The sequence below is a fragment of the Microbulbifer salipaludis genome (assembly GCF_017303155.1).
In the GTDB taxonomy this organism is placed as follows: Bacteria; Pseudomonadota; Gammaproteobacteria; order Pseudomonadales; family Cellvibrionaceae; genus Microbulbifer; species Microbulbifer salipaludis.
Genome location: NZ_JAEKJR010000002.1, coordinates 115,343 through 346,028 on the forward strand (window position 1 = coordinate 115,343; position 230,686 = coordinate 346,028).

The 230,686-nt window shown below is 59.2% G+C and carries 182 protein-coding genes, 8 tRNA genes and 1 riboswitch (2 of these 191 cut by a window edge); of the genes, 134 read left to right on the forward strand and 56 right to left on the reverse strand.

From position 1 onward, the window contains the following. The 3 genes from JF535_RS06190 to JF535_RS16695 form a co-directional block, all read left to right on the forward strand. Window positions 1-165, forward strand: the final stretch of a protein-coding gene (locus JF535_RS06190) for a VOC family protein (RefSeq protein ID WP_207000418.1). It extends 246 nt beyond the left edge of the window; the window shows 165 of its 411 coding nt (coding positions 247-411); its start codon lies off the left edge, out of view; the stop codon is at window positions 163-165. Between the two features lie 39 nt (window positions 166-204). After that, window positions 205-1,137, forward strand: coding sequence for an SDR family oxidoreductase (locus JF535_RS06195; protein ID WP_207000420.1), 933 nt, complete (start codon window positions 205-207; stop codon window positions 1,135-1,137). A 183-nt stretch (window positions 1,138-1,320) separates the two neighbouring features. Next, complete coding sequence (locus tag JF535_RS16695; protein WP_242523732.1) at window positions 1,321-3,354, forward strand: SLC13 family permease; 2,034 nt, start codon at window positions 1,321-1,323, stop codon at window positions 3,352-3,354. A gap of 34 nt (window positions 3,355-3,388) precedes the next feature. On the opposite strand, the gene JF535_RS06210 is transcribed toward JF535_RS16695, so the two are convergent. Further along, window positions 3,389-3,835, reverse strand: a complete 447-nt coding sequence (locus JF535_RS06210) for a CBS domain-containing protein (protein WP_242523733.1) — start codon at window positions 3,833-3,835, stop codon at window positions 3,389-3,391. A 690-nt stretch (window positions 3,836-4,525) separates the two neighbouring features. Here JF535_RS06210 and JF535_RS06215 point away from each other — a divergent pair. After that, complete coding sequence (locus JF535_RS06215; RefSeq protein ID WP_207000423.1) at window positions 4,526-5,002, forward strand: hypothetical protein; 477 nt, start codon at window positions 4,526-4,528, stop codon at window positions 5,000-5,002. Window positions 5,003-5,261: 259 nt separating this feature from the next. After that, window positions 5,262-7,355: an RHS repeat domain-containing protein gene (locus JF535_RS06220; RefSeq protein ID WP_207000424.1), complete on the forward strand. Its 2,094-nt coding sequence runs from the start codon at window positions 5,262-5,264 to the stop codon at window positions 7,353-7,355. A gap of 9 nt (window positions 7,356-7,364) precedes the next feature. Here JF535_RS06220 and JF535_RS06225 read toward each other — a convergent pair whose 3' ends face one another. From JF535_RS06225 to selD, 3 genes are all read right to left on the reverse strand, one after another. Then, entirely contained in the window at window positions 7,365-9,473 is a 2,109-nt protein-coding gene (locus tag JF535_RS06225; protein WP_207000426.1) for a TonB-dependent receptor, read from the reverse strand. A 158-nt stretch (window positions 9,474-9,631) separates the two neighbouring features. Beyond that, window positions 9,632-10,942, reverse strand: coding sequence for an NAD(P)/FAD-dependent oxidoreductase (locus JF535_RS06230; protein ID WP_207000428.1), 1,311 nt, complete (start codon window positions 10,940-10,942; stop codon window positions 9,632-9,634). 266 nt (window positions 10,943-11,208) lie between these two features. Next, window positions 11,209-13,650, reverse strand: a complete 2,442-nt coding sequence (gene selD / locus JF535_RS06235; RefSeq protein ID WP_207000431.1) for a selenide, water dikinase SelD — start codon at window positions 13,648-13,650, stop codon at window positions 11,209-11,211. A gap of 278 nt (window positions 13,651-13,928) precedes the next feature. Here selD and JF535_RS06240 point away from each other — a divergent pair, with 278 nt between their 5' ends. Together JF535_RS06240 and JF535_RS06245 are read left to right on the forward strand one after the other, a co-directional pair. Beyond that, window positions 13,929-19,412 (forward strand): DUF748 domain-containing protein, encoded by a 5,484-nt coding sequence (locus tag JF535_RS06240; RefSeq protein WP_207000433.1) that lies wholly within the window; start codon window positions 13,929-13,931, stop codon window positions 19,410-19,412. A gap of 69 nt (window positions 19,413-19,481) precedes the next feature. Next, window positions 19,482-21,422 (forward strand): aconitate hydratase, encoded by a 1,941-nt coding sequence (locus tag JF535_RS06245; protein ID WP_207000436.1) that lies wholly within the window; start codon window positions 19,482-19,484, stop codon window positions 21,420-21,422. 40 nt (window positions 21,423-21,462) lie between these two features. On the opposite strand, the gene JF535_RS06250 is transcribed toward JF535_RS06245, so the two are convergent. Together JF535_RS06250 and JF535_RS06255 are read right to left on the reverse strand one after the other, a co-directional pair. Further along, the gene (locus JF535_RS06250) at window positions 21,463-22,257 is read right to left on the reverse strand and encodes an ABC transporter permease (protein WP_207000438.1); all 795 of its coding nucleotides are present in this window, start codon (window positions 22,255-22,257) and stop codon (window positions 21,463-21,465) included. Further along, complete coding sequence (locus JF535_RS06255; RefSeq protein ID WP_242523735.1) at window positions 22,254-22,862, reverse strand: ABC transporter ATP-binding protein; 609 nt, start codon at window positions 22,860-22,862, stop codon at window positions 22,254-22,256. The genes JF535_RS06250 and JF535_RS06255 overlap by 4 nt, the downstream gene beginning before the upstream one ends. 228 nt (window positions 22,863-23,090) lie before the next feature. Here JF535_RS06255 and parC point away from each other — a divergent pair, with 228 nt between their 5' ends. Beyond that, the gene (gene parC, locus JF535_RS06260) at window positions 23,091-25,340 is read left to right on the forward strand and encodes a DNA topoisomerase IV subunit A (RefSeq protein ID WP_207000442.1); all 2,250 of its coding nucleotides are present in this window, start codon (window positions 23,091-23,093) and stop codon (window positions 25,338-25,340) included. Between the two features lie 79 nt (window positions 25,341-25,419). Here the strand turns inward: parC and JF535_RS06265 are convergent, their stop codons facing one another. The 3 genes from JF535_RS06265 to JF535_RS06275 form a co-directional block, all read right to left on the reverse strand. Beyond that, window positions 25,420-25,833 carry a DUF2147 domain-containing protein gene (locus tag JF535_RS06265; RefSeq protein WP_207000444.1) on the reverse strand — a complete coding sequence of 138 codons (414 nt, stop codon included), beginning with the start codon at window positions 25,831-25,833 and terminating at the stop codon, window positions 25,420-25,422. Between the two features lie 190 nt (window positions 25,834-26,023). Continuing rightward, window positions 26,024-27,559, reverse strand: coding sequence for a protein adenylyltransferase SelO (locus JF535_RS06270; RefSeq protein ID WP_340674135.1), 1,536 nt, complete (start codon window positions 27,557-27,559; stop codon window positions 26,024-26,026). Between the two features lie 7 nt (window positions 27,560-27,566). Further along, a complete protein-coding gene (locus JF535_RS06275; protein WP_207000446.1) occupies window positions 27,567-29,051 on the reverse strand; it encodes a Ppx/GppA phosphatase family protein in 1,485 nt (494 codons plus the stop codon). Window positions 29,052-29,203: 152 nt separating this feature from the next. On the opposite strand from JF535_RS06275, the gene ppk1 reads away from it, so the two are divergent. Then, window positions 29,204-31,273: a polyphosphate kinase 1 gene (gene ppk1 / locus JF535_RS06280; protein ID WP_242523736.1), complete on the forward strand. Its 2,070-nt coding sequence runs from the start codon at window positions 29,204-29,206 to the stop codon at window positions 31,271-31,273. 5 nt (window positions 31,274-31,278) lie between these two features. On the opposite strand, the gene JF535_RS06285 is transcribed toward ppk1, so the two are convergent. Beyond that, entirely contained in the window at window positions 31,279-31,788 is a 510-nt protein-coding gene (locus JF535_RS06285; RefSeq protein ID WP_207000448.1) for a hypothetical protein, read from the reverse strand. 48 nt (window positions 31,789-31,836) lie between these two features. Beyond that, a complete protein-coding gene (aceK, locus tag JF535_RS06290) occupies window positions 31,837-33,648 on the reverse strand; it encodes a bifunctional isocitrate dehydrogenase kinase/phosphatase (RefSeq protein ID WP_207000450.1) in 1,812 nt (603 codons plus the stop codon). Between the two features lie 67 nt (window positions 33,649-33,715). Between aceK and JF535_RS06295 the strand changes: the two genes are divergently transcribed. Further along, window positions 33,716-34,324 (forward strand): MarC family protein, encoded by a 609-nt coding sequence (locus JF535_RS06295; RefSeq protein WP_066967290.1) that lies wholly within the window; start codon window positions 33,716-33,718, stop codon window positions 34,322-34,324. A 123-nt stretch (window positions 34,325-34,447) separates the two neighbouring features. On the opposite strand, the gene JF535_RS06300 is transcribed toward JF535_RS06295, so the two are convergent. Then, on the reverse strand, window positions 34,448-34,594 hold the full coding sequence (locus tag JF535_RS06300) for a lmo0937 family membrane protein (RefSeq protein WP_153039253.1): 147 nt from the start codon (window positions 34,592-34,594) through the stop codon (window positions 34,448-34,450). 386 nt (window positions 34,595-34,980) lie between these two features. Here JF535_RS06300 and msrP point away from each other — a divergent pair, with 386 nt between their 5' ends. After that, window positions 34,981-35,982: a protein-methionine-sulfoxide reductase catalytic subunit MsrP gene (gene msrP, locus JF535_RS06305; protein WP_207000452.1), complete on the forward strand. Its 1,002-nt coding sequence runs from the start codon at window positions 34,981-34,983 to the stop codon at window positions 35,980-35,982. Next, window positions 35,982-36,605 (forward strand): protein-methionine-sulfoxide reductase heme-binding subunit MsrQ, encoded by a 624-nt coding sequence (locus JF535_RS06310; protein WP_207000454.1) that lies wholly within the window; start codon window positions 35,982-35,984, stop codon window positions 36,603-36,605. The genes msrP and JF535_RS06310 overlap by 1 nt, the downstream gene beginning before the upstream one ends. 45 nt (window positions 36,606-36,650) lie before the next feature. Here the strand turns inward: JF535_RS06310 and JF535_RS06315 are convergent, their stop codons facing one another. After that, window positions 36,651-38,615: a PhoX family protein gene (locus JF535_RS06315; RefSeq protein WP_207000455.1), complete on the reverse strand. Its 1,965-nt coding sequence runs from the start codon at window positions 38,613-38,615 to the stop codon at window positions 36,651-36,653. A 261-nt stretch (window positions 38,616-38,876) separates the two neighbouring features. Here JF535_RS06315 and JF535_RS06320 point away from each other — a divergent pair, with 261 nt between their 5' ends. The 3 genes from JF535_RS06320 to JF535_RS06330 all read left to right on the forward strand — a co-directional run bounded on the left by JF535_RS06320 (window position 38,877) and on the right by JF535_RS06330 (window position 44,596). Then, window positions 38,877-41,474 carry a TonB-dependent receptor gene (locus tag JF535_RS06320; RefSeq protein ID WP_207000457.1) on the forward strand — a complete coding sequence of 866 codons (2,598 nt, stop codon included), beginning with the start codon at window positions 38,877-38,879 and terminating at the stop codon, window positions 41,472-41,474. A gap of 197 nt (window positions 41,475-41,671) precedes the next feature. Then, window positions 41,672-43,603, forward strand: coding sequence for a phytase (locus JF535_RS06325; RefSeq protein ID WP_207000459.1), 1,932 nt, complete (start codon window positions 41,672-41,674; stop codon window positions 43,601-43,603). A gap of 78 nt (window positions 43,604-43,681) precedes the next feature. Further along, window positions 43,682-44,596: an aldo/keto reductase gene (locus tag JF535_RS06330; RefSeq protein WP_207000462.1), complete on the forward strand. Its 915-nt coding sequence runs from the start codon at window positions 43,682-43,684 to the stop codon at window positions 44,594-44,596. Window positions 44,597-44,977: 381 nt separating this feature from the next. Here the strand turns inward: JF535_RS06330 and JF535_RS06335 are convergent, their stop codons facing one another. Then, window positions 44,978-45,934, reverse strand: a complete 957-nt coding sequence (locus JF535_RS06335; RefSeq protein WP_207000464.1) for a hypothetical protein — start codon at window positions 45,932-45,934, stop codon at window positions 44,978-44,980. A gap of 410 nt (window positions 45,935-46,344) precedes the next feature. On the opposite strand from JF535_RS06335, the gene JF535_RS06340 reads away from it, so the two are divergent. The 54 genes from JF535_RS06340 (at window position 46,345) to JF535_RS06605 (ending at window position 87,759) form a co-directional block, all read left to right on the forward strand. Then, window positions 46,345-47,658: an alpha/beta hydrolase gene (locus tag JF535_RS06340; RefSeq protein ID WP_242523737.1), complete on the forward strand. Its 1,314-nt coding sequence runs from the start codon at window positions 46,345-46,347 to the stop codon at window positions 47,656-47,658. After that, the gene (locus tag JF535_RS06345; RefSeq protein ID WP_207000467.1) at window positions 47,655-48,404 is read left to right on the forward strand and encodes an ATP-binding cassette domain-containing protein; all 750 of its coding nucleotides are present in this window, start codon (window positions 47,655-47,657) and stop codon (window positions 48,402-48,404) included. The genes JF535_RS06340 and JF535_RS06345 overlap by 4 nt, the downstream gene beginning before the upstream one ends. Continuing rightward, window positions 48,401-49,591, forward strand: coding sequence for an ABC transporter permease (locus JF535_RS06350; protein WP_207000469.1), 1,191 nt, complete (start codon window positions 48,401-48,403; stop codon window positions 49,589-49,591). Before JF535_RS06345 ends, JF535_RS06350 begins: the two co-directional genes overlap by 4 nt. Window positions 49,592-49,604: 13 nt before the next feature. Further along, window positions 49,605-50,765 carry an alanine racemase gene (alr, locus tag JF535_RS06355; protein WP_207000471.1) on the forward strand — a complete coding sequence of 387 codons (1,161 nt, stop codon included), beginning with the start codon at window positions 49,605-49,607 and terminating at the stop codon, window positions 50,763-50,765. A gap of 12 nt (window positions 50,766-50,777) precedes the next feature. Then, window positions 50,778-51,791 carry a bifunctional biotin--[acetyl-CoA-carboxylase] ligase/biotin operon repressor BirA gene (gene birA / locus JF535_RS06360; protein ID WP_207000473.1) on the forward strand — a complete coding sequence of 338 codons (1,014 nt, stop codon included), beginning with the start codon at window positions 50,778-50,780 and terminating at the stop codon, window positions 51,789-51,791. Window positions 51,792-51,803: 12 nt separating this feature from the next. Continuing rightward, entirely contained in the window at window positions 51,804-52,574 is a 771-nt protein-coding gene (locus JF535_RS06365; protein ID WP_207000476.1) for a type III pantothenate kinase, read from the forward strand. Between the two features lie 251 nt (window positions 52,575-52,825). Then, window positions 52,826-53,563: an SPOR domain-containing protein gene (locus JF535_RS06370; protein ID WP_207000478.1), complete on the forward strand. Its 738-nt coding sequence runs from the start codon at window positions 52,826-52,828 to the stop codon at window positions 53,561-53,563. 147 nt (window positions 53,564-53,710) lie between these two features. Further along, window positions 53,711-53,786: transfer RNA gene (locus tag JF535_RS06375), tRNA-Thr, on the forward strand. Between the two features lie 109 nt (window positions 53,787-53,895). Further along, window positions 53,896-53,979: transfer RNA gene (locus JF535_RS06380), tRNA-Tyr, on the forward strand. Window positions 53,980-54,060: 81 nt separating this feature from the next. Beyond that, window positions 54,061-54,134, forward strand: a tRNA-Gly gene (locus JF535_RS06385). A 110-nt stretch (window positions 54,135-54,244) separates the two neighbouring features. Then, window positions 54,245-54,319: transfer RNA gene (locus tag JF535_RS06390), tRNA-Thr, on the forward strand. A 161-nt stretch (window positions 54,320-54,480) separates the two neighbouring features. Then, window positions 54,481-55,704, forward strand: a complete 1,224-nt coding sequence (tuf, locus tag JF535_RS06395) for an elongation factor Tu (protein WP_207000480.1) — start codon at window positions 54,481-54,483, stop codon at window positions 55,702-55,704. Window positions 55,705-55,829: 125 nt separating this feature from the next. Continuing rightward, a tRNA-Trp gene (locus JF535_RS06400) sits at window positions 55,830-55,905 on the forward strand. Between the two features lie 115 nt (window positions 55,906-56,020). Next, window positions 56,021-56,389 (forward strand): preprotein translocase subunit SecE, encoded by a 369-nt coding sequence (gene secE, locus JF535_RS06405; RefSeq protein WP_207000482.1) that lies wholly within the window; start codon window positions 56,021-56,023, stop codon window positions 56,387-56,389. A 10-nt stretch (window positions 56,390-56,399) separates the two neighbouring features. Next, window positions 56,400-56,933 carry a transcription termination/antitermination protein NusG gene (nusG, locus tag JF535_RS06410; protein ID WP_066967245.1) on the forward strand — a complete coding sequence of 178 codons (534 nt, stop codon included), beginning with the start codon at window positions 56,400-56,402 and terminating at the stop codon, window positions 56,931-56,933. Window positions 56,934-57,099: 166 nt separating this feature from the next. Continuing rightward, the gene (rplK, locus tag JF535_RS06415) at window positions 57,100-57,531 is read left to right on the forward strand and encodes a 50S ribosomal protein L11 (protein ID WP_207000484.1); all 432 of its coding nucleotides are present in this window, start codon (window positions 57,100-57,102) and stop codon (window positions 57,529-57,531) included. After that, a complete protein-coding gene (rplA, locus tag JF535_RS06420) occupies window positions 57,532-58,230 on the forward strand; it encodes a 50S ribosomal protein L1 (RefSeq protein ID WP_207000486.1) in 699 nt (232 codons plus the stop codon). Window positions 58,231-58,506: 276 nt separating this feature from the next. Beyond that, the gene (gene rplJ / locus JF535_RS06425; RefSeq protein ID WP_066967236.1) at window positions 58,507-59,001 is read left to right on the forward strand and encodes a 50S ribosomal protein L10; all 495 of its coding nucleotides are present in this window, start codon (window positions 58,507-58,509) and stop codon (window positions 58,999-59,001) included. 97 nt (window positions 59,002-59,098) lie between these two features. Further along, window positions 59,099-59,470 carry a 50S ribosomal protein L7/L12 gene (gene rplL / locus JF535_RS06430; protein ID WP_207000488.1) on the forward strand — a complete coding sequence of 124 codons (372 nt, stop codon included), beginning with the start codon at window positions 59,099-59,101 and terminating at the stop codon, window positions 59,468-59,470. A 308-nt stretch (window positions 59,471-59,778) separates the two neighbouring features. Then, window positions 59,779-63,852, forward strand: a complete 4,074-nt coding sequence (gene rpoB, locus JF535_RS06435) for a DNA-directed RNA polymerase subunit beta (RefSeq protein ID WP_207000490.1) — start codon at window positions 59,779-59,781, stop codon at window positions 63,850-63,852. Between the two features lie 126 nt (window positions 63,853-63,978). After that, complete coding sequence (gene rpoC, locus JF535_RS06440; RefSeq protein WP_207000491.1) at window positions 63,979-68,208, forward strand: DNA-directed RNA polymerase subunit beta'; 4,230 nt, start codon at window positions 63,979-63,981, stop codon at window positions 68,206-68,208. Window positions 68,209-68,470: 262 nt separating this feature from the next. Beyond that, window positions 68,471-68,845 (forward strand): 30S ribosomal protein S12, encoded by a 375-nt coding sequence (gene rpsL / locus JF535_RS06445; RefSeq protein WP_066967222.1) that lies wholly within the window; start codon window positions 68,471-68,473, stop codon window positions 68,843-68,845. 130 nt (window positions 68,846-68,975) lie between these two features. Beyond that, complete coding sequence (gene rpsG, locus JF535_RS06450; protein ID WP_207000494.1) at window positions 68,976-69,446, forward strand: 30S ribosomal protein S7; 471 nt, start codon at window positions 68,976-68,978, stop codon at window positions 69,444-69,446. Between the two features lie 112 nt (window positions 69,447-69,558). Next, window positions 69,559-71,667: an elongation factor G gene (gene fusA, locus JF535_RS06455; protein WP_066967216.1), complete on the forward strand. Its 2,109-nt coding sequence runs from the start codon at window positions 69,559-69,561 to the stop codon at window positions 71,665-71,667. A 34-nt stretch (window positions 71,668-71,701) separates the two neighbouring features. Then, complete coding sequence (tuf, locus tag JF535_RS06460; protein WP_207000480.1) at window positions 71,702-72,925, forward strand: elongation factor Tu; 1,224 nt, start codon at window positions 71,702-71,704, stop codon at window positions 72,923-72,925. A 288-nt stretch (window positions 72,926-73,213) separates the two neighbouring features. After that, entirely contained in the window at window positions 73,214-73,525 is a 312-nt protein-coding gene (rpsJ, locus tag JF535_RS06465) for a 30S ribosomal protein S10 (protein WP_066967210.1), read from the forward strand. A 110-nt stretch (window positions 73,526-73,635) separates the two neighbouring features. After that, window positions 73,636-74,271, forward strand: coding sequence for a 50S ribosomal protein L3 (rplC, locus tag JF535_RS06470; RefSeq protein WP_207000495.1), 636 nt, complete (start codon window positions 73,636-73,638; stop codon window positions 74,269-74,271). 18 nt (window positions 74,272-74,289) lie between these two features. Beyond that, complete coding sequence (gene rplD / locus JF535_RS06475) at window positions 74,290-74,904, forward strand: 50S ribosomal protein L4 (RefSeq protein WP_066967204.1); 615 nt, start codon at window positions 74,290-74,292, stop codon at window positions 74,902-74,904. Beyond that, window positions 74,901-75,206: a 50S ribosomal protein L23 gene (gene rplW, locus JF535_RS06480; RefSeq protein WP_207000497.1), complete on the forward strand. Its 306-nt coding sequence runs from the start codon at window positions 74,901-74,903 to the stop codon at window positions 75,204-75,206. Before rplD ends, rplW begins: the two co-directional genes overlap by 4 nt. 17 nt (window positions 75,207-75,223) lie before the next feature. Beyond that, entirely contained in the window at window positions 75,224-76,048 is an 825-nt protein-coding gene (gene rplB, locus JF535_RS06485) for a 50S ribosomal protein L2 (protein WP_066967198.1), read from the forward strand. A gap of 53 nt (window positions 76,049-76,101) precedes the next feature. Continuing rightward, a complete protein-coding gene (rpsS, locus tag JF535_RS06490; RefSeq protein ID WP_010133844.1) occupies window positions 76,102-76,380 on the forward strand; it encodes a 30S ribosomal protein S19 in 279 nt (92 codons plus the stop codon). 15 nt (window positions 76,381-76,395) lie between these two features. Next, window positions 76,396-76,728, forward strand: a complete 333-nt coding sequence (rplV, locus tag JF535_RS06495) for a 50S ribosomal protein L22 (protein ID WP_043320801.1) — start codon at window positions 76,396-76,398, stop codon at window positions 76,726-76,728. Window positions 76,729-76,747: 19 nt separating this feature from the next. Then, window positions 76,748-77,428, forward strand: coding sequence for a 30S ribosomal protein S3 (gene rpsC / locus JF535_RS06500; RefSeq protein WP_066967195.1), 681 nt, complete (start codon window positions 76,748-76,750; stop codon window positions 77,426-77,428). Window positions 77,429-77,439: 11 nt separating this feature from the next. Then, complete coding sequence (gene rplP, locus JF535_RS06505; RefSeq protein ID WP_066967193.1) at window positions 77,440-77,853, forward strand: 50S ribosomal protein L16; 414 nt, start codon at window positions 77,440-77,442, stop codon at window positions 77,851-77,853. Beyond that, window positions 77,853-78,044, forward strand: coding sequence for a 50S ribosomal protein L29 (rpmC, locus tag JF535_RS06510; RefSeq protein ID WP_043320803.1), 192 nt, complete (start codon window positions 77,853-77,855; stop codon window positions 78,042-78,044). The genes rplP and rpmC overlap by 1 nt, the downstream gene beginning before the upstream one ends. Window positions 78,045-78,046: 2 nt before the next feature. After that, window positions 78,047-78,310, forward strand: coding sequence for a 30S ribosomal protein S17 (gene rpsQ, locus JF535_RS06515; RefSeq protein ID WP_010133838.1), 264 nt, complete (start codon window positions 78,047-78,049; stop codon window positions 78,308-78,310). Window positions 78,311-78,359: 49 nt separating this feature from the next. Next, window positions 78,360-78,728 carry a 50S ribosomal protein L14 gene (rplN, locus tag JF535_RS06520; RefSeq protein ID WP_043320805.1) on the forward strand — a complete coding sequence of 123 codons (369 nt, stop codon included), beginning with the start codon at window positions 78,360-78,362 and terminating at the stop codon, window positions 78,726-78,728. 20 nt (window positions 78,729-78,748) lie between these two features. Next, the gene (gene rplX, locus JF535_RS06525; RefSeq protein ID WP_010133836.1) at window positions 78,749-79,066 is read left to right on the forward strand and encodes a 50S ribosomal protein L24; all 318 of its coding nucleotides are present in this window, start codon (window positions 78,749-78,751) and stop codon (window positions 79,064-79,066) included. A 14-nt stretch (window positions 79,067-79,080) separates the two neighbouring features. After that, window positions 79,081-79,620, forward strand: a complete 540-nt coding sequence (rplE, locus tag JF535_RS06530) for a 50S ribosomal protein L5 (protein ID WP_066967184.1) — start codon at window positions 79,081-79,083, stop codon at window positions 79,618-79,620. Between the two features lie 9 nt (window positions 79,621-79,629). Continuing rightward, a complete protein-coding gene (gene rpsN / locus JF535_RS06535; RefSeq protein WP_207000505.1) occupies window positions 79,630-79,935 on the forward strand; it encodes a 30S ribosomal protein S14 in 306 nt (101 codons plus the stop codon). Window positions 79,936-79,962: 27 nt separating this feature from the next. Continuing rightward, window positions 79,963-80,355, forward strand: coding sequence for a 30S ribosomal protein S8 (gene rpsH, locus JF535_RS06540; protein WP_207000506.1), 393 nt, complete (start codon window positions 79,963-79,965; stop codon window positions 80,353-80,355). Window positions 80,356-80,367: 12 nt separating this feature from the next. Next, window positions 80,368-80,901 (forward strand): 50S ribosomal protein L6, encoded by a 534-nt coding sequence (gene rplF / locus JF535_RS06545; RefSeq protein WP_207000508.1) that lies wholly within the window; start codon window positions 80,368-80,370, stop codon window positions 80,899-80,901. Window positions 80,902-80,910: 9 nt separating this feature from the next. Further along, on the forward strand, window positions 80,911-81,261 hold the full coding sequence (rplR, locus tag JF535_RS06550) for a 50S ribosomal protein L18 (protein ID WP_207000510.1): 351 nt from the start codon (window positions 80,911-80,913) through the stop codon (window positions 81,259-81,261). A gap of 10 nt (window positions 81,262-81,271) precedes the next feature. Further along, window positions 81,272-81,781 (forward strand): 30S ribosomal protein S5, encoded by a 510-nt coding sequence (gene rpsE, locus JF535_RS06555; protein WP_043320817.1) that lies wholly within the window; start codon window positions 81,272-81,274, stop codon window positions 81,779-81,781. A gap of 66 nt (window positions 81,782-81,847) precedes the next feature. Then, the gene (gene rpmD / locus JF535_RS06560; protein ID WP_010133829.1) at window positions 81,848-82,033 is read left to right on the forward strand and encodes a 50S ribosomal protein L30; all 186 of its coding nucleotides are present in this window, start codon (window positions 81,848-81,850) and stop codon (window positions 82,031-82,033) included. 1 nt (window position 82,034) lies between these two features. Beyond that, window positions 82,035-82,469 (forward strand): 50S ribosomal protein L15, encoded by a 435-nt coding sequence (rplO, locus tag JF535_RS06565; RefSeq protein ID WP_066967169.1) that lies wholly within the window; start codon window positions 82,035-82,037, stop codon window positions 82,467-82,469. Between the two features lie 12 nt (window positions 82,470-82,481). Beyond that, the gene (secY, locus tag JF535_RS06570) at window positions 82,482-83,828 is read left to right on the forward strand and encodes a preprotein translocase subunit SecY (RefSeq protein ID WP_207000512.1); all 1,347 of its coding nucleotides are present in this window, start codon (window positions 82,482-82,484) and stop codon (window positions 83,826-83,828) included. A gap of 39 nt (window positions 83,829-83,867) precedes the next feature. Further along, window positions 83,868-83,984: a 50S ribosomal protein L36 gene (gene rpmJ, locus JF535_RS06575; RefSeq protein WP_010133825.1), complete on the forward strand. Its 117-nt coding sequence runs from the start codon at window positions 83,868-83,870 to the stop codon at window positions 83,982-83,984. A 399-nt stretch (window positions 83,985-84,383) separates the two neighbouring features. Further along, complete coding sequence (rpsM, locus tag JF535_RS06580) at window positions 84,384-84,740, forward strand: 30S ribosomal protein S13 (RefSeq protein WP_010133823.1); 357 nt, start codon at window positions 84,384-84,386, stop codon at window positions 84,738-84,740. Window positions 84,741-84,784: 44 nt separating this feature from the next. Continuing rightward, complete coding sequence (rpsK, locus tag JF535_RS06585) at window positions 84,785-85,174, forward strand: 30S ribosomal protein S11 (RefSeq protein ID WP_043320820.1); 390 nt, start codon at window positions 84,785-84,787, stop codon at window positions 85,172-85,174. Window positions 85,175-85,189: 15 nt separating this feature from the next. Beyond that, entirely contained in the window at window positions 85,190-85,810 is a 621-nt protein-coding gene (gene rpsD, locus JF535_RS06590) for a 30S ribosomal protein S4 (protein WP_066967161.1), read from the forward strand. 45 nt (window positions 85,811-85,855) lie between these two features. Then, window positions 85,856-86,860 carry a DNA-directed RNA polymerase subunit alpha gene (locus tag JF535_RS06595; protein ID WP_066967158.1) on the forward strand — a complete coding sequence of 335 codons (1,005 nt, stop codon included), beginning with the start codon at window positions 85,856-85,858 and terminating at the stop codon, window positions 86,858-86,860. A 125-nt stretch (window positions 86,861-86,985) separates the two neighbouring features. Next, complete coding sequence (gene rplQ / locus JF535_RS06600; protein WP_010133817.1) at window positions 86,986-87,378, forward strand: 50S ribosomal protein L17; 393 nt, start codon at window positions 86,986-86,988, stop codon at window positions 87,376-87,378. 123 nt (window positions 87,379-87,501) lie between these two features. Beyond that, entirely contained in the window at window positions 87,502-87,759 is a 258-nt protein-coding gene (locus JF535_RS06605) for a DUF1315 family protein (protein ID WP_207000514.1), read from the forward strand. 85 nt (window positions 87,760-87,844) lie between these two features. Here JF535_RS06605 and JF535_RS06610 read toward each other — a convergent pair whose 3' ends face one another. From JF535_RS06610 to uvrA, 6 genes are all read right to left on the reverse strand, one after another. After that, a complete protein-coding gene (locus tag JF535_RS06610; protein WP_207000517.1) occupies window positions 87,845-89,896 on the reverse strand; it encodes a glycoside hydrolase family 19 protein in 2,052 nt (683 codons plus the stop codon). 228 nt (window positions 89,897-90,124) lie between these two features. After that, a complete protein-coding gene (locus JF535_RS06615) occupies window positions 90,125-91,057 on the reverse strand; it encodes a 5-oxoprolinase subunit C family protein (RefSeq protein WP_207000519.1) in 933 nt (310 codons plus the stop codon). After that, window positions 91,054-91,824, reverse strand: a complete 771-nt coding sequence (pxpB, locus tag JF535_RS06620; protein WP_207000529.1) for a 5-oxoprolinase subunit PxpB — start codon at window positions 91,822-91,824, stop codon at window positions 91,054-91,056. Before pxpB ends, JF535_RS06615 begins: the two co-directional genes overlap by 4 nt. Next, window positions 91,815-92,594 (reverse strand): 5-oxoprolinase subunit PxpA, encoded by a 780-nt coding sequence (gene pxpA, locus JF535_RS06625; protein ID WP_242523738.1) that lies wholly within the window; start codon window positions 92,592-92,594, stop codon window positions 91,815-91,817. Before pxpA ends, pxpB begins: the two co-directional genes overlap by 10 nt. A 43-nt stretch (window positions 92,595-92,637) precedes the next feature. Then, window positions 92,638-93,864, reverse strand: coding sequence for an Nramp family divalent metal transporter (locus JF535_RS06630; protein ID WP_207000531.1), 1,227 nt, complete (start codon window positions 93,862-93,864; stop codon window positions 92,638-92,640). A 45-nt stretch (window positions 93,865-93,909) separates the two neighbouring features. Further along, the gene (gene uvrA, locus JF535_RS06635) at window positions 93,910-96,735 is read right to left on the reverse strand and encodes an excinuclease ABC subunit UvrA (RefSeq protein WP_207000533.1); all 2,826 of its coding nucleotides are present in this window, start codon (window positions 96,733-96,735) and stop codon (window positions 93,910-93,912) included. A gap of 191 nt (window positions 96,736-96,926) precedes the next feature. Between uvrA and JF535_RS06640 the strand changes: the two genes are divergently transcribed. From JF535_RS06640 to JF535_RS06655, 4 genes are all read left to right on the forward strand, one after another. After that, window positions 96,927-98,330 (forward strand): mannose-1-phosphate guanylyltransferase/mannose-6-phosphate isomerase, encoded by a 1,404-nt coding sequence (locus tag JF535_RS06640; RefSeq protein WP_207000535.1) that lies wholly within the window; start codon window positions 96,927-96,929, stop codon window positions 98,328-98,330. 113 nt (window positions 98,331-98,443) lie between these two features. Continuing rightward, complete coding sequence (locus JF535_RS06645; protein ID WP_207000537.1) at window positions 98,444-99,616, forward strand: MFS transporter; 1,173 nt, start codon at window positions 98,444-98,446, stop codon at window positions 99,614-99,616. Between the two features lie 204 nt (window positions 99,617-99,820). Continuing rightward, a complete protein-coding gene (gene ssb / locus JF535_RS06650; RefSeq protein ID WP_207000539.1) occupies window positions 99,821-100,405 on the forward strand; it encodes a single-stranded DNA-binding protein in 585 nt (194 codons plus the stop codon). A gap of 26 nt (window positions 100,406-100,431) precedes the next feature. Then, the gene (locus JF535_RS06655; protein ID WP_207000541.1) at window positions 100,432-101,292 is read left to right on the forward strand and encodes a sugar nucleotide-binding protein; all 861 of its coding nucleotides are present in this window, start codon (window positions 100,432-100,434) and stop codon (window positions 101,290-101,292) included. A gap of 113 nt (window positions 101,293-101,405) precedes the next feature. On the opposite strand, the gene fabB is transcribed toward JF535_RS06655, so the two are convergent. Together fabB and fabA are read right to left on the reverse strand one after the other, a co-directional pair. Continuing rightward, the gene (fabB, locus tag JF535_RS06660; protein WP_207000543.1) at window positions 101,406-102,629 is read right to left on the reverse strand and encodes a beta-ketoacyl-ACP synthase I; all 1,224 of its coding nucleotides are present in this window, start codon (window positions 102,627-102,629) and stop codon (window positions 101,406-101,408) included. Between the two features lie 92 nt (window positions 102,630-102,721). After that, window positions 102,722-103,246: a 3-hydroxyacyl-[acyl-carrier-protein] dehydratase FabA gene (fabA, locus tag JF535_RS06665; protein WP_066967125.1), complete on the reverse strand. Its 525-nt coding sequence runs from the start codon at window positions 103,244-103,246 to the stop codon at window positions 102,722-102,724. Between the two features lie 259 nt (window positions 103,247-103,505). Here fabA and galU point away from each other — a divergent pair, with 259 nt between their 5' ends. Both galU and JF535_RS06675 read left to right on the forward strand, forming a co-directional pair. Then, window positions 103,506-104,342, forward strand: a complete 837-nt coding sequence (gene galU, locus JF535_RS06670; RefSeq protein ID WP_207000545.1) for a UTP--glucose-1-phosphate uridylyltransferase GalU — start codon at window positions 103,506-103,508, stop codon at window positions 104,340-104,342. Between the two features lies 1 nt (window position 104,343). Further along, window positions 104,344-105,693 (forward strand): phosphohexomutase domain-containing protein, encoded by a 1,350-nt coding sequence (locus JF535_RS06675; RefSeq protein ID WP_207000547.1) that lies wholly within the window; start codon window positions 104,344-104,346, stop codon window positions 105,691-105,693. Window positions 105,694-105,777: 84 nt separating this feature from the next. Here JF535_RS06675 and JF535_RS06680 read toward each other — a convergent pair whose 3' ends face one another. After that, the gene (locus JF535_RS06680) at window positions 105,778-106,221 is read right to left on the reverse strand and encodes a hypothetical protein (RefSeq protein WP_207000549.1); all 444 of its coding nucleotides are present in this window, start codon (window positions 106,219-106,221) and stop codon (window positions 105,778-105,780) included. A 194-nt stretch (window positions 106,222-106,415) separates the two neighbouring features. On the opposite strand from JF535_RS06680, the gene dapB reads away from it, so the two are divergent. From dapB to greA, 6 genes are all read left to right on the forward strand, one after another. Further along, complete coding sequence (gene dapB, locus JF535_RS06685; RefSeq protein ID WP_207000551.1) at window positions 106,416-107,225, forward strand: 4-hydroxy-tetrahydrodipicolinate reductase; 810 nt, start codon at window positions 106,416-106,418, stop codon at window positions 107,223-107,225. A gap of 33 nt (window positions 107,226-107,258) precedes the next feature. Further along, window positions 107,259-108,665, forward strand: a complete 1,407-nt coding sequence (rimK, locus tag JF535_RS06690; protein WP_207000553.1) for a 30S ribosomal protein S6--L-glutamate ligase — start codon at window positions 107,259-107,261, stop codon at window positions 108,663-108,665. A 238-nt stretch (window positions 108,666-108,903) separates the two neighbouring features. Then, window positions 108,904-109,491 (forward strand): YfiR family protein, encoded by a 588-nt coding sequence (locus JF535_RS06695; protein WP_207000555.1) that lies wholly within the window; start codon window positions 108,904-108,906, stop codon window positions 109,489-109,491. Between the two features lie 483 nt (window positions 109,492-109,974). Beyond that, window positions 109,975-111,111 carry a glutamine-hydrolyzing carbamoyl-phosphate synthase small subunit gene (gene carA / locus JF535_RS06700; protein WP_207003596.1) on the forward strand — a complete coding sequence of 379 codons (1,137 nt, stop codon included), beginning with the start codon at window positions 109,975-109,977 and terminating at the stop codon, window positions 111,109-111,111. A 107-nt stretch (window positions 111,112-111,218) separates the two neighbouring features. Beyond that, entirely contained in the window at window positions 111,219-114,449 is a 3,231-nt protein-coding gene (carB, locus tag JF535_RS06705; protein WP_207000565.1) for a carbamoyl-phosphate synthase large subunit, read from the forward strand. 135 nt (window positions 114,450-114,584) lie between these two features. Further along, window positions 114,585-115,061: a transcription elongation factor GreA gene (gene greA / locus JF535_RS06710; protein ID WP_207000568.1), complete on the forward strand. Its 477-nt coding sequence runs from the start codon at window positions 114,585-114,587 to the stop codon at window positions 115,059-115,061. 69 nt (window positions 115,062-115,130) lie between these two features. On the opposite strand, the gene JF535_RS06715 is transcribed toward greA, so the two are convergent. From JF535_RS06715 to JF535_RS06750, 8 genes are all read right to left on the reverse strand, one after another. Continuing rightward, complete coding sequence (locus JF535_RS06715) at window positions 115,131-116,009, reverse strand: hypothetical protein (RefSeq protein WP_207000570.1); 879 nt, start codon at window positions 116,007-116,009, stop codon at window positions 115,131-115,133. 125 nt (window positions 116,010-116,134) lie between these two features. Continuing rightward, complete coding sequence (locus tag JF535_RS06720) at window positions 116,135-117,010, reverse strand: hypothetical protein (RefSeq protein ID WP_207000572.1); 876 nt, start codon at window positions 117,008-117,010, stop codon at window positions 116,135-116,137. Between the two features lie 579 nt (window positions 117,011-117,589). Continuing rightward, entirely contained in the window at window positions 117,590-118,423 is an 834-nt protein-coding gene (locus JF535_RS06725; protein WP_207000574.1) for a hypothetical protein, read from the reverse strand. A 202-nt stretch (window positions 118,424-118,625) separates the two neighbouring features. Beyond that, window positions 118,626-119,102 (reverse strand): hypothetical protein, encoded by a 477-nt coding sequence (locus JF535_RS06730; protein WP_207000575.1) that lies wholly within the window; start codon window positions 119,100-119,102, stop codon window positions 118,626-118,628. A gap of 135 nt (window positions 119,103-119,237) precedes the next feature. Beyond that, window positions 119,238-120,101 (reverse strand): CsgG/HfaB family protein, encoded by an 864-nt coding sequence (locus JF535_RS06735; protein ID WP_207003597.1) that lies wholly within the window; start codon window positions 120,099-120,101, stop codon window positions 119,238-119,240. Between the two features lie 126 nt (window positions 120,102-120,227). Further along, a complete protein-coding gene (locus JF535_RS06740) occupies window positions 120,228-120,647 on the reverse strand; it encodes a curli assembly protein CsgF (protein WP_207000583.1) in 420 nt (139 codons plus the stop codon). Next, window positions 120,647-121,093, reverse strand: a complete 447-nt coding sequence (locus JF535_RS06745; RefSeq protein ID WP_242523740.1) for a curli production assembly/transport protein CsgE — start codon at window positions 121,091-121,093, stop codon at window positions 120,647-120,649. The genes JF535_RS06740 and JF535_RS06745 overlap by 1 nt, the downstream gene beginning before the upstream one ends. Beyond that, a complete protein-coding gene (locus tag JF535_RS06750) occupies window positions 121,090-121,683 on the reverse strand; it encodes a response regulator transcription factor (RefSeq protein ID WP_207000585.1) in 594 nt (197 codons plus the stop codon). The genes JF535_RS06745 and JF535_RS06750 overlap by 4 nt, the downstream gene beginning before the upstream one ends. A 482-nt stretch (window positions 121,684-122,165) precedes the next feature. On the opposite strand from JF535_RS06750, the gene JF535_RS06755 reads away from it, so the two are divergent. The 8 genes from JF535_RS06755 (at window position 122,166) to JF535_RS06790 (ending at window position 130,429) form a co-directional block, all read left to right on the forward strand. Further along, the gene (locus JF535_RS06755) at window positions 122,166-123,251 is read left to right on the forward strand and encodes an HlyD family secretion protein (RefSeq protein ID WP_242523741.1); all 1,086 of its coding nucleotides are present in this window, start codon (window positions 122,166-122,168) and stop codon (window positions 123,249-123,251) included. Further along, window positions 123,235-124,200 (forward strand): ABC transporter ATP-binding protein, encoded by a 966-nt coding sequence (locus JF535_RS06760; RefSeq protein WP_242523742.1) that lies wholly within the window; start codon window positions 123,235-123,237, stop codon window positions 124,198-124,200. The genes JF535_RS06755 and JF535_RS06760 overlap by 17 nt, the downstream gene beginning before the upstream one ends. Next, window positions 124,197-125,321, forward strand: coding sequence for an ABC transporter permease (locus JF535_RS06765; RefSeq protein WP_207000587.1), 1,125 nt, complete (start codon window positions 124,197-124,199; stop codon window positions 125,319-125,321). The genes JF535_RS06760 and JF535_RS06765 overlap by 4 nt, the downstream gene beginning before the upstream one ends. Window positions 125,322-125,592: 271 nt before the next feature. Then, a complete protein-coding gene (locus JF535_RS06770) occupies window positions 125,593-127,140 on the forward strand; it encodes a hypothetical protein (protein ID WP_207000589.1) in 1,548 nt (515 codons plus the stop codon). Next, a complete protein-coding gene (locus tag JF535_RS06775; RefSeq protein WP_207000591.1) occupies window positions 127,137-127,790 on the forward strand; it encodes a vWA domain-containing protein in 654 nt (217 codons plus the stop codon). The genes JF535_RS06770 and JF535_RS06775 overlap by 4 nt, the downstream gene beginning before the upstream one ends. Then, window positions 127,791-128,600: a glycerophosphodiester phosphodiesterase family protein gene (locus JF535_RS06780; protein WP_207000593.1), complete on the forward strand. Its 810-nt coding sequence runs from the start codon at window positions 127,791-127,793 to the stop codon at window positions 128,598-128,600. Further along, window positions 128,601-129,524 carry a glycerophosphodiester phosphodiesterase family protein gene (locus JF535_RS06785; RefSeq protein ID WP_207000596.1) on the forward strand — a complete coding sequence of 308 codons (924 nt, stop codon included), beginning with the start codon at window positions 128,601-128,603 and terminating at the stop codon, window positions 129,522-129,524. Further along, entirely contained in the window at window positions 129,521-130,429 is a 909-nt protein-coding gene (locus JF535_RS06790) for an MBL fold metallo-hydrolase (RefSeq protein ID WP_207000598.1), read from the forward strand. Before JF535_RS06785 ends, JF535_RS06790 begins: the two co-directional genes overlap by 4 nt. Window positions 130,430-130,510: 81 nt before the next feature. Here the strand turns inward: JF535_RS06790 and JF535_RS06795 are convergent, their stop codons facing one another. Beyond that, complete coding sequence (locus JF535_RS06795; protein ID WP_207000600.1) at window positions 130,511-133,621, reverse strand: efflux RND transporter permease subunit; 3,111 nt, start codon at window positions 133,619-133,621, stop codon at window positions 130,511-130,513. 81 nt (window positions 133,622-133,702) lie between these two features. Beyond that, a complete protein-coding gene (locus JF535_RS06800) occupies window positions 133,703-134,860 on the reverse strand; it encodes an efflux RND transporter periplasmic adaptor subunit (RefSeq protein ID WP_207000602.1) in 1,158 nt (385 codons plus the stop codon). A gap of 245 nt (window positions 134,861-135,105) precedes the next feature. On the opposite strand from JF535_RS06800, the gene JF535_RS06805 reads away from it, so the two are divergent. Further along, entirely contained in the window at window positions 135,106-135,756 is a 651-nt protein-coding gene (locus JF535_RS06805; protein ID WP_207000604.1) for a TetR/AcrR family transcriptional regulator, read from the forward strand. 82 nt (window positions 135,757-135,838) lie between these two features. On the opposite strand, the gene JF535_RS06810 is transcribed toward JF535_RS06805, so the two are convergent. The 13 genes from JF535_RS06810 to JF535_RS06870 all read right to left on the reverse strand — a co-directional run bounded on the left by JF535_RS06810 (window position 135,839) and on the right by JF535_RS06870 (window position 152,708). Next, window positions 135,839-136,600, reverse strand: coding sequence for an ABC transporter permease (locus JF535_RS06810; protein ID WP_207000606.1), 762 nt, complete (start codon window positions 136,598-136,600; stop codon window positions 135,839-135,841). 16 nt (window positions 136,601-136,616) lie between these two features. Then, window positions 136,617-137,564: an ATP-binding cassette domain-containing protein gene (locus tag JF535_RS06815; RefSeq protein WP_207000608.1), complete on the reverse strand. Its 948-nt coding sequence runs from the start codon at window positions 137,562-137,564 to the stop codon at window positions 136,617-136,619. 97 nt (window positions 137,565-137,661) lie between these two features. Beyond that, window positions 137,662-138,390, reverse strand: coding sequence for a dienelactone hydrolase family protein (locus JF535_RS06820; RefSeq protein ID WP_207000610.1), 729 nt, complete (start codon window positions 138,388-138,390; stop codon window positions 137,662-137,664). Window positions 138,391-138,509: 119 nt separating this feature from the next. Then, window positions 138,510-139,196, reverse strand: coding sequence for a tRNA (guanosine(18)-2'-O)-methyltransferase TrmH (gene trmH / locus JF535_RS06825; RefSeq protein WP_207000612.1), 687 nt, complete (start codon window positions 139,194-139,196; stop codon window positions 138,510-138,512). Between the two features lie 171 nt (window positions 139,197-139,367). Continuing rightward, on the reverse strand, window positions 139,368-140,621 hold the full coding sequence (moeA, locus tag JF535_RS06830) for a molybdopterin molybdotransferase MoeA (RefSeq protein ID WP_207000614.1): 1,254 nt from the start codon (window positions 140,619-140,621) through the stop codon (window positions 139,368-139,370). Window positions 140,622-140,799: 178 nt separating this feature from the next. Next, window positions 140,800-143,502, reverse strand: a complete 2,703-nt coding sequence (locus tag JF535_RS06835; RefSeq protein ID WP_207000616.1) for a nitrate reductase — start codon at window positions 143,500-143,502, stop codon at window positions 140,800-140,802. A 28-nt stretch (window positions 143,503-143,530) separates the two neighbouring features. Further along, window positions 143,531-143,884 carry a nitrite reductase small subunit NirD gene (nirD, locus tag JF535_RS06840; protein ID WP_207000618.1) on the reverse strand — a complete coding sequence of 118 codons (354 nt, stop codon included), beginning with the start codon at window positions 143,882-143,884 and terminating at the stop codon, window positions 143,531-143,533. Window positions 143,885-144,104: 220 nt separating this feature from the next. After that, a complete protein-coding gene (gene nirB / locus JF535_RS06845) occupies window positions 144,105-146,633 on the reverse strand; it encodes a nitrite reductase large subunit NirB (RefSeq protein WP_207000620.1) in 2,529 nt (842 codons plus the stop codon). 404 nt (window positions 146,634-147,037) lie between these two features. Next, window positions 147,038-148,759, reverse strand: coding sequence for a bifunctional protein-serine/threonine kinase/phosphatase (locus tag JF535_RS06850; RefSeq protein ID WP_340674136.1), 1,722 nt, complete (start codon window positions 148,757-148,759; stop codon window positions 147,038-147,040). Window positions 148,760-148,855: 96 nt separating this feature from the next. Beyond that, window positions 148,856-150,334, reverse strand: coding sequence for a NarK family nitrate/nitrite MFS transporter (locus JF535_RS06855; protein WP_207000624.1), 1,479 nt, complete (start codon window positions 150,332-150,334; stop codon window positions 148,856-148,858). A gap of 438 nt (window positions 150,335-150,772) precedes the next feature. Then, window positions 150,773-151,846 carry a CmpA/NrtA family ABC transporter substrate-binding protein gene (locus tag JF535_RS06860; RefSeq protein WP_066967026.1) on the reverse strand — a complete coding sequence of 358 codons (1,074 nt, stop codon included), beginning with the start codon at window positions 151,844-151,846 and terminating at the stop codon, window positions 150,773-150,775. Window positions 151,847-151,921: 75 nt separating this feature from the next. Next, a complete protein-coding gene (locus tag JF535_RS06865; RefSeq protein ID WP_207000626.1) occupies window positions 151,922-152,524 on the reverse strand; it encodes an ANTAR domain-containing response regulator in 603 nt (200 codons plus the stop codon). Window positions 152,525-152,531: 7 nt separating this feature from the next. Continuing rightward, entirely contained in the window at window positions 152,532-152,708 is a 177-nt protein-coding gene (locus JF535_RS06870; RefSeq protein WP_207000628.1) for a hypothetical protein, read from the reverse strand. Window positions 152,709-152,977: 269 nt separating this feature from the next. Between JF535_RS06870 and mobA the strand changes: the two genes are divergently transcribed. Continuing rightward, window positions 152,978-153,601, forward strand: coding sequence for a molybdenum cofactor guanylyltransferase (mobA, locus tag JF535_RS06875; protein WP_207000631.1), 624 nt, complete (start codon window positions 152,978-152,980; stop codon window positions 153,599-153,601). Window positions 153,602-153,645: 44 nt separating this feature from the next. On the opposite strand, the gene JF535_RS06880 is transcribed toward mobA, so the two are convergent. Continuing rightward, window positions 153,646-153,786, reverse strand: a complete 141-nt coding sequence (locus JF535_RS06880) for a hypothetical protein (RefSeq protein WP_207000633.1) — start codon at window positions 153,784-153,786, stop codon at window positions 153,646-153,648. A 7-nt stretch (window positions 153,787-153,793) separates the two neighbouring features. Here JF535_RS06880 and modA point away from each other — a divergent pair, with 7 nt between their 5' ends. The 5 genes from modA (at window position 153,794) to JF535_RS06905 (ending at window position 161,208) form a co-directional block, all read left to right on the forward strand. Further along, entirely contained in the window at window positions 153,794-154,603 is an 810-nt protein-coding gene (gene modA, locus JF535_RS06885) for a molybdate ABC transporter substrate-binding protein (RefSeq protein ID WP_207000635.1), read from the forward strand. A 609-nt stretch (window positions 154,604-155,212) separates the two neighbouring features. Then, window positions 155,213-156,754 (forward strand): Re/Si-specific NAD(P)(+) transhydrogenase subunit alpha, encoded by a 1,542-nt coding sequence (locus JF535_RS06890; RefSeq protein WP_207000637.1) that lies wholly within the window; start codon window positions 155,213-155,215, stop codon window positions 156,752-156,754. A 12-nt stretch (window positions 156,755-156,766) separates the two neighbouring features. Then, entirely contained in the window at window positions 156,767-158,164 is a 1,398-nt protein-coding gene (pntB, locus tag JF535_RS06895; RefSeq protein ID WP_207000647.1) for a Re/Si-specific NAD(P)(+) transhydrogenase subunit beta, read from the forward strand. 231 nt (window positions 158,165-158,395) lie between these two features. Continuing rightward, complete coding sequence (locus JF535_RS06900; RefSeq protein WP_207000649.1) at window positions 158,396-160,393, forward strand: hypothetical protein; 1,998 nt, start codon at window positions 158,396-158,398, stop codon at window positions 160,391-160,393. A 26-nt stretch (window positions 160,394-160,419) separates the two neighbouring features. Continuing rightward, on the forward strand, window positions 160,420-161,208 hold the full coding sequence (locus tag JF535_RS06905; RefSeq protein WP_207003604.1) for a rhamnogalacturonan acetylesterase: 789 nt from the start codon (window positions 160,420-160,422) through the stop codon (window positions 161,206-161,208). A 65-nt stretch (window positions 161,209-161,273) separates the two neighbouring features. Here JF535_RS06905 and yhbY read toward each other — a convergent pair whose 3' ends face one another. Continuing rightward, window positions 161,274-161,579 carry a ribosome assembly RNA-binding protein YhbY gene (yhbY, locus tag JF535_RS06910; RefSeq protein ID WP_207000652.1) on the reverse strand — a complete coding sequence of 102 codons (306 nt, stop codon included), beginning with the start codon at window positions 161,577-161,579 and terminating at the stop codon, window positions 161,274-161,276. 71 nt (window positions 161,580-161,650) lie between these two features. On the opposite strand from yhbY, the gene rlmE reads away from it, so the two are divergent. From rlmE to JF535_RS06950, 8 genes are all read left to right on the forward strand, one after another. Then, window positions 161,651-162,271 carry a 23S rRNA (uridine(2552)-2'-O)-methyltransferase RlmE gene (gene rlmE, locus JF535_RS06915; RefSeq protein ID WP_066967001.1) on the forward strand — a complete coding sequence of 207 codons (621 nt, stop codon included), beginning with the start codon at window positions 161,651-161,653 and terminating at the stop codon, window positions 162,269-162,271. Between the two features lie 257 nt (window positions 162,272-162,528). Further along, entirely contained in the window at window positions 162,529-164,445 is a 1,917-nt protein-coding gene (gene ftsH / locus JF535_RS06920) for an ATP-dependent zinc metalloprotease FtsH (RefSeq protein ID WP_207003605.1), read from the forward strand. Between the two features lie 126 nt (window positions 164,446-164,571). Continuing rightward, window positions 164,572-165,414: a dihydropteroate synthase gene (gene folP, locus JF535_RS06925; RefSeq protein WP_207000654.1), complete on the forward strand. Its 843-nt coding sequence runs from the start codon at window positions 164,572-164,574 to the stop codon at window positions 165,412-165,414. Between the two features lie 31 nt (window positions 165,415-165,445). After that, entirely contained in the window at window positions 165,446-166,789 is a 1,344-nt protein-coding gene (gene glmM, locus JF535_RS06930; RefSeq protein ID WP_207000656.1) for a phosphoglucosamine mutase, read from the forward strand. A gap of 154 nt (window positions 166,790-166,943) precedes the next feature. Continuing rightward, window positions 166,944-167,681: a triose-phosphate isomerase gene (tpiA, locus tag JF535_RS06935; RefSeq protein ID WP_207000659.1), complete on the forward strand. Its 738-nt coding sequence runs from the start codon at window positions 166,944-166,946 to the stop codon at window positions 167,679-167,681. 56 nt (window positions 167,682-167,737) lie between these two features. Continuing rightward, window positions 167,738-168,163 (forward strand): preprotein translocase subunit SecG, encoded by a 426-nt coding sequence (gene secG / locus JF535_RS06940; RefSeq protein ID WP_207000660.1) that lies wholly within the window; start codon window positions 167,738-167,740, stop codon window positions 168,161-168,163. Between the two features lie 34 nt (window positions 168,164-168,197). Further along, a tRNA-Leu gene (locus JF535_RS06945) sits at window positions 168,198-168,283 on the forward strand. A gap of 289 nt (window positions 168,284-168,572) precedes the next feature. After that, a complete protein-coding gene (locus JF535_RS06950; protein ID WP_207000662.1) occupies window positions 168,573-172,415 on the forward strand; it encodes a DUF3427 domain-containing protein in 3,843 nt (1,280 codons plus the stop codon). A 637-nt stretch (window positions 172,416-173,052) separates the two neighbouring features. Here the strand turns inward: JF535_RS06950 and JF535_RS06955 are convergent. The 3 genes from JF535_RS06955 to JF535_RS06965 all read right to left on the reverse strand — a co-directional run bounded on the left by JF535_RS06955 (window position 173,053) and on the right by JF535_RS06965 (window position 177,657). Further along, on the reverse strand, window positions 173,053-174,771 hold the full coding sequence (locus JF535_RS06955; protein ID WP_207000664.1) for a S8 family serine peptidase: 1,719 nt from the start codon (window positions 174,769-174,771) through the stop codon (window positions 173,053-173,055). A gap of 824 nt (window positions 174,772-175,595) precedes the next feature. Further along, window positions 175,596-176,750 (reverse strand): PQQ-dependent sugar dehydrogenase, encoded by a 1,155-nt coding sequence (locus JF535_RS06960; protein ID WP_207000667.1) that lies wholly within the window; start codon window positions 176,748-176,750, stop codon window positions 175,596-175,598. Window positions 176,751-176,937: 187 nt separating this feature from the next. Beyond that, window positions 176,938-177,657 (reverse strand): YebC/PmpR family DNA-binding transcriptional regulator, encoded by a 720-nt coding sequence (locus JF535_RS06965; protein ID WP_207000669.1) that lies wholly within the window; start codon window positions 177,655-177,657, stop codon window positions 176,938-176,940. A gap of 196 nt (window positions 177,658-177,853) precedes the next feature. On the opposite strand from JF535_RS06965, the gene JF535_RS06970 reads away from it, so the two are divergent. The 19 genes from JF535_RS06970 to JF535_RS07060 all read left to right on the forward strand — a co-directional run bounded on the left by JF535_RS06970 (window position 177,854) and on the right by JF535_RS07060 (window position 211,993). Next, window positions 177,854-179,164, forward strand: a complete 1,311-nt coding sequence (locus tag JF535_RS06970) for an NCS2 family permease (protein WP_207000671.1) — start codon at window positions 177,854-177,856, stop codon at window positions 179,162-179,164. A 171-nt stretch (window positions 179,165-179,335) separates the two neighbouring features. Then, window positions 179,336-180,646, forward strand: coding sequence for a glycerate kinase type-2 family protein (locus JF535_RS06975; protein WP_242523743.1), 1,311 nt, complete (start codon window positions 179,336-179,338; stop codon window positions 180,644-180,646). Between the two features lie 83 nt (window positions 180,647-180,729). Then, window positions 180,730-182,205 (forward strand): pyruvate kinase, encoded by a 1,476-nt coding sequence (pyk, locus tag JF535_RS06980; protein WP_207000673.1) that lies wholly within the window; start codon window positions 180,730-180,732, stop codon window positions 182,203-182,205. A 173-nt stretch (window positions 182,206-182,378) separates the two neighbouring features. Continuing rightward, a riboswitch (molybdenum cofactor riboswitch) is annotated at window positions 182,379-182,516 on the forward strand. Continuing rightward, complete coding sequence (gene moaA / locus JF535_RS06985) at window positions 182,502-183,485, forward strand: GTP 3',8-cyclase MoaA (RefSeq protein WP_207000675.1); 984 nt, start codon at window positions 182,502-182,504, stop codon at window positions 183,483-183,485. (Overlaps the previous riboswitch by 15 nt.) Window positions 183,486-183,665: 180 nt before the next feature. Further along, complete coding sequence (gene moaB, locus JF535_RS06990; RefSeq protein WP_207000677.1) at window positions 183,666-184,181, forward strand: molybdenum cofactor biosynthesis protein B; 516 nt, start codon at window positions 183,666-183,668, stop codon at window positions 184,179-184,181. Window positions 184,182-184,203: 22 nt separating this feature from the next. Next, window positions 184,204-184,695, forward strand: coding sequence for a cyclic pyranopterin monophosphate synthase MoaC (gene moaC / locus JF535_RS06995; RefSeq protein WP_207000679.1), 492 nt, complete (start codon window positions 184,204-184,206; stop codon window positions 184,693-184,695). Then, window positions 184,692-184,940, forward strand: a complete 249-nt coding sequence (gene moaD / locus JF535_RS07000) for a molybdopterin converting factor subunit 1 (protein WP_066966951.1) — start codon at window positions 184,692-184,694, stop codon at window positions 184,938-184,940. The genes moaC and moaD overlap by 4 nt, the downstream gene beginning before the upstream one ends. A 1-nt stretch (window position 184,941) precedes the next feature. Continuing rightward, window positions 184,942-185,421: a molybdenum cofactor biosynthesis protein MoaE gene (locus JF535_RS07005; protein WP_207000680.1), complete on the forward strand. Its 480-nt coding sequence runs from the start codon at window positions 184,942-184,944 to the stop codon at window positions 185,419-185,421. Between the two features lie 371 nt (window positions 185,422-185,792). Further along, window positions 185,793-186,320 (forward strand): lipid-binding SYLF domain-containing protein, encoded by a 528-nt coding sequence (locus JF535_RS07010; protein WP_066966948.1) that lies wholly within the window; start codon window positions 185,793-185,795, stop codon window positions 186,318-186,320. Window positions 186,321-186,322: 2 nt separating this feature from the next. Further along, window positions 186,323-188,413, forward strand: a complete 2,091-nt coding sequence (locus tag JF535_RS07015; RefSeq protein ID WP_207000682.1) for a tetratricopeptide repeat protein — start codon at window positions 186,323-186,325, stop codon at window positions 188,411-188,413. Then, entirely contained in the window at window positions 188,406-191,669 is a 3,264-nt protein-coding gene (locus JF535_RS07020) for a tetratricopeptide repeat protein (protein ID WP_207003607.1), read from the forward strand. Before JF535_RS07015 ends, JF535_RS07020 begins: the two co-directional genes overlap by 8 nt. After that, window positions 191,666-192,253 (forward strand): tetratricopeptide repeat protein, encoded by a 588-nt coding sequence (locus tag JF535_RS07025; RefSeq protein WP_207000685.1) that lies wholly within the window; start codon window positions 191,666-191,668, stop codon window positions 192,251-192,253. The genes JF535_RS07020 and JF535_RS07025 overlap by 4 nt, the downstream gene beginning before the upstream one ends. Continuing rightward, entirely contained in the window at window positions 192,253-192,573 is a 321-nt protein-coding gene (locus JF535_RS07030) for a hypothetical protein (protein WP_242523744.1), read from the forward strand. The genes JF535_RS07025 and JF535_RS07030 overlap by 1 nt, the downstream gene beginning before the upstream one ends. A gap of 102 nt (window positions 192,574-192,675) precedes the next feature. Continuing rightward, window positions 192,676-193,461: a MotA/TolQ/ExbB proton channel family protein gene (locus tag JF535_RS07035; protein ID WP_242523745.1), complete on the forward strand. Its 786-nt coding sequence runs from the start codon at window positions 192,676-192,678 to the stop codon at window positions 193,459-193,461. Continuing rightward, window positions 193,461-194,066 (forward strand): ExbD/TolR family protein, encoded by a 606-nt coding sequence (locus JF535_RS07040; protein WP_207000687.1) that lies wholly within the window; start codon window positions 193,461-193,463, stop codon window positions 194,064-194,066. The genes JF535_RS07035 and JF535_RS07040 overlap by 1 nt, the downstream gene beginning before the upstream one ends. Further along, window positions 194,063-194,638: an ExbD/TolR family protein gene (locus JF535_RS07045; protein ID WP_242523746.1), complete on the forward strand. Its 576-nt coding sequence runs from the start codon at window positions 194,063-194,065 to the stop codon at window positions 194,636-194,638. Before JF535_RS07040 ends, JF535_RS07045 begins: the two co-directional genes overlap by 4 nt. 9 nt (window positions 194,639-194,647) lie before the next feature. Continuing rightward, complete coding sequence (locus JF535_RS07050; protein ID WP_207000689.1) at window positions 194,648-196,024, forward strand: AgmX/PglI C-terminal domain-containing protein; 1,377 nt, start codon at window positions 194,648-194,650, stop codon at window positions 196,022-196,024. Between the two features lie 349 nt (window positions 196,025-196,373). Next, on the forward strand, window positions 196,374-206,834 hold the full coding sequence (locus JF535_RS07055) for an isopeptide-forming domain-containing fimbrial protein (RefSeq protein ID WP_207000691.1): 10,461 nt from the start codon (window positions 196,374-196,376) through the stop codon (window positions 206,832-206,834). After that, on the forward strand, window positions 206,834-211,993 hold the full coding sequence (locus tag JF535_RS07060) for an OmpA family protein (protein WP_207000692.1): 5,160 nt from the start codon (window positions 206,834-206,836) through the stop codon (window positions 211,991-211,993). The genes JF535_RS07055 and JF535_RS07060 overlap by 1 nt, the downstream gene beginning before the upstream one ends. Before the next feature lie 36 nt (window positions 211,994-212,029). Here the strand turns inward: JF535_RS07060 and JF535_RS07065 are convergent, their stop codons facing one another. Next, the gene (locus JF535_RS07065) at window positions 212,030-213,178 is read right to left on the reverse strand and encodes a PepSY-associated TM helix domain-containing protein (protein WP_207000694.1); all 1,149 of its coding nucleotides are present in this window, start codon (window positions 213,176-213,178) and stop codon (window positions 212,030-212,032) included. A 100-nt stretch (window positions 213,179-213,278) separates the two neighbouring features. Further along, on the reverse strand, window positions 213,279-215,411 hold the full coding sequence (locus tag JF535_RS07070; RefSeq protein ID WP_242523747.1) for a TonB-dependent receptor: 2,133 nt from the start codon (window positions 215,409-215,411) through the stop codon (window positions 213,279-213,281). Window positions 215,412-215,790: 379 nt separating this feature from the next. Between JF535_RS07070 and JF535_RS07075 the strand changes: the two genes are divergently transcribed. From JF535_RS07075 to JF535_RS07120, 10 genes are all read left to right on the forward strand, one after another. Next, a tRNA-Met gene (locus JF535_RS07075) sits at window positions 215,791-215,867 on the forward strand. 153 nt (window positions 215,868-216,020) lie between these two features. Beyond that, window positions 216,021-216,097 (forward strand) — tRNA-Met (locus JF535_RS07080). A gap of 236 nt (window positions 216,098-216,333) precedes the next feature. Further along, complete coding sequence (rimP, locus tag JF535_RS07085; protein ID WP_207000696.1) at window positions 216,334-216,807, forward strand: ribosome maturation factor RimP; 474 nt, start codon at window positions 216,334-216,336, stop codon at window positions 216,805-216,807. A 92-nt stretch (window positions 216,808-216,899) separates the two neighbouring features. Further along, a complete protein-coding gene (gene nusA, locus JF535_RS07090; protein WP_207000699.1) occupies window positions 216,900-218,402 on the forward strand; it encodes a transcription termination factor NusA in 1,503 nt (500 codons plus the stop codon). A 137-nt stretch (window positions 218,403-218,539) separates the two neighbouring features. Beyond that, on the forward strand, window positions 218,540-221,350 hold the full coding sequence (gene infB, locus JF535_RS07095) for a translation initiation factor IF-2 (RefSeq protein WP_207000700.1): 2,811 nt from the start codon (window positions 218,540-218,542) through the stop codon (window positions 221,348-221,350). A gap of 89 nt (window positions 221,351-221,439) precedes the next feature. Continuing rightward, window positions 221,440-221,868 carry a 30S ribosome-binding factor RbfA gene (gene rbfA, locus JF535_RS07100; protein ID WP_207000702.1) on the forward strand — a complete coding sequence of 143 codons (429 nt, stop codon included), beginning with the start codon at window positions 221,440-221,442 and terminating at the stop codon, window positions 221,866-221,868. After that, window positions 221,868-222,818, forward strand: a complete 951-nt coding sequence (gene truB / locus JF535_RS07105; RefSeq protein WP_207000704.1) for a tRNA pseudouridine(55) synthase TruB — start codon at window positions 221,868-221,870, stop codon at window positions 222,816-222,818. Before rbfA ends, truB begins: the two co-directional genes overlap by 1 nt. A 111-nt stretch (window positions 222,819-222,929) precedes the next feature. Further along, complete coding sequence (rpsO, locus tag JF535_RS07110; RefSeq protein WP_066966910.1) at window positions 222,930-223,199, forward strand: 30S ribosomal protein S15; 270 nt, start codon at window positions 222,930-222,932, stop codon at window positions 223,197-223,199. A gap of 263 nt (window positions 223,200-223,462) precedes the next feature. Then, window positions 223,463-225,580: a polyribonucleotide nucleotidyltransferase gene (gene pnp / locus JF535_RS07115; RefSeq protein WP_066966907.1), complete on the forward strand. Its 2,118-nt coding sequence runs from the start codon at window positions 223,463-223,465 to the stop codon at window positions 225,578-225,580. A gap of 259 nt (window positions 225,581-225,839) precedes the next feature. Then, complete coding sequence (locus JF535_RS07120; protein WP_207000706.1) at window positions 225,840-226,664, forward strand: TSUP family transporter; 825 nt, start codon at window positions 225,840-225,842, stop codon at window positions 226,662-226,664. A 165-nt stretch (window positions 226,665-226,829) separates the two neighbouring features. Here the strand turns inward: JF535_RS07120 and JF535_RS07125 are convergent, their stop codons facing one another. Beyond that, entirely contained in the window at window positions 226,830-228,371 is a 1,542-nt protein-coding gene (locus JF535_RS07125) for a peptide MFS transporter (protein ID WP_066966898.1), read from the reverse strand. Window positions 228,372-228,546: 175 nt separating this feature from the next. On the opposite strand from JF535_RS07125, the gene JF535_RS07130 reads away from it, so the two are divergent. Then, a complete protein-coding gene (locus JF535_RS07130) occupies window positions 228,547-229,839 on the forward strand; it encodes a tetratricopeptide repeat protein (RefSeq protein WP_207000708.1) in 1,293 nt (430 codons plus the stop codon). Between the two features lie 104 nt (window positions 229,840-229,943). On the opposite strand, the gene JF535_RS07135 is transcribed toward JF535_RS07130, so the two are convergent. Next, window positions 229,944-230,231 (reverse strand): TonB-dependent receptor, encoded by a 288-nt coding sequence (locus JF535_RS07135; RefSeq protein WP_207000710.1) that lies wholly within the window; start codon window positions 230,229-230,231, stop codon window positions 229,944-229,946. 182 nt (window positions 230,232-230,413) lie between these two features. Then, window positions 230,414-230,686: the 3' portion of a hypothetical protein gene (locus tag JF535_RS07140; protein WP_207000713.1), read on the reverse strand. Its footprint extends 243 nt past the window's final position; 273 of the gene's 516 nt are visible here — the last part of the coding sequence; the start codon falls outside the window, past its right edge; it ends in the stop codon at window positions 230,414-230,416.

Sequence of the window (230,686 nt, forward strand, 5' to 3'; positions counted from 1 at the left end):
AGCCTGGGCGCGCGTCAGCACGGTGAAATTGTCGATGTGGGAGAGGGCATACTGATGGCCAGTTTCCTCGATCCGTTTGGCAATGTCTTCGGGCTGATTCAGAACCCGCATTTTCAACGGACACCCGGCCAGTCCAACGATGCGGCCGCGGCACCGTCCGATTAAGATCGAGCGCAGTATTGGACGCAGTATTGGAGCAGTAACGTGAGCAAGCCCCCCGCCAACCGCTTTCGCCCATCCGATCATACTTTTGCCGCCGAGAGCCTGGCGCAGATCGGTCGCGGTTATGTGGTGCCTGACCGGGTGGCGCTGATCACCGGCTGCTCCAGTGGTATCGGCCGCGAGCTGGCGCTCGCCCTGCACAGCCGCGGCACCATTGTGATCGCCACCGCACGTCGCGCAGAGAGCCTGCAGGAACTGGCGGATGTGGGGATCGCCACCGAGGCCCTGGACGTCAACTCCCAGGCGGACATCAATCGGGTGGTGCACGCCATCAAGACCGCCTATGGCCGCCTGGATATCCTGGTGAACAACGCCGGCTACGGCCAGATGGGGCCGCTGCTGGAGCTGGATACCCGCACACTGGAAGCCCAGTTCCGCACCAATGTCTTCGCACCCATGGCGCTGGCGCGGGCCTGTGCGCCCCTGCTCAAATCCCGTCGCCGCGGTGTCATCTGCAATATCGGCTCCGTATCCGGGGTCCTGCCCACACCGTTTTCTGGCGCCTACTGTGCGTCCAAGTCCGCCCTGCATACCCTGTCCGATGTGTTGCGCCTGGAACTGAAGCCCTTCGGTATTCGCGTGGTCACGGTACAGCCGGGGGCCATCGCCTCCGAGTTTGGTCGCCACGCCGAAACGTCGCTGCGCGGTCTGTTGGCGCCGGACTCCTGGTACAAGCGCAGTGAAGACCATGTGCGAGCCCGTGCCGTCGAATCCCAGCAAAACGCCACCCTGGCGCGGGACCTGGCCAAGCGCCTGGCGGCGGAACTGCTGCGCAAGCGCCCCGCCACGCTGCTCCGAATCGGCAATAAAAGCCGCCTGCTGCCGTGGATGGCCCGTTGGTTGCCGCGCTGGCTGCGGGACCGTCTGCTGTCCAAGCGATTCGGGTTGAAGCGGCTCCAGCTGTCCAATCAGTAACCGCCCCCGCCTGTGTACCCGCGGGTGGGGGCCGCCCGTTGTGGCCAGGCCCCACCCTATCTTGTCCCGTGTTGCCCCGTCCCGTGCGTGGCCGTGTGAATCCGGCGAGCGATAAATCCGCTATGTTTGAGGTTGGACCGGTCACTTTTAGCCGGTGAATGCAACCCGGGATCCCACCGCTCCATGACCGTCGATCAGATCCTTATTCTGTTGATTCTCGCCGTGACCATTGTCCTGTTTATCTGGGGCCCCTGGCGGCACGACATGGTGGCGCTTGCCTCACTACTGGGCTGTGTGTTTGTGGGGCTGATCGAGCCGCGCGATGCCTTTGCCGGGTTTGGTCATCCCGCGGTGGTGACCGTCGCCTGTGTGCTGATACTGAGTCGCGGACTGCAGAATACCGGCGCCATGGACGCGCTGGCGCACAAGGTGGTGCCGAAAAAAGGCGGCATCACCCTGGCGATTGCCGCGCTGACCGCCCTTGGCGCGGGGATGTCCGGCTTTATGAACAATGTCGGGGCCATGGCGCTGCTGATGCCGGTGGCCACCGACCTCGCCGACCGCTATGGGTTACCTCCCGGCAAAGTCCTGATGCCACTCTCGTTTGGCACCATCCTCGGCGGCATGACTACCCTGATCGGCACCCCTCCCAACCTGATCGTGTCCGGTTTTCGCGCCAGTGCCGGCGCCGGCAGTTATGGCATGTTCGACTTTACCCCGGTGGGGCTGGTGGTGGCACTGGTGGGGGTGCTGTTTGTGGCGCTCATCGGCTGGCGCCTGGTGCCGGCGCGACCGCAGGCGGGGGCGGGCAGCTTCGACACCGGCAGATACCTCACCGAAGCCCTGGTGGGCGAGAAGAGCGCGGCTATTGGCAAGTCACTGGCGGAGCTGGTGAAGATGATTGGCGACGAGGATGCACAGGTGATCGGGCTGGTGCACAACAATGCGCGCGTTTCCACCGCCATGCCGGGGTTGCGGGTCCGCGCCGGCGACCTGCTGGTGATCGAGTCGGAGCCGGAATCCCTCGCCGCGGTGCTGTCGAATCTGGGGTTGACCCTGGCCGCGGACCCGGAAAATGGCGACCGGGAAAAAAAGGCCGCAGCGCAAGCAGAACAAGCACCCGAGGACGTGGGTGACACCGGGGAAAACGCAAAGCAAAACACACAGCAAGACGCCCAGTCGGCAGAAAAGCAGCGGGCCTTCAGGGCACAGGTGACGCCTGGCCCGGTGCGCAAAATCTCCGACCTGGGGCCCCTCGGTGCCCCTCCACAACGGGCGCGGGAGGAGGGTAGTTCCGCCCCGCCCGCCGACGGTACTCGGGACAGAGAAGAGAAAGAAGACCGGCGTGCGCGGGATCGCGCCGAAGTGGTATTGCGTGAGCTGGTGGTATTGCCCGACTCCTTCCTGATTGGGCGCACCGCGGAAAACCTGCGCCTGGCGGGTCGCTATGAGATCAACCTGCTGGCCCTTTCCCGCCAGGGCCATCGATCCGTAAAGCGGCTGCGCTCGACCATGCTCAAAGGGGGCGATGCGCTGTTGATGATGGGCACCGAAGAAAACCTGCGCAGCTTTGCCAATGAGCAGCGCTGCGTGCCGCTGGCACAGCGGGATATCGCTATTCCCAATCGGGAAAAGGCCTATGTGGCACTGGTGGCGATGGGCGCGGCGGTGGCCGGCGCCGCCTTTGGCCTGCTGCCCGCGGCGATTTCCTTTGCCACCTGCGTGCTGGCGTTTATGGCGCTGAAGGTAGTGCCTCTGCGCAGCATGTACGAGGCGATTGATGGCTCCGTGGTGGTGTTGCTGGGGGCGCTGATCGCGGTGGCGGAAGTGATGAGCACCACCGGGGCCGCGGACGTGGTGGCGGAATCCATGTTGGATAACCTGGCACAGGGCAATCCGGTATTCGCCCTGGTGTTGATTTTACTGGTCACCATGACGCTGTCCGACTTTATGAACAATGCCGCGACCGCCGCGGTGATGTGCGCCATCGCACTCAGTGCCTCGGAGCAGCTGGGGGTCAACCCCGACAGCTTCCTGATGGCCGTAGCCATCGGGGCCTCCTGTGCCTTTTTGACCCCGGTGGGGCACCAGAACAACACACTGATCCTGAGCCCCGGTGGCTTCAAGTTTGGTGACTATTGGCCCATGGGGCTGCCGATGGAAATAATCGTGGTAGCGGTGTCGGTGCCTATGCTGCTGTGGGTGTGGCCGCTGTAGGTACACCCTTTAAACCACGTTTTTACGCCACGTTTTACGCTACATCGTCATCGGGTGACCGGGTCAGATCTGCCAGGTATTCGCCGCAAAAGCGCAGCGCATCCTTAACGGTAACAATGCCGGCCAGCTCGCCTTCTTTCATTACCAGCACCGAGCCGATACCGGTATCCGCCATCGCCAGCAGAATTCTGTCCAGCGGATCGTGGATATCCGCGATATACGGTCGCCGCGCACTCAGGTCACGCACATACAGCTGCTGTTCTTCCAGCCGATGCCCCGGTGACTGGGCGCGGTCGATGTCACCCTGGGAAATGATGGTCTCCAGGTCGCCGTCGCGGGTGACGGGCAAGTGGTGGACCCCGTGCTCCTCCATCAGTGTCACGGCAGCCTCAATGGGCGCGTCGATATCAATATGGTAGGGAAACGGCGTCATCAGTGCGGCCAATGTCGGCATGTGATGAATGTCGCGAGTTTTCGCCATTCGCTTTATACCCCCTTAAGAGTGATTGAATCTGGAATATTAGACTCATATCCAGTGAAAAGAATAGAACAAGGCGTGGTTTCGGCGCGCACTGCTAAAAAGATATCCAATCGGTTGGCGAAAGAAAAACAACGCAGTATCATGCTCCACGCTCAAGGCCCTGCCCGCGCGCTGCCGTTAATATAGCCAGCGCCGGTGGCCCGATAGCGTTATCCCGATTGGCGCTTGAAGTATCGGTATCTGCCCCCATTACCGGGGCAACCGGTGGTGATAAAAGAAATTGATCTGCCTGATTGCGGCGGGCGTATATCAATCGGCCCATCTTTATCGTTTACTCGTTTGGTAACATGCTGATCTATATCGGTATTTATAGCTAATTCTGATATTTGCCAGGTTGATCTGGGTCAATTCCAGATTGTGTGCGCCAATTCATCGTTTTGGCCGTGGGTAATATCCGTTTATTGACTCGGTGATATCCGCGGATGAGTCCAGATTATTTTTTATGGGCTATCTTATAGGCAACGGATATCTGTGCGGCATATCTGCCCGCGGATCTATATGGCGATTTCAGGCCGGCGATAGAGATGTATTTCCAATAAGTATTCCCTGTGTGGGTAGGGATTTACCCGCGCGGCATTATTAAAAAACACTATCTAAAACAACAACCGTTTATATCGAGGCTCAAACCACATGTTTCAGGATTACGACCAGATCGAACAACAGATCGCGGAACACCAGGCCAAAATCGAAGAACTGCAGGAGCAGATGGCCAAGGCAGAACGCAAGAAGCAGGGTGTGATCGCTTTTGACAAGGCGCTGATCAATCTGGCGGCTGAATACGAACTGGAAGAAGAAGAGCTCTACAGTATTCGTGGAGAGCAGATTGTCGATTGGCTGGTCGGACAGCTGAACGACGAAAATGCGCCGGATTACGTGCGCACCCTCAAGGCACGGGTAGCCCGTGCGTTGAAGCGGGAAGGCGAAGCGCCCCGTCGTACTACCCGCCGCGCCGCCTCCAGCAAGCCGGCTGAGCCGAAACTGGAAACAGGCCACTATCGCAACCCCTACACCAATGCCACGATCGAGAAGAAAAAGCGCAACCCCAAGCAATTGAACCAGTGGGTGGCTGAACACGGTCTGGAAAAAGTGCAGAGCTGGAAAATCTGATTTCCCTGATCCTGACCGTGGTCAGTTGATCAGACAACAAAGCCCCCGGCAGTCCCAGCTGTCGGGGGCTTTTTGTTTGTAGCGTTCATATTGGCAGCAAAGCCCTCTCACCGCCACGCAACCCATTCCTTTGCACGTCAATCCGTCCATTTTCACGAAACTTGCCCGCCTGCAGAGGAGAATTCAGCAATACTTTTTGGAGGTCAAAAAGTCGATGTTGTCGGTGTAGCGGTAGTTTCCGTTCGGCGAGGAGTGCCCCGTGCCAGGAAGGCTCGTTTTAGCAGATGTCGTATTCCCTTCCCTGCAACTGATGCCAGGGTTAGCGCGGGCATTGTGCCTGCTCCTGTGCTTTTGTCTGACAGCGTGCAACTTCAGCAGCGACAGCAAAGATTCCAGTGCGCGCGCACTGGGCGCCTCTACCACTTCTGCCAGCGCGAGTAGCTCCGGCGGCACCAGGAGCGGCAGCTCCAGCAGCGGCGCCACCACTGGCAGCGGCGCGGAAATGACCGGGATTTTTCTGGCCGGGCGCGTCGCCGGGCTGGGCTATCGTACTCCCAGCTTCTCCGGCGTAACCGACAGTGCCGGAACCTTTCGCTATCGCGATGGCGAAGACGTGGAATTTTTTCTCGGCGGCGTGCAGCTGGGCGCGGCGCGCGGGGCAGCGGAGCTGAGCCCCTTTGACCTGGCGGGGACGGCCCCCATCACCCAAGAGGCCGCACTGCGCGCCGCACTGGAAAATCATCAGCGGGCCGACGCGCTGGATCTTGTGTCCAACATGATGCGATTACTGCTGATTCTGGACCGGGACCAGGACCCGGCGAACGGGATCGACCTGCAGGGTTGGGATGCCGACCTCGCCGACTATGCGGTTGACTTCGCCTATGACCTCTACGCCTTTCCCTGGCGGCGCGGGCTGGATTCGCTACCCGCGATAACGACCGCGTTTTCCATTAAATATCAGCTGCCGCTGGATGCCCCTCTGGTCTATCTGTACGACGCGCTGGGTATTCTGGTGCCGGTGCATTTGCCGGTGCGCGAAACCCGCAATATCCAGGATGACGAGCGTATCGAGCAGGAGGTGCGCTGGGAGTACAACGATCTTGGCCTTCCCCGCATCAAGTACTTTACGGTTTTACCGGAAACCGCCGCTAACTGGCGGGAGCGGGTGGAGTACGTGTACGACAGCCCTGGGCGCTGGGATTTTTTACTGTGGGAAACCGACAGCGACGAAAACGGGCTCGTGGATTTCTTCACGCGCACCGAGCGTTTTTTCAGTAGCCGGGGGTTCCTGAAACGCATCGTCGAAGAAGAGGGGCGGGGGCTGGTTGGCGAACGTCTTGTGGTGCGGCTGGATTATGACGACGGTGGCAATAAAGTATTTTCCGCGGTTGAGCTGGATCAAGGTGTTGATGACATCCTCGACGCACTGCGGCGCGTGGAGAGCGCTTACGACGGCGATGGCCTGCTGGACTGGCGTCTTGAAGAACTCGACCTGAACGCCGATGGCCTCGTGGAGCGGCGCGAGCGTTTTGAGTTTGGCTACAACCGCAACGGCCGCTTACTGGAGCTGGTGGATACCGTGGATGATGGCGACCTCGCCACGGTCGACGGTATCGCCGATGCAACGGTTGAGGTTGCCTTTCGTTACAGCAGCGGTGGGCGGTTGCTACGGGAAGTGCAGCGGATCGACGACAACGGCGACGGTGTCGTTGATCGGATAAATACCTACGAATATTTGTACCTGAGCAATGGCCAGCTGCGCGAAGAGACCTGGGAGTTTGATATTGATGCCGACGGCACCCCAGAATCCCGCCGCACCTTCACCTATCGCTACACCAGTGACGATTGGCTGTTCAGTGAAGAGATGCGATTTGACAGCGACGCCGACGGTACCCCGGAGGCGCGCGAACTGATCGAGTACCGCTACAACAGCCGCGGCCAATTGCGCGAAACGGAAATCTCCACCTACAACGGTATCGATGACTTGCAGGGCCGCCTGCAAATCCTGCGTGCCTATGGTGCCAACGGCCAGCTGGTGAGCTGGTATCGGGAGGGCGAGGGGCGCACCGGCACCAGTAACACACCGATCCGTATACGCTGGGACTACCTCACCTTTGATGATGGCCTGCGCTACCTGATCGATCACTATCGCTATCGCCAGCCGGCGTATACGGAGCTGGGCCTCCCCGAACTCGCTACCCCCGAGCTGGCACTGCCCTGTGAGAATTACCGCTTTGCGGAAAGCGGCACACTGTGTGCGCTGAGCTGGCCGCAGCGCTGGCAATTGCTGTGGGCAGAAACCTGGAAGGCACCGGGTGTGAACCTGGGTGGCCCGATTGTGGTGCGCCCCTAGTCGGGCCGGTCAGAAACGCAGCTGCAGGTCTGCGTAGACACTGCGTGGCTCGCCGATGAAGTAACGCTCTCCGCCACCGAGGCTGGAATAGTCCGCGCGCTCCGCGTAATCCACGTTCGCCAGGTTTTCGATGCGCAGCCCGATCTCGGTGCCTGCGCCCAGGGACTGTTGCAGGCTCAGGTGTAGCAGATCGTGCCCCGGGTAACGATGTGCGTTTTCGATATCGGTGTAGTAGCGGCCGGTGTGCTGCCAGCGCAGATCCACCCGGGTTGCGTCGGTTGCCAGCCAGCGCAGCCGGAGGTTGTGCAGCGTGCGCGGCGCGGTGTCGATATCGTTGCCATTGCTCGCAATCAGGCCCGCGCCAGGCGCACTGACGTCATTGGTGTAGCGGTGCCGCGCGAAGGTGCCGGCGGCCGCCAGTTGCCACTGTTGCGACAGCGTCCATTGCCACTCGTATTCCAGGCCATAGTGCCGGCTCGCACCATCGCTCAGGTTTAACCGGTCCGAAGACTGGAACACCACGTCGGATTTCTCCATGTAAAACCCGGTCACGCTCGCGCGAAACGGTTCCGAATCGTGCCGCAGGGTCGCCTCCAGGCTGTCGATGGATTCGGAGTCCAGGTCGGCTTCTGTCTGGCCATTTTGCAGCCGGTACAGTTCCGTTGCCTGCGGTGCGCGGAAGCCGTGCGCCATGCGCAGGCTGCCGGTCGTCGCATGGTTAAAGGCGTGCACCAGGGCCGCGTTCAACGAGAGGTTGGCAAAGTCATCGCGGCGATCCTCTGGCCGCGAATAGCGACACCCGATGGCGCCGGTAAAACCGCTGACGCACACCTCGCCATTATCTTGTGTGTCACCACTGAGCATGTGGTTATCGTAATCGTACTGCAGGTATTCGCCGCGGGCGCCCAGGATCGCGGTGGTGGTATCACTCACCGCGAGTTCTGCCCGGCTAAATGCTGCGGCAAGCGCCGCTGATACGGAGTAGTCGTACTGTTTTCCACTGGGGAACACCGAAAACCCGCCCTGCTGGCTTTGCTCCAGCCAGCCCGCGGTGTACTCCAGGTCAATGCCGCTAATGAAGGCCAGCGCCTCTTCGTTACCGTGTCTAAGCGCGGTCTGAACGCCGATCCCTTTCTGGCCATTTTTTTCCAGCGGCGTGCCCGGCAGGAAATGCATCAAAAAATCCATATCGGTGTAGCGGGCATAGGGCGTGACCTGCAATTGGCCGCCGTTGTCCAGCGTGCGCTCGAACTTGACCTGGGCACGAGCGGATTGGCTGTCTCGAAAGGCTTCCGGGTTGGGGTTTTCCCGCTTGCGAGCACCGTCCTTGTAAGCGTCTTTACCGACAACGTAGCCGGCGGTTTCCTGGTTCAGATTACTCAGATTGATCAGGGCGCTTACGGACCAGTCCGCCCACTGGCTGTCGCTGCGCAGTTGCAACTTTTGCTGGTCGTACCCCGAGTCGTCCTTGTAGCCGCCGTCGCGCGCACCGCTGAAACCGATACGAAAACCGCCTTGTGTGTCGCCGCGGCTGTGTTCCAGGCGCACCCGTTGAAAGTCGTTGGCACCCCCCTCGATGGCTGCGCTGGATGTGCGGCCATTCACCGGGGCTTCGCTGATGACATTGATCACTCCGTGTTGGGCATCGGACCCATACAGCACGGTACCCGGCCCGCGCAACACCTCGATGCGCCCGGCCAGCTCAAAGTGGGTGTCGAACAGCTGGTTCACATTGCAAAACCCCGTGCCGCGCACCGGCACACCGTCCTGGGTTATTGCAAAGGCCCCGCAGCTGCCGGCACCGGTCAGGACCGGCGAGCGGATCGCGATCAGACTTTCCTGTCCATTGCCGCGGCTGATCAGCGCCCCCGGCACGCTGGACAGCGCCTGGCTCGGGTGTACCGCAGTCACCGATTGCAGGGTGTCATCGTCCAGTACCGTGAGTGCGGCCGGCTGCGCACGCAGGCGCTGCTCGCTGCGGGCTGCGGTCACGACCACCTGTTCCATTGCTGCGTCAACAACCGGTTCCGCGACAATGTTTGGCCCCGCCTGCGGGCTGGCGGCGGTTGCAGTGGTTGCGGCGAGTGAACCCAGGGCGAAGGCGATCAGAGGTGTCATTGTGGTAATACCGTGTGTCGGGCAGTCGGGGGCTTATGTACGCGGGGTGGCCGGTAAAGGATCATGTTACCGGCGCGGTGTGATGGGGGAAAGCGCCGCCACTGCGGGGGCACTGCGTATCAACCCGGGGGGCAATCCACAGGGCGGCAAGTTAGCGGTCAGTGCATTTTCAGTCGCGGCTTCACGAAGCGGTTGGCCTGCCCGATCACATACAACAGCATGGCCCGGGGCCAGCCATGCAGTGCCGCCAGGTGCATGCGGTACAGGGAGCGGTAGGCGAGGCCGGCGAGGCGCCCCTCAATGGTGAGACTGCCTTTCACCAGCCCGCCCATCAGGTTGCCTACTGCATCGAACTTGGACAGGGACACCAGTGAGCCGCGGTCCTTGTAGGTAAATGGCTGCAGTTCTGCGTCCGGGTTTTCGATCAGATGGATCAGGTTGTCGCTGGCGGTTGTGGCCATCTGCTGCGCCGACTGCGCGCGGGGTGGCACTTTCTGGCCGTTGGCGTCTTCACAGCCGGCGCAGTCACCCAGGGCGAAAATGGCCGGGTCGTCCTTGCTGCGCAGGGTGGCTTCCACCTCGATCTGGTTCTGGCGGTTGAGGGAGAGGTTATCCATGGACTTGAGAAAGTCCGGTGCCTTCACGCCCGCCGCCCACACGCGGATCGCCGCGGGAATTTCCTCGCCGTCCTTGGTCACGAAACCGGTAGCGGTGGCTTCGGCGACCTGGGTACCGGTGAGCACGCGCACGCCGATTTTGGTCAGTTCTTTTTGTGAGCTGTTGCCGAGTCTGGGGGGCAGTGCCGGCAGCAGGTGCGGTCCGGCTTCGATCAGGGTGACCTTGAGATCGCCATTTTTAATCCGGCTGTAGTGGCCCATCTCATGCACTGCATCCACCAGTTCCGCCGCCAGTTCCACACCAGTGGCACCGCCGCCGACAATCGCAATGTGCACCTCTTCCGCAACCCGGTTTTCCAGTTGTAAGAATTGATCGAGCAGCTTGGTATGGAACTTCTGCGCCTGCTCGGCGCTGTCGAGAAACTGGCAATGTTCGCGCACGCCGGGGGTATGAAAATCGTTGCTCTGGCTACCCAGGGCAAATACCAGATAGTCGTACTCGAGTTTGCGTGGGGGGACGAGTGGTTGACCGTCGCTGTCGCAGACTGCTGCGAGTTCAATGGTTTTTGCCTCGCGGTCCAGTCCGCGCAGGCTGCCGAGTTCGAAATGAAAACCGTTGGTACGGGCGTGCACCTGGTAGTTGAGCGCGTCCAGACTGGAGTCAAGTGCGCCGGTGGCCACCTGGTGCAACAGGGGTTTCCAGATATGGGTACGGTTTTTATCCACGAGGATGACTTCCGCCACCGGGGATTTATTGCGGCGGTGAAATCGGTTGAAGGAAAAGTGGCGTCCCAGGCTGGTGGCCAGTTGTAATCCACCGGCGCCACCACCAACAATGACGATTCTTTTCATGACAGAGATTTCCTTAGAGCTAAAAAAATAGGTGCTCTTCGCGCGCCCTTGCATGACCGGACTTCGCCGGTGGGACAATCGGGTGTCGCATGATAGACAGTCGGGCGGCGGTCTCTGTGAAGACCCGGCAGGAGGGCTGTAATGCCCCTTATGATTCTATGGGGGCAATGTTAACGCACCCATTTCCCGTGGCAATGGAAACTTGGTTTCAGTAGAAAGCGTTTTGACACGAGGGGGCGCTCGCGCGCTACCGCACTGCACCGCGCTCAGGACGTCACGGCGCTTGGTCGTTGCGCCAGCAGGTTCCAGTCGCCACCTTTTACCAGGTGCACGGGTTGCGTGGCGTAAAGTTGTTGCTCACCGGACTGGGACAGCTCGTCGACAACCCCAATGATTGCCGCGTAGCGGCACCCGGCCGCCTGCAGCTCTGCCAGACAATTCTGGGCATGCTCGGCGGGAACGGCGGCGAGTAGCCCGCCGCAGGTTTGTGGGTCCACCAGCAGCGGTAACAATGGGTCCGCACGCCATGGGGTAGGGTTTTGCAGCGCATCATAGGCGCGGGCATTGTGCTGGTGTTGGGCAGACAGGAAACCGTGTCCCGCGCAACAGGTGGCACCGGGAAGGAGCGGCAGGGATTCCGTTAACAGCTGGGCACCCAGGTGAGGTGCCGTAGCCTGTGCCCCTTGCCTGCTGTGGGCTGCGCGGTGGGTACGCCACTTGAGCAGGGTCAGCAGTTCTCCCAGCAAGCCTGCATCGCCGATGTTGCGCAGCCCATGGGCGTGATGGTCGGTAAAAATATCGGCGGCGGTGGCATTGCTCTGCAGCATCATCTCCAGCGCCTGCTGTAACCAGCGCCCGCGCGCCTTACCTTGGCATTCCGCCGCGAACAGGGCGCCGGTGCCGATCGGCTTGGTGAGAATCAGGCAGTCACCGGCGCGGGCGCCGAGGCTTTCGCACTGGCGCTGTTGCGGGTCGACGATACCGCTGACGGTCAACCCCAGATGCAGTGCACTGCCAGTGTTCGCGCTGCCGCCGCTCAGGGCGCAGTTATGCTGGTTGAGTTCGCGCGCGGCGCCGTCCAGTAGTTGCAGCAGGTCGCGCGCCGCCATCTCTGGCGCTCCCGGTGGAAGCGTGACCAGTGCCTGCGCGGTGCAGGGTTGCGCATGTGCGGTCAGCAGCGCGGTGAGCGCATGCAGCGCACTGAGTCGACCGTACAGCCAGGGGTCCGCGACCGGTACGGTTATCTGGCTGGAGCGCTGCACCAATGCCTGATCGGCGGGCAGGGTGATCGTGGCGGTATCCTGGCCGCGGGCGAGCGTCGAGGCGATGGGTTGGGGCTGAGGCAGCGACGCCAGGGCGCGATCCAGCAATCCGGCCTCGCTCGTGGCGGCGGGGCTGTGATGGCGCAGACCGGCCACCGAGATATTATTGCGCTGGCCCAGCCCGCAGGGCGCCGGTTGCGTCAAAGTGCGCCACAGGGCAGACAGGCGCGCGGGAACCCGCTGCCGGGGCGCTTCGTTTTGTGCTTCCGCTGCCGCCTCAAAGGCCTGCATCTGGCGGCGGTCGTGCAGGTCCTTCCAGTGCCACATCAGGCTGCCCACCGCCGCAAAGCCGCCGCGGGCGACAATGGCGCGCTGGCCACCACAGGCAAGCCGATGGAAAAAGCGTCGTGATTCCCGGTAGGCAGTGAGCGGTTGTTCCAGCAGCGTGGCGCGCAGGTTGTGAAACAGCGCCGGGCCCTGGTTCAGGGCATTGCGGGCGGATCTTCGGTGGCGTCGGCGCTGGGGTCGACGCTGCCCATCGGATACCGGGCTGGCGACGTCACCGACAGCAAATACCGAAGGGTGTTGCTCTGCGCGCAGATATTCGTCGACGCGCACAAAACCCTGCGGGTCCAGTGCCAGGCCGGACTGCGTCAGCCAGGGGGGCGCGCCAGCCTCGGTGCACAGCAGTACCTTGTCCAGCGCCAGGAACTCTCCCTCGTCGCTGTGCACGCCGCACGGGGTAATCTCAGACACCCGCCAGTTGCGGTGCGCCCGTACCCCCAGTCGCCCCAGCTCACGCGCCACTAACCTGCGGCCGAGCAGGGAAAATTCCTGGGGAAGCTTTCCGCTTGCGTGCAGCAGGTGAATTTCCACGCGACCGCTGTACACCGGCTCTTCCAGTGCACTGGCCATGGCCATCGCCAGCTCGCAGCCGCCCAGGCCGCCGCCCACCACGCCGAGGCGCAGCGGCCGGTGCTGGTGATCAATCTGTTGCTTCAGTTGTTGCCAGTAGCGGTGGAAGTGGCCGACGGGTTTGACCGGGATCGCAAGCTCCGAGCCTGGTATCTGGCGACACGGGGTGGCGCCTATGTCGAGGGAAATCAGGTCGTACTCCAGGTCCGGGCGCCCCAGCAGGGAAACGGTTTTTTCCACCGGATCGATATGGTGCGCGCACGCCTGCACGAAGCGTGCTCCGGCGGCCTGGCACAGCGCCGGCAGGTCGATATGGATATCGCTATAGCTGTAGTGGCCGGCAATCATCCCGGCGAGCATGCCGGAGTAGGTGCTTAATACTTGCGGCGATACCAGGGTCACCCGCACCCCGGGCAGTGGTCTTTTTGCCCACAGCTGCAGGAACACGCTGTGGCTGTGACCGCCGCCAATCAGCACGATGTCCTGATAGTGAGGATGCTCTCCCGTGCGCTGCTTTTCTGAGTGTTTCACCGAGACCTGCCCCAACCGCTAGGCTGTACCAAATTGACTGAAATATAAACAGTGTAACGGTGCTTCGGGGTTTAGCACGGCCCGCGGGTGTGGTGGCGAGGCAAGTGGCGCCGGAATGTTTGGATACGGCGGCGCAGGGTTCGTCGCAGAGAATAAAAATGCCTGGGTGCGGTATTTCGCGACAGATGGGGCGGGCCCGCTGGTCTTTACTGTAGAGGGCGTGCAGCTACCAATTAAATGAAACCGGCTGCGCGAAATTCCTTGTGCGCCGAGTTCAGATGTCCACATCGTCCGCGAATCCGTCAGCAGAATACCGGGGTGCCCGCCGCCTGTTGTGGCTGCTGGTTTTTGCCCTGTTGCTGATTGGCGCGCTGAATATTCTGGTCGCGGTAATGCTTCCCGGTGCGGTGCAGCGCTGGTTGCAGGAGCGCGGTCTGGAAGCGCAGATCGAGCACATCGATGTCTCCCTGCCGCGCCTGCGCACGCACCTGCGGGGCGTTTCTGTACGCAACGAATCCGGGCGCGGATTCAATGTGCAGGAAGCCACGTTAGGACTGAGCTGGTGGCAGTTATTGCAGGGCAAAATCCACGTTAATCGGGTGGAACTGGATGGCGCCTACCTGGACCTGGTGTCGTCACTCGGCGAATACGGTCGGGTGTGGGAAATTGGTGGCTGGCGATTGAAGGAGGGCGGGGAGAAAAAGCCCAAAGACTGGCGGGTGGATCTGACCGCCGGCAGTTTGCGCAACACGGTGGTTTGTTACCAGCACAAACCCCAGTGGGCCACGCCCAGTTGTGCGCGCATCGGTTCGCTGAATATCGACGACTTTTTTGTCAGCGGATTGCGCGAGCTTGTGGATGAACCGCTGCAGTTTTTGATTGGCGCGGACAAGATGGCGCTGGACAACGTGCTGGCCTGGGACGAGCTGCCTGAGCCAACATCATCAGGCGGCGCGGGCGGGAGGACCCGCGAAACCGGTGCCGGTGACCGGCGCAAGTCGGCGCAGGAAAACCCGATACTTGCGGTGGTGCGATTCAAGACCCGGCAGGTGCGTTTCGAGCGGCCCGCCAATCGCCTGAGCCTGTCGGAGGCCACCACCCGTAAATTTGCCGCCTGCTTGTCCGAGCGCTGGGGCGAAGCGGTACCGGGCCTGCGCCGCGTGACCAGCCACTGTGGTACCACGCGACGTTTGCAGGTGCGCGGGCCGGCGAGCTTTTCGTTTGGCAAGCAGTCGGAGGTGGCCTGGTACCGGATCAACGGGCAGGAAGTGCGGCTGCGCTATCAGAACCGGCGGCACCCGAACTGGCACGCGGAAACCATTGCCATCAATGACTTTGACTTTGTGCGGGATGCCAAATCCCTGCAGTGGCAGAGCGCCGGGGCCAGTGGTTTTTCCTGGTGCCCCAACCGGCTGCGCACCGGGACCTCGCAAGCTGGCCGCCACCACTACTGCATTCGCGCGGGCAGCCTGCGGCTACCCCAGCCGACCATCTTTGCCTGGCAGGATGGATTTCGCGCTGACCTGACGGAGGCGAGCCTGACCCAGGGCACTGTGGTAGACCTCGACGCACCCAGACCACCAGTAAACCCTTTCAACGCCAATAACCTGCGCCTGGCAAGCCTCCAGTACCGCAACGACCGGCGCCGCCTGGGGATTGAAAACCTGTCGCTGGATGGCGCCTCCGGTTGTATTCCCGGGCAACTCTGGGGTCGTGTAGACCACTGTGTGCAACTGAACCAATGGCTTATTCCTGAAACCATAAACCTCCAGTTCGCCCGCGAAATCCCCCGCGAAAATCAGCCGGCGCAACGCTGGGCCGTGGAGAGTGGGCCGTTCAGCCTGAAGAAGTTCAAGCTGTGGCCCGCCGATGCTGCGCCGGGCGATGTGGAAAACCAGCTGCTGCTCGCCAATCTCGATTGGCGCAGGATGGAACTGTCGCCGAGCGCACAGCGCTACCTGCTGGAAGACCTTCACCTACAGGCGTTGCAAGGTTGTGTGCCCGATGGCTGGTTGCCACAGCGCCTGTCGCCGCTGTGCGGCCAACTGCAGCAGCTGCGGGCAGAGGGCGACTTTGTCTTCGCGGGCAAACCGGAGCCCTCGCTGGTGCTCGGCGAACTGGCGCTGGACTCACTGCTGCTCTCCGATCACCTGAGCCGGGACCCCGACGCGCAGACCGGTTTGGTGCTGCAGAAACTCAGCACCGGCAACGGGCTTTTCCGTCTGCGCCGCCAGGTGCTGGCGCCGGGCGAGTATGTGGCCAGCGGTGACGGTTTTGGCTGGTTTGCCGAGCAGCCCCCATTGGGTGATGCGCTAGACGATGGCGCGGAAAAAGGCCGCTTGCCCGGGGACGCTGGGCCTTCGCCGTCGGGAGCCGGCCATTTGGCGGGCAGGCCGATCGGCCGTGCGGTTGCTGTGCGCACCCTGGAACTGGAGCTCGATGCCCTGTCACTGGCCGCGCTCGACGGTTGCCTGCCGGTTTCGTGGCGGGCCGCCACCGGCGGTGGGGGTAGCTCGCGGCGGCCAGCGTGTTTTGCGGTACACAACCTGCAGCAGAACAAGCCGCTGCAGCTGGCCGTGGCCCGCCAATGGGGCGCGGGTGATGGGGGTGATGAGGATACCGGCGGCGAGCGTGACCGCCGTCGCGCACCGCAACTGCGGGTACTGTTTGCTGCCGCCGATCTCAGCCTGGAGCGCGCGGATGTCCACAGCGCAGATCAGCAGCCGCTGCTGACCTTGTCACAGCTGCGCTTGCCTAGTGCCGATTTTCGTTTGCAATCGCATCCGGCGCGCATGCGCCTTGATCTGCCCGGCGCCGCCCTGGACAACGCCCGTTTCTGTCTTGCCCCGTCCCGTTGCGTCGCGGCAAATACCCTGCGCACCGGTACCCAATTCGCGGTCGATTACGGGCCCCATCAATTCAGCGCCAATATCGATGAACTTTCCGTCGATACCTTTTCCCTGAGCGGCAGCGCGCAGGACACCACCCTGGATATTCGCAAACTGGCGGGGCTCGAGCTGGCAGCGAAACTGCCGCGTACACCCGGTGCGCGCACCGACTGGAAAATCCAGGTACTCACCGCCGAGGCGATTGACCTGTGCCTGCCCCTGGGCGAGGGGGTCGACCGGATGCTGCCGCGCTGTGTGCGCGGACGTCAGCTCAGCTCGGCAAACGGTGGCCTGTCGGTGGCCAACCTGACCCTGCACCACCGTCTCGACGACCCCGCACAGCTGCAACTGGGGGCATTGAGCGTGGAAAAAGTCGGCATGGTGCAGGCGGCGGATCCGGGGCATCCGCTGGCGCTGAATCTGCACAACCTGCGCCTGCAGAGCGCGGATGGCTGTGGCCTCAAGGACTGGCTGGGAGCAGCGGCCGTACGCGCCGACAGCAGCGCGCGCTGGCGCGGCTGCCTTTCCACCGGCGGCGTGTACTTGCGCGGTGACAATCTTGTGAGCCTGGGCAGTGGCGATCAGCCCAGCGGTGAGGTAGAGCGGCTCGCACTGGGTCCCTTGCAGGCCTCAAAACTGCAACTGTCGCCCGTGGCGGGCACCCCGCTGAAGCTGGATTACCTGGAGTGGCAATCCATGCGCTGGTCCGGCGGCGCGCGGGTGCAGGTGGAGGACGCCCTTGCGCGCGATTTTTCCGGCTGCCTGCCGGAACCAGGGCGCGGCCGCGCAGCTGCGGGTAAAGACCCATTGTGTTTTTCCTTCGCTGCGCTGCGGATTGACGGCACACAGCAGCTGCTGGTGGAGGACGCGCTGCGGGCCTCGGGGCGTATCGCGATGGAAGACTTTGCGTTCCGCCAAGGGCAGCGCAAGCGACTGGGTTTTACCCACCTGGGTCTCGACGGACTGGCGCTCTCGCGCGACTCACTGGCACTGAACCGCGGTGAGGTCACCGGGCTCAACGGTTGCTTCAGTGCCTTCCGTTTTGGGGAGAAGCCGCTGGCGCCCTGTTACGAGGTGGGCAAGATTACCATCGGCAGTGAACACCGGGTGCAGCTTGGGGATCTGCGCAGTGGTCTGGCGCAGCGCCAGTTTCGCGATATCAAGGTCGATGGTTTGCGGGTGACGCAACGGGACTTCCCTCAGGGTTTGCCCTCGGAGTTGCTGCATGTGGGCGCGCTGCAGGCGGATGTGCTGGGCTTTGGGCAGCGTGCCCTCGAGGGGAAAAACCTGCAACTGGAAAACGTCAGCAGCTGTATTCCACCGGGCTATATCCGCGGGGTACGCAACTGCGTCCACCTGGACAGCGCGCGCACCTCCGGGAAGTTCAGTTTCGAACAGCGTCGGCTGGATTTACCGCTGGCGCAGCTCGAGGGCTTGATGGTGATCGATGTGGGTGGTGACCAGCTGCTGGAAACGGCCTATATCGAAATGCGCGAGCTGACCGTGGCCAAGTCTCTTGTGCGCATGCTGTTTCTGGAGATTGCCGACAGCCGCCTGTTGCGCCGCGATGTGCGCGCCCAGGAGTACGTCAATCACCAGTGGAATACGGAGATCGAGGCCCTGAGGGTGAGCCAGTTCGAGTATTTCCCGGCGGATAAAATGCTGCAGATCGACACCGTCGACGTGATTCGGCCGCGTAGTATTCTGGCGCGCGGCCGTGAGGGCAAGCTGGGTGCCTGGGAGCGCTTCCGCAACCGGGGGCCAGACCTGGAGCGTTACCGTTATCAGCGTGCCGATAGGGCCAGGAATGCGAACCGCTTTCGCTATCGGGTGCGCCAGTTGTACGTGGACCGCGGGGATTTTCTCTGGTTGGACAATACCCATGAGTATCACGCCCACCTCCCGGTGCGCCAGATCAACCTTTTGTTACAGGGACTGAGCAATTATCACCAAGACCCGCCGGCAATGATTGTGTTCAATGCAAGCCCCGGCGGCTTCAGTGAAATGCACCTCGCGGGCCAGATCAATCTTCTGGAAGACAAACGCTGGGACGCGGGCGTGCTGGGCTATGTAGAGGGCGCCAACCTGATTCCCGCGACCCCGTATATGGCCGGTTTACTCGGCTACAAGATTCTGCAGGGGCAGCTGGATGCGGTAGTCAATATTGCGGTGGACGACAATGCCGTCAATGCACTGGCGAACATGGATCTGCAAAAAATCAAGGTGCGGCGGGTGCGCGAGGCCGACCATCTTGCCGTCAAGAAAAGCCTGATTCCGCTGAGCCTGGCACTGGCACTGATGAAAGATGGTGATGGTGACGTGCGTTTTGATATGCCGGTCACCGGCGACCTGTACGATCCCAAATTCTCGTTCAGTTTTATCTTCAGTGACCTGTTGCAACGAGCGATCCTGGAAGCGCTGTTTGCCTACTTTACCCCGATTGGTTTCTACAGCCTGGCGAAGCTCGCGTGGGCGCGTTTCCGCGCGGTCGAATTTTCTGACCTTGAATTTACCCCGGGAAGCGATACCTTGAGTGCGACGGCCAAAGCACAACTCAACGGTATGCTGGAAAAAATGCGCGACAACCAGAAAGCGCGCCCCGGTATCTGTGCGGTGGCCACGGCACCCGATCTCGAGATCCTGTTCCCCCATGAGGCCAGTGCCATGCGCGGCGCAGGCGAGGCGCGTGAGAATTTTTACAAAGATCCCCCACGGGGGATACGCGAGGAACTGTCGCAGCTTTCCAACCGCCGCAGCCGCGCCGTGCAGCAGTACCTGATCGATGCCGGGCTGGACCAGGAAGACTTCATTCAATGCGCGCCGGACTATATCGGAACGGATAACGATGCCCCGCGCGTTGAATTTTCCAACTGAGAAAACGCCCGCTCAACGCTGAAAAAACCGGTTGTGTTGGGCCATTTATCGGAACAAAGGAGAGACGTCATGGGAAAGAACCTCACGCGGCAACTCATCGAGCGGCACCTGGTCAGCGGCACCATGAAGCCCGGCGAAGCGGTACAGCTCAAAATTGACCAGACCCTGTGCCAGGACGCCACCGGCACCATGGTGATGCTCGAGTTTGAGGCGCTGGGCCTGCCGCGGGTCAAGACCGAGCTGTCCGCACAGTATGTGGATCACAACCTGATCCAGGCCGATTTCAAAAATGCAGACGACCACCTGTTTTTGCGCAGCGCCTGCCGCAAGTGGGGACTCTGGTTCTCGCGGCCGGGCAACGGTATCAGCCACGCGGTGCACATGGCCTGCTTTGGTGTGCCGGGCAAGACGTTGTTGGGTTCCGACAGCCATACCTGTGCCGGCGGTGCCATGGGCATGCTCGCCATGGGGGCGGGCGGATTACAGGTGGCGCTGGCCATGGCCGGCTTGCCCTATTCCCTGACCATGCCGGAGGTGGTCGGCGTTGAGGTCAGCGGCAAGTTGCCCCCGTGGGTGAGTGCCAAGGATGTGATTCTGGAAATGCTGCGGCGCTACGATGTAAAGGGCGGCGTCAACAAGGTGTTCGAATACTATGGCCCCGGGCTCGACAATCTGACGGCCATGGATCGTCACGTCATTGCCAATATGGGGCAGGAAATGGGCGCGACCGCGAGCGTATTCCCGGCGGATGACATACTGCGCGCGTTTCTCCGTCAGCAGGGGCGCGAGGCGGACTTCGTGGAGCAAAAAGCCGAGGAGGGTGCGGACTACGATCACCGCGAGCAGTTAGACCTTGCTGCGCTTGAGCCGATGATTGCCTGCCCATCCAGCCCGGGCAAGGTAGTGACCGTGCGCGAGGTGGCGGGTAAGCCGATTTACCAGAGCTATATCGGCTCGAGCGCCAACCCGGGCCTGCGAGATTTTGTGGTGCCGGCAAAAATGGTGGCCGGGAAAAATATTCCCGAAGAAATTTCACTGGATATTAATCCCACCAGCCGCCAGTTGCTGGAAGAGCTGAGCCGCAGCGGTGACCTCAACCGCCTGCTGCAGGCGGGTGCGCGCCTGCACCAGACCGGCTGCAACGGCTGTATCGGCATGGGCCAGGCACCCGCCAGCGGCCGTATCAGCCTGCGCACGGTGCCGCGCAATTTTCCCGGACGTTCGGGCACCAAGGAAGATCGGGTCTATCTGTGCAGTCCGGAAACCGCCACCGCCAGTGCCCTGACCGGGGTGATTACCGATCCCCGCGACATGGATATGGACTACCCGGCGTTCACCGAGCCGGACACGCTCAACGACATGCGCCCCCTGATGCTTGCGCCGCGGGATACCAGCAACGAAATCCCTGTAGAACTGGAGAAAGGTCCGAACATTCAACCATTGCCAGAATTCGAGGCGCTAGCAGATGCGTTAAGCGGTCCCATTCTGCTCAAGGCAGGGGATAATGTTTCCACCGATGAAATCCTGCCTGCCGGTACCGACATCCTGCCACTGCGCTCCAACATTCCCGCCATCAGCCATTACACCTTTTCCCGCATTGACGAGTCCTTTTACGAGCGCGCGAAAAAGCTCGACGGGGACTGCTTTGTGATTGGTGGGGAAAACTATGGCCAGGGTTCGAGCCGTGAACACGCGGCGATCGCGCCGCGTTATCTTGGTGTGCGCGCAGTGATTGCAGTATCGATGGCGCGCATCCACCGCCGCAACCTGATCAATTTCGGTGTGGTGCCGCTGTTGTTCAAAACGCCCGAGGACCTTACGCGCCTTGACCAGGACGACACCCTGGCCTTTGAGGATCTGCCGGGGCAGCTGCGCGAGGGCAACACGGTGACGGTGCAGTTGGCCGACGGCAACACGCTGGAAGTGGCGCACAACATGAGTGAGGAGGAGGTGGCGACGGTGATTGCCGGCGGCCTGATCAATGAGGTGCGGGAAAAACACCTGCAGTGATTCTTTCCTGACCGCCGCCGGGCCCGCATTGCCCTTGCGGCTAGTTGGCCAGGCGGTCCAGCCGCAGCCTTTCCCGTCGGTCGAACAGCCGCCGCGCACACAGCGCCACCGCCGCAAAGGTGCCGAAGCCGGTGCCGGCGGCGATGGTGAACATGATGAGTATCTGGTATTTCACTGCCAGTGCCGGTGCGCTGCCGGCAAGAATCTGACCGGTCATCATGCCCGGTAGCGACACGATACCCGCCGCCGCCATGGCGTTGATGGTGGGCATCAGGCCAGCGCGCATGGCGTCCCGGCGCAATTGCCTGCTGGCCTGCTGCCAGGTCTCTCCCAGCATCAGGCGGTTTTCGATTTCACCGCGCCCGCGTCGCGCGCCCTCCGTCAATCGCTCCAGCCCCAGGGCCACACCGGTCATGGTGTTGCCCAGTAGCATTCCCAGCAGGGGAATGGCGTATTGCGGGGTGTACCAGGGTTCTGGGCCGATGATGACCACCAGGGTGAGCACGGTAACCGCAAACGCGGAGATGAACATGGACAGGGTGCCGATGCCGAAACTCCAGCCCCCGCGCAGGGGATGGTTCTGCCGGGCCACCACTTCACGGCCGGCCAGCAGCAACATGGCAATCCCCATCAGTGCCACCCACCCCAGGCTGCCCGCGGCAAACAGCGTCTCCAGCACCAGGCCGATCAGCGCCAGTTGAATGGCGGTACGCGCAGCGGCAATCAGCAGTGATTTGCCGATGTTGAGTTGTGCCAGCCAGGTGCAGACCGCGAGTGCCACTACCAGCCCGGCGGCAATGCCCAGCTGCCACCAGCTCAGGTCGATCACGTTCATGCGCTGCACTCCTCCATACTGCCATCGTCATCCAGGTGGAAATGCCGCTGCGCCACACGGGTAATCTGTGCGCGGGCATGAGCGACCCACAGCACCCGCAGTTGCCGGCTCTGGATTTCTTGCTGCAGCCAGTGCTCCACCTGCTCGGTGGTGTCTTCGTCGAGGTTTGCGGTGGGCTCGTCCAGCAGCAGGGCGCGCGGGCTTCGCGCGAGGGCGCGCAGCAGGGCCAGGCGCTGTTTTTCCCCGGAAGACAGCCGGGCCACCGGCCACGTCATGCATTCCTCCGCTAAACCAAGGGCGTCGGGCACGGTGGTGCCCTCCGGAAAATGTTCCCCTACCGTTTCTGCCCACCAGGCGCTGTCGGCCGGCACCATCATCACTGCCTGGCGCCAGCGGTGCGCGGGCATGGCTGCGCGCGCCTGTTCTCCCAAGTGCACCTCACCGGTGTGCAGCTCCATGTCGGCGATGGCGCGCAGCAGCCGGCTTTTGCCGATACCGGAGGTGCCCGACAGGCAGACAATTTCTCCCGGTGCGATCGTAAGATCGACCGGCTCGAGGTCGCCAATCGCCAGTTGTGCAATGTTCAGCGAGTCTGCCGTGTTCAAATGATGCTGCCTGAATCCGCTTGAAGGGTGTGGGGCCCGGGCCATAAACCGGGCAGGTCGAGGTTGTTTTTAGCAGTAATGGCACCGCCACCGCAATCGGCGGCTGGCCGCAGGTATGGGGTGAAACATACGGCAGGTTGACGGTGGTCTTTGAACCACTGGCGTCTGTCCGCCATAATCCCCCAACTTCTACCTTCATTTCGAACAGAATAACGAGACTCTCGCAGTATGACTGAGCCCTCCGTCTTTGACGCATCCGAACGCCAGCACCTGGCGGAGTATACCGAGAAGGCGTACCTGGATTACTCCATGTACGTGATTCTCGACCGCGCCCTGCCCAATATTGGCGACGGCCTCAAGCCGGTACAGCGCCGCATTGTCTACGCCATGAGCGAGCTGGGGCTGAAAAATACCGCCAAGTACAAGAAGTCTGCGCGCACCGTGGGCGACGTGATCGGTAAGTACCATCCGCACGGCGACAGTGCCGTGTACGAGGCCATGGTGCTGATGGCGCAGCCGTTCAGCTACCGCTACCCGCTGGTAGATGGCCAGGGCAACTGGGGCTCGCCGGACGATCCGAAATCCTTCGCCGCCATGCGTTACACCGAATCCCGCATGGGTAAATACTCCGAAGTGCTGCTGTCTGAGCTCGGTCAGGGCACCGTGGACTGGCAGGCAAACTTCGACGGCACCATGGATGAGCCGGCGGTACTGCCGGCGCGGGTGCCCAATATCCTGCTGAACGGCACCACCGGCATTGCCGTGGGCATGGCCACCGATATTCCCCCGCACAACCTGCGTGAGGTAGTGGATGCCACCGTGCACCTGCTGGAAAACCCCAAGGCCACCGTGAGCGAGCTGTGCGCGTTTATCCAGGGCCCGGACATGCCCACCGAGGCGGAAATCATTTCGCCGCGCGCCGATCTGCAGAAGATGTACGAGACCGGCAAAGGCTCGGTGAGAATGCGCGCGGTGTGGAGCAAAGAGGATGGCGACATCATCATCACCGCGCTGCCTTACCAGGCCAGCGGTTCCAAGGTGCTGGAGCAGATTGCTGCACAGATGCAGGCCAAGAAGCTGCCGATGGTCAGCGACCTGCGCGATGAGTCGGACCACGAAAACCCCACCCGCCTGGTGATTGTGCCCAAGTCCAACCGGGTCGATCTGGAGCAGGTGATGAACCACCTGTTCGCCACCACAGACCTGGAAAAGAGCTACCGGGTCAACCTGAACATGATCGGCATCGACGGCCGCCCGCAAGTGAAGTCCCTCGACAAGATCCTCACCGAGTGGCTGAGCTTCCGCACCGTCACCACCCGCCGTCGTCTGCAGTTCCGTCTCGACAAGGTCGAGCGCCGCCTGCACCTGTTGGATGGTTTGCTGATCGCGTTCCTGAACATTGATGAAGTGATCGAGATTATCCGCACCCACGACGAGCCCAAGCAGGAGCTGATGCGCCGCTTCGAGCTGTCGGAAGTGCAGGCGGAATATGTACTCGACACCAAGTTGCGCCAGTTGGCGCGCCTCGAAGAAATGAAAATTCGCGGCGAGCAGGCGGAGCTGGAAAAAGAGCGCGATATGCTCACCAAGACACTGGAAAGTGCCCGTCGCCTCAAGACCCTGATCAAAAAAGAGCTGCTGGCAGCCGCGGATGAGTTCGGGGATGAACGTCGCTCGCCGATTGTCGAGCGCGAGGAAGCCAAGGCCTTCAGCGAAACCGAGCTGCTGTCCAGCGATCCGATCACCGTAGTGCTTTCGGCCAAGGGCTGGATCCGCCAGGCCAAGGGTCACGAAATCGACCCGGAATCCCTCAGTTATAAAGCCGGCGACGGCTTCAAGTATGCCGCCCGCGGCAAGAGCAACCAGCCGGCGCTGTTGCTCGACAGTACCGGGCGCAGTTACGCCATCGCCGCGCATACCCTGCCGTCGGCGCGGGGCCAGGGTGAGCCACTGTCCGGGCGTATCAACCCGCCGTCCGGGGCGACCTTTGAAGGCCTGCTGATGGGCGGCGACGAGCAGAAAGTGCTGCTGGCGTCGGATGCGGGCTACGGGTTTATTGCCAAATACGCCGACCTGCAGTCGCGCAACAAGGCGGGCAAGGCCATGCTGAGCCTGCCGAAAAATGCCCGCGTGCTGCCGCCGCAGGAAATTGAAAATCCTGAAAGCGCGCTGCTCGCGGCGGTCACCAGCGAGGGGCGCATGCTGGTATTCCCGGTCGCGGAACTGCCGGAACTGTCCAAGGGCAAGGGCAACAAGATCATCAATATCCCCGCTGCCCGTGCCGCCAGCCGTGAGGAAATCGTGGTGGGTATTGCGGTGCTGGAAGGCAAGGACCAGTTACTGATCCATGCGGGCAAACGCCACACCAAGATCAAGATTGCCGAGCTGGAGCATTACCAGGGTGAGCGTGGGCGACGAGGCAATAAATTGCCGCGCGGCTTCCAGAAGGTGGACCGGGTGGAGGTGGAGCGGAAGTAAAGCTTCGCACGTATTCGCGACAATAAAAAAGAGGGCATTTTGCCCTCTTTTTTATTGTCTGAGCCTGGCTCGTATTCGATTACTTGGCCGGATACCAGGTCTGGGTGCGGTAGAAAAAGCCGAGGTAGCCGCGGACTTTCAGGTTGCCGCCTTCCTCCCACATTTTGCAGTCGTACACCTTGCCCTTGGCCGGATCGAGGATCTGGCCGCCCTCGAACACGTCGCCCTTTTTCACCATATCGGTGATGATGTTCATACCCACAATCTGTTTGCCCTTGCGATCGCCGGGGCAGGCGTCACACACGGTGTCGTCCGGCTTCATCAGCAGGTCGACCACGCGACCGTAGTATTTACCACCCTGTTCGTAGATCTCGACGATGGACTTTTTCTGTCCGGTTTCGTCGTCGATGGTCGTCCAGCGCCCGACCACATCGGCGAAGGCGAGTTGGGTAGAAACGAGTAACGCAGTAACGGCAAGCAGTAGAGTTTTCATAAGAGGTCCATCGCTAGAATAAGGTGTGACCATAACACCATATTCGGTCTATTTCTGCCCTGAGGCTTCCATTCTAGTGTAGATGCTTGAGGTCGTGGTGCAGCAAGAAAAGGCCGCGGGAAATCGCCGAAACCACCGCGCAGGAAAATATACCGCCAGCGGTTCCTGCACCGTCAGAGCGGGGCGGGTCTCACGAGGAGCAGCTGATCGGCAAGTGCTTGCCGGATTCCGCCGGTGCGGCAGCCCAGTCATCAAACCCCGGATGCTCCTCGAATGGGGACTGCAATAGCGTGAAGAAGGTGGCCAGGGGCTGGTAGTCGCCGGCCTGCGCCGCCTCAATCACGCGCTGCGCAAGATAGTTGCGCAGGATGAACTTGGGGTTGGTGCCCAGCATGGCGTGCCGGCGCGCTTCGGCGGGCCGGGTTTCTTTCTGCAGCCGCTGGTCGTAATGGTGCAGCCAGTCGGACAGGGCCTGGTGTTGTGCCGGAGCCACCAGTTTCGCCAGTGCGTCGGCCGGCCGCTCGCCGGTATAGCGGCTCAGCGCGCGAAAAAACAGGGAATAGTCTGCCTGTCCCTGCTCCAGCAACTGCAGCAGATCGGCGCACAGCTGCTGGTCGTTTTCGTCGTGTATTGCCAGGCCCAGTTTCGCGCGCATCAAGTTCGCATAGTGCGCTATCAGCAGCGGCTGGTACTCGCCGAGGCAGTCTTTCAGTGTCTCGGTGTCCAGCAGGGAGGAAAACGCGTGTGCCAGCGCGTTCAGATTCCACAGCACCACACCGGGTTGCGCATCAAATGCGTAGCGCCCGGTGTGATCCGAATGGTTGCAGATGAAGCCTGGCTCGTAGTCGTCGAGAAATCCGTAGGGGCCGAAGTCAAACGTATCGCCGATGATCGACATGTTGTCGGTGTTCAGTACGCCGTGGGCGAAGCCCACCGATTGCCAGCCCGCGGCCAGCTCGGCGCTGCGCTGTACGGTGAAACGCAACAGAGCCTCGGCCTGGGCCGCCACAGGCTGGTCACACACCTCCGGCAAAAACTGTGCGCAGACGAACTGTACCAGCTGTTTCTGGGCTTCCAGTTGGCGTGTGTAGAACAGGTACTCAAAATGGCCGAAGCGGATATGGGTGCGGGCGACGCGAATCAGTGCGGCGCCGGTCTCCATGGTTTCCCGGGCCACCGGTTCGTCACTGCCTACGATGCACAGCGCCCGGGTACTGCGGATGCCGAGCGCGGTGAGCGCCTCGCCGGCCAGATACTCGCGAATAGTGGAGCGCAATACGGCGCGGCCATCGCCGAAGCGGGAGTAGGGGGTTTTACCGGCGCCTTTCAGATGCAGGTCCCAGCGCTTGCCCTGGTGCTCGATTTCCCCGAGTAAAAGTGCGCGGCCGTCGCCGAGGTCGGGGTTATAGCCGCCGAACTGGTGGCCGGTATATTTCATCGCGAAGGGGGCGCTGCCAGCAAATAGTTGCGCGCCGCTGGCGAGCTGCGCCCACTCTGCACGGCTGGCCTCGCGCGGGTCGATGCCCAGCAGTGCCAGTGCCGACGGGTTCACGTGGATAGTGTGCGGCGCGCGCAACGGGGTGGGCGCGGTGGGGGTGCCGAAGACCGCACCCAGATCGGCAAAGCGGTGCTGCAGGTGCACTTGTTCGAGGGAGCGTGCATTGAGTGAAAGTGCATCGGGGGAAAGTGCATCGGAGGAAGTTGCGCTGGGGTCGGTTTTGCTCACGGGTCGCCTAAGTTTGTTGTACCGTCAGTTTGATTTGTTTGTCTTCCCAGCACTCCACCTCCAGCTCCAGCAGGTCCTCGATGGCGGGATACTGATACATCCAGCTTTCGGGAACGTGCAGGCGATAGCCGGGGCCGTCTGCCGACAGGCTAAGGCCATCGATGCTGCGGTCCATATGGTCCCGGTGCACGATGCAGGCCAGGCGCAGGCACAGTAGCAGCTCTGCTCCTGGGTGGAAACCGTAGTGCTCTTTGACTTCCTTGATGTCGCCGCGCTGGTTGCGCACCAGGTAAGCCAGGTTTTCCTGTTCGCTTTTACTGAACCCGGCCATGTCCGCATGCTCGATCATGTAGGCGCCGAGTTTGCGAAAACTGCTGTGGGACAGTGCCAGGCCGAGTTCGTGCAGGTCGGCGGCCCAGCGCAGCAGGCGCCGCTGGGCTACCGGAGTATAGGGATTTAACTGGCCGAGGAATTGCAACGCGGTATTGGCAACCCGTCTGGCCTGTTCGGGATCGACGGCACCGCGCTCCATCAGGGCCAACACCGTATCCGCGCGACGATCGCCGCCGGCGGCGCGGCCTGCCAGGTCGTGCACGATACCCTCGCGGATGGCGTAGGGCGAAACCTGCATCTGCTGGATATCCAGCTCGCGAAAAATGCCGTGCAAAATAGCCAGCCCGGCGGCGAATACCGGGCGTCTTTCCGGGTTTAGATGAGGCAGGTCAATGGCGTCGACGGTTTTACAGCTCGCCACCTTGTCGGCGAGCCGATCGAGCGCATCGCGCTGAATGGGCAATAGCTCGCCGTCATTCAGTACCCGCGCAACGGATTTGACCGTGCCGGAAGCGCCCATCACCAGGGCATCGTCGGCCATATGCTGCAGCTCCTGCAGTTCCGCCTGGGCGGCCCGGCGCGCGCGGATAAAATTGTTGCGCTTGCCCGCATCGATCTTTCCGCTGTCGAAAAAGCGTCGGTTGAAGCCTACGCAGCCCATGTTCACGCTGTGCAGCTGGCGGGGATGCTCTACCCCGCGCACCAGCTCCGTAGAGCCGCCGCCGATATCCACCACGCAGCGCAGCTGCGGTGCGCCCTCTGCTGCCGCCATGACCCCGGAGTAGATCAGCCGCGCCTCTTCAATACCCGAGATGATTTCGATGGGGGCACCCAGGATGGACTCGGCGGCTTCCAGAAACCCGTCCGCGCGGGAACTCGCCAACCGCAGCGTATTGGTGCCCACCGCCCGCACATTTTCCAGTGGCAGGCCCTGGATTACGGGGGCGAAGCGGCGCAGGGCTTCCAGCGCCCGCTCCGCCACTGCCGGCGCCAGATTGCCCTCGCGATCGAGGCCTTCCGCGAGGCGCACCATGGCGCGGTCGGTGTGCAGGCGCACCATGCGTTGCTCGCGAAATTCTGCCAGCAACAGGTGAAAACTGTTGGAGCCCAGGTCGAGAGCGGCGTAACGTTCGTGCGTGGCTTCGGTATCGGCGGTCATGGTTATGGTTGTCAAATACTCGTAACAAAAATGTAGCAAACTATGCAGTCATCACCTATGGCTTTCTAAAGCACCGATGCCAATGTCGGCGGCGGTATGCTCTGCCAGCAGGCCATGGCCACCACGGCGTGAATCACGCGGAAACCTTTTCGATGGAGAATGCAGTAGAGAGTATGGCAAACGACATTCCCCTGTACCCCAAGGAGCTCAGCTGGCTTTCCTTCAACGCCCGTGTCCTGCAGGAAGTTGAAGACGACAGCGTGCCCATTATTGAACGGGTGCGCTTTCTTGGCATCTTCTCTAACAATCTCGATGAATTTTACCGGGTGCGTGTGGCCGATGTGCGGCGACTGGCCACGTTCACCAAGGGCAGCAAGAAGAAAGATCAATTCTCCGACCTGCTGGGGCAGATCAATGAAAAGGTACTGCGCCTGCAGGCGCGCTTTGGCAACGCCTATAACAAGGTGCTGGAAGACCTGGGCCGAAACGACATTCATGTGATCAATGAACGCCAGCTTACCGACAATCAGCGCGCCTATGTAGAAGAATATTTTCACCGCGAGGTGTTGCCGGAGCTGGAGCCGTTTTTCATCGATGACCGGGAAACCATGCCGTTATTAAATGAGGCGAGCATTTACTTCGGTATCTATCTGGAGCTGGAAGATGGCAGCCTGCGCTTTGCCGGGCTGGAGTTACCCACGGATATCCTGCCGCGCTTCGTGGCTATCCCGCACCGGGACAAGCATCGCGAGAAGGTGTACATCGTGCTCGACAATGTGATCCGCGCGTGTCTGGTGGATGTATTCCGCTACGTGCTGCCGATCGAAAAGGCCGCCGCCTACACGTTTAAAATCAGCCGGGATGCAGAGCTGGAGCTGGGTGAACACGTGACCCAGAACATTGTCGACCGGGTGGCGAAGTCGCTGAAGAAACGCAAACAGGCGGAGCCGGTGCGCCTGGTTTACGACTCCACCATGCCGGAGGCGCTGCTGCAGCTGATCAAGAAGAAGCTGAAAATGGGGCGCTACGACAGCTATACGCCCGGTGGGCGCTACCACAACTCCAAGGATTTCATGCGTTTCCCGGCCGACAGTCGGCAGCACACCTACCGCAAGATCAAACCGCTACCCACGCTTCCGGACAGCGCCAATATTTTTGACTGGCTGCGGGAGGGCGACAGGCTGTGCTATTACCCGTACCACGATTTCCGCGTCATCACCAAGTTGCTGGCGTCTGCCGCCATCGATCCCTGGGTGCGGGAAATCCGCATCAATCTCTACCGGGTTGCGCAGAATTCCCGTGTGGTGGCGGCGCTGGTCAATGCGGTGCGCAACCAGAAACAGGTTACGGCGGTGGTGGAATTGCAGGCGCGGTTTGATGAGCAGGCCAACATTCACTGGTCCAATGAATTGAGCGATGCGGGCGTCGAGGTCATTTATGGTGTGCCGGGGCTGAAAGTGCACTGCAAGCTGATTTCCATCCTGCGAGAAGAGGGCGGGCGCAATCGCTATTACAGCCACTTTGGTACCGGTAATTTTAACGAGAGTACGGCGCGTTTTTACTGTGACTTCAGCCTGCTGACGAGCGATGACAAGCTGGGTGAAGATGCCTACCGGGTATTCGATTTCATCAAGCAGCCGCACTTGCAGCCGGATTACCACCATGTGTGGATGTCGCCCCACAGCAACCGCTCCAATATTCTGGCGTGTATCGAGCGGGAAATTACCGCGGCCGTGGCGGGTGAACCTGCGGAAATTTTTATCAAATGTAACAACCTGGTGGATTCCGAGGTGATCGAGCACCTGTACCGTGCCGATGCGGCGGGGGTGCGTGTGCGAATCATTGTGCGCAGCATGTGTGCCCTGCTGTGCCAGACCCGGGGGCTGTCTGACAACATCCAGGTGGTGAGCCTGGTGGACAAATACCTGGAGCACGCGCGGGTCTATGCCTTTCACAACGGTGGGGATACCCAGGTGTATCTGTCATCGGCAGACCTGATGACCCGAAACCTGGATCACCGGGTGGAAGTCACCTTTCCGCTACTGAGTGCAGCGCACCGGAAAACCGTGCTGGATATTCTCGAACTGCAGTGGCAGGACAACCAGAAAGCGCGCGTGCTGGATGCGGACCAGAGCAATAGCCGCATCGCTAACGCAAAGGCCAAGCGCAGCGTGCGCGCGCAGGATGCGATTTACCGCTACCTGAAAAAAGCAGAGGTGTGAGGGGCTCAGTTACGGCTGAGCCCGACCAGCTTGCCGTTTTTGATGGACAGCCGATAGCGCTTGCCGACTTTCAAATGGTCTTTGCAGCGGGATTCGATGGTAATGCGGGGGAACTGCGGTGTGACCACCCAGGTGGAAAAATCGTCTTCCGGCCCGCGCTTGATCATCCAGTAGTGATCGCCGTGCTGGCAGTTGCCTTTTTGCAGGCAGTTGTCGTAGCCCCACAGGTAGGCGTGCACATCGTATGTATCCGGCAGGTTCTGCGCGGGGCGGAATGGCTCGCGGGCATCCCCGGTGACCGTGTACAGGTCGTCAAAGCTGAGCAGCTTGAAGCCCTTGGCGCGGGTTTCGCAGTTGGCAGTGTGAACAACAACACCTGCGGCGGCCCCCGGTTCTGGTGACTTGCTGGTTTTGGCTCCCGTATCCATTTCACTGGGCAGGTAGCCGCAGCCACTCAGGGACAGGCTCCACATCGTCACAACGACGCTCAGGGCGCCACAGCCGAAATACCGCACTTCTTACCTCCATCGGTACCAAACCGCTCTTGTAACTATAGCCGCTGATTAGCGGCCGTCAGCAGGTGTGCCGCCATTGGTGCTGCCGGGCGGTCTTTGCGTGTGCCCGCGCTTGATGGGAATGCGGTGAAAACGCACCTTGCGGCGGTAGGGGAAGGTGCTCTCGACGCGGCCTGCGCGAATCCGCTCCTGCAAGCGCTGCCAGTAGCGGTAGTCGTAAAGGTCGCTGTGCTGCGCCTCGAAGGCATTGCGGGCCACCGGGTTGCCGGAGAAAAACAGGCGGAACTCCTCCGGGAAAACATCCGCCTCCGCCACCGTATACCAGGGGCGGTCGGCCAGCTCCTGCTCCGCCGTGCGGGGTTCGGGAATCTTGCGAAAATTGCATTCGGTGAGCGGGCAGAGCTCGTCGTAATCGTAAAACACCACGCGACCGTGGCGCGTGACCCCGAAGTTTTTCAGCAACATATCGCCGGGAAAGATATCCGCCGCGGCCAGCTGTTTGATGGCGTTGCCGTACTCTTCCATGGCTTCGATGGTCTGCTGCTCATCCGCCTGGTCCAGATACAGGTTGAGGGGCTCCATGCGCCGCTCTACGTACAGATGCTTGATGATGACCCACTTTTCATCCACCAGCAGCTTGGACGGTGCCAGTGTCTGCAGCTCCTGCAACAGCTCGTCGCTGAAGCGGTTGCGGTAAAAAATGAAGTTGGTGTACTCCTGAGTATCGGCCATGCGCCCCACCCGGTCGGCACGGGATACAAATTTGTACTTTTCCCGGACAATTTCCTCGGTGACTGTCTTGGGGTTATCGAACTTGTCCTTGATGACCTTGAATACCACCGGGTAGGAGGGGAGGGTAAACACGCTCATCACCATGCCCTTGATCCCGGGGGCAATGACGAACTTGTCGTTGCTCACCTTCATGTGCGCCAGAATATGGCGATAGAACTCGGTTTTGCCGTGCTTGTGGAAACCGATGGAATTGTACAGCTCGGATTTTTCCTTCAACGGCATGATGGTGGAAAGGAAACGCACGAACCGCGAGGGGATGGGCGCATCCACCATAAAGTAGGAGCGCGTAAAACTGAAAATGATGCTGGCGGAATCGTTGTCGTGGATCAGTGTGTCCACAAAAATGTTGCCGCGGCCATTGTTGAGACAGGGCAGGATCAGCGGAATAACCTCCCCGGCAAACATCAGGCGCCCAACCAGGTAGGCGGCCTTGTTGCGGTAAAAAACCGACTCCAGCATATCCACCCGCAGCCGCTGCTCGTCGTCTTCCTCGGTCAGCTTGCCGGCCAGTGGACCTTCGCGGAGGCTTGTGCAGATGTTGGCGACATCCCGCGCCATGTCTTCCCAGGGAATGGAAAAGCTGTAGTCGGCGAGGATATCTTCGATCATCGCCTCCAGCCCATCGCGGCCGCTGTAGCTGATATAGATGCTGTAGTCCCGCAGCGGCTTGTCGTCCAATGCGCGAGAGGATTTCACAAAAATGTGGCTGTCGTGAATGTGCGCGTGCTGGAACTGGCTGCAGAACACAGAATTGAAAAATGTCTCGGCAATTTCGTAATTATTGTTGTTGGCAATCAATTGCGCGTAGGTGGCCTTGGCCTGCCCCCACAGCTCCAGCTGGGTTGTATCCTTGCTGGTCACCGAGTGCACCAGTTTCAGCACCTGGTTGACCTTGACCTTGTACAGGTCGATGCGCTCCTTGTTGGTTTCGCGCACGGCCGCCCAGGCGGCGGTTTCAAAGCGCGCCTTGGCGCCGAGGGTAATATTCTGGAAGTCGGCAAAATAGGCATCAAAGCCATTGAGAATGGTTTTTGCAATACGCCGGGCCGTCGGGGAATGGTTTGTCATGCACTAGACTCTTGTGGATTCCTCTCCTTGCATTGGCCGATACTAGCACGGGCTTACAGGTTACCCATTGAACGATTGGATCAGTAGCTTTGTCTTTTTCTTTGCGGTGATTGATCCGGTGGGCACCCTGCCGGTGTTCATTGCGGTAACCAGCCGCCACAGCGAATGGCAGCGGCGCAAGATTGCCTTTCTGGCGGTGATCGTTGCCACTGTGATTCTGATGCTATTCCTGCTGGCGGGGCAGTATCTGCTGGAAGCCATTGGGGTGCCGCTCTCCGCCTTCCAGGTGGCGGGCGGGATTGTGCTGTTCCTGTTCGCGCTCACCATGATCTTTGGCGAGGGCAAGCCCGAGCACGAGGTGGAGATTATTCGCGGCGGGCACGAGACCGCTATTTTCCCCCTCGCGGTGCCCTCGATCGCCTCCCCCGGCGCCATGCTGGCGGCGGTGGTGCTCACCGACAACCACCGGTTTGACCCGATTCACCAGGTGAATACCGCTACCGCCATGCTCGCGGTACTGGGGATCGTGCTGGCGCTACTGTTGACCGCCAACTGGATTCACCGCTGGATTGGCGATGCCGGTGCCAGCATCGTCAGCCGGGTCATGGGGCTGATTCTTGCTTCCGTAGCCACCACCAATGTGCTTGTAGGACTGCAGCAGTTTTTTATGACCTGACGGGGCATTTTCACTGCGCTTTTCGTGATTGGGTCGCGCCCGCGGGTTTCCGAGCGCGCATAAAAAAACGCCGGCAGTCCGGCGTTTTTCAGAGTTCCCCGGGTTCCGGGGTGCGGCATATCGCTATGGTCCGCGGCCCCGTACCAGGCGCACAATCAACAGTATTACCGCGATCACCAGCAATACGTGCAGAAAGCCACCCATGGTGTAAGAGCTCACGAGCCCTAGCAGCCAGAGCACGACGAGAATGACAATGATTGTCTCAAGCATGTTCGCTACCTCACTAGGCCAGTTGGGGGGTTGGCCATGTTGGGCCAGGGACCACTGCTTCACGAAGAAGTGGCGGTGGAGTTAAAACATTAGCCTGCGGATGCCGATCTCACCAAGAAAAATGTTCCCCATTACGATTGGCAATAATCGTGAACGAATCTATCTAGAATGGTTCTTACTGGAATGTTTCTACGGGAAAGATTCTTAATGGAAAGATTCTTAATGAAAAGATTCTTAGATCTGCTCATTTATGACTGGCCAGGCTGTGCTCGCGCCAGCGTGTCACGACGTGTGGAAAACCAAATGCCCCATGCGGCCGTAGCAAGTGTAAGTCTGGTCCGGTTTCCGCGACTATAAATGCTGTCCCCCCCGTCTGGAGAGAACACGTGCTGATCAAGTCACCCAAGTCGCACACACTGCGCGAAGCGCACATAACCCCTGAAACGGCGTATGTCTCCCGTCGCCGTGTCCTGGCCGGGCTGGGTGCCGGTATTGGCAGCCTGCTGCTGGCGCGACAAAGCCACGGCCTGGACCTGCTTGGCGGGAAGTCACGGCAGGCAGCACCGCGCAAGCCGCTGACGTTTACTGCGCACAAGCCGGCACCGGAGCTGATCCTGACGCCGGAACCCAAGGTCATTACCCACAACAATTTTTACGAGTTTGGCACCGGCAAAACAGACCCGGCGGAGAACAGCCAGCACCTGAAAACAGAACCCTGGACCCTGCGCGTCGAGGGTGAGGTGGAAAAGCCCGCCACCGTGGACGTGTGGAAACTGATGAATGAGATCGGGCTGGAAGAGCGCATCTATCGCATGCGCTGCGTCGAAGCCTGGTCCATGGTGATCCCCTGGGTGGGGTTCGAGTTGGGCAAGTTCCTGCAGCGGTTCGCGCCGACAAGCCGTGCCAGGTATGTGGCGTTTGAAACCCTGTACGATCCGGAACAGATGCCGGGCCAGCGCAACCGCTATGTGGGTGGCGGCGTGGATTATCCCTATGTTGAGGGCCTTCGCATGGACGAGGCGATGCACCCGCTGACGATTCTTTCTGTAGGGCTGTATGGCAAAACCCTGCCACCCCAGAATGGCGCGCCCATTCGTCTTGTGGTGCCGTGGAAATACGGTTTCAAGGGGATTAAATCGATCGTCAAAATCAAGCTGGTGGAACGCATGCCGCCCACCAGCTGGAACAAGCTGGCGCCGCAGGAATACGGCTTTTATGCCAATGTGAATCCTGCCGTGGACCACCCGCGCTGGTCCCAGGCCAGCGAGCGCTTTATTGGCCCTGGCGGCCTGTTTTCGGTGAAGCGCCAACCAACCCTGCCATTCAATGGCTACGGCGAAGAGGTCGCCGGCCTGTACTCGGGAATGAATCTGAAAAAGTTTTACTGATGAGCCGCTCTGTACCGGGCGCCAGCTGGCGCAAACCGCTGGCGACAACCTTACAGCTAGGCGTGCATCTCGGGGCACTGCTGCCCCTGTTATGGCTGTTCGTGGCGATCAATCAGGGGCGTCTCGGCGGCGACCCGGTGAAAGAACTGATTCATTACCTCGGCATGGGTGCCGTCCGTCTGTTGCTGCTTACCCTGCTGGTCTCTCCCCTGGCAAAGTCCCTGCACTTTGGCCAGTTAAACCGTCTGCGTCGGCCACTGGGGCTCTGGTGCTTCGCCTGGGCCACGCTGCATTTTCTTACCTGGCTGGTGCTGGATCTCGGTCTCGACTGGTCGCTGATCGGCGGTGAGCTGGTAAAGCGCACTTATATACTGCTGGGTTTTTCCGCCTGGCTGATGCTGCTGGCTTTGGCAATCACCTCGTTTCCCGCCTTGCTCAAAAAAATGGGGCGCAGCTGGAAGAAGTTGCACGGACTGCTGTATATCGTGGTACTGCTCGCCTGCTGGCATTTCTGGTGGTCGGTGAAAAGCGGCTGGATAGAGCCCGCGGTTTACCTTGGGCTGGCGATTATTTTATTGGCGTGGCGCAGAGATTCGGTCCGTCGATGGCTCAAGTCCTGGTGAGGCTGGCAGCCACTACCGCAAGACATTTCTACCCTGTACAACGATCTAACTACCCACGGTGCCGCCATCGGTACGACGGATGGCCAGTACCGATGGCCGTGGCGGCAACCGTGGGTCGTTGTCCGGCCAACGGTGCAGCGGGCTATCAAACGTGGAGTTGTCTGCGTCCGCCGGGTGCTGCACCGAAACAAACAGGGTGTTGCCGTCCGGGGTGAATTCCGGGCCGCACAGCTCCCCGCCCTCTGGGCAACCAAAGAAATGTTTGGGAGCCGCGCGCTGCTCTCCCTCGGTGGCCATCGCCCACAGTCCGTCGTGAAAGCCGAAGCGCTCGCAGCCATCGGTGGCAATCCACATATTGCCGCGCTGGTCAAAGGCCACATTGTCCGGATTGGCAAACCAGCCGTGGGGCGAAATCGTGCCGCGCTGCGACTGGCCGTAAGCGCCGCGCTCCGCCGGGTTTTCCGCATTGGGATTGCCGCCGAGTAAAAACGTATTCCAGCGAAAGGTGTCACTGACATGATCGCGCGCGCCGCTGCGGCCCGGCGGTACGATTTCCAGTACATGGCCCGCGGTATTGCGCGCGCGGGGGTTGGCCGCGTTGACGTCCTCCGGTTTGCGCTGCTTGTTTTTGGTCAGCATCACATAGGTGCAGTCGTTGACCGGATTGGTTTCCACATCCTCCGGGCGATCCATCGGCGTCGCCCCCAGCAGCTTTGCTGCGCGGCGGGCGTCCACCAGCACGTCTGCCTGGTTGTGAAATCCGTTCTCTCGGGTGAGCGGCCCCTGGCCATGTACCAGTGGTAACCAGCGTCCACTGCCGCCTTCGGAAAACTGCGCGGCGTACAGGGTGCCCTCGTGCAACAGGGTGCGGTTGTGTTGGTTGTCCCCCGGGCGGTAAATGCCGTGCGATACAAAGCGGTAGACGAATTGGTGTTCGTCGTCGTCGCCGCCGTAGGCGACAACCGGCTGTTCCGGCTTGCTCACCAGGGTGAAACCCTCGTGCTCGAAGCGCCCGAGGGCGGTGAGCTTGCGTGGCGCGGATTGCGGGTAGTAAGGGTCGTATTCCACCATCCAGCCAAAGCGGTTGGGTTCGTTGGGCTCCACGGTGATGTCGAAGCGCTGATCGTAATCCCCCCAGTTGCGGTTGCCCGGTGAAATGCCAAAGGCATGGTGATTGCGCGCTTCGGTTTCATCCGCCACATTGTCCGGATCCCCCTGAAACGCGCCGCCAAAACCCTCCTCCGCAATCAGTACCGTGCCCCAGGGTGTCTTGCCGCCGGCGCAGTTGCCCACGGTGCCCGATACCTGTGTACCGCTGGGGTCGCCGCCGGTCTGCAGCCGACGGTCGCCGGCAGCGGGACCGACGATCGTCATCGGCGTAGTGAGCGACAGGCGGCGGTTGTAGGGGCTGCCCGGAATCGGTTGCCAGCCGTGACCGGTTTTTTCCACTTCCACAACCGTGTGCCCGCACGCCTGCTGCTCGATGGCCACATGCTCGTCACGGGTGCCGCGATGGGCGCTGTCTTCGCTATAGCCACTGAACATCAGGTGCGGCTGGGTGTATTCGTGATTGACGCACAGCAGGCCGCGCTCGCTGTTGCGGCTCAGGCAGTGTTTGTCGCCCTCGCCGGGGCCGGCGTTTTCGGCCAGGGGCATAAAGGCGATGAAGTCGTTGTTGTAGCCAAAGCGGCGCGCCTGTTCCCGAGCGTTCAATTTCTCCGGAATAAAATCGCCGCCAAATGCATCCAGCGGATCCCCCCAGCTCAACACCCGCTCGGCAACGTAGCCCTGTGGTACGTGGTGGGTGAAATCGAGGCGGTGGGGTATTTCGGCGAAGCGCAGGTTATCTTGCGCGCCTGACGCGGATTTTCGTGTGCATCCGGGCAACAGTGTGGCACCGGCGGTGGCCGCGGTGACTGCGCCGATGGCTTTGAACAGGGTGCGTCGTTCGGGGCTGCATGGTGATTGCGGCGATTGTGGTGAACGATCGGATGGTTTGTGGTCTGTCATAAGCATTCACCAATTATTCATTGTTGTAAGCGGCCTGCCTCGGGTGTCTGGGCGGTAGGCCGTTGCCCATCAAGACTAGCGCGGCAATGTGACAAATTTAAAAAAAGCGTAACGCGAACTTCATATCCCAAGACTAGCCTGCGTCCACATAAACAGGTCGGGCGTGGCGTTAGATTTATCTCCGCGATCCATCGGTCGGCCAATAGCGTTTGCCAGCAAAACCACAGCTCACACAGCACTGCTCAAAGGGAATGGGGATTTATGATGAAGTCAGGATTCAGCTTGAAAATGATGGCGCCGCTTGCCGCCGCAATCATCAGCGTCAATAGCGTGGCGCAACAACCGTCGGAACAGAACAGCGAGGCAATGGAGACCATCGAGGTCACGGCCCAGGCGGCCAATGCCCGCAGTGATATTCAGCGCCAGCGGGCATCCAATAAAGTGGTGGCGGTGCAAACCTCCGAGGCCATCGGCGAATTGCCCGACGCCAACGTGACCGAAGCCCTGCAGCGCATGCCCGGTGTGTTTATTGCCCGCGACCAGGGCGAGGGCCGCTTCGTCGGCGTGCGCGGTATCGATCCCAACCTGAATGCCGCCACCATCAATGGAGTGAGCCTGCCGGCACCGGAAACCGACAGTCGCGCGGTGGCCCTGGATGTGATTCCGTCCGATCTGCTGGCCAGTCTGGAGGTATTCAAAACCCTGACCCCGGACATGAGCGCTGATTCCATCGGCGGCGCCATCGAGATCAAGAGTATTAATGGTCTGGATCACGACGGCCAGACCTATAAAGTAAGCGTGGAAAACGGCTACGGCGAACTGCAGGGTGAGAACAGCCCGAAACTCGCCGCTACCTACACCAACCAATTCTCGCTCGCTGGCCGCACCCTGGGTGTCGCCGTTGCGGCGTCCCACCAGCAGCGCAACTTCGGTTCGGAAAATATCGAAACCGACGGTGTCTGGGAGCAATACACGGCACTTGATGGCAGCGTCGGTGTCACCGCTGCGGAGATCGAGCAGCGCGACTACACCGTAACCCGCGAGCGTACCGGCCTGGCGGCGAATTTCGACCTGGAGCTTGTCGACGGCAGCCAACTCTATTTGCACACCCTGTACTCGGATTTTGCCGATGATGAAGAGCGCCAGCGCAATTCCTTCAAGCTGGACGAGGAAAACGACAGCCCGGACACTGTTTCTGCGAGTGGCGTGATCTGGTCCGACGCAGCGCTGGAAAAAGAGTTGAAAGATCGCTTCGAGGAACAGCAGGTCCTGTCAGTAGTGGCCGGTGGTTCCCACGATCTGCGCAGCTGGGGTGTGGAATACGCACTGGGTTTCTCTCGCGCGGAAGAGGCCGAGCCTGATCGTCGCGACACCACATTCGTGCAGGAGGGGCTAGAGCTGGGCTACACCCGCGCGGGCAAGATCCCGAAGATGTTTGCCGCCGATGCCCGCGCAATGGATGCCGCCAGCTATGCGCTGGACGAGCTGGTCGTCGAAAATAACTTTACCGACGACGAGGAGGTCAGCGCCCGTATCGACTTCCGCCGCGACATCGATGTGGCGGGCTACCCGTCTGAACTGAAATTTGGTGTGCACGAGCGTCGTCGGGAAAAAACCGGCGACCTGAATGCCACCGTATACGATGGCTTCGGCGGCGACTTCACCCTCGCCGATTTTGCCAATGGCGGGATTGACTACGGCCTGGGTGATTTTGGCCCGGGGGTGGACAAGGGCGCACTGAATGCCTTTATCAATGCCAATCTGGACCGCTTCGACATCGATCAAACCAGCACCGCGCTGGACTCGGCGCGCGATTACGTGATGCATGAAGATATCTCCGCGCTCTACCTGATGAACGATATTGATTTCGGCCGCACTAACCTGACCTACGGTATGCGCTACGAGGCCACGGATTTCACTGCAGAAGGCTACCGCGTGGCGGAGTCGGGCGAGGCGATTCCGGACTCGGAAGAAATCGCCGACGACGTGTATGTCTCAGCGGTGTCCTACCAGCGCGACTACCGCAACCTGTTCCCGAGCGTGAACGTCAAGTACGACTACAGCGACAACATCGTGCTGCGTGCGGCCTACACCGAATCCCTGTCTCGCCCGTCGTTCGGCGACCTGAATCCGTCGGCCGCCGAGATTGAATACGACGAGGGAGAACTGGAGGTGGCCGCAGGCAACCCGGCGCTGGATCCCTACGAAGCGCGCAACTTCGATGTGTCCTTCGAGTACTACACCGACGCCCTGGGTATCTTCTCCCTGGGGGCTTTCCACAAGCAGATCGACAACTTCGTGGTGACCGCGGACGTGGCCAGCACCGCCGACTACAGCCTGTATGTGGGCAGCCTGCCAGTGCAAGAGGCGGAAATCTTCCAGCCGATCAACGGCGACAACGCCACCCTGAGTGGTGCCGAGCTGGCCTGGACCCGCGGTTTCGACAATGGCTTGCTGCTGCGCGCCAACGCCACCGTGACGGACTCGGAAGCGGACCTGGGCCTGGGTGCAGACGCCGGGCGCGGCAACAAGATTTCCCTGCCGTCCCAGGCCGATCTGGTGGCCAATGTTGTTGTCGGCTACGAGCGCGATGCCCTGAGCCTGCGCCTGTCCACCGCCTACAAGGGCGAGCGACTGCTGGAGGTAGACCTGGAAGACGACGCGTTTGACCTCTACGAAGACTCACACATGCAGCTGGATTTTTCTGCCAGATACCGTTTCGAAAATGGCATGCAAATGTTCTTTAGCGGGGTGAACCTGACCGACGAGCCGTTCTATGCCAATCGCCGTGGCTACAACGGCCAGTACGAAACCTACGGCCCGGCGTACGTGCTGGGCGTAACTTACGCGTCTTTCTGAGTACGGACCGGGCGCGCAAACGATTCAGGAAAAAAGTAGGAGCGGATGGCCTGGCGCCGGTGGCGACCCAGGCTTTCTGCTATTTTTTAAAGAGGATTCATCGGCCATCGGTGTACCACTTTGCTGACCCGAGAGGCGTTTTTTTGCTCCCGTGTGCCGGCCGAGTGACAACAGACCAGTCAAAGAACGAACCTACTATGACGTATAAAACTTTTTTGTATGGCGCGCTGGTGTCGTCCCTTGTGGGGCTGCTGAGCGCCTGTGGCCCGCAGATCGAGCAGGCGGCTGCCCCCAAACCCATCACCCCGCAGAATGCACTGGCGCTGCAGGATGTGGTCTCCAGCCAGCTGGCGCCGTTGCAGTTGGGCGGTGGCGATTATCTGCTGCTGGCCAGCGAGAAGCGCGGCCTGGTTCTGGTCGATGCCAGCGGTCGCGAGCGGCTTGCGCTGGACGGCGGCACGGTGGAGCGTTTTGCCCTGCAGCAGCTGGCGCAGGACAACTGGCTGATTGCGGTCTACGACGAAGACAATGGTGAGCTGCAATTGCGCCTGCTGGACCTGGAAGAGGGCAGCCCGCGCATCCGTTACCTGGCGGCCATGGCAACCAGTGCGCCGCAGGAGGCCCTGTGCTTTTCCCGACAGGCGAACCGTACTCATCTGTTCGCCATCGATGAAAGTGGCCTCGGCCACGAGTATGTGGTGCACCCCCGTGAGCAGGCGTGGCAGTTCACCGAGGTGCGGCCACTGTATTTTGGTGAACAGGTGTCGTCCTGCGTGGTCGACGATCGCAGTGGCAAGCTGCTTGTGGCCCAGCCACCGCTGGGCATCTGGAGCCTGAATGCCGATGCGGAAATGGATGAGGCGCGGGAAGTCTTTGTGGCTGCCAGTGCACTGCCCGGGGCAAGCTTCGGCGGTTTATGGCTGGATGCCCGCAGCAACAATCTGTGGTTGACGGCGGATGACAAGGTCCTGGCATTCAACATCCATGCGCCGGAGCAGGGGCCGCAGTTTGTCGAGACCCTGGCCGAGATCAAACCTGTATCCGCCGCGGTGCAGCAGGGCGCCCTGCTGGCACTGGAAGAAGAGAGCGACCGCGTGCACCGCTTTGCGGTGACGCTACCGGAGCCCGCCGCCGAGCTGCAGGCATTCCGCGGCCCGCTGGAAATCCCGCGGGTGCGTGCCAGCGCGCAGACCGCACCGGTGTCCTCCGGTGGCGACGCCGCGGACGACCCGGCGATCTGGGTCAATCCGGTCAATCCGTCCGCGAGCCTGATTCTCGGCACGGACAAGAAAAGCGGTCTCAATGTGTATGACCTGAACGGCAAACTGCTGGAGCACTTCGCCGTGGGCCGGGTCAACAATGTGGACCTGCGCCCGATGCAGCACGGCAAGTTTGTCGCCATTGCCGCCGCCACCAATCGCACGGACCCCGGTGTCAGCCTGTTCGGTATCAGCGCCGCCGGTGAGGTGGAGTACCTCGGCCTGCGGAATCTGGCCATGGAAGATCCCTATGGCCTGTGCGTGTACCGCAAGGGCGCGGACCTGATGGCCTGGGTGTCGGACAAAGAGGGCGCGGTGCAGCTGCTGCAGATTGTGCCTGGTGCCGGCAATGTGGACTGGAGCCTGCGGCAACTGGCGACCCTGGAGGTCGAAAGCCAGGTGGAAGGCTGTGTGGTGGATGACGAAATGCAGCTGCTGTTCTTCGGCGAGGAAGACGGCGGCATCTGGCGCCTGGATATTGCTGCCTTCCTCGGCGGCGAAGCCGGGCCGCAACTGATTGCCGCGGTGGACGGCGAACGCCTGGCGGCGGATGTGGAAGGTATGGGCTTCTACCACGCCGGTGACAAAAGTTACCTGGTGGTATCGAGCCAGGGCAATAACAGCTATGCGCTGTTCAGTCGCGATGGTAGCCAGTTTGTGGGGCACTTCAGGGTGGACATCAATCTGGACAAGAGCCTGGACGGCAGCTCGGAAACCGACGGCCTGGAAGTGTCCAGCGCGGCGCTGGGCAGTCAGTATCCGCAGGGCCTGCTGGTGGTGCAGGACGGTCGCAACCGTATGCCCAGCCAGTCGCAGAACTTCAAGCTGGTGTCCTGGGCCGACATTGCCGAGACACTGAACCTGCCGTAAGCCTGTTGCGGGGAGGAGCACCGGACTCCCCGGCCGTGCGAGAATCCGCTGGTATCGTTTGAACCAGCGGATTTTTTTATGCAACGCATCACTTCCTCGCTCGCCCCCGAACTGTCGCTTTCGCGCATTGCCTTTGGCCTGTGGCGATTGACCGACTGGGGCTACACCCCCGCCGAACGCCTGTCGCTGTTCGAGCAGATGCTGGACCTGGGTGTGACGACCTTTGATCTCGCAGACATTTATGGCGATTACCGCTGTGAGCAGTTTTTTGGCGAGGCCCTGAAGCTGAAGCCGCAGCTGCGCGAGCGTATGGAGATCGTCAGCAAGTGCAGTATTCGCCTTGCCGGTGAAGCGTCGGGTGCGCGCATCAATCACTACGATACCGATGCGAGTCACGTGCGCGCAGCAGTGGAAACCAGTCTGCGCGATATGGGTGTGGAGCAGATGGATTTGTTGCTGCTGCACCGCCCGGATCCGTTGATGGATGCGGATAAACTCGCGGCGGTTCTCGAAAAGCTGGTGCAGGAGGGCAAGGTAAAACACCTCGCGGTCTCCAATTTCCTCCCGCAGCAGTTTGACCTGCTGCAGTCGCGCCTGTCTCTGCCGCTGGTGGCGAACCAGATCGAAGTTTCCCTGCTGCACTCTGTGCCCATGTTCGACGGACAACTGGATCATTGCCAGCAGCACCGGGTGGTTCCCATGGCGTGGTCGCCGTTTGCCGGTGGTCGCTTGTTCACCGGCAACGACGAGGATGCGTTGCGGGTGCAGGCGGAATTGCGTCGTGTGTGTGAGTCTCACGGGCTGGCCCCCGAAGTGGGCGCTATGCAATTGGCATTGGCGTGGCTGTTGAAGCACCCTTCAAAGATGGTTCCGGTTCTGGGGAGTGGTAATCCCGAGCGGTTGGTTGCTGCACTGGCGGCGCTGGAAATGGAATTGGATCGGGAGGTGTGGTTTGAATTGTTACGCGCTGGTCGCGGGCGGGATGTGGATTAAACGACCCGCAGGTATCGTTCTTTAGCTGGTTAGTTGGCGGCGCTGCCACCGGGGATCGATTCGCGAGACACGCCGTGAACCCATCCCTGGGGGCTCTTCTAAAACATCCCTGTTTTAGAAGGTCTCGCGAATCGATCCCCGGCGTCAGCACCTTCGCGGAAAATCTTCACTTCGATTCTGTTGTGGCATGAACAATTGCTTACGAAGTAGCGGGGGTAGAGGAGAAGCGGGAGTGCTGGGTATGTGTTTTTGAAAGCGTCGGCGACAGGGACGTCGCCGACGCAGCGTACAGGGATGTATCCACAGCGGTTTCAAAAACACATACCCAGTGCTCCGGCGCCAGATTGCTGTGAACAGAGCGCCGTAAAACCGTGGAGGTGGTTATCCGGCGTAGGCGTTCTCAGGCACCAGATCGTAATTCACGTCGCCAAGGTCAAACTGCTCAAGCGGTGCCAGTTGCATGGGGACGCGGTAGCAGCGCAGTACGTCGCCGTTGCGGCAATCCATCACTTCGAGGTCTTCCCCGGCAATGCTGTGCAGCAGGCGGTCGAATTCGGTGACCGCCGAGGCGATGACCGATTTGTATTCGAGCTCATCCCCCAGCTTGATGTAGCGGGCGTCGCCGTCAGCGGTCTCAATGCGCAGCCAACCGGGGCCGCGCTCTGCGCCGGCAACACCCAGTACCAGCGCACCCTGCTGATCCTGGCACAGGGGTGTCAGGTCGTGCACGCACGGCTCTGGGGTCACCTCGTTGCCAACCCACACCCAGCCCGGCAGGCCAATACGGGTCAGGTGCCACTCGGAGAGCCATACCGTCTGGTCGTCGTCCACCCGGAACTCGCTGTACTCCTTCTGCCCGCCGCGGCTGGCGAGATTTACATTCGCATCCGGATTTTCCTTGCGGAAAATGTGCAGCTGCTGGGTCATTTCGTAATTCACTTCCCAGTGCTTGCACAGCCGCCACTGCATCGGGTAATCCCCCCATTCCACCAGGTACTCCTCGCGCTCGCGAATTGTCTCCGCAACGCGCCAGAAGGCACCATCGATCAGGATGCAGGTATCGCCCGGCTTGCTGCCGGGGGCGATGATACTGTGTTCGGGGGAGGCCTCGGAGGCATTGACCACGTGCTCACTGCGGCCCTCGATCACCTCGTACCAGGGAAAGCCGTGGCGCAGGGGCGGGGGGAAGGCGAGGGGAGGACGGCCGGCCAGCAGGCGGCGGAACAGCACCGACTTTTCAATTTCCAGGTCGGACAGGGTGTAGCCTTCCTTCTGGGTGATCTGTCCCCAGGCAAAAGCGGCCCGTACCAGTTGTTTTTCTCTATCTGAAAAGCTCATGCGGTGGTGTGTAGTCATTATTCAAAAGCGCAGCGACCGCAAACCTTACCACTGCGCGGCACCCTGCGCCATCGCAATCCCGCGGCAGGCGGCACGAGGGCTAGAGCGGTGGCGCAAAAAGTTCGGTAGACTGCCGGGGACTGATGATAAATCTCAGGAGTAGATTCGTGGAAGTAAGGAAACATCCCGGCGGCTCGCGCTGCCGCCGAGTGGCCGCCGTGCTGGCCCTGTCTCTGGGGGCGAGCAGCGCATGGCTTGCACAGGCACAGCCCGCTCAACCCTCATCGCCCCAACCCCTATCGCCTCAAGCCCTATCGCCTCAAGCCCTATCGCCTCAGGCGCAATCTGATGCGGCCGACACCGGTGTGCCGGCGTCGCGGCCCTGCTATCTAGACGGCTGGTCAGAGTCTTTGCGCTGTTATCAGGTCCCGGTTGCGGGTGATGCCGAGCTCTCGGTGATGGTGGCCCCGGCGGTCAGCGGTGGCCAGCGTGAGCCCCTGTACATGCTCGCAGGGGGCCCTGGGCAGGCGGCCAGTCAGTTGGCAAAGCTGCTGAACCCCCTGCGCAAGCTCAATCGTGAGCGGGATATTGTGTTCGTAGATCGCCGGGGTGCTGGCTATTCCAACCCGTTCGACTGCGGTATGGACGAAGATATGCCAGTGCAGCTGCAGGACTTTGTCGAGCAGCTGGCCAGCTGTTACCAGGCGCACCCGGAGCGTCCCAAAACCCTCAACAGCCGTCAAACAGTGGAAGACCTGGAAGCGGTGCGCAAGGTGCTGAAGCACCGCCGCATCTCCCTGTGGGGCGGTTCCTGGGGTACGCGCACCGCGCTGTTGTATCAGCAGTGGTATCCGGAGTCTCTACAGAGCCTGGTGCTGGATGGTGTGGCTCCCATCGACACCAAAGTATTCCTGACCGCGCAGGCGGCAGAGGCATCGCTGCAGCAACTGGTGGAGGCCTGTGCGGTCGATCCGGTCTGCGCCAATTTCGGTGACTGGCGCGGCGAGCTCGACGCGTTGCTCACGCAGTGGACGCCAGAGCAGGCCGCGCGCTTCCCGGATCCGTTTACCGGGGTTCCGGGCGAGGAGCCCGTCGAGGCCTGGATGCTGGCCAGCGCGGTGCGCACAGCACTGTACGATCCCGGGGCGGCTGCGCAGTTACCTTTTGCGGTACATGAAGCGCGCCGCGGCAATCTGTTGCCGTTGTCGGGTATCTTTGGCCTGTTTGCCCAGCTCGAAGGCAGCATGTCTATGGGGCTCACGTTCTCGGTTGCCTGTGCGGAGGAGATGCACCGGGTGTCTGCGGATGAGATTGCCTCAGACAGTGCCGGGACCTTTATCGGTGAGGCCTTCGTGCGCACCTTTATTGAGGGCTGCAGGCGCTGGCCGGTGGCGCCGCGCCCCTATGCCGAACCCGAGCCGCGGGATCACCCGGTGCTGCTGATTTCTGGCAGCGCCGACCCGATCACGCCGCCCGTCTATGCCGATACCCAGCTGGGCTACCTGCCGCACACGCAGCATCTGGTGGTTGCCGGGGGAGGGCATATCAACTCGGCGCGCGGCTGTATTCCAGACCTGATCCGCACCTTTCTCGATACACCGGACACCGCACTGGATGCATCCTGTGTGGCGGACATCGAGCGGCCGCCGTTTATGGCCGCCGCTTACGGGCCGGACATTGCCCGGCCGGCGCGCGTGGTGGAGCAAGGAGGAGAAGAGCAGTGATCCGAGTAGAAAATGTGTGTAAGTCCTTCGCCGGCAAGCCGGTGTTGCAGTCACTGAGTTTTGATGTGCCAGATGGCAAAATTACTGCGCTGCTGGGCGCAAACGGCGCCGGTAAAACCAGTTGCCTGCGCATCATCTGTGGTCTGCTGCAGGCCGAGTCCGGTCGCGTTCTGGTGGGGGGGATTGATCCCGCCGTGGACCCGCAGGCGGCGCGGCGTCAGCTCGGCGTTGTGGGCGACCGCGAGGGGTTGTACGAACGCCTCACAGTGGCGGAATACCTGAAGATTTTTTCACAGATGCAGGGGCTGACAGGGGCTAACCTGCAGGACGCCCTGGCTTCGGTGCGCGAGGAGCTGGAGCTGGATGCGCTGTGGGATCGCCGCATGGGCGGCTTTTCCCAGGGGGAGCGCATGAAGGTCTCCCTTGCCCGCGCCCTGGTGCACCGTCCACCACACCTGATACTGGATGAGCCCACTCGCGGGCTGGATGTGCTGGCGGTGCGGCTGCTGCGCAAGACCCTGCTGCGGCTGCGGGCGGCCGGCACCACGATCCTGTTTTCCAGCCACGTGATGCCAGAAGTGGCCGAGCTGTCGGATACGGTACTGGTCATGTCGGCGGGGCGCATCGTCGGCTGCGGTACACCGGAGGCGCTTGGCCGCACCACCGGGTGTGAATCACTGGAAGATAGTTTTGTCGCCCTGGCCTATGGCCGACAGCCGGCGCAACCGGAGGTGGAGCCCGCATGAATTACACTTCGTTGATGACAAACCTGGGGCAGATGTTGCCCCTGTTGAAAAAAGAGTTTCTGGAAGCCTGGCGCGATCGGCGTGCGCTGTTGACCGCGGTGAGCTTTTCTCTGCTGTTTCCGGTGATGCTGGCCGGCGGGACAGTGATGGTGGTCAAGAAGCAGACCGAACAAACTGCCCGTGTCGCCCTGATCGGTGCCGCGGAGGCACCGCTACTGGCAGAAAAACTGGACTCGCCGTTGCTGGAAGTGGAGCAGCGTGTCGAGGGGGAACCGACGGCATTGCTGGAGCAGGGTTTTGATCTGGTACTGGTGGTGCCGGAAGATTTTGCCCGGCGTTATCAGGATTTCCGTGCCCCGCGGCTTTACCTGTATACAGACAGCTCGGACACTGGCGCCAGGCGCGCCGAGCGCCTGGTGCAGGAGCGTCTGGCGGCCATGCAGCAGCTGGTGGTGAACCAGCGGCTGGCCGCGCGCGGTGTGGCGCCGCAACTGCTGGCCCCGTGGCAGCTGGAAATGCGCGACGTGAGCACGCCGTCTATGCGTGGTGCGCTGATTCTTGCCACGGTGCCGGGCCTGCTGATTCTGACGCTATTTGTGGCCAGCCTGGCCACCTCCGTAGACACCTCCGCCGGTGAGCGGGAGCGGCTCAGCCTGGAGACCCTACTGGTGCAGCCGCTGCCCGCATGGCAGGTGATCACGGCGAAGATGCTGGCGGTGGCCAGTCTCGGCTGGCTCGGTTCGCTGCTGGCGGTCACGGCGCTGGTGCTGTTGATGCCGTTCATGCCGCTGGCGGAACTTGGTATGCAGCAGGCCACTACGCTGGGTGGTGTGATCACCATGGGGCTGGTATTGCTGCCGCTGGCACTGCTGGTGGCAGTGCTGCAGATTCTGTTGGCGCTACGCTCGCAGTCGTTCAAAGACGCGCAGACGCAGCTCAGTATTTTCCAGATAGCGCCCCTGGCGTTACTGATCATGATCGATGCCGCGCAGATCGAGCTGGCCGATAGCTGGCAGCTGCTGCCGCTGATCGGCCAGCAGCAGTGGCTCAAGGGCTTGCTGGTCGGGACCGCGGTATCGCCTGCATGGATGCTCGCCGGGTCACTGGTTACCTTCGTGCTGGTCGTCGCCGCGGTGATGTTCGGCGCCCGCGCGCTGCGCCGTGAAACCCTGTTTTCTGCGGCATGAAGATGTGAAACCCATGGACGAGAGTGACTGCCAAGTGACCCGCGAAGCGAGTGAAGGTCTGCTGATCATCGATTGCGCTGCGCTGGTGCACAACTATCGAGTGTTGCGCCGGCGCCTGCGGGCTGGCAGTCGCTGTGGTGCGGTGGTCAAGGCGGATGCCTACGGCCTTGGTGTCGCCAGGGTGGTACCGGCGCTCTACGCTGCAGGATGCCGGGATTTTTTCGTTGCCACACTGGCCGAGGGGGAGGCTGTGCGGCCTCTGCTGCCTGAGGATGCGCGTATTGTGTTGCTGACCGGGGTGCGCCCCGGCTTTGAGCACGCCTGTGCTGAATCCGGGCTCGTGCCTGTGCTGGTGACCACCGCGCAGCTGCAGTCCTGGGTGGAGGCTACAGCGCGCGATGGCGTGGCGGCGCCCTGTGCGCTCAAACTGGATTCCGGTATGACCCGGCTGGGCATGGAACCCGCTGAATTTCGCCAGTTACTGCAACAGCCATCGTTGTTGCAGTCGGCGAACGTCCAGCTGTTTCTCAGTCATCTGGCCTGCGCGGATGACCCTCACCATCTGCAGAACTCGCAGCAGTTGCAGCGCTTTAGTGACGCCTGCGTCGCACTGCGCAAGGTATGTCCGCAGGTGGAAACCAGCTTCGCGAACTCTTCCGGGATTTATCTCGGTGAGCCCTACCATTTCGATGTGGCGCGACCGGGTGCGGCCCTGTACGGCGTCAATCCTACCCCGGACCAGCCCAACCCAATGCGCGCGGTGGTGCGGCTCCGCCTGCCGGTATTGCAGGTGCGACAGGTCGAGCGCGATTGCGCCGTAGGCTATGGCGCCACCCAGCAGGCTCGCGCCGGCAGTTGGCTGGCGGTGGTCCGCGGCGGTTATGCCGATGGTGTTTTGCGTACCCAGAGCGGGCGCGGGCGTGGCGCGGCGGTGATCGGCGGCGCGACCAGTGAGCCGGAACAGCGCGTGGTGGTGCCAATGATCGGTCGGGTCTCCATGGATAGCTGTGTGTTTGATATCAGCGCGTTGAGTGAGCAGCAGCGCGGGCGGCTGCAGGCCATCGAGTTGCTCAATGATGAGCTCACGGTCGACCACATGGGGGCCGCTGCCGGCACCATCGGCTACGAAATTCTAACCAGCCTCGGCCATCGCTACGGTCGTTGCTACCTGTGAAAGGTATCGGTTTTGCCTGAGTACAAATCGGCAGAAAGCAAAGCACTGGCACAGTTGCGTCCGCTGCTCCTGTTGCTGGCGGACGGCGCAGTCCATTCCGGTGAATCGCTCGGTGAGCGCCTGGGGGTGAGTCGCGCAGCCGTGTGGAAGCAGCTGCAGAAGCTGGAGCAGCTGGGGGTGGAAGTATCCTCTGAGAAAGGGCGTGGTTATCAACTGCCCGGTGGTCTCGACCTGCTGGATGCGGATGCCATCGGCTTGGGGTTGTCGGATCAGGCGCGCATGCTGATCGGCGACCTGGACTTGTATGACCTCGTTGACTCGACAAATGCGCGCACGCTGGAGGCGCTCGAAGCTGGCCGCGGCCATGGCAAGGTGGTGCTGGCGGAGCAGCAGAGTGCCGGGCGCGGGCGCCGCGGGCGGCATTGGGCCAGTCCATTTGCCAGTGGTGTGAGCCTCTCCGTCGGTTGGCAGTTCAACGGTGGGGTGCCGTTGCTGGAGGGTTTGAGCCTTGCGGTTGGCGTCGCACTGGCGCGGGCGCTGGCGCGCTTTGATGTGCCCGAAGTGCGCCTCAAGTGGCCCAATGACGTGTGGTGTCGCGGGCGCAAGCTGGCCGGTGTTCTGCTGGAGTTGAGCGGTGACCTCACGGATCGCTGTGCGGTGGTGGTGGGAATTGGCCTGAATATGCGGCTGCCGGCGTCCGCGGCAGAAACCATTGAGCAGCCCTGGATTGACCTGGAAGCCGTGCGGCCCGGTATCTCACGCAATGCGCTGGTGGCGGCAATGTTGAATGAACTGCTGCCGATGCTGGATGCGTACCCCGAGTCGGGGTTCTCCCGCTGGCGTGACGCGTGGCTGGCGCTGGACCAGTTTGCCGGTGCCGAGGTGTGCCTGCAGTCCGCCCGGCAGCGCTGGTGTGGTGTCGCGCGTGGGGTGGACGCGAGTGGCGCCCTGTTACTCGACATTGATGGCGAGCAACAGGCCTTTCATGGTGGTGAAGTGTCCCTGCGTCCGGCCAGTGGCCACTGAGTGGATGGGCAAATGAATATCCTCGAACTGGATCAGGGCAATACGCGCGCCAAGTGGCGATTGATTACCGACGCTGGTCAGGATGCCATCAGGGTCATCGAGCGCGGTGTGCTGGGGCCCGGCAAGTGGTGGCTGGCGGAAACTCTGCCCGCCGCGTGGCGGATGCATGCGCCGCAGCGGGTGCGGGCGGCCAATGTGGCTGGCGCGGCTGTAGCGGAGGCGATCTGCGCGCGTCTCCATGGCGTGCTGGGTCTGGATGTGGCATTCGCTCGCGTGCGTGCCGAGTGCGGCGGTGTGCGTTGCGCCTACCGGGACACTTCCCGGCTCGGTGTGGACCGCTGGCTGGCGGTACTCGCCGCGTTTCGCCGCGACCCGTCACCGGCCCTGGTGGTGGATTGCGGCAGCGCGGTGACCCTCGATCTGCTGGGCGCAGGTGGCGAACACCTGGGGGGCTACATTGTCCCGGGGCTCGGTTTGATGCGGCGGGCGCTCTACGCTGATACCGATGCGGTGAAAGTGGCGCCGCCGGCGAATGTGATTACGTCACTGGCGCCGGGGTGTGACACGGCCGAGGCGGTCAACCACGGTTTGCCATTGATGGTGCTCGGGGCCGTGGAGCGCGCCTATGACGACCTTGCCCACCGCTGTGCGGAGGAGGGGAGTGCTGCGCCGCGCTTGCTGTTCTGTGGGGGCGACGGGGGTGCGCTTGCCCGCTGGTGTGATCGCCCGAATGTGGTGGTTGAAGACCTGGTCATGGAGGGGTTGGCGCTTACCAACCCGTAGCGGTAATGCTCCCCGGTTGCCGCAATGGTGTTCAGTCAAGCCTTTTGGTGGCGTTGCCGCACCCGGCATCGTCACCTTCGCCCGTGGCTGTGTTAGGTGAACACCACACCCTGCTTGCCGGAGTTTTTGCCTGTGGTGTGCGCCGGTAGCCGTCAGGGAATGGTGGCGATTGGCTAGAATGCCCGTTATTTTGCCGAGGGGTGCGATGTCGCGCCCCTGTTAACTGTCTGTTTCAGTGGCTCAGAGAGATTATGCGTTGGACTTTTATTTTATTGGTACTGGCTAACATCGGGCTCCTGGCCTGGTTTATGTCGAGTGGCGACCCTGCTCCGGTGCGGGTTGCCCCCGCCGCTCAGGACGAGCGTGCCGCCAGTATCACATTGCTGAGCGAAGCGGATCCCGCATCGCTGGTCGACGCCGACGAAGCGCCAGCGTCGCCGGAAGTTTCCGAGCCGCCCCCGCCCTCCAATGAAACGGCTTCCGCGACCGGCGGGTTGTGTACGCTGGTGGGCCCCTTTGAGCTCGCCTACCAGGGAGAAGACGTGGCGCAGCGCCTGCAGGCACTGCAACTTGAGGCGTCCCTGGAAGAAATAGAGATGCAGGGGCAAATGCGCTACTGGGTTTTCCTTGCGCCGTTAAACTCATCGCAGGAGGCGTTTCGCAAGTTGCGGGAATTGCAGGCGGCGGGGATCGACAGCTATGTGATCCCCAAGGGGTCCCTGGAGAATGGGATATCCTTTGGTATCTTCTCCGAGATCGAGCGTGCCGAGTCGCTCAAGAAAGATTTGAATCGGCGCGGATTTGCCGCCGAGTTTCGCGAGGAGCCACAAACCTACCTCGAGCGCTGGGTGGTTCTCGGCGTCTCGGATGGCGGGCGCCTGGAGGATGCGGTGGCGGAGGGTTTCTGGGATCAGTTACAGCGGGATTACCCCGATGTCGAGCGCCGCCAGAACCTGTGCAGCGAGATTCGTCGCGGTTCTGAAGAGTAATTTGCTGGCGGAATTCACGGGGGTGAAGAAAAGCGACAATCCCCTGTTGCGTGTCGCGGGCACTTCCCCTAGAATCCCGCCTCCACTTAAGGGGGAGGTCAACAACCCCGGGTGGCGTTGCTGTCTTTACGGGTGGCAATGTGGGGCGCTGGCGTAGCTCAGTTGGTAGAGCAGCTGACTTGTAATCAGCCGGTCGGGGGTTCGACTCCTCTCGCCAGCTCCATTCTTTCTCGTCTCATGTGCTTTTGAAGAGTTTCAGGTAAGTATGTGAATTTGAAAGAAAAAATGTTGACATCGAAGAGGTTGCTGTAGAAAATACGCACCGCTTTCGAGCAGGGGTTCCCGAGTGGCCAAAGGGATCAGACTGTAAATCTGACGCGCAAGCTTCGGTGGTTCGAATCCACCCCCCTGCACCATTATTCAGATGCCTGTGTGCTGGCATCGAAGGTAGAAGAAGTTGTTTGATCTTCTATCGTGGAGGTTTTCGCACGCGGTTCGCGGGCATAGTTCAATGGTAGAACCTCAGCCTTCCAAGCTGATGATGCGGGTTCGATTCCCGCTGCCCGCTCCATTCGCATGTGTGGAGCCCGGTTAGTTTGGTAGGAAGTCATTCGGCCCTGGGTTGAGTGCAAAGCAGGCGGCCCCGCCTGCGTCGGCAGCAAGCTGCTGGCACTGGAGTAAGCTCATGTAGCTCAGGGGTAGAGCACACCCTTGGTAAGGGTGAGGTCGGCGGTTCAAATCCGCCCATGAGCTCCATTATTCGTAGCCGCGGTGACCTGTGTCTCCGCGGTTATTTGTATCCGGCTTTTTTGCCTTTGGGCGGGTCTGGGTGCATTGGTTCCCGGGCAGGTTCCTGGCGGGAGCTGTTCTTGGGTAAAGTCGCTAGTTCGGCTCACGCTTATATTGGGAGGCCCGCAATGGGAAAAGAAAAGTTTGAACGTTCCAAGCCCCACGTAAACGTGGGCACCATCGGTCACGTTGACCACGGTAAAACCACCCTGACCGCTGCGCTGACTCGCGTATGTTCTGAAGTATGGGGCGGCGCTGCCGTTGCCTTCGACGGTATCGACAACGCTCCGGAAGAGCGTGAGCGTGGTATCACCATCGCGACCTCTCACGTGGAATACGAGTCCCCGACCCGTCACTACGCGCACGTAGACTGCCCGGGACACGCCGACTACGTGAAGAACATGATCACCGGTGCTGCTCAGATGGACGGCGCTATCCTGGTATGTGGCGCGACCGACGGTCCTATGCCGCAGACTCGCGAGCACATCCTGCTGTCTCGCCAGGTAGGTGTACCGTACATCGTGGTGTTCCTGAACAAGGCTGACCTGCTGGCAGAAGACTGTGGCGGCGTAGGCTCTGAAGAATACACCGAGATGCTGGAACTGGTTGAAATGGAGCTGCGCGAGCTGCTCGACCAGTACGAGTTCCCGGGTGACGACACTCCGATCATCGCTGGTTCTGCCCTGATGGCCCTGAACGGCGAAGACGACAACGAACTGGGTACCTCTGCGGTTAAGAAGCTGGTAGAGACCCTGGACGAGTACATCCCGGAGCCGGAGCGTGCAATCGATCAGCCGTTCCTGATGCCGATCGAAGACGTATTCTCCATCTCTGGTCGCGGTACCGTAGTAACCGGTCGTGTAGAGCGTGGCATCATCAATACTGGCGACGAAATCGAAATCGTTGGTATCAAAGAGACCACCAAGACCACCTGTACCGGTGTTGAAATGTTCCGCAAGCTGCTGGACGAAGGCCGTGCTGGTGAGAACATCGGTGCGCTGCTGCGTGGCACCAAGCGTGACGAAGTTGAGCGTGGTCAGGTTCTGGCGAAGCCGGGCTCCATCACCCCGCACACCAAGTTCGAAGGTGAGGTGTACATCCTGTCCAAGGACGAAGGTGGTCGTCACACCCCGTTCTTCAAAGGCTACCGTCCGCAGTTCTACTTCCGTACCACCGACGTAACCGGTGCGGTTGAGCTGCCAGAAGGTACTGAAATGGTAATGCCGGGCGACAACATTCAGATGTCTGTGACTCTGATCTGCCCGATCGCCATGGAAGAAGGTCTGCGCTTCGCGATCCGTGAAGGTGGCCGTACCGTTGGTGCTGGCGTTGTAGCCAAGATCATCGAGTAATCGCTGAATCGAGTGTGGCTGCTGGTGCGAATCAGTAGTCACGCTTGCAAACGCTGGGGTCGGTGGTATCATCCGCCCCTCGTTTTTTCCGGTACTGACATGTATGTCACGTATCCGGGTGTTTCAGGCCAGTAGTTCAATTGGTAGAGCACCGGTCTCCAAAACCGGCTGTTGGGGGTTCGAGTCCCTCCTGGCCTGCCAACTTTCAGATGCCCGCAAGGGGCCTGCAGTTGGGCTATCCTGTACTGCTGTCGCTCTTTGTGGTCGTTGGCAATAAAGGCGCCTCGCAGTTTTGGCGCGCTAAAGGCTTCTTTGTATGAACGCTAAAGTAGAGGCGAAAACCTTTCGTCTTGATGGCCTCAAGTGGCTACTGGTAGTGCTGTTGGTTGGCGCTGCCGTTGCCGGCAATTCCTACTACGCCGAATTCCCCCTGCTGTATCGTGTGCTGGCAATTGTTGTGCTCTGCCTGGCGGCAGTGTTTGTTGCGGTACAGACCGAGAAGGGCAATGCGCTCTGGACTCTGGTGCGGGAAGCGCAGAATGAAGTGCGCCGGGTGGTATGGCCAACCCGTCAGGAGGCAACCCAGACCACCCTGATCGTAGTGGTGTTCGTGCTGCTTATGGCAGTCATTCTCTGGGCGTTGGATTCCGGTCTCGGCTGGATTGCTTCCAAGATCATTGGCTAAAGGTTAATCCATGGCAAAGCATTGGTATGTAGTTCAGGCCTACTCCGGCTATGAGAAGCGTGTGAAAAACACTCTCAAGGAGCGCATTGAGCTGCACGAAATGGACCACCTCTTTGGTGAGGTGTTGGTTCCCACCGAAGAAGTGGTGGAAATGCGTGCCGGCCAGAAGCGCAAGAGTGAGCGCAAGTTCTTCCCCGGTTACGTGCTGGTGGAAATGGAGCTGAATGATGACACCTGGCACCTGGTGAAAGAGACGCCGCGTGTGCTGGGCTTTATCGGCGGCAAGGCGGACAAGCCGGCGCCGATTACCGATCGCGAAGCTCAGGCTATCCTGAATCGCATCGATGACTCTGTCGATAAGCCCAAGCCCAAGACGCTGTTTGAGCCGGGCGAGATGGTGCGTGTTATCGACGGTCCGTTTAATGATTTCAACGGTGTGGTCGAAGAGGTCAACTACGAAAAGAGCCGTCTGCGTGTGGCGGTGTTGATCTTCGGTCGTTCTACACCGGTAGAGCTTGAGTTCGGCCAGGTAGAAAAGAGCTGAGTTCGAGCTGAAAGGATTCGGCCCTCTTTCACTGATTGTGGAAGGGGGCTTTCGCGTCCCTGAAAACCAGGTTGTGTGTTTTTCGGGCAAACAGGGGAGCTGAGCGTTGCACGTTTGTATGAGTGTACAGCGCAGGCGTTAGCACCCAGTTAAAGAGGAAGCTGTAATGGCTAAGAAAATCGAAGCTTACATCAAGCTGCAAGTAAAGGCCGGTCAGGCCAACCCGAGTCCCCCCGTTGGTCCTGCCCTGGGTCAGCACGGCGTGAACATCATGGAGTTCTGTAAGGCGTTCAACGCACAGACTCAAAACCTGGAGCCGGGCCTGCCGGTGCCGGTTGTGATCTCTGTATACAGCGATCGCTCGTTCACCTTCATCATGAAGTCTCCGCCCGCCGCGGTTCTGCTGCGCAAGGCTGCCAAGATCAAGAGCGGTTCCGGCCGCCCGAACACTGAGAAGGTCGGAAAAGTGACCCGTGCTCAGATCGAAGAGATCGTGGAAATGAAAAAGGCAGACCTGACTGCGTCCGATATGGAAGCAGCCGTGCGCACTATCGCTGGTTCCGCACGCAGTGCCGGTATCGAAGTGGAGGGTGTGTAAGTGGCTAAATTGACCAAGCGTCAGCGCGCGATCGCTGAAAAAATTGAATCTGGCAAGGCGTACGGCATTGAAGAAGCCGTTTCCCTGCTGAAAGAGTTCTCCAACGTCAAGTTTGCGGAAACTGTTGATGCTGCCATCAACCTGGGCATCGACCCGCGCAAATCCGACCAGGCTGTACGTGGTGCAACCACCCTGCCGCACGGTACCGGTAAAGAAGTACGCGTTGCCGTATTTACCCAGGGTGCCAATGCCGACGCCGCTAAAGAAGCGGGCGCCGACCTGGTGGGTATGGACGAACTGGCTGCTGAAGTGAAAGCAGGCAAAATGGACTTCGACGTGGTTGTGGCTTCTCCGGACGCCATGCGCGTTGTTGGCCAGCTGGGCCAGATCCTGGGCCCGCGCGGCCTGATGCCGAACCCGAAAACCGGCACCGTAACTCCTGATGTTGCGACTGCGGTTAAGAATGCCAAGGCTGGTCAGGTGCGTTTCCGCGCTGACAAAGGCGGCATCATTCACGGCGGTATCGGCAAGGTTGCCTTCGACGCAAACCTGCTGAAAGAAAACCTGGAAGCACTGGTTGCTGACCTGAAAAAGGCCAAGCCGGCTTCCGCGAAAGGCGTGTATCTGAAGAAGATCACCCTGAGCACTACCATGGGCCCGGGTCTGACCATCGACCAGGCTTCTCTGGACGTTAAGTAACTTTCCCGGAAAGTTACCGCGTTCAGTAAAAAGAACTTTGGGGTTCGCCACTTTGCTTGCAGGGTGGCGGGTCGTCAAAGACCGTAGGTGCGGAGTGTGTTTGAGGTTTAAATGCACCCCGCTTAATCCGCTCTCTGGCCAGGCCGGCCACTGAAGAGAGCGAGCCTACGCAGACGGTGTGCCCAAACCAGTATTTTTACTGGATTTGAGCTTTAAGCACCGGAACGGATCGGGTTCATGATGTCCCGATCTTTTTTCAAATCCAGGAGTGACACTATGGCTATTGGACTCGTAGACAAGAAAGCGATTGTCGCGGAAGTCCAGCAGGCTGCTGAGGGTGCTCTGTCTGCGGTTGTTGCGGATTCCCGTGGCGTAACCGTGAATGACATGACTACTCTGCGCAAAGAGGCTCGCGAGAACGGCGTTTGGTTGAAAGTCGTCCGCAATACTCTGGCGCGTCGCGCTCTGGCCGGTACCGAATTCGAATGTCTCATCGAGAAATTCGTCGGTCCCAGCATTATTGCCTTTTCCAACGAACATCCGGGTGCCGGCGCGCGCATCCTGAAAGAGTTCGCCAAGGGCAATGACAAGCTGGAGCTGAAAGGTGCCGCCTTCGAAGGCGTAGCGACTGACGTTGCACTGTTGGCAAGCCTGCCGACGTACGACGAAGCTATCGCCAAGCTGATGAGCGTTATGAAAGAAGCCTCTGCTGGCAAACTGGTTCGCACTATTGCGGCCGTTCGCGACCAAAAAGAGCAGGAAGCTGCGTAATCATTTCGCGAGAGCGAAACGACAGTTTTCATTTAACTCTTTTTTACATATGAATTTATGGGCAGTTTTCTGCTCACACGAAATCAGGTACTAACTCATGTCTCTGACTAAAGAAGATATCATCAATGCGATCGCTGAAATGTCCGTTAAGGACGTTGTTGAGCTGATCGAAGCTATGGAAGAGAAGTTCGGCGTAACTGCGGCTGCTGCTGTTGTTGCTGGCGGTGCTGCTGGTGGCGAAGCTGCTGCTGAAGCAAAAGACGAATTCGACGTAATTCTGACCTCTGCTGGCGACAAGAAAGTGAACGTGATCAAAGCTGTTCGCGGTCTCACCGGTCTGGGCCTGAAAGAAGCCAAAGCTCTGGTAGACGGCGCTCCGAGCCCGCTGAAAGAAGGCGTGTCCAAGGACGACGCCGAAGCAGCGAAGAAAGAGCTGGAAGAAGCTGGCGCTACCGTAGAACTGAAGTAATTCGGTTCTACACACCACCGTCAGTGGCTGCGTAATCAACCACTGACGGCAAGGCTGGTGGACATGTGTCCGCCGGCCTTTTTGCCGTTTGCGGCATGGGGCTTTTTTACGCCAAAGGCGAAGGAAGTTACGCGCTGCAGTCGACAATGAAATCGAGAGGTTTGCGCACAGGGCGGTGCAGTTTTTAACCACCTGTTTTAAGCGTAGCGCAATGTGCAGAGACTTCTCGCCCGAATGGGCTGCGTATCGTCAGAAAGCTGACCGCAGCTCTGATGAAGTCTTGTCACCGATCAAGCTGGGGAATATGAATGGCTTACTCATACACTGAGAAAAAACGTATCCGCAAGGATTTTGGCAAACTGCCTAAGGTCATGGACGTGCCTTTCCTGCTTGCGATACAGCTGGACTCGTATCGCAAATTTACTCAGGCCGACACGCGCCCGGATGAGCGCCTCGATATCGGCCTGCAGGCGGCGTTCAAGTCTGTATTTCCGATTGTCAGTTACTCCGGCAACGCCGCTCTGGAGTACGTGAGCTACACCCTCGGCAAACCTGCGTTCGATGTCAAGGAGTGTACTCTGCGCGGCGTGACGTACGCATGCCCGTTGCGTGTGCGTGTTCGCCTGATTATTTACGATAAGGAATCAGCGAATAAGTCCATCAAGGACATTAAAGAACAAGAAGTGTACATGGGCGAAATTCCGCTCATGACCGAGAACGGTACCTTCGTTATCAACGGTACCGAGCGCGTTATCGTGTCTCAGTTGCACCGCTCCCCGGGTGTATTCTTCGATCACGACAAAGGCAAGACCCACTCCTCCGGTAAGCTGTTGTACGCCGCGCGGGTGATCCCCTACCGTGGATCCTGGCTGGACTTCGAGTTCGACCCGAAAGACCTCGTCTACGTGCGTATCGACCGTCGCCGTAAGTTGCCGGCGACCATTCTGCTGCGCGCCCTGGGTTTCACCTCCCAGGAAATGCTGGACATGTTCTTCGAAACGAGCAAGTTCACCCTCGAGGACGAGACCGTCAGCCTGGAGCTGATTCCGTCGCGCCTGCGTGGTGACGTTGCCTCCTTCGACATCAAGGACGGCAAGGGCAAGGTGATCGTCGAGGAAGGTCGCCGCATTACCCCGCGTCACATCCGCCAGCTGGAAAAAGCCGGCGTGGAAAATCTGGAAGCGCCGCTGTCTTACCTCAATGGCCGAGTGCTGGCGCACGACATCATTGACGAGACCACCGGTGAAGTGGCGGTGGAATGTAACACCGAAATCACCGATGAAGTCGTGGCCAAGCTGCGTCTCCTCAACGTCAATACCATCCACACGCTGTACACCAACGACCTGGATTGCGGTCCGTTTATTTCCGACACCCTGCGTGCGGATCCGTCTCGCACCCAGCTCGAAGCGCTGGTGGAAATCTACCGCATGATGCGCCCGGGCGAGCCGCCCACCAAGGAATCTGCGGAGTCTCTGTTCGAGAACCTGTTCTTCTCCGACGAGCGTTACGACCTGTCTGCGGTTGGCCGCATGAAGTTCAATCGCCGTCTGGGCCGTGAAGACGAAACCGGACAGGGCACCCTGAGCAAGGACGACATCGTCGACGTGCTCAAGACCCTGATCGAGATTCGTAACGGCCGTGGCATGGTGGACGATATCGACCACCTGGGTAACCGTCGTGTGCGTTCCGTGGGCGAAATGGCCGAGAACCAGTTCCGTGTGGGCCTGGTGCGCGTCGAGCGCGCAGTGAAAGAGCGTCTGTCCATGGCAGAGTCCGAAGGCCTGATGCCGCAGGACCTGATCAATGCCAAGCCGGTGGCCGCCGCGGTGAAGGAATTCTTTGGTTCCTCCCAGCTGTCCCAGTTTATGGACCAGAACAACCCGCTGTCGGAAGTGACCCACAAGCGTCGTGTATCCGCGTTGGGCCCGGGTGGTTTGACCCGTGAGCGCGCCGGCTTCGAGGTGCGCGACGTGCACCCGACCCACTACGGCCGTGTGTGCCCGATTGAAACGCCGGAAGGTCCGAACATTGGTCTGATCAACTCCCTGGCCACCTATGCCCGCGCCAACCACTACGGCTTCCTCGAGAGCCCGTATCGGAAGGTGATCAACGGTCAGCTGACCGATCAGATCGAATACCTGTCGGCGATCAACGAAGCCAATTACGTGGTTGCACAGGCGTCCGCTGCGGTGGATGAAAACGGTCGCTTTACCGATGACCTGGTCAGCGTGCGTTACCAGTACGAGTTCACCCTGAAGACCCCGGACGAAATCCAGTACATGGACGTGTCCGCCCGCCAGGTAGTGTCCGTTGCCGCCGCAATGATTCCGTTCCTGGAACACGATGACGCCAACCGCGCATTGATGGGATCGAACATGCAGCGTCAGGCGGTTCCGACCCTGCGCGCTGAAAAGCCGCTGGTCGGTACCGGCATGGAGCGCACCGTGGCGCGCGACTCCGGTGTCTGTATCGTTGCCAAGCGCGGCGGTGTGATCGAGCGTGTGGATGCCAGCCGTGTGGTTGTGCGTGTACACGACGAGGAAGTGGAAGCCGGTGACGCGGGTGTGGATCTGTACGGTCTCACCAAGTACACCCGCTCCAACCAGAACACCTGCATCAACCAGCGCCCGATCGTGAAGACCGGCGACGTGGTTGCGCGCGGCGACATTCTCGCTGACGGCCCGTCTGTCGACCTGGGTGAGCTGGCGCTGGGCCAGAACATGCGCATCGCGTTCATGCCTTGGAACGGCTACAACTTCGAGGACTCCATCCTCGTCTCCGAGCGTGTGGTACAGGAAGACCGCTTCACCACCATTCACATTCAGGAACTGACCTGTATTGCCCGTGATACCAAGCTGGGCAGTGAGGAAATCACCGCGGATATCCCCAACGTGGGCGAGTCGGCGCTGAACAAGCTGGATGAGTCCGGCATCGTGTACATCGGTGCGGAAGTGGGTGCTGGCGACATTCTGGTAGGCAAGGTGACGCCGAAAGGCGAAGCCCAGCTGACACCGGAAGAAAAGCTGCTGCGCGCGATCTTCGGTGAGAAGGCCTCCGACGTTAAAGACACCTCGCTGCGTGCGCCGTCCGGCACCCGCGGTACCGTGATCGACGTACAGGTCTTCACCCGCGACGGTCTGCAGAAAGACCAGCGCTCTCTCGCCATCGAGAAAGCCCAGCTGGACGAAGTGCGCAAGGACCTGAACGAAGAGTACCGCATCGTTGAAGGCGCGACCTTTGAGCGTCTGGCGGCGGCACTGGACGGCCAGAAGGTTGCCGGTGGCAAGGGCGTCAAGAAAGGCGACGTCCTGAACGCTGAAGTTCTCGCCGGTCTGCCGCGCGAAGACTGGTTCAAGCTGCGCATGGCCGAAGAGAGTCTGAACGAGCAGCTGGAAAAAGCCGAAGCCCAGTTGAAGGAACGTCGCAAACTGCTCGACGAGCAGTTCGAAGACAAGAAGAAAAAGCTGGAGTCCGGCGACGACCTGGCACCGGGCGTGCTGAAAATCGTCAAGGTATACCTGGCGATCAAACGTCGCATCCAGCCGGGTGACAAAATGGCCGGCCGTCACGGTAACAAAGGTGTTATCTCCGTGATCAAGCCGGTGGAAGACATGCCGTACGACGAAAACGGTGAGCCGGTAGACGTGGTGCTGAACCCGCTGGGCGTACCGTCCCGTATGAACGTCGGTCAGGTGCTGGAAATGCACCTGGGTATGGCGGCCAAAGGCCTCGGTGTCAAAATCGATCGCATGATCAAGGAGAAGCAGGAAGCGGCGAAGGTTCGCGGTTTCCTGGAAGAAGTCTACAACTCCACTGGCGGTCGCAAGGAAGATCTGGACGAGCTGTCCGACGAGGAAGTCCTGGCCATGTCCGAAAACCTGCGTCGCGGTGTACCCATGGCAACGCCGGTCTTCGACGGTGCCGCAGAGCCTGAAATCAAGAAGCTGCTGCGCCTGGCGGACATCCCCGATTCCGGCCAGATCACCCTGTTCGACGGCCGTACCGGTGACTCCTTCGAGCGTCCGGTCACCGTGGGCTACATGTACATGCTGAAGCTGAACCACCTGGTAGACGACAAAATGCACGCGCGTTCTACCGGTTCCTACAGCCTGGTTACCCAGCAGCCGCTGGGTGGTAAGGCGCAGTTCGGTGGTCAGCGGTTCGGTGAGATGGAGGTGTGGGCACTGGAAGCATACGGTGCCGCTTACACCCTGCAGGAAATGCTCACGGTCAAATCCGATGACGTGGAAGGTCGTACCAAGATGTATAAAAACATCGTGGATGGCGACCACCGCATGGAGCCGGGCATGCCCGAATCCTTCAACGTACTGGTCAAGGAAATCCGCTCGCTGGGTATGAACTTCGAGCTGGAAAACGAATAAGACTGGTAACAATCGGATTTAGTAGACAGAGGCCGGTGGTGTCGATGCAGAAATCGCATACCACCGGCGCTCCCGGCCCCGAAAGGCAGTTGGCCGGGTTGACTACCCCCTAGTGGAGGAAAGGCCTTGAAAGATTTGTTAAACCTGGTGAAAGCCCAGGATCAGCTGGAAGAATTTGACGCTATCCGCATCGGTCTGGCATCGCCGGAGATGATCCGTTCCTGGTCCTACGGCGAAGTGAAAAAGCCGGAGACCATCAACTACCGTACCTTCAAGCCGGAGCGCGAAGGCCTGTTCTGTGCCAAGATCTTTGGCCCGGTGAAGGACTACGAGTGCCTGTGCGGTAAGTACAAGCGCATGAAGCACCGCGGCATTATCTGTGAGAAGTGCGGTGTAGAAGTGACCAAGGCCAAGGTGCGCCGTGAGCGCATGGGCCACATTGAGCTGGCGAGCCCGGTTGCGCACATTTGGTTCCTGAAGTCCCTGCCGTCCCGTATCGGCCTGCTGCTGGACATGACCCTGCGTGATATCGAGCGCGTGCTGTACTTCGAATCCTACGTAGTGACCGACCCGGGTATGACGACTCTGGAGCGCGGTCAGCTGCTGAACGATGAGCAGTACTTCGAAGCGATGGAAGAGTTCGCCGATGAGTTCGAAGCCAAGATGGGTGCCGAAGCCATCCAGGAGCTGATGAACGACATCGAGCTGCCGTCCGAAATCCAGCGCCTGCGCGAAGAGATTCCGGCAACCAACTCCGAGACCAAGATCAAGAAGCTGTCCAAGCGCCTGAAGCTGCTGGAAGCCTTCTACAAATCCGGCAACAAGCCGGAGTGGATGATCATGCAGGCACTGCCGGTTCTGCCGCCGGATCTGCGTCCCTTGGTACCGCTGGACGGTGGCCGCTTTGCGACCTCCGACCTGAACGACCTGTACCGTCGGGTGATCAACCGTAACAACCGTTTGAAGCGCCTGCTCGAGCTGAATGCGCCGGACATCATTGTGCGCAACGAAAAGCGCATGCTGCAGGAATCGGTTGACGCACTGCTGGATAACGGCCGTCGCGGCCGCGCCATTACCGGCTCCAACAAGCGCCCGCTGAAATCCCTGGCCGACATGATCAAGGGTAAGCAGGGTCGTTTCCGTCAGAACCTGCTGGGTAAGCGTGTCGATTACTCCGGTCGTTCCGTGATCGTGGTTGGTCCGACCCTGCGTCTGCACCAGTGTGGTCTGCCCAAGAAAATGGCCCTCGAGCTGTTCAAGCCGTTCATTTTCGGCAAGCTGGAAGCCCGCGGCCTGGCCACCACCATCAAAGCCGCCAAGAAAATGGTCGAGCGTGAAGAAGCGGTGGTGTGGGATATCCTCGACGAAGTGATTCGCGAGCACCCGGTACTGCTGAACCGCGCCCCGACCCTGCACCGTCTGGGTATCCAGGCGTTTGAGCCGGTGCTGATTGAAGGTAAGGCCATCCAGCTGCACCCGCTGGTGTGTGCGGCGTACAACGCCGACTTCGACGGTGACCAGATGGCGGTACACGTACCGCTGACCATCGAAGCGCAGCTGGAATCCCGCGCGCTGATGATGTCCACCAACAACATCCTGTCTCCCGCCAACGGTGAGCCGATCATCGTACCTTCCCAGGACGTGGTACTGGGTCTGTACTGGATGACCCGCGAGCGTGTGAACGATAAAGGCGAAGGCATGTTCTTCTCCGATATCAAGGAAGTGAGTCGCGCCTTCTATGCCAAGCAGGTAGGTCTGCAGGCGAAGATCAAGGTGCGTATCGACGAAGTGTCCATCGGTGAAGATGGCGAGAAGCAGGTGACTCGTACCATCTACGACACCACTGTCGGTCGTGCGCTGCTGTGGAACATCGTGCCTGAAGGCCTGCCCTTCGAGTACGTGAACCAGCCGATGAAGAAGAAGTCGATTTCTCGTGTGCTGAACGAGTGCTACCGCAAGGTGGGCCTGAAGGCGACCGTGATCTTCGCGGACCAGCTGATGTACACCGGTTTCGATTTCTCCACCAAGTCTGGTTCTTCCATTGGTGTGAACGACTTCGAGATCCCGGCGGCCAAGGCCGACCTGATCGCTTCCGCGGAAGAGGAAGTGAAAGAGATCGAGACCCAGTTTGCCTCCGGTCTGGTGACCGCGGGTGAGAAATACAACAAGGTCATCGACGTTTGGTCTCGTACCAACGATAAGGTGACCCAGGCGATGATGGCGGGCATCAAGAAAGAGCCGGTCATCGATCGTGACGGTAAAGAGACCGAGCAGGACTCCTTCAACTCCGTCTACATGTACGCGGATTCCGGTGCGCGTGGTTCTGAGGCGCAGATTCGTCAGCTGGCCGGTATGCGTGGCCTGATGGCGCGTCCGGATGGCTCCATTATCGAGAACGCCATTACCGCGAACTTCCGTGAAGGTCTGAGCGTACTGCAGTACTTCATCTCGACCCACGGTGCGCGTAAAGGTCTGGCGGATACCGCACTGAAAACCGCCAACTCCGGTTACCTGACCCGTCGTCTGGTAGACGTGGCGCAGGACGTGGTGATCACAGAAATCGACTGTGGCACCGACGACGGCCTGACCATGGCGCCGGTGATCGAGGGCGGTGACGTGATCGAATCCCTGGGTGACCGTATCCTGGGTCGTGTAGTGGCCCGTGACGTCATCAAGCCTGGCAGCGACGAAATCGCGGTGCCCGCAGGCACCATGATCGACGAAGCCTGGGTAGAGCGCATCGAAGGCATGGGTATCGACGAAGTGATCGTACGCTCGCCGATCTCCTGTGAAACGGCGCACGGTATCTGTGCCCAGTGTTACGGCCGTGACCTGGCCCGTGGCCACCGCGCTAACCCCGGTGAGTCCGTGGGTGTTGTGGCGGCGCAGTCCATTGGTGAGCCGGGCACCCAGCTGACCATGCGTACCTTCCACATCGGTGGTGCGGCGAGCCGTGCTTCTGCCGCCGACAGCATTCAGGTGAAACAGCCGGGTACTGTTCGACTGCACAACCTGAAGACGGTTAAAACCGAGGGCGGCAACCTGGTAGCGGTGTCCCGTTCCGGTGAGCTGGCGGTAGCCGACCCCGCGGGCCGTGAGCGCGAGCGCTACAAGCTGCCTTACGGTGCGGTGATTACTGTCGATGAAGGTTCGACCATCGACGGCGGCCAGATCGTGGCCAAGTGGGATCCGCACACCCACCCGATCATTACCGAAGTTGCCGGTTGGGTGAAACTGTCCGGTATGGAAGATGGCCTGTCTATTCGCAAGCAGACCGACGAAATCACCGGCCTGTCTTCCATTGAGGTGATCGACCCGGCTGAGCGTCCGGCGGCGGGTAAAGACCTGCGTCCGGCGGTGACCCTGGTGGATGAAAATGGTGAAGAGCTGACCCTGGTCAACTCCAACGCACCGGCGCACTACGCGCTGCCGCCGCGCGCGATCCTCAGTCTGAAGGATGGCGACAAGGTGAACGTGGGTGACATCGTTGCACGTATTCCGCAGGAATCCGGCGGTACCAAGGACATCACCGGTGGTCTGCCGCGTGTTGCCGACCTGTTTGAAGCGCGTAAGCCGAAAGAACCGTCCATCCTGGCGGAGATCTCCGGTACCGTTTCCTTCGGTAAAGAGACCAAAGGCAAGGTACGCCTGCAGATCACCCCGAAAGACGGCAAGCCGCTGGCCAATGGCAAGGATCATTACGAAGTGCTGATTCCGAAACACCGCCAGCTGACCGTGTTCGAAGGTGAAACCGTAGAGAAGGGTGAGGTCATCTCTGACGGCCCGTCCAACCCGCACGACATCCTGCGCCTGAAAGGCGTGGAAGAGCTGGCGCGCTACATCACCAACGAGATCCAGGAGGTTTACCGCCTCCAGGGTGTAGGCATCAACGATAAGCACATCGAGACCATCGTGCGTCAGATGCTGCGTAAAGTTGAAATCCTGGAGATGGGTGACTCTGAGTTCATCAAGGGTGACCAGGTGGAATACCAGCGCGTCGTGGAAGAGAACGAGCGCCTGCGTGCCGAAGGCAAGCAGCCGGCTCAGTTCGAGCGTCTGCTGCTGGGTATCACCAAGGCGTCTCTGGCGACCGAGTCCTTCCTGTCCGCGGCCTCCTTCCAGGAGACCACCCGTGTACTGACCGAAGCGGCGGTAACCGGCAAGGAAGACAGCCTGCGCGGCCTGAAGGAAAACGTGGTCGTTGGCCGCCTGATCCCGGCCGGTACCGGCCTGGCCTACCATGCCGAGCGCAAGCGCAGACGCACCCAGCAGTTGACCCAGGGCTATGCCGAAGGTCCTTCTGCAGAAGAGGTGGAAGCGGCGCTGACCGAAGCCCTGAAATCTTCCGGGGACTGAGGTCGAAGCGACGGAGTAGTCTGACCAGAGGTTTCTGCTCGTGAAAGAGGGATCTTTGGCCTGTTCCGCATCGCAATTGCCTGTCGAGGTGAGTATTTACTTCGGCAGGTGATTGACTCGGGGTTGCCGCGCTTATAGAATGCGGCCCCCGCTAATGGGGTGCGATTGTCCGCTGATCCTCGGATCGGTCGGATGTCGCGCACTGACGATAGGCCCTCACTGCTGTCAAGGTGGGGGCGTTTTATTTTTGGAGTGATTTTTAATGGCAACGATCAACCAGTTGGTTCGTAAGCCGAGAAAACGCAAAGTTGAAAAAAGCGACGTGCCTGCACTGCAAGCTAGCCCGCAGCGTCGTGGAGTTTGTACTCGCGTGTATACCACTACACCGAAGAAGCCGAACTCTGCACTGCGTAAAGTTTGTCGTGTGCGCCTGACCAACGGCTACGAAGTAACTTCGTACATCGGCGGTGAAGGCCACAACCTGCAGGAGCACAGCGTGGTGCTGATTCGCGGCGGTCGTGTAAAAGACCTGCCGGGTGTGCGCTACCACACTGTACGCGGTGCACTTGACTGTGCCGGCGTAAACGATCGCAAGCAGGGCCGTTCCAAGTACGGCGCCAAGCGTCCTAAGGCTTAATAGCTCTTAAGACAACATTGCGTTTCGGTTTAACGAATAACCGGAGTAAGGCTGAGCTCGCCGAGTTGTATTTACTATTTGTTAGTTAGTGCGGCGGCATCTCAGAGTAACCCTGAAGAGAGGCAATCCCATGCCAAGAAGACGAGTAGTCGCCAAGCGCGAAGTGCTGCCCGATCCCAAGTTCGGGAACGTGACCCTGGCCAAGTTCATGAACCATGTCATGATCTCTGGTAAGAAGTCCGTGGCAGAGAGCATCGTATATGGTGCACTGGATCTGGTTTCAGAAAAACTGAACAAAGATCCGATTGAGGTTTTTGAAGAGTCCCTGGAAAACATCGCCCCGATGGTGGAAGTAAAATCCCGTCGTGTTGGTGGTGCTACCTACCAGGTGCCGGTAGAAGTGCGTCCCGCACGTCGTACCGCGCTGGCAATGCGCTGGCTGGTAGATTTCTCCCGTAAGCGCGGCGAGAAGTCCATGGCCCAGCGCCTGGCCAATGAAATGATCGACGCAGCCCAGAACAAGGGTGGCGCGGTCAAGAAGCGTGAAGACGTGCACCGTATGGCGGAAGCCAACAAAGCGTTCTCTCACTATCGTTTCTAAGATAGTGACGCTTCTAAGTCTGATGATTATTTCCATCGGAAAATAAAATCGAAAGGCAGCAAGGAAGGTAAAACTCCGCGCTGCCTTTTGCCGTTATATCGAGGATACAACTGTGGCACGTAAAACGCCTATCGAACGCTATCGCAATATCGGTATCTGCGCCCACGTAGACGCCGGTAAAACCACGACTACCGAGCGCGTACTCTTCTACACCGGTCTGTCCCACAAAATTGGTGAGGTGCACGAAGGCGCAGCCACCATGGACTGGATGGAGCAGGAGCAGGAGCGTGGTATTACCATCACTTCCGCAGCAACCACCTGTTTCTGGGCTGGTATGCAGCAGCAGTTCCCGCAGCACCGCGTAAACATTATCGACACTCCCGGACACGTTGACTTCACCATTGAAGTAGAGCGCTCCCTGCGTGTACTGGACGGCGCCGTCGTCGTTCTGTGTGGCTCTTCCGGTGTGCAGCCGCAGACCGAAACTGTATGGCGTCAGGCCAACAAGTACGAAGTGCCGCGCATGGTATTCGTCAACAAAATGGACCGCGCCGGTGCAGACTTCCGCAAGGTAGTCGGCCAGCTGAAGACCCGCCTGAATGCGAACGCGGTTCCGCTGCAGATGACCATTGGCTCCGAAGACGAGTTCAAGGGTGTGGTCGACCTGGTCAAGATGAAGGCCATCCTGTGGAACGAAGAAGACATGGGTATGACCTTCGACTACGCCGACATCCCGGCTGACATGCAGGACGAGTGCGAAGAAATGCGCGAGTTCCTGGTGGAAGCTGCGGCGGAAGCGACCGAAGAGCTGATGGAAAAATACCTTGAAGAAGGTGAGCTGACCGAAGAAGAGATCAAGTCAGCCATCCGTCAGCGTACCCTGGCCAACGAAATCGTACCGGTTCTGGGCGGCTCTGCGTTCAAGAACAAGGGCGTACAGGCCATGCTGGACGCGGTTATCGAATACCTGCCGGCGCCGACCGAAGTTAAGGCGATCGAAGGTACTCTGCTGGACAAGGCTGAGACCGTTGAGACCCGTGAAGCGGATGACAATGCGCCGTTTGCTGCGCTGGCGTTCAAGATCGCAACCGACCCCTTCGTTGGTACCCTGACCTTCTTCCGTGTGTACTCCGGTAAGCTGGAAAGCGGCACCGCGGTGTACAACTCCGTGAAGGAGAAGAAAGAGCGTGTCGGCCGTATGGTGCAGATGCACTCCAATGATCGTAAAGAGATCAAGGAAGTGCTGGCGGGTGACATCGCGGCAGCGATTGGCCTGAAAGATGTGACTACTGGTGACACCCTGTGTGCCGAAGACGCGAAAATCGTTCTCGAGCGCATGGAATTCCCTGAGCCGGTAATCTCCGTAGCGGTAGAGCCGAAGTCCAAGCCGGACCAGGAAAAAATGGGTATCGCTCTGGGCAAGCTGGCTCAGGAAGACCCCTCTTTCCGTGTGAAGACCGACGAAGAGACCGGCCAGACCATCATCTCCGGTATGGGCGAGCTGCACCTGGACATCATCGTTGACCGCATGCGTCGTGAATTCAACGTTGAAGCCAACATCGGTAAGCCGCAGGTGGCCTATCGTGAAACTATCCGCAACACCTCTGAGATCGAAGGCAAGTTCGTTCGTCAGTCCGGTGGTCGCGGTCAGTACGGTCACGTATGGGTCAAGTTCGAGCCGGCGGAAGACGAGTCTGGTGAAGGCCTGGTCTTCGAAAACGCGATCGTGGGTGGTGTGGTTCCGAAGGAATACATCCCGGCGGTACAGAAAGGTATCGAGGAGCAGATGCAGAACGGTGTTCTGGCTGGCTACCCGCTGCTGGGCCTGAAGGCTACCCTGTACGACGGCTCCTTCCACGATGTGGACTCCAACGAAATGGCGTTCAAGATCGCAGGCTCCATGGCGACCAAGAAGCTGGCAGATGTTGGCGGTGCAGTACTGCTCGAGCCGATGATGAAAGTGGAAGTGGTTACCCCGGAAGAGAACATGGGTGACGTGGTTGGCGACCTGAACCGTCGTCGCGGTCTGATCCAGGGTATGGACGACAGTGCCTCCGGCAAGATCGTTAATGCTGAGGTGCCGCTGGCGGAAATGTTTGGTTACGCTACCGACCTGCGTTCTGCAACCCAGGGCCGTGCTACCTACACCATGGAATTCCTGAAGTACGCCGAAGCGCCGAAAAACGTCGCTGACGAAATTATCGCGAAAAACAAGGGTTAATTTCCTTATTTCTTTTAGCTAGAGGATATTGAAAATGGGAAAAGAAAAGTTTGAACGTTCCAAGCCCCACGTAAACGTGGGCACCATCGGTCACGTTGACCACGGTAAAACCACCCTGACCGCTGCGCTGACTCGCGTATGTTCTGAAGTATGGGGCGGCGCTGCCGTTGCCTTCGACGGCATCGACAACGCTCCGGAAGAGCGTGAGCGTGGTATCACCATCGCGACCTCTCACGTGGAATACGAGTCCCCGACCCGTCACTACGCACACGTAGACTGCCCGGGACACGCCGACTACGTGAAGAACATGATCACCGGTGCTGCTCAGATGGACGGCGCTATCCTGGTATGTGGCGCGACCGACGGTCCTATGCCGCAGACTCGCGAGCACATCCTGCTGTCTCGCCAGGTAGGTGTACCGTACATCGTGGTATTCCTGAACAAGGCTGACCTGCTGGCAGAAGACTGTGGCGGCGTAGGCTCTGAAGAATACACCGAGATGCTGGAACTGGTTGAAATGGAGCTGCGCGAGCTGCTCGACCAGTACGAGTTCCCGGGTGACGACACTCCGATTATCGCTGGTTCTGCCCTGATGGCCCTGAACGGCGAAGACGACAACGAGCTGGGCACCTCTGCGGTTAAGAAGCTGGTAGAGACCCTGGACGAGTACATCCCGGAGCCGGAGCGTGCAATCGATCAGCCGTTCCTGATGCCGATCGAAGACGTATTCTCCATCTCTGGTCGCGGTACCGTAGTAACCGGCCGTGTAGAGCGTGGCATCATCAATACTGGCGACGAAATCGAAATCGTTGGTATCAAAGAGACCACCAAGACCACCTGTACCGGTGTTGAAATGTTCCGCAAGCTGCTGGACGAAGGCCGTGCTGGTGAGAACATCGGTGCGCTGCTGCGTGGCACCAAGCGTGACGAAGTTGAGCGTGGTCAGGTTCTGGCGAAGCCGGGCTCCATCACCCCGCACACCAAGTTCGAAGGTGAGGTGTACATCCTGTCCAAGGACGAAGGTGGTCGTCACACCCCGTTCTTCAAAGGCTACCGTCCGCAGTTCTACTTCCGTACTACCGACGTAACCGGTGCGGTTGAGCTGCCAGAAGGTACTGAAATGGTAATGCCGGGCGATAACATTCAGATGTCTGTGACTCTGATCTGCCCGATCGCCATGGAAGAAGGCCTGCGCTTCGCGATCCGTGAAGGTGGCCGTACCGTTGGTGCTGGCGTTGTAGCCAAGATCATCGAGTAATCGCTGGTCTTGTCGGTTCGGGCCCTCGGCCCGACCTGGCACCCAAAAAGCCGCAGCAGTCACTGTTGCGGCTTTTTTTGTGCGCCACAGGCGGTGACCGGGCGGGCAGTGGTTGCCTGGTCAGTGAGTTGCTTTGCCGGCCCGACGGGGCCGCAGCGGCAACTGGTTAAAAAAATGCCAGTCTGCCTTGACAGCTACCCGGTCTGACCGTAGACTTCGCGCTCCTTTTCGCCCGCCCTCGGGGCTGCGTAAAAGGACGTTCTTTAGATTTAATTGGAGTTTGATTCCATGCAGGGTCAACGCATTCGAATTCGCCTGAAGGCGTTCGATCACAAACTGATCGACACGTCTACCCAGGAGATCGTAGAGACGGCTAAGCGCACTGGCGCCCAAGTACGCGGTCCCATTCCGCTGCCGACTCGCAAAGAGAAGTACACCGTACTGATCTCTCCGCACGTCAACAAAGACGCGCGCGACCAGTACGAAATCCGTACTCACAAGCGTTTGCTGGACATTGTTGAGCCCACCGAGAAAACCGTTGACGCGCTGATGAAGCTCGATCTGGCGGCCGGTGTTGAGGTTCAGATTAGTCTCGGCTAACACTTTAAATTAACTACCGAATCCCGAACGAAAAAGGTTCGGGTAGTGTAACGCTCTGAAATTGGGCGGCCGCAGTGGGTTAAAGCCCCGTGCACTGAGAGGTTGAAAAGATGACTATAGGTATTGTCGGCCGCAAAAGCGGCATGACTCGCATCTTCACTGAAGATGGCGCGTCTATCCCGGTAACTGTTATCGAGGTAGCTCCGAATCGCGTCACTCAGGTGAAAACTCCGGAAACTGACGGCTACTCCGCGGTTCAAGTAACTGTGGGTGCTCGTAAAGCTTCCCGTGTCTCCAAGCCCCAAGCGGGCCACTTCGCCAAAGCCAACACTGAGGCTGGCTCTGCTCTTTTCGAACTGCGTACTGACGGTTCTGAAGAGTCCTTCGAAATCGGTTCTGAAATCACTGTTGCCAGCTTTGAAGCTGGTCAGAAGATCGACGTAACCGGCACTTCCAAAGGTAAAGGTTTCCAGGGCGGTATCAAACGCTGGAACTTCCGTATGCAGGACGCTACCCACGGTAACTCCCTGTCTCACCGTGCGCCTGGCTCTATCGGCCAGTGTCAGACCCCTGGTCGCGTGTGGAAAGGCAAGAAGATGGCCGGTCACATGGGTGCTGAGCGTGTTACCACGCAAAACCTGGAAGTCGTTCGTGTGGACGTTGAGCGCAATTTGCTGCTGGTTAAAGGTGCCGTACCTGGTGCACCCGGCGGTAATGTTATCGTTCGTCCGGCCGTTAAAGCCTAAGTCTGAGGGGAAATAGATATGGAACTGAATATCGCTACTCCCGAAGGCGCTAAAGGCACTGTTGCAGTCTCTGAAGTGGCTTTCGGTCGTGAATTCAATCAGGACCTGGTACACCAGGCAGTCGTCGCCTACATGGCTGGCGCGCGCCAAGGTACCAAGGCTCAGAAAAACCGCGCAGCGGTTTCTGGCGGCGGCAAAAAGCCGTGGCGCCAAAAAGGTACTGGCCGTGCGCGTGCCGGTACCATCCGCAGCCCGCTGTGGCGTTCTGGTGGCGTAACGTTCGCCGCTGAGCCGCGCGATCACAGCGTTAAGCTGAACAAGAAAATGTACCGCGCTGCACTGCGCTGCATTCTCTCCGAGCTGGCTCGTCAGGAGCGTCTGGTTGTGGTTGAGTCCTTCGACGTGGAAGCGCCGAAGACCAAGCAGCTGGTAACCAAGCTGGCACAGTACGACTTGTCTGAAGCGTTGATCGTGACCGAAGAGGTAAATGAAAACCTCTACCTGGCCGCGCGCAACCTGCACAAGATCGATGTTCGTGACGTCCAGGCTATCGATCCGGTAAGCCTGATTCGTTTTGACAAGGTCGTGGTTACCGTTTCTGCACTGAAGAAAATTGATGAGGTGCTGGGATGAACCAAGAGCGAATCTACAAAGTACTGCTGGGCCCGGTAATTTCCGAGAAAGCTGCTGTGCTGGCGGATGCCGCCAACCAGGTAGTGTTCAAGGTCACCACCGACGCTTCCAAGGCTGAAATCAAGACCGCGGTTGAAAAGCTGTTCAATGTTTCTGTTGAGCAGGTTCGCACCGTGAACGTTAAGGGCAAAACCAAGCGCACTCGCTACGGCATGGGCGTGCGCAACGATTGGAAAAAAGCCTACGTTCGTCTGGCCGAAGGCAGCGACATTAACTTCGAAACTGCCGACGTTACGGCGTAAGCTAGGGGAAAGTTGCAATGGCTATTGTAAAAACAAAACCGACCTCTGCCGGCCGTCGTCACCTTGTAAAGGTTGTTAACTCCGACCTGCACAAAGGTGCGCCTTACGCGCCGCTGCTGGAGAAGAAGTCCAAGACCGGTGGTCGTAACAACAACGGTCGCATCACCACTCGTCATATCGGTGGTGGACACAAGCATCACTACCGCGTAGTGGATTTCAAGCGCAATAAAGATGGCATTCCGGCCACCGTTGAGCGCCTGGAATACGATCCGAACCGCAGCGCGCATATCGCACTGGTGTGCTATGCCGACGGTGAGCGTCGTTACATCATTGCGCCGAAAGGCCTGAAAGCCGGTGCAAAAATCCAGTCTGGCGATGCTGCGCCGATCAGCGTGGGTAACACCCTGCCGCTGCGCAACATTCCGGTTGGTTCCGTGATTCACGGTATTGAGCTGAAGCCTGGTAAAGGTGCTCAGTTGGCCCGCTCCGCCGGTGCCTCTGTACAGCTGGTTGCCCGTGAAGGTCAGTACGCGACTATCCGTCTGCGCTCTGGCGAAATGCGTAAAGTTCTGACCGAGTGCCGCGCCACCCTGGGTGAAGTGAGCAACTCTGAGCACAGCCTGCGCAAGCTGGGTAAAGCTGGTGCCAAGCGCTGGCGCGGTGTTCGTCCTACCGTTCGCGGTGTGGCGATGAACCCGGTAGACCACCCGCACGGCGGTGGTGAAGGTCGTACCTCTGGTGGTCGTCACCCTGTGACGCCTTGGGGTGTGCCGACCAAGGGTAAGAAAACGCGTAAGAACAAGCGCACCGACAACATGATTGTACGTCGTCGCGGCAAGTAATTCTCAGTAGAGAATAGTCGCGCGATGTGTGAGCAGCTAAAGAGGAATCTAAAGTGCCACGCTCATTAAAGAAAGGTCCCTTTATTGATCTGCATCTGATCAAGAAGGTGGAGGCGGCGATCGAGAAAAATGATCGTCGACCGATTAAAACCTGGTCCCGCCGTTCCATGGTTATGCCGGAAATGGTTGGACTGACGATTGCCGTTCACAACGGTCGTCAACACGTGCCCGTGCTGGTCAACGAAGAAATGGTTGGTCACAAGCTGGGCGAATTCGCGGCTACCCGCACTTACCGCGGTCACGCTGCGGATAAGAAAGCGAAGAAGCGCTAAGCCGAGGTTATAGAGATGGAAGTACAAGCAAAATTACGCGGTGCTCGTCTGTCGGCACAAAAGGCGCGTCTGGTAGCTGATCAGATTCGCGGCAAAGGTGTCGAGGAAGCCCTGGATATCCTGGCTTTCAGCCACAAGAAGGGTGCTGCGATCGTTAAGAAGGTTCTGGAATCTGCCATCGCCAACGCCGAGCACAATGAAGGTGCCGACGTCGACGAGCTGAAAGTTTCCACTATCTTCGTGGATGAGGGTATGACCATGAAGCGCATTAAGCCGCGTGCGAAAGGTCGTGCTGATCGTATTCTTAAGCGTACTTGTCACATTACTGTGAAAGTAGCCGAGAAATAAGAGAGCAGGCGAGAAAACCATGGGACAAAAAGTACATCCTACCGGCATTCGTCTGGGTATCGTTAAAAAGCATACCTCTGTTTGGTATGCCGGCAGCGACGAGTACGCAGACAAGCTGTACACGGATCTGAAAGTTCGCGAATACATTCGCAAGAAGCTGGCCCACGCTTCCGTGAGCCGCATCGAGATCGAACGTCCGGCCAACACCGCTCGTGTGACCATTCACACTGCGCGTCCGGGTATCGTTATCGGTAAAAAAGGTGAAGACGTAGAGCGTCTGCGCAACGAGCTGACTTCCCAGATGGGTGTGCCCGTGCACATCGACATCGAAGAAGTACGCAAGCCCGATCTGGACGCCACTCTGGTTGCCCAGAACGTTGCTCAGCAGCTGGAGCGTCGCGTTATGTTCCGTCGTGCGATGAAGCGCGCCGTACAGAACGCTATGCGCCAGGGCGCTGAAGGTATCAAGATTCAGGTAAGTGGTCGTCTTGGCGGTGCCGAGATTGCCCGTACCGAATGGTACCGTGAAGGCCGTGTGCCGCTGCACACTCTGCGTGCCAACATCGACTACGGCACTTATGAAGCCAGTACTACCTACGGCATCATCGGTGTGAAAGTTTGGATCTTCAAAGGCGAAGTCATCGGTGACGAAATCCCCGAAGAGAAGCCAGCGAAGACTCGCAAAAAAGCTGCTAAATAAGGGGTGCGCAGATGCTACAACCGAAGCGTACAAAATTCCGCAAGGTACAGAAGGGTCGCAACCGCGGTCTTTCCCAGCGCGGCTCTAAAGTGAGCTTTGGCGAGTTCGGCCTTAAGGCCATCGGTCGTGGACGCATTACCGCGCGTCAGATCGAAGCGGCTCGTCGCGCAATGACTCGTCACGTTAAGCGTGGCGGTAAGATCTGGATTCGTGTGTTTCCGGACAAGCCCATTTCCAGTAAGCCCCTCGAAGTTCGTATGGGTAAAGGTAAGGGTAACGTAGAATATTGGGTGGCTCAGATTCAGCCGGGTAAGGTCCTCTATGAAATGGAAGGCGTATCCGAAGAACTGGCTCGCGAAGCTTTCGAGCTCGCCGCAGCCAAGCTGCCTGTAAAGACAACTTTCGTTAAGCGTTCGGTGATGTAATGAAGACTGCAGATCTACGCTCAAAGTCAGTTGAGGAGTTGAACCAGGAACTGCTGAGCCAGCTTGAAGCACAATTCAAACTGCGCATGCAAAAGTCCACTGGTCAGCTGACTCAGACTCATCTGCTGAAGCAGACTCGTCGCGACATTGCTCGCATTAAGACTGTGTTGACCGAGAAGGCAGGTAATTAATCATGGCTGAAGCAAAACTGAAGCGTACTCTGACCGGTAAGGTTGTGAGTGACAAGATGGATAAAACCATCACCGTTTTGATCGAGCGCCGTGTTAAGCACCCGATCTACGGCAAAATCGTGAGCAAGTCCACCAAGCTCAAGGCACACGACGAAAACAATGAGTGCGGCATCGGTGATGTCGTAACCATCGAGGAATCTCGTCCGCTGTCCAAGAGTAAGTCCTGGTCCTTGCAGACAATTGTTGAGCGAGCGGCGAAGGTTTAATCCTGGCCCATTGACTGTGAAGACCTAAACAGGTTTTCGGAGAGGAACAATGATTCAAGCAGAATCCTACTTAGAAGTAGCCGATAACAGTGGGGCTCGCCGTGTCATGTGCATCAAGGTGCTGGGCGGCTCCCACCGTCGCTACGCTGGCGTTGGCGACATTATCAAGGTAACCGTTAAGGAAGCGATTCCTCGCGGTAAAGTGAAAAAGGGTCAGGTAATGAACGCGGTTGTGGTTCGCACCAAAAAAGGTGTGCGTCGCCCCGATGGTTCCCTGATCAAGTTTGACGATAACGCAGCGGTGTTGCTGAACCAGAACCATGCTCCGGTTGGCACCCGTATTTTTGGCCCGGTAACTCGCGAGCTGCGCGGTGAGAAGTTCATGAAGATCATCTCACTGGCTCCCGAAGTTATCTAAGCCACGAGCGGAGAAGAGTAATGCGCAAGATCAAGCGTGACGACGAAGTGATCGTTATCGCCGGTCGCGATAAGGGCAAGCGAGGCACCGTACGCAAGGTGCTGAACGATGGCCGCCTGATCGTGTCCGGTGTTCAGATGATCAAGAAACACCAGAAGCCGAACCCCCAGCTGGGCGTTGCCGGTGGAATCGTTGAGAAAGAAGCCGCTATCCAGGTTTCCAACGTTGCCATCTTCAACCCGAATACCCAGAAAGCTGACCGGGTAGGCTTCAAAGTACTGGAAGATGGCACTAAGATCCGCGTCTTCAAATCCAGCGGCGAAGCCGTTGACGCATAAGTCAGGTGGAAAAAATGGCAAGGCTTAAAGAGCTCTACACCAAAGAACTCGCGTCCAAGCTGAAAGAAGAGCTGGGACTTGAGAACGTAATGTCCGTGCCGCGCATCACCAAAATCACCGTCAACATGGGTGTCGGTGAAGCCATTGGTGATAAGAAGGTACTGGAACATGCAGTCAGTGACATGACTGCGATTACTGGTCAAAAACCCATTGTGACCAAGGCGCGTAAGTCTATCGCGGGCTTCAAAATCCGTGAGGACTGGCCGATCGGCTGCAAGGTAACTCTGCGCGGTGAGCGCATGTATGAGTTCCTGGAGCGTCTGGTTGGTATCGCGATTCCGCGTATCCGCGACTTCCGTGGCATTAGCCCGAAGCAGTTCGACGGTCGTGGTAACTTCTCGATGGGTGTAACAGAACAAATTATCTTCCCGGAAATTGACTACGACAAAGTAGACAAGATCCGCGGTCTGGATATTTGTATCACTACTACAGCAGCTAACGACGAACAAGGTCGCGCACTGCTGAAAGCATTCAACTTCCCTTTCAAGGGTTAAGAGGATTCCATGGCGAAGAAATCCATGATTGCGCGTGAGAACAAGCGCGCTCGAACCGCAGCTAAGTACGCTGAAAAGCGTCAAGAGCTGAAGGCGATCATCGCCAGTGCCAACGCTTCTGAAGAGGAGCGTTGGGAGGCTCAACTCAAGCTGCAACAACTGCCGCGCGATGCAAGCCCGGTACGTCAGCAACGTCGCTGTCGTATCACTGGTCGCCCCCACGCTGTCTACCGCAAGTTCGGCCTGTGCCGTAACAAACTGCGCGAAGCCGCCATGCGTGGTGATGTCCCCGGTCTGGTTAAGTCCAGCTGGTAATACGGCAGACTTGAGGAGTCTTAAGTAATGAGTATGCAAGATCCGTTGGCAGATATGCTGACCCGCATCCGCAACGCCCTGGGCCGCGGTAAGGGCAGTGTTTCTATGCCTTCTTCCAAACTGAAAGTAGCTGTTGCCAACGTTCTCAAGGACGAAGGTTATGTTACTGGTGTCGCTGTTAGTGAAGGTGCCAAGCCTGAGCTGACGATTGAACTGAAATACTTCCAGGGCAAGCCGGTTATCGCTGAGCTGGACCGGGTTTCCCGTCCAGGCCTGCGTAATTACGCAGGTAAAAAAGCGTTGCCATCCGTTCGCGGCGGCCTGGGTATCGCCATCGTCTCCACCTCTCGCGGTGTGATGACTGATCGCGCTGCCCGTCAGGCTGGTGTCGGCGGCGAAGTGCTCTGCACCGTATTCTAAGCGGGGGTTAATATGTCTCGAGTAGCAAATAGTCCCGTAAGCATCCCCGCTGGTGTATCCATTGACCTGAAAGGTCAGGATATTGCAGTGAAAGGTGGTAATGGCAACCTGAACTTCAACATCCACTCCGATGTGGAAGTGAAGCAGGAAGAAAACCAGCTGACCTTTGCTGCACGCAATGGTTCTAAGCAGGCACGTGCCCTCGCCGGCACCACCCGCGCGCTGGTGAACAATATGGTGGTCGGTGTCAGTCAGGGTTTCGAAAAGAAACTTCAGCTGAACGGTGTAGGTTACCGTGCGAAAGCATCTGGTAAGACCGTAAACCTGACTCTGGGCTTCTCTCACCCGGTAGATTACGCACTGCCTGAAGGTGTGACTGCGGAAACCCCGAGCCAGACTGAAATCGTACTGAAGAGCAGCGACAAGCAGCTGTTGGGTCAAGTGGCCGCAGAGATCCGCGCATTCCGTCCGCCGGAGCCTTACAAAGGTAAGGGTGTCCGTTACGCCGATGAGCGCGTGTATCGCAAAGAGGCCAAGAAGAAGTAAGGCATAGATATGAACGTTAAGAAGCAATCTCGCTTGCGTCGTGCACGTCGTGCCCGCGCCAAGTTCCGTGAGCTGGGCGCCGTTCGCCTGACAGTGAACCGCACTCCCCGCCACATTTACGCACAGATCCTGTCTGCCGATGGCGACAAGGTATTGGCCACTGCCTCTACTCTGGACAAGGACCTGCGTGAAAGCAAAACCGGTAACGTCGACGCTGCTAAGGCCGTTGGCACCCTGATCGCTGAGCGTGCCAAGGCCGCTGGCGTTGAAACGGTAGCCTTCGATCGTAGCGGCTTCAAATACCACGGCCGTGTTAAGGCCCTGGCAGACGCTGCCCGTGAAGCCGGTCTGAAATTCTAAGGGTTGAGTTATGGCTAGAGATAAAGTCGAGAAGAGCAACGACGAAGGCCTCCAGGAAAAGCTGGTCCAGGTCAATCGTGTTGCCAAAACCGTAAAAGGTGGTCGTATCTTCGCGTTCACCGCTCTGACCGTAGTTGGCGACGGCAATGGCCGTGTTGGCTTCGGTCGTGGTAAAGCACGTGAAGTACCTGTTGCCATTCAAAAGGCAATGGAAGCTGCGCGTCGCAACATGATCCAGGTAGACCTGAATGGGGACACCCTTCAGTACGCTACCAACGGTCGCCACGGCGGTTCCAAGGTATACATGCAGCCCGCTTCCCAGGGTACCGGCGTAATTGCCGGCGGCGCGATGCGCTCCGTCCTGGAAATGGCTGGCGTCCACAACGTACTGGCCAAGTGCTACGGCTCTACCAATCCGGTAAACGTCGTACGCGCTACTTTCAGTGCGCTGGGCAAAATGAGCAGCCCAGAAGACGTAGCCGCCAAGCGTGGCAAGTCTGTGGAAGAAATCCTGAACTGATTCGGTTTGGGTCGCAGCAGCTCTATCGTTGCGGCCCACTCTGAACTTGCTTTGAGTGAATGAGTCATGGCTAAGAAGACCATCAAAGTAACCCAGGTCAAAAGCATCAACGGTCGTCTGAAAAATCATCAGGCGTGTGTTGCTGGTCTGGGTCTGCGCCGCATTGGTCACACTGTGGAAGTGGAAGACACTCCCTCTGTGCGCGGCATGATCAACAAAGTGAACTACCTCGTAAAAGTTGAGGAGGCGTAACATGCGTTTGAACGAGTTGTCTCCCGCTGAGGGTCACAAGCAGAGCGCCAAGCGTGTTGGTCGCGGCATCGGTAGTGGCCTGGGTAAAACCGCTGGCCGCGGTCACAAGGGTCAAAAGGCCCGTTCCGGTGGTAGCGTTCGTCCGGGCTTCGAAGGCGGTCAGATGCCTTTGCAGAAGCGCCTGCCGAAGTACGGTTTCACCTCTCGCGTTGGCCGCTTTGTAGCGGAAGTGCGTCTGGCGGAGCTGGCGAAGGTAGAAGGTGACACGATTGATTTGGCAGCGCTGAAAAATGCCGATATTATCGGCGGCCACATTAAGCGCGCCAAAGTGTTCCTTTCCGGTGAGCTGACCAAAGCGGTTACCGTGAAAGGTCTCGGCGTCACCAAAGGTGCTAAAGCGGCCATTGAAGCTGCTGGCGGAAAAGTAGAAGACTAAATCGAGGCCCCAATGGCACGACCAGGATCTGGTGTTAACTCCCTGGGTAACGGCAAGGGATTAGGCGAGCTTTGGGCTCGCCTTCGTTTTCTGTTTCTCGCGATTCTCGTATATCGCATAGGGACTCATATTCCGGTGCCCGGTATTGATCCGGAAAAGCTGGCAAACCTGTTTAACCAGAACCAGGGAACCATCCTTGGTCTGTTCAACATGTTTTCCGGTGGCGCACTGGAGCGGATGAGTATTCTGGCCCTCGGTATCATGCCGTACATCTCTGCGTCCATCATCATGCAGTTGATGACCGCGGTGACGCCTTCGCTGGAGGCGTTGAAGAAGGAAGGTGATGCAGGGCGCCGCAAGATTAACCAGTACACCCGTTATCTGACGGTGGTGCTGGCCCTGATTCAGGGTATCGGTATGACCTTTGGTCTCGCCGGTCAGAATCTTGCGTACTCTGCTGAGCCGGCATTTGGGTTCTACTTCGTGGCCGTTGTGTCACTGGTAACCGGTGCTGTCTTCATGATGTGGCTGGGTGAGCAGATTACCGAGCGCGGTGTTGGTAATGGTATTTCCATGCTGATCTTCGCCGGTATCGTCGCGGGCCTGCCGAGTGCTATTGGCCAGGCCTTTGAGCAGGCGCGTCAGGGTGAATTGCATATCCTGATGCTGTTGGCGATCGGTTTTGTCGCGATTGCTGTTGTGTACTTCGTGGTAGTTATGGAGCGCGGCCAACGCCGTATCACCATTAACCACGCGCGGCGCCAGGCGGGTCGTTACTCGCAGGCGCCGGCTGCACAGTCCAGCCATCTGCCGCTGAAGGTCAATATGGCCGGTGTGATTCCGGTGATCTTTGCCAGCAGTATCCTGCTGTTCCCTGCGACTCTGGCGCAGTGGTTTGGTCAGGGTGGCGAAGGTATCGGTGCGCAGATCCTGCAGTGGATGGCGCTCCAGCTGGGTCCCGGTCAGCCGCTGAACATTATTTTGTTCGCACTGTTGATTGGCTTCTTCTGCTTCTTCTACACGGCGTTGATGTTCAACCCGAGTGAAGTAGCCGATAACCTGAAAAAATCCGGTGCCTATGTGCCTGGTATCCGCCCCGGAGAGCAGACCGCGCGATATATCGATAGCGTTCTGACTCGTCTGACTCTGGTGGGTGCCTGCTACATTGCATTGGTATCCCTGCTGCCGCAGTTCCTGGTAGTCGGGCTGAACATTCCTTTCTATCTGGGAGGTACTTCACTGTTGATCGTTGTGGTCGTAGTGATGGACTTTATGGCGCAAGTGCAGTCGCACCTGCTGTCTCACCAGTACGAAGGGTTGATGAAAAAGGCGAATCTGCAAGGCTACGGCCGCCGTTGATCGGTATCCACAGCAGCAGGATTGAATTGAGGTAAGGTCATGAAAGTACGCGCTTCTGTTAAAAAGATCTGCCGTAACTGCAAAATCGTACGTCGCAAAGGCGTTCTGCGGGTTATCTGCAGCGCCGAGCCGCGTCACAAGCAGCGGCAGGGCTAATCGGCGCCAAGCGCCGATTACCGACTCGCCATGGAAGGCGGGCCAGGTGTCTATCCGAAGGAAACGGCCAGTTGACACCATTGTTCGTGAAAATATTTGCCTTCTTGCACAGCCCCGTGTAAAAAGGCGCTCCGCAAGGCAGTCTGCTTTGCGGCGAAACCCGAGAGTCGCCGTCGTGCTGACCCGGAGGTTTCAAAAGGGGGCGTTGACTGTCGTCCGCTTTGCCCTGGGTTTCGGCTCTGGGAGGGCGGGCTATTGCAATTTGGTGTTTGAAAAGCTATTCTTGCGCGCCTTTTTGGTGGTGCTGGTGGCTTTTTATTCGCTGTCAGCGCCGAATTGAGAATTGAACCGCGCCATCACCAAAGTAGCGCCGGTTCACAATACGTGGAGTACGCCTCTATGGCACGTATTGCTGGTGTAAACGTACCAGACCACAAGCACGCCGTGATCTCCCTGACCCATATTTATGGTGTCGGACGCACTACGGCCAAGTCTATTCTGGCAGCGGTAGGTATCGCTGAATCCACCAAACTTCGTGATCTGTCCGAAGACCAGATCGAAACCATCCGCGGTGAAGTTGCAAAACTGACCGTTGAAGGTGATCTGCGTCGTGAAGTGTCCATGAACATCAAACGTCTGATGGACCTGGGTTGCTTCCGCGGTCTGCGTCACCGTCGCAGCCTGCCGCTTCGCGGTCAGCGCACCAAGACTAACGCCCGTACCCGTAAGGGTCCGCGCAAGCCGATTCGCAAGTAAGCAATCGCGCAAGTCTTCACAAGTACAGGATTTAGGATACAGGTATGGCTAAGCCAAAAACTACTGTTCGCAAAAAGGTCAAAAAGACCGTTGTCGACGGTGTTGCCCACATCCACGCATCGTTCAACAACACGATCGTGACGATCACTGACCGTCAGGGCAACACTCTGAGCTGGGCTACCGCGGGTGGCTCCGGTTTCCGTGGTTCTCGTAAGAGCACCCCTTTCGCAGCCCAGGTTGCCGCTGAACGTGCAGGTACTGCCGCTCAGGAGTATGGCCTGAAAAACCTTGATGTCGAAGTAAAGGGCCCAGGCCCGGGTCGTGAATCTGCCGTTCGCGCCCTGAACAACTGCGGCTACAAGATCACCAACATCACCGACGTGACGCCGATCCCGCATAACGGTTGTCGTCCGCCCAAGAAACGTCGCGTGTAAGAGGGGGTTGACGAAATGGCACGTTATATTGGACCAAAATGTAAGCTTTCCCGTCGGGAAGGTACCGATCTTCAGCTGAAAAGTGGCGTTCGCCCGCACGAATCCAAGTGTCGCGCGGAAACCAAGCCTGGCGTTCATGGCGCCGGTCGCGGTCGTCTGTCCGACTACGGCGTTCAGCTGCGTGAAAAGCAAAAAGTACGCCGTATCTACGGTGTGCTGGAAAAGCAGTTCCGTAACTACTATAAGGAAGCGGCGCGTCTGAAAGGTGCAACCGGTGAAAACCTGTTGAAACTCCTGGAAAAACGCCTCGACAACGTGGTTTACCGCATGGGCTTCGGCTCTACTCGCTCTGAAGCGCGTCAGCTGGTATCTCACAAGGCGATCCTGGTGAACGGTAGCGCCGTCAACATTCCTTCCTATCAGGTTAAGGAAGGCGACGTGATTTCTATCCGTGAGAAAGCCAAAAAGCAGATGCGTATCCAGAACTCCGTTTCCCTCGCTGCACAGCGCGGTGACGTAGAGTGGGTAGACGTGAACGCGACCAAGCTCGAAGGTACCTTCAAGCGTGTTCCCGATCGCGTGGATCTGCCGGCAGAGATCAATGAAAACCTTATCGTGGAACTCTACTCCAAGTAAGGCTCTGTTCCATTTAAGGAATAAAACTGTAATACAGGTATGGCTATGCAGACTGCTGTCAACGAGTTTTTGACACCTCGTCGTATTGACGTCACCGAGTACAACCAGAACCACGCCAAAGTGGTTCTGGAACCGCTGGAGCGTGGCTTTGGCCACACTCTCGGCAACGCACTGCGCCGCATCCTGCTGTCCTCCATGCCAGGCTGCGCCGTCACTGAAGTTGAGATCGACGGTGTTGAGCACGAGTACAGCGCAATTGAAGGTGTGCAGGAAGACGTAATTGAAATCCTGCTGAACCTGAAGGAAATTGCGGTGGTGATGCACGGCAAGGACCAGGCAGTGCTGAGCCTGAGCAAGAAAGGCCCAGGTGCGGTAACCGCTGGCGATATCCAGGTGGACCACGACATCGAAATCGTGAACCCAGAGCACGTGATTGCCAACATTACCGGCGACGTGGAACTCAACCTGCGTCTGACCGTCGCGCGCGGCCGTGGCTACCAGCCCGCCGATGCCCGTCGTGAAGATGAGGAAGAGACCCGCTCGATCGGTCGCCTGCAACTGGATGCGTCCTTTGGCCCGGTTCGCCGTGTTTCCTACAGCGTGGAATCCGCGCGTGTAGAACAGCGCACCGACCTGGACAAGCTGGTTCTGGACCTGGAGACCAACGGTACTCTGGATCCGGAAGAAGCGATCCGTCGCGCCGCTACAATCCTCCAGCAGCAGCTGGCAGTGTTTGTGGACCTGGAAGGCGAGAAGGATGCCCAGCCGGAAGCGAAGGAAGAGGAAGTTGATCCGGTGCTGTTGCGTCCGGTGGATGACCTCGAGCTGACCGTGCGTTCGGCGAACTGTCTGAAGGCAGAAAACATCTACTACATCGGTGACCTGATTCAGCGCACTGAAGTAGAGCTGCTGAAGACCCCGAACCTGGGTAAAAAGTCCCTGACCGAAATCAAGGACGTGCTGGCTTCCCGTGGTCTTTCCCTGGGTATGCGTCTTGAGAACTGGCCGCCGGCCAGCCTCAAGGGCGACAGCAAGCTGAGCTCCCTGTAAAGCGTTTGTGGCGCGGGCGTGTTTTGCCCGCCCGCGTGAAGAAAACCGAGTGGTGCGCGTTTCCCGCTAGTACCACTCCCAGACGACTTGCTGAGAAAGCAATCGAAGTCGTGAGGAATTGAGTTATGCGTCATCGTTATAGTGGCCGTAAATTCAGTCGTACCAGCTCTCACCGTAAAGCCATGTTCAAGAACATGACCGCTTCTCTGGTAGAGCACGAACTGATCAAAACCACACTGCCGAAAGCCAAGGAGCTGCGTCGCGTTGCCGAGCCGCTGATCACCCTGGCCAAGAAGGACAGTGTAGCCAACCGCCGTCTGGCTTTTGCTCGTATCCGTGACAAGGATGCCGTGCGCAAGCTGTTCGACGAACTGGGTCCCCGTTACGAAGCCCGTCCGGGCGGATACATCCGCATTCTGAAATGTGGTTTCCGCGCTGGCGACAAGGCGCCGATGGCCTACGTCGAGCTGGTGGATCGTCCGGTAGCGGACGAGACTGCAGAAGCTGCAGAAGCCTGAGGCAACTCGCTTTAGGTGATTTCGGTACCTTTCGGGGTCTCGAGCAAAGGAAGGCCGGTCTCTGACCGGCTTTTCTTGTTTTTAGCTCTTAATGTTCGCCCTTCCGCTGTGAGGCCATTGGTGATGTTTGACTCGTTGGATGACTTGCTGAAAATCTTGAATCCGCAGATCGTTGGCAGCCTGAAGCGTGCCATCGAGCTGGGCAAGTGGCCGAATGGGGTCGCACTGACCGAGCAGCAGCGGTTGCTGTGTGGCGAAGCGGTGGTCTACTGGGAGCAGCGCAACGCCACTCCGGAATCGCGGGTCGGTTATGTACCGCCAAAAGCAACGCCCTGTGCCGACAAGCACGAAGACGAGACCGTGACCTGGGTCGATGGCTGATCGCCGCCGCTTCCCCGGGCACGTATCTTGTGCTCAAGTAAAAAAGGCCGGAAATCTCCGGCCTTTTTTATGACCGCCAGTCTGGCTAGCGGTTGTAGTCAATGTCTACGTCGAAAAAATGCTGCACACAGCGGACATAGTCGCCTTCGATAAAGGCGGAAAAGCGTGTCTGGTAGCCAACCAGCTTGCAGGCATAACTTTCGCCATTGGGGTATTGCGGATCCCAGCTCCAGTCCTGTTCCCAGTAGATCTCCATGGCGCCGGCCCCACCCACTGCGAACCGGTCCATGCTCGCGCAGCCAAGTACTTCGTCGGCGGGTAGCGGGACACTCAGGAATTCGGTGAAGTTACGATAGTAGTCAATGCGGTTTTGCGATTGTGCGTGTTCGCTGCTGCCGCCACATTCGATACCGCCATTGATGATCATTGTGGTAACCCCAAACCCGGGTACCAAGCCACTGCTCAAGTCCTGGCTATTGGGCTGCCAGGTGCCATCAATCACGTGCAGCATGCTGGGCTTGGGTGGCTGCGGATAGACGAAGAAAAACACCGCGCTGGCCAGGTTGAGCCAGGTGTCCGCCACAAGGTGGGGCTCCTGCAGCAGCACGGTTACATCGCCGAACATGGCGGCAGAGAAGGGGCCGTAGTTGTAGTTGTAGCTCAGCTGCTTTGCGCCGCGTCCGAAATAGCTTTTGTAGCTGCCGTCGGCAAAGGTGGCACAGGGCCATTGTTGCGCCTGCCAGGTGGACGGATCACACACGCCGTAGCCATTGGGTGTCCCCTCGCTCCATCCCTGCTCGCGAATGAAGTACAGCCCCTGGCGCCATTCAGGCTCTGCCCAGTGCGGAGAGTGCCCGCCGGTTTCCTGGGTGAAGTGGGCAAACATCGTCGCCAACGATTTCCGGCAGATGGCGTCGGCGTTGCGGCCGTCATTGTAGTCACCGCAGAAGGCGGGGAACTTGGCCACCGCGCGCAGGAAACTGGTGTACGAGTACTCCTCCGCGCGCACCGGAAACAGGAAATCCCAGTCCGCGCCGGTGAGGATGGATTCCACGCGGCGAACATTTGCGGGGTTTTGCAGTCTACCCGGGACCACCGCTTCCACCTGCGGGTTATCCAGTGTGACGATCGAGGCTTTTACCTGGGTGAATAGCGCACTGGACGTCAATTCCGCTTCCCGTGTTGCCAGTGTACTGAGTGGGATACTGAAGCCGCCGCCGCTGCTGCATTGCTGCTGCACGGTCGCGGTCTCGTTCACGCTGACCTCGCCATTCGTCACCTCGAACGCGAATTCGTAGGCAGCGCCAGTGCTGGTGTCGGGGAGATTCACCGTCGTTGTATCTGCATCCGGTGTGATGATCTCAGCGCTTGGGCCGCTCAGCTGTCGCCATTGGAACACGTAGTTCGCGCCGTCGGGATAGCTGGAGTCGGCTGCGCTGAGGGTGATACTGCCTGGGCAGGCAGTGGTGCTGGCGGGGGCGGTAATCACAATGGTCGGCAGTGGTGGGATAACCGTCCCGGCGCGCTGTAGCAGGGCAACCGTTGCATAGGCCGTGTGCTCGGCATCCGCGACGCTCAGGCGGAATTCATACCCGGTATCGGCTTCCACCGGTGGCAGGTCCACCTGGGTGCCGCTGCTATTGGGGTTGAGGATACTGGCCTGAGGCGATGTCGGGGCAATTTGAGTCCACTGGAAGGTGAGGGAATCGCCTTCCGGGTCGGAAGACAGGCTGCCGTCGAGTGCGATGCTGGCGGCACCGGTGACCTCTTGCGGGTTGGCAATGGCCCGGGCAACCGGGGCCAGGTTGCCGGTGTCTGTCGCGCAGACTCCTGGGTCCTGTAGAAGCCAGGGGCTATCCCAACTGTTGGCGGCGGTATAGGCGGCCTCTGGCGAGTCGCTTGGCCCGGCCCACCACTGTGCGCGGAACAGGTCCTGCTGGAAGCAGACCTGACTCCCGCCAGCATAGCTCTGTCCGGCCTGGTAGGGCGCGGCAGGAGGGTTGGCCTGTGTGAGGGCTGGCGAGAGTAGCAGCGCGCACAGGGCGGCACCCAGGGACCTCTGGAGCGGCTTTCTGGCGTTGACCCGGGGGCGGCGCGATTCGATATGGGCCCTGGCGGGCCATGACTGACGAGACATGTCTTCTCCAATTTAATTTATTGTTATGTGTTGCGCGCAAATGCAGCTGCTCAACCATGTGACAGCGTTGTCATTTGCGGGATGAGAAGTTAGCGAAAGCCGTTGCGCTCGGGAAGGGGACAGGGCGCCAAATACCGGGTGTCGCTGATCGACGCGGGTGAACTGTGAACTGGTGGCGTCGCTAACGCGAGTTTGCCGGTTGCGAGGCGGTGGTCACCGCTGGAACGCTCACAGTAAGCGGGGAAGGTCCGCCAGCAGGTGCGACTTTTCTCTCAGAACCTGGTGGGCCGTGGCCTGCTCGACTTGCTCGAAATCCAGTCGTGCGCCGGCGGGCAGCTGGGCGAGGCGATGCACATCCGCGCTGATGACATGGGCGATGCGCGGGTAACCGCCGATGGTCTGCCCCTCCACAAAACTGATAATGGGCAGGCCGTTGGGTGGTACCTGTACGGTGCCGGGGCAAAGTGCCGCGGAAACCTGTTGCGGGAGTGTTTCCGCAGGCAGGGGCTCCCCCGCCAGGCGGATACCCATACGGTTGCTCTGGGGCGATACCGTAAAGCCGCCGGCATAAAAACGCGCCACAGCATCGCCGGTAAAATGGGATGCCTCGAGCCCGGGCACGACCCGCAACAGCGGCCTGGATGCGTAGTCCAGGCGGTATTGGGCAGGAAGTTTTCGGTCAGGCACGGCGCGGCAGTGTTGCAGTGGGATCTGGTCACCGGCCTTGAGTGGCCGCCCCTGCCATCCGCCGAAACCGGCGATGACATGGGTGGACAGACTGTCGAGGGTGGCCGCCAGCTGGAAATCGGCGGCAAGCGTGACATACGCGCGGGCACCAGACCTGAGCGGACCGAAGCGCAGCCGGTCACCCGGACGCATCTGCAGCACTTCGTCGTTGCCCACCGGCCTGTCGTTGTGCGCCAGATCAAAACGGGCGCCAGTGACGGCGACTGCGGTCGCCGCGGAGAATTCGATTTCCGGGCCGGTGATGGCGACCTCGAGGCATGGGTGCTGAGGTGGATTACCCAGCAGCAGGTTGCCAAGGGCCATCGCGAAAGTATCTGCGGCTCCGCCACGGGAGAGCCCCCAGCGCAGGTTGCCAGGCCGTCCACCGTCCTGAATGGTGGTCTGCAGGCCGGGCTTGATGATACGCAGGCTCATTGTTTCGCCTCCGTATCCGCCAGAGGTGTTTTTTGCGGGGCGCAACCTGGCTCCGTGTGCTGGAATTCCTCCGCGCTGATGGCCACAAACTGGATTCGGTCCAGGGGCCGGGCGACAAACGGGAAATCTCGCTCCGGCTGAAACAGGGCGAGCGGGGTGCGCCCGATGATCTGCCAGCCGCCGGGCGTGGCCTGTGGATAGATCCCGGTCTGGGTCCCGCCGATACCTACCGACCCCGCGGGTACATTGAGTGCCGGACGCGCCTTGCGCGGGCAATGCAGCCGGGTGTCGAGTCCGCCAAGGTAGAGAAATCCCGGGGTAAATCCGAGCATATGCACCAGGTACTGCGGCGCGGTATGGCGGGAAATAATATCGTCCGGGGTGAGCCCGGAATGTGCGCTCAGGGCTTGCATGTCCGGCGCGAATGCCGCGTCGTAACACACGGGAATTCGAATCAGGTAGCGCTCGCGCGGCGGTGCTGGCTGCCGGACCGCCGGGCCTCGTGCGAGCACCGCGAGTGCTTGTTCCAGTTCCGAGGTGTCCGGCCGCCCTGTCCCGGAATCGGGCAGCTGCAACGGATCGAAACACACGGTTAGACACTGATAGGCGGGCACCAGCTCGGTGACGGCAGGCAATGCGGCCGACTCGATGGATTCCGCGAGGGCGATGATGGATTCGCTCAATTGCTCGCCCGGTTGCGCCGCAAAACGAATATCCAGGGCGGCGTCGCCATTGGGTGCAATAGTAAAGTGTGGGTCTAGCGACATACGCCGATACCTGCCCGCTGCAGTGCGCGGTGTAACGCCTGCGCGATGGATTCCGCCTGGGGGTTGTCACCGTGCAGGCAGAGGCTGTCTACGGCGAACTGAAGCGTTTGGCCCTGGATACTGGAAAACGGCTGGTCGGTGGCGAGGGCCGTAACCTGCTCCAGGCACTGCGTAAAATCCTCGATAACCGCACCGGGCATATTGCGAGGAGCGAGCTGGTGGTCGTTGAGATAACGGCGATCCATAAAACCTTCGCGCAACAGCGGGTGCCGGTATCGTTTGGCGGCCCGCTCCATCGCCCCGTTGGCCAGCACAAGCAGCGTTAATCCGGGGAAGGCCTGCGCGATCAATCCCACCAGATCGTCCGCGAGACGGTCATCGCCTTCCGCGTCGTTGTACAGCGCACCGTGCAGCTTGATATGGGTGAGCGGCACCTGCTCTGCCGCGGCAAGTTGCTGCAGGCCCTGTATTTGTTCGCGCACGGCGCGGAGCAGTTCCTGCCGGGGTAGCGCAAGCGTTGTGCGACCGAAATTTTCCGGATCCGGGTAACCCGGATGGGCACCGGCGGCAATGCCGGCTGCACGCGCATTTTTTAACGACAGCGACATGGTTGTCGCATTGCCCGCATGGCCGCCGCAGGCAATATTGCAGCGGGAAATATAGCGCATCAGCCGTGCGTCGCGCGCGCAGTCGGCCTCACTATTGCCTTCGCCCAGGTCGCAATTGATATCAATCAGAATTGCGGGAGAGGTTGTGCCCGAATGCATCATTCTTTTCTCTTGCGCGTTTCTCTTGCGGGTTTCTGTCGAGTGTTCACAACCAGCCAAATGCCGAAGCCAGGCTGCGCCCACCCAGGGCAACGGCAATCAGCAGAACCACTAGCCCCAGCAGATTTTGCCACCAGTTATTGCGGTAAGTACCCAATGCGCGAGTGTTCATGGCCCACAATAAAAACAGGGTGACGATCGGCAGCAGCAGGCCGTTGGCAATTTGCGCAAACCAGATCAGGCGGATGGGGCGGATGTCCTGGGTGGCCAGCAGGGCACCGATCACGATGATACTGAGCCAGATGGTGCGAAACTGCAGTGCGTTGAGATCCGCCGGTTTGCCCAGCACACCGCTTAGAGCGTAGGCCGATGCCAGCGGCGCGGTCAGCGCAGAAGAAATGCCCGCGGCGAACAGGCCTATGCCCATGCAGTACACCGCGGATTTGCCAAACAGCGGCTGCAGCGCCTGTGCCATATCCCCGGCACTGGCGATGCTCAGCTGGTGGCTGAAAAATGCCGCGGCACTGGTGGACACGATGGCAATGGAAATCAACCCGCCCACCGGGATCGAGAAAAAGATATCCCGGCGCGCCGCCGGCAGGTCGTCGGCGGAGTGCCACTTTTTACTGGCACTGGAACTGTGTAAAAACAGGTTGTAGGGCACCACCGTGGTGCCGATCAGTGCAATCACGGTGAGTGCCGCACCGCTGGGTACGGTCGGGGTCAGCAGGCCTCGAAACAGCGCCGACAGATCCGGGCGGGTGATGATAAAGGTGAGGAGAAACGCGAGGCTCATCAGCGCCACCAGCACGATCAGGGCGCGCTCGATAAGGCGGTAGTTGCCGCTCCACAACAGGGCGGCGGCGATGGCGGCAACCACCATGGGCCACAGGGAGGTCGTGCCCGCGGCCAGCTCAGTATCAGTGAGCAGTTTCAGACCGAGGCTGGCGCCGGCCAGGTTGCCGCCTTCGTACGCAGCATTGCCGATCACGATTGCGCCAATCACCAGCCCCAGGGCGGGCCAGCGCAGCAGTGGGTGGCGGAGAAACTGGCGAATGTTTTCCCCCAGCCCAGCGCCGGTAACGACGCCGAGGCGCGCGGCCATTTCCTGCAAAATGATGCTCGCGAGAATGGCAAACAGCAGCGCCCACAGCAGCGCATAACCGTACTGGGCACCGGCCAGGCTGGCAGTGATGACCGTGCCCGGCCCGATAAATGCGGCGGCGACCATGGTCGCCGGGCCGATACTGAGGGAAGGTTTTATTTTTTTCATTGAAATTCCCGGGGGTGGTGGCGCGTTCGCGTCGGTATCTGTGGCTTATTTTTTTAGCATCGGCTTGAGGAAACGCCCGGTGTGTGACCCCTTGATCTTCGCCACCTGCTCCGGTGTGCCGGATGCGATGATTTCGCCCCCGCCGGAGCCGCCTTCCGGGCCGAGGTCCACAATCCAGTCTGCGGTTTTGATCACGTCCAGGTTGTGTTCGATCACCACGATGGTGTTGCCATGGTCACGCAGTCGGTGCAGTACATCCAGCAGCAATTGGATATCCGCAAAGTGGAGGCCGGTGGTGGGCTCGTCGAGAATATACAGGGTCTGGCCGGTGTCGCGCTTGGACAATTCGCGGGACAGCTTGACCCGCTGCGCCTCACCGCCGGACAGGGTGGTCGCCGCCTGGCCGAGCTTGATGTAAGACAGGCCGACATCCATCAGGGTCTGCAGTTTTTTGGCGATGGATGGCACCGGGTCAAAAAACTCCCGTGCATCTTCCACGGTCATTTCCAGCACTTCGTGGATGTTCTTGCCCTTGTAGTGCACTTCCAGGGTTTCCCGGTTGTAGCGTTTGCCCTTGCAGGTGTCGCAGGGCACGTAAATATCCGGCAGGAAGTGCATTTCCACCTTGATCACGCCATCGCCCTGGCAGGCTTCGCAGCGGCCACCTTTCACATTGAAACTGAAACGACCGGGCTTGTAGCCCCGCGAGCGGGCTTCCTGGGTGCCGGAAAACAGTTCGCGGATGGGGGTGAATATGCCGGTATAGGTGGCCGGGTTCGAGCGCGGTGTGCGGCCGATCGGACTCTGGTCGATGTCGACACATTTGTCGAAATGCTCCAGGCCCTGAATCGCTTTGTGGGGCGACGCGCGCAGGGTGGTGGCCTTGTTCAGCGCAGTGGCCGCCAGCGGGTACAGGGTGGTGTTGATCAGGGTGGACTTGCCCGAGCCGGAGACGCCGGTGACACAGGTGAACAGCCCCACGGGAATTTCCAGATCGACATTTTTCAGATTGTTGCCGGTGGCTCCCTCGATACGCAATACCTCGCCGTTGGCGGGGTGGCGTGTTTTGGGCACGGCTATCTGCTTGACGCCGGACAGGTACTGCCCGGTGAGTGAGCGCTCGCAGGCGGCGATCTCGTCGTGGCTGCCGGCGGCCACCACTTCGCCCCCGTGTACCCCGGCGCCGGGGCCGATATCGACGATGAAGTCGGCCGCGCGAATGGCGTCCTCGTCGTGTTCCACCACGATCACCGTGTTGCCGATATCCCGCAGGTGGGTGAGGGTGTTCAGCAGGCGCTCGTTGTCGCGCTGGTGCAGGCCGATGGAAGGTTCATCGAGGATGTACATGACCCCCACAAGGCCGGCGCCGATCTGGCTGGCCAGGCGGATGCGCTGGGCCTCGCCGCCGGACAGGGTTTCGGCGCTGCGGTTGAGGGTCAGGTAGTTGAGGCCCACATCCACCAGGAAACGGAAGCGATCGCGCAGCTCCTTGAGGATCTTGTCGGCGATCTCCTTCTGCGCGCCCTTGAACTTGAGCTGGTGCGCAAAGTACTCGAAGGCGTCGCCCACCGGTAGCTCGGTGATCTGTGACAGGGTCTGGTTGTCCACAAACACGTTGCGCGCTTCCCGGCGCAGACGGGTACCACTACAGTCCGGACATTTCTGGGTGCTCAGGTACTTGGCCAGCTCTTCACGCACGGACTGGGACTCGGTGTCCCGGTAGCGGCGCTGGAAATTGGGGATGATGCCCTCGAAGGTGTGGCGGCGCACGGTGACATCGCCGCGATCATTCACATAGCTGAAGTCGATGGGGGTATCGCCACTGCCGTGCAGGATGACTTCCCGGTCCCGCTTGCGCAATTTCTTCCACGGCTTGTCCAGGTCGAAGTCGTAGTGTTCCGCCAGGGAATCCAGCATGTGGTAGTAGTAGATGTTGCGGCGATCCCAGCCGCGGATGGCGCCTTCGGAGATACTGCTCTCCGGGTCCAGGATGACCTTGTCTTCATCAAAGAACTGCTTGACCCCCAGGCCATCGCAGGCCGGGCAGGCGCCGGCGGGGTTGTTGAACGAGAACAGCCGCGGTTCCAGTTCATCCAGTGAGTAATCACACACCGGGCAGGCGTGGCGGGCGGAGAACAGCCGGTCTTCCTGATCGCCGTCCATAAAGCTGATGGAGGCGATGCCATCGGTCAGGTTGAGTGCAGTTTCGAAGGACTCCGCCAGGCGCAGTTGCAGGTCGTCGCGCACCTTGAAGCGGTCCACTACCACCTCGACGGTATGTTTCTTGCGTTTATCCAGCTTGGGGGTGTCGTCCAGGTCACACACGGTGCCGTCGATGCGCGCGCGCACAAAGCCATCCCGGCGCAGCTGTTCAAACACATGCAGGTGTTCCCCCTTGCGGTCGCGGATCACCGGGGCCAGCAACATGATCTTGCTGCCTTCCGGCAGGGTCAGCACCTGATCCACCATCTGGCTGATGGTCTGGGCCTGCAGCGGTTCGTGATGGTCCGGGCAACGGGGCTCACCCACGCGGGCAAACAGCAGGCGCAGGTAGTCGTAGATCTCGGTGATGGTGCCCACGGTGGAGCGCGGGTTGTGGGAGGTGGATTTCTGCTCGATGGAGATGGCCGGTGACAGCCCCTCCACGGTGTCCACATCCGGCTTTTCCATCATCGACAGGAACTGGCGTGCGTAGGTGGACAGCGACTCGACATAGCGGCGCTGCCCCTCCGCATACAGGGTGTCGAAGGCGAGTGAGGACTTACCAGATCCCGACAGGCCGGTAATCACGATCAGCTTGTCGCGGGGAATATCCAGGTCGATATTCTTCAGGTTGTGGGTGCGCGCACCTCTGACGTAAATCGTGTCCACTGGGCGTCCTGTTGTGTTGCTGGCTGCGGTGTTGCCAACCAGGCCCGGATGGAACCGGGCGGGGGAAAACGGTCAAGTATAATCTGGCGCGCCAGTGTGCGAAAATGCAGCGCGCCCTGTCGAGGGAATAATTCCCGTGAATAACCCCAATGAATAACCCCAATGAATAACCCAGTGTGGATACGGAAATCATGATCCCTGTCATTCTCTGCGGTGGTACCGGCTCGCGTTTGTGGCCGCTGTCCCGCGAAGCATATCCGAAACAATTCCTGTCTCTGACGGGCCACCAGACCATGTTGCAGGCCACTGCGCTGAGACTGGATGGTCTGGCGGGCGTACAGCCCCCGATACTGGTGTGCAACGAGAATCACCGCTTTGCTGCCGCCGAGCAGCTGCTGGAAGTGGATCGAGCGCCCCAGTCAATCCTGCTGGAGCCCTGCGCGCGCAATACAGCCCCCGCCATTGCGCTGGCGGCCCTGGCCGCGGCCGAACAGGGAGACGATCCCTTGTTGCTGGTGCTGCCGGCGGACCACGTGGTCGCCGACGCAGCAGGCTTCCACCGGGCGGTGGCGGCGGCGACAGTGCTGGCTGAGAGCGGCCATCTGGTGACCTTCGGTATCGTGCCCACCAGCCCGGAGACCGGCTATGGCTATATTCGCAGCGGCGACGCGGTGGCCGAGGGGTGGAAAGTGGCAGAGTTTGTCGAAAAACCGGACCTGCCCACTGCAGAACAATACCTGGCCAGTGGCGAGTACAACTGGAACAGCGGCATGTTCCTGTTCCGCGCCTCCCGCTACCTGGAAGAGCTGGCGCAGCATCATCCGCAGATGCTTGAAGCCTGCCGTGCGGCCTATGCCGGTGCGGTGCGCGATCTCGATTTCACCCGCATCGATGGCGATGCTTTCAGTCGCTGCCCGTCGGATTCCGTGGACTATGCGGTGATGGAAAAGACAGAGTCCGCTGCGGTGGTACCCATGCAGGCGGGTTGGAGCGATGTAGGTTCCTGGTCCGCCCTGTGGGAACTGGCAGAGCGGGACGAGAGTGACAATCTGCTGCGTGGCGATGTGCTGGCCGAAGATGCGTCCGGCTGCTTGGTGCACGGCGGTGATCGTCTGGTGGGTATTCTCGGCGTACGGGACCTGGTGGTCGTGGACACCGACGATGCGCTAATGGTGGCAGACAAAAGCCGCGTGCAGGAAGTGAAAACACTGGTGCAGCGTCTCAAGCAGAGTGAGCGCAGCGAGGCAGAAAATCACCGCAAAGTATTTCGCCCTTGGGGCTACTACGACTCCATCGACGGCGGCCCCCGTTTTCAGGTGAAACGCATTGTGGTCAAGCCCGGCTGTCAGCTGTCCCTGCAGATGCACCACCACCGCGCCGAACACTGGATTGTGGTGCGGGGTACCGCCAAGGTGACGCGCGGCGACGACCAGATTCTGCTGACGGAAAACGAATCCACCTTTATTCCGCTGGGGGTTGTGCACCGCCTGGAAAATCCCGGCACCATTCCGCTGGAATTGATTGAGGTGCAGTCCGGCAGCTATCTGGGTGAAGACGACATTGTGCGCTTCGAAGACCAGTACGGACGCAATTGAGGCGATACTCGCCATAGCCTTGATCTATCTAGCGATCGGGCAATGGGGGATCAACCTCCGTTGCCTGCGCTGTTACAATGCGGCCCGTTTTTTCGCCGTGTCCGGAATTTTGCATGAACCCCACTGAACGCCGCGCGCTCGCCGGTCTCGCCTCCCTGTACGTATTCCGCATGCTGGGCCTGTTTATGGTGCTGCCTGTGCTGTCCCTGTACGGCACAGAATACAGCGGGAGTACGCCGGCATTGCTGGGTCTGGCACTGGGCGCCTACGGCCTGAGCCAGGCCATTCTGCAGATTCCCCTGGGGGTGCTGAGTGACCGCTGGGGGCGCAAGCCGGTGATCTTCCTCGGCCTCGGGATTTTTGCCTTGGGCTCGGTAGTGGCGGCGCTGACCGATTCCGTGTGGGGGCTGATCGCCGGGCGTATTCTGCAGGGAGCCGGTGCCATCGCCGCGGCAACCATGGCCCTGGCCGCGGACCTGACGCGGGATGAGAACCGCGGTAAAGCCATGGCCGTGATCGGTGCATCGATCGGTGTGGCTTTTGTACTCGCGGTGGTGCTGGGGCCACTGTTAGCAGGGTTTGGTGGGCTGTCGGCGATTTTCTGGCTGACCGCGCTGCTGGCGCTCTGCGGCATATTGCTGGTGTGGCGATTGGTACCGAATCCTCAGGCGTCCGCGCGTCGCGCCCCGCAAAAGGGCGATTTTGCCCGCCTGTTGGCCCAGGGCGACGTGTGGCGACTGGTGTGCGGGGTGTTTTTCCTGCACCTGCTGCTGACCATGTTGTTTGTGCCGCTGCCACTGCAGCTTGTGGACAAGTTGCATCTCGCCAGTGAGCAGCACTGGAAACTGTACGGCCCGCTGATGCTGGGGGCGTTTGTGATCATGCTGCCGCTGATGCGGTTGGCCGAAAAGCGTCACAAGGTGCCTGCGGCCATGCGCTTGGCATTGCTGGGGCTGGTGTTTGGCGGTGTGGCGCTGATGCCCCAGGTCGAAGGGCGCTGGACAGTGCTGTGCCTGGGCATGTTCTTTGTTGCCTTCAACCTGCTGGAGGCCCTGCTGCCGGCGCAGCTGACCCGCATTGCACCGGCGGAATGCCGCGGCGCGGCCACCGGCCTGTATGCAACCCTGCAGTTCCTCGGTGCCTTTGTTGGCGGCAGCCTCGGTGGCCTGGTGTTTGGGCTGGGCGGCGCCGGTGCTGTGGCCACCCTGGCGCTGGGGGTGCTGGTGCTGTGGGCGCTGGCCTGGTGGCAGATGCGCGCGCAGCAGGTTTCTCTGGCGGGCAGCTGAGCCCGGACCACCGGTCTGGCGCCTGCGCATTTGGCGGCGGTGACGCCTCCGGGTGAGTGTTGTATGCTGCTGGATATAAATACACTGTTGGCGGTGCCGGGCCGGTCGCAAGACCAGCCCGGCGCCGCCTTCCCAATTTTGAACTTTTGAAGACTGAACGGGCCTCCGCCTTACCCGGGAGAGGCCTTCGGAGAGGAGAGGCTTATGGCCAGGGGCGTAAACAAAGTAATCCTGATTGGCAACCTGGGCGGCGACCCGGAAACCCGCTACATGCCCAGCGGTGGTGCGGTTACCAATATCACCCTGGCGACCTCGGAAACCTGGAAAGACAAGCAGACCGGCCAGCAGCAAGAGCGTACCGAGTGGCACCGCGTGGTGTTCTTCAACCGCCTCGCCGAAATTGCCGGCGAGTACCTGCGCAAGGGCAGCAAGGTCTATCTCGAGGGCTCGCTGCGCACCCGCAAGTGGCAGGACAAGCAGTCTGGCCAGGATCGCTACACCACTGAAATCGTCGCCAGCGAAATGCAAATGCTGGATGGCCGCGGTGAGCAGGGCGGCGGTGGCTTCCAGCAGGGCGGCCAGGGCGGCGGTTACGCTCCGCAGGGTCAGCAAGGCGGTGGTTTTGCTCAGGGTGGCCAGCAGGGTGGCGGTTATCAGGACGAGTTCTCCCAGGGCCGCTCTGCACCGTCCCCCATGGCCCCCGCGCAACAGCCCGCTAACAAGCCGGCGGGCAACCAGCCGCCGGCAGGTGGCTTCGACAACAGCTTTGACGACGATATTCCCTTCTAAGTAGCAGAGCGGGGAGCGTGAGCGCCATGCATCATACGGGGTACCAGCCGGATACGGTGGCGCTGATCGGTGCCGGCAACGCCATTGACAGCGCCCTGCAGAAAGGACTCCAGAAAGTGGGGTTTCGTGTGCAGTTGCTCAACCGGGAGCAGTTGCAGGCGGACCATTTCCCGGCCCGTGCCGGCGCCATTGTGATCAATGCCGCCAGTTGTGGTGGTGGTGCCCGTATGGGCGAGGCGCGTGCGGTGTGCGAGGCGTTGTCCGGCTTGCCTTATACGGCGTTGCTGCACCTTTCTTCCTACGGCGTGTACGGCCGTTCCCGGCGCAAAAAAATCGATGAAGACGAGGAGCCATCGCCGACCACCGGGCGCGGGCGCGACTGGCTGGCCTGCGAGGAGGCCCTGTCAGGGGCTGACAACGTGAGTATTCTGCGTCTAGGGTGGCAGGTCGATCGCAGCGAAGATGCGCTGCTCGGGCGTATCCTGCGCAGCCTGCTGGACGGCAAGCCGGTGATTCTCGACGACAACAGCAAGGGCAACCCGGTGACGGTGTCAGACCTCGTGCGGGTCACGGTTGCCATCGCGCAACAGCTGGCCAGTGGTGGCCCGCGTTCGGGCCTGTATCACTACGGTTCGGCGGATAGCTGTACCGCAATGGCGTTCGGCAGTGAAGTGGTTGACCGTGTGCGCTCACTCTACGGCGAGGACTTTGCCGCAGAACTGGTCACATTGTTGCCGGCCGAGGAGGACCGCACCTTCGTGCTGGGCTGTGAGCGGTTGCGGGATGTATTCGGTATCCAGCAGCGCAGCTGGCGCCAGGGGCTTACCCGCCAGGTAGAATTGTGGCTGGAGCGCTTGCAGAAAGCTGAGCCCAGAGGTGAGCGGTGAGAGGTGAGAGCCCAGTGGTGAGAGTCCAAAGGTAAGAGTTGCATACAAAAAAGGGCGAGTCGCAGTGCGGCTCGCCCTTTTTTGTGTCTGCCAGATGGCGTTGATAAAGTCGATCAGACCTTGTCGAACACCAGGCTGGCATTAGTACCACCGAAGCCGAAGCTGTTGGAGAGTGCGCGGCGCACCTCGGTCTGCCGCAGCTCGGTCACCAGATCCAGGCCTTCGGCCGCTTCATCCACCGTCTCCACGTTGGCGGAGGCGGCGATAAAGTCGTTTTGCATCATCAGCAGGCTGTAAATGGCTTCCTGCACACCAGCGGCACCCAGGGAGTGGCCGGTCAGGGACTTGGTGGAGGCAAATGCCGGCACCGCGTTACCGAACACTTCCTTCATGGCGCGCAACTCGGCTACATCGCCCACGGGGGTAGAGGTGCCGTGGGTATTGATGTAGTCGACGCCACCTTCCAGGCCCTTGCCATCCATGCCGGCCAGTGCCTGTTGCATGCAGCGTGCTGCACCTTCACCGCTCGGCGCCACCATGTCGTAACCGTCGGAGGTGGCACCGTAGCCCACCAGTTCGGCAATGATGTTCGCACCGCGCGCCTTGGCGTGCTCGTATTCCTCCAGCACCACGCAGCCGCCACCGCCGGCGATAACAAAGCCATCGCGATTGGCGTCGTAAGGGCGGGATGCGGTGGTCGGGGCATCGTTGTACTTGGAAGACAGCGCACCCATGGCGTCAAACAGGTGCGTCAGGCTCCAGGCCAGCTCTTCGCCACCACCGGCAAATACCACATCCTGCTTGCCCATCTGGATCAGCTCTGCACCGTTGCCGATGCAGTGCGCAGAAGTGGCGCAGGCGGAGGAGATGGAGTAGTTCACGCCCTTGATCTTGAACGGCGTGGCCAGGCACGCGGAGACGGTACTGCCCATCACCTGGGGCACCCGGTAGGCGCCAACGCGGCGCACACCCTTGGTCTTCAGGATGTTGGCAGACTCGATAATGGCAGCGGTAGAGGTGCCGCCAGAGCCCATCACCAGGCCGGTGCGTGGGTTGGAGACGTCCGATTCTTCCAGGCCAGACATTGCGATGGCTTCGGCCATGGAAATGTAAGCGTAGGCGGCGGAGTCGCCCATAAACCGCAGGTGCTTGCGGTCGATATGTTCCTTGAAGTCGATATCGACCACACCGGCGATCTGGCTGCGCAGACCCAGCTCGGCGTACTCATCCATATAGCGGATGCCGCTGCGGCCGGCTTTCAGGGAGGCCAGCACTTCTTGCGTGTTGTTACCAATGCAGGAAGTGATGCCCATTCCGGTAATGACTACCCGGCGCATAGTGATCTCCAGTAAAACTTGTCGAGTGAATTGTTATTGTTTTATGTAACAGTGCGTTTATGTAACAGAGTCTGCTGTGACAGGCAAACCGCTCAGAAGTTGTCGGTGCGAGTGAACAGGCCAACCCGCAGGTCTTTGGCGGTGTAGATTTCGCGTCCGTCCACGGAAACGGAACCGTTGCCAATGCCCATAACCAGCTTGCGCTCCACCAGACGGCTCATCTGGATGTGGTAGGTGACCTTCTTGTTGGTGGGCAGGATCTGGCCGGTGAATTTTACTTCGCCGCAACCCAGGGCGCGGCCGCGGCCGGGGTTGCCTTTCCAGGCGAGGAAGTAGCCGAGCAGCTGCCACATGGCGTCGAGACCCAGGCAGCCGGGCATGACCGGGTCACCGGGAAAATGGCAGTCAAAGAACCACAGGTCCGGTGTGATATCCAGTTCGGCAATCAGCTCCCCCTTGCCGAATTCACCGCCGTCTTTGGCAATGTGCGTGATGCGATCCAGCATCAGCATGTTGGGAGCAGGCAGCTGCGCGTTGCCGGGGCCGAACATTTCTCCCTGGCTGCAAGCCAGAAGTTCTTCACGGGTGTAGCTGCTTTTTTGAACAAAATTACTCATTGGGTCCCCGATTCTGGGTATTTCTTACACGAGCCGGCATTCTAAGGGCTGGGCATGGCTTGTCCAGTCGGTCATAACTCTTTTTGTGACCGGAACTGTCCCAATTTGCCCTTGACCGGGCTGCGGGGCTCGTCAACAGGCGGTTTCCACCGGTTCGCGCAAACGGCGAAACTGGACTGATTCTTGCCACATTTTTGTGATAACTTGCCGCAATTCGACGCGGGAGAGCGCCGAAGCCGCATTCTAACGAGGGGGTGTAATGCTCAAAAAATGTCTTTTTCCGGTGGCCGGGTATGGAACCCGCTTTCTGCCGGCAACCAAGGCGATGCCCAAGGAAATGTTGCCACTGGTCAACAAGCCGCTGGTCCAGTACGGGGTAGAAGAGGCCATTGAGGCCGGCCTGACCGAGATCGGGTTTGTGACCGGGCGTGGCAAGCGCGCGATTGAAGATCACTTCGACACCAATTTTGAGCTGGAGCATCAGATTGCCGGCACCGGCAAAGAACGTTATCTGGATTGCGTGCGCCAGGTTATCGACAGTGCCAGCTTTTCCTACACCCGCCAGGGCGAAATGCGCGGGCTGGGTGACGCCATTCTGCAGGGGCAGCGGCTGATCGGCGATGAAGCCTTCGCCGTAGTGCTGGCCGATGACCTGTGCCTGAATGAAGAGCTCGGTGTGTTGGGGCAGATGGTGCAGCTGTATCAACAGTTTCGCTGCAGCATCGTTGCGGTGGAAGAAGTGCCGAAAGAGCAGATCCATAAATTTGGTGTGATTGCGGGCAATGAAATCAAACCGGACCTGTTTCAGGTCACCGACATGGTGGAAAAGCCCGCGGCCGAGGATGCGCCGAGCAACATGGCGATTATTGGTCGCTATATTCTGACCCCCGATATTTTCGATCTCATTCGTGAGACGCCGCCGGGCAAGAACGGTGAAGTGCAGATTACCGATGCACTGCTCACCCAGGCCAAGCGCGGTTGCGTGCTCGCCTACCGCTTCAAGGGGCGCCGCTTCGATTGCGGTTCCGTGGATGGCTTTGTCGAAGCCACCAATTACGTTTACAAGAATATTTATTTGCCGGGGGAGAAGGGCTGAAATGTCAGAATTAACCTGTTTTAAAGCATACGATTTGCGTGGCCGTGTGCCTGATGAGCTGAATGCGGATGTGGCCTATCGTGTGGGGCGCGCGTTTGCCCAGTTTCTGGATGCCCGCCGTGTGGTGGTGGGGCACGACATCCGCCTCACCAGTGCCGAGCTGACCGATGCGCTGGTCAATGGCCTGCGTGATGCCGGTGCCGAGGTGTTTCACATTGGGGAGTGCGGTACGGAAGAAATCTACTTCTCGACTTTCCACGGGGATTTTGACGGCGGCATCTGCGTAACCGCGAGCCACAACCCGATGGATTACAACGGCATGAAGTTCGTGCGCTCGGGTAGTCGCCCCATCAGCGGCGATACCGGCCTGCTGGATATCAAGAAGCTCGCGGAAGACAACAACTTTCCCGCAGTGGAAAAGCGTGGCGACCTGCACACCTTTGCCCACCGCGATGACTTTGTGAAACACCTGCTGGGTTACGTCGATGTCTCCGAGCTGAAGCCGCTGAAGCTGGTGGTGAATGCCGGTAACGGTGGAGCCGGTTCCGTGGTGGATGCGCTGGCACCGAGCCTGCCGTTTGAATTTGTGCGCGTGCACCACGAGCCCGATGGTAATTTCCCCAACGGTATCCCCAACCCGATTCTGCCGGAAAACCGTGAACCCACCGCGGCCGCCGTGCGCGAGAGCGGCGCTGATTTTGGTATCGCATGGGATGGTGACTTCGACCGCTGTTTCTTCTTTGACGAGAACGGTGAATTCATCGAGGGCTACTATGTGGTGGGCCTGCTGGCGGAAGCGTTCCTGGTCAAGCACCCGGGCGCCAACGTGGTGCACGACCCGCGTCTCACCTGGAATACGGAAGCCATCGTCAAGGCGGCCGGCGGTGAGCCGGTGCAGAGTAAAACCGGGCATGCGTTCATCAAGGAGCGCATGCGCAAGGAAGACGCCATTTACGGTGGTGAAATGAGCGCGCACCATTATTTCCGTGACTTTGCCTACTGCGACAGCGGCATGATCCCGTGGCTGCTGGTAGCCGAGCTGGTAAGTCGCAGCGGCAAGCCGCTGTCGAAACTGGTGGGCGAGCGCATGGCGGCGTTCCCCTGTAGCGGCGAAATCAACTCCAAAGTGGCAGACCCCAAGGCCCTGCTGCAGGCCGCGGAAGAAAAGTATGCGCCTGGCGCCAACAGTGTTGAGCACGTCGATGGGCTCAGTGTCGCGTTCGACGACTGGCGCTTTAACCTGCGTATGTCCAACACCGAGCCGGTGGTGCGCCTGAATGTGGAATCCCGTGGGGATGAGGCGCTGATGAAGGCCAAGACGGAAGAACTGCTAGGCCTGATTCGCGGGTAGTCATTACTGTTCGGGGAGCGCGTCTGCGCTCCCCATTTTGTCATCGATCATTTCTGCTTCACCGGCGAGTGCCCTGTGCGGGTTTCAGTTTTTCGCCAGCCTGCGCCGAAACTCATCGTGGTATTCCTGCTGGATTTTCTTCAGCTCTTCCAGTTGCTCCGCGTTCAGGATTTTCACCATTTCGACGCGGGTGGCGGCGCGCACCGCAACGATTTTCGCATCCAGCTCTTCTTTCTGTTCCCGGGTAAGCTTCGGCATTTTGCCGCGCTCGAAGCCGTAGTCTTCCAGGATCGCAAGCTGGAGCTCAAAGTTCTTTTCCATCAGTGGCAAGGCTTTGTCTTCCTGCTCCGGCGTCAGCTTCAGGCGCAGCGTGATCCAGTCGGTGATGTCGTCGTACTTTTCCCAGAAGTCGTCGCCGAGCCCATCTGCAGTAGCCGCCTTGCCGGTGGAGATTGCGGCAATCAGCAGTAGGGCGAAAATCGCAGCGGAAAGCGATGACCAGAACGGGTCGTGAGATTCCCGAGACATGTTTGGCGCTCCAATCTACCTGTTAGTAACAGCGTAGTAGAGGAATCATGCGCCGCAAGGCATACCCGGTAGTCAGTGGTCTGTTATGTTGGGGGGCGAGCCTATCCGCTCAGAACGGTATTGCCGCAGGTGCAAACCGGAGTAGAATCCGCGCTTTTCGCAAGCCCGGTCACACAACAGGAGAGTTACGGCTCATGGCAGTAAGCATCGCAATCACAGGATTTGGCGGCCGTATGGGCCGGGTACTGGCAGAAGCCCTCGCTCATGCGGAGAAAGAGGGCAAGGCCAGGCTGAGTGCGGCGATCGTGCGACCGGGTTCCAGCCTGGTAGGTGCAGACGCCGGGGAAGTGGCGGGCCTGGGGCGCAATGGTTTGGCCGTGGTGGACAGCCTGGCGCAGGCAGACTTTGATGTGCTGATTGATTTCACCTCACCCGAGGCCACCCTGGAGAACGCCGCCTACTGTGCCGAGCATGGCAAGGCCATTGTGATCGGTACCACCGGCTTTACGCCGGATCAGAAGGCGACCATGTTGAGCGCCGGCGACAAGACCCCGCTGTGTTTTGCCACCAATTTTTCCACCGGTGTGAATCTATGCTTTAACCTGCTGGAAACCGCCGCCCGCGTGCTGGGTGACGATGTGGACATCGAGATTGTCGAGGCCCATCACCGGCACAAGGTGGATGCCCCTTCGGGTACAGCCCTCAGCATGGGGGAGGTGATTGCGGACACTCTCGGTCGCGACCTGTCGAAGGTGGCGGTCTATGGACGCGAAGGCCAGACCGGTGCGCGCGCGCGCGAAACCATTGGCTTTGCCACGGTGCGCGGCGGCGACGTAGTGGGTGAGCACACGGTGTCGTTTCTTGCCGATGGCGAGCGTATTGAGATTACCCACAAGGCCAGCAGCCGGCTGGCCTTTGCCCGTGGCGCAGTGCGCGCTGCCGTTTGGTTAACCGGTCGCGCTGCCGGACGCTACGATATGCGCGATGTTTTGGGGTTGAAATAACCCTGCAAAGAATACGCTTTTGAGGAGCGACACTTGGATAAGAAGATCATCGTTGGCAGTGAGGAATGGTGTGCCTTTCCGGGGCTTGGTATTCCCGCGATCAAGGCGCGCGTAGATTCCGGCGCCAAAACGTCGTGCCTGCACGCCTACAACATCCAGCAGTTCAATCGCGGCGGCGAGCCGTGGGTGAGCTTCGAGGCGCACCCCCTGCAGAACCAGCGCCGGCCGCGGGTGCGTTGTGAAGCGCGGGTGCTCGACCGGCGCACGGTGCGCAGCTCGTCCGGGGATTCGGAAAAGCGCCTGGTGATCAGAACCAGTATGAGTATCGGCGGAAGCGTGTGGGATATCGAACTTACCCTCACCAACCGCGACTCCATGGGTTACCGCATGCTGCTGGGCCGCGAGGCGATGATGGGCCGCATGCTGGTGGACCCTGCCGAGAGTTTCTGCCTGGGTGAGATGCCCCCCAGCCAACTGGAGGAGTATTACCGGGACGAGCACCATATGTCGGGCACCGGCCTGCGTATCGGCGTGCTCGCTTCCAATCCGGACCTCTACAGTAACCAGCGAATCATGGAGGCCGGTGCCGAACGTGGCCACCGCATGACCTTTTTGCAGATTCGCCAGTGCTATATGAAACTGGATTCGGCCGAGCCGGAGGTGCATTACCGGGACGGGCGCATTCTCAACAACCTCGATGCGATTATTCCGCGCATTCGCCCCAGCATGACGTTTTATGGCTGCGCCCTGACCCGTCACTTTGAGAGCATGGGGGTATACGCCCTCAATGGTGCGGCTGCAATCAGTCAGTCCCGCGACAAGCTCTACTCCCTGCAGTTGCTGCAGGAGGGTGGCTTGAATATTCCGATTTCCGGATTCGCCCACTCGCCCATGGATACCAACGAGCTGATCGATATGGTGGGGGGCGCACCGCTGATCGTGAAATTGCTGGAAGGCACCCAGGGGCGCGGCGTGGTGCTGGCGGAAACCCGCAAGGCAGCAGAATCGGTGATCAATGCCTTCAAGTCGCTGAAGGTGAACCTGCTGGTACAGGAGTTTATTCGCGAGGCACAGGGCAAAGACCTGCGCCTGTTCGTGGTGGATGGCAAGGTGTTCGCCGCCATTCAGCGGGAGGCTGCGCCGGGTGAGTTTCGCGCCAATATTCACCGGGGGGGGACGGCCTCCGTGGTCAAGATCCTGCCGGAGGAGCGCAAGCTGGCAATCAAGGCGGCCAAAACCCTGGGGCTGAAAGTGGCTGGTGTGGATATCATTCGCTCCAAGAAGGGGCCACTGTTGCTGGAGGTGAACTCCTCGCCGGGTCTCGAAGGCATCGAAAGCGCCACCCGCAAGGATGTGGCCGGGTCCATGATTCTGGCCATCGAAAAAGCGCTGAAGTGGCGCCCGACCATAACCCCGGTCGATGCCGGGGATGAAGGCTAGGCCTGCGCTCGTTTAGCTATGTGGCGCCGTATTTTCACGGCGCCGCTTACTCAGCGCTCCTTTCCTCTGGGCCTCTTTCCTCCGGGCCTGCTCCTGAAAATCTGACGGTGTGGTTTTTTTGGCGCTCGGCTCGCGCTTCACCCGTGGTGGGGGCCTGTGGCCGAGACTAGTCTTTAGGGGTGCCCCGCTGTTGGTTGGTTCGTGTGCGGGGCGTTTAATTGCCCCGGTGCCCCCAACGATGCCCAAAACAACGCTCCATGCCTTCTCGCCGCGACCACTCTACAGGCTGTTGTGTCAGCTGTTACTGGTGGCGTCGGTCGCCGCGGCACCGGCGCGTGCGGAGCTCCTGTCGGACACCGATCTGGGGCGCAAGGTCATGGTGGATTACATCGTCCACTTCGCCCATCACTTCCAGTGGCCCATCGAGGTCTTCAATGGGTCCGGCGCACCGTTCCGCATTTGCGTGATGGGGGAGGAGGCGCTGGTGGCTCCGCTGGAGGCCCGTTTTCACCGCCACCGGATTCAGGGGCGAATGGTGGCGCTGGAGACGGTCAACGACGGCGAGACCATGCGTGCACGCCGCTGCCAGATTGTGGTGATGGGTGACGGGCTGGAAGCTGGCCACATGGCCGAAGCGGTTGGTGCCCTGGAGTTCTTCCCGGTGCTCACCGTCAGTGACGTCAGCCGCTTCACCCATATTGGTGGCATGGTGGCTTTTGCCGGCACAGGCAACAACATGTCACTGCGACTGAACAAGACCCGGCTCGACCGCGCCGAGCTGGACATCGGCAGCAGCGTGTTCCGGCTGACCCGTGCGGTCAAATAGGCAGCCTGCCCCGGGGGGGCGGTTGTCGAGTTGGCGTAAATTTGTACTGGCAGTTGCCGGCGTTTTCCCGTAGAATCTGCGCCCGGCTTGGAAAGGTCCCACCGTAGTCGCCCGCGCCAAATTATGGCTTTATTGGCTCTCAGTAGAGAGCGATGGAGCAGGTCGCAGAGCCCGTGGCTTTCCTGCCCCATATTTGCGCCGGTGCTGGCGGTTTTTCCGCCCACTTAACCACCGAAACTGGTTGCCGGCCACACAGTGAGAGCCCAGGTGAAAGCCTCAGTGAGCGCCCGAGAAGAACTCTATAACCAAGCGAGATGAAGCAGACGTTTCATCTCGCTTTTTTATAAAGGGCTCAGGGTAAAAAGTTGCAGCTGAAACTTCACCTGGCAAGGCACATAAAGTGCCCCCTCTCGCCCCGCCCGGAAGCTGTTCTGACGATTGGAGATTGAATTGAACAACGCCGTTCCCACGCCGGAATCCCTGATGCCCAGCACCACCCCGGCACTGCTGGTGCTTGCCGATGGCAGTGTCTTTCGCGGTCGTGCCATTGGCGCGGAAGGCTCAACCGTTGGTGAGGTGGTTTTCAACACCTCCATGACCGGTTATCAGGAAATCCTGACGGATCCATCTTACGCCCGCCAGATCGTTACCCTGACCTACCCGCATATCGGCAACACCGGCACCAACTCGGAAGACGAAGAGTGTGCTGAAATCTGGTCAGCGGGCCTGGTGATTCGCGACCTGCCGTTGCTGGCTTCCAGCTTCCGCAATGAGCAGTCCCTGGAGGACTACCTCAAGCAACGCAATATCGTCGGCATCGCCGACATCGATACCCGCCGCCTGACCCGCATCCTGCGCGACAAAGGCGCCCAGAGCGGCTGCATTGTGGCTGGCGATAATGTCGATGAAGCGGAAGCCCTGAAAAAAGCCCAGGCATTTGCCGGCCTGAAGGGCATGGACCTGGCCAAGGTGGTTTCCACCAAGCAGCCGTACGACTTCAACGAGGGCAGCTGGGAACTCGGTACGGGCCATAAGCCGGCACCGGCGGCGCAGCCTTACAAAGTGGTTGCCTACGACTTCGGTGTGAAGCGCAATATCCTGCGCATGCTGGTAGATCGCGGCTGTAGCATCACCGTGGTCCCGGCAGAAACCCCGGCCTCTGAAGTGCTGGCAATGAATCCCGACGGTGTGTTCCTGTCCAACGGCCCCGGCGACCCCGAACCCTGCGACTACGCGATCAAGGCGATTCGGGAAATCCTCGACACCGGCCTGCCCACCTACGGCATTTGCCTCGGGCACCAGCTGTTGGGCCTGGCGGTTGGCGCCAAGACCGCCAAAATGAAATTCGGCCATCACGGCGGTAACCACCCGGTGCAGGACCTGAACAGCACCAAGGTGATGATCACTGCGCAGAACCACGGTTTTGCGGTGGACATGGACTCCCTGCCGGAGAATGTGGAAATCACCCACAAGTCCCTGTTCGACGGCACCTTGCAGGGCATTCGCCTCAAGGACAAGCCGGCGTTCAGTTTCCAGGGGCACCCGGAAGCGAGCCCCGGCCCGCACGATGTGGCACCGCTGTTTGACCAGTTTATCGAGATGATGGAAGCGCGCCGCTAGGCGCCTCTTCCACAGCAGCGAAACGCTCGCAGCGAAACTCTTGCAGCAAAACCAGCGAAGACCAGAATTTTATCCACCGGCTGCGGCCGGCTAGATACGGAAGAAAGATGCCAAAACGCACAGACATTAAAAGCATTCTGATCATCGGCGCGGGCCCCATCGTCATCGGTCAGGCCTGTGAATTTGATTACTCCGGTGCCCAGGCCTGTAAGGCCCTGCGGGAAGAGGGGTTCCGGGTGATCCTGGTGAACTCCAACCCGGCCACCATCATGACCGACCCCTCGATGGCGGATGCCACTTACATCGAGCCGGTAGAGTGGAAGACCGTAGCCAAGATCATCGAGAAAGAGCGCCCCGACGCAATCCTGCCCACCATGGGCGGCCAGACCGCACTGAACTGTGCGCTGGCGCTGGACAAGCACGGCGTGTTGAAGGAGTTTGGTTGTGAGCTGATCGGTGCGGACAAAAACGCCATCGAAAAAGCGGAAGACCGCGACCTGTTCGACAAAGCGATGAAGGCCATCGGCCTGGAAACCCCGCGTGCCAAGATCGTGCACACCATGGACGAGGCAAAAAAGGTACCGGAAGAATTCGGTTTCCCGGTGATTATTCGCCCGTCGTTCACCATGGGTGGCTCCGGTGGCGGTGTGGCCTACAACTGGCCGGAGTTCGAGGAAATCTGCAAACGCGGCCTCGACCTGTCGCCCACTAATGAACTGTTGATCGACGAATCCCTGCTCGGCTGGAAAGAGTACGAGATGGAAGTTGTGCGTGACAAAAACGACAACTGCATCATCGTGTGTGCCATCGAGAACTTCGACCCCATGGGCGTGCACACCGGTGACTCCATCACCGTGGCCCCGGCGCAGACCCTCACCGACAAGGAATACCAGCTGATGCGGAATGCATCGATTGCGGTATTGCGCGAAATCGGCGTGGAAACCGGTGGTTCCAACGTGCAGTTCGGTATGGACCCGAAAACCGGCCGCATGGTGGTGATCGAGATGAACCCGCGGGTGTCCCGCTCCTCTGCGCTGGCCTCCAAGGCCACCGGCTTCCCGATCGCCAAAGTGGCCGCCAAGCTGGCGGTGGGTTACACCCTCGACGAACTGCAGAATGACATTACCGGTGGTGCAACCCCGGCGTCCTTCGAGCCGTCCATCGACTACGTGGTGACCAAAATTCCGCGCTTCACCTTTGAAAAGTTCGGTGAAGCGGATGCGCGCCTGACCACCCAGATGAAATCCGTGGGTGAAGTCATGGCCATCGGCCGCAACTTCCAAGAGTCCCTGCAAAAGGCCCTGCGCGGTCTGGAAGTGGGCTCTTTCGGTTTTGAGCCAAAGATTGATCCGGCGGAAGTGGGCTCCATGGAGCGCCTGCGCCGCGAACTGTCGGTGCCCGGTGCTGAGCGTATCTGGTACGTGGGCGATGCCTTCCGTGTGGGCATGAGCATCGATGAAGTCTACGAGCTCTCCGGCATCGACCCCTGGTTCCTGGTGCAGATCAAGGAGCTGGTGGATATCGAGCAACCGCTGAAGTCCATGCCGACTTCTGCGCTGAATGCCGAAACCATGCGCTTCCTCAAGCGTAAGGGCTTCTCCGACCGCCGTCTTGCCGACCTACTTGGCGTTAGCCAGAAAACCGTGCGTGAATTCCGCCACAAAATGGGCGTCTTCCCGGCCTACAAGCGGGTCGACACCTGTGCTGCAGAATTTGCCACCAGCACTGCCTACATGTACTCCACCTACGATGAGGAGTGTGAAGCGGAGCCGTCCGACAAGAAAAAAATCATGGTACTCGGCGGTGGCCCCAACCGTATTGGCCAGGGCATCGAGTTCGATTACTGCTGTGTACACGCGGCGCTGGCCATGCGCGAAGATGGTTACGAGACCATCATGGTCAACTGTAACCCGGAGACGGTTTCCACCGATTACGACACCTCCGATCGCCTCTATTTCGAGCCGGTGACTCTGGAAGACGTACTGGAAATCGTGCGCAAGGAAAAACCGGTGGGTGTAATCGTACAGTTTGGCGGCCAGACCCCGCTGAACCTGGCGCGCTACCTGGCCAACGAAGGTGTGCCCATTATTGGCACCACCCCGGAGCAGATCGACCGCGCGGAAGACCGTGAGCGCTTCCAGCAGATGATCATGCGCCTGGGACTCAAGCAGCCGCAGAACGCGATCGTACGCTCCGAATACGAAGCCATTCAGAAGGCCAAGGAAGTGGGCTACCCGCTGGTAGTGCGGCCCTCCTATGTGCTCGGCGGCCGTGCCATGGAGATCGTCTACAAGGAAGACGAACTCAAGACCTACATGAAGGAAGCGGTGGAAGTTTCCGAGGATGCGCCGGTACTGCTGGATCACTTCCTGCACTCCGCCATCGAGGTGGATATCGATGCGGTATCCGACGGGCAGGACGTGGTGATCGGCGCGATCATGCAGCACATCGAGCAGTGTGGTGTGCACTCTGGTGACTCCGCCTGTTCCCTGCCGCCCTACAGCTTGCCGGCAGACGTGCAGGACAAAATGCGCGAACAGGTCAAGGCCATGGCCCGTGAACTGGGTGTGGTCGGCCTGATGAACACCCAGCTGGCCTATCAGGACGGCGAGATCTACGTGATCGAGGTGAACCCGCGCGCATCCCGTACCGTGCCGTTTGTATCCAAATGCATCGGCACTTCCCTGGCGAAAATTGCCGCGCGCTGTCAGGCGGGTACCAGCCTGGCGGATCAGGGTTTTACCACGGAAATTGTGCCGGATTACTACTCGGTGAAAGAGTCGGTATTCCCGTTCAACAAGTTCCCGAAGGTCGACCCGATTCTCGGCCCGGAAATGAAATCCACCGGTGAGGTCATGGGTGTGGGCGAAACCTTCGCCGAGGCCTTCGACAAAGGACTGATCGGCGCCGGTGATACGCTGCCGGAATCCGGCAAGGTGTTCATTTCCGTACGCGATGTCGACAAGCCCGGTGTGGTCGACGTGGCGCGCGAGCTGGTGGGCCTGGGCTTTGACCTGGTCGCAACCCGCGGTACGGCCAAGGTCTTGCAAGAAGCGGATATTCCCGTTAAAACGGTTAATAAGATGAGCGAAGGGCGCCCGCATATCGTCGATATGATCAAAAACGACGAGATTGCCCTGGTGGTGAATACCACCGAAGGCCGTCAGGCCATTCGCGACTCCGCGGATATCCGCCGCAGTGCCGAAAACCATCAGGTTTGCTACACCACCACGCTGGCGGCAGCGCGCGCTATGGCCATGGCCATGCAGATTGCGGAGCCGCACAAGGTGCGCAGTCTGCAGGAACTGCATCAGCGGGTTATTCGTCTGCAGGACTGATCGAGCATTGATTTGAGTGGCCCGCAAGGGGCACTATTTTTGAAAGCTCCGCCGCCTGGTGGAGCTTTTTCGTTAAGAATTAACCTAAAAGCACATCGCAGCGCATTGCGAAATGTGAAGATTCTGGAGGTTCCCATGAACCGTGTACCCATGACCGTTGAGGGCGCAGAGGCTCTGCGCACAGAACTGGACGACCTGAAAAAAGTGCAGCGTCCGGCTGTTGTTCAGGCCATCGCCGAGGCCCGTGAGCACGGCGACCTGAAAGAAAATGCCGAGTACCACGCGGCGCGGGAAAAGCAGGGGTTTATTGAAGGCCGTATTCAGGAAATCGAAGCCAAGCTTTCAATGGCCCAGGTCATTGATGTCAATGCCATCGAGCCGTCCGGCAAGGTGATTTTTGGCACCACCGTGACCATCATCCACATGGAAGACGATTCCGAAGTGACCTACAAAATTGTGGGTGATGACGAAGCGGATGTGAGAAACAAGAAGATTTCAGTGAACTCGCCAATTGCCCGCGCGCTGATCGGCAAGGAAGAAGGGGATATTGTGGTGGTGAATACACCCTCGGGCGCGGTGGAATATGAGATCGATGAGGTGAAGCACATCTGATCGTTCCGGATCTCGAATACTGAAAAGGCGGCCACTGGCCGCCTTATTTATTTGTCGGAGCGAAGCCGGTTATTGCAAGACGACCGCATTGTTGCCAACCCCGATCTGGGTGACGATCGCGGTCTCAGACAGGCCGTTTTGCACCACGTTGGCATTATTCGCAGCACCGATCTGGGTCACGATTGCGGTATGCCCGCCGAGCCCGAGCTGCAGAATATTGGCATTGTTGAGGAAGCCATCCTGGGTAACCGACGCGGCATTGAACCAGCCAAACTGGGTGATGAGAGCATCATTACCGAAACCGCTCTGGCTAATGTCTGCCTCGTTGAAGAAGCCTGCCTGTAGCACATTCGCGCTGTTGCCCGCACCGGATTGTGTCACGCTGGCGCTATGGCCAACGCCGCCCTGCAAGATCGCTGATTCGTTTCCGATACCGTCCTGGAAAATATACGCTTCAGAATTGGCGCTGAAGAACTGGCCGATATAGGCGTTGTGCACCAGCCCGGATTGCTGGATGACCGCTACATTATCGGTACCGGCTACCTGATCAACACGGGCATCGTTGTTAATGCCCTGCTGTACGATCACCGCCGTGCTATTGCTTGAGCCCAGCTGAAACGTCGAGGCGCTGTTGGCAAACCCCTGTTGCTGAATTTCTGCCAGGTTATTGGACCCGTTGGATTGCAACGAGTAGGCGTCATTGAGCCCGCCCGTTTGCACCTGGTAAATCGCGCTATCGGTCTCTCCTGCCTGCGTCGCATTGGCTTCGTTGAAGAAACCGGTTTGTGTTTGCTGAATCAGGTTGCCGATGGCGCCGGCATCCGTCTGATCGACGTTTGCCGTATTGCCGACCCCGGTTTGGGTGACAATTGCCGTATTGGCATCGGCCCAGGTAATGCCGCTGATCGCGAACATAACTGCGGCACTGACATGCGCTAGATACTTCACATGAACTCCTTCACTTCACACTACGTAAGGAATTGTTTGAAATAGCGGGAGTGGGTTGGCTTGGAGAAGGGACGGGCAACGAGCGGCTGGGTAAGCCGCTCGCTGCTTGAACCGCTGCTACAGGATTACTGCAGGATCAGGCCGTTGTTGCCGAAGCCAACCTGCAGAGAGGTTGCGGTGTCACCCAAGCCGATCTGGCCCACCAGTACGTTGTTGGCGCCACCGATCTGGGTGGTGGTGGCAGTCAGGCCAATACCTACCTGACCGATGTAGCTGTCGTTCAGGAAGCCGAACTGCGCAGTAGTGCCCGAGTTGGCGGCACCCAGCTGAGAAACATCCGCTTCGTTGGCAAAACCAACTTGCAGAATATCGGCATCGTTGAACAGGCCGATCTGACGAGTGTCAGCATCGTTAGCAATACCCACCTGAGTCATGTCAGAGGTTTGCAGGATGCCCGCCTGGAAAGAGTCTGCGTTGTTCGCAATACCCTGCTGGTTGATATTGGAGGAGTTCAGCAGGCTCAGAGCCTGGACCGCAGTGGCCGTGTTGCCGAGGCCCGCCTGGGTGATGGATGCGGAGCTCAGCAGGCTCACCGCTTGCAGCACGAGCGCGCTGTTGGCAAAGCCCACTTGAGTGATAGATGCAGAGGACAGACCGGAAGCCAGCTGGACCGTTGTTGCGTTGTTCACCGCGCCGGCTTGCAAAATAGTGGCGCTGTTGAGCAGGCCGCCAGTTTGCAGTGAGAAGGCATTGTTCGCTACACCCACCTGTGTCTGGTTAATCAGGCTGCTGGTTTCACCATCTTGTTCCGCATAGGCATTGTTGAAAAAGCCTAACTGAACCTGGTTGATGGTGTTGTCATTGGTGGTCGGGCCGGTCTGGTCGGCGGTGGCATTGTTACCGACACCAACCTGGGTCAGGTTGGCTGTATTGTTTGCGGCGAAGGCAGAACCACTTACAGCCAGCAGAATGGCAGCGGCAATAGGGGAAAACGTCTTCATGAGTTGCTCCTTTACTTCGGACGTTAAGTACAACCAGCCCCGGGGGTGCTGATTAGTTATGGCACGGAAAAAAGAAGTGCCATATTGGGTCAGGTGTGAGCGGCGCGACTGTGGGCGTTGATCCGTGCCTCTGCGCGGGGCCTCATCACCGAATTCTTCATGTCTCGTAACATTTCCAGCGGGCGCACGATTGCCAGTTCAGCGGGACCTCCGCAGTTGGCGATGGGCTGTCACGAGTTCTCAGTTTTCAGTAAGTTTGAAAAATAACCGGTAAGGTCAAAAATTGATCATCTTGTTATTGAGTGTTGCTGGTATCAGGGGGTGGCGCTATAGGAGGGAAGTGGTGAAAAAGTAGGAAGAAAGTATAATTTTTAATCGATAATGGGTCCGGAATCCGGGGTTTCATAACCAAACAACGGTTTTTTGGCGCCTGAGACATTCTACGGCGTCCGAACCGTCAGGGGCGGCTCTGTGAAAATAGGCGGGGAGTCCATTGGCGGGGCGGGTAAACGGACTGAGCGATTGATCCCGGTGACTGGATAATGAGAGCGCCGCATTGCTGGGCCGGAAGGCCCTGAATCAATGGGACAGGGAAACAGAATTGCCGGTGCCGAACTGGGTGACGGTGGCACTGGCGGAAATACCGTTTTGCGAGATCGCGGTGGCGTTGAATGTACCAACCTGACTCACTACTGACCGGTGGCTACCGCCCAGCCCGATGGCGCCCGATTGACGGATCACTACCTGGTTGAAATTCCCGTTCTGATCACTGCTGGCCTGGTTGCCATCATCTTCCTGAGTGAGATAGGCCTGGTTGGCCAGCCCGTCCTGCAGCAGTTCAGATTCCTGCAGGGCACCCGATTGCTGTACGGTGCTCTTGTTGAACCCCCCCTGTTGCACCACCGCGGAAAAATGATCGACGCCGCTTTGCTGCACAGACGCCGTGTTATCGTTCCCCTGCTGATCGGTCGTGCTTTTCAGATGAAAGCCGGTGTTCTGCAGCGTGTCGGCGACATTGCCGATACCGGCCTGGCTAATGCGGGTATCGTTAAAATTCCCATTCAGCTGAACCGTGCCCGCTTCGTTGCCGAAACCGATCTGGCGAGTTCTGGCGAGGTTACCGTAGGTTGAGGATTGCAGGCTGGTTACACGATTTTCTGTGCCTACCTGCACGTTGTATATCTCGTTGCCGCTGCCGTATTGCTGTTGCACCAGGGCCTCGTTAAAGGCCCCGTTTTGCTGTTGGTAAATGGCGCTGTCCGTCTCCTGTTGCTGGGTGGCTTCCGCCGTATTTTGCGCACCTGCCTGTTCCTGCTCCAGCGTGTTTTCGCGGGTGCCGTCGAACTGCTGCTGGGTGGCCGCAAAGTTATCCAGCCCCTCCTGATATTGGTAGACAGAGTTTTGCTGTGCCACGGCATACGCCGGCAACGCTGTAACCAGTGCGAACAACGCATTACGGACACATGGACTGACAACATCTGGCCGGCGAGTAGCAGACACACCCGGTAACCGTGTTAGTAACCGTATCCGTATCTGCAGAGAGGCGATGAGTGGCGACAGTGGCATGGCAGACCCGTTAGCTGGAATGGTCAAAAAGGGGAGGTCGGTGGCGCTTTCAATCGTACTGATTGATCGTGGTCGTCATGGAGACGCCGGTCTGGGTGACCGCTGTACTCAAACCGCTGCCGCGCTGGTTGATCGTGACATTGTGATAGAGCCCGATCTGTTCGACGGATGCCGAATTTCGCATGCCATATTGGCTGATGTCGGCCTTGTGTGCATAACCAACCTGCTCGAGCAGGATAAAATTTTCGTAGCCCGCCTGCAGTAGCGCGGCGATATTGCTATCCCCGGACTGACTGGCGATGGTACTGTTGCCCTCACCCGCCTGACGAGTGATCAGCAGATTACTGAAGCCCACCTGATCCACCGAAAGAAAGTTCACCGTGCCGAGTTGTTGCGCAGAAACGTGGTTGAAATTACCGACCTGATAGATAGTCGCTACATTCGCTACCGAGTATCCAAACAGTGGACGGTCCAGTTCACTGGTTGTGGCAAGCTCGCCGGCACTGCCGTCGATCTCCTGAGCCACTGCGAGTCCGGTCGCCAGAAGGGCGACCGTGAGGGTAAATAGGCGCAATGAATAGACTGGGCTGGCGGGCCGTAAATACATGAATCGTCTCTCTTGAAATTGTCCTTATTAAGGGCTGTGCGCTGCACCGTCACTCTAAAGAATGGCGGTGCCTTCGTTCAGGTAATATTGCAATACCGGATTATTGATATCCTCCGGATTATCGAGAGCCCAGGAATTCGCAACAATCCCCTGGCTGATCAGGTGAATTACGGCGGATTCCATCGCTGAGAGCATGGCCAGCTGCGCGGGCTCATTGGTGGTGGTGCCCACCTCGATTTCCAGCAGTCGCTTGAATTTCACAAAGCGAAAGACGTCGGCACTGATTGCCTTGGAATAAACCGTTTTTGACGTGAGCACTGAATGCAGCACCCGGCCGGAACGGATGTCCACCGCCCGCAGGTTGACGGTAACCTGATCTACCCGGTACTGCTCATCGGCACCAATGCCAAAATAGCGCGCACCGGCGCCCCCGGTGCGGATATTGGTGTCGTAGGCAACGATGCCGCCCTCGATAAGAATGTTTGCGGCAACCAGCGACGGCAGCATGGTATTGTTTTCCGGCGCGTTGGGTTTTGCCAGTGCGGCACGTACAATCTTGCGCTCGGTGAGCAGATTCTGCAGCCCCTCGCGTTCCAGCGGAATAAACCAACCGGATTCGTTTAGCACATTCATCAGCATTGAGGCGGCCCCCTGGGTTACCGCCGTGGAAAAGCTACTGGAGGGGGCAGGTTTGTACTGGCCTGTTTGGTCACGAAAATTGTACACCGCTGCCAGTATTTTCCCCTTGGGCTGTGGGAGCCCCAGTAGATCGCGGTACGTATTGTTGCGCGGCGTCAATTGTGCATCTTGCAGGCCGGGGCCAAACAGCGCATCACCGGTTTTCTTGACAGCAGTACAGCCACTTATGGCGAGCATAAATGACAGGGCGGTGACAAGTTTGGAACCTCTTGTAAACATCACGCTAGTCTCCAGTATTATTCGCGATTATTCGGGATTGCGGATCAGTCCATGGTGCTGCTAGTGGGATCTGATAAAGCTGCTTCCTTTTTTGGTTTTCAGTGTCTTCTGTTTACAGGTGTCGGGTTAATTGGTGGGGTTGAGACCGCTGACGATGATTTCACTTTTGTCGCCCGTGGCCCGGTCGGTGATCAGGACAGTCAACACACCATCGTTGTCGACGATCTGGACGATAAAGTCGTCGGTGATCAGCTCTCCGCTGTTGCCATCACCCACGTCGGTGAGCAACTGGTTGAGCAGCCGGGTTTCCAATGAGTCGGTAAAACGGTCCAGCGCGCTGGGCTGTTGGTACAGGTCGGCGGGATTGTCGGGGTCTTCGTTGTCGTCCTGGGACTGGGCGTTTTGCATCAAGTAGCCACCATTTAGCGGGTTGCCGCCAAAATTTGGATTGCGCGGCTCATACACCAGCTCGGTGGCGAGTGCCAGGTTACTGCAGAGTACAAGGCCCGGAGCGAGTAGCAGACTCGCCGATTTTATGGTTTTCATCAGAGTTCATCCTTGCCTAGGTCAAAGTGGTCGGTAAACGCTGCGCGGACTTTTTCCTGAAGCACCATCTCGTGAATCATTTTTGATGCTTCCTCCGCCAGCTGACGAATATTGTTGGTGCTGGGACTGATAAAGCGCCGAAACACGGTTTTGTTGTTGTAGGTAATCCAGATGAGGTTGCCCCAGCGTGCCGACGGTCTTTCCTGAATCGTCAGGTTGTAATCACTGTCTGGATAATTCAGGTTACGATACTCGCTCATGAACCGGGCAAAATCGTGACCGGTGCGGGTAATGGTCTGGTCAATATTGAACCCGCTTATCTCTTCCTCGATGCCAGCGCTGCTTGCTGCCGCGGCGGATTCTTCCAGGGTGCCACTGTCTTCCTGCGCGACCGCGGTAACGGCCAGCAACATGCACAACAGCACACCGGTTCGCAGGGAATTCATATGCGTTCGGCTTCCAGGTGCAGCTTGGCCCAGTTGCTCGCCTGCAGGCGGTTTTTGACACCGATCTTGCGGAATATGTTGTACATATGGTTTTTGACGGTGTGCTCGCTCAAGTGCAGGCGCGAGGCGATAATACTGTTGGGTTCCCCGGTGGTGAGCTGGGCGAGGATTTCCTGCTCGCGCTTGGTCAGCAGTAGCCGGGAACGTGATTCCGTATCACCGGGCTGGCGCGCGTTCTGAATACCCAGGGAGAGTTTTTTAAGCAGTTCCTGCTGCCCGGTGCGGTTGTCGCAAAGAAACACAAACTTGCGCTCTTCCAGCGGCTTGCTGATATGTGACGGCATGTCATTGGGAAGGTTGATCAGGAGCACCCGGGGATGGTCAATACTTCTCAGGTGTTGAAGTTCAGTGCCGGGCGAGGACTGGGTGTTGAGCCCGAAGCAGTTGACGATGATCGCATCGTAGGTTTTGAGACAGTGCTTTTGCTTGCCAAATTCGGCTTTTTCCCAGCTGTTTGGCAATGATTCAGATACGAGTGAGAACAGCAAGTCCCCGTGCAGGCCGGAATCGCTCAAAAAGAGAATCGGCATAGATGACCCCATAATTAGTCAAGGACGCTTGCGGAATGAGGTGAAGACCGGGTGCTGGCGCTTGAGCCCCAAAGAAAGCTCCTCCTGTGACTTCTTGTTTGGGAATACTTGCGGTTATTCCCGGCTGGAGGAACCTGCGTCAGCCCACTTAAGTGGAAAATCTCATTCCTTGAGAAATTTGTATGGAGTGTAGACGGGAACCGGGTAACTACTGCTAAATAAGGTGACAGTCATTTCAGAATATTTTTTGTTAAAAACGCAGTTTTTAATAATTGTTTTTCCCGGTTTTTTATTTTTTATAATCTTCGGGAATGCAGTTCCATGGATCAGGGCATCCTAGGATGATGTTGCTGTGCGTCGCCGGGCGACCGCATTTAATTTTCGGTAGGGTAGTCAGGTTGATCCGATCTTCAGGCGGAAGCGCTTTTCGGCGCCAGCTGGGGTACCTGGTAACAGGCATATGCGCGCTGGCGCTTTTATGTTTGCTTGCTGGCTGTACCGAGCCGGATGAGGTGGCGCTCGGCACACTGGAATGGGATCGGATTGCACTCCCCGCGCCGGCGGCGGAAAAAATCGTGGCCATTCATGTGCGCGAGGGACAGCGCGTTTCCCCGGGGCAGGTGCTGTTGCAGCTGGACCCGGAGCAAACCCTGGCCCGGTTAGGCGCGGCGGAAGCCGCGGTCGCACAGCAGAGTGCCGCCCTGCAAGCGCTGAACGACGGCCCGCGGCAGGAACAGATTGCGCGCGCCAGAGCCGAGCTCGAAGCGGCGCAGGCAGAGGCGCGGGATCGCCAGGCCGACTATCAGCGAATTGTGGCTCTGGGAAAGAAAAACTACGCATCCCGCTCAGACATCGATGGGGCCCAGGCGGCAGCGGAAACTGCCCAGGCCCAGGTGCGCGCGGCGCGCGAGCAGTTGCTGGAGCTGGAGCGCGGTACGCGGCCAGAAGACATTGAGCAGGGGCGCGCGGCACTGGCCGAGGCGCGAGCGCAAGCACAGGCGCAGCGGGTATTGCTGGAAAAGCTCACGCTGCGTGCGCCGCGCCCCGGTATTGTGGACAGCATCCCCTTCAAGCTGGGTGATGAGGCGCCCCTCGGGGGCTCACTGGCGGTGCTGTTGACCGGCGCTGCTCCGTACGCGCGGGTGTATGTGCCCCAATCCATGCGCTTGCGCGTGCAGGTAGACGGACAGGCACAGGTTTTTCTCGAAGGTATTGGTGAGGCGGAGCGGTTAGCGGGGCGCGCGGGGCCTTTTCCCGGGCGTGTGCGCATGGTGCGCAATGCACCGAGTTTTACCCCCTATTACGCGCTCACTGGCGATGATGTGACGCGCCTGAGCTATATCGCGGAGATTCAGCTGGGTAAAGCGGCGGCACAATTGCCGGCGGGCCTGCCACTGCGCGCCAGCTTTTCCGGTAACGTGGGCGCGCCAGTACCGGATGGCGAGTTTCATGGCCAGCCGAATCCCACGCCCCAGTCTGCCCCGGTAGAGAGCGCCGAGGACGAACCCCCGGCGCTTCCCGCCACCGAAGATCCCGACCAATATGGGCCCTATGATGGCGAAAAGTGAGGTGGCGATACGTGCCCGCGGCCTGAGCAAGCATTTTGGTCGCCTGCGCGCAGTGGATGATGTGAACCTCACCGTGGGGCATCGCCAGATCTACGGGTTTCTCGGCCCCAACGGCTCGGGTAAGTCCACCAGTATCCGCATGCTGTGCGGGTTGCTGACCCCCAGCGCGGGAGAGATCGAGGTGCTGGGGCTGGCAATTCCTGCCGAGGCAGAAGCACTTCGCCAGCATATCGGTTACATGACCCAGCAATTCTCTCTGTTTACCGATTTGACGGTGCGGGAAAACCTCGCGTTTCTTGCCTCGGTACAGAATATCCCCTCGCGCCAGGCCCGCCAGCGCATCGATGAACTGCTGGCTGAGTATCATTTTGAAGACCGCGAAGACCAGCTCGCCGGTACCTTGAGCGGCGGGCAACGGCAGCGTCTGGCACTGGCGGGTGCGGTGGTTCATCGTCCGCAACTGCTGTTTCTCGACGAGCCCACCAGTGCGGTGGATCCGGAATCCAGAAGGGATTTCTGGGAAAAGCTGTTCGAACTCACTGAGGCCGGCACCACCATTCTGGTGTCTACCCATTACATGGACGAGGCGGAACGCTGTCACCGCCTGGCGATTCTCGATCGCGGCCGGCTGGTGGCGGATGGCAGTCCCGCTGAGCTCACCGAAGGCCTGAGTGGCCGCACGCTGCTGGTGGAAACCCGGGAGCAGCACCGCGCCAAGCAGGTCTTGGGGCAAGTGCCTGGGGTGATCAGTGCGGCGCAGATTGGCAACAGCCTGCGGGTGCTGTTGGCGGCGGATCGCGGGAGCCAGCAGAATATCGAAAACGCCCTGGCGGCCGAAAGCGTACGCGCAGACGTGGGGCCGGTCACACCCAGTCTCGAGGATGTGTTTGTCGCCGTGACCCAGCGGCAGGCGGCGGGTGCCACGCACCCAATGGAGCACCGGGTGTGAACGGGCGGCGCCTGCTGGCCGTGCTGGTCAAGGAATTCCGGCAGATGCGTCGCGACCGGATGACCCTGGCCATGATTGTGGGCATTCCCCTCATGCAGCTTCTGTTGTTCGGCTACGCCATCAATCTCAATCTGCGCCACCTGCCCGCGGCCATCGCCGACCAGTCCCATACCAGTGCGTCCCGCCAGCAGGTGATGGATATGCTGGCCACCGGGGTGATCGAACCCGTCGCTCAGGCCAGCACCCCCGAGCAACTGGTGGAATTGTTGCGGCGGGGAGAGATCAGTGTGGGAGTTTTCCTGCCGTACGATTACGAGCGCCGCCTGGCGTTGGGGCAGGAGGCCATCCAGATCATGGTCGACGGCAGCGACACCGTGGTGCAAAGCGCCGCTGCCCAGCTGGCCCAGGTTCCCGTGGGTGCGCCGCCGCCTGAGAACAATACCCGGCTGCCCAACCGCCAGTCGTCGGTACCCCTGGCGTCCGGTCCGGTGAGCATTGTCAGCTTCTACAACCCCCAGCGGGTTTCGGCGATCAATATCGTGCCGGGGCTGATCGGTATCATCCTCACCATGACCATGGTGATGTTTACCGCGGTCGCCATCGTGCGCGAGCGGGAGCGGGGCAATATGGAGCTGCTGATCGCGACGCCGGTGCGCAGTTCGGAACTGATGATTGGCAAGATTTTGCCCTACGGGCTGATTGGCCTGATTCAGACCAGCCTGATTCTGCTGCTGGGCAAGTGGGTTTTTGAGGTGCCTATCCGCGGCAGCCTGATGGATGTGTATATCGCGGCGGTACTGCTGATCCTCGCCAACCTGGCGATGGGGCTGCTGATTTCTACCCGCGCCCAGTCCCAGTTCCAGGCCATGCAGATGACGTTGTTCGTCTTTTTGCCGTCCATCCTGTTATCGGGCTTCATGTTTCCCTTTGACGGAATGCCAAAGGCCGCGCAATGGCTGGCGGAGCTGTTGCCGCTGACGCATTTTATTCGCCTGGTGCGCGGCGTCATGTTGCGAGGGGCGGATATCATCGAGCTGTGGCCGGATCTGTTGGCACTGCTGGTGTTTATTCTGGTGATGATGACGCTCGCCATTACCCGCTTCCGCAAGCGGCTCGATTGACATTTTGGCGCGTAAAGCGTCCTTCTCCATATTTTCTGCGTCGTACGGCCTCTCGCGCGCGGGCAAACAGTGGTTCGCGGCGCCGCTTCTCCCCGTATTTGTGACACCATAAAGGAAACCGCCGCCCGCCCCTGATAGGATCTTGATTCGATGCTGGGGTTCATTTTCATTTCCGGGTGCCAATAAGCGCCACCCGTTCGCTACAAGACTGAGGTCGGGTCTGTACACACGTTAACGTTTGCTGGTTATCAGCAAGGGAGGAAGCTGTACCATGACCGAAATCTTCCAGAGCCTGCCACCGTGGTTGTGGTTCGTGATTGCACTGGTTGCCTTGTTTCTCGCTCGCAGACCGGTGCATCAGGGGATCTACGCACTGGCGCGATTTTTTCATCAATCCCTGCGCCTGGCAGGTAATGCGGTGGCGGCTGCGGAGCACCGGTTACAGCTGCGCAATCGCGAAGTATTGCTGGCGGCAGGGCGCGAGGCGACGGAGCGGCATATCGAACGCGAGTTTGAGCGTATCGAAGGGGCCATGAAAAAGGAGCTGGCCCAGTATCCGGCGCTGCACCGCAAACTGTGCGAGCAGCTCACCACCATCGATGAAGACTATGTGCGCAGTGCGGAAGTGCCGCCGGAACCCACCAGCTGGGCGAAGGCGATCCAGGCGGTGGCAGAAATCCCGGCCAAGCAGGATTCGGTGGTCGGCGATGTACTGGAAACCATCCACGGTTCCATGCGCAAGGCGGAAGGCAAGGCACTGGAGGCCTATCGGGAATCAGCGCGGGAGCGCCACCTGTTACTGAAGCGCATGATGCCGGCATGGCGCTCGATCCTGAAAAGCCTGGGTGCGGTCAACAGGACGGTGAGCACCGTCCAGCAGCGCGCAAAAACGGTGGACGGGCACATGGCGCGCTACGAGGAGATTCTCCAGGGCAGTGACCGCGCGCAGCGCATGCTCTCTTCTTCCTCTCTCAGCCAGTTTTTCATTTCCGCGTTTGTGCTCGCCATTGCCGTTGGCGGTGCGCTGATCAATTTCCACCTGATTGCCCGCCCCATGACCGAGATGGTGGGGGGAACCAGTTATATCGGCAATTTCAAGATTGCCGATATTTCCGCGCTGGTGATTATCCTGGTGGAAATCACTATGGGACTCTTTGTGATGGAGTGCCTGCGCATCACGCGGCTGTTCCCGGTGATCGGTGCGCTCAGTGATAAACTGCGCATGCGTATGATGTGGGCCGCCTTTGGTTTACTGTTTTTCCTTGCCACCATTGAAGCGGGACTCGCGTTTATGCGTGAAATCCTGATGCAGGAAGATTTGGCGGTCAGTGCACAATTGCGTGGTGCCGAGGTTGCCAGCGTGGAAGGTGGTGTTTTCTGGATTACCACCGCGGCACAGATGGGGATGGGATTTATCCTGCCGTTCGCGCTGACGTTTGTTGCCATTCCGCTGGAAAACTTTATCGCGTCCACCCGTACCGTCATCGGACTGGTCGCGGCGTTTGTCCTGCGCGTGCTGTCGGTGGTGTTACGCCTTGCCGGCACCGGTATTCTGCGTAGCGGAACCCTGTTGGTTCGCGCCTACGACATCGTGATCTTTTTCCCGCTGTGGCTGGAAGCGCGTATTTTGCAGTGGCGTGAGCGGGCTGTGATGACAGCGGGCAACGCCGCTACCGAGAACAAGGCTGCGCCGACCACGCGCGCCCGGCCGTCAACTAAGTCTTCAACCAAGTCTGCAACAAAATCCTCAGCTAAATCCTCAACCAAGCCCGCTGCAAAAACTTCAGTGCCGTCATCGTTACAGGAGCAGCCATCATGAAGTCGATCTTCGGCATTCTTTTGATCGGTCTGTGCCTGGGCGCCGTATTATCCAGCTGCGGTGAACCGGTGGCGCGTAACCAGGGGGTGTACATGCTGGTCGATACCTCCGGCACCTATACCGAAGAACTGGGTAAGGCGCAGCAGGTCATCAATTTTACCCTCGCGCGACTGAATCCTGGCGACACCTTCGCCGTGGCCAGCATCAATACCGGCAGTTTCAGTGAGAAAAATATTCATGCCAAGGTGACCTTTGACGATCGCCCCAGTGTTGCCAATCGCCAGAAACAGGCGTTCCAGCAACGTATTGATGCCTTTGTGGAAAATGCACAGCCGGCGGCGTATACGGATATTACCGGCGGCCTGTTGCAGGCGGTGGAGTTCCTGAACGAAAAGCAGCCGGGTCGCAAAACCATCCTGATTTTTTCCGACCTGAAGGAAGAGATAAAAGAGGGCTACAACCGCGACCTCGCGCTGGCATTAAACGGGTTTGACCTGGTGGCCCTGAATGTTACCAAGCTGAATAGCGACAACGTCGACCCTAGCGAATATCTTGGGCGCCTGCAGCAGTGGCAGGAAAGAGTAGAGCAGGGCGGTGGAAGCTGGCGCGTGGTCAACGACCTGGAGCGGCTGGAAAAAATCCTGCCGTAAATGCATTTGAACCCTTCTGATTGCTGGCCCCGGATCAAGCCCCGCCCTCTGATCATTGCCCATGGGGATGAAGGCGGGCGTGGCCTGTACCCGGGGAATACCCTGCTGTACCTGCGCGAGATGCTGGCGCTGGGGGTGGATGCGCTGGAGATTGACCTGAACCTCACCGCTGACGGTCACCTGGTATTGCTGCATGACCCGACGTTGGAGCGCACCACCGACGGCCGCGGTGCGGTCACCGACAAAACCCTGGCGGAGCTGAAAAACCTGAACGCCGCTTACCACTGGTCACCGGATGGCAAGGCCTATCCCTATCGCAATAGCCCGCAACCGCTGGTCACCATCGATGAAGTGTTCGCTGAATTCCCCAACGCGCGCATGATCATCGAGCTGAAAAACAAGGACCACCGTGCGGCCAGCGCATTGCAGCGGGCCATCGTCCGCGCGGGATGTGAGGCGCGGGTGATCGTGTCGTCCTTTCATCGCGGCGTGATTCGCGAATTTCGCAGGCTGTGCCCGCAGGTAAACACCGGGGCCACGCTGCCAGAAGCGCTGCAGTTCTACGCGGCGCAGCTGGTGGCCGCCGAGCGGTGGCTCGCGCCCGCCTACCAATCCATGCAACTGCCGTCCCGTTATTACGGGCTGCCGGTATTTACCCGGCGGTTTGTGCGGGCAGCGCGCCGCTGTGGTCTGCATCTTTCGGTGTGGACCGTGAACGAGCCCGCACCCATGCGGCACTTTATCGACCTGGGCCTGGACGGTATCGTGACCGATCGCCCGGACAGACTGTTATCCATTCTGGGAGAATGAATGATCAAGCGTTTACTGCTGCTCCTGCTACTCGCCCTGCTGATTTTTGTGGGCTGGCGCTATCTTGCGGCGCGCCCCGCGCCCGACACGGGTTTGCAATTCCCGTCCCATCCGAGCAAAGGTTTTCACCGGCCGCTGGTGATCGCCCATGCGGATGATTCTGGCCGCGGCCTGTATCCGGGCAATACCGCCATATTCCTGCAGAAGATGGCGGAGATGAAGGTGGATGTTCTGGAGATGGACGTACACGCCACCGCGGACGATGCGCTGGTGCTGATGCACGATGCAACGGTGGACCGTACTACCGACGGGCAGGGGCCCATCCGTGACAAAACTCTGGCGGAGCTGCAGCAGCTGAACGTCGCCTTCCACTGGAGCCAGGACGGCACCCGCTTTCCCTATCGCGACAACCCGCAGCGTATTCTCACGGTGGATGAGGTGTTCCAGCGTTATCCCCGCTACCCGATGATCGTCGAGTTGAAAACGCCCGACCCGGAGGCGGCGCGCGCCCTGTGTCGCAAGCTCAACGCGTATGACAAAACCAGCCTGGTGATTGTATCGTCCTTCCATCAGCAGGCGGTGGACGAGATGCGGGAGGTATGCCCGCAGGTGGCAACCGGAGCTGGCTCCGACGAAGTCAAGATGTTCGCTGCGGCGTCCTGGCTGCGGCTGTTTCACCTGCTGAGCCCCCGTTACCAGGCCCTGCATATTCCCCCGCACTACGAAGGCATCACGCTGGTGGGCCCAAGTTCCGTGCGACAGGTCCAAAATCACGGTGTGCGCGTAGATGTGTGGACCGTCAATGAAGAAACGGATATGCGCCGCCTGATTGGGCACGGTGTAGATGGGATAATGACCGACAGGCCCGACCGCCTGATCAACCTGATAAAAGAACTGGAAGAGTTTGAGGAGATGAACCAATGAACACGCCGCTACTGAAACGAATACTGGCCGCGGGCCTGCTGGCGCTGAGCGCCATGCCCGTGCATGCGCAGCGGGATTTCTCCAACGTGGAAATCAAGCCGCAGACGGTATCCGAAAATTTGTACATGTTGACCGGAGCGGGCGGCAACATGGCGCTGTTTGTGGGAGACGATGGTGCCTTTCTGGTCGATGACCAGTTTGCGCCCCTGAGTGAGAAAATTCTCGCCGAGGTTACCAAGCTGACGGACAAGCCACTGCGTTTTGTGGTCAACACCCACTGGCATGGGGATCACACCGGCGGCAACGAAAATATGGGTAAGGCCGGCGCCCTGGTTGTGGCCCATGAAAATGTACGCAAGCGCATGAGCACCGAGCAGTTCACCAAGCTGTGGAACCGCACCACACCGGCCGCGCCGCCGGAAGCCCTGCCGGTGATCACCTTTACCGATGCCACCACCTTTCACTGGAACGGAGATGAAGTGCGGGTACAGCATGTGGGGCCGGCGCACACCGATGGGGATTCAATCATCCACTTCAAGAATGCCAATGTCATTCATATGGGCGACACCTTCTTTAACGGCAGCTACCCCTACATTGATATCTCAGCTGGTGGCAATGTCGATGGGGTGATTGAAAATGCGCGCAAGGTGCTGGAGATGGCCGATGGGAATACCAAAATCATTCCCGGCCACGGCCCGCTGACCGACAAGCAGGGCTTGCAGCAATATCACGATCTGCTGGTGCGCCTGCGCAACAAAATCAAGACGCTGGTGGATGCAGGAAACACCAAGGAGCAGGTGATTGCCGCCAAGCCCACCAAAGAGTTTGACGAGAAGTACGGCCAGGGGTTTATGAAGCCGGACATCTGGACCGGTCTCGTCTACGAATCGCTCACGCAAAAGTAGTACGCACCGCACGTGAAAAAAAGGCAAAGCACCGCAGGTGCTTTGCCTTTTTTTTTATGCAAGCTCGTTAGGTTTGCAGAGTCAAGCGCTCGCGGCCGCGGGCGACGGTTCACCCTCCGGTGTCACACCCGGTGCCTCGGTCGGGGCCTTTACCCGGAACCAGGCTGCATACAGTGCTGGCAAAAACAGCAGCGTCAGCGCGGTTGCCACAATCAGACCGCCCATAATGGCAACGGCCATGGGGCCGAAAAAGTCACTGCGGGACAGCGGGATCATCGCCAGCACCGCCGTGAGTGCGGTCAACACAATTGGGCGGAAACGGCGCACGGTAGACTCGACAATGGCCTCCCAGGGCGTGAGCCCCTGGGCTTTATCCTGCTCGATCTGATCCACCAGAATCACCGAATTGCGCATGATCATTCCGGCCAGTGCAATGGTGCCGAGCATGGCCACAAAACCGAATGGCTGGTTGAATAGCAGCAGGAACAGGGTGACGCCGATGATGCCCAGCGGCGCGGTGAGAAACACCATGGTCGACAGGGCAAAGCTGCGCAGTTGCAGCATCAACAGGGTAAACACCACTAGCAGGAACAGCGGCATACCGGCATTGACCGATGCCTGTCCCCGTGCGGATTCTTCCACGCTGCCGCCCACCTCCAGCAGATAACCCGGCGGCAGCGCATCGCGCAGCGCCTGTAGCTGTGGCCAGATGGCGGCGACCACGGTGGCCGGCTGCTGGGTACCGTAAATGTCTGCGCGCACCGTGACCGTGGGCAGGCGGTTGCGGTGCCAGATCACCCCTTCTTCAAATCCGTATTTGAGGGTGGCCACCTGGTTCAGTGGCAGGGCGCCCCCCTTGTCTGTTTGCACCGCGAGGTTGCCCAGCTGTGCCAGCGCCTGGCGCTCCTGCGCCTGTCCGCGCACCGCCACGGTGATCAGCTCGTTGTCCTCGCGGTACTGGCCCACCGGGGTGCCAGACAGGGAACCCTGCAGCGCGCGGGACAGTGATGCGCTGGTGACGCCCATTGCACGTGCGCGCGCCTGGTCCACAGCCAGGTTCACCACTTTGCTGGGTTCCTCCCAGTCCAGGTGCACGTTGGCCACATCGCTGTTGCCGCGCACAACCTGCGCCACTTCCCGGGCGATCCGGCGAACCTCGGGGATATGCTCACCGGACACGCGGAACTGCACCGGGTAACCCACCGGTGGGCCATTTTCGAGGCGGGAGACCCGTGAGCGCACCGCCGGGAACTGTTCCCGCAACACGGAAATCAGCCACTGGCGTACCTGTTCCCGCTCTTCCACGCTGCGGGTCAGCACCACAAACTGGGCGAGGCTGGCAGCGGGCAGCTGTTGATCCAGTGGCAGGTAGAATCGCGGCGAGCCGGTGCCCACATAGGCCACATAATTCTCCACCAGCGGATGCTGCGACAGCAGTGTTTCCAGCCGCAAAGCTTGCTCCTCGGTGGCATGCAGCGAGGACCCCTCGTTCAGCTTCAGGTCCACCATCAACTCCAGGCGCGCGGAGGAGGGGAAAAACTGCTGGGGCACGAACCGGAACAGAAAGATGGAACCGATAAAGATCGCCAACGTCAGCAACAGCACGGTTTTACGGTAGCGCAGGCACCCGTTCAAAACGCGCCGGAACCGCTGGTAAAACGGTTTGCTGTAGGGGTCACTACGGGAGTGGCCCGCCGCTGACGAGGCATTGTGTGCGGGTAACAGGCGGTTACCGAGGTAAGGCACAAACACCACCGCGGCCACCCAGGAGGCGAGCAGGGAAAGTGTGACCACCTGGAAAATAGAGCGGGTGTATTCGCCGGTGCCGGATTGCGCGGTGGCAATGGGCAGGAACCCGGCCGCGGTGATCAGGGTGCCGGTCAGCATCGGGAAGGCGGTGCTGGTCCAGGCAAAGCCTGCGGCTTTGAGGCGGCTGAGACCCTGCTCCATTTTGATCGCCATCATTTCCACGGCGATGATCGCATCATCCACCATCAACCCCAGCGCGAGTACCAGTGCGCCCAGGGAAATCTTGTGCAGGCCGATGTCGAAATAATGCATCAGGGCAAAGGTCATCGCCAGCACCAGCGGAATCGACAGCGCGACCACCATGCCGGTGCGGAAGCCCAGTGAGAAAAAACTCACCAGCATGACGATCACCAGGGCCTCAATCAGCACCTTCACGAATTCGCCCACACTGTGTTTTACCGCGGCCGGCTGATCCGAGACTTTCTCCAGCGACAGTCCAATGGGCAGTTCCTGCCGCAGCGACGTCACGGCGGCATCCAGCCGTTCCCCCAGCTGCAGGATGTCCCCGCCGGCTTTCATGGACACGGCGAGCCCGATTGCGTCCTCCCCCATAAAGCGCATGCGCGGCTGGGGCGGGTCACTGAAGCCGCGCTGTACATTGGCGATGTCGCCGAGGGTCAGGGTGTGTCCATTGGCGTGGATGGGGAAGTGGCGGATTTCGTCCACGCTGCGGAACTGGCCACTCACGCGGATACGCACACGGTCGCTGACCGCTTCCACGATGCCGGCGTCGGCGGTTTGGTTTTGTGCCTGCAGGACCGACTGCACGGCGGAGAGCGGAATGCCCAAGGATGCCAGCTTGGCGTTGGCGATTTCCACCCAGATTTTTTCATCCTGCAGGCCCAGTAGTTCCACCTTGCCCACATCGTCCACCCGCTGCAGTGCCAGCTGCAGGCGGTCGGCGTAGTCTTTCATCAATGCGTAGTCAAAACCCTCGCCGGTCAGGGCGTAGATATTGCCGAAGGTGGTGCCGAACTCATCGTTGAAGAAGGGGCCCTGCACATCGGGCGGCAGGGTGTGGCGAATATCGCCCACTTTCTTGCGCACCTGATACCAGAGGTCGGGAATGTCTGCGGAGTGCATGCTGTCGCGGGCCACAAACATCACCTGTGACTGTCCCGGGCGCGAGAAGGAGGTAATGCGCTGATAGTCGCCGGTTTCCATCAGCTTTTTTTCAATCCGCTCGGTCACCTGGCGGGATACCTCCTCCGCGCTGGCACCCGGCCACAGGGTGTTGACCACCATCACCTTGAAGGTGAAGGGCGGGTCTTCACTCTGGCCCAGTTGCGTATAGGAAATGGCCCCGATCAGGCCGAGCAGCAGTATGGAATAGAGCACCAGGGGCCGGTTTTTCAGCGCCCATTCGGAAAGGTTGAATCGCATAGGGGGTTTCCGGATCGTCTGCCACTTGGGCGAGGTTCACAGGGAAAGCGTTGCTGATTGTGCGCAGGCGGTTATTAGCGGCTACAAGCGCTGGGCCAGCGCCTTGTCGGTTTCAATGGGCCGGTTCTGGCGATCCACCGGTCGTACCCGCTGGCCTTCCTGAACCAGCTGAGTGCCGGCGGACAGAATCCAGTCGTCCGGGCTCAGGCTGGAGATCACCTCGGCGGTTTCGTGGCCATAACGGGCAATGGTCACTGCGACTTTGTGCAGGGTGAAATTTTCCGGGTCCATGCGCCATACATAGGCCTCTGCGCCATCGGCGGTAATCGCGGACATGGGCAGACGCTGGGTGGGACGATGGTGCTCGTCGCTGGGGGTGGTGCGCGCATAGACACGCGCGCTCTGCCCCAGCTGGGGCCCGTCGTTGGCGCCAGTGGCCGGGAAGCTGACTCGCGCCTCGAAGGTGCGCAGGCCGGACTCCGCTGCCGGGGCGAGCTCGCGTACCTGGCCGTGGACCGGGTTGCCCGGCTGCGACCAGAGCTCGATCGTGACCGGCTGCCCTACGGCGAAGCGGGACACTTCATGCTCCGGCAGGTCGATGCGCACCTCCCGCTCGCCATCGGCCGCCATGGAGAATACCGTCTGGCCGGCACTGACCACCTGCCCTGCGTCGATAGAGCGGTGGGTGATCACGCCATCGCCGGGCGCCCTGAGCACCGCGTACGCGGCCTGGTTTTCCGCCACCTGCCACTGGGCGCGGGCACGTTCCAGTTGCGCGACACTGCTGTCGTAGCGGGCTTTCACTGCATCAAACTGGGATTCGCCAATCAGCTTGCGTTCCAGCAGCGTGCGGTAGCGGGCGAGTTCGCTGCTGGCATTGCGGTTGTCCGTCTGCGCAGCTTCCAGTTGCGCGCGGGCGGCGTCACTCTGCAGTTGCAGATCCTGCGCATCCAGTTCCGCCAGTGGCTGTCCCTGCTTGACCCGGTCACCCACCTCCACCAGGCGACGGGTGACCGCACCGGCGACACGAAAGGCCAGCGCTGGCTCATGGCGCGCGCGCACCTCCCCGGGGTAGACCGCGAGCTGGCTGCCGGCGGCCTCAGGGTGTACCACAATAGCCGGCCGTGGCGGCGTGGCATTGTCGGCCTCGGGGCCGGAGCAGGCGGTGAGCAGCAAAGCGGCCAGCAGGCCACCGGAAAACCGGAAAAGTGGAGTGTTGAGGAGGCGTAAGCGGTGCATGGTTACCTCATTCCTTGTGGTTCGCGAACGGATGGCGACTATCAGAAGATGACTCTGAGGTCGGGTAAGCGGGCAGAAACTGGTACAGTTGTCTGCCATACTGCGCCCGAACCTAATTCTGTACTGGCGAGTATAGTAAGTATATTAAACTCGTGAGTCCACTAATTCAGTGGCGGCGAGCGCGTGCTTCCACATTTCCCGTGTGAAGTGCGGGACGGAAGTGCAGGACAGCCACGATGACGAGCATGAGCGAAGCAAATTCAACCTCTAGCGCCCCCGCCAGCCGGGGTCGCCCGAAAGACCCGGCCAAGCGGCACGCGATTCTGGAGGCGGCCAAGGACCTGTTTCTCACCCACGGGTTTACCGGCACCAGCATGGATGCCGTGGCCAGTGAGGCGGGCGTGTCCAAGCTGACGGTGTACAGCCACTTCTCCGACAAGGAGACCCTGTTCACTGCCGCGGTGGAAGCGCGCTGTTGCAGCCAGATGCCGGTGGTGATGTTTACCCTGGAACCGGGGATGCCGGTGGCGGCGATGCTGCACAAGATCGGTGAAGCTTTCCTCGAGATGCTCTACCACGAGCATTCGCTGCAGCTGATGCGGCTGATCAGCGCGGTGGGCAACCAGGACCAGACCATGGCCAACCTGTTTTACGAGGCGGGTCCCATGCGCACCCGCAACGAAATGACCCGCTTCCTGAACCGTGCCTGTGAGCTGGGCCAGCTGCAGATTCCCGATACCGAGCGCGCGTCGGAATTGTTTTTTGGCATGTTGCAGGGTGGCTGCCGGCATATCCAGATCATGCTCGGTTGCACCGAGCCGCCGGGGCCCCGGGAGATTGCCGAGCACGTGAAGGAAGTGGTTCGGGTATTTACCCGCGCTTACCAGCCGGGGTAGGGAAGGGAAAGGGAGCGTTTTACTGCCACAAAAAAGCCCGCGAGCGCAGACGCCCGCGGGCTTTTTTGTGGCTGAATGTTGCTCAGGCGCGGATTTTGTAGCCGGTGCGGAAAATCCACCAGATCGCGGTCATGCACAGCAGCAGGAAAAATAGTGTCATCCCCAGGCTGATGCCCATATGGACATCGGAGACCCCGTAGAACGCCCAGCGGAAGCCGCTGATCAGGTACACCACCGGGTTGAACAGGGTCACCTTCTGCCAGAATTCCGGCAGCATGTTGATGGAGTAAAAGGCCCCGCCGAGAAACGTCAGAGGGGTAATGACCATGAGCGGAATGATTTGCAGTTTCTGGAAGTCGTCCGCCCAGATACCGATGATAAAACCGAACATACTGAACGTGATGGCGGTGAGAATCAGGAAGCCGATCATCCAGAAGGGATGGGCGATCTCGTAGTCCACAAAAAACCGCGCCGTGATCAGAATCAAAATGCCGATGACCACGGACTTGGACGCTGCCGCCCCCACGTACCCGGCGACAATTTCAAACGCGGATACCGGTGCCGACAGGACTTCGTAAATGGTGCCGGAGAACTTCGGGAAGAAAATACCGAAGGATGCATTGGAAATACTCTCTGACAGCAGCGACAGCATAATCAGGCCGGGAATAATGAATGCCCCGTAACTGACCCCTTCGATCTCCCCCAGGCGGCTGCCGATGGCGGTGCCGAACACGATAAAATACAGACAGGTGGAAATCACCGGCCAGGCGATACTCTGCATCAGAGTGCGCGCGGTGCGGGCCATTTCAAATTTATAGATGGCGCGGATGCCGTACAGATTCATGGGTGGTTTTCCTTTTTCATCCGGCCGGCTGGCGCGCGTGCTGGTTCTGGTGCACCAGGTTAACGAAGATTTCTTCCAGCGAACTCTCGCTGGAGTGCAGGTCCTTGAACTCGATACCCTGCTGATTCAGGGCGCGTAACAGTTCGGCAATGCCGGTGTGCTCGCGCTGGGTGTCAAAGGTGTACACCAGCTGGTTGCCCTCGTCGGCCAGGTCGAGGCCAAATGCGTCTAGGCCCTGGGGGAGTGTGTCGATCGGGTTTTGCAGGTGGATCGTCAACTGCTTTTTGCCGAGTTTCTGCATCAGTGCGTGCTTTTCCTCCACCAGTACCAGCTCACCGTGATTGATTACGCCGATGCGGTCGGCCATCTCCTCGGCTTCTTCGATGTAGTGGGTGGTGAGAATCACGGTCACGCCATTGTCCCGCAGACCGCGCACCATTTCCCACATGTCCCGGCGCAATTCCACATCCACACCGGCGGTGGGTTCGTCGAGAAACAGGATGGCCGGCTCGTGAGAAAGAGCCTTGGCGATCATCACCCGTCGCTTCATGCCGCCGGACAGGGCCATGATGCGGCTGTCTTTCTTATCCCACAGGGAAAGCTGGCGCAGGATCTTCTCGATATGCGCGGGGTTGGGCGCCTTGCCGAACAGACCGCGACTGAAGGTGACGGTGTTCCACACGCTCTCGAAGGAGTCGGTCGAAAGTTCCTGCGGCACCAGGCCGATCTTGCTGCGCGCAGCGCGGAATTCCCGCTGAATATTGTGGCCGTCGGCCAGCACGGTGCCACTGGTGGGGTTGGTGATGCCACACACGATACTGATGAGGGTGGTTTTACCGGCGCCATTGGGGCCGAGCAGGGCGAAAATCTCGCCGCGCTCGATTTCCAGGTCCACCGACTTCAGTGCGGTAAAGCCGCCGGCGTAGGTTTTACCCACGTTCTGTATGGAGATGATGGATTGCACGCGGCCCCCTTATGGCATTCACTGGCACCGGCCATTCTGCCTCGAAGGCGGCGTCCGGTGCCACTGGGTATCGACAGTAGCGGCTGGTTTGGCTTGCTTAGAAGTCGAATATTTTGTTGTAGAAGGCGATGGCACCTTCGTAGGCGTCATTGGCGGCGTCTTCGTTGTAGGCGAGGGGAATGCCAAAATTTTCACCGCGCCCGGTGGCGGCGGGGTTGGTAAAGCCGTGCTTCACACCCGGGTAGCTGCTCACATCGAAGCGGACACCGGCGCTCTGCATTTCCAGAACAAAGTTGGCGACGTGCTCGGCGGGGATCATGTCGTCGTCGCCGCCGGTGTAAACCTGTATCTGTGCCTTGACGTCGCCGGGCTTGATTTGCACCTCGGTTTCCAGCGCACCGTGGAAGCTGACCACGCCTTTCAATGGCAGGCCGAGGCGCGCCATGGTGAGCGCGACGGCACCGCCAAAGCAATAACCCTGGGCGGCAATTTCACCGGCTTCGACGGTTTCGTGACCGTTGACGAGGTCCAGCGCCGCCTGGAAGCGTTTGAGGGGGGCGCCTTCGGTTTCGAGGGTTTTGTTCATAAGGGCGGCGGCATCGTTGGGGTTGTCGGCACCCAGGCCGGTACCGTACATGTCGAGGGCGAAGGCGGTAAAGCCTTCAGCGGCGAGGCGCTCGGCTTCCTCGCGGGTAAAATCGTTGAGCCCCCACCACTCATGCAGCAGAAGAACGGCGGGACGTTTGCCTTCGATAGTCTCATCGTAGGCCAGGTAGCCGGTAAAGGATTCGCCATCGACGGTGTATTCGATTTCTTCGGTGTGCATTGCTTCCTCCCTGGAGAGTGGTCTTGGAAAAGTTGTGCCAAGGGTAGATGGGTACTGGACCGGGTGCAACGGGCGGCAGTACTTGGGTAGTGTGCTTTGCCTTTTCGCTACTTATTGCACTACTGATTAGGACGGCGGTACTTTAAGTCCTTCGGCGGAATAATATCGCCGTCCTCATCCAGCTCCGGAAATGGCAGCCCGTGTTGTTCGCAGTATCTGACCATTTTCGGATGCATCCAGCGAAACAGAATATCTTTTATTTCCGGATCTTCTTCGTCGAGCTCTTTATTCTCATACATCCCCGCCCTGGTCCGCTGATACATCGCTTCCTGCAAAATAATCGCGGCGGCGACGCTGACATTGTAGCTTTCTACCATGCCAATAATTGGGATGGTCACATGGTCGTCGGCGTGTTCTGCGGCATAGTCACTGAGGCCATCTTTCTCGGCGCCCATGATGAGGGCGAACGGCCTGGTGTAGTCGGCTTCACGAAAGTCGATGGCGCGGTCGGACCAGTGGGCCGCGTAGAGGTGCATACCGCGGCTTTTGAGTTCGGCTATGCCGGACTGGATATCGGGGTAAACGCTGTTACCCGTGAAGCGGCCGCTGCCGCCGGCGGTGTTGTGGTAAATCCGGTGGCCGTAGCTGGTCTGTACCATGTGGATTTCGGGAATGCCGACCGCGTCGGCGGTGCGCAGCATGGCGGAGATGTTCTGGCCTTTGTGCACCTGGTCGGTGAGGATGGTCATGTCGTGCTGGCGCTGGCGGAGCACCTGCTTGAATTTCTCGTAGCGGCTGCGGCTCATGGTACTTCTATCTTGGGAAACTGGTCAGGCCGCGGATTATAGCATTGTGGGTTGTGTCAGGTTTCGTGGTGCCCGCTTGGCTTGCCAAGTGGCGGCACTGCTACCGGGTACACCTTTGCATCGGTGCTTTCCAGCCACTGAGCTCGCTTACTCGGGACCCCGAACCAAGAACTACGCGAGAGGCGCGGTAAAGGGCTCCACAGTAACCCAATCCCCGGTCTCGCAATCCTCGCCTTCCCGAGGCAAAACAACAAAACAGTTGGCCGCCGCAAAGCCGGAGAGAATATGGCTTCCCTGGATGCCACGAGTCTCCACCACCTGAATTCCATCTTCATCGCGATAAGTAAAACCGCGCTGGTAGTCCGTGCGGCCGGGTTTTTTGCGGATATTGTTTAGTAGGCGCGCACGCACCTGAAGTGGCGGCTGGCGGTATTGTGCAGCGGTGCCGCGCAGTTTTTCCAGTGCGGGAACAACCAGTTGGTGAAGTGTGACAATCGCGGAGACCGGGTTGCCGGGGAGGCCGAAGAACAGGGTTTCACCGTCGGATTTGGGCAGGCGGCCGAAGGCAAACGGTTTGCCGGGTTTGATGGCCAGTTTCCAGAAGTCGATTTCCCCGAGTTCCTGCAAAACGGTTTTGGTAAAGTCCGCCTCGCCTACAGAAACCCCGCCGCTGGTAACCACAAAATCCGCATTATCGCGAGCTTGTATAAACGCCTCGCGAATCTTGTCCGGTTGGTCCGGCCAGCACCCAAGGTCGAGGATATCTACGTTCAGCTGCTCCAATGCAGCTTGCAGGGCAATACGGTTGCTATCGTAAATATCCCCATCGCCCAAAGCCGCGGGCGGCGTGCCGATGGGTTTCAGCTCGTCACCGATGGACAGCAACGCCGCCTTGAGTTTGCGCACCACCGTCACTTCCGCCACGCCCGCGCCAGCGAGCAGGGCAATGTGCGGAACTTTGATTTTGGAACCCAGCGGGATCAGGCTCTGGCCGGTGTGCACGTCTTCGCCGCGGCGGCGAATATTTTCGCCGGGTTTGGCGGGGCGGCGCATGGTGAGCTGGTCGCCGTCCAGGGTGCAGTTTTCCTGCATCTGCACTCTATCCGCACCAGAGGGGACGGCAGCGCCGGTGGTGATGTGAATGGCCTGTCCCGGTTCCAGGGCCCCGCTAAACGGGTGGCCGGCGAGGCTTTTGCCGATGATGTTGTAACTGTCGTGTGCACCACACAGAGCGTAGCCGTCCATAGCGGAGTTGTCGCAGGGAGGCAGGTCCAGTGCCGCCAGTACCGGTTCTGCCAGTACCCGGCCACAGGCCTGGCCCAGGGGAATCGTTTCGGTAGCAGTAATCAGGTGGATACTGTCGATCAACATCTGCTTGGCGGTCTCTACGGAACGCAGGCCGTTTTCTGCACAGACATCCGTCATTGTTATTGCCTTAAATATTTTCTGGTTGGTCGAGAAGATAGCTGGGCTGGGTGGGATTTGCCAAGCGCTGAGATGTGAAAATTGAGAAGGATGGTGGATGCGCTGCGCTTATCCACCCTACGGTATGGGGGTTGTAGAAATACTTCAGTAGGGTGGATAAGCGCAGCGCATCCACCATTTACCCGACGGTGACCGCGAGATCGGTATTCAGCAGCGCGGAAATTTCCGGCTTACAGGAACCACAGTTGGTTCCACATCCCAGCAATTCACTCAGTTCGTCAACCGATGCCGCACCCTCAGCAATCGCGGCTTCGATTTCCTTGCGGGAAACCTGCAGGCAGGTGCATACCATCTGCGCGCCGGCCGGCACGTCGTGGAGGAGTGTGGCGGGAGCGTCTGGCAGGGGCTGCTGCAATGCACTTTCCAGAGTCTTGCGGTCGGGCAGGGTCTGCCAAGCCGCACTGGTAAATACCAGCAATTCCATATGTTCGCTATGCAGCAGCCAGCGTTCACCACTGGGCAGCTGCAATTGTTTACGATTAAGCTGCTTGCCGCTCAGGTTAAACAGCTTTTCGGCTACGGCCTGCCAGTCTGGCTGTTTCTTCAAGGCCAGTTCAAAGCGATAGCCGCCTTCTACCGGTACCCGGTACCAGTGGAGGATGGTTTCAAACAGCTGCGAGTCGCCGGCCTGCAATCGGCTGTGGAGCTCTTCGGCGGCTTTGGTGCGCAGCAGCAGGCAGGCGTAACTGTGGGCAATGAGGGGTTCCAGTTTTACCGCAACCTGTTTTAGCTCTGGCTGGCCAGACACCGGGTCGGTGAACGGAATGGCGAGGGCACTGACGGTGGCGTTGTGGGCGAGGCTGTCGCTCCAGTGGATCGGGGCAAACAGTTGGCCCGGTTTCTGGCTGGCAGTGATCCTGGCACGGCCAAAAAATTGGCCTTTTTCGCTTGCTACGCGCACCAGTTGCGCGTCTTCGATACCGAACTTTGAAGCTTCCTGCGGGTGTACGTGTAGCTCCGGTGCCTCACTGTGATCCAGCAGTTTACGCGCACGGCCGGTGCGGGTCATGGTGTGCCACTGATCGCGCAAGCGGCCGCTGTTCAGTATCAACGGATATTCGTCGCGGGTTTCCTGTTTCGGGCACTGTGGCTGAACCGCAATGAAGCGGGCGCGGCCGCTGGGTGTGTAGAAATCACCATCGCCGAACAGGCGCGGCGTACCCTGCGGATGTGCTCCATTGACCGGCCATTGCACCGGGGTAAGGAAGTCGTATTCCTGATCGCTAATATTCGCCAGTGCGGAAATGTCGAAGGCGCGGCGGGCCTGCTCGCGGTTGTTTTCAAAACCGGACAGGGCAGCGTGCTCGCGAAATATATCTGCCGGGGATTCAAACGCAAAGGCTTCGCCGAATCCGAGACGCCTGGCCACATCGCACACAATCTCCCAATCGTGGCGTGCCGCGCCCGGTTTGGGCAGGAAACTTTTCTGGCGGGAGATGCGGCGCTCGGAGTTGGTGACGGTGCCAGTCTTTTCCCCCCAGGTAGTGGCGGGCAGCAGCAGGTCGGCACAGCGCGCGGTATCGGTATCGCCCACGCAGTCGGACACAATCACCGTGGGGCACTGTTTCAGTGCGGCAGCCACGCGGCGGGCGTTGGGCATACTCACCGCCGGGTTGGTGGCCATGATCCACACCGCCTTGATTTGGCCGCTTTCCACCGCATCAAACAGCTCCACCGCCTTCAGACCGGGGCCCTGTGCCATCTTCGCGGCACTCCAGAACCGGCCGACGCGGTCGATATTGTCCTCGGTGAAGTCCATATGCGCGGCGAGCATATTCGCCAGACCGCCCACTTCGCGACCGCCCATGGCATTGGGCTGGCCGGTGATGGAGAAGGGGCCGCAACCCGGCTTGCCGATGCGTCCGGTAGCCAGGTGGCAATTGATAATGGTGTTGTTTTTGTCGGTGCCGGTACTGGACTGGTTGACACCCTGGGAATAGAAGCTGACCGTCTTCTCGGTTCTACTGTACAGCGCATAGAATTCGAGTAACTGTTCCAGATCGACGCTGCAGTATTTCGCCACCTTCTCCGGTGTCCATTCCGCTGCGGCGTAGAGCGTATCGGCAAAGTTTTCCGTGTGATTGTCGATAAATCGCTGATCAAGCGCACCGGATTCGGTCAGGTAATGCAGTAACCCGTTAAACAGCGCCGCATCACTGCCTGGGGTAATCGCCAGGTGCAGATCCGCCATTTCCGTAGTGACACTGCCGCGCGGGTCGATTACCACCAGCTTGGCCTTGGCTGCCTGCATGCGCTGGAACAGAATCGGATGGGTCCAGGCGGCATTGGAACCGATCAGTACCACCAGCTCCGCCTCGTCCAGATCGTCGTAATTGCAGGGCACCGCGTCCGCGCCAAACGCGCGTTTGTAGGCGGCTACGGCAGAGGACATGCATAGGCGGGAATTGGTATCCACGTTGGCCGTGCCGATAAACCCTTTCATCAGCTTGTTGGCCACGTAATAGTCCTCTGTCAGCAACTGGCCGGACAGGTAAAACGCCACAGAATCCGGTCCGTGCTCATCGATGGTCGCGCGCAGCCTGGACGCGGCAAATTCCATTGCCGTATCCCAGTCACACTCCTCGCCGTGCAACTGTGGCGTTAACAGCCGCCCTTGGTCACCGAGCGTATCCGCCAGGGAAGAGCCCTTGACGCACAGCTTTCCAAAATTTGCTGGATGCTGCGTGTCCCCCTGAATTCGGATGACCTCCTCACCCGTGGCCGGGCTGGACTCCCGCGTCGCCGCCACCCCACACCCCACCCCGCAATAAGGGCAGGTGGTGCAGGACCTGCGGGCGCTGAACAGTTTTGTTAATGCCATCGTCGACTGCTTGTTTATGTGCGTTGGATTAACCGACCTGAATCAAAACATCATCGCCTTCAAAGGCAATGGGAAAGGTATCCAGCTGGATGTCTTCCTCTTCCAGACACTGGCCATCGGTCAGCCGGTAGTGTTGCTTATACAGCGGTGATGCCACGGACAGGTCACCGTTGATTTCTGCAACCAAGCCGCGGCCAATAACGCCGGCATTGGCAATAGGGTCCCAGTTGTCGATGGCGTACAGCTGGGGCTCCTGGTCAGGTAAAAAAAACAGGGCAATCTGACGACCGCCCACAAGAGCGCATACACCGGAATTGGCTACAAGATCTGATCGCTTGCAGACTTGCAGCCATTCGGCGCGGGTTATGGCAACTTCGCTCATTCTGGTTCTCCACTTAGGGATGGAAAGAGTAAGGTGGTAAAGGTTGGTAAATTCGCTATTTGTTCAAGCATCCGAGGCTTGATGTGAAGGTGGAGTGCCGGGTGTAAAGTTTCAGGAGCGTCGCAAACAGGAAGTTTGCGCCGCAACGCCCAGGGATGGGTTTACAGTGGTCCTGAAACTTTACACCCGGTGCTCCACCGCCACCGGGCTAAAAAAGCCCCTAAGCCGGTTCCGCAATCTTGACGATTTCTTCTTCAGTGGCCGGGCGACGTTGCTTGCGCTCTTCCACGAACACGATCTTCTCGTCTTTCTCGTCGGTGTTCACAAACTGGCGGAAGCGCTTCAGCATCTCCGGGTCATTGATTGCGGTTTTCCATTCACACTGGTAGGTGCCAACCACATTGCCCATCTGGCGTTCCAGTTCGTCGCAGATACCAAGCTTGTCCTCGATGACCACCTCACGCAGGTAATCCAGCCCCCCTTCCAGGTTCTCCATCCACACCGACGTACGCTGCAGCTTGTCGGCCGTGCGCACATAGAACATCAACACCCGATCGATATATTTAATCAGAGTCACATCGTCCAGATCTGTTGCAAACAGGTCTGCATGGCGCGGGCGCATACCTCCGTTGCCACAGACGTACAGGTTCCAGCCGTTTTCCGTCGCAATCACCCCGATATCCTTACTCTGTGCCTCTGCACACTCGCGGGTGCAACCGGAAACCGCCATCTTGATCTTGTGTGGCGAACGCAGGCCCTTGTAGCGGTTCTCCACGGTGAGCGCCATGCCCACACTGTCCTGCACCCCGAAGCGACACCAGGTACTGCCGACACAGGACTTCACCGTACGCAAAGACTTTCCGTAAGCGTGGCCCGTCTCAAAGCCCGCATCGGTCAGCTCGCGCCAGATCTCCGGCAGTTCCTCCAAGCGTGCGCCGAACAGGTCGATCCGCTGGCCGCCGGTGATCTTGGTGTACAGGTCATACTTCTTCGCCACCTGCCCGAGAACAATCAGCTTGTCCGGGGTGATTTCACCACCGGCAATACGCGGTACCACGGAATAGGTCCCGTTTTTCTGCATATTCGCCATGAACGTATCGTTGGTATCCTGCAGGCCAACGTGGGGCTTGTTATGGATATGTTCATTCCACAGGGAGGCAAAGATGGATGCCGCCGTCGGCTTACAGATTTCACAGCCCTTGCCGGTGCCATGCCTGTGCAGCAGCTCGTCAAAGGTTTTAATTTCCTCCACCTGCACCATATGGAAAATTTCCTGGCGGGTGTAAGGGAAATGTGGGCACAGATCGTTATTGACTTCCACACCCAGCGCGGCGAGCTCTGTATCCACTACATTTTTCAGCAGCGCCGCACAGCCGCCACAGCCGGTGGATGCCTTGGTGCAGTCCTTGACCTCGCCTAAAGAGCAGCAACCACCCTGAACCGCGCCGACAATATCGCCCTTGCTCACGTTGTGACAGGAGCAGATGGTGGCGGTATCTGGCAGCGCATCGGCCCCCAGTGCCGGTGCTGCGCCGTCCAGAGCCGGCAGGATCAATTGCTCCGGGTGCTCCGGCAGGTCCATATCGTTCAGGTGATATTGCAGCAGGGTGTCGTAATCACCGGTGTCGCCCACCAGTACGGCACCGCGCAGTTTCTTGCCTTCGCGGTCGGTAATCATCCGCTTGTACACGCCGGTCTGCTCGTCCACGAAGGTGATCGCCGCGGAGCCTTCCGCACGGCCATGGGCGTCGCCAATGGAGCCTACTTCCACGCCCAGCAGTTTCAGCTTGGTGCTCATGTCCGCACCGTTGAACTCCGCCGCCTCCCCACACAGCAGGGAAACAGCGGTGCGTGCCATGGTGTAGCCGGGGGCTACCAGACCGAAGATAAAGTTATTGAACAGGGCACACTCACCGATGGCGTAAATGTTCTTATCGGATGTGCGGCAGTGGTTGTCGACCACGATACCGCCGCGCTCACCCAGCTCGATACCGGCGGACTTCGCCAGGCTATCTTCCGGACGGATGCCGGCAGAAAATACGATCAGATCGGTATCCAGGGACTTGTCGCCTTTGAAGTTCATGCGCAGGCGGCGGCCATCGACCTCTTCAATCAGCTCCGTGGCGGTGCTGGTGTGGACGGTTACGCCCAGCGCCTGGATCTTTTCGCGCAGCAGCTTGGAGCCGCCTTCGTCCAGCTGCACGGACATCAGGCCCGGGGCGAACTCCACCACGTGGGCTTCCAGACCCAGCTGCTTGAGTGCGTTGGCCGCTTCCAGGCCCAGCAGGCCACCGCCCACAACCACGCCCACCTTGCCGTCTTTGGCGGCGGCCTGGATGTTGTCGAGGTCTTCAATAGTGCGGTAAACAAAGCACTTGTCGTGCTTGTGGCCGGGAATTGGCGGCACAAAGGGGTAGGAGCCGGTGGCCAGAACCAGGTGGTCGTACGCTGCGGAAGCACCGCTAGCGGAAGTCACGATTTTATTTTCGCGATCAATGCTGACGGCTGCATCGTTCAGGCGCAGATCGTAGCCCCATTCGCGGTACTGCTCCACCTTGCCCATGGCCAGGTCGTCGGCGGTGCGACCGCCGAAGTACTCGGAGAGGTGAACCCGGTCGTAGGCGGGACGGGGTTCGGCGCAGAAAACGAGTACGTCAAACAGTTCCCGTTCGGGACGGTTTGCCAGTTGTTCCAGAAAGTGGTGACCCACCATGCCGTTGCCGATGACGACGATTTTTTGCTTAACCATAATCTCTGCCGTTTGTGCCTGAATCGTTCGACAGAAGTGAAGCGCTGGGGGGAGGGCCTGGGGAGCGAGAGGCTCACGGGCGTCCCCTCTTCTGTCGAAGAGTGTCAGGCGCCGTTGCCTTGCTGAAAGAATTTCGAATTGTGACTATTGGTATTCAATCTCTGTGCCAATTTCTTCCACCGGTAAAAACCCGGTCATCGTACTGTGTTGTTGCGGCTTGGCGATAACCGGGGCATTCGGGATGCAATAAAGTGGTGCGCTGGGTGGGGTTTTGCCTCAAAGCAGTGCGGGTGAAATTTTCTGTGATGCAAGTTCTTATGATGTAGCGACAGGTATGGCGTGACTCTGGGGGGGCAAGTCGTCTGAATAAAGCGCCGCGTTGCCTAAGGTCTTTTATACGGCGCTTACAGGAAATATAAAAGATGCGAAAAAATCGCAAGCGCCGCGACAATTTGCCAGAACAGCAATGGATTGCGCTCCATTAGTGGCGGCTTGTCGGCGGTGTTGAAGCGCTTGTTCGGCGTGCGAAGATCGTGTACGAACTCGGACAGCGCCGGGTAGCGTGTTTTGGGGTCGGGTGCGCAGGCACGGCGCAGGGCGCCGTCGATCCAGTCTGGAATATCATTCCGGTGCTTGCGCGCACTCAGATACTTCAGGCTGGCGTAACTCTTCAATTGATAGTGACTGCTGCCGAAACGTTCCTTATAGGGGTAATGACCGGTCAGTAGCTCATAGGCAATGACCCCGAGAGAAAAAATATCCGATCGGTGGCTGGCCGCATCCCCACAGAAATATTCCGGTGCACAGTAATTTTTGCTGCCCGGTGGCGCGCTGCCTTGGTAGCGCAACAATTCCTCCAAGCCAGCCGCATTGGCGCCGCCCAGGTCGATTAACTTCAGACGGCCGGAAGAATCCAACATGATATTTTCTGGCTTCAGGTCCCCGTGCACGATCTCCAGCCGCTGCAGACGGCGCAGTGCGCTCACCAATTGCTCAATCAGGTTACGTACGTGATTCAGTGGTGGCTCCGGGTTCAGCTGCATCCACTGCCGCAGATTCTGTCCATCTACATACTCCAGGACGTGATAGAGGAACTTGCGTTCCTTGCGTGGCGGAAACACCTTTACAATGGCCGGGTGCTCGAGCCGGCGCCCAGTCCATTCCTCAGCAATGAACCGCTCTATATAGGCTGGGTCATCACTAAAGTTTTCTGACGGTGCTTTCAAAGCGCGCAGCGCGTGGGATGTCATATCCCGCACCAGGTACAAATAGCTGCGGCTGCTCGCATGCAGCTCCTGCAGTACCTCGTAGCCGTCGATCTTGTTGCCCGGCTGCAAAGGTGGCGGAAAGGGCAGCTGGCTCGTCGCCAGTATCACATCCTCCGCCTCCAGTGAGTCCACGACATTCACCCGGCACAACGCCAGGCTCAGATTGTCCTCGCTACCGTTATCCAGCGCAGCCGCCAGCAATGGCTGCGCCGCTTGTAGTTGATGTTCAGTGAGCAGGTGGGCGAACTGCCTGTGGGGCAAGAAGTCGTGAATTCCATCCGTCGTCACACAAAACAGGTCGCCCGGTTCCAGCGACTCCTGCCGGTAATCCACCTCGATATGCGCATCCATGCCCAGCGCCCGGCTTAAGAACGTCCGCCCCGGTCCCAGGGTGCGACTGTGATCCTGTGTCAGGCACTCCAGCTTGCCATCCCGCAACCGGTAAATACGCGAGTCGCCAATATGGATCAGATGCGCCGTGGCTCCCTTCAGCACCACCGCCGAAAAGGTCGTCAGCCAGCCCCGCTGCACCTCATCGGCACCGCCGCTCTGGCGATACAGCCAGCTATTGAGCGCGTGCAAGACCCGCGCAGCCGCCTGCTTCACCGACCAGGAGTCCGGCGTACTGTAATAGTCGGAAATAAACCCGCTCACCGCCGCCCGCGCCGCTGCACCCCCGGCCTCGGCACTGCCAACGCCATCCGCAATCGCCACCAGTGAACCGCGGTAACGCCGATCGCTGCCTGTGGCCCGGTAGACCGCAACCGCGTCGTCGTTGTAAGCGCGCTGGCCGCACTCAGTGGCCGTCGCGAACTCGAGGTTTTCGGAATTGGAAGCCTGTAGGTCGGAATCGGGCACAGTGATGGTTTCGCAGGTGGTGTTCAAATTGGTGCCGGCAATAGTAAGTGATGGAGTGGGCCCGGGAACCTGTTAACGGCTGCCCGGGAATTTAAATTAAGCAACGTCAATCAGAGAAACACTACCATCCGGCATGACCTCTGCCATCTGACCTTCCGGCTCCTCCAGGAACAACAGCGTGACAAAGCCGAGCACCGCAGTGCCGGCAATTACCAGGAAGAAGGTCTCGTACGAAACCATGCTCAATACCGTGAGGTAAAACACCGCGCCTACATTGCCGTAAGCCCCGGTCATTCCCGCAATCTGCCCGGTCAGGCGACGCTTGATCAGTGGTACCACCGCAAATACCGCGCCCTCACCCGACTGCACGAAGAACGAGCATGCCATCGCCGCAGCCACCGCCAGATACAGCGGCCACTCGCTATCGATCATGCTCATGGTCAGGTAACCCAGCGCCAGGCCAGCTGTCAGGATCAGCAATGTGCTCTTGCGCCCGAACCGGTCGCTGATCAGGCCGCCCGCCGGGCGAGACATAAGGTTCATAAACGCATAAGCCGAAGCCAGCAGACCCGCCTTCACCGGATCCAGGGTAAAGGTCTCCGAGAAAAATAGCGGTAACATCGAAATTACCGCAAGTTCAGAGCCAAAGGTCGCGAAGTACAGAATGTTCAAAACCGCCACCTGCTTGAACTTGTAGCGGTGAATCGGCTCTGGCAGCTGCACGAAGAGCTCTTTATTGATGTCGTAACACTTCTTCGCATCAAACACATACAGAGCTGCCAGTGCCACATAAATCACAACCGCCACCGGCTGCGCCAGAATGCCGACTCCATGTGGAGAGAGCTTCCAGGTGAGTAGCGCCAGTGCTGCGTACATCGGCACTTTCATGATCAGCAGCAGGATGAAGTCCGAAGGGCTGGACACTTCCATGCCGCCGATTTTCTTCGGTTTGAAATAGGTTCCGCCCTTGGGGGTGTCGGTTACTGAGCGGTAGTAGATCACACTGTATACCAGCGCAATCACACCGGTGAGACCGATGGCATAACGCCAGCCCTCTTGTCCTGGAGTGTCGCCACCAAACAATAGTGCGATGGTCGGCAGGCTCATGGCCGCGGCCGCGGAACCAAAGTTGCCCCAGCCGCCGTAAATGCCTTCTGCCGTACCCAGTTGTTTGGCCGGAAACCACTCGGACACCATGCGGATACCAATAACAAAGCCTGCACCGATAAAGCCCAGCAGGAAGCGGCCAATGGCGGCGGCGGCAAAGCTGTCTGCCAGTGCGAAGATAAAGCAGGGGATACTGCCGATGGCCAGCAGCAGGGAGTAGGTCAGACGCGGCCCGTATTTATCGGTCAGCATACCGATGATGACACGCGCCGGGATGGTCAGCGTCACGTTCAGAATCAGCAGAGTCTTTACTTGATCGGAGGTGAGTGACAGGCTGTCAGCGATCGACATCAACAGTGGTGCGTGGTTGAACCAGGCAAAGAACGTAATAAAGAACGCGATCCAGGTCAGATGTAGCACCCGGATCTTTCCTTTAAAGGAAAACAGATTTAAAGAATCGCTGGACATACCTTTATCCCGTTAGTCGATGTTCTGAGTCAGCCTGTCGTCATCGTGGCAACCGTCCCAAATTGCGGGCATAAAAAAAGCCCACGGGGCAACCTGGCTGCCGCCGGTGGACTTCGCTGTCCGTATCGCAATGGCAGCCCGGGGTAAACCGGGCTGACCTCACGCGCTGTGTTGCAGTAAGTAATTCAATATTTGTGCCACCCTGCCTGATATTCGTGCATGGATTCAATTCTGGTGCGTGGCAGCGCAAAACTTTGGCGCATCGCGCTGAAAAAGTGGTACTGAGGGGAATCGGAAGGGCGCTGATCGGCCACGGTGATGGTGCGGCGGACTTTTCTGGCGCCCCGTTTTGGGGTGTTTTGGGCCTCCGGTGGGCGGGAGTGCACCGGAGGCGTGCGTGCGCGAGGGGCTGGTTAACGCTCCCGCAGCCCTGTATGCCTAAGTGGCGACACGGATGTGGCGGTGTCGAATGAAGTCCAGGGTCTGCTGGTACAGATCTGCCTGAAATAGTTGTGTGGTATCGGTGTCGACCGGGGCAATGTCATTGCACAGGATTAGCAATTCGCGCGCTTTCTTGTCGGTAGGACGTCCGTGGTCGGACTGGGGGTGGGCGAAGAGGTGCCAGCCGGTGTTTTCCGTGGGTACGCGATCCTGCCGACGCAGTAGTTGGTCGTTCAGCGACAGGGCGATAGTTTCCTCCGGCAGATCCAGGTACTCAGGTCGTGCCAGGATACCCACGGCATCGCGGCGCTGGCTGCGATCGCTCAACCAGCCGCAGGCTTCCAGTAGCGCCGCGCGCAGCGCGAGATGTGTGGCCGGGTTGGTTTGGTGCCAGCTGCGGGTAACCGCCAGCACCTTTTCCGGCATCGCCGGCATCATGGCATTGTTCGGTGTGGCAATCACGCCGATACCCTCCTGCACGGCGATGGTGTTCCAGGGTTCACCTACACAGAAACCGTCGATATCGCCGCGGCGCAAATGATCCACCATCTGTTCCGGTGGCAGAACCAGCAGGCGCACGTCGGTATCCGGGTTGATGCCGGCGCTGCTCAGCCAATGGCGCAGTTGCAGGGTGTGGCTGGAAAAGGGGTAGACGCTGGCAAAGGTCAGTGGGGTTTCGCTTTCGGCGCGAGCGCGGATGAACGCGCTGAGTGCGGCGCCGGTGCCCGCAGCGTCATCGGTTGCCGGTTGAAGACGATCGTAAAGGGTTTTCGAGAGGGTAATGCCATTGCCGTTACAGCTCAGGATCAGGCCACTGAGCAGCTCTTCCTCGCAGTTCGGCAGGGTCTGTTTCAGGGTCAGTGGCATCGGTGCCAGCATGGCGGCGGCATCGGCGGCACCACCGATCAATTTGTCGCGCAATGTAGCCCAGGAGGTTTCCCGCTGCAGCTCGACCTTCAGGCCATAGCGTTCAAACAGGCCCAGTTCGCGGGCAATGATCAGGGGCGCGCTGTCGGTGAGGCGCAGGTATAGGAGTTTCAGGTTAGGCTTTTCGGCTTGCAGGCTGCTCACGGTTGTACTCTCGGTAATCTCAAAGTTTTTGCGCTGGGTTCCGGCACTTTCTGGGACGCTGTCTTGCTTCCTGCGTTATCGAATGGACGCCTGTAAATGGGCGACGATTTGTTCCGCCACATTGCGCATGGTGGAGTTGCTGTTCATGGCCAGGGTGCGCAGGGTCTGGTGAGCCGCCTGCTCACTGATATTCTTGCGCGCCATCAGCAGTCCCTTGGCGCGCTCGATAATTTTGCGTTCATCCAGCTGCTGCTGGGTACGCTGCAGAGACTGCCGCAGCTGCTGGTAGCTGCGGAACTGGGCCATGGCGATCTCGATGGCCGGTGCCACGCGCTCCGCCGAAAGCCCCTCTGCCATATAAGCGCTGACACCGGCCTCGACTGCGCTGGTAATAAATTCGGCACCGCCACGGGCGGAGAACATCGCCACCGGTGTTGGGTTGTGCTGGTTGATTACGGAAAGGCTTTCGAGAATATCCCGGTCTGGGGATTCGATATCGATCAGGACGATGTCCGGACGGTGCTTCTCGACCTGGAATAGCAGGCCTTCGGCACTGGAGAGTTGCGCCAGCAGGTTGTAGCCGGCAGCGGTGAGCTGCGCGGCCACCATGGCGGCGCGTTCGGTCTGGTCATCAACCAGCAGGATACTGACAGATGCTGATACAGGTGTGGTCGTCATCGCTTGGTCAAAACTTCAGTTCGAACTGCAGCCAGAACTTGTCCGTATCGCTGCTGAAGGTATCAGCATCGTAGGTAGCGTACTTGGCGAGCAGGCCGATATTTTTTGTTATGGCATAGGTCGCTACCAGGTCGAGTTCGTTGCCAAACTTGTGGCTGGTGCGAACGCTATAGAATTTATGCAAAGTTGCTGCAAGCTTGATGCCAGAAACAACGACTGAGCCGCCAGCGTAATAATATAGAAATAGTGGAGTGAGAGCTGGTCGCTGAAGCCCCACTCGGCGTGAAAAGCATCGTAGGTCTGCTCGTTCTGGCGGCTGGCATGCAGCAGCACGCAGGGAGTCCAATCTTGCCGGCGAGCTTTCCGGATGCCACGTATGCTTGACGCTGGCGGGGGAACCCCGGAGAGTGGTGTAACGAGTTTGGGGTAGATGTACAGGAACCTTTTCGACAGATGACGGCAAATTCCGAGTTTTTCAGTCAGGAGCGGGGCCGAGCGCCGGTGCAGAAGCGGGTGTGTCCGGTGGTACTGGCCGGCGGCCAGTCCAGCCGCATGGGAAAAGACAAGGCCCTGCTAAAATTATCCCATGGACGTACGCTTCTGGAGCAGGCCAGGTATGTGATCGATGGCCTGCAGCCGTCAGAAGGTATCGTAATGATGCCGACGATGGTGAGCGGTGCGCGCCCCGGGGGCATACCGGACCGGGTCCCCGACGCCGGGCCACTTGGTGGTTTGCAGGCGATAGCGCGGCATCTGGACAGCCAGAAGCTGGCGTGCGATGCGCTGCTGGTGCTGCCAGTGGATATGCCCTTGCTGAGTCCGGCACTGCTGCATCAGCTGTGCGCCGCGGGCCAGACAGTGGAGCAGGTGGTCTGTATCGGGGACTTTTACCTGCCATGCTGGTTGCCCCTCAATGATCGCTGCAGGAAATACCTGGATGCAGCGGTCACCGGTCAGGTCATTGCGTCGGTGCGCGCGCTGTTTGGCTATCTGGGGTGTATGCAGCTGCCAGAACCCGATGGTGATTGGCATCTGAACGTCAACCGCCCAGAGGACTTCCAGCGCCTGCTGCCTTGAGGTGCTCTGGCCCTGCCGAGGCTGGGGCACGCTGGTGCGTGCAATCAAACGTGTGTGAGGCCAATGGCGTGAGAGGCCAGCGGTGCTTCCGGGGTGCAGCCCCGGTGAATCAGGGTTTCCGGGACAGAGAGGTTGGTGTCCATGGCTACTGGGTTGCGAGTTCGGCTACTGGTAAGTTTGCTCACGTGCGCCATGCTGTTGTTGCTTGGCAGTTGCGGTTCGCGCCAGCCGCCGGAGCTGAGGCTGGCGGTGGATGCTGGTTTTCAGCCGGCGGTGGAGGCACTGCGGGAAAATTTTGAGTCCCAATGCGGGTGCCGTCTCAAAATCACGGCCGGTGCCAGTGGCCTGTTGTACAGTCAGATTCGCGCCGGTGAATCCTTTGACCTTTTCCTGTCTGCAGACAGCGCTCGCCCGGTACTCCTGGAAAAAGCCGGCCTCACTGTCGCCGCCAGTCGCCAGACCTACGCCCGGGGCCAGTTGGCCCTGTGGGTCAATCGGCAGATCTCTGCGGATAAATCCTCGGGCTTCTCAACCCTCGCCGCCAACCTTGCCCGTCAAGACGCCACCCTGACGCCGCGTCAGCTGATCCTGTTACTGGGGCGTGGCAAGCACAAGCTGGTGGTGGCCGACCCGCAGCTGGCGCCGGATGGGGATGCCGCGGTGCGCATGCTGAAAAAGCTGCGGCTGTGGCCCCGGCTGCGAGGGCGGGTGGTATTTGCGGGGCACGCGGGGCATGCCCAGATACTCCTGCACCAGGGGCAGGGCGACATGGGGCTGATTCCTTACGGGCAAGCGCTCGCCACCGGACGTCATGGGCAGTTCATGCGGATTCCCGCGCACTTCCACCCACCCATTCACCAGCAAATGGTCATTCTACGCAACACCCGCCAACGCGATCTCGCCATCCGCCTGTTGCAGTATCTGCAGTCCGATGCGGTACAACAGCAATTGGAAGGGTTGGGTTTTTTGCGGGTGGATTCAGGTGCCAAATTGAACTTGTGAATGGTCCCGGAAATGTATTCGACTTGCCAATATAAATAGTTTTAACCGTTACCTATTCCATTACTGACTTATATCCATAGCGAAGCGTTATTATTTATTGGTGATATTGAAAAACCGTTTGGAATAGTTAAATAAAACTTCTTTTATACAAGTCGGAGTGAATAGTTTTTACTGAGTTTTCGCACTTGAGGGTTTACTCGATAAAAATCGATAAAATTTATCTAAAGTCATCAAAGTCAGGCTCAGCTTCGCGTTATTCGTTACTTCGGTAACTGTTTCTGCTGTTTTTTAATCGATTTTCCAAATTTTCCATAGTATTGCGCTAAACGAGTAATAAGAATCCTCTATTTCCTTTGCCGATATTTATTCTCTTTAATTCATGGCCCTGCCGAAATACATTTAATTTTCCGGAAAAACTATTTTTTCGGAGGTATCCGTTTTCGCCCTCGAATCAGAGTATCCTGATGACGGTGCGAACGATTCGGGATTAGTTAGGTTTGGGATTAAATAGCAATGGTAAAAGAATGATCCCATCAATCGGGGTAGTTCGTTCAGGCGCTATATTCAGAAATCGATAAAAACGACAATTTTTGTACGGGAGCACAAACGGTGATTATTGCCATACCAAAGGAAACCGCGCCGGGCGAGGCGCGGGTCGCGGCATCGCCAGCCAGCGTAAAGCGCTTACAGGCGCTCGGCTTTGACGTTGCCATCGAACAGGGGGCCGGTGAAGCTGCTAGCTTCCCCGATGCAGAATATGAACAGGCGGGGGCTAAACTTTGCGCCAACGCCGCAGAGTGCCTGAGCCAGGCGGGCATTGTGCTGAAGGTGCAGCAACCCAATGAGGCGGAGCTGGATCTAATTCCCAGCGGCGCCACGCTGGTGGCCTTCCTCAAGCCGGCACAAAACGAGGCACTGCTGAAAAAGCTAGCGGACAAAAACATCAATGCGCTGGCGGTGGAGTCCATTCCTCGTATTTCCCGCGCACAGAAAATGGATGCGTTGAGCTCCATGGCCAACATCGCCGGTTACCGTGCGGTAATCGAGGCGGCGCATGAGTTTGGGCGTTTCTTCACTGGCCAGATCACTGCCGCGGGCAAAATCCCGCCGGCCAAGGTGCTGGTCATAGGTGCCGGTGTTGCCGGCCTGTCTGCCATTGGCACCGCGAAAAGCATGGGTGCCATCGTGCGCGCCTTCGATACCCGCCCGGAAGTACGCGAGCAGGTAGAGTCTATGGGCGCAGAGTTCCTCACTGTGGAAATCGAGGAAGACGGCTCCGGTACCGGCGGCTACGCCAAGCAGATGTCGAAAGAATTTATCGACGCGGAAATGGCCCTGTTTCGAGAGCAGGCCAAGGAAGTGGACATCGTTATCACCACCGCACTGATTCCCGGCAAACCGGCACCGAAGCTGTGGCTGGCGGACATGGTGGAAACCATGGCCGACGGTTCTGTGGTGGTGGATCTGGCCGCAGAAATGGGCGGCAACTGCGACTTTACGGAAGCCGACAAAAAAGTCGTCAAGAGCGGCGTGACCATCCTTGGTTACACCAACCTGCCAAGCCGCGCGGCCACACAGTCCTCCACGCTATATGCCACTAACCTGTGTCACCTGTTGACCGATATGACACCGGAGAAGAACGGCGAGATCGATATCAACTTCGAGGATGAGGCGATCCGCGGTGCCACTGTGGTGAAGGAGGGGGAAATTACCTGGCCGCCGCCCGCACCGAAAATCTCCGCGGCACCGCCGCAGAAAAAGCCGGAGCCGCAGATCCAAGTGGAGCCCAAGCCGGAGAAGAAGTCTTCCCCGCTGTCGCTTATCGCCTTCTGGGCGGTGGCTGGTGCGCTGTTACTGGCACTGGGCAAATCCGCGCCGGCGGACTTTGTGGCCCACTTTACCGTGTTTGTGCTGGCAATCTTTATCGGCTGGCAGGTGATCTGGAATGTATCCCACGCCCTGCACACGCCGCTGATGAGTGTGACCAACGCCATCTCCGGTATCGTGATTATCGGTGCCCTGTTGCAGGTGGGGGCCACCGGCTCCTTCATCGTCACGATCATGGCGTTTATCGCGGTGCTGTTCGCCAGTATCAATATCTTCGGCGGGTTCTTTGTTACCCACCGTATGCTCAAAATGTTCCGTCGCTAAGGAGAAACAGACATGAATAGTGTAATTTCCATGGCTTATCTGTTCTCCGCGGTGATGTTTATCCTGAGCCTCGGCGGACTGTCTGCACACGAAACCGCAAGACGCGGTAACTACTACGGCATGGTGGGCATGGCCGTTGCCATCATCGCCACGGTGGCCGGTATCACCTCGGGTGCCTATCTGCCCGTCGGCATCGCCATGGGTGTGGGTGCGGTGATCGGTATTCACCTGGCGCGCAAGGTCGAGATGACCGCGATGCCGCAGCTGGTAGCGCTGCTGCACAGCTTTGTGGGCCTGGCTGCGGTACTGATCGGCTGGGGCGGCTACCTGGATCCGCGCATCAATCTCGAAGGTGCTGCGCACATCGTGCACAACTCCGAGATTTATATCGGTGTGTTTATCGGGGCCATTACCCTGACCGGTTCCATCGTTGCCTTTGGCAAACTGCAGGGACTGATCTCCGGTAAACCGCTGATGCTGCCGGCGCGCCACTGGCTGAACCTGATCGCACTGGTGATCTGTGTGGTGCTGGGTGCCCAGTTCATCCCCGCAGATGTGAGCAACGCGACCATCATCAACCTGCTGGTGATGACCGGTATCGCCCTGCTGCTGGGTATCCACCTGATTGCCGCCATCGGTGGTGCGGATATGCCGGTGGTGATTTCCATGCTGAACAGTTACTCCGGTTGGGCCGCCGCGGCCACTGGCTTCATGCTCAGTAACGACCTGCTGATCGTGATCGGTGCGCTGGTCGGCTCCTCCGGTGCCATCCTCAGCTACATCATGTGCCGTGGTATGAACCGCTCCTTTGTCAGTGTGATTCTGGGCGGTTTCGGCTCTGATGGCACGGTTGCCAGCGCCGACGGCGAAGAGGAGGGTGAAGCGGTAGCCACCACCCACGACGAGTTGGCAGACGATTTGAAAAATGCCAAAAACATCGTGATTGTGCCGGGCTTTGGTATGGCCGTTGCGCATGCGCAGCAGGCGGTGAGTGACCTCACCGACAAGTTGCGCAAAGCGGGCAAGACCGTACGCTTTGGTATCCATCCGGTAGCGGGCCGCCTGCCCGGACACATGAACGTACTGCTGGCGGAAGCCAATGTGCCTTACGACATCGTGCTGGAAATGGAAGAAATCAACGATGACTTCCCGGAAACCGACCTGGTGCTGGTGATTGGTGCCAACGACACCGTCAACCCGGACGCGGTGGAAAAACCCGGTTCCCCCATCGCCGGCATGCCGGTGCTGGAAGTGTGGAAGGCCGGCAAAGTGGTGGTGCTGAAGCGCTCCATGGCCTCCGGCTATGCCGGTGTCGCTAATCCGCTGTTCTACAAGGATAACTCGCGCATGCTGTTCGGCGATGCGAAAGAGAGTCTGCAGAGTGTATTGGGCAAGCTGAATCCGGCCTGATGACCTTGACCAACCGATGGCCATTTACCGGCCAATCAGTTAACAGGTAATCACTCCTCATCAAAAGCGACCCCTGCTAGGGGTCGCTTTTTTTATGCCTGTGTTTTGTCTGTCCGGAGCCCCCATAGTGGGGAGTCGCCCACTGGAGAAGCGAGTGGTAATCTATGCCGCCAGAGCTCCCGTAAAAGAAGCATCAATAAGTACAATTTCAATAAAAAGAAAGATCAAAATATGGCCGCCTCGCTCGAACACGTTTTAACCACTAAGGCCCTCACTGCACGCCACTTGCTGCGTGCCCCGCTAGGAATCATTGCGCTCTCCCTGCTGACCGCCTGTGGTGGTGGCTCGGGCGGCGGTAATGACAATGATAACGGCAGCCTGCCGCCGATTACCCCGGCCCCCGCGATCCTTACCCTCACCGGCGACAGTAGCGCTGAAGCGGGGGATTCGGTTGGCATCGTGGCGAGCCTGTCAGAGCTTGGCTACAACCGTTTTGAGTGGGTGCAACTAGCCGGGCCAGATGTGGGGCCGCTGGCGGGGAATGGCACCGCGGGTATCAGCTTCGATGCGAAGTTCAGCGGCAGCTATCGCTTTCAGTTGACCGCCAGCAACGCCGATGGTGATCAGCAGGTGGAGACGTTTGATGTGGTGGTCAATGCCGGTAACTCCGCTGCGCGCGCGCAATTGCGCGCAGATCGCGCGGTGTCGGAAGGGGCGTCGTTCTCCCTGCGGCTGAATGCCAGTGACTACAGTGGCAGCGTCAACTCCTGGCGTTTCGAGCAACTCTCTGGCCCCATAGCAACACTGGCCGAGGATGACTCCGGCCAGCCGGTGCTATTTGTCACCGCGCCCAAGGTAAGCGGTGATCAGGTCATTACCATTGAAGGAACCCTGGAAACCACCGGCGGCAGTATTTCGGATATCGCCTACGTGGTGGTGCAGGACCGCCCGCAAGTCACCAGCGAATTTTTCTGCGACGGCGACGGCCAGTACTGCGCGAAAAGCGAGCCGCTAAACAATGTGTACAGTTACCGCGACGATAGCCCCTACCGGGACGTGCTGGCGGATTGTGTTTACTCCAACCAGTTGACGGAGGACAACCTGTGCACTCTGGGCACTTTGCCCGTGATCGGCATGACCAGTAACGCCCCGAGCGTGGACCAGATCATGGACCATGTGCTGGTGTCCCACGACTGGATGGGGGAGCGCTTTGAACGATTCCTTGGCGAACTGGACCCCTATGGCGACTTTGCCAATATGCTGCGCGCCACCACCGCGGTGGTGATCTCCAGTGATGTGCGTCCGTCATTTTACTGGATACTCACCGGCGCCATTTATCTCGACCCGGACAGCCTGTGGCTGGCACCGGAAGAGCGGGATGTGATCAGCGAGATACCGGATTACCGCAGCGGTTTTGGCTCTGCGCTCAATTTCGTTACCCCGTGGCGGTATGTAAGAAACAACGACTATGCCTTTTACAGCTATAACACGGCCAGCCGTTTCTCCCGGCCCTTCTATGAGCTGGAGGCGGACCTGGGTTCGTTGCTGTATCACGAACTGGCCCACGCCAATGACGCCATGTCGCAGGGGAGAATTCGCAGCGGGCTGGATCGTGGGGATATTTTCTTCAATCAGTCATCGAGCGGCTCAATGGTGAACGAACTGGTGACCGCGGTTTCCCCTCCGCTGTCTCAGGAGCTGTACGACCTGGCCGAAGTGCGCTCGCGGGGTGCAGAGGCCACGGCCCAGCAGCGCGCCTATACCCCGGGCGATATTGCCGGTTTTTTCTTTCCGGACAGCGCCAATGACTTCTACAGCTACACCACGCCCTGGGAAGACACGGCGATGCTGTTTGAGGAAACCATGATGAGCCTGCGCTACGGTATCGAGCGGGATATCGCGGTGACCAACAAGCCCACCGCACCCACCTCGGCCGATGATTACAAGGTGTCTCAGGGGCAGCGCGGGCGCATCGGTTCCGAGCTGATTCGCCCTCGCGCCAGCACGGCGGTGCAGTATCTGCTGCCGGAAGCCTGGGCAGCGGCCGATGACCATCTGCGCAGTATTGCCCCGGTCGCCATGTGCGCTGGTGAAGGCTGGGGGCAGAACCTGACCCCAGCCTGCGAGGGCCAGTCCGGGTTGTTGCGTTTTGCGGCGCCGCAGCCGAGCCGCGCGGCTCCCATGCCCACCGAGCGCCCGCGCAGCTTTATACCACCCACGCGCTTTTGATCGATAAATACGGGAGGTTGCCAGTGATGAATGCTCTGGGTAAATCAATCCGGCGCGGGCTGGTGGCCAGCGCTTTGCTCTGCGCCAGCGCGGTGGTTGCCGCCGCGCAGCAAACCACCACCATCTTCATGGCCGGCGACTCCACCATGTCGGTCAAGGAGCTCAAGGACTACCCGGAAACTGGTTGGGGCGTGCCTTTTGCGGTGTTTTTTGAAGACGACGTCAGGGTCGATAACCGGGCCATGAACGGCCGCAGTACCCGCACCTTTATCGAGGAGGGGCGCTGGGCCGGCATCATGGACGATCTGCAAAAGGATGATTATGTGATCATCCAGTTCGGCCACAATGACGAGTCCGAGCACAAGAAAGACCGCTACACCACGCCGCAGCAGTACAAGGCAAACCTGTCCCGGTTTATCAACGATGTGCGCGGGGCCGGTGCCGAACCGATCCTGATGTCACCCATCACCCGCCGCTATTTTGATGGTGACAACACTATCAAGCACACCCACCCCTATGCGCCGCTGGTACGGGAAGTGGCCGCACAGGAGAAGGTGGAATTCATCGAAATGGAAGTGGTGACCCGGGAATATTTCCAGGCCATGGGCGATCGCGACAGCGCCCTGCGTTTTATGCACATCGCCCCTGGATTGCACCCCAATTACCCGGTGGGGGTGCGTGACGATACGCACCTGAACCACTTGGGGGCGCGGGAAGTGGCGCAACTGGTGTTGGCGGAGCTGCGCAAGCGTCAGCACCCGCTGAGCGAGCGCTTACGCACACCGGACCCCAAGCATCTGGCACTGAAATACTGAAGTAGGGATTGAGCGGGGGGCGCCTGCAAGGGCAGGCGCGCCAGAGGTGGGAAAGGTCTGGCCGGTCAGGGGCGCAGCAGGTTGGACAGGCGGGCGTTGGGCTTGCCGGCCTTGCGGAAGATCAGGGCGATCTTGCCGATTTCCTGCACCAGCTCCGATTTGCTCTGCTGGCACAGCTCGGCGATCAGCTCCCGGCGCACATCGCGGTCGTTGACCGCCACTTTCACCTTGATCAGCTCGTGATCTTCCAGGGCGCGTTTCAGCTCTTCCAGCACCCCTTCCGTCAGCCCTTTATCGGCTACAGTGACGATTGGTTTGAGGCTGTGGCCACGAGCGCGCAACGCTTTTTTGCGGTCAGCGGTTAAAGGCATACAATACTCCATCCTTAAATCGGGTAACCCGTGCGCGGACAACCCCAGAAATTAGCGATGTATTGTAACTGATGGGCCGATCAAAGAGCAGCCACCGCTGGCTACGCGAACATTTCAATGACCACTACGTCAAGCAATCCCAGAAAGACGGGTACCGCTCGCGTGCGTCCTACAAGCTGCAGGAGCTGCAGGAGAAGGACCGCCTGATCAAACCCGGCATGACCGTGGTCGATCTGGGTGCCGCCCCTGGAGGCTGGTCCCAGGTGGCCGCAGAACTAGTGGGTCACAAGGGCCGCGTGCTGGCCTCCGATATCCTGGAAATGGACGCACTGGCGGGGGTGGATTTCGTTCAGGGCGACTTTACCGAGGAAGCGGTGTTCGACCAGCTGCTGGAAAAGCTGGGAGAAGAGCGCGCCGACCTTGTGATTTCCGATATGGCCCCCAATATGAGTGGAGTGCGCGCCGTGGATCAGCCGGCCTCCATGTATCTGGTGGAGCTGGCGGTGGACATGGCGCGCCAGACCCTGAAGCCCGGGGGCGGATTTGTCGCCAAGGTGTTTCAGGGGGAAGGTTTCGATGAACTGATCCGCGATCTCCGCAGTCAATATCAGACCGTGGTTACCCGCAAACCCGGTGCATCCCGTCCCCGCTCTCGCGAAGTCTACGTTGTAGCGCGCGGCTTCAAGGGATAGGCCGCACTACCGCCCGGGAGCCGCATCCCCGGATGACCAACGAGCCCCGTTGCTTTGGCGCAGGCGGGGCGGTGTGGTACAACGGCACCCTGCGCCGGCAATGGCTGGCGCCCGCTTCCTGTCTTCAGCACTCCTTCTGACGAATACCGCAGGGGCTGGATGACCGGAGCGACAGATGTACGATTTTCGCCGCCTATACTGGGTGGAATGGAATTAGCTGCTAAGGCAATGGCAAGAGGGCATACCCTTTGAACGATATGGCAAAGAATCTGGTGTTGTGGCTGATCATCGCTGCGGTGCTGCTGATGGTCTTTCAAAACTTCAAGCCGCAAACCCGGGACGAGTCCGTCAGCTATTCCGAGTTTGTACAGGATGTACAGTCTGGCCAGATTAAGAGTGCTCTGGTCGATGGCCTGGTCATCACCGGCGAAAAGGCCGATGGCAGCCGTTTCAAGACCATCCAGCCGCAGATCATCGACGACGAGCTCACCAACGAGCTGGTGCGCGGTGGCGTACAGTTCAATGGCCGTGAGCCAGAGTCCCCCAGCATCTGGCAGCAACTGCTGGTGGCCAGCTTCCCGATCCTGATCATCATTGCCGTATTCATGTTCTTCATGCGTCAGATGCAGGGCGGCGCGGGCGGCCGATCCGGCCCCATGGCCTTCGGCAAGAGCAAGGCTCGCCTGTTAGGCGAAGACCAGATCAAAACCACTTTCGCCGATGTGGCGGGTGTGGATGAAGCCAAAGAAGACGTGCAGGAGCTGGTGGAGTTCCTGCGCGACCCGTCTAAATTCCAGCGCCTCGGCGGTGCCATTCCCCGCGGTGTACTGATGGCGGGCCCCCCCGGTACCGGTAAAACCCTGCTGGCCAAGGCCATTGCCGGCGAAGCCAAAGTGCCCTTCTTCTCCATCTCCGGTTCCGACTTCGTGGAAATGTTCGTGGGCGTGGGTGCATCCCGTGTGCGCGATATGTTCGAGCAGGCCAAGAAGCAGGCGCCGTGCATCATCTTTATCGATGAGATCGATGCCGTTGGCCGTCACCGCGGTGCCGGTGTGGGCGGTGGCCACGACGAGCGCGAACAGACCCTCAACCAGCTGCTGGTGGAAATGGACGGTTTTGAAGGCAACGAGGGCGTGATCGTCATCGCCGCCACCAACCGCCCGGACGTGCTCGACTCCGCGCTGCTGCGCCCGGGCCGCTTCGACCGTCAGGTGTTTGTCGGCCTGCCGGATATCCGCGGCCGCGAGCAGATCCTGAAAGTACACATGCGCAAGGTGCCGCTGGACGAGAAAGTCGACCCGCAGACCATTGCCCGCGGTACCCCCGGTTTCTCCGGCGCGGACCTCGCCAACCTGGTGAACGAGGCCGCCCTGTTTGCCGCCCGCGCCAACCGCCGCATGGTCACCATGGAAGAATTCGAGCGCGCCCGCGACAAGATCATGATGGGTGCCGAGCGCAAATCCATGGTGATGAACGAGAAGGAAAAGACCAACACCGCGTACCACGAAGCGGGCCACGCCATCATTGGTCGCCTGGTGCCGGAGCACGATCCAGTGCACAAGGTCACCATCATTCCCCGCGGCCGCGCTCTTGGGGTGACCCAGTTCCTGCCCGAGGAAGACAAATACAGCCTGAGCAAGCGCGCGCTGGAATCCCAGCTGTGCTCTCTGTTCGGCGGCCGTATCGCCGAGGAAATGACCCTGGGTGCCGACGGTGTGACCACCGGTGCCTCCAACGATATCGAGCGCGCCACTGACATCGCCCGCAGCATGGTTACCAAGTGGGGCCTGTCGGAAAAACTCGGCCCGCTGCACTACGGTGAAGATGAAAGCGGCCAGCCCGGTCAAGGCAACCCGATTTCTGGCAAAACCTCTAATGAAATCGACGAGGAAGTACGCCGCATCATCGACACCTGTTACGACCGCGCGCAGAAGCTGCTGGAAGACAATCGGGATATCCTGGAAGCGATGAAAGACGCGCTGATGGAGTACGAAACCCTGGATGCGGAGCAGGTGGACGACCTGATGGCCCGTCGCAAGGTGCGCCCACCGAAAGACTGGCACGACAATGACTACACCGGCGGCGGCCCCGCCGACGAGGTGCCGGAGGCTGACGCCGACGTGAAGCCTAAAGATGGCGACACCCCGGTGGGTGGCCCGGTCAACGGCCACTGAGCGCCAGCGCCCAGCCTGTCCGCCGCCAGCGGCGCGACATGGCACCAGACCTGAAACGGGCCCTCTGGGCCCGTTTTGTTTACCGCCGGTTTATTTCCTCTTTTATTTAGATCGCCTGTCTCGCTTATGAAGTTGCACTGCGGAACCCGCACACTGGATTTGTCCCGCCCACAGGTGATGGGCATTCTCAATACCACCCCCGACTCCTTTTCCGACGGTGGCAGCTACTACGCGGGCGGCGACCTGAATCTCGATCTGGTGCTGTACCGTGCGGAGCAGATGGTGCGCGATGGCGCCGCCATCCTGGATATCGGTGGTGAGTCCACCCGACCGGGTGCCGAGCCGGTATCAGAAGAAGAGGAACTGGCACGGGTCGTGCCAGTGGTGGAGGCCATCAGCCAGCGTCTGGACGTGGTCATCTCCGTGGATACCAGCACCGCGGCGGTCATCCGCGAGTCCGCCGCGGTCGGCGCCGGCCTGATCAACGATGTGCGGGCGCTGACCCGACCCGGAGCACTGCAGGCCGCTGCGGCCACCGATCTGCCTGTCTGCCTGATGCATATGCAGGGGCAGCCCGGCACCATGCAGGCCAAGCCTGAATACAGCGATGTGGTCGCCGAAGTGCGCGAGTACCTTGATCAGCGGCTGGCCGCCTGCATCGAGGCCGGAATCGACCGTGCGCGGGTGATCTACGACCCGGGCTTTGGTTTCGGCAAGAACGACCAGCACAACCTGGCGCTGCTGCGCAGCTTGCCGGAGTTAGCGCCGACGGACGTCCCCCTGCTGGTGGGGCTGTCACGTAAATCCATGATCGGCCGCCTGCTGGGCCGCGAGGTAGAAGAGCGCCTGCCCGGCAGCCTCGCTCTCGCCCTGCTGTCGGCTCAGCGCGGTGCCCGCATTATTCGGGTGCACGATGTGGCAGCCACCGCGGATGTGCTTAAAATGCGCGAGCTTGTAGACTGCGCTTGATAAAAATTAGTAATTGAGAATGAGTTGTAAGATGACCAGAAAATATTTCGGCACCGACGGTATCCGTGGCCTGGTAGGTGAGGGAGCCATCACTCCGGATTTCATGCTGCGCCTCGGCTACGCAGTTGGCAAAGTACTCGGTGCCAGAACCGGCAGTGCGCGCAGCCGCATCCTGATCGGCAAAGACACCCGCGTCTCCGGGTACATGTTTGAGGCCGCGCTGGAAGCCGGCCTGATCAATGCCGGCGTTGATGTGGGCCTGCTCGGCCCCATGCCCACCCCGGCCATCGCCTACCTCACCCGTACCTTCCACGCCCAGGCGGGCATCGTCATCAGCGCCTCGCACAACCCGTACCAGGACAACGGTATCAAGTTCTTCAGCGCCGACGGCAGCAAACTGCCGGACCAGGTGGAAGCCGAGATCGAAGCCGCCCTCGACCTGCCCATGGAAACCGCCAAAGACCTGGGCAAGGCCTGGCGCATTGACGACGCCGTGGGCCGCTACATCGAATTCTGTAAGGCCAGCACCCCCTGGCGCTACTCCCTGCAGGGACTCAACATCGTGCTCGACTGCGCCAACGGCGCTACCTACCACATCGCGCCCAAGGTCTTCCGCGAGCTGGGCGCAGAGGTGCACGCCATTGGTATCCAGCCAGACGGCGTCAATATCAATCTGGAGTGCGGCTCCACCAAGCCCCAGCAACTGCAGAAAGAAGTGGTCGAGCGTGGCGCCGACCTCGGTATCGCCTTTGATGGTGACGGCGACCGGGTCATGTTTGTCGACAAGCACGGCAACCTGGTCGATGGTGACCAGCTGCTGTTCCTGATCGCTATCCACCGCCAGCAGTTCCTTGGCGGCTGCAGCGGGGTAGTGGGCACCCAGATGAGCAACTACGGCTTCGAGCTGGCCCTGCAAGACCGCGCCATTCCCTTCGCCCGCGCCAAAGTAGGCGACCGCTATGTGCTGGAGCAGATGTACAAGAACGGCTGGACCCTGGGCGGGGAGTCCTCCGGACATATCGTGTGTACCGACGTCACCACCACCGGCGACGGCATCATCTCCGCGCTGCAGGTATTGCGCGCGGTCAGTGACTTCGGCGAACCGCTGCACCAGCTCACCGGTAAAATGGAAATGCTGCCTCAGCACATGATCAACGTGCGCCTGGCCAGTCGTGACGGGGTGCTGGAGCACAGCGATGTGCAGGACGCAGTGACCCAGGTGGAGACCAAGCTGGCGGGCAGTGGTCGCGTACTGCTGCGCCCATCGGGAACCGAACCTCTGATCCGGGTCATGGTTGAGGGCAAAGACCCAGAAGTCGTCCAGCAACTGGCGGGGGATATCGCCAAGGTGGTGGAGCGCGTCGGCAACGCCTGACGCGTCCCCGGTGGTGCTCATCCCCAGTGAAAGCCACCGGAACCCCTTGATTAATCAACAGAAAAACCAAGACAAAAATCCATAAATATCCGGAAACGCTGGTTGTATGTTACCGGCAATACCGCTAAGATTTGCGCCCCTTGGAGGAGCACCCATGCGTAAAACCCTGGTAGCTGCCAACTGGAAAATGCACGGCACCAAAGCGTTTGCCGAGCAACTGTTGGCCGAGCTGAACAACGGACTCAAGTCCCGCGAGTGCTCCGCGCAGGTCGTTATTTGCCCGCCGTACCCCTATCTGGGTGTCGTCGCAGGCAACATCGGCCAGGCCCAACTGGGGGCGCAAAACCTCAGCGAGCAGCCCTCCGGTGCCTACACCGGCGAAGTTTCCGCAGAGATGTTGCTGGACTGCGGCGCACGCTACGCCATTGTCGGCCACTCGGAGCGTCGCAGCCTGTATGGTGAAAGCAGCGCACTGGTCGCCGCCAAGTATGCCGCCGCCAAAGCGGCAGGCCTGATCCCGATCCTCTGCGTGGGCGAGTCCCTCGAAGAGCGGGAAGCCGGCAAAACGCTGGAAGTGGTGGCCGAGCAGATTCAGGCGATTGTCGCCCTGGGCCTGCCGGATACCTGGCAGAATGCCGTCGTCGCCTATGAACCCGTGTGGGCCATCGGCACCGGCAAAACCGCCAGCCCGGAGCAGGCGCAGGAAGTGCACCAGTTTATTCGCCAGCAGCTGGGCGAAGCCGGTGGCGAGACGCAAATTCTCTACGGAGGCAGCGTCAAAGCGGCCAATGCCGCAGAACTGTTTGCCAAGCCCGATATTGACGGTGCGCTGGTAGGCGGTGCCTCTCTGAAGGCAGAAGAATTTATTCAGATTTGCTGCGCGGCAGACTGAGCGCAGCAATAAATTTTTGAGCAAGGGCCAACGCCCGACAGCAGGTTTTCTGGACAATGGAAAAACTGGTACTAATCGTACATATCCTCACCGCACTGAGCATCATCGGCCTGATCCTGATGCAGCAGGGCAAGGGTGCGGAAGCAGGCGCCTCCTTTGGTGCCGGCGCGTCTAACACCGTATTCGGCAGCCAGGGCAGCGGAAATTTCTTTTCCCGCTTGACTGCAATTATGGCGACGGTATTCTTCGTCACCAGCTTCGGCCTGGCCGTCCTCGCCAGCCGCGGTGCAGCACCGGAGATCGAAGGTATCCCGCAAGTACCGGCAGCGGTAGAATCCCGCGGACCGGCAGCGACCGAAAGCGACATTCCTGAGCTTCAGGAACAAGCCCCGGCCGCAGACGATCTGCCAGCAGCAGAAGAAGCCCCTCAGGCTGAACTGCCAGAAGCCGGCAGCGAAGAGACTGAGGAGCAGCCTCAGTAAGCCGCAAGGCTAAATCAAAAACTGTAAAGTTTTTGCCCAGGTGGTGGAATTGGTAGACACGCTATCTTGAGGGGGTAGTGAGCTATGCTCGTGCGGGTTCAAGTCCCGCCCTGGGCACCACATTGAAAGCCGGACCTTTCATGAGTTCGGTATCCTTCCGAAAGCCCCGCATCGCGGGGCTTTTGTGTTTCTAGCGGCAATAATCTGACCCTGTAGGCTATTTCACTCGCAGCCCTTCTAAGCAATACTTCAAGCACTACGTGACCGATAGAGTTGACGTTTGCATGTGCTCTCATGCTTCTGCCGCAAATAATTCATGTTATCAGTCTCCCCCATTGGAGATATCCGGCGCCATTGGTACCCTGGATAAAAATAATCAAAAGTGACTACGCAGTAGGGAAGCCTCCGGATGTCAGACACTCTGACCTATTACAACGACAATGCAGAATCCTTTGTAGACTCTACGTTTGACGTGCCGATGGAGGCTATATATCGCCGCTTCCTTCCATACGTACCAGAAGGCGGTCACATACTTGACGCGGGCTGTGGATCAGGCCGCGATGCCTTGCACTTCCATAGTTCGGGCTACCGGGTAACCGCATTCGATGCCTCTCATGAGATTGTTTCCCTTGCTGCACAGAAAACCGGGCTGCCGGTTGTTTGTCGGTCATTTCTTGATGTAAGTGAGTGTCAGACCTATGACGGTATCTGGGCCTGCGCCAGTCTATTGCACCTTCCTGAGCGCAAGATTCCCGAAGCGCTGGATCGTCTCTGGACTGCGTTGAAGCCCGAGGGGGTGTTGTATGCGAGTTTCAAAGTCGGCGAGAGGGAGCGCGAGAGTGATGGGCGGCATTTTACCGATGCAACAGAGCAAAGAGCCTCTACATGGTTTGAGTCAGTCACGACAGGTATGCATATCGAATTTTGGCGTACAGCGGACCAGCGTCCTGACCGAAATGAACAGTGGTTAAATATGCGGATTATTAAGGTCCCGCCGAAGCACAATCGGCTTACTGTCGGAGGTCAGAAGCATCACTTTTTACCCAAGCTGTGCCAATCGATACACCTATCCTCAAAGGTCGATATGGCTGTCGCTTTCGTAAAAACCACTGGCTTAAATCTGTTGCTGCCAGATCTATTGGATGTGCTGCAGAGAAATGTAGATCCGGCGCGAGTTCGAATTCTCACTAGTGACTACCTGGATATAACTGATCCGGAAGCGTTGCGTAAATTGACCTTACTACAGGATCACGGAGCGCAGGTGTGTATCTACGAAAGTAAGGGAAGCAGCTTTCACATGAAAGCCTACCTATTTTCTGGTGGTGATAAGTATGGTGCGCATTGGGGTAGAGCATTTATCGGCTCCAGTAACATCAGTAAGCAGGCCTTACAGGATGGGCTGGAATGGAATTATCAAATTGACTACCCAGGAGATGCTGGATATCTGGAGGCGACAAGCCGATTTGATGAGCTATTTCTCGATCCGAAAGTTGTCCCGTTAACTGACCAGTGGATCGATGAATATACTAGACGACGAGTTCCCCCGCCGCGATCAATTGCTCCAGGTAGTACCGAAAGTGAGCCGCCACCAGTGCCAACCGATGTTCAAAAATCGGCTCTCGCAGCTCTCGACCAATCGAGGAATGATGGCTATTCGAGAGGGCTTGTTGTACTTGCAACGGGTTTAGGGAAAACATGGCTATCTGCGTTTGACGCGAAGCAAATGGGGGCGCACAGAATATTGTTTGTGGCGCATCGAGAAGAGATTCTCAATCAGGCCGCTGAAACCTTTATTCGGATTAAGCCGGAAAGTCGCGTTGGCTTTTATAGCGGTAAGCAACGAGACCGGCTGGTCGATGTTTTGTGTGCTTCGATTCAAACGTTGGGCAAAGAGGTCCACCTGGATAATTTTCCTCCTCAGTATTTTGATTACGTCGTCGTTGACGAATTTCATCATGCCGCCGCACCAACGTATCATCGGCTTCTAAAGCATTTTGCACCAAGGTTCATGCTGGGCTTGACGGCTACCCCTGATCGAACAGACCGATCGGACATCCTGTCACTGTGTGACGACAACCTGGTTTACGAGTATCCGTTGTTTGATGGCGTACGAGGAAACTATCTTGTTCCGTTTCACTATTATGGGATCTACGATGAGGCTGTCGAATATCAGGAGATACCATGGAGAAATGGAAAGTTCGCCCCTGACCTATTGGCGACTAAACTTGCCACAGCTGGGCGAGCACGACATGCACTTCGAGTGTGGAAGCAGCATAAGCAAGTTAGAACATTGGCATTCTGTGTTTCTCGTAGCCATGCGGATTTTATGGCCGAATATTTTAAGCGGAATGATATCCGAGCTGCATCGGTGCACGGCGAGTCGGAAATGTCTCGAGGAGAGGCCTTGGAGTCGCTTGAGTCCGGAGATCTCGAAATTATTTTTTCCGTTGACCTATTTAATGAAGGTGTCGATTTGCCCGCGATTGACACGGTCCTCTTGCTCAGGCCAACAGAGTCCAAAGTTCTATTTCTTCAACAAATAGGACGGGGGCTGCGTAGGAGCGTAGGTAAAGATAAGCTTGTCATTCTAGATTTTGTTGGGAATCACCACAGTTTCCTGCACAAGCCTCAAGCCTTAATGGGGCAGGCCATGAACTTGCGGGAGGTGGCCGAGTTTGCACGAAAAGCTGAGCGTAAGCAGCTAGATCTTCCTGAAGGCTGTTTCGTTAATTACGATCTGGAAATCATTGATTTTTTGAAGGGGTTAGATAAAAAAGGTTCAGAGAAAGACTACCAGGCTCTCAAGGATACCCTTGGGAGGAGGCCGACACTGACCGAGTACTATCACTTTGGTGCGAACATCAAGAATGTCCGGAAGCAACATGGAAGCTGGTTTGGATTTCTTGGTGATATGGGTGATCTTTCGCAGCCTGAGATGGCGGTTAAGTCCTTACATAGTCACTTTATGGAGGAAGTGGAAAAAACCTCTATGGCTAAGTCATTTAAAATGATACTCCTTGAGGCATTTCAGTCGCTTGATGGTTGGGAGAATGGTGTAAATCTTGCGGCGCTTGCAGATGAATCGTGGAGTATTTTAAAGCGAAGGCCTCGTCTATTTGCCGAAATTACTGATTCTGTCAGTCACTCAGGGAAGTCTTCTGTTGAGTGGCGGAAATACTGGAAGAGAAACCCGGTCGATCATTGGACAAATAAATCGCCGGCGTTGTTCAGTATTGACGGTGACCGGTTTGAGCCGACATTCAATGTCGAACAGCCTATATTGGATAATTTCGAGGCGATGGTCCAAGAATTGATCGATTATAGGCTTGCTTCCTATGAGGCCCGGCAAGCGGCGAAGTCAGATTCAGAGGCGATCAAAAGTGTAGTACCGCTCGCAAGTAAAGGTACGGAGCTTCCCTTTTTTCCTTCACTGAAGATCGCGTGTGGTCACTTTAGAAATAGCCTTGCGGAATTGGAGAATGTCGATTATCGGTCACTTCAGGGCGGGTATGGTCGCTTAAGTCGAGAGCGGCATTTTATAGCGTTGGCATCCGGAAACTCCATGAATGGGGGGAAGAACCCCATTCATGATGGTGACTACTTGTTGCTTGAGCAAATTTCATCAAATGCGGCGGGGAAAATCACCGGAGAAACCTTGGCTATCGAGAGGTTGGATGAGGCTGGGGATACGCAGTATTTACTGCGCAACGTGAGAAAGTCTTCTGAAGGACAGTATGTTCTCGAAGCCGCTAATCCAGATTATGACGATATTTTCGTCACACGTGAGCTGGCCGAGCAGTTCAGAACATTTGCACGACTAAAGGCAGTTATTTCACCTTTAGAGATGGCGCGGGGTCAGGAGCTACTAAGAGAGGATATCCCCAATTTATTCGGGGCGGTTTTCAATGCCGGGAGCTGGAATAGCGGTCATGTGTTCGTGAAGGAAGCTGGTGCTCATATCCTTCTTGTGACCCTAAATAAGCAGGGGAAAAGCGCCGAGCACCGCTATGTGGATCACTGGGTAGATGAAAATACCTTCCATTGGCAGAGTCAGAACTCTACTACCCCCGAAAGCAAGCGTGGAAGAGAGCTGATTAATCACAAGCGCATGGGGTTCTCTGTGCACCTGTTTGTTCGTGAGAATAAGCTTCTTAACGGTAAGGCTGCGCCATTTGTGTACCACGGACCAGTTGAGTACAAAAGCCATGAAGGTAGTGCGCCGATGAGTGTATTGTTCCAATTGACGGACTAGATTGTAAGCTGAACCTAGCCATTGATAATGTGTAGTGGTTCAGACTTCATCTCACAGTTACCGGTTTTTCAGTAGGTATTCTGTCAGGTAAAGCTTGAACCACTAATCCTTGGAGTTGCCCGCAAACGGAAACAGTTACTGAGGGCGTTGTTCCGCTTTGACCGCAGAAATGCGCTGCCGAGGCGATGTGTGATCTGATGATCCTAGAGGATCGGCCAGTACACACGTTCCGCGGTTTGCCCCTCGGACGATTGACTCATTTAGCATACGCATATACCAGCTGATATCCATGAGTCTTGCGCGCCATATCTCCACAACCTCTATAAGTTTCGCCACCTCCTCCGTATCGAGAACTCATCCGTATCGAGAGCTTCGTGGCGAGCAAAAAGCTGGGACAGCAGTGTGGCGCTGATAGCCTTTTGTTTTATGGATGTTCAGGAAGACATTTCAGGAAAGGCGTTCTGCGGAAGCATTTGGGTTAGCTAAACGACAGTATTTACTACCGATGTTGATGTGCCGAAATGGGTTGCGCAGGAGGCTAATACAAAAACGACCCCGCATGAGCGGGGCCGCTTGTTTACAAGCGTATCAGGTCAACTTGGCCTTGATCAGGCCAGGTAGTCCATTATCGACGTTTTTAGTTACATGCCCCCAGTGACATCCAGGGCTGGCCTGAGCCGGTGCCGCCATTGTTGCTGGATGGGTCATCACCTTGTGTCCACCACTTGGCTTCATAGCGTACACCGTCTTTTTGCACTTGATCGCCTTTGAGGTAGACGGCCCCGGCATTCCAGGTCGGTATGCTTGGGCAGGTGCCGCCACCGGAACTGCTGCCGCCGGAACTGCTTGAAGAGCCACCGGACGAGCTGCTGGAGCCGCCGCTAGACGATCCACCGCTAGATGAAGAGCCGCTGTCATCACAGCTACGCAGGTGAGTCCAGGAGGTTTCCCAGTGCAGGCCGGCACCTGGCTCGTAGGCCCAGGCCGCGGATGATGAGCACCAGCCGGCAACGTCGCAGCGGTATTCGCTGCCCAAGTTCTGAACTTCTTGCCCTGTACTATAGCTGGCGCCCGCGACGTACTGGGGTGCACTGCATGAGCCGCCGCCGGATGAACCACCAGAGCTGCTTGAGGATGAACCGCCGGAGCTGCTTGATGACCCGCCACCGTTACCGGGCTCCGTGTACAGCAGTCGGTTTGGCGAACCATTGACGCCACTAATCGCCCCCGTTGTTGCCAGATCTATCATGCGTCTCTCGATGGTCGAAGGTGAGGCGCCCGGGTCTTCCTCCAGCAGCAGTGCAGCCATGCCCGCACCGTGTGGTGAGGCCATGGAGGTGCCGCTGATTGTGTTTGTCGCGCTTGCCCCAGTCCACCATGCGGAAGTGATGTCTGAGCCCGGCGCGAAGAGATCAACACAAGATCCCCAGTTGGAAAAGTTCGACCGGCTGTCGCTGGAGGTTGAAGAAGCAACAGTCACGGCACTGCTCTCGCGTGCTGGTGAGTAACTACAGGCGTTGGCATTATCATTGCCGGCGGCCACCACGACGGTAACCCCCCGATTCACTGCTCCGCGCACCGCTGAGTCCAGTGCGGTAGAGATGCCGCCACCAAGGCTCATGTTCGCGACGGCCGGTTTAACGTGATTGGATGCGACCCAATTGACGGCATCGATAATAATCGAACTGCTGGTTTCTCCGGAGCAGCCAAAAACTCGTACGGAGTGCAGCGTCACATCCTTAGCCACTCCCCAGGTTGAGCCCCCCACCGTGCCTGCGACGTGGGTGCCGTGGCCATTACAGTCTTCGGTGCCCCGGCCGTCGTTGACGCCGGCGAATCCATTGCCCATGCGTCCAGCGAATTCTTGATGCGAGCCCAGTATCCCGGTATCGATGATGTAGGCATGCACACCGCGGCCGGTACTGTCATAGGTGTAGGCGTTGTCGAGCGTTCTCTGGCGTTGATCGATGCGGTCGAGTCCCCAGGTCGCCGGCGACTGAGTGGCGCTGGTATACATCACCTGATCCTGCTCGATGTAGGCAATCGAGCTGTCCTCGGCCAGTCTCTGGACTTGATCCGGCGATGCCTTGATGGAAAAACCCAGTATGGCGTTATCGTACTGGTGCATAACAGAAACGCCAGCATTTGCTGCGATGCGATTGGTTTCTGTAGTTACAAACTGTGAGGTGCTGATCGAATGCAGGCGCGCTTCGTCTTTCAGGACGACAATATATTGATCCGGGATTGCGCGGCTGGAATCTACAGACAGAATATCCGCTGCGGCCAGCGCGCCGGAAGACAAGGGGATGGCCCCGGCAACTAATAACGAGGCCAATATTTTATGGGTGTACTTCATGTTGATTATTCTCCAATTATATTTATGTAGTAAAAAGAATGGCCGAATGGAATTCGGCCAAAAACAACAACGAAATGCATGAACTACAGGTACAACATCCCCGTTACCATATCGATGAATATGGCTGAGAGATTCGGGTTGATATATTTTGCGCGAACAAATCCATAAGCCGCTGCGGATGAAGCGACTTGAGATTCCGGTCAGCTAAAAATATCTAAATCAGATGAGTGTTTTTGTTGCGTTACAGATCAGAAATAGGCTCGAGCGAGAATCTGCTCGATATCTAATGAGCTAATAAGCTTGCGATAGATAATATGATGATAGCGATGCAAAGCCTTGATGCGCGTGTCATCCATTTTTATGAAAACAGACAGAAACCTGGAAGGTTTTTTTGAGGCGAGGGGCTTAACTGGCGCTCTTAATCGCGTGGAAGCGCAATTACTATTCGACTTATGATCGACCACAATTATTCTCCAGTTTATTAGGTCTCAATCACTTGATCGGAAAGCAATTGATGTGGTGCTTGAGATCGGCGAAATCAGCTTTTGACTGATTCTTAAGTCAAAATACGGGCAGAATGATAGCGCTGTCAATGTGGTGCAATTATTGTGGCGCGCAGCTCCTTGTGTTCACGGTGACGATCGTACCAACTAGGGCGTTTGCAATAAAAACGCCTACAGTGCTGGCACATTTCTGTGTTTATCGAATGGATTAATGCAGTAACCGGGCGCGCTTATTTATTGTTGTGCGCCCGGGGGTGCTGTTGAAGCGAGAGGCGGGTGTACCACTTTCGAAAGTTCTTGGGCTGCGGCTCCAGTCGCCCGCTACTCCACCGGCTCCAACCGATAGAGGCCCGCGTCTGTCTGATCGTTCAAAAGATAAATAAATCCATCGCGCCCCTGGCGTACATCGCGGATACGGCCGATCTCGCCGTCTAGCAGCACTTCTGTCTCCTTCACTTCGCTACCGTCGATGACAATACGCAGAAGTTTTTCACTGAGCAGGCCGCCTGCCAGCAGGTTGCCTTGCCACTGGGGGAACAGTGGGCCATCCACTTGGGCGAGGCCGGAGGGGGCGAAGCGGCCTTCATAGTAGTGCTGGGGTTGCTGGGTGCCGGGTACGGACGGCTTGCCGATGGCCTTGTCGCCACTGTATTCCTGGGAGCGGCTGGCCGTGGGCCAGCCATAGTTCTTGCCGGCCTCAATCAGGTTCAGTTCGTCGCCGCCGCGGGCGGCGTGTTCACTGGCCCAGATCTGATCCTGGGCCGAGACCACGAGGCCCTGAATGTTGCGGTTACCGAAGCTGAATATCTCATCCAGCCCCGCCTTGTCGCCGGCGAAGGGATTGTCTGCCGGCGCCTCGCCGGTGTCGGTGAGGCGCAGCACGCTGCCGGCGTGGTCCTCAATATCCTGCGCGCGTTCGCGCACTCTGCCGCGGTCGCCGATGGTCATCATCAGGGTGCCGTCATTGCGCCAGGCCAGTCGGGAACCATAGTGACGGCCGGGTTGGGAGAAACGATCCTGCACAAACAGTTCTTCGAAGTCGGTGAGGGTGTTGCCGCTGAGTTTGGCGCGGCCCAGCGCGGTGGCGGTGCCTTTTTCACCGGCCTTGTCACCGGCTTTGGAATAGGTGAGATAGATCCAGTCGTGGCTGCCGTCGCCGTATTGTGGGTGCAGCACGACGTCCAGCAGACCGCCCTGGCCAGCGGCGGACACCTCGGGCACACCTTCCAGGTAAGTAGTCTGTCCCTTGTCCACCAGCGCCAGGCGGCCGCGGCGCTCGGTGATCAGGAAGCGTCCATCGGGCAACTGTGCGACCGCCCAGGGGTGATGCAGGCCTGTAGCGACGCGCACGAGTCGCACGTCGTGCTTGTCGGTACCGATGCGCTCCTCGATTACCTCGGCAGCCGTTGCGACGGTTCCGCTGGTGAGTGCGAGTGCCGCGAGGCCGCGGGCTATATATTTGGCCAATCGGTTCATGTAGTTGGTCTCCTGTATTGCAACCTGTGTGCCGCTGCCGAATGCTATTGGGCCGCCAGTAAGCAACAGCGTGCGTATACTTTCGCTATGCAGAAATGCGCATAAAAAAGCCGGGTGAGTGCCCGGCTGTGTTTACGCTGAGAATCGCGTTTTCGATCATCGCTTTTGAGGGGGTTTACGCTGCGGGCTACACATTCTCCACATTGTGATAAACCGCCTGCACGTCTTCCAAATCTTCCAGCATATTCAAGAACTTCTCAAACAGCGCCACATCATCCCCGGCAATCTGGGTGTAGGTTTGCGGCACGAACTGAATTTCGTCTGCGTCGAAATCAATCTCGCCAAAGGCTTCGATTAATCCCTGCTTGGCTTTGTTGTACTCGGTGTGGGGGGCGAAGACGGTGAGTTTGCCGTCTTCGTTTTCGATATCCGTTACGTCCACATCCGCTTCCATCAGCGCTTCCAGCACCGCTTCCTCGTCGTCGTGTTTAAAGGCGAGGATGGCGAGGTGATCGAAACTGTGGCTGACGGTGCCTTGGGTACCAATTTTGCAGTGGGTTTTGGTAAACGCTTGGCGCACGTCGCCGAAGGTGCGGTTGGGGTTGTCGGTGAGGCACTCGATGATGGCCATGCAGCCGCCGGGGCCGAAGCCTTCGTAGCGGGCGCGGGCGAAGTCTTCGCCGGCTCCGCCCTTGGCTTTGTCGATGGCTTTTTCAATCACGTGGGCGGGAACCTGGTCTTTTTTCGCGCGGTCGATCAGGCTGCGCAGGGCCAGGTTGCCGTTGGGGTCGACGCCGCCGGACTTGGCGGTGACATAGATCTCGCGCCCATAGCGGCTGTAGACCCTGGCTTTCATGTTCGAGGTCTTGGCCATTGACTCTTTGCGGTTCTGGTAGGCTCTGCCCATGGGCTGGTGCTCCGGTATCGTTGCGTATTTCTGGGAAATCGGGGAAGTGGGCGATTTTACTGGGCGGCAGGCCCTAAGAGAAGCTGTTCGCGCACCCGCTCCGGCTGCCCGGCAGCTGGGCAGCTGAGGGCTGTTTGGTCACAATAACTCATGGGCAAGGCGACATTGCCCCTTTAATCACTGGTTGGAGAAGTCTGTGTATCCGTCATCAAACAATGTCATGGAGCGCCTGTTTGCGCTGCGCGCCCACGGAACCACGGTGCGTGGTGAGCTGCTGGCGGGGCTGACGACCTTTGTCACCATGGCTTACGTGGTGTTTGTAACCCCCAATATGCTCGCCGGTACGGGCATGGATCCGGGGGCGGTATTCGTGGCCACCTGCCTGGGCAGTGCCGTGGCCTGTTTGCTGATGGGGCTTTACGCCAACTGGCCGGTGGGGCTGGCGCCGGGTATCGGCTTGACCGCCTTCTTTGCCTATACGGTCGTGGGTGAGATGGGCTACAGCTGGCAGGTGGCACTGGGCGCGGTGTTTATTGCCGGGGTGCTGTTTGTGGCCATGAGCCTGTCGCGGGTACGGGAGTGGATCATGAACAGTATCCCGATGTGCCTGCGCTACTCGATGGGCGCCGGGGTGGGCCTGTTTCTGGGGCTGATTGGCCTGAAAACCGCGGGCATCGTGGTGCCCAGTGAGGCGACTCTGGTGTCGCTCGGGTCTTTCCGGGAGCCTCAGGCACTGCTGGCGGCGCTGTGCTTCCTGCTGATTGCGATACTGAGTTTCTGGCGAGTATTCGGGGCGATTCTGGTCAGTATCCTGGTGGTGACAATGATCGGCCTGGGGCTCGGGCTGGTGGAGTACAGCGGCCTAGTGTCGGCGCCGCCGAGCCTGGCGCCTACCTGGATGGCCATGGATATCCGTGGTGCCCTGGATGTGAGCATGGTCAGCGTGATACTCGCGTTCCTGTTTATCAATATCTTCGACACCGCCGGCACCCTGATGGGGGTTGCCCACCGCGCGAAGCTGATCGAGCCAGATGGCACCATCGAGAAGTTGCCGCGGGCGCTGAAGGCCGACAGTACCTCCAGCGTGTTGGGTGCCTTCGTCGGGAGCCCGCCGGTAACCAGTTTTGTGGAGAGCGCCTCGGGCGTGGCAGCCGGGGGCCGCACCGGGCTCACCGCGGTGACTGTGGGTGTGCTGTTTATGCTTTGCGTCTTTTTTGCACCGCTGGCAGGCATGATTCCAGCGTACGCCACCGCGGGCGCACTGATCTATGTGGCGATGCTGATGATGGGCGGGATGTCGCTCATTGATTGGGAGGACCTGACCGATGCCATACCGGCGGTCGTGACCATGATCATGATGCCGCTGACGTTTTCCATCGCCAACGGGATTGCGCTGGGTTTCCTGACTTACACCGCGCTCAAGCTGTTTACCGGCCAACACCGGCAGATTTCATGGAGCCTGTATGTGCTGAGCGCGTTGTTTCTGGCCAAGTTCGCGTTCCTGTAAATCTCGGCTGAAGTTGCCCGCACGCTGTGTGGCTGCTACGTGTGGTTGTAACGTGTGGCTGCAAGAAGGCGGAACTGATTTTGCAGGGGTAGGATAAAACGTCGCTTTCCGGGGGCAGGATTGTGCTGTGTGCCGGGAAGTGTTCACCGGGATGTTGAAAGGAGTCGCCATTTGAAAACGTTACCGTCGATCCACACCGATATGCGTGCCGCGGACCTGTCGCACTGGCTGCAAAGCCTGGCGGCGGTGGCCGTGGCTGCGGTGCATCCAGACAACCTGTTTTCGGGCCCGTTGCCGCCGCCCGGGCGCAAAACCCTGGTGGTAGGGGCCGGGAAGGCCAGTGCGGCCATGGCCGCCGCGCTGGAGCGGGCGTGGCAGCAGCAATACCCGGAGGCAGACCTCACTGGGCTGGTGGTCACGCGCTACGGCCACGGCGCCCGTTGCGATCGCATCGAAGTGCTGGAGGCGTCCCACCCCATGCCGGACACCCTCGGTGAGGTAGCCGCCGAGCGCATGCTGGAAGCGGTCGCGGGGCTGACCGAAGACGACCTGGTGATCGCACTGATTTCCGGTGGTGGCTCGGCATTGATGAGCCTGCCCGCGCCCGGATTGACCTTGCCGCAGAAGCAGGCCATCAACCGCGCACTGCTGCGCAGTGGTGCGCCCATTAGCGAGATCAATACCGTGCGCCGGCATTTGTCGGCCATCAAGGGCGGGCGGCTGGCAGCGGCCGCACACCCGGCCAAGGTGGTGACCTACCTGATTTCCGATGTGCCCGGCGACGCGCCCACGCTGATCGCTTCCGGGCCGACACTACCCGACACCACCACCCCCGCCGATGCACTGGAAATCCTGCAGCGCTACAACATCGATATTGCGCCGGCCGTACGCGCCCATCTGCAAAGCGCCGCAGACAGCCCACGGCCGGACGACTTCGCGTTTGCGGGCGACCGGGCGCTGATGCTGGCAAAGGCCGCCGACGCGCTGGAAGCCGCCCGCGCGGCGGCACAGGCGGCCGGCGTTGATGTGCGCGTGCTGGGGGACAATCTCGAGGGCGAGGCGCGGGAGCTGGGTGCGGCGCATGCCGAGCTGGCAGTGCATTGTCGCGATCAACTCAAGCGGCCTGCGCTGATCCTGTCGGGCGGGGAGACCAGTGTGACCGTCACCGGCGACGGCCGAGGTGGGCGCAATGTGGAATATCTGCTCGGGCTGTTTAAAACTCTCGGCGGCGCCGAGGGCATTTACGGCCTGGCCATCGACACCGATGGCATCGACGGCTCTGAAGACAACGCCGGTGCCTTCTTTGCGCCGGATGACTGGAGCCGGATGCAATCCCAGGGACTGAGTCCGCAGGATTACCTCGCCAACAATGACGCCTATAGTTTCTTCGGGGAATTGGGTAACCTGATCGTCACCGGGCCAACCAGAACCAATGTCAACGATTTCCGCGCAATTCTGGTGCTCCCCGCGGCGGATAAATAGTGGCGCGGCGGGGGTGCTGGGAAATTGCTGACTAAGCTGTGTCTAAGCCATCGGCCCCGGTCAGAATTTGCCAGAGAGAGATCATGACCCAAATCCCCGCCAGCCAGCGAACCGCCAACCCCCTCCGTCGCACCAAAATTGTCGCCACCCTCGGCCCCGCCAGTGATAAACCCGGGGTGCTGGAAAAGCTCATCGCCTCCGGCGTGGATGTGGTGCGCCTAAATTTTTCCCACGGCACCGCCGATGACCACCGCCGGCGCCTGCAGCAGGTTCGGGATATTGCCGATCACCAGGGCCGGACCGTGGCGGCACTGGGGGACCTGCAGGGGCCCAAGATCCGTATTGCCCGCTTTCGCGATAACCAGGTCACCCTGCGGGAAGGCGAGTCCTTTGTGCTCGATATGGCGCTGGATACCAACGACGGCGACGAGCAGCGCGTGGGCTGTGATTACAAGGAGCTGGTCAACGATGTGGCCGCCGGCGATGTGCTGCTGCTGGACGACGGGCGCGTAATCCTCAAGGTGGAGCAGGTAACCAGCCGCCATGTGCTGACCACCGTGGTGGTGGGTGGACGGCTCTCCAACAACAAGGGTATCAACAAGCAGGGTGGGGGGCTGTCGGCCGCGGCCCTGACCGACAAAGACCGGGCCGACCTGAAAACCGCCATCGACATCGGCGTGGATTACCTGGCCGTCTCCTTCCCGCGCAGCGCCTCGGATATGCGCGAGGCGCGGGCGCTGCTGGGCGAGGCCGGCAAGCACATCGGCCTGGTAGCCAAGGTGGAGCGCGCCGAAGCCGTGGCGGAAGACGAAACCCTGGATGAGATTATCCGCGCCTCTGAGGCGGTCATGGTGGCCCGTGGGGACCTGGGGGTGGAGATCGGCGATGCCGCGCTTATCGGCGTGCAAAAGCGCATGATCAAGCGCGCCCGCCAGCTCAACCGCGCGGTGATCACCGCCACCCAGATGCTGGAGACCATGATCACCGCCCCCCTGCCCACCCGCGCGGAAGTGTTCGACGTGGCCAACGCGGTGCTCGATGGCACCGATGCGGTCATGCTGTCGGCGGAAACCGCCGCCGGCGATTATCCGGTGGAAGCGGTGGAGGCCATGCACCGGCTGTGCCTTGGTGCCGAGCGCGAGCGCTCCGCACAGGAGTCTGGCCACCGCATGCATCAGGGCTTTACCCGCATCGACGAAACCATCTCCCTGTCCGCCATGTATGCCGCCAACCACCTCGAAGGCGTCACCGCCATTGCCTGCATGACCCAGACCGGCTACACCCCGCTGATTGCCTCCCGCATCCGCTCCGGCCTGCCCATCGTCGGTCTCGCCCACGACCCCATCGCCCAACGACGCATGGCCCTGTATCGTGGGGTCATCTCGGTCCTGTTCGTGCCCGGTGAACATGAGGGTGACCGGGAGCTGAACCAGCGCGCCCTGGATACCCTCAGGGCCCGGGGAATCGTCGAGCCGGGGGATCAGGTCATACTGATTCGCGGCGACCTGATGCAGTCCCACGGCGGCACCAACACCCTGAAAATTCTTGATGTGATGTAATGATGTAAAGGGGCGTCGACAGGGCGACAGTGCACAAACTGGCGGGAAAATTGCCTAGTAAAGGGGAGGCTCCGATAGAATGCCGAAGTGCGCGGTGAAATCCGCCAGAGAATCAACTACTAAGAATGAACAGAGGGCAGTGCCACCGATGGCCTAATCTCAGACACAAACTGATAACTGAAATACACCGAGCCAGTATTCCTAAGTCTTGTATAGGGGGTGCTGGCCGCGGGCGGCAATGCCAGCTCGCCAGGGTCGCAAGGGAAACCGAACGGCCTCCCGCATTTGGAAAGGTGATGAAAAAGAATAACGTCCTGGAAGACGGCTACGGCCGCCGCTTCTACTATTTGCGCCTGTCGGTTACAGACGTCTGCAACTTTCGTTGCGACTACTGCTTGCCCGAGGGCTACCAAAGCGTCCCTAAAGCCCCCGATCTCTCGGTCGCGGAGGCTGCTACTGTCATGCGCGCGTTTGCCCAACTGGGCACCCAAAAGGTGCGCCTCAGTGGCGGCGAACCCTCCCTGCGCAAAGACCTCCCGGAGCTCATTCAGGCCGCCAGGCAAACCCCCGGCATCCAGCGCGTCGCCGTCACCAGCAACGGTTACAAACTCCCCAGCGTCATCGATAGTTGGCACCTAAGCGGCCTCGACCAGCTCAACATCAGCATCGACAGCCTCGACGACAACGAATTCGCCCGCATCACCGGCCACGACTGCCTGCCCAAAATCCGCGCCGGCATTGATCGCGCACTGGCATTGGGCATACAAACCAAAGTGAACGCCGTACTGCTCAGTGATGGTGCGCAGGCCCGCCTGCAGCAGTTCCTCCGCTGGCTCAAAACCACCCCCGTCACCCTGCGCTTTATCGAACTCATGCAGACCGGCGACAACCGCGACTACTTTGCCAGCAACCACCTGCGCGGCAGCGACATCGAGCAACAACTGATCGAGAGCGGCTGGCAACTGCTCCCCAGAGCCATCGACGCCGGCCCCGCCCGCGAATACGTCCACCCGGACTACGCCGGCCGCATCGGCCTGATCACCCCCTACAGCAAAGACTTCTGCAGCAGCTGCAACCGCCTGCGCATCTCCGCCCAGGGCAAACTGCACCTGTGCCTGTTCAGCGATGCCGGCCTCGACCTGCGCGAAACCATCCGTACCGGCGATGCCGATGCACTGGCAGAAAAAGTGCGGGCGCTGATTGGTAACAAAGAAGTGAGCCATTATTTACAAAACGGAAATACCGGTGGAACCCAAAACCTATCCATCATTGGTGGCTAGCTTTTAAAGCTAACGAAGCACAAAAATTTGAATTGAAGAGCGGGCGTCGGGTGAAGGGTTTCAGGATCGTCGGCAACAGGGATGTTGCCGACGAAGCGTACAGGGATGTATTCACAGCGGTCCTGAAACCCTTCACCCGATGATCGCTCGCCACAGAACCAAGAACAGAGCGCAAAAACCATGAGCCACGCCCCCACAGACCCAAACCAAAAACTCAACATCGCAGTCCTGACTGTCTCCGACACCAGAACCGAAGAAAACGACACCTCCGGTAACTACCTCGTCGAAGCGTTAAAGGCAGACGGCCACAACCTCGCCGCCAAAGCCATCGTCATCGACGACAAATACCTACTGCGCGCCCAAGTGTCCGCATGGATCGCCGACCCCGAAATCCAGGTCATTCTCACCACCGGCGGCACCGGCTTCGCCGGCCGCGACTCCACCCCCGAAGCCCTCGCCCCACTGTTCGACAAACACATCGACGGCTTCGGCGAAATCTTCAGGGCCGTCAGCTATGAAGAAATCGGCTCCTCCACCATCCAGTCGCGCGCCCTCGCCGGGCTCGCCAACCGCACCCTCATCGCCTGCCTGCCCGGCTCCACCGGCGCCTGCAAAACCGGCTGGAGCAAACTGCTGAAGGAACAGCTCACTGCCAGCCACAAGCCCTGCAATTTCGTCGGCTATCTGTCCAAATAAATTCCCTGAGGCCGCCAACACCATGACACTCACACACCTCAATCAGCAGGGCGAAGCCAGCATGGTCGATGTCACCGACAAAGACATCACCGACCGCTCCGCGCGCGCCCAGTCTGCCGTCGCCATGTCCAGCGAAGCCTTCGCACAACTGCAGGCCGGCAACAACAAAAAAGGCGATGTGCTCGCCACCGCCCGTATCGCCGGCATCCAGGCCGCCAAGAAAACGGCCGACCTGATTCCCCTGTGCCACCCGCTGGCACTCACCAAAGTGCAGGTGGACTTCACACTGGACCCGGCCAACTGCACCGTGAACATAGCCAGCTACTGCCGCCTCGCCGGCCGCACCGGTGTGGAAATGGAAGCGCTTACCGCCGCCAGCGTGGCCGCCCTCACCATTTACGACATGTGCAAAGCGGTCGACCCCGCGATGGTCATCGGGCCAATCCAACTGCAGGAAAAAACCGGTGGCAAGCGCGGTCACTGGACCCCGCACAGTACGGGGGAGGGCGCGTGATTCGAGTGCTGTTTTTTGCCAGCCTGCGGGAGCAGTTGGGCCGCGATGCCATTGACTGGGAAGCGGGGCAGCTCGCCGATGTCAGTGCATTGCGCAGCGCGCTCGCCGGCCAAGACGAAACCTGGCGCAAGGCGCTGTCGCAGCCGCAGCTGCAGGTCGCGGTCAACCAGCAGCTGGCGAACCTGCAATGTCCCGTGCGCGATGGTGACGAAGTAGCCTTCTTCCCCCCGGTCACCGGAGGCTGAGATGACAGCGGACATCTCCATTGCGGTACAGGCCGAAGGCTTCGACCCCGGGGCGGAATATAACCGGCTGCGGCGCGCAAACTTTGCCGATGGTGCCACCGCCGTGTTCGTGGGCAACGTGCGCGATTTTTCACCAACGGAAACCGGTGGGCATCAACAGGTCTCGGTACTCGAGCTGGAGCACTACCCCGGTATGGCGGAATCCGCACTTGCTGCCATTGCCCGTCAGGCCGCCGAGCGCTGGCCGCTGGGCAGGGTGCGCGTCATCCACCGCTTTGGCCCTTTGCGCGCCGGGGATGAAATCGTATTCGTGGGGGTGACCTCGGCCCACCGCCAGGATGCCCTCGATGCCTGTGGCTTCATCATGGACTTTCTCAAAAGCCGCGCGCCCTTCTGGAAGAAAGAAGTAAACAAAGACGGGGAGCAGGGCACCTGGGTGGCGGCTCGCAGCAGTGACGAGAAAGCGTTGAAGAAATGGTGAGTGCACACTCTCATTAAAGTGGGTGCTCACTAACCTGTCGGGGCATAATTTTCGCGCCACAATGCGCCGATCACGTGGTAAGTAGGAAGTGTGTCGCGGAAATTCAGCCACCTTGTGGGTTTCGTCACATTTTTCCACCGCCTGGCGGCCGTGATACCTGTCACATAATCGAGATTTATTCTCTTGTCCTTTGAATTTTAAGAAAAAATTCTTCTCCGACTCTGTGCGCGAGTTTTGAAGCGCCTCACATCTCCCCCTCGTCCCTTGCCATACAATCTGCCCGGCTAAGGCTGCCTCTCCGACGTTGGTCGGATGTTTGAACGGCACTCCTTGGTAACGAATTTCAGGGCGGGGTTTGAGGTCTAGGGGATATGCGCAGAATTCTGATCACACTGGCAACAGCGGTGCTGTTGTCCCTGTCCGTTCTGGCGAGCGCCCAGAATGTCAGCCGCGAAGAGATTCGCGGCCTTGATGAGCAGATCCAGGACGTCAAGAAAGACGTGATCGGGCTGACGTCGGAGCTGAACCGGCTGGAAGAAAAGCTGCTGTTCCCCTCCAATACGCAGGCAGCCTTTTTCATCTCCCTGGCGGGTGCCGCCAGCAGTGACGACTTCAGCCTTGAGTCGGTTGAAGTCAAACTTGGCGACCAGGTTGTCGCGCACCACCTGTACACCTATCGCGAAATCGAAGCCCTGCAGCAGGGCGGTGTACAGCGTATCCACACCGCCAATGTGCAGACCGGCACCCATCCGCTGGTGGTGAGTTATTTCGGCAAGTCCAAGTCCGGCAAGGAGTACCGCGGTTCTGCGAGCTACAGCGTGGAGAAGGCGGTAGGTCCGAAATTCGTTGAAATCCAGATCGCTGGAACCCAGTCAGCCATTCATTTCAAGGACTGGTAAGCATGTTCCCCCGTCTGGCCTGCGCAATTGCCGGCGTGACCCTGTCGGCACTGACCTCGCTGCACAGTTTGTCTGTGCAGGCCAAGGCGCCCGTGGATCCGGGTGCGCTGCACACCGATGCACTCCAGGACCTGTTTTTTGGTGAGGCGTTGTTCAACGCTTACCAGGACAACTACGTCGATGCCATTATCGGCCTCGATACCGAGCTGAAGCAGCATCGCCTGCTGGATGATCCCGAACGCGACCCCTTCCGTGTGCACTTCGGGCAGGCGGAATTCGCCGTGGGCGACCTGGAGCTCTCCTACCGGATGCACCGGGAGGCCGGCCGGGCCATGCAGCAGGTGCTGCAGGGCAACGTGGCGCAGCCCATCAAGAACGAAGCGGCCTACCGGCTGGCAAAGATCCACTACCAGAAACAGCAGTTCGCCAACGCGTTGCACGCGCTGGAGCTGATTCAGGGGCGCGTGCCCGAGCGGGTGCGTCCGCAAGAGCAATTTCTGCGCGCGCGGGTGTATATGCAGCTGGGTCGCTTCGAAGAGGCTGTGGCCCTGCTCGAAGACCTGAAAGGGGAAAAATCCCTGCAGGGCTTTGTAGAGTACAACCTGGGCATCGCACTGTTGCGTGCCGGCGAGACCGAGAAGGGTGTGCTGGTGCTGGATGGTCTCGGGCGCAATGCCGGCAGCGGTACTGCCGCGCAGGCGCTGCAGGACAAAACCAATCTGCTGCTCGGCAACCAGCTGATGAAGGCAGAAGAGTTCGATCGCGCGCGTAAGTACTTCGAGCGGGTGCAGCTCTCCGGCCCGTTTTCCGATCAGGCCCTGCTAGGGGCGGGCTGGGTGGAAGCCAATGCGGGGCGCTTTGACCGCGCACTGGTGCCCTGGCGGATGCTCAAGCAGCGCCGTGCCACCGATGCCGCGGTACACGAAGCCATGCTTGCGGTGCCCTACGCCTACGGCAAGCTGGACGTACACAGCACTGCCGCGGTGAACTACGGCGAAGCGCTGGACCTGTTTGGCGAGCAGGTAGATGTGCTCACCCGCTCCATCACCAGCATACGTGAGGGCAAGCTGCTGGAGGCGCTGCGTCGCAAGGAGGCCAGCCAGGTGAAAAACTGGGTGGTGGAGCTGCGCAAGCTGCCGGGGGCGCCGGAAACCCATTACCTGCTGGACCTGATGGCCTCCAACGACTATCAGGAATTTTTGCGCAATTACCAGGACCTGAATGACCTGTACGAGCGCAATCGCGACTGGCTGCAGAGCCTGGATGCGTTCGAAGACATCATTGCCCTGCGCCGCAACTATTACGAGCCGATCCTGCCCGGGCTGGATGTGGCGTTCCGTCAGGTCGATGCGCGCATCAAGATGCGCCTGGAGCAGCGTGCGCGTCTCGCCGCCCGCATCGACAACCTGTTGGTCAACCGCCGACCGGAGTTGCTGGCCAAGAGCGATGAAACCGAGGCGCGCCTGATGCTGGCGCAGATTCGCGAAATCCTTGCCTATAACCCCAGTCTCAGCAGCGAAGAAACCGAGGACCGCATTGCGCGTCTGGAAGGGATTTTGAACTTCCGCCTGTCCCGGGAATTTGATGACCGCCTGACCACCGCATACAAGAACTTGCAGGAACTCGACGGCGTGATTGCCGTATTGCAGGAAACCTACCAGCGCTACGTGCGCACCCGCCAGGCCGCCACCCATAGCTATGAGGGCTATAGCGACCAGATCACCAGCCTGCGCGCGGGCCTCAATCGTGCCCAGCGCCGTATCGATCAGCTGATGGCGCGGCAAGGCAGCATGCTGGAGCAACTGGCTATCCATGAACTGGACCAGCGCCGCGCGCAACTGGAGAGCTACCAGATAAAAGCCCGCTTCGCCCTCGCCGACAGCTACGACCGCGCCAATGAGCTGCAGGAGCGCCGGGAAGACGAGCGCAAGGTAGAGGAATACCGCGAGCAGGTAGATCAGCTGCAGCAGGCCGAGCCCGCGGTGAATCCCGATGGTGAGCTACTGCCCACGGACAATCCGCCGGAGCTGGAAGCGCCCGCGCCGGAAGCCATTCAAGACGCTGCAGACGGAGAGGGTGCCGGTGATGCATAACCGAGTCTGGGCGAAAACCCCTCTCAGCCTGACCATCAACCGCATTGCGGTGGCCTCTGTGGCATCGGCTGCGCTGTTGCTGAGTGCGTGCGCCAGCAACAGTGGCAAGACCATTGGCAGCCTGAAGCATGTGGATATCGAAATTCAGGAAACCCGTATCGAGGGTAGCCTGGAAAAAGCCCTCGCCAGCTACCAGAAGTACCTGCAGGAGACGCCGGAAACGGCGTTGACGCCGGAAGCGATTCGCCGTATCGCAGACCTGAAAATCAAGCAGGCACACCGCGCCGAAGCGGGGGGATATACACCCTCCACGGAGACCCGGATTCTGTCTGAAGAGGACGTGACCGCGGCCATGAATACCGGTGTGCAACGCAATGTCACCGGCACACAGGCCGCGCTGGACGCTCCCGCTGCAGCGGCGGTTGCGGTGGCGCCTGCGAACGGCAACGCCATGGCATTGAACGGCGTCGCTGCTGGCAGCGATGAGAGTCAGGCAGATTTTGAGGCCCGCGCTACCGCAGCGGTCGCTGTCGATGGTGCAGCAGGCGAGAATGTGGCTGGCGAGAGTCTGGCTCTGGAAGGCACCCTGCCCGGCGACGATCCGGATGCGCTGCTGGCGGCCAATGCCCGCGAAGCCATTGCCCTGTATCAAAAGCTGCTGGTGCAGTATCCGCTGTATGAGCGCAATGACCAGGTGATGTACCAGCTCTCCCGGGCCTACGAGGAAACCGGCCAAATCGAGGAAGCCGTCAACGTCCTGCGTCAGCTGGTGGCCAAGTACCCGGCCTCGCGCCATCTGGATGAAGCCTATTTCCGGTTGGGTGAATATTATTTCACCCGCAAGAAATATCTGGACGCGGAAGAGTCCTACGGGCGAGTCATCGATATGGGCGTGGCCTCCAGCTTTTTTGAGTTGGCGGTCTACAAGCGTGGCTGGGCACTGTTCAAGCAAGACATGTATGAGATGGCGCTCGACGATTTCGTGCGCATGCTCGACCACAAGGTAGGGCAGGGTTACGACTTCGAGCAGCAGCCCAACGAAACCGAGCGCAAGCACATTGAAGACACCTTCCGTGTGATCAGCCTCAGCTTCTCCTACCTCGGCGGTGCGGAATCCATTGTGGATTACTTTGCCCGCAAGGGCGCGCGGGATTACGAGTCCTATGTGTACAGCCATCTCGGCGAGTACTACCTGGACAAGCGTCGTTATCAGGATGCGGCGAAAGCCTACGATACGTTTGTCGAGCGCAACCCGCTGCACAAGGTCGCGCCGGACTTTTCCATTCGCGTCATTGAAATCTATCAGAAGGGCGGCTTCCCGCGTCTGGTACTGGATGCGAAAAAAGCCTTCGCCAACACCTACGCACTGGACGCGCAATACTGGACGGTATTCGATATCCAGGAGTACGCAGCGGTGGTCGAATTTCTGCAGGGCAACCTGATTGATCTGGCCAGTCACTATCATGCGGCTTACCAGAATGTGAAGCCCAAGGATAAGCAGTTCCAGCAAAAGCGCAGCGAACATTATGCGGAAGCGATCCACTGGTATCGCCGCTACCTGAAGTCCTTTGCCGACCAGCCGAAAGCGCCGGAGATCAATTACCAGCTCGCAGGCCTGATGCTGGAAAACAAGGATTATCTGAACGCCGCCCAGGAATACGAACGCACGGCCTATCAGTACGCGGTGCACAAGGATGCCAGCGAAGCCGGTTACGCCGCGGTATTTGCCTACCGCGAGCACCTCAAGCGCGATCTTGCCACAGGCAGCACCGCACAGAAGACCGCCGTTCAGAAAGAAATCATTCGTTCATCCCTGACCTTTGCGGAAACCTTTCCCGAGCACGGCAAGGCACCGCAAATTCTGTTGGGCGCAGTGGACGACCTGTACAAGCTGAAGAGCTTTGCAGAAACCATTCAGAATGGTCGCCTGTTGCTGGAGAAATTCCCTGCAGCAGAGCATGAAATCCGTCGCTCCGCCTGGCTGCTGGTGGCCCACGCCTCGTTTGATACCGAAGCCTATACGGATGCCGAGGGCGGGTATCGCCAGGCGCTTGCCATGACGGCCGCCGACTCCAAAGACCGCCCGGATCTTATCGACAACCTCGCCGGTGCCATTTACCAGCAGGGTGATGTGGCGCGCCGCGCGGAAGACCATCTGGCGGCGGCGGAGCATTTCCTGCGTATTCGCAACGCCGCACCGGGAGCTTCCATTCTGGCAACGGCAGAGTACGATGCCGCTGCCTCACTGATTCAGTTGCAAAGCTGGGTGCGGGCCGCGGATGTACTCAAGGCTTTCCGCGCGAACCATCCGCAACACGAGCTGCAGAAAGAAGTCACCAAGAAACTCGCGGTGGTGTATCAGGAGAGTGGCCAGCTCCTGTTGGCAGCAGCCGAGTTTGAGCGCATCGAACGCGAATCCGACATCGACGAGGTACGCCGCGAGGCGCTCACCCAGGCAGCCGACCTGTACGGTGCGGCCAAGAGCTACGACCAGGCGCTGGCGGTACTCAACCGTTACGTCAAACTGTTCCCGAACCCGATGGAGCCTGCACTGGAAACCCGGCAACGTATTGCCGATATCTACAACAGTGCCGGCAATCGCAAAGCCTACTTCAGCACACTGGAAGACATGGTGCGCATCGAGGCCCGTGGCGGCAACGAGCGCAATGACCGCACCCGCTACCTGGCGGGCAGCGCGGCGCTGTTGTTGGCCGAGCCCAAGTTCGAGGCGTTCAAGGAAATCGCCCTGGTGGCGCCTCTCGAGCGCAACCTCAACAGCAAGCGTACGCGCATGAAAGCTGCGGTCAGCGCGTTCAGCGACCTGATCGACTACCAGGTGGCCGACGTCACCGCCGCAGCGACCTTCTATCTCGGTGAGATTTACCTGCATTTCAGCCGTGCACTGAAAGACTCCGAACGGCCCACCAACCTGAATGCGATGGAACTCGAAGAGTACGAACTGGCACTGGAAGAACAGATTTACCCGTTCGAAGAACGTGCCATCTCCGTGCACGAGAAAAACATCGACCTGATGGCCGCGGGTATCTACAACCGCTGGATTGGCAAAAGTATCGGCCAGCTAGCCGGCCTGGTACCTGCCCGCTACGACCGTCCGGAAGATGCCCACAACATCGTGATGACCATCGTGCCGGTGGCGGAATCTGCGCAGGCCCCCACGACTGCGAGTGCAGGAAAAGCCGAAACGGCGGTGATTGCCGAAGCGGAAGAAACCGAAACCGGGGAGGACAACGGATGATCGTAAGCAAGCGCCTTCTCGCCGGGTTGGCTTGCCTGACCGCGCTGCTGCTCAGTGCTTGCGCCAGCGGTCCGAAAAGTGCCAGTGGCCCCGTGGACCCCATGAATGTCAGCGTTTCCGGTAGCGTTAATCGCGATTTCCTGCAGGCGGTGGACTACCTGCAGGGTGAGCGCTATCCGGAAGCCATCGAACTGCTGCAGAGTGTGGTCGAGCGCGAGCAGCGCCTGTCGGCCCCGTACGTCAATCTCGGTATTGCCCACTTTAAAAATGGCGATGAAAAACATGCGGAAGAGAGCTTTCTCGAAGCCCTCCGTGCGGCACCGTTCGATCCGGTGGCGAGTAATGAGCTGGCGGTACTCTATCGCCATCAGGGCCGCTTTGACGAAGCGCGCAAAACCTATTCCGACGCGCTGGCGCTGCACCCGGACCATCTGCCGCTGGTGAAAAACCTCGGCATTTTGTGTGACCTGTACCTGCAGGATGTGCACTGCGCGCTGGCACAGTTTGAGCGGTACCTGAAGTATCAACCGGATGATCGCAAGGTTGCCATCTGGGTAGCAGACCTGAAACGGCGGACTAACTGATGAGTATGGAAAAGCGTACAACTGTACTGGGTGTGACGGCGTTGATGGTTTTCCTGATGCCATTGATGGCAATGGCGCAGGACGAAAGCGGTACATCCGAGAAGAAAGTCGACCAGGAAGTAAAAGAGCTTTCTGGTATCTCGATTATTGGCAACAAGGAAGCACCAAAGTCACTGTACATCGTGCCGTGGAAGAGTTCCGAAGTGGGCGTGGAGAGTGGCCTGAATTCCAGCCTGCTGGATCCGAGCCTGCAGCCACTGGACAAAGAAGTGTTTGAGCGAGAGCTCGAGTTCTACCAGCTCAGTCTCTCTGACGACTGAGTAGACCCAAACCAAACCTAAATCAATAAACGACCACCAAAGGTCACAGCCAGGTAAAGCGGAAAAGTGCCGCGGAGCCGAGAAAGAAAACCAAGAGGGCAAATGATGGATTTCTTTAACAGCGTAATCGCGTTTTTTCAGACTGGTGGTGTTTTTATGTACCCCATTCTGGTGGTGTTCGCGCTCGGCGCTGCGGTCGCCATCGAACGTTACATTCGACTGGTCTACGAGCGCAGTACCAACCGCGCTACCTGGGAAAAGGTACAGCCGGTACTCAATTCCGGCGACTTTGATCGCGCGCGCAATCTCGTAAAGGACGACAACACCGGCGTGGGCCGGCTGCTCGCCATGGGTCTTGAGCGTCAGGGCGCAGTGCGTCGCCGTGAGGACATCGAGATCGCCATGGAAGAGAGCATCATGGAAAGTATTCCGCAGCTCGAAAAGCGTACCCCCTACGTGGCACTCGGCTCCAACATTGCCACGCTGCTCGGCCTGCTCGGTACCATTATGGGCCTTATCGAGGCATTTACTGCGGTAGCCAATGCCAACCCGGCGGAAAAAGCCGACCTGCTGTCGGCCAGTATCTCCGTGGCGATGAATACCACCGCCTTCGGCCTGATGGTGGGTATTGCACTGCTGATCGTGCATGCGCTGCTCAACTCCCTGACGGGCCAGATCGTGGACAGCCTTGAAATGGTTTCCGTGAAGGCGCTGAACATCATGTCTTCCGGCTCTCGCCGCCGCAGCGACGCCGCCAAGGAAGAGAAGCCCGAGGTCAAAGCGGCCAAGCCGGTAAATCAGGATGTACAGCAGACCCAGCAGGCCAGACAGAACACCGCTGCCACCCAGTCCGCTGCCGAACACAAGACCAAGCCGGAATCTGCGTAATGAGAAGCAGGCGTCACGGTAGAACAAAAGAAACCCCGGAGCTGGACATCACCGCGTTCCTCAACCTGATGGTTGTGCTGGTGCCGTTCCTGCTGGTTTCCGCAGTGTTTTCCCGGGTCACTATCCTGGAGTTGAACATGCCGAGCGGAGCTGGGGGCGGCGCCGCAGACCCGGGAGTGAGTCTGGAAGTGGTCGTTCGCAAGCAGGTGCTCGAAATCAGCGACGGCGATAAAGTCATCGCGCGCTTTCCCAACCTGAATCAGGAAGGGACCACCGATGGCAGTGCGGAAGTGGCTGCCGACGGCGAGAGTGCCGTGCCGCTGGATGAAAACGGCCTGCCGATCATCCTGCCCACCGAAGAGGTCTATGACCTGGCCAAGCTGCGGGAATTTCTGCTGCGGATCAAAGAATCGTATCCGGATAAAACAGACTCCACTCTGTTGATGGAGCAGGATGTGGCTTATGAGCATCTGGTGGGCATTATGGACGCGGTGCGCAGCACGCAGGTCATGCCGAAGCTGGAAGAGGGTGCACAACCGGACCCGGAAGCAAAGCCGGAGACCCTGGAACTCTTTCCCGATATTTCCCTGGGAGACGCGCCATGAAACGTGAAAGCAGACGCATGAAGCGCATGGCGCGGAGCCGCAAGCGCAAAACCCAGGGGATGAACCTTACCTCGCTGATGGATGTGTTTACGATTCTGGTGTTCTTCCTTTTGACCAACAGTGCCAGCAATGAAGCCATTGAGGCGCCGCGGGTCATTACCCTGCCGGACTCGGTAGTGGAGTCCAAGCCGCGTAAAACGGTCACCCTGATGGTGACCCATGACGAAGTGCTGATCGAAGCCAAGCCGGTGATGGCTACCGAAGACCTCTTTCAGAGCGAAGCGCTGGTGATTGAGGCTATTCAGCAGGCCATGGTGGAAGAAGTAGGTAAGGCCGTGACCATGGCCGAATCCGAGCTGGAAGAAGCGAAAGCGGCCCTGGCAGAGCGCGCCGCCGCGGGCGAGGATGTGGCGGAAGCCATGGCCGAGCTGTTGGCGGAGCCACCAGAGGTCAATATTCTCGCCGACCGTACGGTGCCGTTTGCGGTGCTGAAGAAGGTCATGTCCAGCTGCACCAATGCCGGATACACGCGAATTTCCCTGGCGGTGATTCAAAAAGCATCTCAGAGTTAGTGAGCCTTTGTGAATAATTTTCATCAACAGAAACAGGCACTGACAGCGAAGCAGGAAGCGGTTCGCCAGCAGCTGGGCATGCTCGAAGTCGAGTATGGTCAGGTTGATGGCAAACTGGAATCGCTGCGCGAAGATGGGGCCAAGCACCAGCTGCTGGATGAGATCTCCGATCGTCTCGCCAAGCTCGAGGATGCCGGCGCGGGCGATCTTTTCTGGGCCGAGCACTACAAGCAGGATACGTCCAAGGCCCTGATTCATCGCTTGCAGAAAACCGTCAGCATCTATCATGCGAACCTGGACCTGTTGCTCGAGCGCAAGCGCAAGCTGCAGGAGCAGATGGAAGACTGCCGGGATGATCTCTTCGATCTCGATGCCGAGTTCCGCGAGATTCGCCAGCAGGAAGAGGAGGTCCACTACGAGTACGAAGTCACCCGCGAGCTGGGTGACGACGCCTTCCGCAATGCCATTATGCCGTGGAACACCAATGGCGACGATGAGCGGCGCTTCCGCCGGAGCCTGCTCGCCTGCTTGCTGGCGGCCTTCTTCCTCGGCTTTGGGATCCATGTATGGCAGCTGCCGGAGCCCGATGAAAACGAAGTAGTCGAAGTGCCCGAGCGCCTGGCCAAGCTCGTATTGGAGCAGAAAAAGCCCAAGCCCAAGCCGCAGCCTGTGGTGAAAAAGCCGGAAGAGAAAATCAGGGAACTGGAGAAACCCAAACAGCAGGTGGCGAAAGAGGAGCCTAAGCCTTCTAATGTTGAGCGAAAACAGGTGCGCAAGAAAGTTGAGCGCGCGGGTGTCCTGGCCTTCAAGGACAACTTCCAGGATCTGATCCAGGACGACCTCGACAATCGCCTCGGTCAGCAGACCCAGCTCAGCACCGCCGGTAAGAAAGAGAATCGCAGTCAGCGCTCACTGATCACCGCAGCCGCGAAGTCCGGCTCCGACGGTATCAATACCGCAGCGCTCAGCCGCAACGCCGGCGGTGTGGGTACGGCGCTGGATGGTGTGAGCTTCTCGCGGGTATCCAGTGGTATTGGCACTGAGGGCGATTTTACTGGCGAAGGCCGTCCGCTCAGCGATGGTGTGGGTCCATCCCGCACCGACGAAGAGATCCAGATCGTGTTTGACCGCTACAAGTCGGCCTTGTACCGGATCTACAACCGCGAACTGCGCAACAACCCGGCGCTGCAGGGCAAGATGGTGCTGAAAATCACCATCCAACCGGACGGTTCCGTATCGTTGGCCGCGGTAGAAAGCAGCGATATGGACTCGCCCACCCTGGACAGCAAGATCGTTGCCCGCGTGAAGCGGTTTAACTTCGGGCCCAAGGAGGGTGTTCCTACGATCACCATCCTGTACCCGATCGACTTCCTGCCTGCAGCCTAGAGGTCAGGTTGAAAAACAACCACCCAGGTCTCCCCTGGGTGGTTCTGCCATTTCTTAAGAAGTTACCTGAGCTTTACTTGAGAACTAATTGGCAAACGTAGAAAAAGTTCCCCTCTGGCTGCAGCAATTTTGACTTGCTTCACGCCCTCATTTTCAGCATATCGGTAAAGTCGCATCACCGGGCAGTGTGTGTACGGTTTATGTGCTCGCGCGGCCTGTGCGCGGAGCTTGAAACCTGATTTGCGACGAAAAATAAACAATGAAGCCAGATGTGATTGGACCGAAAACCTCGAATTCCCGCCAGGAAGGTTGGGCTTTATGCTCCGAATTCGGCCTGTCCCGAAATTGGGTGCGGGCGTTATTCGCATTTCTCCTGTCGTTCGCGTTTGCCCAGGTCGCACTCGCTGCTTCCTTCAAGACCACCGACTTTGCCACCGACTCTGCTTTGCCTGGCACCCCGGGAACGCCCAGTGGCTGCTTGATCGATGGCCCTTACTACACCACAACCGATGGCACCGGCCGCACCATGGCGCCGGCGGACCAGCTGTCCATTGACCGCTCTTGTACCGTACAGAATTTCTCTTGTGATGTGCCCCTTGAGTCCACGCTGAACTTTGCCGGTGCCCCCGAGGGAACCCTGATTATTTTTGATAATGTCTGCTTCGGCGGCAACTTTGCCTGTGCGAATGTGGAAGGCAAGGCGTCGGTGTGGGCGGTGAATGGCTCCGACTTCAGCACTGTACGTGAAGGCTGCCAGGACCTGATCATCCCGGTTGAAAAAATCGAGAAGCAGGCCACTGATCTTGCCGGTAACCCGATTGCATCGGTCTCGGTCGGTGTACCATTTGTGTACACCTTGGACATCCCGGTACTGTTCGACCCGGTTACCGGCACTGTGCTGCAGGACTCCGGCTCCCTGAACGATATCCAGGGAATTCTGATTGAGGACAACCTTTCCGCAGCTGCCCTGGGTGTGGATCTGGATTTGCTGGATGTGCGGCTGTTTTACGAGGATACCAGCGGTGCAATTACTGCGATGTCGCCCTCCGCCTACTCGTTCAGTAACAGCGGTCCGGCAAACAACCCTGGTTTGCTGACCTTCCGCATCAATGACCCGAGTGTTCTGCCGGCCGGTGCCCAGATTCATATTGAGCTCGAGGTGGTGCTGGATGACACGCCGCTAAACAGCATTGGCAAGTCGTTTACCAATATCGCGACCTGGGAATTTGGTCGCGTTATTGATGGCATCTTCTACGATCCGCTGCCCGGTGAAAACGGCATTGCCCAGCTGTTAAGTATTTCTGCACCGGATCTGGTGCTGAGCAAAACCACCGATGCCAGTGCGATCAACTTCGCCGATACGCCGACCTATACCATCAGTGTACAAAACGTGGGTGGGTCGCCGGCCTGGAATATTGAGGTCGAAGACTTGCTGCCAGTGGGTATGCGGGAGACGGCTCCGAGTATACAGAGCGTTAGCCTGGGCGGTGTGACGTTGACCGAGAGTGACGATTACACCCTGACCTACAACGCAAATGGCGCGAACGCGGGGTTGATGACCATCACGTTAACGGATGAGGCGGGTGGTCTCGCGTCTAACGCGGTACTGGAGATCGTGTATACCAGTCAGCTGGATGATGTGTCGTCGGCCACAGCACCAGTAGATGGCGATGTGCTCACCAATGTGGCCGCGGCTACCGCCTGGTACAACGATTCCAGCGCGAACAACGACCGTATCGAATACACCGGTATGCGCTCGGACGGTACTACTAGTACCGACGACGAACAGGATGCTGCCTCGGTAACCGCCGCACTGTCGGGTTACTACTTCGAGAAGACCGTCAGTAACGTCACTACCGGCCAGTCTCCGACTGCTTCGGCGGCACCGGGCGATCGTCTGCGCTATCGCCTGCGCCTGTTTAACCTCGATGAAAATATTTACAACGTAGTGATCACCGATCAGCTCGACGCGGCTAGCTTTGATCTGGCTTCCGCGGCGGTTGATACGGCGACTTGTCCGGCGGGTGCCACCTGTACCTTTAACGGTGCCGGCCTGTTGACCGTGAGCGGTGACCTGGATGTGCTCCCCGGTACGGCACTCGCCTCGATTGCGGTGGAATTCGAGGTAAATGTCCTGAATTCACTGAGCACCGGTGACGTGGTGAGTAACCAGGCGCGGATGGATGCGGAAGATGACGATGTTAGTGGTACGGCTTTCTCCGCGTTGAGCGATGACCCCAACGATGCCGATGGCGTGGTCAACCAGGCCGATCCCCAGGGTAACCCAATCAACCCAACGGAAATCGTGATTATTTCGCCTGGGACGCTGGACAAGCAAAACCCCACTGGCGTCAGCCAGGTGGCGATTGGTGAGGTTTTCGAGTATCGCATTCTGGTGCCTGCCGCCACGGTGCCGGCCCCGCTTTACGATGTGCAGGTGAATGATCAGCTGCCGACCAACCTCGAACTGGTTGGCGCAACGGCGCTGGTAAACGGTGTCAATTACACCCTGAGCAACACCGGCAGCGCCAACAGTCTCGTGCTGGTGGAAGCAGTTACCGGTATCGATATTCCGGCCAATCAGCAGGCGGAAGTCAGCGTGCAGGTGCGCCTGAAAAATCGCATGGAAAACCAGGATGCGGTTACCTTCACTAACACCGCCAGCTACACCTACAGCCGTACGCAGGGTGGTATCCAGAGTAGCGATGCGGGAACCGCGGCCACCACCGCAGCGCTCACCATAATCGAGCCGAATATTACTGCCACAACCAGCGTGGTGAATAATTCCCGCGGTGGCACCAGTGCGTATGGTGGCGATGTTCTGCAGTACACCATCGCGCTGGCTAACAACGGCACCTCCACGGCCTACGATCTCGCGATTGAAAACACCCTTACCGCCAGCCAAACCCTGGTGGCGGGCAGCGCACAGGTTACTGTGGGCGGCACCACAACTGCGTTGGCACCGTCCGTGAGTGGCGATGTGTTGAGCTGGGGGCGCAGCAGCGGGCAAGAGCTGGATATTGCGGTGGGCGACACGCTTACGCTGACCTATCAGGTGGCCGCAAATGGCGTGGATGGCAGCGACCTGAGCAATAGTATCGTTGCCGACTGGACCTCCCTGGATGGCGCTGACGTGGAAGAGCGCACAGGCAATGATGCGCCGGATACTACCGCGCTGAATGATTACTTTTTTGTCGACGAGCTGCTGATGACGACGGTCGACAATTCGGCCATCGCAAAAACGGTGCTGAGCGATACCTGGAGTAGTGGCATCGCCACCACCGCAGATACCAACGCCCGTGCCGGCGACACCGTGACCTATCAACTGGCGCTCACCTTGTCCGAGGGGCTGAATCGCGACGTCGTGGTGACCGATGTGTTGGACCCGGGTCTGGCGTTCGTGGAAGTGGTCAGTATCAACGGTGCTAGCAGCGCACCCTATACCGCGAGCGGCGTATTTTCCTACGCAGATATTCCCGCGGCGAACGTACCCAGCGCGGACCAGACCGGTACCCTGACCTGGACCCTGGGTGATATCACCAACACGGCAGACCAGAATCTGGCGAATGATACCCTCGTCATTGTTTACCGCGCGCGGGTGCAACACGGTGCGGCCGATAGCCCGGCAGCTACCCCCACTTCCACCGTGCTAAACAACCAGGCCACCCTGGGTTACATCTACGCCACAGGCGTTGCCGCATCTACCACGCCCGATGCCGCCAGTGTGGAAGTACTACAGCCGCAGATTACCGCGCTGACCAAAACCGGAACGGTATTACCGGCCAGTGGCAGCGTCGTGGGCGATGGCCAGTCTTCTGCCACCGCCTATCTGGTGGATATCGTCAATAACAGCATGCAGTTCGCGATCGAGGCGTGTAACGTCGGTGATGCGCCGGCTTACGGCGTGACCCTGAACGACGACCTCCCGGCAGAGCTTGATGAGGGCTCTATTAGCAGCATCGTGGTCGCCATTGATGGCACCGCGCTGGACGCGGCGGACTACAGTTACACCGCACCCGCTGGGCGTGATGGCGAAATGGCGTTTTCCCTGAACGTTGCCCTCGACCCCGCCAGCTGCGTCACCGTGGATTATCAAATTGGTTTTTATACCGACGTCGCGCCGGACCAGACCTGGTCCAACACCGCTTCGCTTGTTGCCTACTGGTCCCGGGAAACTCTGGATCCGGCGGATGCGCGGGAATATGTCGCGATTAATCCGGTAGCCGCCGCCAGCGTCTGGATGACCAACAACTTCCAGGTCGAAGCGCCCACCAAAACCGTATCGAAAACGCAGGCGACCATTGGCGAAGAAGTGGTGTACACCATCACCGTACCGGGTGTGCCAGTGAACGGTATTTTGAGTGGGGTGAGTGTTAGCGATACGCTGGATCAGGCGCTGCAATACGTCGATGCCACAGTTGAATTGAATGGTGCCGCACTCGCGCTCGTACCGGTGCAGAGCGGGCAGGACCTGACCTGGGCCATCGGCGATATTCCTGCGGGCCAGCAGGCGGTGATCACCCTGACCACCTGGGTGGCCAACACGCAGAATGTCAGTGCCAGTGCCACGCCGGTGGCAAACGTTGCCGCCTATACCTATCAGGCGGGTGGCAGTGCTGTGGATGGCGGCAGTAGTGCGCCGGCCGAATTCACCGTCGTTGAGCCAAACCTTTCCGTAGTCAAAGATGTCGCCAACCTGACAGACCCCGGACAACCTGCGGCCACTGGCGATGTGCTGGAGTACACCCTCACCATTACCAACGAGGGTGACGCTTCCGCCTTTGATACCAACATTGCCGACATGCTGCCGGCGGAGCTTAGTTATGTGGATGGCTCTGCGGTTGCATTGCTGGATGGCGGCGCGCTTGCCGGGTTCAATGCGACACCTTCGGTCAGTGGCAATACCCTGAACTGGGGCCGCGATAACGGTGATAGTTCGGTGCAGATCCCCGCGGGCAGCGTGTTGGTCGTTACCTATCAGACCGATGTAAACAGCATTACCGCTGCGGATATCGTCAACAGTGCACTGGTGGACTGGACGTCGCTCACCGGTACTTATGTTGGTGAGCGCGAGCGCACCGGGGCCGGCTGTCCCAGCGTTACCCCGCCCAACACCTATTGCAGTGGCGATACCAGCGGTTTCGGTGTCGATTACGATATCGATCTGCAGAAGGCCCGTCAGGGTGATAGCTGGAACAACGACGGCAATCTGCGGGTTGGTGACACCGTCGATTACCAGTTACAGATCGATCTCGTTGAAGGCGAGCACGATGGTGTCGTGCTGGAGGACACACTGCCGCAGGGTATGGCCTTTATCGGCGTGTTGAGTGCAGAGTTCTTTGGTACCCCCGCAGCCACACCCCCCAGTCCGACCGTCAGCGCCGATCAGCGTACCATTACCTGGGATCTGGGTTCGGTCAGTAATCCGGCGGATGGCAACGATGCCAACGACTTCCTGACGATTACTTATCGCGCCCGCGTGCTGAATGGTGACGTCCTGTCGCAGCAGCCTGTTTCGCAGGCGTTGAACAACGTCGTAACCCTGAATTATCTGGTGGGGAGCGCACCGGGTGCGCCGCTGACCACCAGCGCCAGCGTAAATGCATTGCAGCCACTGCTCACTGTGAGTAAGTCTGCGGTGACCGCTATTAATGGCGATACCGAAATTCAGGCCGGTGAGACGGCCACTTACACCGTCGATATCACCAACGCCGGCAACGCACCGGCCTACGATGTGGTGCTGGAAGATGTATTGCCCATTGGCCTGCGCGATGGCGGGGTTAGCATGCAAAGTGCGACGCTGGTCAACGCGGCGGCCAGTATCACCCTGACGCCAACCTATGATCTGGCCAGTGGAACCGCGACCTGGGACTTCGATCCCGCTGCCAACGCTGCAATTCCGGCGGGCGAAACCTTGCGGGTGGTCTACCAAGTTACTGGTGATGCCGACCTCGGCGCCGGCCTGACCCTGACCAACAGCGCGCAGGTAACGCGCTATTACTCCTTCGACAATGATCAGGTGCCGGCCAACAGCCTGGTGGACTGGCGTGAAGAGTACGGCCCCTCAGATGTCGCCACGTTTAACCTGACCACGCCGGTAGCCGGCGTGCTGAGTAAAGCGTCGGCGCAGACCTCCGTGGCGCTCGGTGAACAGCTGACCTACACCCTGACCGTGCCCGCAACACCGGTAAATGTTGCGCTGGAAGATGTGCGCATCATGGACAACCTCGCGGCGACGGGCGTGGATCTCGCTTTTGTTTCCGCCAATGTTGTCAGTGGTAATGCACTGAGCAACAGTGGTGCCGATGATGACCTGGTGCTTGCAGACACCGGTGGTGGGCTGAATATTCCCGCCGGCGCGCAGGTCGAGGTCGAGGTAACGGTCGCAGTATTGAATACCGCGAACAATCAAAGCCGCACCGACCCCTTTGTTAACCGCGCCTGGTATGACTATAGCAACGGTGTGACGCGTCTCGGTAACGATGCGACTACTGGAGGCGATGCCAACCCGGTGACCATCGTGCATGCGGAACTGGAGGTGGAAAAAACCGGCCCGGCAACCATCCAGGTGGGCACGCCGGAAAACTTTACCCTGACCGTACGCAACAACAGTCCCGCCAGCGCGTGGAATGTGACACTGACCGACTGGCTGCCCAATCCGGAGCCGGGCGGCATGTGCGATGTTGAGCCGGTGATTCAGTCTGCGGCGATCTTGAAAGCCGATGGCTCCACGGTATCTCTGGCCCCCGGCGACTTCGCGGTAACCTTTGTTGACGGCACACCGACGTGTGAATTTTCTGCGAGTTTGCAGAGCGACGACGAACTGGCAGCGGGCGATGCGCTGACCCTGGTGTATCAGGTTGAGCTGGATGGCGACAACATCAACGATACCACCCTGACCAATATCGCCGGTGCTACCCAATGGTTCAGTGCCGAAGCGGCAGCCGCAGAGCGCTTCGCCTATCAGCGTGCACTGACGGATGGTAGCCCCGGTGTGGTTGATCATGAGGACAGCCATAGCTTCACCGTTCTGTCGGCGATCCTCGAAGTGCGTAAATCGGTGTTCAACGTGACCACCGGCCAGTCCGGCGCAGAGGCAAGTCCCGGTGATCACCTGCGTTACAGCATTGAAATTCAGAACGTCAGCGATGTGCCGCTGGACGCATTTGTACTGCGTGACGAACTGGATCGCCTGAATGGCAGCGCGATGTTCCAGGTCAATTCACTGCGCGATGTCTCCGCACCTGCTGGCGCGACGGTCAATGTAGTCGCCGACGGCGGGGCGCAGGCCAGTGGTCTGCTTGAGGTAGCCGACCTGGCGATTGCCAGGGCGGGAGAAGCGGGCGATACCATCACCGTCACGTTTGACGCGGATCTGGTGCCGGTCATTACCAGCGGCACCGTGGTACTCAATCAGGCGCAGCTCAGCATGAGCGACGTGGTGTTTGCGTCCAGTGATGATCCGTCTGTGGGCGGCAGTGAAGACCCGACCGAAACTCTGATCAACTCCGCGCCCTGGCTTTCGATACAGAAAACTTCACAGGACCTGACCGGTGACCCCGAGATATTGGCACCGGGCGACAGCCTGCGCTACTCGCTCACTGTGGAAAATACCGGTAGTGAAGACGCCATCAACACCGTCCTGCGCGATCTGGTGCCGGGCAACACCACCTATGTGGCGAATTCCACCACGTTAAACGGTGTACAGGTTGCGGATGTTAATGGCTCTACCGCACTGGCCACCGGTATCCCTGTGCAGACGCCGGGTGAAGAGAGCGGGCTTGTGGTTGCCGCAGCCAGTGGCGCGGCGCCGGCGGTGATCACGTTTGATGTTGTGATCAACGACGTGAACGACGGAACTGTGATTTCCAACCAGGCGTTCGCCAACGGCGATGGCGCAGGTAGCGGTGGGTTCGCGGAGCGGCCATCGGATGACCCTGCGACCACCATCGTGGACGACCCCACCGTTGATATTGTCGGTGATGTGCCGCTGCTGGTTGCCACCAAGACTGTACAGCTGGTGGTCGACAACATCTCTGCCGGTATTGTGGATCCGGAAGATGTATTGCGTTACACCATCGCCGTTACCAACCTGGGCGGTAAAGATGCGAGTGAAGCACGGCTGGTTGACCTGGTGCCTGCGGGCACCAGCTATGTGGCCAACAGCACCAGGTTGAATGGGACTGCTGTCGCCGATGATGCGGGTGCGTCCCCACTGGTCGCCGGGCTGGCGATCAGCAGTGACGATTTGACGCCGCCATTACCGGCGACCGGTGAAGGCATTATTACCAGTGCGCAAACCGCCGTGGTTGAGTTTGATGTGATGGTCAACGCGGACACCGAACGCGGCACTATCATCAGCAACCAGGGCAGTGTGTACAGTGTCGAAATGCCGCTCACGCTCACCGATGCCGACGGCAACAGCAGTAACGGTGCCCAGCCCACCGAGGTTGTGGTGGGAGACGCCCAGCAATTGTCGATCACCAAAGAGGTCGCGGTAGTCGGTGGTGGTGACGCCGAGTCTGGCAAGGTCCTGGAATATCTGGTGCGGGTAACCAATATCAGCAGCGTGCCGGCCAGTCTTATTGTGATTCGTGATGACCTGCTTTCCGCGGGTGATGGTGTGCTCACCTATGTCGCAGATTCTGCGCAGGTGAATGGCCAGCCCGGCGGTGTTGCGGTGAACGGCTCCGTCATTACCGTGGACTACAGTACCAACTACGGTGACCTTCTGCCGGAGCAAGTCGCCACCCTGCGTTTCCAGGCGCGCCTGGGCCCGAATCTGGCGATAGGCACTTCGGTAGTTAACACCGCCCAGGTGCAGTGGAACGATCCGGCGATGGTCAACGAGGCCAGCGTTGCCATCGATATCGGTGGCACCCCCGGCATTGCCAATCTTTCCGGCTACCTGTGGCATGACGGCAACTTCAATGAAGTACTCGACACGAACGAGTCGCTGCTCAGTAACTGGAATGTGGAGCTGTACTTCAACAATTCGCTGCTGGAGACCGTAACGAGCGACGAAAATGGCTTCTTTGTGTTTGATGGGCTGGTGCCGAACATGGACGGCGCAAATGTGCCAGGCATCAGTTACGAGATTCGTTATCGCGCCCCAAATGCCAGTGGCAGCACGGCTTCTCTCGGTACCGCCAGCTCCGAATACACCAATGGGCCGCAGCAGATTCTCAATATCTATGTGGAGTCTGGCGCGAACCCGCAGAACCTGAACCTGCCGATTACACCCAATGGAGCCATCTACGACTCCGTACTGCGTGCGCCGGTCAACGGTGCACGGGTGCGTTTGTTGAGTGCCTCCAGTGGGCAGCCGCTGCCGGACAGTTGTTTCGATGATGCCAAGCAACAAAATCAGGTCACGCTCACCGGCGGCTTCTACAAGTTCGATGTCAACTTCAGCAGTGCCGCCTGTGCGATCAACGCGGACTACCTGATCGAAGTGGATGTGCCCAGTGACAACTACGTGTCTGGCCCATCGCAAATCATCCCGCCGCAAACCGCTGTGGATACCGGCAGTTTCGATGTGGCGGCATGTCTCGGCAGTGCGGCGGACAGAAATCCGGCAACGCCAGACCACTGTGAAGTGCAGTCTTCGGCGACACCACCGCCTGTAGATATCGATGCGCGCAGTAGCGAGACCGATTACTACCTGCGCCTGAATCTGGATGACAGCAATCAACCCGGAAGCAGTCAGCTATTTAACAACCACATTGCGCTGGATCCGCAGTTGGACGGTGCGTTGGCGCTGACCAAAACCGCCGCCATGCTCAATGTCACGCGCAGTCAGCTGGTGCCTTACACCATCGCCTTCAACAATTCGCTGCCGGTACCGCTGACGGACCTGCAGCTGGTGGATTACTTCCCTGCAGGCTTCAAGTATGTGGCCGGCTCGGCAAGCCTCGACGGCGTGCCCATGGAGCCTGAGGTTAATGGGTTGCAATTACAGTGGTCGCAGTTGCGCGCAGACCCTGAAAAAACTCACAGCATGAAGCTGTTACTGGTGGTGGGTTCCGGTGTGGGAGAAGGTGAGTACATCAACCGTGCCCGTATGTTCAATGGGCTTTCCGGACAACAGTTGTCTGGTGAAGCGTCGGCCACCGTGCGCGTGGTACCCGACCCGACCTTCGACTGTACCGATGTGATCGGCAAGGTGTACGACGATAAAAACCTCAACGGTTACCAGGACAACGGTGAAGGCGGTGTCGCCGGAGCGCGCGTAGTGACGGCGCAGGGCCTGCGCGCTACCACCGATGCCCACGGCCGTTTCCACATTACCTGTGCGGCGGTGCCGAACCCGGACCGCGGCTCCAACTTCGTGCTGAAGCTGGACGACCGCAGCCTGCCCAGCGGCTACCGCCTGACCACGGAAAACCCGCGGGTTCAGCGCGCCACCCGAGGCAAGATGCTGGAGTTCAACTTCGGTACCAGCCTGCACCGCGTAGTACGCCTGGATCTGGCGGAAGCGGTGTTTGAACCAGGCTCAGCCGAGCTGCGTCCGCAGTGGCACTCGCGCACCGAGCTGTTGCTGGAGCGGCTGCAGGAGGCGCCTTCGCTATTGCGCCTTTCGTACCTGGCGGAGAATGAAGATCCCGCACTGGTCGACGCGCGCCTTGCCGCGATCAAGGCCCGCATAGCCGAAGACTGGGCGGCGCTGGATTGCTGCTATCCGCTCAATATTGAAACCGAGATTTTCTGGCGCCGTGGCGCGCCGCCCGAGCGCGGCAGTGTGCTGGACGGGCTCAAACGCAGTGTGAACCGCATGATCGGAAGTAATGATCAGGGAGGAGCCCGCTAATGTTCCGTCCTTCAACCTATAAACTGGCCGTGATCGTTGCCGCGCTGGCGAGTAGCCCAGCGCTGGCCCAGGACGACGGTGGCAACGACGCCTCCTGGTGGCAGAAAATCCCGGGCCTGTCACCGCAACTCGAGAGCGCGGGGGATTACACCGACAAGCCCCTCGGCAGCAATACCGAGACCACCCTGATCCCCGCTGCCGGCCAGCTGTGGGTACAGGATGCGGAAACCTTTATCGACCCGGAACAGCCGGTGGTGGAAAGCGACGTATTGCCGCCACTGCTTTATCGCACTGTCGATGACGAGATAGATGCGGAACTGGTGGCGCAGCTGCAGGAAAAGCTGGCGGCACTGGAAGGAGCCCACGAGCTGCAACTGGTCTTCACCGCGCACACCGACAGCGAGCCCCTGTCTGAGGGCGAGCAGGGCGAGTTCGACGATAAAGTCGCGTTTACCGCCGCGCGCGCCAAGCAGGTAGCCGAGTATTTCCAGATGGCGCTGGAGCTGCCGGAAAACGCGGTGGTATTCGAGGGGCGTGGTGACAGCGAACCCTTGACGGAAAACATCACGGAAAAGGGCCGCGAGCTCAATCGGCGCGTGGACGTGAAGCTGCGCTATTTCGAGCTGGATCAGCAGGCTCGCGACGCACAGCGCCGTGCCGAGGCGGCCCAGCTCAACCGCGTTCAGGTCTGCCGTCAGGAAACCGTGTGTAAACTGCGTTACACCGCGGGCGCCGACAAACGCGCACGCCTGAAAAATCTGGTATCCCCGCTGCGCCTGCAGCCCGGCCAGGTTGACCTGCCGGCCGCGTTTGTGCGCCGGGTGCAGGAAGTGCGCAATACCCTGCTGGAAAAGCCCAATCTCACCATTCACTTCGTCGGCCACACCGATGGCAAGCCGCTGCCAGAAGGCCCGGCGGAGCTCTACGATGACCAGATGGCCCTGTCTCGTGCGGAAGCACGCCGGGTGGCACTGGCGGTAGCGGATCAGCTGAATCTGCCGGGCTACATGGTGACCAGCAGCGGTAAGGGTTCCAGCCAACCCATCGCCGCAAACGACACTGCCAAGGGGCGCGCCCTGAACCGCCGTGTGGAAGTGGAATTCTGGTACGACGACCTGCTGGAAACTGCGGCCGACGGCCTGCAGGCCTGTCCGGAGTCCGCCGCCGCAGAAACCATTACCATTGCGCACGAGTCACCCACCGGCGATATCCCGCCGATTTTCCTGAACAGCGGTGATCCGCAGATCTCCAGCGCACAACTGGCGCAGATGCAGCGCCTGATGGATGAGGTGGCGGGCAAGCAGAATGTGCGCCTGAGCTTTGTCGGTTACAGCGATAACAAGCGCATGGAGCGCCGCGAGGCCATGGTCTACGGCGATGATGTGGGTCTGTCTGCGGCGCGTGCGGAAAAGGCCATGCGTGCGGTACAGCAGCACCTCGACCTGGAAGACGCGCAGGTGGAATTTGAAGGCCGCGGTTTTGTGGAGTCCAACGACGTGGTGCAGACCGGCTTTATCCACATGGATGGCGCGCGCGTGGAAGTGCAGGTGCTGTACGATGAACTTGCGGTGCTCGCGGAAAAAGACCGGCTGGAAATCGAACGCATTCAGCAGGAGGCGGAAGCCCATAACCCCTACGCGCTGAACCTGATGCGTATCACGGTAGACGGTGCGCCGGAGTACGATCCCTACAAAAATTCCGCGGACCTGCAGCGTTGTACCGATGTGGCGCTGGAGAGTGCCAATATCCAGTTTCGCTTTGACAACCAGGCCATGCAGCCGCGCCTGAATGTCACCGCGTTCCCGAGCACCATCCGCTATGCCGATGACCCGGAGACGGAAATCGCCGACAGCCGGGTGCAGTTCAAACGCTACACCAATTACCCGTCGTTTATTACCCGTGCGGAAGTGCGCATCTTTGAAGAAGATCAGTCCCTGCGCGACGAGCCGCTGGCCGTGGTCACGCTGGATCAGAACGGTGAGGGCAGCTGGGACGCAGACTTCGAGTCCTACCAGGCACCGCTGAAAAAACTGCAGTACCTACTGCGCGTGTATGACTGGAAGCAGCGCTTCGACGAAACCCGGCCGCAGACCCTTTGGCTGGTGGACAATTTCGAACCAAGGCTGCAGGAGGCCACCACCGAGCAGGAACTGTTGGTGGGCTACGGGGAAAACCGTCTCGCGGAACAGAATATTCCCGTCAGTGGGAATGCGGTGCTGGTCAACGGCTCGGACATTCCCACCAACCACAGCGTGTGGCTGGCGGGGCGCGAGGTGCCGGTGAGCAGCGGTGGTGATTTTGTTGCCGAAGAAATTTTTGCCAAGGGCCTGCACACCGTGGAAGTGGCGGTACTGGATGATGCGGGTAACGGCGAGCTGTTCCTGCGGGATCTGGAGTTTACCCGGGACGACTGGTTTACCGTGGGCATTGCCGACCTTACCGTTGCCCGGGACGACACCAACGGCCCGGCCGCGCTGGTAACCGGGGACGAAACCCACTACGACAACTCCGCCAGTTACGACGGTCGCCTGGCCTTCTACACCAGCGGTAGCTTCGGCGATGGCTGGCGTCTTGCGGCGAGTGCCGACACCGAGGAAGGTCCGGTAGAGGACCTGTTCACCAACTTCATGGAAAAGAACCCCGACGCGCTGTTTCGTCGTCTGGACAGCGATCTCTACTATCCGACGTTCGGTGACGACTCCACCGTGGTGGAGGACGCGCCGACATCCGGCAAGTTCTACATCAAACTGGAAAACTACGACGATTACGGCCTGTGGGGTAACTTCAACGCGTCCTACACCGACAACGAGCTGGCACATATCGACCGCGCGCTCTACGGGGCCAATTTCCATTTTGAGACGGACGATGTCACCGGCTTTGGGGACAAGCGGTTCCAGGTTGATGCCTTTAGTGCGGAGCCGGGCACCGTTGCCGGCCGCGATGAATTCCGTGGAACCGGTGGTTCCCTCTACTACATGCGTCACCAGGATATTCTCACCGGCTCCGAACGGCTGCGGGTAGAGGTGCGGGATAAAAACTCCGGCATCGTGCTGGGGGTGAAAAACCTCACGCCGGTGATCGACTACGATGTGGATTACATTCAGGGCCGCATTCTGTTGAACCGCCCGCTCTCTGCCATCGCCAACGACAACCTGATCGTGCAGGACGGCTCCTATAACGGCAATCCGCAATATCTGGTGGCCCGCTACGAATACACACCGGGCTTTGATGATCTGGATACCCTGGCGGTGGGTGGCCGCGCGCATTACTGGGCCGGAGATCATGTGAAGATCGGGGTAAGCGTCAGCCAGCAGAACGAGGAAGACAACGAGTCCTCGCTGAACGGTGTGGATCTTACCCTGCGCAAAACCGCCGGCACCTGGATGAAAGTGGAAGTGGCGGAAAGCCAGGGGAATACCCTCAACAGCCTCTCGTCCCTCGACGGTGGTTACAGCTTTAGTCCCGGTGGCTTTGATCAGGGCAATACAGTGCAAACGCCGCTGGATCCGGATGCCAAGGCCGGGGCCAGCAAATTCGAAGCCGCCGTGCAGATGGGGGATTTCTTCGAGGGCATGCGCGGTTCCGCCTCGGTTTACGCGCAGCAGCGTGAAGCGGGTTTCGCGGCACCGGGGCAGTTGGCCACCCGCGAGACAGAGCAGTACGGTGCTGCCGTCAGCGTGCCCATTGGCGAGCGTTTCGATATTGGCCTCAAGACCGATACCCGTGAACAGCAGCAGGGGCTGCAGACCGAAGCCACCGATGTGGAACTGGGCTATCGCCTGAGCGACCGCTGGCGCCTTGCCGCCGCTGCCCGCGCAGATTCCCGCGAGGACCTGTCACCGGTGGTGCCGCTCACGCAAAAGCAGGGCGAGCGCACCGATGTGGCGGTGCAGGCCAGTTACGATTCCGGTGCTGACTGGAGCGCCTTCGGATTTGTGCAGCGCACCGCGGAGCTGTCCGGCAACCGGGATGAAAACAACCGGGTTGGTTTTGGTGGGGCTTACCGGGTGAGTGATCGCCTGACCCTCGACAGTGAGCTATCCGGTGGCGATACCGGCACCGCCGCGCGCCTGGGGACCGATTTCCTGGTAACCGACCGCACCAATCTTTACCTGAATTACACCCTCGACAATGAGCGCACGGATACCGGGGTGCGGGCACGCAAGGGCAACCTGAACAGCGGCTTCCGCAGCCGCTTCAGTGATACCACGAGTATTTACGGTGAGGAGCGCTACACCCACGGCGATGTGTCCACCGGCCTCACCCACGCCCTGGGTGTGGACCTGGCTCCCAGTGATCAATGGAATTACGGCACCAGCCTGGAAGCGGGCACACTGGAAGATCCGCGCACCGGCGCCGAAACCGAGCGCCGCGCCATGGGCGCCAGCATGGGCTTCAACGATGGCAGCCTGCGTCTGTCCAGCGCGGTGGAATACCGGGTGGATAACATGCAGATGCTTTCCGGTAGCGGCACCGAGGACGACCCGCAGAGCGTATTGGAAAACGAGCGCAAAACCTGGCTGTTAAAAAATACGCTCAGTTTCCAGCTCAGCCCGGACTGGCGCCTTGTGGGCAAACTGAATTACTCCGATAGCGAAAGTTCTCAGGGCCAATTTTACGATGGCAAATTCACCGAAGGTGTCATGGGTTACGCCTATCGCCCGGTGAACAATGATCGCTGGAATACTCTGCTGAAATACACCTACTTCTACAACGTGCCAACCAGAGACCAGGTGCTGGTAACGTCAGGCAGTAGCAGCAGTGCCGTTGAGTTTGTACAGAAGAGCCACATTTTCTCGGTAGACACCAATTACGATCTGACCCAGCGCTGGACCCTGGGCGCCAAGTACGCCTATCGTCTGGGCCAGTTGAGTATGGAGCGGGAAAACCCGGAGTTTTTCGATAGTGCTGCCAGCCTGTATGTGCTGCGTGCCGACTGGCACTTCGTGAACAAATGGGATCTGCTGATCGAAGGGCGCCTGCTGGATCTGCCGGATGCCGGCGACCGCAAAAGCGGTGCCCTGGTGGCGCTGTATCGCCAGATGGGACGCAACTTCAAGGCGGGTATCGGCTACAACTTTACCGACTTCTCTGACGACCTGACCGACCTCGACTACGACAGCCAGGGCGTGTTCATCAATATGGTGGGTAAGTTCTAAGCCCTTCAGCGCGCAGCCACCGGCCTGGCGAGCACCTCAGGCGGTGGCCGGCGTAACGGCCCGGTGTCGCCGGGTGCGCGACTGGAGCTGCCGCTTGCGCCACCACAGGTATACACCGGTCGCAAACAGCAGGGCGGGCACCAGGCCGGTCAGCAGTACCAGCCACCGCCCCACAATCCCCAGTGCGTCGCCGTTGTGCAGCGGGAACTGCCAGCGCAGGATTTTATTGCCCAGCGGAAGCTCAGTGGCGTTTTGTGACATGAGTATTTCGCCGCTGTACTGGTCCACCCGCGCAAAGCTTGCGCCGTAATTCGTCCACACTTCCTCCGTTGCGCGGAAACTCAGGCCGTAGCTGTCGCTTTCATCGCGCGGTAGATAGATACGCTTCAGCGCACCACCTGGAAACGCCGCCTGAGCAATGGCGGCCGCCTGATCCGGGATAATGGGTGTTCCGCTGCTGGCACCGGAACTGGGCAGGGCAGGGCGGGGCTCCATCTCGAACAGGCTGCCGACGACCGTTTCCACCTGTGTCGGAAACACCATGCTGACACCGGAAAAGCTGATTATCAGCAGTAGCGGCAGGAAATAGATGCCGAATACCTTGTGCACATCCAGGTAAAAGCGGAAGCGGTTGCCGTTGCGGGAAATGGCAAAGGCGCGTTTCCATTTCCGTTTGTGGGTTTTGCTCTTTTTCGGCCACCACAACACCGCACCGGTGATGCAGAACACCATTAGCAGTAGGCCCATAAAGCCCACCACGATCTTGCCGTTCTTGCCCGCCAGCAGAGTGTAGTGCAGGCGGTACAGCCAGCTCATGGTGTATTCCGGCGTGCCCCAACCCCTTACAGCCAGCACTTCCGCATCGGTGGGAGACACTGCAACCTCAATGGGGCCGGGGGCACCTTCCGGGGTCGGGAAGCGCACCACGTGGGGGCTGCCTGGCTGGCGCTGGGTCATCAGGCGGGTGGGTGTGGGGTTGCCCGGAACCGCAGCCTGTGCCGCGGCAAAAACTTCTGCGTAGCTGGCCCGGTCTGCAGACGGAGTAAACGATACTGTCTGCGGCGTGAGGGTTTCATCCAGGGCGTGATCAAACACCAGCAGGCTGCCGGTGAGTCCAATCAGGGCGAGCAGCAGTCCGAGGGTGAGGCCCGCGTACTTGTGCAGGGTAAAAAGTGTTTTGCGCATGGAGAGGGGACTTGTTTCGGTTCGTCTGGCGGGCAGGTTCCCAAGGATTTTACGATAGGAACCTGCCCGGCAGGCAGAAAGGTTTCTGCGGTGACCGCGATCAGAACAGTTTCGAGTAAGACAGGTTCACACTGCGTCCCAGGCCCTTGAAGTTGCGCCCGTCATTCCCCGCGGTCTGCGAGTAGTAGGTGAAGTAGTCTTCATTGGTCAGGTTCTGCAGGCCCAGTGCGAATTCGCCGCCCAGGGCTTTCAGCTGTGCGCTGGCATCGAGGGTGGCGTAGCCGTCGAATTTTCTGGTGACCTCCCCCGCGCTGTTTTCAAAATCCCGATCCAGCAGCCAGTTAGCCTGCAGGCGGGTGCTGAAGTCTTCGCTCCAATTGCGCGCCCAGCTCAGGTTGAATCGGTTGGGGGCGATATTGGCACCGTCCAGATCGGTGTCCACCTTGCCGTCCTGATTGGCGTCGTAGCGTCCCTTGGTGTAGGCGTAACGCACTTCAAGGATGTCGGCGTCGGTGGCAAACCACTGGCCGCGCACCTCGGCACCGTCAATGTCAGTTTTTTCCCGCTTGACGCTGTAGATGCCGTCGCTGCCCAAGGCCAGACGCTGACCGTGATCGGAGTCGGAGGAGTACAGGGCCAGCTGCGCGCCGAACCGCTCGTTATTGAAGTCCAGCCCCAGTTCGTGATTTTCCGTCAGGATAGGTCGCAGATTGAGGAAGCTTTCCACCTCCAGACCCGGCTGGTTGATCCCGCGCAGCACCCGGCCCACGTCCGGCATGGAAAAGCCTTCGGAGTAATTGGCGTAGATGCGCAGGCCTTCCGCGATTGCGTAAGTGGCGCCGATATTGGCCAGCGTCTCGCTGAACTCCGGGTTGCCGCCCTCTACGAACTGGCTGCCGTAAGACGCCAGGGTGGTGAAGTCATCGACATTCAGCCTGGAGCGCTCGTGGCGAACACCGGCGGTAATGGCCAGGCTCTCAATGCCACTGAACTCGGCCTGTGCGTAAGGCGCGGTGCTTTTGTACTGGGTGGGTGGCACCCAGGCGCGACCGGTCTGAATCAGCTGCTGCCAGGTTTCGTCCTGCAGCAGGTCGATCCCGTAGGCGAGGCTGATTGCGCTGCGGGCAATGTCGTCCTTGATCAGGGTCAGTTTCAGGCCGCGTTTTTCCGAGTTGTTCTGGGACTGGTCGAAAATATCTTCGCCGAATAGCGGGTCCTGAAAGGTGCCGTAGACTCCCCCGCCGTAGGTACCGGCAAAGTCCTGGGAAAATACCTGCGCACGCAGCTTCTGACCGAACAGGTCTTCGTTGCTGTACTGCAGATTGACGGTGGTGACCTCGTTGGACGGCGCATCCCCCGGGACCGGTACCTTGACCGCGGTGGTGGCAATGCCTTCGCTGATATCGCCATCCACACTCAGCCAGTTGTTGTTGCCTTCCACCAGATAACGGTTCACGGTCAATTGCATGCGCTGCTCACCCCAGCGGTAGCCGGTCTTGATAAAGACATTGCTGGTTTCACTGTCCATGGTGTCGCCCTGGGTATTGTCGAAACCGACAACGTCCCCATTGGCGTCGTAGCCCACGCCGCTGTTGCGGTAGGTAAAGCTGGCCAGTACGTCGACCGCATCGACCTTGCCAGAAACGCTGTAGCTGCCGTTGTATCCTGCGGACTCGCCCACATCTTCGGCCTGCAGCGCGGTTTCAACACGGACGCTCTGCTGAAATTCGTCGCTGGGGGTGCGGGTCACGAGGTTGATGATGCCGCCGGAGGCACCCATGCCGTGAATGGCATTGGCGCCGTGGATGACTTCCACGCGCTCCAGCACCAGCGGATCGATGGTGTGGCCGTCACGGCCGCCACTGCGCAACGGGTTGGACTGGGGCACACCGTCGATCAGGTACAGTGGCTTGCGGCCGCGCAGGCTCTCGCCGGAGTTGGTCATTTTCTGGCGGCTGGGGGAGAAGCTTGGAATCAGGTTGCCGAGGATGGTCGACAGATCACTGGTCGCGGCCATCTGGCTGGCCAGCTCCTGCTGGTCGATCAGGGTGACCGTGTTGGGGGTCGAGCTCAGGGGCTTTTCGGTACGGCTTGCGGTAACCACAATCTCCTCTTCAATAAGCCGTTCCTGGCGGTCTTCTGCCCCGAGAGCATTTGTACTGGCAGCGAGAATAGAAAGGGCGAGTGAAGTCTTCAGGTAGCGCATCCGGGGCTCCTCGGTTGATTCAGGCATGTTTGTCCACAAAGCAGACGACGAGCGGGCGCGGAGTGTTATGGATTCCCGCTCCAGTCATCGGCAAGGATGGCGATAGTATTCTAAATGCGAATCATTATCAATTGCGTTTTCGGGTGGGCGGATTGCGGTATTCCCGTTACTCGTGCGTGCTTGGCGCAATTTCCGCCGGGGAGTACCGGTAATTCTTCCTATAATGACGTTCGATACGATGAAACACCGGTATCCTGCCCGTGGTGGCAGGGATGAGAGAATTAGTGCCACAAGCGGCTTGACTCTGCAGGGGCTCACCCATAGAATGCGCAGCCTCTTGAGCGGTCGGGGAAACCCGCCGCAGGAAGCCGAGTATCTCACCAGGGGCCGGCTTTCAGGGTGTAGGTGCGGGGTGGAGCAGCCTGGTAGCTCGTCGGGCTCATAACCCGAAGGTCGTAGGTTCAAATCCTGCCCCCGCTACCAATTTTGGTATCAGTGGTTTTGGCGAGGCGCCCGACGGGCTCTCTCTTTACCTCTGGCGGCATTGCCGGCCAAGGTCGTAGGTTTAAATCCTGCCCTGCTGCCAATTTCCATTTATACTGGATGTGTATGTGGTATCCCTCAGGTGTGTGTTGTTGCGGGGTGGAGCAGCCTGGTAGCTCGTCGGGCTCATAACCCGAAGGTCGTAGGTTCAAATCCTGCCCCCGCTACCAAATTTTGTGGTTACATATTTCGTATGTGACTACGCAGTAAAAGCCCCTGTTAGGGGCTTTTTCGTATCTGCGGCAAACAGGCTCGAGCCTGGTTTGCCATCCGAATGGGCCGGGAGTCGGCGCCGCGGTTTCTCATTCGGGCCGTGGGGCCAGCTTCGCTGCCCATTTTTCGTTTTTGCAACGAGCGGATGCCGTTGCACATCTGCCCCGGTCGGTCGCCGGGCCAAAGTGGTGATATGGCAAGCAAGCGCGAACTTTTAGAAGAGCTGTTGGCTCCGGTGGTTGAATCACTGGGGTGCGAGTTGTGGGGGATCGATTACCAGACCCACGGCCGCAATGCCCTGCTGCGGATTTATATCGATTCCGAGCGCGGCATCGCTGTTGAAGACTGTGAAAAAGTCAGTCGCCAGGTCAGTGCAGTGATGGATGTAGAAGACCCGATCAACAGCAGGTACACCCTGGAAGTGTCCTCTCCGGGGATGGATCGCCCGCTGTACAAGCTGGAGCAGTATCAGCGGTTTATTGGTGCACAGGTCGAGCTGCGGTTGCGTATGCCGCTGGACGGTCAGCGCAAGTGGCGCGGCCTGCTGGCTGGCGTGGAGGGCGATGAAATCGTCCTGCGCATCGACAGTGAAAATGAATACCTGTTGCCAATCGATAGTATCGAGAGAGCAAATATCGTCCCTCAGTTCGAGGGCGGACAGAAGTAAGGGCAATGCTGTAGTACCTGGTGGCGCTGGTTTAGTGGCGTTCACCGAAGCATTGAATAGTCAGCACGTAGCGTTTTTGAAGAGGCAGCTGCATGAACAAAGAAATCTTGCTGGTGGCCGAGGCGGTTTCCAACGAGAAAGGCGTTGACCGGGATATTATTTTCCAGGCAATTGAGGCGGCCCTCGCAACGGCCACCAAGAAGCGCTACGACGAAGATTCCACCATCGAGGTCATCATCGATCGCCGCACCGGCGACTACGACACTTTCCGTAGCTGGGAAGTGGTCGACGATGACACCCTCGCGGAGCTGGGAACACAGTTCACGCTGGAAGAGGCCCACGAGAAAGACACCGAGCTGAAAGCCGGTGATGTTTATCGCGAGCAGGTGGAAAACGTCGAATTTGGTCGCATCGCTGCACAAACTGCCAAGCAGGTCATTGTGCAGAAAGTACGCGAAGCCGAGCGCGCCAAGATCGTTGATGAGTACCGCGACCGGGTCGGTGAGCTGGTCAGTGGCACCGTGAAAAAAGTGACCCGCGACTTTATCGCTGTGGACCTGGGTAACAACGCCGAAGCGCGTCTGCCCCGCGACCAGCTGGTAGGCCGCGAGATTTTCCGTCTCGGTGATCGTGTACGTGCAATCCTGCTGGAAATTGAGCCGGAAGCCCGTGGCCCGCAATTGAAGCTGAGTCGCTCCTGCCCGGAAATGCTGATCGAGTTGTTCCGCATTGAAGTGCCGGAAATTTCCGAGCAGGTAATCGAGATCAAGGGCGCTGCGCGCGATCCGGGCCTGCGTGCCAAGATCGCCGTCAACACCAACGACGGTCGCATTGACCCGGTTGGTGCCTGTGTTGGTATGCGCGGTGCACGTGTGCAAGCGGTTTCCAACGAATTGTCTGGCGAGCGTGTGGACATTGTGCTGTGGGATGACAACCCGGCCCAGTTCGTGATCAACGCCATGGCGCCGGCAGAAATCGAATCCATCGTTGTGGATGAAGATGCGGGCTCTATGGACGTGGCGGTTGCCGAAGAAAACCTGGCCATGGCCATTGGTCGCAGTGGTCAGAACGTGCGTCTCGCGTCCGAGCTGACCCAGTGGCAGATCAACGTGATGAGCGTTGACGAGTGGCAGGCCAAGCAGGAAGCCGAGTCCGGCAGCATCATGGAGACCTTCATGGCGCGCCTGGATATCGACGAAGACGTTGCCGGTGTGCTGGTGGATGAAGGCTTCACCTCCCTTGAAGAAGTGGCCTACGTACCGCTGGAAGAAATGCTGGGCATTGAAGGCTTCGACGAGGAGATCGCCGAAGAACTCCGCGCTCGCGCCAAAGACGCCCTGCTGACCCAGGCGCTGGCTTCCGAGGAAGAGCTGGATGCAGCCGAGCCCCAGGAAGACCTGCTGAATATGGAAGGCATGGACCGTCAGCTGGCGTTCCAGCTGGCAAGCCGTGGTGTTGCTTCCATGGAAGACCTGGCAGAGCAGGCGGTTGACGATCTGCTGGACATCGAAGGCGTGGACCAAGAACGCGCCGCCGCATTGATCATGAAAGCGCGCGAGCCCTGGTTCGCCGACGACAGTGACCAAGAGGCTTGATGCCCGAGTGCCGGGCGCGCGCCCGGCCCAGCGCACCGATATGAGGTGCGCGCCCGAATTGCCTGTCATGCAGGCCAAAGGTGGAGCAGTCAAATGAATTGATGCTGCTCCCCACAAGTGACTTTTTAGGAGAGAGAATGGCCGAAGTAACAGTTAGCGAACTCGCCAAATCGGTTGGTGCCACCGAAGAGCGTCTGCTCAAGCAGATGCAGGAGGCGGGTTTGCCCCACACTTCAGCGGATGCGACCGTATCCGCAGAAGAGAAGCAGGTCCTGCTTAACTTCCTGAAAACCAGTCACGGGGAGCAGGCTGCTGCACCTCGCAAGATTACCCTCAAGCGCAAGACCACCACGACGCTCAAAACCGGATCTGGCACCGGCCGTAAGACCGTCAACGTGGAGGTCCGCAAGAAGCGCACTTATGTGAAGCGTCCTGAGGCCGAAGCGGAACAGGCCGAGCTGGATACTTCCGCACTGCAGAAAGCGGAAGAAGAGCTGGCTGCGGCGGAGAAAGCTGCCGCCGATCGCGCCCGTGCCGAGCAGGAAGCCGCTGAGGCCGAAGCCAAGCGCGCGGAAGAAGAGGCCAAGGCCAAGCAGGAGGCCGAGGCGGCCGCCAAGGCACAGCAGGAAGCTGCGGCCAAGGCCGAGGCAGCAGCCGCTGAGCCCGAGAAGGCTGAAGCGCCCGCGAAACCTGAGCCCAAGGCAGCGCCCAAAGCTAAGCCCCAGCCGACACCTATCCGCTCTACCTACGTTGATGACATCGAAGCCATGCGCCTCGCTGCCATCGAGCGCCGCAAAAAAGAAGACCAGCGCGAAGCCGCTGAGTTGGAAGAGAAGAAAGCCCGTGTTGAAGCGGAGCGCGCACGTCTTGAGCAAGAGCAGAAAGACCGTGCGGAGCAGGCTAAACAGAAACCGGCGGCGAGCACTGCGACTGCAGCCGCAGAAGATAAGCCAGGCCTGCGCCGCAAGGTGGAAGCCGCAGTGGTTACTGATCGTGACGACGATGAGCCGCGCAAGCGCCGCAGCCGTCGCGGCAAGGCCGGCCCCAAAAAGTCCAGCAAGACATCTCTGTACGATGCCGCGCTGGAGGCGTTCGAGAGCGATGAGGACGAGAAGCGCAGCACCCGCTCTCTGTCCCGCCCGACCTTGAAAGTAAAGAACACACACGGCTTCAAACGGCCGACAGGAAAGCAAGTGTACGAAGTGCAACTGGGCGAGACGATCACCGTCGGCGACCTAGCCAAGCAGTTGAATATCAAAGCCGGTGAGCTGATCAAGCGCCTGATGAAAATGGGCGAAATGGTCACTATCAACCAGAGCCTGGACCGCGATACCGCAACCCTGATCGTCGAAGAGATGGGGCACAAAGTGGTGTTGCGCTCAGAAAACGAACTGGAAGAGAAGCTGGTTGCCCAGTCCCAGGACGTTGAAGGCGAAGAAGTCAGCCGCGCGCCGGTGGTTACCGTTATGGGCCACGTCGACCACGGTAAAACCTCGCTGCTGGACTACATCCGCAAAACCAAGGTGGCCTCCGGTGAAGCCGGCGGCATTACCCAGCACATTGGTGCCTATCGCGTAAAAACCAGTCAGGGTGAGGTTGCCTTCCTGGATACCCCCGGACACGCGGCATTTACTGCCATGCGTGCCCGCGGTGCCCAGGCTACCGATGTGGTCATCCTGGTGGTGGCCGCGGACGACGGCGTCATGCCGCAGACCGAAGAAGCCGTTGCCCACGCCAAGGCGGCGGGTGTACCGCTGGTGGTCGCGATCAACAAGTGCGACAAGGAAGCCGCGGACCCGGATCGCGTAAAGAACGAGCTGGCCGCGAAAGATGTGATCCCGGAAGACTGGGGCGGCGATACCCAGTTTATCGAAGTGTCTGCGCACACCGGCCAGGGCGTCGACGAGCTGCTCGAAGCCGTGTCCCTGCAGTCCGAAATGCTAGAACTGAAGGCTAAAACTGGCGTGCCGGCCAGCGGTGTTGTGATTGAATCCCGCCTGGAAAAAGGCCGCGGTGTGGTTGCCACCCTGCTGGTGCAGAACGGTGAGCTGAAGCGCGGTGATATTGTATTGGCGGGCCAGAGCTATGGCCGCGTTCGCGCCATGACCAACGAACTGGGCAAGTCCGTCAAGGAAGCCGGCCCGTCCACGCCAGTGGAATTGCTGGGTCTCGACGCCACGCCGAATGCGGGTGACGAATTCCTGGTGGTTGCCGATGAGCGCAAGGCCCGCGAAGTGGCCGAGCAGCGCGCCGACAAAGAGCGTCGCGAGCGTATGCAGCGACAGCAGGCGGCCAAGCTGGAAAACATGTTTGCCGATATGGAAGCTGGCGAGAGAAAAGTCTTGCCGGTGGTGATCAAGGCAGACGTGCGTGGTTCTCTCGAGGCGATTCTCGCGGCACTGGCTGAGATTGGTAACGAAGAAGTTTCCGTCAACGTGGTATCCAGTGGCGTTGGCGGTATTGCCGAAAACGACATCAACCTGGCGTTGACCTCGGGCGCAATCGTGATCGGCTTCAACACCCGTGCGGATGTCGCTGCGCGCAAGCTGGCCGAGACCGAGAGCGTTGAAATCCGTTACTACAGCGTGATCTACAACCTGCTGGACGAAGTGAAGCAGGCCCTGTCTGGCATGCTGGATCCGGAGCTGCGCGAAGAGATTGTCGGTATCGCACAGGTGCGCGACGTGTTCCGCTCGCCCAAGTTCGGCGCTATTGCCGGCTGTATGGTGATCGAGGGTACCGTCTACCGCAACAAGCCGATCCGTGTACTGCGTGACAACGTGGTGATCTACCAGGGCGAACTGGAATCCCTGCGTCGCTTCAAAGACGACGTGCAGGAAGTCCGGAACGGCATGGAGTGTGGTATCGGCGTTAAAGACTACAATGACGTCAAGGCTGGCGATCAGATCGAGGTCTTCGACATCGTCAAGGTAGCCCGCGAACTGTAATTGTTCCTGCTCGCTCGCCAGTGGAATCCCGTGGATGCATCTGCGGGATCGTACTCGCGGGCGAGTTTGCCATTCTGAATAGGTAAAAAATGGCCAAAGAATTCCACCGTGCTGACCGGGTAGCCGACGCCATGCGTCGCGAACTGGCCCGCCTGATCCAGCACGAAGTGCGCGACCCGCGCGTTGGCATGGTCAATGTCAACGATGTGGAAGTGAGCCGCGATCTCGCCACCGCCAAGGTGTTTGTCACCCTGGTAGGGGAAGATGATCGCAGCAAGATCGATATTTCGATGACGGCGCTGAACAAGGCCGCGGGTTTCCTGCGTACCCAGCTCGCCAAAGAGATCCAGATGCGCTCCATTCCCCGACTGCATTTCCGCTACGACGAAACCTCCGTGCGCGGCCAGCACCTCTCGGCGCTGATCGACAAGGCGGTCCAGTCTGATCAGCACAAGTCCGAAGAGGGCGCTGATCACGATGGCGAATCCGACAACAAACCGGGCGAACAGAACGACTGATGGGCCGCAGACCAAAATGGGGCCGGCAGGTGGATGGCGTGCTGTTGCTGAACAAGCCCGCCGGCATCTCTGCCAATGACGCCCTGCAAAGAGCCAAGCGACTGTTTTTTGCCAACCGCGCCGGCCATACCGGTGCGCTGGACCCGCTGGCAACCGGCGTGTTGCCGATCTGCTTCGGTGAGGCCACCAAGTTCTCCCAGTATTTGCTGGATGCGGACAAGCGCTATCGCAGCACCTTCTGTTTGGGTATGACCACCGAAACCGGGGATGCTGATGGCGATGTGGTTGCCACCAGTGATGCCTCCGGGATCACCGAGCAGCAGGTGTGCGACGCCATGGCGGCGTTTCGTGGCACCATTAGCCAGATTCCCTCCATGTATTCCGCGCTCAAGCACAATGGCCAGCCGTTGTACAAGCTGGCGCGCCAGGGGATCGAAGTGGAGCGGGAGCCGCGGGAAGTCGAGATTTACTCCTACGAGCTGCTGGGCTTCACGCCAGCGGCAGACTCGCCGGACAAGCTGCCGCGGGCGGAGGTCGAGGTGCACTGCTCCAAGGGCACCTATGTACGCAGCCTCGCCGAGGACCTGGGCAAGGCCCTGGGCGTGGGTGCCTTTGTGGAGAAGCTGCATCGCAGCGCCGCCGGGCCCTACCACGAAGACGATTCGGTCACCCTGGATGCGCTGACCGAGGAGCGGGGCGAAGACCGCGCCGAGGTGCTGGATCACCATCTGCTACCGGCGGATTCCCCAGCCTCTGGCCTGCCCAAAATGATCCTCGCCGATGACACGGGTTACTATCTGCGTCAGGGGCAGCCGGTAATGGATCTGCAGGTCTATCGTTTGGGCGATGAAGGTGATATGGTGCGCCTCTTCCTGGAAAGTGGTGAATTTCTCGGCGTTGGAGAGATTACTGATGACGGACGGGTTGCACCCCGTCGGTTGGTAAAATAACCCGCAAGAACCTGGCGACAGGGAAAGCGGGTTATCAAATGACTAGCTGGTCTGTAAACATGCACGGGCCAGCCGAATCTTTAAAGCATGTTACGAACGAGGTAATTCGTTATGGCACTGTCTGCAAACGAAAAAGCAGCCATCCTGAAAGAGCACGGCCAGTCTGAAGGTGATACCGGTTCCCCGGAAGTTCAGGTAGCGCTGCTGACTGCCAACATCAACAAGCTTCAGGGTCACTTTGCTTCCCACAAGCAAGACCACCACTCCCGTCGTGGTCTGATCCGCATGGTAAACCAGCGTCGTAAGCTGCTGGACTACCTGAAGCGCAAGGATCTGAACCGTTACGCTCAGCTGATCGCCAAGCTCGGCCTGCGTCGCTAAGACCCTGCAATGCCCGCCTATGGCGGGCATTGTTCTATATAGAATTCAGGTTTCTGACATAATGATTGCGTAATAGCTGTCGTCAGGAACTATGGGCGAAAGCCCAAAACGATTTCCGCTGTCGGGTAGCCGTCAGCGGATTTTGGCGTTTGTGAGGTCCGCTTTGTGGGCGCGCAGCGCAGGATGAGCAAGCTTTGCTCATCACTTGTAGGCAAAGCGTTGCTGGAATGGGCCAGCACGCAAAGGAAACAGGAAAGAGTCTAGTGAATCCAGTAACCAAAACCTTTCAGTACGGAAAAGACCAGGTCACCATCGAGACCGGCCGTATCGCACGCCAGGCAACCGGCGCTGCGCTGGTCACCATGGGTGAAACCGTCGTGCTGTGTACCGTCGTCGGTGCCAAGGAAGCCAAGCCAGACCAGAGCTTCTTCCCGCTGTCCGTACACTATGTGGAAAAGGCCTACGCGGCCGGCAAAATTCCCGGTGGCTTCTTCAAGCGTGAAGGCCGCCCGTCAGAGAAAGAAACCCTGACCTCCCGCCTGATCGACCGCCCGATCCGCCCGCTGTTCCCGAATGGTTTCATGAACGAAGTACAGGTGATGATCACCGTACTGTCCGCGGAAAAAGACGTGGATCCGGATATCGCCGGCATGATCGGCACCTCGGCAGCCCTGTCTGTGTCTGGTATTCCCTTCGCCGGCCCGATCGGTGCGGCGCGTGTGGGTTACACCGAGAAAGACGGCTACCTGCTGAACCCCCGTTACAGCGAGCTGAAAGAATCTGAGCTGGACATGGTCGTAGCCGGTACCAAAGACGCCGTTCTGATGGTGGAATCCGAAGCGAAAGAGCTGCCGGAAGACATCATGCTGGGCGCAGTGCTGTTTGCCCACCAGGAAATGCAGGCGGTTGTGAAAGTCTGTGAAGAACTGAAAGCCGAAGCGGGCAAGCCCACCTGGGACTGGCAGCCGGAGCCGGTGAATGAAGAACTGAAATCTGCACTGGAAGCCCAGTTCGGCGAGAAAGTGGCAGAAGCCTACAAGATCACCGACAAGCAGCAGCGTACCACCCGTCTGGGCGAGCTGCGCAACGAAGCGGCGGCAGCCCTGGCGAGCGAAGAGCTGGACGAAGGCACCGTAAAAAGCTACTTCGGCAAGCTCGAGAAGAAAATCGTGCGTGGCGCCGTGGTTCGTGGCGAGCCTCGTATCGATGGTCGCGATACCAAGACCGTGCGTCCTATCTCCGTGGAAGTTGGCGTGCTGCCGAAAGGCCACGGTTCTGCGCTGTTCACCCGTGGTGAAACCCAGGCGCTGGTGGTCTCCACCCTCGGTGCTACCCGCGATGCGCAGATCATCGACGCGCTGGAAGGCGAGCGTAAAGACTACTTCATGCTGCACTACAACTTCCCTCCCTACTCCGTAGGTGAAGCGGGTCGTGTCGGCGCTACCGGCCGTCGCGAAATCGGTCACGGCCGCCTGGCGCGCCGCGGTATCGCTGCAGTACTGCCGAACCCCGATGAATTCCCCTACACCCTGCGTGTGGTTTCCGAAATCACCGAATCCAACGGCTCCAGCTCCATGGCGTCCGTGTGTGGTTCCAGCCTGGCGCTGATGGATGCGGGTGTACCGCTGAAAGCACCGGTTGCCGGTATCGCCATGGGCCTGGTGAAAGAAGACGAAGGCTTCGCGGTTCTGACCGACATCCTGGGTGACGAAGACCACCTGGGCGACATGGACTTCAAGGTAGCGGGTACCGCGTCTGGTGTGACTGCGCTGCAGATGGACATCAAGATCGAAGGTATCACCGAAGAGATCATGGAGACTGCTCTTGAGCAGGCCCTGCATGCCCGTCTGCACATCCTGGCGGAAATGAACAAGGTGATCGGCGAATCCCGCTCCGTAGTGAACGAGAACGCGCCGCGCTACGCCACCCTGAAGATCCACCCGGACAAGATCCGCGACGTGATCGGTAAAGGCGGTGCGACCATCCGCTCCATCACCGAAGAAACCGGTGCATCCATCGACATCGAAGACGATGGCAGCATCAAGGTATTTGGTGAAGACGGCGTGAGCCTGGAAGCGGCGGTAACCCGCATCGAGGAAATCACTGCGGAAGCCGAGATCGGCGCCATCTATGAAGGTAAGGTTGTGCGCATCGTCGACTTCGGCGCATTCGTAAACTTCCTGCCGGGTAAAGATGGTCTGGTACACATCTCCCAGATCGCCGAAGAGCGCGTCAACGCGGTGACCGACTACCTGAGCGAAGGCCAGATGGTGAAGGTCAAGGTTCTGGACGTAGATCAGCGTGGCCGCATCAAGCTGTCCATCAAGGAAGCCAACGCAGACGCAGCAGCGGAAGCGGATGAGGCAACTGGCGAGGAGTAATTACCTTGCTGGAGCTCTTTAGCGTACGCAACGGAGCACATTTCTAGATGCCAAGGGCAGGTGCTGGGAGCGGCTTTTCGGGATCGTCGCAAACAGGATGTTTGCGCCGAAGCGCCCAGGGATGGGTTTACAGCGGTCCTGAAAAGCCGCTCCCGGTGCCTGGCCGCCACTGAAGCTGATCGGTGGTGCCAATCTGGAAACTCAAGAGCGGTGGCTAGATGCCACCGTTTTTTTTGCCTGAAATTTGCGGGGGGGCATTGTGGAAGTACTTCTGATTTACCTCTTGGTCGGAATCGGGGCAGGCACCATTGCCGGCCTGTTCGGCGTTGGTGGTGGCCTGATCATCGTGCCGGCACTGGTACTGGTATTTGCCGCCCAGGGCATACCGCCTGACATTCTCACCCATATGGCCGTGGGCACCTCCCTTGCCACCATCATCATTACCTCCGTCAGCTCCATCCGTACCCATCATGGCAAGCGCGCCGTGGACTGGAAAATCGTCGCCGCCATGGCGCCGGGTATCCTGCTCGGTTCCTGGATTGGCGGTGTTACCGCAGACTGGCTCAGCGGTGCCTGGCTGCAGCTGCTGATCGGAATTTTTGCCGTGGGTATCGCGCTGAAAATGTGGCTGGATGGCATGCGCAAATCGCAACTGCCGACGGATGGTGAAAAGGTGCCGGGCAAAGTAGGGCTGTCTATCGCCGGGGGCTTTATTGGCTGGGTCTCGGCGATCTTCGGGATTGGTGGGGGCTCACTCACCGTGCCGTTCCTGTCGCGCTGTCATGTGGTGATGCAACGGGCGGTGGCGACCTCCGCCGCCTGTGGCCTGCCCATAGCCGTTGCCGGCGCACTCAGCTTTGCGGTGCAGGGATGGAACAACCCCCTGCTGCCGGCGTGGAGCAGTGGCTATATCTACTGGCCGGCGTTCCTCGGTATCGTATTAGCCAGCACCTGGTTTGCGCGCTTCGGCGCGCTCTTGGCCCACCGGCTTTCCCCACAGTTGTTGAAGAATTGCTTCGCCGGACTGCTGTTTTTGATTGGCGCGCGCTTTATCTGGCTGAATTACACAGTGCTCGTCAGCTAGAGCCCTTCGCTCCGCGTAGGGTGGATAAGCGAAGCACATCCACCATGCGTCCACCATGAAAGAACCTCGGTTCGGTAGGTGCGCTGCGCTTACCTACCCTACAGGCGCAAAATAAAAAAAAGGCCGCTGCGGGAAACCGCAGCGGCCTTTTTAGTATCGAGCAGGTTACGGGTTGACGGTTTTGGCCGTTGCCTCTGCCGGCTCAACCGCCTCGATGTGATCCAAACCCTGGCCTTCCCAGGACTTGGACTTCAGGCTGATCAGTGCGATTACCGCACCGATACCAATACTGAAGATGGCGATCTGCAGGTACAGGTTCGGGAGGGTGGAGATGTTGTCCGGATCAAAATTACCCGCCAGCAGACCGGCAATAACATTGCCGATGGAGTAGGTGAGTACAAACACACCCATCATCTGGCCGGCAAAGCGACGCGGAGACAGCTTGCTTACCGCGCTCAGGGCCACCGGGCTCAGGCACAGTTCACCCACGGTGTGCAGGAAGTAAGTGGTCACCAGCCACATCGGTGCAACTTCGAGGCCCTGTGCCGCCTGCTGGGCGGCGAAGAACATCACGATAAAGCCGGTGGCCATGATGATCAGGCCGATCGCGCATTTCATGCTGTAGGAGGGCGTGATCATGCGCTTGCCCAGGTTGATCCACAGGGCAGCGAAGAAGGGCGACAGGATGATGATGAACATCGGGTTCAAATTCTGGAACCAGGAGGCCGGAATCTCAAAGGAGCCCATTGTGCGATCGGTAAAATCGCGGACAAACAGGTTCAGGGAGGAGCCCGCCTGCTCGAAGCCAGACCAGAAGCACGCGGAGGCGACACACACAAGGAACAGTGCCCACATGCGTTTCTTTTCGGCCTGGCTCAGCTTGCCGCCGAAGTAGATATAGGCGTAGTAGATGAAAAAGATTGCGGTAAAGAAGATAGCGACCTTGGTAGCCACTGCGACCGGGTCGAAGGTAATCACGCCGCTCATGGTGAGAGCCGTAATCACTACTACGGCGCCGACAACCGCCCAGATAACTCCCCAGGCTTTCTTTTCACCGGCCGGTGTCATGGGGTGCTCAGGCTTGAGGCTGGCGTCGCCCAGGTTGCCGATGGTCTTGCGGTACTGAATCAGGCCAATAGCCATACCGATTGCAGCGGCACCGAAGCCCCAGTGCCAGCCCACCTTCTCACCGAAGTAGCCACAGATCATGTAGCCGAGCACGGAACCGATGTTGATACCCATGTAGTACAGGGCGTAACCACTGTCGCGGCGCACGTCGTTGTCCGCGTACAGGTGGCCAACCAGTGCACTAATGTTGGGCTTGAGCAGGCCGGTGCCGGTGGCCACCAGGATCAGACCAATGAAGAAGGTGTGGTCGCTGGGGATGGCGAGCACGATATGGCCGCACATAATGATGATGCCGCCGTACCAGACGGTGCGCTGGCCGCCCAGTAGGCGGTCGGCAATCCAGCCACCCGGGAGTCCCAGGAAGTACACCGCACCGGTGTACAGGCCGTAGATAGCGGTAGCGGCAGCAACGGTGAAGGCGAGGCCTTCCTGCTGCAGGCTGGCGGTCATGAACAGGACCAGCAGGGCGCGCATACCGTAGTAACTCATCCGCTCCCACATCTCGGTGAAGAAGAGGGTGGAGAGCCCCTTGGGATGACCAAAGAAGCCATCGCTGTTTTGTTGTGGTTGTGACGACATATCAGCGTTTCCGGTTGTTATAACGTTATAAGTTAACCTTTCCGAGTGTACCAGCGGTCTCGCAAACTGGCGAATGGTTGCAGGTGAAACAGGAAATGCGCCTGTGAAAAGGATTCCTTTGCGACAGGAATTATGGAAAATCAGGGATTCAGAACACGTTATGGGGAGAATAACCATGAAAACCCCGCTTACGACCGGGCTGCCAGAACGCCGGTGGCTGGCCCGCAGCGTGAACGCCTGGAAGAAATCCTGCGCAGTAGCCGCCTTTGTGGTGCTGGCCGGCTGCGCCGGTGCACCACCGCAGACCAGCGCGCCGATCGACTCCGCCTGGCTGCTCTCGGGCCAGGCCTTGCTGGGCGAGCCCCTGAATGCCTCCGAGCTACCAGAGGACGACATTCTGGGGCTGGCACCGGAAATGCGTGCCTACCTCGCCGGCATTGCTCCCGACGCCAGCCCCCAGCAGCGCCTGCAGGCACTGATACGCGGGTTTCAGAATCAGGAATTCACCGTCCACTACCAGGCCGATAAAACTTTGACTGCCAGTGAAACCTATCGCCAGCGGGAAGGTAATTGCATGGCCTTCACGGTGATGATGGTGGCCATGGCGCGTGAGCTGGGCGCGGATGCCTATTTCAATCAGGTGGAGGTTCCACCGGTCTGGGGGCACGAGGAATCCCAGACCTTTGTGGTCTACCGCCATATCAACATGGTCAGCGAAAGCCATCGAGGCCGCCGGGTGGTGGATTTCAATCTGGAGGCCTACGACCCGATTTACGATCAGCGCAAGCTGTCCGACATCGAAGCCTTTGCCCAGTTTTATAGCAACCGCGGCCTTGAGCTGATGCAGCAGGAAAAAATGCCACAAGCGTTCCGCTACCTGCGCAAGGCACTGGATTTAAAGCCGGGCAACGCCGATTTATGGGCCAACCTCGGGGCCTTCTACAGCCGTAACCAGCAGTTCACTGCGGCGGAGCAAAGTTACCTGCAGGCGCTGCAATTAAAATCCAGCCACACCATTGCCATGAGCAATCTCGAGCGCCTGTATCGCAGTCGGCAACAGTTCGAGCTCGCGGACTTTTATGCAAAAAAAGCTCGCTTCCACCGCGAACGCAACCCCTACTACCTCTATTATCAGGCGCGCAATGCCTACGATCACGGCGACTATAAAAGTGCGAAAAATCAGCTAAAAAGGGCGCTCTGGCAATACGAAGACGATCATCGCTTTCACTTTTTGATGGGACTGGCCAGCTATCGTTTGGGCGAAATGGATGACTCCCGAGAGCACTTTTTCCAGGCCTTTCACCTTGCGGATAATCCTTCTGCGCAGAGTGTTTATATCCGGAAGCTGGAGCTGATGGGGTTAGGTAACGGAGGTAACAGTGCGGGGCAGAGCACCCGTCAGGGCATTGGTGCCGGCGCCGGTGTTCGGGTAGTGGAGCCGGACGAGTTCTATCGCGGTAGCTATTAACCGGCCAGGATTTTTGAGTTTGATACTTATTCGGAATGAAAAAGGGGATGCCAATGGCATCCCCTTTTCGTTTGACGGAACGTCAGTTCGACATCGCCGGCAACTTAGAACTGGTAAGAAGCACCAGCCCAGAAGTAGCGGCCTTTGAAGTCGTAGGAGCTGTTCCAGTCGTTGTAGCCAGAGGTGTCTTCCGGCTCAACATTGCCCACGTTGTCGATACCGGTGGAGAGACGCAGAGAGTCGCTCAGGTCCCAGCCGGCTTTCAGGTTCACGTAGGTTACTGCACCAACAGGCTTGTACGCGCTCTCGCCTTCGCTCAGGTACTGAGCTTCAAGACCGGCTTCCCAGTCGCTGCCGTACCACATGGCGCTCGCCAGGCCGCGCCACTTCACGTACAGACCGCCGGTGGCATCTTGCTGATTGCCAAAGGTTTAACTGGCGCGGGTTTCCTGGGGTGGGGTGAACTCGCCGGATTCACGCGGCATTCAAAATACCCTGCAAAACCGCGGGTGCTGCCCTGGAATTCGATGGCATCGGTGTCGCCAGACAGTGCTGCGCCGATGTTTACCAGCTCTTACTGGTTATCTTCAGGGTCGTCGTAGTGGAAGTAGTTCATGATTTCCGGGCTAATGCCACTGGTGAAATCAAAGTCCAGACCTGCTTCGCCGCTGAAGATTTCGTTCAGGCGAGCCTTGTTGTAAGAGTTGTAAGTGACGTTGTCAATGGAGTTCTTACCGTAGCTGGCGAAAGTGTACCAGCTCCAGCCGTTGGCCAGATCGCGACGCAGACCAGACGCGATACGGAAGGTATCGGACGACTGTTGGTAGTCACGGGCACCACCGGCAAC

What these genes read in the sequence shown, in the direction of transcription:
- moaA (WP_207000675.1), top strand. Translation starts at nt 182,502, where the DNA reads ATGAAAAAGAATAACGTCCTGGAAGACGGCTACGGCCGCCGCTTCTAC.
- JF535_RS06950 (WP_207000662.1), top strand. Translation starts at nt 168,573, where the DNA reads ATGTCAGACACTCTGACCTATTACAACGACAATGCAGAATCCTTTGTA.
- JF535_RS06965 (WP_207000669.1), bottom strand. Translation starts at nt 177,657, where the DNA reads ATGGGCAGAGCCTACCAGAACCGCAAAGAGTCAATGGCCAAGACCTCG.
- rplF (WP_207000508.1), top strand. Translation starts at nt 80,368, where the DNA reads ATGTCTCGAGTAGCAAATAGTCCCGTAAGCATCCCCGCTGGTGTATCC.
- JF535_RS07025 (WP_207000685.1), top strand. Translation starts at nt 191,666, where the DNA reads ATGATCGTAAGCAAGCGCCTTCTCGCCGGGTTGGCTTGCCTGACCGCG.
- rpsC (WP_066967195.1), top strand. Translation starts at nt 76,748, where the DNA reads ATGGGACAAAAAGTACATCCTACCGGCATTCGTCTGGGTATCGTTAAA.
- JF535_RS06645 (WP_207000537.1), top strand. Translation starts at nt 98,444, where the DNA reads ATGAACCCCACTGAACGCCGCGCGCTCGCCGGTCTCGCCTCCCTGTAC.
- dapB (WP_207000551.1), top strand. Translation starts at nt 106,416, where the DNA reads ATGGCAGTAAGCATCGCAATCACAGGATTTGGCGGCCGTATGGGCCGG.
- ftsH (WP_207003605.1), top strand. Translation starts at nt 162,529, where the DNA reads ATGGCAAAGAATCTGGTGTTGTGGCTGATCATCGCTGCGGTGCTGCTG.
- JF535_RS07060 (WP_207000692.1), top strand. Translation starts at nt 206,834, where the DNA reads ATGTTCCGTCCTTCAACCTATAAACTGGCCGTGATCGTTGCCGCGCTG.
- nirB (WP_207000620.1), bottom strand. Translation starts at nt 146,633, where the DNA reads ATGGTTAAGCAAAAAATCGTCGTCATCGGCAACGGCATGGTGGGTCAC.
- rlmE (WP_066967001.1), top strand. Translation starts at nt 161,651, where the DNA reads ATGGGCCGATCAAAGAGCAGCCACCGCTGGCTACGCGAACATTTCAAT.
- JF535_RS07065 (WP_207000694.1), bottom strand. Translation starts at nt 213,178, where the DNA reads ATGCGCAAAACACTTTTTACCCTGCACAAGTACGCGGGCCTCACCCTC.
- JF535_RS06770 (WP_207000589.1), top strand. Translation starts at nt 125,593, where the DNA reads ATGACCGAAATCTTCCAGAGCCTGCCACCGTGGTTGTGGTTCGTGATT.
- glmM (WP_207000656.1), top strand. Translation starts at nt 165,446, where the DNA reads ATGACCAGAAAATATTTCGGCACCGACGGTATCCGTGGCCTGGTAGGT.
- alr (WP_207000471.1), top strand. Translation starts at nt 49,605, where the DNA reads ATGGACGAGAGTGACTGCCAAGTGACCCGCGAAGCGAGTGAAGGTCTG.
- carA (WP_207003596.1), top strand. Translation starts at nt 109,975, where the DNA reads ATGCCCAGCACCACCCCGGCACTGCTGGTGCTTGCCGATGGCAGTGTC.
- rplD (WP_066967204.1), top strand. Translation starts at nt 74,290, where the DNA reads ATGGAACTGAATATCGCTACTCCCGAAGGCGCTAAAGGCACTGTTGCA.
- moaB (WP_207000677.1), top strand. Translation starts at nt 183,666, where the DNA reads ATGAGCCACGCCCCCACAGACCCAAACCAAAAACTCAACATCGCAGTC.
- JF535_RS06365 (WP_207000476.1), top strand. Translation starts at nt 51,804, where the DNA reads ATGAATATCCTCGAACTGGATCAGGGCAATACGCGCGCCAAGTGGCGA.
- JF535_RS06780 (WP_207000593.1), top strand. Translation starts at nt 127,791, where the DNA reads ATGCATTTGAACCCTTCTGATTGCTGGCCCCGGATCAAGCCCCGCCCT.
- JF535_RS06855 (WP_207000624.1), bottom strand. Translation starts at nt 150,334, where the DNA reads ATGTCCAGCGATTCTTTAAATCTGTTTTCCTTTAAAGGAAAGATCCGG.
- JF535_RS06865 (WP_207000626.1), bottom strand. Translation starts at nt 152,524, where the DNA reads ATGACGACCACACCTGTATCAGCATCTGTCAGTATCCTGCTGGTTGAT.
- rplX (WP_010133836.1), top strand. Translation starts at nt 78,749, where the DNA reads ATGCGCAAGATCAAGCGTGACGACGAAGTGATCGTTATCGCCGGTCGC.
- rpoB (WP_207000490.1), top strand. Translation starts at nt 59,779, where the DNA reads ATGGCTTACTCATACACTGAGAAAAAACGTATCCGCAAGGATTTTGGC.
- rplO (WP_066967169.1), top strand. Translation starts at nt 82,035, where the DNA reads ATGCGTTTGAACGAGTTGTCTCCCGCTGAGGGTCACAAGCAGAGCGCC.
- JF535_RS06960 (WP_207000667.1), bottom strand. Translation starts at nt 176,750, where the DNA reads ATGAACCGATTGGCCAAATATATAGCCCGCGGCCTCGCGGCACTCGCA.
- JF535_RS06820 (WP_207000610.1), bottom strand. Translation starts at nt 138,390, where the DNA reads ATGCACACCGAAGAAATCGAATACACCGTCGATGGCGAATCCTTTACC.
- JF535_RS06320 (WP_207000457.1), top strand. Translation starts at nt 38,877, where the DNA reads ATGATGAAGTCAGGATTCAGCTTGAAAATGATGGCGCCGCTTGCCGCC.
- JF535_RS06615 (WP_207000519.1), bottom strand. Translation starts at nt 91,057, where the DNA reads ATGAGCCTGCGTATCATCAAGCCCGGCCTGCAGACCACCATTCAGGAC.
- JF535_RS06335 (WP_207000464.1), bottom strand. Translation starts at nt 45,934, where the DNA reads ATGAGCTTTTCAGATAGAGAAAAACAACTGGTACGGGCCGCTTTTGCC.
- rpsG (WP_207000494.1), top strand. Translation starts at nt 68,976, where the DNA reads ATGCCAAGAAGACGAGTAGTCGCCAAGCGCGAAGTGCTGCCCGATCCC.
- rpmJ (WP_010133825.1), top strand. Translation starts at nt 83,868, where the DNA reads ATGAAAGTACGCGCTTCTGTTAAAAAGATCTGCCGTAACTGCAAAATC.
- JF535_RS06740 (WP_207000583.1), bottom strand. Translation starts at nt 120,647, where the DNA reads ATGAAAACCATAAAATCGGCGAGTCTGCTACTCGCTCCGGGCCTTGTA.
- tpiA (WP_207000659.1), top strand. Translation starts at nt 166,944, where the DNA reads ATGCGTAAAACCCTGGTAGCTGCCAACTGGAAAATGCACGGCACCAAA.
- JF535_RS07015 (WP_207000682.1), top strand. Translation starts at nt 186,323, where the DNA reads ATGTTCCCCCGTCTGGCCTGCGCAATTGCCGGCGTGACCCTGTCGGCA.
- JF535_RS06595 (WP_066967158.1), top strand. Translation starts at nt 85,856, where the DNA reads ATGCAGACTGCTGTCAACGAGTTTTTGACACCTCGTCGTATTGACGTC.
- rpsK (WP_043320820.1), top strand. Translation starts at nt 84,785, where the DNA reads ATGGCTAAGCCAAAAACTACTGTTCGCAAAAAGGTCAAAAAGACCGTT.
- JF535_RS06225 (WP_207000426.1), bottom strand. Translation starts at nt 9,473, where the DNA reads ATGACACCTCTGATCGCCTTCGCCCTGGGTTCACTCGCCGCAACCACT.
- JF535_RS06300 (WP_153039253.1), bottom strand. Translation starts at nt 34,594, where the DNA reads ATGCTTGAGACAATCATTGTCATTCTCGTCGTGCTCTGGCTGCTAGGG.
- JF535_RS06745 (WP_242523740.1), bottom strand. Translation starts at nt 121,093, where the DNA reads ATGAATTCCCTGCGAACCGGTGTGCTGTTGTGCATGTTGCTGGCCGTT.
- rplC (WP_207000495.1), top strand. Translation starts at nt 73,636, where the DNA reads ATGACTATAGGTATTGTCGGCCGCAAAAGCGGCATGACTCGCATCTTC.
- rplB (WP_066967198.1), top strand. Translation starts at nt 75,224, where the DNA reads ATGGCTATTGTAAAAACAAAACCGACCTCTGCCGGCCGTCGTCACCTT.
- rpmC (WP_043320803.1), top strand. Translation starts at nt 77,853, where the DNA reads ATGAAGACTGCAGATCTACGCTCAAAGTCAGTTGAGGAGTTGAACCAG.
- JF535_RS07125 (WP_066966898.1), bottom strand. Translation starts at nt 228,371, where the DNA reads ATGTCGTCACAACCACAACAAAACAGCGATGGCTTCTTTGGTCATCCC.
- mobA (WP_207000631.1), top strand. Translation starts at nt 152,978, where the DNA reads ATGACGGCAAATTCCGAGTTTTTCAGTCAGGAGCGGGGCCGAGCGCCG.
- trmH (WP_207000612.1), bottom strand. Translation starts at nt 139,196, where the DNA reads ATGAGCCGCAGCCGCTACGAGAAATTCAAGCAGGTGCTCCGCCAGCGC.
- fabA (WP_066967125.1), bottom strand. Translation starts at nt 103,246, where the DNA reads ATGAGTAATTTTGTTCAAAAAAGCAGCTACACCCGTGAAGAACTTCTG.
- pyk (WP_207000673.1), top strand. Translation starts at nt 180,730, where the DNA reads ATGACCCAAATCCCCGCCAGCCAGCGAACCGCCAACCCCCTCCGTCGC.
- secE (WP_207000482.1), top strand. Translation starts at nt 56,021, where the DNA reads ATGAACGCTAAAGTAGAGGCGAAAACCTTTCGTCTTGATGGCCTCAAG.
- JF535_RS07030 (WP_242523744.1), top strand. Translation starts at nt 192,253, where the DNA reads ATGAGTATGGAAAAGCGTACAACTGTACTGGGTGTGACGGCGTTGATG.
- JF535_RS06310 (WP_207000454.1), top strand. Translation starts at nt 35,982, where the DNA reads ATGAGCCGCTCTGTACCGGGCGCCAGCTGGCGCAAACCGCTGGCGACA.
- JF535_RS06835 (WP_207000616.1), bottom strand. Translation starts at nt 143,502, where the DNA reads ATGGCATTAACAAAACTGTTCAGCGCCCGCAGGTCCTGCACCACCTGC.
- JF535_RS06630 (WP_207000531.1), bottom strand. Translation starts at nt 93,864, where the DNA reads ATGAAAAAAATAAAACCTTCCCTCAGTATCGGCCCGGCGACCATGGTC.
- JF535_RS16695 (WP_242523732.1), top strand. Translation starts at nt 1,321, where the DNA reads ATGACCGTCGATCAGATCCTTATTCTGTTGATTCTCGCCGTGACCATT.
- JF535_RS06750 (WP_207000585.1), bottom strand. Translation starts at nt 121,683, where the DNA reads ATGCCGATTCTCTTTTTGAGCGATTCCGGCCTGCACGGGGACTTGCTG.
- rplR (WP_207000510.1), top strand. Translation starts at nt 80,911, where the DNA reads ATGAACGTTAAGAAGCAATCTCGCTTGCGTCGTGCACGTCGTGCCCGC.
- rplK (WP_207000484.1), top strand. Translation starts at nt 57,100, where the DNA reads ATGGCTAAGAAAATCGAAGCTTACATCAAGCTGCAAGTAAAGGCCGGT.
- JF535_RS06350 (WP_207000469.1), top strand. Translation starts at nt 48,401, where the DNA reads ATGAATTACACTTCGTTGATGACAAACCTGGGGCAGATGTTGCCCCTG.
- JF535_RS06785 (WP_207000596.1), top strand. Translation starts at nt 128,601, where the DNA reads ATGATCAAGCGTTTACTGCTGCTCCTGCTACTCGCCCTGCTGATTTTT.
- rplW (WP_207000497.1), top strand. Translation starts at nt 74,901, where the DNA reads ATGAACCAAGAGCGAATCTACAAAGTACTGCTGGGCCCGGTAATTTCC.
- JF535_RS06905 (WP_207003604.1), top strand. Translation starts at nt 160,420, where the DNA reads ATGAATGCTCTGGGTAAATCAATCCGGCGCGGGCTGGTGGCCAGCGCT.
- JF535_RS06695 (WP_207000555.1), top strand. Translation starts at nt 108,904, where the DNA reads ATGCCCAAAACAACGCTCCATGCCTTCTCGCCGCGACCACTCTACAGG.
- rbfA (WP_207000702.1), top strand. Translation starts at nt 221,440, where the DNA reads ATGGCCAAAGAATTCCACCGTGCTGACCGGGTAGCCGACGCCATGCGT.
- parC (WP_207000442.1), top strand. Translation starts at nt 23,091, where the DNA reads ATGACTGAGCCCTCCGTCTTTGACGCATCCGAACGCCAGCACCTGGCG.
- rplQ (WP_010133817.1), top strand. Translation starts at nt 86,986, where the DNA reads ATGCGTCATCGTTATAGTGGCCGTAAATTCAGTCGTACCAGCTCTCAC.
- folP (WP_207000654.1), top strand. Translation starts at nt 164,572, where the DNA reads ATGAAGTTGCACTGCGGAACCCGCACACTGGATTTGTCCCGCCCACAG.
- rimP (WP_207000696.1), top strand. Translation starts at nt 216,334, where the DNA reads ATGGCAAGCAAGCGCGAACTTTTAGAAGAGCTGTTGGCTCCGGTGGTT.
- rpsO (WP_066966910.1), top strand. Translation starts at nt 222,930, where the DNA reads ATGGCACTGTCTGCAAACGAAAAAGCAGCCATCCTGAAAGAGCACGGC.
- secG (WP_207000660.1), top strand. Translation starts at nt 167,738, where the DNA reads ATGGAAAAACTGGTACTAATCGTACATATCCTCACCGCACTGAGCATC.
- JF535_RS06330 (WP_207000462.1), top strand. Translation starts at nt 43,682, where the DNA reads ATGCAACGCATCACTTCCTCGCTCGCCCCCGAACTGTCGCTTTCGCGC.
- JF535_RS07005 (WP_207000680.1), top strand. Translation starts at nt 184,942, where the DNA reads ATGACAGCGGACATCTCCATTGCGGTACAGGCCGAAGGCTTCGACCCC.
- JF535_RS07070 (WP_242523747.1), bottom strand. Translation starts at nt 215,411, where the DNA reads ATGCCTGAATCAACCGAGGAGCCCCGGATGCGCTACCTGAAGACTTCA.
- JF535_RS06955 (WP_207000664.1), bottom strand. Translation starts at nt 174,771, where the DNA reads ATGAAGTACACCCATAAAATATTGGCCTCGTTATTAGTTGCCGGGGCC.
- tuf (WP_207000480.1), top strand. Translation starts at nt 71,702, where the DNA reads ATGGGAAAAGAAAAGTTTGAACGTTCCAAGCCCCACGTAAACGTGGGC.
- rplN (WP_043320805.1), top strand. Translation starts at nt 78,360, where the DNA reads ATGATTCAAGCAGAATCCTACTTAGAAGTAGCCGATAACAGTGGGGCT.
- nusG (WP_066967245.1), top strand. Translation starts at nt 56,400, where the DNA reads ATGGCAAAGCATTGGTATGTAGTTCAGGCCTACTCCGGCTATGAGAAG.
- JF535_RS06735 (WP_207003597.1), bottom strand. Translation starts at nt 120,101, where the DNA reads ATGTTTACAAGAGGTTCCAAACTTGTCACCGCCCTGTCATTTATGCTC.
- rplV (WP_043320801.1), top strand. Translation starts at nt 76,396, where the DNA reads ATGGAAGTACAAGCAAAATTACGCGGTGCTCGTCTGTCGGCACAAAAG.
- ssb (WP_207000539.1), top strand. Translation starts at nt 99,821, where the DNA reads ATGGCCAGGGGCGTAAACAAAGTAATCCTGATTGGCAACCTGGGCGGC.
- rpsN (WP_207000505.1), top strand. Translation starts at nt 79,630, where the DNA reads ATGGCGAAGAAATCCATGATTGCGCGTGAGAACAAGCGCGCTCGAACC.
- JF535_RS06275 (WP_207000446.1), bottom strand. Translation starts at nt 29,051, where the DNA reads ATGACCGCCGATACCGAAGCCACGCACGAACGTTACGCCGCTCTCGAC.
- JF535_RS06245 (WP_207000436.1), top strand. Translation starts at nt 19,482, where the DNA reads ATGGGAAAGAACCTCACGCGGCAACTCATCGAGCGGCACCTGGTCAGC.
- JF535_RS07020 (WP_207003607.1), top strand. Translation starts at nt 188,406, where the DNA reads ATGCATAACCGAGTCTGGGCGAAAACCCCTCTCAGCCTGACCATCAAC.
- pxpA (WP_242523738.1), bottom strand. Translation starts at nt 92,594, where the DNA reads ATGATGCATTCGGGCACAACCTCTCCCGCAATTCTGATTGATATCAAT.
- JF535_RS06640 (WP_207000535.1), top strand. Translation starts at nt 96,927, where the DNA reads ATGATCCCTGTCATTCTCTGCGGTGGTACCGGCTCGCGTTTGTGGCCG.
- JF535_RS06610 (WP_207000517.1), bottom strand. Translation starts at nt 89,896, where the DNA reads ATGTCTCGTCAGTCATGGCCCGCCAGGGCCCATATCGAATCGCGCCGC.
- JF535_RS06675 (WP_207000547.1), top strand. Translation starts at nt 104,344, where the DNA reads ATGTCAGAATTAACCTGTTTTAAAGCATACGATTTGCGTGGCCGTGTG.
- rpsM (WP_010133823.1), top strand. Translation starts at nt 84,384, where the DNA reads ATGGCACGTATTGCTGGTGTAAACGTACCAGACCACAAGCACGCCGTG.
- rplJ (WP_066967236.1), top strand. Translation starts at nt 58,507, where the DNA reads ATGGCTATTGGACTCGTAGACAAGAAAGCGATTGTCGCGGAAGTCCAG.
- JF535_RS06605 (WP_207000514.1), top strand. Translation starts at nt 87,502, where the DNA reads ATGTTTGACTCGTTGGATGACTTGCTGAAAATCTTGAATCCGCAGATC.
- JF535_RS06370 (WP_207000478.1), top strand. Translation starts at nt 52,826, where the DNA reads ATGCGTTGGACTTTTATTTTATTGGTACTGGCTAACATCGGGCTCCTG.
- fabB (WP_207000543.1), bottom strand. Translation starts at nt 102,629, where the DNA reads ATGCGCCGGGTAGTCATTACCGGAATGGGCATCACTTCCTGCATTGGT.
- rpsL (WP_066967222.1), top strand. Translation starts at nt 68,471, where the DNA reads ATGGCAACGATCAACCAGTTGGTTCGTAAGCCGAGAAAACGCAAAGTT.
- nusA (WP_207000699.1), top strand. Translation starts at nt 216,900, where the DNA reads ATGAACAAAGAAATCTTGCTGGTGGCCGAGGCGGTTTCCAACGAGAAA.
- JF535_RS06900 (WP_207000649.1), top strand. Translation starts at nt 158,396, where the DNA reads ATGGCCGCCTCGCTCGAACACGTTTTAACCACTAAGGCCCTCACTGCA.
- yhbY (WP_207000652.1), bottom strand. Translation starts at nt 161,579, where the DNA reads ATGCCTTTAACCGCTGACCGCAAAAAAGCGTTGCGCGCTCGTGGCCAC.
- JF535_RS06325 (WP_207000459.1), top strand. Translation starts at nt 41,672, where the DNA reads ATGACGTATAAAACTTTTTTGTATGGCGCGCTGGTGTCGTCCCTTGTG.
- tuf (WP_207000480.1), top strand. Translation starts at nt 54,481, where the DNA reads ATGGGAAAAGAAAAGTTTGAACGTTCCAAGCCCCACGTAAACGTGGGC.
- JF535_RS06265 (WP_207000444.1), bottom strand. Translation starts at nt 25,833, where the DNA reads ATGAAAACTCTACTGCTTGCCGTTACTGCGTTACTCGTTTCTACCCAA.
- JF535_RS06250 (WP_207000438.1), bottom strand. Translation starts at nt 22,257, where the DNA reads ATGAACGTGATCGACCTGAGCTGGTGGCAGCTGGGCATTGCCGCCGGG.
- rplP (WP_066967193.1), top strand. Translation starts at nt 77,440, where the DNA reads ATGCTACAACCGAAGCGTACAAAATTCCGCAAGGTACAGAAGGGTCGC.
- rpsE (WP_043320817.1), top strand. Translation starts at nt 81,272, where the DNA reads ATGGCTAGAGATAAAGTCGAGAAGAGCAACGACGAAGGCCTCCAGGAA.
- galU (WP_207000545.1), top strand. Translation starts at nt 103,506, where the DNA reads ATGCTCAAAAAATGTCTTTTTCCGGTGGCCGGGTATGGAACCCGCTTT.
- nirD (WP_207000618.1), bottom strand. Translation starts at nt 143,884, where the DNA reads ATGAGCGAAGTTGCCATAACCCGCGCCGAATGGCTGCAAGTCTGCAAG.
- pntB (WP_207000647.1), top strand. Translation starts at nt 156,767, where the DNA reads ATGAATAGTGTAATTTCCATGGCTTATCTGTTCTCCGCGGTGATGTTT.
- rpsH (WP_207000506.1), top strand. Translation starts at nt 79,963, where the DNA reads ATGAGTATGCAAGATCCGTTGGCAGATATGCTGACCCGCATCCGCAAC.
- JF535_RS06680 (WP_207000549.1), bottom strand. Translation starts at nt 106,221, where the DNA reads ATGTCTCGGGAATCTCACGACCCGTTCTGGTCATCGCTTTCCGCTGCG.
- JF535_RS06805 (WP_207000604.1), top strand. Translation starts at nt 135,106, where the DNA reads ATGAGCGAAGCAAATTCAACCTCTAGCGCCCCCGCCAGCCGGGGTCGC.
- rpsQ (WP_010133838.1), top strand. Translation starts at nt 78,047, where the DNA reads ATGGCTGAAGCAAAACTGAAGCGTACTCTGACCGGTAAGGTTGTGAGT.
- JF535_RS06720 (WP_207000572.1), bottom strand. Translation starts at nt 117,010, where the DNA reads ATGAAGACGTTTTCCCCTATTGCCGCTGCCATTCTGCTGGCTGTAAGT.
- JF535_RS06775 (WP_207000591.1), top strand. Translation starts at nt 127,137, where the DNA reads ATGAAGTCGATCTTCGGCATTCTTTTGATCGGTCTGTGCCTGGGCGCC.
- moeA (WP_207000614.1), bottom strand. Translation starts at nt 140,621, where the DNA reads ATGACGGATGTCTGTGCAGAAAACGGCCTGCGTTCCGTAGAGACCGCC.
- rpsD (WP_066967161.1), top strand. Translation starts at nt 85,190, where the DNA reads ATGGCACGTTATATTGGACCAAAATGTAAGCTTTCCCGTCGGGAAGGT.
- rpsJ (WP_066967210.1), top strand. Translation starts at nt 73,214, where the DNA reads ATGCAGGGTCAACGCATTCGAATTCGCCTGAAGGCGTTCGATCACAAA.
- rpmD (WP_010133829.1), top strand. Translation starts at nt 81,848, where the DNA reads ATGGCTAAGAAGACCATCAAAGTAACCCAGGTCAAAAGCATCAACGGT.
- pxpB (WP_207000529.1), bottom strand. Translation starts at nt 91,824, where the DNA reads ATGTCGCTAGACCCACACTTTACTATTGCACCCAATGGCGACGCCGCC.
- JF535_RS06810 (WP_207000606.1), bottom strand. Translation starts at nt 136,600, where the DNA reads ATGAATCTGTACGGCATCCGCGCCATCTATAAATTTGAAATGGCCCGC.
- aceK (WP_207000450.1), bottom strand. Translation starts at nt 33,648, where the DNA reads ATGACAAACCATTCCCCGACGGCCCGGCGTATTGCAAAAACCATTCTC.
- JF535_RS06760 (WP_242523742.1), top strand. Translation starts at nt 123,235, where the DNA reads ATGATGGCGAAAAGTGAGGTGGCGATACGTGCCCGCGGCCTGAGCAAG.
- JF535_RS07045 (WP_242523746.1), top strand. Translation starts at nt 194,063, where the DNA reads ATGAAACGTGAAAGCAGACGCATGAAGCGCATGGCGCGGAGCCGCAAG.
- JF535_RS06240 (WP_207000433.1), top strand. Translation starts at nt 13,929, where the DNA reads ATGTCCACATCGTCCGCGAATCCGTCAGCAGAATACCGGGGTGCCCGC.
- JF535_RS06790 (WP_207000598.1), top strand. Translation starts at nt 129,521, where the DNA reads ATGAACACGCCGCTACTGAAACGAATACTGGCCGCGGGCCTGCTGGCG.
- JF535_RS06215 (WP_207000423.1), top strand. Translation starts at nt 4,526, where the DNA reads ATGTTTCAGGATTACGACCAGATCGAACAACAGATCGCGGAACACCAG.
- carB (WP_207000565.1), top strand. Translation starts at nt 111,219, where the DNA reads ATGCCAAAACGCACAGACATTAAAAGCATTCTGATCATCGGCGCGGGC.
- ppk1 (WP_242523736.1), top strand. Translation starts at nt 29,204, where the DNA reads ATGGAGAATGCAGTAGAGAGTATGGCAAACGACATTCCCCTGTACCCC.
- truB (WP_207000704.1), top strand. Translation starts at nt 221,868, where the DNA reads ATGGGCCGCAGACCAAAATGGGGCCGGCAGGTGGATGGCGTGCTGTTG.
- moaC (WP_207000679.1), top strand. Translation starts at nt 184,204, where the DNA reads ATGACACTCACACACCTCAATCAGCAGGGCGAAGCCAGCATGGTCGAT.
- JF535_RS07040 (WP_207000687.1), top strand. Translation starts at nt 193,461, where the DNA reads ATGAGAAGCAGGCGTCACGGTAGAACAAAAGAAACCCCGGAGCTGGAC.
- JF535_RS06315 (WP_207000455.1), bottom strand. Translation starts at nt 38,615, where the DNA reads ATGACAGACCACAAACCATCCGATCGTTCACCACAATCGCCGCAATCA.
- JF535_RS06795 (WP_207000600.1), bottom strand. Translation starts at nt 133,621, where the DNA reads ATGCGATTCAACCTTTCCGAATGGGCGCTGAAAAACCGGCCCCTGGTG.
- JF535_RS07130 (WP_207000708.1), top strand. Translation starts at nt 228,547, where the DNA reads ATGAAAACCCCGCTTACGACCGGGCTGCCAGAACGCCGGTGGCTGGCC.
- rplE (WP_066967184.1), top strand. Translation starts at nt 79,081, where the DNA reads ATGGCAAGGCTTAAAGAGCTCTACACCAAAGAACTCGCGTCCAAGCTG.
- rplL (WP_207000488.1), top strand. Translation starts at nt 59,099, where the DNA reads ATGTCTCTGACTAAAGAAGATATCATCAATGCGATCGCTGAAATGTCC.
- infB (WP_207000700.1), top strand. Translation starts at nt 218,540, where the DNA reads ATGGCCGAAGTAACAGTTAGCGAACTCGCCAAATCGGTTGGTGCCACC.
- JF535_RS06655 (WP_207000541.1), top strand. Translation starts at nt 100,432, where the DNA reads ATGCATCATACGGGGTACCAGCCGGATACGGTGGCGCTGATCGGTGCC.
- modA (WP_207000635.1), top strand. Translation starts at nt 153,794, where the DNA reads ATGCTGTTGTTGCTTGGCAGTTGCGGTTCGCGCCAGCCGCCGGAGCTG.
- JF535_RS07010 (WP_066966948.1), top strand. Translation starts at nt 185,793, where the DNA reads ATGCGCAGAATTCTGATCACACTGGCAACAGCGGTGCTGTTGTCCCTG.
- JF535_RS07035 (WP_242523745.1), top strand. Translation starts at nt 192,676, where the DNA reads ATGATGGATTTCTTTAACAGCGTAATCGCGTTTTTTCAGACTGGTGGT.
- secY (WP_207000512.1), top strand. Translation starts at nt 82,482, where the DNA reads ATGGCACGACCAGGATCTGGTGTTAACTCCCTGGGTAACGGCAAGGGA.
- JF535_RS06230 (WP_207000428.1), bottom strand. Translation starts at nt 10,942, where the DNA reads ATGAAAAGAATCGTCATTGTTGGTGGTGGCGCCGGTGGATTACAACTG.
- JF535_RS06800 (WP_207000602.1), bottom strand. Translation starts at nt 134,860, where the DNA reads ATGCACCGCTTACGCCTCCTCAACACTCCACTTTTCCGGTTTTCCGGT.
- JF535_RS06210 (WP_242523733.1), bottom strand. Translation starts at nt 3,835, where the DNA reads ATGGCGAAAACTCGCGACATTCATCACATGCCGACATTGGCCGCACTG.
- greA (WP_207000568.1), top strand. Translation starts at nt 114,585, where the DNA reads ATGAACCGTGTACCCATGACCGTTGAGGGCGCAGAGGCTCTGCGCACA.